At 64.3% G+C, this 222,730-nt stretch carries 211 protein-coding genes and 8 pseudogenes (2 of these 219 only partly in view); 95 read left to right on the top strand and 124 right to left on the bottom strand.

The window, feature by feature from the left end:
- Together AC3WLE_RS11395 and AC3WLE_RS11390 are read right to left on the bottom strand one after the other, a co-directional pair.
- On the bottom strand, positions 1-328 hold the start of the coding sequence (locus AC3WLE_RS11395) for an NAD(P)H-quinone oxidoreductase (protein WP_492356350.1). It extends 671 nt beyond the left edge of the window; only the first 328 of its 999 coding nucleotides appear in the window; its start codon is at positions 326-328; its stop codon lies beyond the left edge, outside the window.
- 72 nt (positions 329-400) lie between these two features.
- A complete protein-coding gene (locus tag AC3WLE_RS11390; protein ID WP_427309071.1) occupies positions 401-1,549 on the bottom strand; it encodes an ABC transporter ATP-binding protein in 1,149 nt (382 codons plus the stop codon).
- A gap of 411 nt (positions 1,550-1,960) precedes the next feature.
- On the opposite strand from AC3WLE_RS11390, the gene AC3WLE_RS11385 reads away from it, so the two are divergent.
- Together AC3WLE_RS11385 and AC3WLE_RS11380 are read left to right on the top strand one after the other, a co-directional pair.
- Positions 1,961-3,214 carry a flavin-containing monooxygenase gene (locus tag AC3WLE_RS11385; RefSeq protein WP_427309073.1) on the top strand — a complete coding sequence of 418 codons (1,254 nt, stop codon included), beginning with the start codon at positions 1,961-1,963 and terminating at the stop codon, positions 3,212-3,214.
- Between the two features lie 108 nt (positions 3,215-3,322).
- Positions 3,323-4,468 (top strand): alpha-hydroxy acid oxidase, encoded by a 1,146-nt coding sequence (locus AC3WLE_RS11380; protein WP_492317991.1) that lies wholly within the window; start codon positions 3,323-3,325, stop codon positions 4,466-4,468.
- A 46-nt stretch (positions 4,469-4,514) separates the two neighbouring features.
- On the opposite strand, the gene argE is transcribed toward AC3WLE_RS11380, so the two are convergent.
- The 4 genes from argE to AC3WLE_RS11360 all read right to left on the bottom strand — a co-directional run bounded on the left by argE (position 4,515) and on the right by AC3WLE_RS11360 (position 7,925).
- Positions 4,515-5,690, bottom strand: a complete 1,176-nt coding sequence (gene argE / locus AC3WLE_RS11375; RefSeq protein WP_492356349.1) for an acetylornithine deacetylase — start codon at positions 5,688-5,690, stop codon at positions 4,515-4,517.
- A 59-nt stretch (positions 5,691-5,749) separates the two neighbouring features.
- Positions 5,750-6,724, bottom strand: coding sequence for a LysR family transcriptional regulator (locus AC3WLE_RS11370; RefSeq protein ID WP_354681834.1), 975 nt, complete (start codon positions 6,722-6,724; stop codon positions 5,750-5,752).
- Between the two features lie 109 nt (positions 6,725-6,833).
- Positions 6,834-7,505, bottom strand: coding sequence for a DUF1028 domain-containing protein (locus AC3WLE_RS11365; RefSeq protein WP_492317993.1), 672 nt, complete (start codon positions 7,503-7,505; stop codon positions 6,834-6,836).
- Between the two features lie 6 nt (positions 7,506-7,511).
- Complete coding sequence (locus tag AC3WLE_RS11360; RefSeq protein WP_010812548.1) at positions 7,512-7,925, bottom strand: RidA family protein; 414 nt, start codon at positions 7,923-7,925, stop codon at positions 7,512-7,514.
- Between the two features lie 390 nt (positions 7,926-8,315).
- On the opposite strand from AC3WLE_RS11360, the gene AC3WLE_RS11355 reads away from it, so the two are divergent.
- The 3 genes from AC3WLE_RS11355 (at position 8,316) to AC3WLE_RS11345 (ending at position 11,106) form a co-directional block, all read left to right on the top strand.
- Positions 8,316-9,341, top strand: coding sequence for an ABC transporter substrate-binding protein (locus tag AC3WLE_RS11355; RefSeq protein WP_354681836.1), 1,026 nt, complete (start codon positions 8,316-8,318; stop codon positions 9,339-9,341).
- 93 nt (positions 9,342-9,434) lie between these two features.
- Positions 9,435-10,283 (top strand): ABC transporter permease, encoded by an 849-nt coding sequence (locus AC3WLE_RS11350; protein WP_026163914.1) that lies wholly within the window; start codon positions 9,435-9,437, stop codon positions 10,281-10,283.
- Position 10,284: 1 nt separating this feature from the next.
- On the top strand, positions 10,285-11,106 hold the full coding sequence (locus AC3WLE_RS11345; protein WP_492356348.1) for an ABC transporter permease: 822 nt from the start codon (positions 10,285-10,287) through the stop codon (positions 11,104-11,106).
- 109 nt (positions 11,107-11,215) lie between these two features.
- Here the strand turns inward: AC3WLE_RS11345 and AC3WLE_RS11340 are convergent, their stop codons facing one another.
- The 8 genes from AC3WLE_RS11340 to AC3WLE_RS11305 all read right to left on the bottom strand — a co-directional run bounded on the left by AC3WLE_RS11340 (position 11,216) and on the right by AC3WLE_RS11305 (position 19,118).
- A complete protein-coding gene (locus AC3WLE_RS11340) occupies positions 11,216-12,187 on the bottom strand; it encodes an NAD(P)H-dependent flavin oxidoreductase (RefSeq protein WP_492317995.1) in 972 nt (323 codons plus the stop codon).
- 75 nt (positions 12,188-12,262) lie between these two features.
- Positions 12,263-13,231, bottom strand: a complete 969-nt coding sequence (locus tag AC3WLE_RS11335; RefSeq protein ID WP_492317996.1) for a Bug family tripartite tricarboxylate transporter substrate binding protein — start codon at positions 13,229-13,231, stop codon at positions 12,263-12,265.
- A 33-nt stretch (positions 13,232-13,264) separates the two neighbouring features.
- Positions 13,265-14,035, bottom strand: coding sequence for a crotonase/enoyl-CoA hydratase family protein (locus AC3WLE_RS11330; protein WP_492317997.1), 771 nt, complete (start codon positions 14,033-14,035; stop codon positions 13,265-13,267).
- A gap of 10 nt (positions 14,036-14,045) precedes the next feature.
- Positions 14,046-14,843 carry an SDR family NAD(P)-dependent oxidoreductase gene (locus AC3WLE_RS11325; RefSeq protein ID WP_492317998.1) on the bottom strand — a complete coding sequence of 266 codons (798 nt, stop codon included), beginning with the start codon at positions 14,841-14,843 and terminating at the stop codon, positions 14,046-14,048.
- Complete coding sequence (locus tag AC3WLE_RS11320; protein ID WP_492356347.1) at positions 14,840-16,375, bottom strand: class I adenylate-forming enzyme family protein; 1,536 nt, start codon at positions 16,373-16,375, stop codon at positions 14,840-14,842. Before AC3WLE_RS11320 ends, AC3WLE_RS11325 begins: the two co-directional genes overlap by 4 nt.
- A gap of 15 nt (positions 16,376-16,390) precedes the next feature.
- The gene (locus AC3WLE_RS11315; protein ID WP_492318000.1) at positions 16,391-17,536 is read right to left on the bottom strand and encodes an acyl-CoA dehydrogenase family protein; all 1,146 of its coding nucleotides are present in this window, start codon (positions 17,534-17,536) and stop codon (positions 16,391-16,393) included.
- Positions 17,537-17,565: 29 nt separating this feature from the next.
- Complete coding sequence (locus tag AC3WLE_RS11310) at positions 17,566-18,711, bottom strand: thiolase family protein (protein WP_492356346.1); 1,146 nt, start codon at positions 18,709-18,711, stop codon at positions 17,566-17,568.
- Positions 18,708-19,118, bottom strand: coding sequence for a Zn-ribbon domain-containing OB-fold protein (locus AC3WLE_RS11305; RefSeq protein ID WP_492318002.1), 411 nt, complete (start codon positions 19,116-19,118; stop codon positions 18,708-18,710). Before AC3WLE_RS11305 ends, AC3WLE_RS11310 begins: the two co-directional genes overlap by 4 nt.
- A 112-nt stretch (positions 19,119-19,230) precedes the next feature.
- Between AC3WLE_RS11305 and AC3WLE_RS11300 the strand changes: the two genes are divergently transcribed.
- Complete coding sequence (locus AC3WLE_RS11300) at positions 19,231-20,364, top strand: CaiB/BaiF CoA transferase family protein (RefSeq protein WP_492318003.1); 1,134 nt, start codon at positions 19,231-19,233, stop codon at positions 20,362-20,364.
- A 21-nt stretch (positions 20,365-20,385) separates the two neighbouring features.
- Positions 20,386-21,027 (top strand): TetR/AcrR family transcriptional regulator, encoded by a 642-nt coding sequence (locus AC3WLE_RS11295; protein WP_492318004.1) that lies wholly within the window; start codon positions 20,386-20,388, stop codon positions 21,025-21,027.
- A 357-nt stretch (positions 21,028-21,384) separates the two neighbouring features.
- On the opposite strand, the gene AC3WLE_RS11290 is transcribed toward AC3WLE_RS11295, so the two are convergent.
- Positions 21,385-22,155: an IclR family transcriptional regulator gene (locus AC3WLE_RS11290; RefSeq protein WP_492318005.1), complete on the bottom strand. Its 771-nt coding sequence runs from the start codon at positions 22,153-22,155 to the stop codon at positions 21,385-21,387.
- Positions 22,156-22,252: 97 nt separating this feature from the next.
- On the opposite strand from AC3WLE_RS11290, the gene AC3WLE_RS11285 reads away from it, so the two are divergent.
- From AC3WLE_RS11285 to AC3WLE_RS11265, 5 genes are all read left to right on the top strand, one after another.
- A complete protein-coding gene (locus AC3WLE_RS11285; protein WP_492351506.1) occupies positions 22,253-23,233 on the top strand; it encodes a Bug family tripartite tricarboxylate transporter substrate binding protein in 981 nt (326 codons plus the stop codon).
- Between the two features lie 42 nt (positions 23,234-23,275).
- Positions 23,276-23,959 carry an RraA family protein gene (locus AC3WLE_RS11280; RefSeq protein WP_010812580.1) on the top strand — a complete coding sequence of 228 codons (684 nt, stop codon included), beginning with the start codon at positions 23,276-23,278 and terminating at the stop codon, positions 23,957-23,959.
- Entirely contained in the window at positions 23,956-24,891 is a 936-nt protein-coding gene (locus AC3WLE_RS11275) for a hydroxyacid dehydrogenase (protein WP_492356345.1), read from the top strand. The genes AC3WLE_RS11280 and AC3WLE_RS11275 overlap by 4 nt, the downstream gene beginning before the upstream one ends.
- Before the next feature lie 92 nt (positions 24,892-24,983).
- Positions 24,984-25,949: a Bug family tripartite tricarboxylate transporter substrate binding protein gene (locus AC3WLE_RS11270; protein ID WP_492356344.1), complete on the top strand. Its 966-nt coding sequence runs from the start codon at positions 24,984-24,986 to the stop codon at positions 25,947-25,949.
- 12 nt (positions 25,950-25,961) lie between these two features.
- A complete protein-coding gene (locus AC3WLE_RS11265) occupies positions 25,962-26,885 on the top strand; it encodes an SMP-30/gluconolactonase/LRE family protein (RefSeq protein ID WP_492356343.1) in 924 nt (307 codons plus the stop codon).
- A gap of 102 nt (positions 26,886-26,987) precedes the next feature.
- Here the strand turns inward: AC3WLE_RS11265 and AC3WLE_RS11260 are convergent, their stop codons facing one another.
- Complete coding sequence (locus tag AC3WLE_RS11260; protein WP_492356342.1) at positions 26,988-28,256, bottom strand: patatin-like phospholipase family protein; 1,269 nt, start codon at positions 28,254-28,256, stop codon at positions 26,988-26,990.
- Positions 28,257-29,279: 1,023 nt separating this feature from the next.
- Here AC3WLE_RS11260 and AC3WLE_RS11255 point away from each other — a divergent pair.
- Entirely contained in the window at positions 29,280-30,944 is a 1,665-nt protein-coding gene (locus tag AC3WLE_RS11255) for an ABC-F family ATP-binding cassette domain-containing protein (protein ID WP_492318011.1), read from the top strand.
- A gap of 194 nt (positions 30,945-31,138) precedes the next feature.
- Here the strand turns inward: AC3WLE_RS11255 and AC3WLE_RS11250 are convergent, their stop codons facing one another.
- Entirely contained in the window at positions 31,139-32,407 is a 1,269-nt protein-coding gene (locus AC3WLE_RS11250; protein ID WP_492351501.1) for an MFS transporter, read from the bottom strand.
- Between the two features lie 108 nt (positions 32,408-32,515).
- Here AC3WLE_RS11250 and AC3WLE_RS11245 point away from each other — a divergent pair, with 108 nt between their 5' ends.
- Together AC3WLE_RS11245 and phaZ are read left to right on the top strand one after the other, a co-directional pair.
- On the top strand, positions 32,516-33,403 hold the full coding sequence (locus AC3WLE_RS11245) for a LysR substrate-binding domain-containing protein (RefSeq protein WP_492318013.1): 888 nt from the start codon (positions 32,516-32,518) through the stop codon (positions 33,401-33,403).
- Between the two features lie 334 nt (positions 33,404-33,737).
- Complete coding sequence (gene phaZ, locus AC3WLE_RS11240; RefSeq protein WP_492356341.1) at positions 33,738-34,973, top strand: polyhydroxyalkanoate depolymerase; 1,236 nt, start codon at positions 33,738-33,740, stop codon at positions 34,971-34,973.
- 648 nt (positions 34,974-35,621) lie between these two features.
- On the opposite strand, the gene AC3WLE_RS11235 is transcribed toward phaZ, so the two are convergent.
- Complete coding sequence (locus AC3WLE_RS11235; RefSeq protein ID WP_492356340.1) at positions 35,622-35,786, bottom strand: hypothetical protein; 165 nt, start codon at positions 35,784-35,786, stop codon at positions 35,622-35,624.
- Positions 35,787-36,133: 347 nt separating this feature from the next.
- The gene (locus tag AC3WLE_RS11230; protein WP_492318016.1) at positions 36,134-37,018 is read right to left on the bottom strand and encodes a LysR family transcriptional regulator; all 885 of its coding nucleotides are present in this window, start codon (positions 37,016-37,018) and stop codon (positions 36,134-36,136) included.
- Between the two features lie 201 nt (positions 37,019-37,219).
- Between AC3WLE_RS11230 and argC the strand changes: the two genes are divergently transcribed.
- Positions 37,220-38,173: an N-acetyl-gamma-glutamyl-phosphate reductase gene (gene argC / locus AC3WLE_RS11225; protein ID WP_492318017.1), complete on the top strand. Its 954-nt coding sequence runs from the start codon at positions 37,220-37,222 to the stop codon at positions 38,171-38,173.
- A gap of 323 nt (positions 38,174-38,496) precedes the next feature.
- Here the strand turns inward: argC and AC3WLE_RS11220 are convergent, their stop codons facing one another.
- Positions 38,497-39,393 carry a LysR family transcriptional regulator gene (locus AC3WLE_RS11220; protein WP_010812593.1) on the bottom strand — a complete coding sequence of 299 codons (897 nt, stop codon included), beginning with the start codon at positions 39,391-39,393 and terminating at the stop codon, positions 38,497-38,499.
- A 113-nt stretch (positions 39,394-39,506) separates the two neighbouring features.
- Between AC3WLE_RS11220 and AC3WLE_RS11215 the strand changes: the two genes are divergently transcribed.
- Genes AC3WLE_RS11215 through AC3WLE_RS11200 form a run of 4 tightly spaced genes read left to right on the top strand, consistent with a single transcriptional unit; the run spans position 39,507 to position 42,686 of the window.
- Positions 39,507-40,514 carry a Bug family tripartite tricarboxylate transporter substrate binding protein gene (locus AC3WLE_RS11215; RefSeq protein ID WP_492356339.1) on the top strand — a complete coding sequence of 336 codons (1,008 nt, stop codon included), beginning with the start codon at positions 39,507-39,509 and terminating at the stop codon, positions 40,512-40,514.
- A 20-nt stretch (positions 40,515-40,534) separates the two neighbouring features.
- The gene (locus AC3WLE_RS11210; RefSeq protein ID WP_492356338.1) at positions 40,535-41,578 is read left to right on the top strand and encodes an Ldh family oxidoreductase; all 1,044 of its coding nucleotides are present in this window, start codon (positions 40,535-40,537) and stop codon (positions 41,576-41,578) included.
- 22 nt (positions 41,579-41,600) lie between these two features.
- Positions 41,601-42,338 carry an ABC transporter substrate-binding protein gene (locus AC3WLE_RS11205; protein ID WP_492318021.1) on the top strand — a complete coding sequence of 246 codons (738 nt, stop codon included), beginning with the start codon at positions 41,601-41,603 and terminating at the stop codon, positions 42,336-42,338.
- A 39-nt stretch (positions 42,339-42,377) separates the two neighbouring features.
- Positions 42,378-42,686 (top strand): DUF302 domain-containing protein, encoded by a 309-nt coding sequence (locus AC3WLE_RS11200; RefSeq protein ID WP_492356337.1) that lies wholly within the window; start codon positions 42,378-42,380, stop codon positions 42,684-42,686.
- On the opposite strand, the gene AC3WLE_RS11195 is transcribed toward AC3WLE_RS11200, so the two are convergent.
- The 3 genes from AC3WLE_RS11195 to AC3WLE_RS11185 form a co-directional block, all read right to left on the bottom strand.
- Positions 42,623-43,759, bottom strand: coding sequence for a zinc-binding dehydrogenase (locus AC3WLE_RS11195; RefSeq protein WP_492356336.1), 1,137 nt, complete (start codon positions 43,757-43,759; stop codon positions 42,623-42,625). The two genes, AC3WLE_RS11200 and AC3WLE_RS11195, sit on opposite strands and share 64 nt — an antisense overlap.
- Before the next feature lie 314 nt (positions 43,760-44,073).
- Entirely contained in the window at positions 44,074-45,042 is a 969-nt protein-coding gene (locus tag AC3WLE_RS11190; protein ID WP_492356335.1) for a Bug family tripartite tricarboxylate transporter substrate binding protein, read from the bottom strand.
- 31 nt (positions 45,043-45,073) lie between these two features.
- Positions 45,074-46,054, bottom strand: a complete 981-nt coding sequence (locus AC3WLE_RS11185) for an amidohydrolase family protein (RefSeq protein ID WP_010812600.1) — start codon at positions 46,052-46,054, stop codon at positions 45,074-45,076.
- 106 nt (positions 46,055-46,160) lie between these two features.
- Between AC3WLE_RS11185 and AC3WLE_RS11180 the strand changes: the two genes are divergently transcribed.
- A complete protein-coding gene (locus AC3WLE_RS11180; RefSeq protein ID WP_492318024.1) occupies positions 46,161-47,126 on the top strand; it encodes a LysR family transcriptional regulator in 966 nt (321 codons plus the stop codon).
- A 410-nt stretch (positions 47,127-47,536) separates the two neighbouring features.
- On the top strand, positions 47,537-48,520 hold the full coding sequence (locus tag AC3WLE_RS11175; RefSeq protein WP_492356334.1) for a Bug family tripartite tricarboxylate transporter substrate binding protein: 984 nt from the start codon (positions 47,537-47,539) through the stop codon (positions 48,518-48,520).
- Between the two features lie 51 nt (positions 48,521-48,571).
- On the opposite strand, the gene AC3WLE_RS11170 is transcribed toward AC3WLE_RS11175, so the two are convergent.
- The 4 genes from AC3WLE_RS11170 to AC3WLE_RS11155 form a co-directional block, all read right to left on the bottom strand.
- Positions 48,572-49,639: a CaiB/BaiF CoA transferase family protein gene (locus AC3WLE_RS11170; protein ID WP_492318026.1), complete on the bottom strand. Its 1,068-nt coding sequence runs from the start codon at positions 49,637-49,639 to the stop codon at positions 48,572-48,574.
- Positions 49,636-51,762, bottom strand: coding sequence for an acetate--CoA ligase family protein (locus tag AC3WLE_RS11165; RefSeq protein WP_492356333.1), 2,127 nt, complete (start codon positions 51,760-51,762; stop codon positions 49,636-49,638). Before AC3WLE_RS11165 ends, AC3WLE_RS11170 begins: the two co-directional genes overlap by 4 nt.
- Positions 51,763-51,847: 85 nt before the next feature.
- On the bottom strand, positions 51,848-52,996 hold the full coding sequence (locus AC3WLE_RS11160; RefSeq protein WP_492318028.1) for an acyl-CoA dehydrogenase family protein: 1,149 nt from the start codon (positions 52,994-52,996) through the stop codon (positions 51,848-51,850).
- A 109-nt stretch (positions 52,997-53,105) separates the two neighbouring features.
- Positions 53,106-53,855, bottom strand: a complete 750-nt coding sequence (locus AC3WLE_RS11155) for an IclR family transcriptional regulator (RefSeq protein ID WP_492318029.1) — start codon at positions 53,853-53,855, stop codon at positions 53,106-53,108.
- 234 nt (positions 53,856-54,089) lie between these two features.
- Here AC3WLE_RS11155 and AC3WLE_RS11150 point away from each other — a divergent pair, with 234 nt between their 5' ends.
- The 7 genes from AC3WLE_RS11150 (at position 54,090) to AC3WLE_RS11120 (ending at position 60,353) form a co-directional block, all read left to right on the top strand.
- Positions 54,090-54,494: a Zn-ribbon domain-containing OB-fold protein gene (locus tag AC3WLE_RS11150; protein WP_492318030.1), complete on the top strand. Its 405-nt coding sequence runs from the start codon at positions 54,090-54,092 to the stop codon at positions 54,492-54,494.
- Complete coding sequence (locus AC3WLE_RS11145) at positions 54,491-55,639, top strand: thiolase family protein (RefSeq protein ID WP_492318031.1); 1,149 nt, start codon at positions 54,491-54,493, stop codon at positions 55,637-55,639. The genes AC3WLE_RS11150 and AC3WLE_RS11145 overlap by 4 nt, the downstream gene beginning before the upstream one ends.
- Before the next feature lie 90 nt (positions 55,640-55,729).
- The gene (locus AC3WLE_RS11140) at positions 55,730-56,521 is read left to right on the top strand and encodes an enoyl-CoA hydratase/isomerase family protein (RefSeq protein WP_492318032.1); all 792 of its coding nucleotides are present in this window, start codon (positions 55,730-55,732) and stop codon (positions 56,519-56,521) included.
- A gap of 55 nt (positions 56,522-56,576) precedes the next feature.
- Positions 56,577-57,389 carry an SDR family NAD(P)-dependent oxidoreductase gene (locus tag AC3WLE_RS11135; RefSeq protein WP_492318033.1) on the top strand — a complete coding sequence of 271 codons (813 nt, stop codon included), beginning with the start codon at positions 56,577-56,579 and terminating at the stop codon, positions 57,387-57,389.
- 46 nt (positions 57,390-57,435) lie between these two features.
- The gene (locus tag AC3WLE_RS11130) at positions 57,436-58,464 is read left to right on the top strand and encodes an NAD(P)H-dependent flavin oxidoreductase (protein WP_492356332.1); all 1,029 of its coding nucleotides are present in this window, start codon (positions 57,436-57,438) and stop codon (positions 58,462-58,464) included.
- Between the two features lie 624 nt (positions 58,465-59,088).
- Positions 59,089-59,973: an alpha/beta hydrolase gene (locus AC3WLE_RS11125; RefSeq protein WP_492356331.1), complete on the top strand. Its 885-nt coding sequence runs from the start codon at positions 59,089-59,091 to the stop codon at positions 59,971-59,973.
- Positions 59,970-60,353, top strand: coding sequence for a RidA family protein (locus tag AC3WLE_RS11120; protein ID WP_492318036.1), 384 nt, complete (start codon positions 59,970-59,972; stop codon positions 60,351-60,353). The genes AC3WLE_RS11125 and AC3WLE_RS11120 overlap by 4 nt, the downstream gene beginning before the upstream one ends.
- Before the next feature lie 8 nt (positions 60,354-60,361).
- On the opposite strand, the gene AC3WLE_RS11115 is transcribed toward AC3WLE_RS11120, so the two are convergent.
- Positions 60,362-61,078 carry an FCD domain-containing protein gene (locus tag AC3WLE_RS11115; protein WP_492318037.1) on the bottom strand — a complete coding sequence of 239 codons (717 nt, stop codon included), beginning with the start codon at positions 61,076-61,078 and terminating at the stop codon, positions 60,362-60,364.
- Between the two features lie 357 nt (positions 61,079-61,435).
- On the opposite strand from AC3WLE_RS11115, the gene AC3WLE_RS11110 reads away from it, so the two are divergent.
- The 3 genes from AC3WLE_RS11110 to AC3WLE_RS11100 all read left to right on the top strand — a co-directional run bounded on the left by AC3WLE_RS11110 (position 61,436) and on the right by AC3WLE_RS11100 (position 64,620).
- Positions 61,436-62,425: a Bug family tripartite tricarboxylate transporter substrate binding protein gene (locus AC3WLE_RS11110; RefSeq protein ID WP_492318038.1), complete on the top strand. Its 990-nt coding sequence runs from the start codon at positions 61,436-61,438 to the stop codon at positions 62,423-62,425.
- Positions 62,426-62,434: 9 nt separating this feature from the next.
- Positions 62,435-63,394, top strand: coding sequence for an NAD-dependent epimerase/dehydratase family protein (locus AC3WLE_RS11105; RefSeq protein WP_492318039.1), 960 nt, complete (start codon positions 62,435-62,437; stop codon positions 63,392-63,394).
- 131 nt (positions 63,395-63,525) lie between these two features.
- Positions 63,526-64,620 (top strand): porin, encoded by a 1,095-nt coding sequence (locus AC3WLE_RS11100; RefSeq protein ID WP_492356330.1) that lies wholly within the window; start codon positions 63,526-63,528, stop codon positions 64,618-64,620.
- On the opposite strand, the gene AC3WLE_RS11095 is transcribed toward AC3WLE_RS11100, so the two are convergent.
- From AC3WLE_RS11095 to AC3WLE_RS11050, 10 genes are all read right to left on the bottom strand, one after another.
- A complete protein-coding gene (locus AC3WLE_RS11095; RefSeq protein ID WP_492318041.1) occupies positions 64,604-65,005 on the bottom strand; it encodes a hypothetical protein in 402 nt (133 codons plus the stop codon). The genes AC3WLE_RS11100 and AC3WLE_RS11095 overlap by 17 nt on opposite strands.
- A gap of 131 nt (positions 65,006-65,136) precedes the next feature.
- Positions 65,137-66,876, bottom strand: a complete 1,740-nt coding sequence (locus AC3WLE_RS11090; RefSeq protein ID WP_492356363.1) for a SulP family inorganic anion transporter — start codon at positions 66,874-66,876, stop codon at positions 65,137-65,139.
- 78 nt (positions 66,877-66,954) lie between these two features.
- Positions 66,955-67,932, bottom strand: a complete 978-nt coding sequence (locus AC3WLE_RS11085; RefSeq protein ID WP_492318043.1) for a Bug family tripartite tricarboxylate transporter substrate binding protein — start codon at positions 67,930-67,932, stop codon at positions 66,955-66,957.
- A gap of 148 nt (positions 67,933-68,080) precedes the next feature.
- Positions 68,081-69,646, bottom strand: a complete 1,566-nt coding sequence (locus AC3WLE_RS11080) for a class I adenylate-forming enzyme family protein (RefSeq protein WP_492318044.1) — start codon at positions 69,644-69,646, stop codon at positions 68,081-68,083.
- A gap of 128 nt (positions 69,647-69,774) precedes the next feature.
- The gene (locus AC3WLE_RS11075; protein ID WP_492318045.1) at positions 69,775-70,380 is read right to left on the bottom strand and encodes a thiamine pyrophosphate-dependent enzyme; all 606 of its coding nucleotides are present in this window, start codon (positions 70,378-70,380) and stop codon (positions 69,775-69,777) included.
- Between the two features lie 13 nt (positions 70,381-70,393).
- A complete protein-coding gene (locus AC3WLE_RS11070; protein WP_492318046.1) occupies positions 70,394-70,954 on the bottom strand; it encodes a thiamine pyrophosphate-binding protein in 561 nt (186 codons plus the stop codon).
- A gap of 74 nt (positions 70,955-71,028) precedes the next feature.
- On the bottom strand, positions 71,029-73,353 hold the full coding sequence (locus AC3WLE_RS11065) for an arylsulfatase (RefSeq protein WP_492318047.1): 2,325 nt from the start codon (positions 73,351-73,353) through the stop codon (positions 71,029-71,031).
- A gap of 89 nt (positions 73,354-73,442) precedes the next feature.
- Complete coding sequence (locus AC3WLE_RS11060) at positions 73,443-74,426, bottom strand: Bug family tripartite tricarboxylate transporter substrate binding protein (RefSeq protein WP_492356329.1); 984 nt, start codon at positions 74,424-74,426, stop codon at positions 73,443-73,445.
- A 98-nt stretch (positions 74,427-74,524) separates the two neighbouring features.
- Entirely contained in the window at positions 74,525-76,144 is a 1,620-nt protein-coding gene (locus AC3WLE_RS11055) for a GMC family oxidoreductase (RefSeq protein ID WP_492318049.1), read from the bottom strand.
- A 200-nt stretch (positions 76,145-76,344) separates the two neighbouring features.
- On the bottom strand, positions 76,345-77,070 hold the full coding sequence (locus AC3WLE_RS11050) for a porin (RefSeq protein WP_492356328.1): 726 nt from the start codon (positions 77,068-77,070) through the stop codon (positions 76,345-76,347).
- A 601-nt stretch (positions 77,071-77,671) separates the two neighbouring features.
- On the opposite strand from AC3WLE_RS11050, the gene AC3WLE_RS11045 reads away from it, so the two are divergent.
- Together AC3WLE_RS11045 and AC3WLE_RS11040 are read left to right on the top strand one after the other, a co-directional pair.
- The gene (locus tag AC3WLE_RS11045; protein WP_492318051.1) at positions 77,672-78,394 is read left to right on the top strand and encodes a Crp/Fnr family transcriptional regulator; all 723 of its coding nucleotides are present in this window, start codon (positions 77,672-77,674) and stop codon (positions 78,392-78,394) included.
- A 287-nt stretch (positions 78,395-78,681) separates the two neighbouring features.
- Positions 78,682-79,169 (top strand): annotated as a pseudogene (locus AC3WLE_RS11040) (site-specific integrase).
- 141 nt (positions 79,170-79,310) lie between these two features.
- On the opposite strand, the gene AC3WLE_RS11035 reads toward AC3WLE_RS11040, so the two are convergent.
- The 8 genes from AC3WLE_RS11035 to AC3WLE_RS11000 form a co-directional block, all read right to left on the bottom strand.
- Positions 79,311-80,159, bottom strand: coding sequence for an enoyl-CoA hydratase-related protein (locus tag AC3WLE_RS11035; RefSeq protein ID WP_492318052.1), 849 nt, complete (start codon positions 80,157-80,159; stop codon positions 79,311-79,313).
- Complete coding sequence (locus AC3WLE_RS11030) at positions 80,156-80,938, bottom strand: enoyl-CoA hydratase-related protein (RefSeq protein ID WP_492356327.1); 783 nt, start codon at positions 80,936-80,938, stop codon at positions 80,156-80,158. Before AC3WLE_RS11030 ends, AC3WLE_RS11035 begins: the two co-directional genes overlap by 4 nt.
- 38 nt (positions 80,939-80,976) lie before the next feature.
- A complete protein-coding gene (locus AC3WLE_RS11025) occupies positions 80,977-82,200 on the bottom strand; it encodes a CaiB/BaiF CoA transferase family protein (protein ID WP_492356326.1) in 1,224 nt (407 codons plus the stop codon).
- Between the two features lie 10 nt (positions 82,201-82,210).
- Positions 82,211-83,179: a Bug family tripartite tricarboxylate transporter substrate binding protein gene (locus AC3WLE_RS11020; protein ID WP_492356325.1), complete on the bottom strand. Its 969-nt coding sequence runs from the start codon at positions 83,177-83,179 to the stop codon at positions 82,211-82,213.
- Positions 83,180-83,313: 134 nt separating this feature from the next.
- Positions 83,314-84,276 carry a LysR family transcriptional regulator gene (locus tag AC3WLE_RS11015; protein WP_492318056.1) on the bottom strand — a complete coding sequence of 321 codons (963 nt, stop codon included), beginning with the start codon at positions 84,274-84,276 and terminating at the stop codon, positions 83,314-83,316.
- A gap of 317 nt (positions 84,277-84,593) precedes the next feature.
- Complete coding sequence (locus tag AC3WLE_RS11010; protein WP_492318057.1) at positions 84,594-85,007, bottom strand: YybH family protein; 414 nt, start codon at positions 85,005-85,007, stop codon at positions 84,594-84,596.
- Positions 85,008-85,387: 380 nt separating this feature from the next.
- Positions 85,388-85,573: a YgaP family membrane protein gene (locus AC3WLE_RS11005; RefSeq protein ID WP_492318058.1), complete on the bottom strand. Its 186-nt coding sequence runs from the start codon at positions 85,571-85,573 to the stop codon at positions 85,388-85,390.
- Between the two features lie 68 nt (positions 85,574-85,641).
- Positions 85,642-85,887 carry a Crp/Fnr family transcriptional regulator gene (locus AC3WLE_RS11000; RefSeq protein ID WP_492318059.1) on the bottom strand — a complete coding sequence of 82 codons (246 nt, stop codon included), beginning with the start codon at positions 85,885-85,887 and terminating at the stop codon, positions 85,642-85,644.
- 110 nt (positions 85,888-85,997) lie between these two features.
- Between AC3WLE_RS11000 and AC3WLE_RS10995 the strand changes: the two are divergent.
- The 5 genes and pseudogenes from AC3WLE_RS10995 to AC3WLE_RS10975 all read left to right on the top strand — a co-directional run bounded on the left by AC3WLE_RS10995 (position 85,998) and on the right by AC3WLE_RS10975 (position 94,300).
- Positions 85,998-86,480: pseudogene (locus tag AC3WLE_RS10995) on the top strand (MerR family transcriptional regulator).
- A gap of 216 nt (positions 86,481-86,696) precedes the next feature.
- A complete protein-coding gene (locus tag AC3WLE_RS10990; protein ID WP_492356324.1) occupies positions 86,697-88,091 on the top strand; it encodes a hypothetical protein in 1,395 nt (464 codons plus the stop codon).
- 283 nt (positions 88,092-88,374) lie between these two features.
- Positions 88,375-88,959 (top strand): hypothetical protein, encoded by a 585-nt coding sequence (locus tag AC3WLE_RS10985; RefSeq protein WP_492318061.1) that lies wholly within the window; start codon positions 88,375-88,377, stop codon positions 88,957-88,959.
- Positions 88,960-89,178: 219 nt separating this feature from the next.
- Positions 89,179-92,241 carry an autotransporter family protein gene (locus tag AC3WLE_RS10980; RefSeq protein ID WP_492363576.1) on the top strand — a complete coding sequence of 1,021 codons (3,063 nt, stop codon included), beginning with the start codon at positions 89,179-89,181 and terminating at the stop codon, positions 92,239-92,241.
- A 256-nt stretch (positions 92,242-92,497) separates the two neighbouring features.
- Entirely contained in the window at positions 92,498-94,300 is a 1,803-nt protein-coding gene (locus AC3WLE_RS10975; RefSeq protein ID WP_492318063.1) for a sulfatase family protein, read from the top strand.
- Between the two features lie 53 nt (positions 94,301-94,353).
- Here the strand turns inward: AC3WLE_RS10975 and AC3WLE_RS10970 are convergent, their stop codons facing one another.
- Positions 94,354-95,040 (bottom strand): GntR family transcriptional regulator, encoded by a 687-nt coding sequence (locus AC3WLE_RS10970; RefSeq protein ID WP_037025720.1) that lies wholly within the window; start codon positions 95,038-95,040, stop codon positions 94,354-94,356.
- 163 nt (positions 95,041-95,203) lie between these two features.
- Here AC3WLE_RS10970 and AC3WLE_RS10965 point away from each other — a divergent pair, with 163 nt between their 5' ends.
- From AC3WLE_RS10965 to AC3WLE_RS10950, 4 genes are all read left to right on the top strand, one after another.
- Positions 95,204-96,898: a thiamine pyrophosphate-binding protein gene (locus AC3WLE_RS10965; RefSeq protein ID WP_492356322.1), complete on the top strand. Its 1,695-nt coding sequence runs from the start codon at positions 95,204-95,206 to the stop codon at positions 96,896-96,898.
- A 50-nt stretch (positions 96,899-96,948) separates the two neighbouring features.
- A complete protein-coding gene (locus tag AC3WLE_RS10960) occupies positions 96,949-97,950 on the top strand; it encodes a tripartite tricarboxylate transporter substrate binding protein (RefSeq protein WP_492351479.1) in 1,002 nt (333 codons plus the stop codon).
- Positions 97,951-98,042: 92 nt separating this feature from the next.
- The gene (locus AC3WLE_RS10955; RefSeq protein WP_492351478.1) at positions 98,043-98,735 is read left to right on the top strand and encodes a TVP38/TMEM64 family protein; all 693 of its coding nucleotides are present in this window, start codon (positions 98,043-98,045) and stop codon (positions 98,733-98,735) included.
- 179 nt (positions 98,736-98,914) lie between these two features.
- Positions 98,915-100,030 carry a sensor histidine kinase gene (locus tag AC3WLE_RS10950; RefSeq protein WP_492356321.1) on the top strand — a complete coding sequence of 372 codons (1,116 nt, stop codon included), beginning with the start codon at positions 98,915-98,917 and terminating at the stop codon, positions 100,028-100,030.
- A gap of 48 nt (positions 100,031-100,078) precedes the next feature.
- Here the strand turns inward: AC3WLE_RS10950 and AC3WLE_RS10945 are convergent, their stop codons facing one another.
- Entirely contained in the window at positions 100,079-101,062 is a 984-nt protein-coding gene (locus AC3WLE_RS10945) for an AraC family transcriptional regulator ligand-binding domain-containing protein (RefSeq protein WP_492351532.1), read from the bottom strand.
- Positions 101,063-101,359: 297 nt separating this feature from the next.
- Here AC3WLE_RS10945 and AC3WLE_RS10940 point away from each other — a divergent pair, with 297 nt between their 5' ends.
- The 4 genes from AC3WLE_RS10940 to AC3WLE_RS10925 are packed head-to-tail and all read left to right on the top strand — an operon-like array spanning position 101,360 to position 104,249.
- Entirely contained in the window at positions 101,360-101,704 is a 345-nt protein-coding gene (locus AC3WLE_RS10940) for a hypothetical protein (RefSeq protein ID WP_492356320.1), read from the top strand.
- Positions 101,694-102,353 carry a Dabb family protein gene (locus tag AC3WLE_RS10935; protein ID WP_492356319.1) on the top strand — a complete coding sequence of 220 codons (660 nt, stop codon included), beginning with the start codon at positions 101,694-101,696 and terminating at the stop codon, positions 102,351-102,353. Before AC3WLE_RS10940 ends, AC3WLE_RS10935 begins: the two co-directional genes overlap by 11 nt.
- Complete coding sequence (locus AC3WLE_RS10930; RefSeq protein WP_492318070.1) at positions 102,350-103,261, top strand: SDR family NAD(P)-dependent oxidoreductase; 912 nt, start codon at positions 102,350-102,352, stop codon at positions 103,259-103,261. Before AC3WLE_RS10935 ends, AC3WLE_RS10930 begins: the two co-directional genes overlap by 4 nt.
- Positions 103,242-104,249 (top strand): NADP-dependent oxidoreductase, encoded by a 1,008-nt coding sequence (locus tag AC3WLE_RS10925; protein WP_492318071.1) that lies wholly within the window; start codon positions 103,242-103,244, stop codon positions 104,247-104,249. Before AC3WLE_RS10930 ends, AC3WLE_RS10925 begins: the two co-directional genes overlap by 20 nt.
- Positions 104,250-104,319: 70 nt before the next feature.
- Here the strand turns inward: AC3WLE_RS10925 and yddG are convergent, their stop codons facing one another.
- The 3 genes from yddG to AC3WLE_RS10910 form a co-directional block, all read right to left on the bottom strand.
- Positions 104,320-105,264, bottom strand: coding sequence for an aromatic amino acid DMT transporter YddG (gene yddG / locus AC3WLE_RS10920; protein ID WP_492318072.1), 945 nt, complete (start codon positions 105,262-105,264; stop codon positions 104,320-104,322).
- 282 nt (positions 105,265-105,546) lie between these two features.
- A complete protein-coding gene (locus AC3WLE_RS10915; RefSeq protein ID WP_492351473.1) occupies positions 105,547-106,515 on the bottom strand; it encodes a tripartite tricarboxylate transporter substrate binding protein in 969 nt (322 codons plus the stop codon).
- Between the two features lie 26 nt (positions 106,516-106,541).
- The gene (locus AC3WLE_RS10910; protein WP_492318074.1) at positions 106,542-107,438 is read right to left on the bottom strand and encodes a pyridoxal-phosphate dependent enzyme; all 897 of its coding nucleotides are present in this window, start codon (positions 107,436-107,438) and stop codon (positions 106,542-106,544) included.
- A 377-nt stretch (positions 107,439-107,815) separates the two neighbouring features.
- On the opposite strand from AC3WLE_RS10910, the gene AC3WLE_RS10905 reads away from it, so the two are divergent.
- Positions 107,816-108,727, top strand: coding sequence for a LysR family transcriptional regulator (locus AC3WLE_RS10905; protein WP_492318075.1), 912 nt, complete (start codon positions 107,816-107,818; stop codon positions 108,725-108,727).
- A gap of 111 nt (positions 108,728-108,838) precedes the next feature.
- Here AC3WLE_RS10905 and AC3WLE_RS10900 read toward each other — a convergent pair whose 3' ends face one another.
- The 3 genes and pseudogenes from AC3WLE_RS10900 to senA form a co-directional block, all read right to left on the bottom strand.
- A complete protein-coding gene (locus AC3WLE_RS10900) occupies positions 108,839-110,299 on the bottom strand; it encodes a PQQ-dependent sugar dehydrogenase (protein WP_492363575.1) in 1,461 nt (486 codons plus the stop codon).
- A 121-nt stretch (positions 110,300-110,420) separates the two neighbouring features.
- Positions 110,421-110,504, bottom strand: a pseudogene (locus AC3WLE_RS10895) (helix-turn-helix domain-containing protein); the annotation flags it as partial.
- A gap of 280 nt (positions 110,505-110,784) precedes the next feature.
- Entirely contained in the window at positions 110,785-111,987 is a 1,203-nt protein-coding gene (gene senA, locus AC3WLE_RS10890) for a selenoneine synthase SenA (RefSeq protein WP_492357182.1), read from the bottom strand.
- Between senA and senB the strand changes: the two genes are divergently transcribed.
- Genes senB through phnE form a run of 6 tightly spaced genes read left to right on the top strand, consistent with a single transcriptional unit; the run spans position 111,986 to position 117,349 of the window.
- Complete coding sequence (senB, locus tag AC3WLE_RS10885; RefSeq protein ID WP_492357183.1) at positions 111,986-112,981, top strand: selenoneine biosynthesis selenosugar synthase SenB; 996 nt, start codon at positions 111,986-111,988, stop codon at positions 112,979-112,981. The two genes, senA and senB, sit on opposite strands and share 2 nt — an antisense overlap.
- Positions 112,978-114,051 (top strand): selenide, water dikinase SelD, encoded by a 1,074-nt coding sequence (gene selD / locus AC3WLE_RS10880; RefSeq protein ID WP_492318079.1) that lies wholly within the window; start codon positions 112,978-112,980, stop codon positions 114,049-114,051. Before senB ends, selD begins: the two co-directional genes overlap by 4 nt.
- A complete protein-coding gene (locus tag AC3WLE_RS10875) occupies positions 114,035-114,886 on the top strand; it encodes a putative selenate ABC transporter substrate-binding protein (RefSeq protein ID WP_492357184.1) in 852 nt (283 codons plus the stop codon). Before selD ends, AC3WLE_RS10875 begins: the two co-directional genes overlap by 17 nt.
- Positions 114,887-114,896: 10 nt before the next feature.
- The gene (locus AC3WLE_RS10870; protein ID WP_492318081.1) at positions 114,897-115,739 is read left to right on the top strand and encodes a phosphonate ABC transporter ATP-binding protein; all 843 of its coding nucleotides are present in this window, start codon (positions 114,897-114,899) and stop codon (positions 115,737-115,739) included.
- Entirely contained in the window at positions 115,736-116,557 is an 822-nt protein-coding gene (locus tag AC3WLE_RS10865; RefSeq protein ID WP_492318082.1) for a PhnE/PtxC family ABC transporter permease, read from the top strand. The genes AC3WLE_RS10870 and AC3WLE_RS10865 overlap by 4 nt, the downstream gene beginning before the upstream one ends.
- Positions 116,558-116,560: 3 nt before the next feature.
- Positions 116,561-117,349: a phosphonate ABC transporter, permease protein PhnE gene (gene phnE, locus AC3WLE_RS10860; protein WP_492318083.1), complete on the top strand. Its 789-nt coding sequence runs from the start codon at positions 116,561-116,563 to the stop codon at positions 117,347-117,349.
- A 103-nt stretch (positions 117,350-117,452) separates the two neighbouring features.
- Here the strand turns inward: phnE and AC3WLE_RS10855 are convergent, their stop codons facing one another.
- The 3 genes and pseudogenes from AC3WLE_RS10855 to AC3WLE_RS10845 form a co-directional block, all read right to left on the bottom strand.
- Complete coding sequence (locus AC3WLE_RS10855; RefSeq protein WP_492357185.1) at positions 117,453-118,517, bottom strand: alpha/beta hydrolase; 1,065 nt, start codon at positions 118,515-118,517, stop codon at positions 117,453-117,455.
- A 49-nt stretch (positions 118,518-118,566) separates the two neighbouring features.
- Positions 118,567-118,764 (bottom strand): annotated as a pseudogene (locus tag AC3WLE_RS10850) (hypothetical protein); the annotation flags it as partial.
- Positions 118,756-119,085, bottom strand: a pseudogene (locus AC3WLE_RS10845) (aldo/keto reductase); the annotation flags it as partial. The pseudogenes AC3WLE_RS10850 and AC3WLE_RS10845, both read right to left, overlap by 9 nt.
- 290 nt (positions 119,086-119,375) lie before the next feature.
- Between AC3WLE_RS10845 and AC3WLE_RS10840 the strand changes: the two are divergent.
- Both AC3WLE_RS10840 and AC3WLE_RS10835 read left to right on the top strand, forming a co-directional pair.
- Entirely contained in the window at positions 119,376-119,840 is a 465-nt protein-coding gene (locus AC3WLE_RS10840) for a YaiI/YqxD family protein (protein ID WP_492318085.1), read from the top strand.
- Positions 119,841-119,915: 75 nt separating this feature from the next.
- Positions 119,916-120,062 (top strand): BBE domain-containing protein, encoded by a 147-nt coding sequence (locus AC3WLE_RS10835; protein ID WP_492357186.1) that lies wholly within the window; start codon positions 119,916-119,918, stop codon positions 120,060-120,062.
- Positions 120,063-120,119: 57 nt separating this feature from the next.
- On the opposite strand, the gene AC3WLE_RS10830 is transcribed toward AC3WLE_RS10835, so the two are convergent.
- From AC3WLE_RS10830 to AC3WLE_RS10810, 5 genes are all read right to left on the bottom strand, one after another.
- A complete protein-coding gene (locus AC3WLE_RS10830) occupies positions 120,120-121,523 on the bottom strand; it encodes an MFS transporter (RefSeq protein ID WP_492357187.1) in 1,404 nt (467 codons plus the stop codon).
- Between the two features lie 79 nt (positions 121,524-121,602).
- The gene (locus tag AC3WLE_RS10825) at positions 121,603-122,580 is read right to left on the bottom strand and encodes a VOC family protein (protein WP_492357188.1); all 978 of its coding nucleotides are present in this window, start codon (positions 122,578-122,580) and stop codon (positions 121,603-121,605) included.
- On the bottom strand, positions 122,580-123,449 hold the full coding sequence (locus AC3WLE_RS10820; RefSeq protein ID WP_492318089.1) for an alpha/beta hydrolase: 870 nt from the start codon (positions 123,447-123,449) through the stop codon (positions 122,580-122,582). Before AC3WLE_RS10820 ends, AC3WLE_RS10825 begins: the two co-directional genes overlap by 1 nt.
- Positions 123,449-124,570, bottom strand: a complete 1,122-nt coding sequence (locus AC3WLE_RS10815) for an FAD-dependent oxidoreductase (protein WP_492357189.1) — start codon at positions 124,568-124,570, stop codon at positions 123,449-123,451. The genes AC3WLE_RS10820 and AC3WLE_RS10815 overlap by 1 nt, the downstream gene beginning before the upstream one ends.
- A 69-nt stretch (positions 124,571-124,639) precedes the next feature.
- Positions 124,640-125,746, bottom strand: coding sequence for a porin (locus AC3WLE_RS10810; protein ID WP_492318091.1), 1,107 nt, complete (start codon positions 125,744-125,746; stop codon positions 124,640-124,642).
- A 296-nt stretch (positions 125,747-126,042) separates the two neighbouring features.
- On the opposite strand from AC3WLE_RS10810, the gene AC3WLE_RS10805 reads away from it, so the two are divergent.
- Entirely contained in the window at positions 126,043-126,432 is a 390-nt protein-coding gene (locus AC3WLE_RS10805; RefSeq protein ID WP_492318092.1) for a MarR family winged helix-turn-helix transcriptional regulator, read from the top strand.
- A gap of 43 nt (positions 126,433-126,475) precedes the next feature.
- Here the strand turns inward: AC3WLE_RS10805 and AC3WLE_RS10800 are convergent, their stop codons facing one another.
- Complete coding sequence (locus AC3WLE_RS10800) at positions 126,476-126,604, bottom strand: hypothetical protein (protein ID WP_492318093.1); 129 nt, start codon at positions 126,602-126,604, stop codon at positions 126,476-126,478.
- 258 nt (positions 126,605-126,862) lie between these two features.
- Here AC3WLE_RS10800 and AC3WLE_RS10795 point away from each other — a divergent pair.
- Positions 126,863-127,426 (top strand): annotated as a pseudogene (locus AC3WLE_RS10795) (LysR substrate-binding domain-containing protein); the annotation flags it as partial.
- A 138-nt stretch (positions 127,427-127,564) separates the two neighbouring features.
- On the opposite strand, the gene AC3WLE_RS10790 reads toward AC3WLE_RS10795, so the two are convergent.
- The 3 genes from AC3WLE_RS10790 to ilvD all read right to left on the bottom strand — a co-directional run bounded on the left by AC3WLE_RS10790 (position 127,565) and on the right by ilvD (position 130,246).
- Positions 127,565-127,996: a hypothetical protein gene (locus tag AC3WLE_RS10790; protein ID WP_492357190.1), complete on the bottom strand. Its 432-nt coding sequence runs from the start codon at positions 127,994-127,996 to the stop codon at positions 127,565-127,567.
- A 165-nt stretch (positions 127,997-128,161) separates the two neighbouring features.
- Positions 128,162-128,362, bottom strand: coding sequence for an RraA family protein (locus AC3WLE_RS10785; protein ID WP_492357191.1), 201 nt, complete (start codon positions 128,360-128,362; stop codon positions 128,162-128,164).
- 24 nt (positions 128,363-128,386) lie between these two features.
- Positions 128,387-130,246, bottom strand: a complete 1,860-nt coding sequence (gene ilvD / locus AC3WLE_RS10780; protein ID WP_492357192.1) for a dihydroxy-acid dehydratase — start codon at positions 130,244-130,246, stop codon at positions 128,387-128,389.
- 227 nt (positions 130,247-130,473) lie between these two features.
- On the opposite strand from ilvD, the gene AC3WLE_RS10775 reads away from it, so the two are divergent.
- The 5 genes from AC3WLE_RS10775 to AC3WLE_RS10755 all read left to right on the top strand — a co-directional run bounded on the left by AC3WLE_RS10775 (position 130,474) and on the right by AC3WLE_RS10755 (position 134,667).
- Complete coding sequence (locus tag AC3WLE_RS10775) at positions 130,474-130,794, top strand: DUF3175 domain-containing protein (RefSeq protein ID WP_492318097.1); 321 nt, start codon at positions 130,474-130,476, stop codon at positions 130,792-130,794.
- Positions 130,795-130,879: 85 nt separating this feature from the next.
- Entirely contained in the window at positions 130,880-131,902 is a 1,023-nt protein-coding gene (locus tag AC3WLE_RS10770; protein ID WP_492318098.1) for a class I fructose-bisphosphate aldolase, read from the top strand.
- A gap of 243 nt (positions 131,903-132,145) precedes the next feature.
- Positions 132,146-132,844 (top strand): alpha/beta hydrolase, encoded by a 699-nt coding sequence (locus tag AC3WLE_RS10765; RefSeq protein WP_492357193.1) that lies wholly within the window; start codon positions 132,146-132,148, stop codon positions 132,842-132,844.
- 358 nt (positions 132,845-133,202) lie between these two features.
- Positions 133,203-133,721 (top strand): DUF1697 domain-containing protein, encoded by a 519-nt coding sequence (locus tag AC3WLE_RS10760; RefSeq protein WP_492318100.1) that lies wholly within the window; start codon positions 133,203-133,205, stop codon positions 133,719-133,721.
- Between the two features lie 451 nt (positions 133,722-134,172).
- Positions 134,173-134,667 (top strand): DNA-binding response regulator, encoded by a 495-nt coding sequence (locus tag AC3WLE_RS10755; RefSeq protein WP_492357194.1) that lies wholly within the window; start codon positions 134,173-134,175, stop codon positions 134,665-134,667.
- Positions 134,668-134,801: 134 nt separating this feature from the next.
- On the opposite strand, the gene AC3WLE_RS10750 is transcribed toward AC3WLE_RS10755, so the two are convergent.
- The gene (locus tag AC3WLE_RS10750; RefSeq protein ID WP_492352785.1) at positions 134,802-135,590 is read right to left on the bottom strand and encodes an acyl-CoA synthetase family protein; all 789 of its coding nucleotides are present in this window, start codon (positions 135,588-135,590) and stop codon (positions 134,802-134,804) included.
- Positions 135,590-135,730, bottom strand: a complete 141-nt coding sequence (locus AC3WLE_RS10745) for a hypothetical protein (RefSeq protein WP_492318103.1) — start codon at positions 135,728-135,730, stop codon at positions 135,590-135,592. The genes AC3WLE_RS10750 and AC3WLE_RS10745 overlap by 1 nt, the downstream gene beginning before the upstream one ends.
- Before the next feature lie 221 nt (positions 135,731-135,951).
- On the opposite strand from AC3WLE_RS10745, the pseudogene AC3WLE_RS10740 reads away from it, so the two are divergent.
- Positions 135,952-136,155: pseudogene (locus AC3WLE_RS10740) on the top strand (SDR family NAD(P)-dependent oxidoreductase); the annotation flags it as partial.
- An 83-nt stretch (positions 136,156-136,238) separates the two neighbouring features.
- On the opposite strand, the gene AC3WLE_RS10735 reads toward AC3WLE_RS10740, so the two are convergent.
- From AC3WLE_RS10735 to hpaC, 5 genes are all read right to left on the bottom strand, one after another.
- Positions 136,239-136,493, bottom strand: coding sequence for an MFS transporter (locus AC3WLE_RS10735; protein WP_492318104.1), 255 nt, complete (start codon positions 136,491-136,493; stop codon positions 136,239-136,241).
- Positions 136,494-136,785: 292 nt separating this feature from the next.
- Entirely contained in the window at positions 136,786-137,022 is a 237-nt protein-coding gene (locus AC3WLE_RS10730) for a hypothetical protein (RefSeq protein ID WP_492352783.1), read from the bottom strand.
- A gap of 27 nt (positions 137,023-137,049) precedes the next feature.
- Positions 137,050-138,033: a Bug family tripartite tricarboxylate transporter substrate binding protein gene (locus AC3WLE_RS10725; RefSeq protein WP_492318215.1), complete on the bottom strand. Its 984-nt coding sequence runs from the start codon at positions 138,031-138,033 to the stop codon at positions 137,050-137,052.
- A 205-nt stretch (positions 138,034-138,238) separates the two neighbouring features.
- Entirely contained in the window at positions 138,239-138,535 is a 297-nt protein-coding gene (locus AC3WLE_RS10720) for a tautomerase family protein (RefSeq protein ID WP_492318106.1), read from the bottom strand.
- Between the two features lie 111 nt (positions 138,536-138,646).
- Entirely contained in the window at positions 138,647-139,144 is a 498-nt protein-coding gene (gene hpaC / locus AC3WLE_RS10715) for a 4-hydroxyphenylacetate 3-monooxygenase, reductase component (RefSeq protein WP_492318107.1), read from the bottom strand.
- 243 nt (positions 139,145-139,387) lie between these two features.
- Here hpaC and AC3WLE_RS10710 point away from each other — a divergent pair, with 243 nt between their 5' ends.
- A complete protein-coding gene (locus AC3WLE_RS10710; RefSeq protein ID WP_492318108.1) occupies positions 139,388-140,023 on the top strand; it encodes a response regulator transcription factor in 636 nt (211 codons plus the stop codon).
- On the opposite strand, the gene AC3WLE_RS10705 is transcribed toward AC3WLE_RS10710, so the two are convergent.
- Positions 140,020-141,540, bottom strand: a complete 1,521-nt coding sequence (locus AC3WLE_RS10705; protein WP_492318109.1) for a sensor histidine kinase — start codon at positions 141,538-141,540, stop codon at positions 140,020-140,022. The genes AC3WLE_RS10710 and AC3WLE_RS10705 overlap by 4 nt on opposite strands.
- Before the next feature lie 251 nt (positions 141,541-141,791).
- Here AC3WLE_RS10705 and AC3WLE_RS10700 point away from each other — a divergent pair, with 251 nt between their 5' ends.
- The 10 genes and pseudogenes from AC3WLE_RS10700 to AC3WLE_RS10655 all read left to right on the top strand — a co-directional run.
- Positions 141,792-142,982 carry an acyl-CoA dehydrogenase family protein gene (locus AC3WLE_RS10700; protein ID WP_492357195.1) on the top strand — a complete coding sequence of 397 codons (1,191 nt, stop codon included), beginning with the start codon at positions 141,792-141,794 and terminating at the stop codon, positions 142,980-142,982.
- Between the two features lie 47 nt (positions 142,983-143,029).
- The gene (locus AC3WLE_RS10695) at positions 143,030-143,398 is read left to right on the top strand and encodes a hypothetical protein (RefSeq protein WP_209762072.1); all 369 of its coding nucleotides are present in this window, start codon (positions 143,030-143,032) and stop codon (positions 143,396-143,398) included.
- Positions 143,399-143,401: 3 nt separating this feature from the next.
- On the top strand, positions 143,402-143,944 hold the full coding sequence (locus tag AC3WLE_RS10690; protein ID WP_492357196.1) for a nuclear transport factor 2 family protein: 543 nt from the start codon (positions 143,402-143,404) through the stop codon (positions 143,942-143,944).
- Positions 143,941-145,092 carry an amidase gene (locus AC3WLE_RS10685; RefSeq protein ID WP_492357197.1) on the top strand — a complete coding sequence of 384 codons (1,152 nt, stop codon included), beginning with the start codon at positions 143,941-143,943 and terminating at the stop codon, positions 145,090-145,092. The genes AC3WLE_RS10690 and AC3WLE_RS10685 overlap by 4 nt, the downstream gene beginning before the upstream one ends.
- A 17-nt stretch (positions 145,093-145,109) precedes the next feature.
- On the top strand, positions 145,110-146,408 hold the full coding sequence (locus AC3WLE_RS10680; RefSeq protein WP_492357198.1) for an aromatic ring-hydroxylating oxygenase subunit alpha: 1,299 nt from the start codon (positions 145,110-145,112) through the stop codon (positions 146,406-146,408).
- On the top strand, positions 146,401-146,901 hold the full coding sequence (locus AC3WLE_RS10675) for an aromatic-ring-hydroxylating dioxygenase subunit beta (RefSeq protein WP_492357199.1): 501 nt from the start codon (positions 146,401-146,403) through the stop codon (positions 146,899-146,901). The genes AC3WLE_RS10680 and AC3WLE_RS10675 overlap by 8 nt, the downstream gene beginning before the upstream one ends.
- A 5-nt stretch (positions 146,902-146,906) precedes the next feature.
- Positions 146,907-147,650 carry an SDR family NAD(P)-dependent oxidoreductase gene (locus AC3WLE_RS10670; RefSeq protein ID WP_492357207.1) on the top strand — a complete coding sequence of 248 codons (744 nt, stop codon included), beginning with the start codon at positions 146,907-146,909 and terminating at the stop codon, positions 147,648-147,650.
- Positions 147,651-147,709: 59 nt separating this feature from the next.
- Entirely contained in the window at positions 147,710-148,663 is a 954-nt protein-coding gene (locus AC3WLE_RS10665) for a PDR/VanB family oxidoreductase (RefSeq protein WP_492357200.1), read from the top strand.
- 58 nt (positions 148,664-148,721) lie between these two features.
- Entirely contained in the window at positions 148,722-149,642 is a 921-nt protein-coding gene (locus AC3WLE_RS10660) for a dioxygenase family protein (RefSeq protein ID WP_492357201.1), read from the top strand.
- Between the two features lie 11 nt (positions 149,643-149,653).
- Positions 149,654-149,941, top strand: a pseudogene (locus tag AC3WLE_RS10655) (adenylate/guanylate cyclase domain-containing protein); the annotation flags it as partial.
- A 177-nt stretch (positions 149,942-150,118) separates the two neighbouring features.
- Here AC3WLE_RS10655 and flgL read toward each other — a convergent pair.
- The 11 genes from flgL to flgB form a co-directional block, all read right to left on the bottom strand.
- Positions 150,119-151,348, bottom strand: a complete 1,230-nt coding sequence (flgL, locus tag AC3WLE_RS10650) for a flagellar hook-associated protein FlgL (RefSeq protein WP_492318117.1) — start codon at positions 151,346-151,348, stop codon at positions 150,119-150,121.
- Between the two features lie 46 nt (positions 151,349-151,394).
- Positions 151,395-153,314, bottom strand: coding sequence for a flagellar hook-associated protein FlgK (gene flgK / locus AC3WLE_RS10645; RefSeq protein ID WP_492318118.1), 1,920 nt, complete (start codon positions 153,312-153,314; stop codon positions 151,395-151,397).
- 210 nt (positions 153,315-153,524) lie between these two features.
- The gene (gene flgJ / locus AC3WLE_RS10640; protein ID WP_492318119.1) at positions 153,525-154,568 is read right to left on the bottom strand and encodes a flagellar assembly peptidoglycan hydrolase FlgJ; all 1,044 of its coding nucleotides are present in this window, start codon (positions 154,566-154,568) and stop codon (positions 153,525-153,527) included.
- Positions 154,569-154,570: 2 nt separating this feature from the next.
- Positions 154,571-155,740 (bottom strand): flagellar basal body P-ring protein FlgI, encoded by a 1,170-nt coding sequence (locus tag AC3WLE_RS10635; RefSeq protein ID WP_410054210.1) that lies wholly within the window; start codon positions 155,738-155,740, stop codon positions 154,571-154,573.
- Positions 155,724-156,422, bottom strand: a complete 699-nt coding sequence (flgH, locus tag AC3WLE_RS10630; protein ID WP_492318120.1) for a flagellar basal body L-ring protein FlgH — start codon at positions 156,420-156,422, stop codon at positions 155,724-155,726. Before flgH ends, AC3WLE_RS10635 begins: the two co-directional genes overlap by 17 nt.
- A gap of 11 nt (positions 156,423-156,433) precedes the next feature.
- Complete coding sequence (gene flgG, locus AC3WLE_RS10625; protein WP_010812663.1) at positions 156,434-157,219, bottom strand: flagellar basal-body rod protein FlgG; 786 nt, start codon at positions 157,217-157,219, stop codon at positions 156,434-156,436.
- Between the two features lie 54 nt (positions 157,220-157,273).
- The gene (locus AC3WLE_RS10620) at positions 157,274-158,017 is read right to left on the bottom strand and encodes a flagellar basal body rod protein FlgF (protein ID WP_492357202.1); all 744 of its coding nucleotides are present in this window, start codon (positions 158,015-158,017) and stop codon (positions 157,274-157,276) included.
- Between the two features lie 26 nt (positions 158,018-158,043).
- Positions 158,044-159,270: a flagellar hook protein FlgE gene (flgE, locus tag AC3WLE_RS10615; RefSeq protein ID WP_492357203.1), complete on the bottom strand. Its 1,227-nt coding sequence runs from the start codon at positions 159,268-159,270 to the stop codon at positions 158,044-158,046.
- Between the two features lie 68 nt (positions 159,271-159,338).
- The gene (gene flgD / locus AC3WLE_RS10610) at positions 159,339-160,004 is read right to left on the bottom strand and encodes a flagellar hook assembly protein FlgD (protein WP_010812666.1); all 666 of its coding nucleotides are present in this window, start codon (positions 160,002-160,004) and stop codon (positions 159,339-159,341) included.
- A gap of 55 nt (positions 160,005-160,059) precedes the next feature.
- The gene (gene flgC / locus AC3WLE_RS10605; protein WP_010812667.1) at positions 160,060-160,467 is read right to left on the bottom strand and encodes a flagellar basal body rod protein FlgC; all 408 of its coding nucleotides are present in this window, start codon (positions 160,465-160,467) and stop codon (positions 160,060-160,062) included.
- Between the two features lie 24 nt (positions 160,468-160,491).
- The gene (gene flgB / locus AC3WLE_RS10600; protein ID WP_010812668.1) at positions 160,492-160,899 is read right to left on the bottom strand and encodes a flagellar basal body rod protein FlgB; all 408 of its coding nucleotides are present in this window, start codon (positions 160,897-160,899) and stop codon (positions 160,492-160,494) included.
- A 246-nt stretch (positions 160,900-161,145) separates the two neighbouring features.
- On the opposite strand from flgB, the gene flgA reads away from it, so the two are divergent.
- From flgA to AC3WLE_RS10585, 3 genes are all read left to right on the top strand, one after another.
- Positions 161,146-161,937 (top strand): flagellar basal body P-ring formation chaperone FlgA, encoded by a 792-nt coding sequence (flgA, locus tag AC3WLE_RS10595; protein ID WP_492357204.1) that lies wholly within the window; start codon positions 161,146-161,148, stop codon positions 161,935-161,937.
- A 161-nt stretch (positions 161,938-162,098) separates the two neighbouring features.
- Positions 162,099-162,407, top strand: coding sequence for a flagellar biosynthesis anti-sigma factor FlgM (flgM, locus tag AC3WLE_RS10590; RefSeq protein WP_492357205.1), 309 nt, complete (start codon positions 162,099-162,101; stop codon positions 162,405-162,407).
- Positions 162,408-162,412: 5 nt separating this feature from the next.
- Positions 162,413-162,874: a flagellar protein FlgN gene (locus AC3WLE_RS10585; RefSeq protein ID WP_492318126.1), complete on the top strand. Its 462-nt coding sequence runs from the start codon at positions 162,413-162,415 to the stop codon at positions 162,872-162,874.
- 68 nt (positions 162,875-162,942) lie between these two features.
- Here the strand turns inward: AC3WLE_RS10585 and AC3WLE_RS10580 are convergent, their stop codons facing one another.
- The 6 genes from AC3WLE_RS10580 to flhB form a co-directional block, all read right to left on the bottom strand.
- A complete protein-coding gene (locus AC3WLE_RS10580; RefSeq protein ID WP_492318127.1) occupies positions 162,943-163,380 on the bottom strand; it encodes a flagellar protein FlhE in 438 nt (145 codons plus the stop codon).
- On the bottom strand, positions 163,380-164,096 hold the full coding sequence (locus AC3WLE_RS10575) for an RNA polymerase sigma factor FliA (protein ID WP_013951952.1): 717 nt from the start codon (positions 164,094-164,096) through the stop codon (positions 163,380-163,382). Before AC3WLE_RS10575 ends, AC3WLE_RS10580 begins: the two co-directional genes overlap by 1 nt.
- A 97-nt stretch (positions 164,097-164,193) precedes the next feature.
- Positions 164,194-164,988: a MinD/ParA family ATP-binding protein gene (locus AC3WLE_RS10570; protein WP_492352794.1), complete on the bottom strand. Its 795-nt coding sequence runs from the start codon at positions 164,986-164,988 to the stop codon at positions 164,194-164,196.
- A gap of 11 nt (positions 164,989-164,999) precedes the next feature.
- Positions 165,000-167,330, bottom strand: coding sequence for a flagellar biosynthesis GTPase FlhF (flhF, locus tag AC3WLE_RS10565; protein ID WP_492357516.1), 2,331 nt, complete (start codon positions 167,328-167,330; stop codon positions 165,000-165,002).
- 10 nt (positions 167,331-167,340) lie between these two features.
- Positions 167,341-169,422 (bottom strand): flagellar biosynthesis protein FlhA, encoded by a 2,082-nt coding sequence (gene flhA, locus AC3WLE_RS10560; protein WP_492318130.1) that lies wholly within the window; start codon positions 169,420-169,422, stop codon positions 167,341-167,343.
- Positions 169,419-170,561, bottom strand: coding sequence for a flagellar biosynthesis protein FlhB (gene flhB, locus AC3WLE_RS10555; RefSeq protein ID WP_492357515.1), 1,143 nt, complete (start codon positions 170,559-170,561; stop codon positions 169,419-169,421). Before flhB ends, flhA begins: the two co-directional genes overlap by 4 nt.
- Before the next feature lie 470 nt (positions 170,562-171,031).
- Here flhB and AC3WLE_RS10550 point away from each other — a divergent pair, with 470 nt between their 5' ends.
- The 5 genes from AC3WLE_RS10550 to hxsC all read left to right on the top strand — a co-directional run bounded on the left by AC3WLE_RS10550 (position 171,032) and on the right by hxsC (position 176,427).
- A complete protein-coding gene (locus AC3WLE_RS10550; RefSeq protein ID WP_492357514.1) occupies positions 171,032-172,612 on the top strand; it encodes an isocitrate lyase in 1,581 nt (526 codons plus the stop codon).
- Between the two features lie 545 nt (positions 172,613-173,157).
- Positions 173,158-173,454 (top strand): His-Xaa-Ser repeat protein HxsA2, encoded by a 297-nt coding sequence (gene hxsA2 / locus AC3WLE_RS10545; RefSeq protein ID WP_492357513.1) that lies wholly within the window; start codon positions 173,158-173,160, stop codon positions 173,452-173,454.
- 56 nt (positions 173,455-173,510) lie between these two features.
- Positions 173,511-173,801 (top strand): His-Xaa-Ser system protein HxsD, encoded by a 291-nt coding sequence (gene hxsD / locus AC3WLE_RS10540; RefSeq protein WP_492357512.1) that lies wholly within the window; start codon positions 173,511-173,513, stop codon positions 173,799-173,801.
- Positions 173,798-175,261 carry a His-Xaa-Ser system radical SAM maturase HxsB gene (gene hxsB, locus AC3WLE_RS10535; RefSeq protein WP_492357511.1) on the top strand — a complete coding sequence of 488 codons (1,464 nt, stop codon included), beginning with the start codon at positions 173,798-173,800 and terminating at the stop codon, positions 175,259-175,261. Before hxsD ends, hxsB begins: the two co-directional genes overlap by 4 nt.
- Complete coding sequence (gene hxsC / locus AC3WLE_RS10530) at positions 175,255-176,427, top strand: His-Xaa-Ser system radical SAM maturase HxsC (protein ID WP_492357510.1); 1,173 nt, start codon at positions 175,255-175,257, stop codon at positions 176,425-176,427. The genes hxsB and hxsC overlap by 7 nt, the downstream gene beginning before the upstream one ends.
- A gap of 127 nt (positions 176,428-176,554) precedes the next feature.
- Here hxsC and AC3WLE_RS10525 read toward each other — a convergent pair whose 3' ends face one another.
- Positions 176,555-177,982: a hypothetical protein gene (locus tag AC3WLE_RS10525; protein WP_492357509.1), complete on the bottom strand. Its 1,428-nt coding sequence runs from the start codon at positions 177,980-177,982 to the stop codon at positions 176,555-176,557.
- A 1,034-nt stretch (positions 177,983-179,016) separates the two neighbouring features.
- On the opposite strand from AC3WLE_RS10525, the gene AC3WLE_RS10520 reads away from it, so the two are divergent.
- Together AC3WLE_RS10520 and AC3WLE_RS10515 are read left to right on the top strand one after the other, a co-directional pair.
- Positions 179,017-180,048: a ParA family protein gene (locus tag AC3WLE_RS10520; protein ID WP_492357508.1), complete on the top strand. Its 1,032-nt coding sequence runs from the start codon at positions 179,017-179,019 to the stop codon at positions 180,046-180,048.
- On the top strand, positions 180,048-180,650 hold the full coding sequence (locus AC3WLE_RS10515) for a hypothetical protein (RefSeq protein WP_492357507.1): 603 nt from the start codon (positions 180,048-180,050) through the stop codon (positions 180,648-180,650). The genes AC3WLE_RS10520 and AC3WLE_RS10515 overlap by 1 nt, the downstream gene beginning before the upstream one ends.
- 48 nt (positions 180,651-180,698) lie before the next feature.
- On the opposite strand, the gene AC3WLE_RS10510 is transcribed toward AC3WLE_RS10515, so the two are convergent.
- The gene (locus AC3WLE_RS10510) at positions 180,699-181,613 is read right to left on the bottom strand and encodes a GIY-YIG nuclease family protein (protein WP_492357506.1); all 915 of its coding nucleotides are present in this window, start codon (positions 181,611-181,613) and stop codon (positions 180,699-180,701) included.
- A gap of 332 nt (positions 181,614-181,945) precedes the next feature.
- Between AC3WLE_RS10510 and mauJ the strand changes: the two genes are divergently transcribed.
- Positions 181,946-183,430 carry a methylamine utilization protein MauJ gene (gene mauJ / locus AC3WLE_RS10505; RefSeq protein ID WP_492357505.1) on the top strand — a complete coding sequence of 495 codons (1,485 nt, stop codon included), beginning with the start codon at positions 181,946-181,948 and terminating at the stop codon, positions 183,428-183,430.
- 52 nt (positions 183,431-183,482) lie between these two features.
- On the opposite strand, the gene AC3WLE_RS10500 is transcribed toward mauJ, so the two are convergent.
- The 19 genes from AC3WLE_RS10500 to AC3WLE_RS10410 form a co-directional block, all read right to left on the bottom strand.
- The gene (locus AC3WLE_RS10500) at positions 183,483-183,773 is read right to left on the bottom strand and encodes a hypothetical protein (protein WP_492357504.1); all 291 of its coding nucleotides are present in this window, start codon (positions 183,771-183,773) and stop codon (positions 183,483-183,485) included.
- A 549-nt stretch (positions 183,774-184,322) separates the two neighbouring features.
- Positions 184,323-184,958 (bottom strand): protein phosphatase CheZ, encoded by a 636-nt coding sequence (gene cheZ, locus AC3WLE_RS10495; RefSeq protein WP_492357363.1) that lies wholly within the window; start codon positions 184,956-184,958, stop codon positions 184,323-184,325.
- An 18-nt stretch (positions 184,959-184,976) separates the two neighbouring features.
- Positions 184,977-185,363: a chemotaxis response regulator CheY gene (gene cheY / locus AC3WLE_RS10490; protein ID WP_011616433.1), complete on the bottom strand. Its 387-nt coding sequence runs from the start codon at positions 185,361-185,363 to the stop codon at positions 184,977-184,979.
- Positions 185,364-185,455: 92 nt separating this feature from the next.
- Complete coding sequence (locus AC3WLE_RS10485) at positions 185,456-186,538, bottom strand: protein-glutamate methylesterase/protein-glutamine glutaminase (protein WP_492357364.1); 1,083 nt, start codon at positions 186,536-186,538, stop codon at positions 185,456-185,458.
- Between the two features lie 23 nt (positions 186,539-186,561).
- The gene (gene cheD / locus AC3WLE_RS10480; RefSeq protein WP_492357365.1) at positions 186,562-187,212 is read right to left on the bottom strand and encodes a chemoreceptor glutamine deamidase CheD; all 651 of its coding nucleotides are present in this window, start codon (positions 187,210-187,212) and stop codon (positions 186,562-186,564) included.
- Positions 187,212-188,123 carry a CheR family methyltransferase gene (locus tag AC3WLE_RS10475; protein ID WP_492357366.1) on the bottom strand — a complete coding sequence of 304 codons (912 nt, stop codon included), beginning with the start codon at positions 188,121-188,123 and terminating at the stop codon, positions 187,212-187,214. The genes cheD and AC3WLE_RS10475 overlap by 1 nt, the downstream gene beginning before the upstream one ends.
- 25 nt (positions 188,124-188,148) lie before the next feature.
- Complete coding sequence (locus AC3WLE_RS10470; RefSeq protein WP_092316101.1) at positions 188,149-188,643, bottom strand: chemotaxis protein CheW; 495 nt, start codon at positions 188,641-188,643, stop codon at positions 188,149-188,151.
- Between the two features lie 28 nt (positions 188,644-188,671).
- Positions 188,672-190,684, bottom strand: coding sequence for a chemotaxis protein CheA (gene cheA, locus AC3WLE_RS10465; RefSeq protein WP_492357367.1), 2,013 nt, complete (start codon positions 190,682-190,684; stop codon positions 188,672-188,674).
- 52 nt (positions 190,685-190,736) lie between these two features.
- Positions 190,737-191,702 (bottom strand): flagellar motor protein MotB, encoded by a 966-nt coding sequence (gene motB / locus AC3WLE_RS10460; RefSeq protein ID WP_492318143.1) that lies wholly within the window; start codon positions 191,700-191,702, stop codon positions 190,737-190,739.
- A gap of 27 nt (positions 191,703-191,729) precedes the next feature.
- The gene (gene motA / locus AC3WLE_RS10455; protein ID WP_492318144.1) at positions 191,730-192,593 is read right to left on the bottom strand and encodes a flagellar motor stator protein MotA; all 864 of its coding nucleotides are present in this window, start codon (positions 192,591-192,593) and stop codon (positions 191,730-191,732) included.
- Between the two features lie 119 nt (positions 192,594-192,712).
- Entirely contained in the window at positions 192,713-193,318 is a 606-nt protein-coding gene (gene flhC / locus AC3WLE_RS10450; protein WP_492318145.1) for a flagellar transcriptional regulator FlhC, read from the bottom strand.
- On the bottom strand, positions 193,315-193,632 hold the full coding sequence (flhD, locus tag AC3WLE_RS10445) for a flagellar transcriptional regulator FlhD (RefSeq protein WP_010812713.1): 318 nt from the start codon (positions 193,630-193,632) through the stop codon (positions 193,315-193,317). Before flhD ends, flhC begins: the two co-directional genes overlap by 4 nt.
- Before the next feature lie 485 nt (positions 193,633-194,117).
- Positions 194,118-194,852 carry a DUF4088 domain-containing protein gene (locus AC3WLE_RS10440; RefSeq protein WP_492357368.1) on the bottom strand — a complete coding sequence of 245 codons (735 nt, stop codon included), beginning with the start codon at positions 194,850-194,852 and terminating at the stop codon, positions 194,118-194,120.
- A gap of 44 nt (positions 194,853-194,896) precedes the next feature.
- Positions 194,897-196,756 (bottom strand): methyl-accepting chemotaxis protein, encoded by a 1,860-nt coding sequence (locus tag AC3WLE_RS10435; RefSeq protein ID WP_492352844.1) that lies wholly within the window; start codon positions 196,754-196,756, stop codon positions 194,897-194,899.
- Between the two features lie 101 nt (positions 196,757-196,857).
- Positions 196,858-198,507 (bottom strand): methyl-accepting chemotaxis protein, encoded by a 1,650-nt coding sequence (locus AC3WLE_RS10430; protein ID WP_492318148.1) that lies wholly within the window; start codon positions 198,505-198,507, stop codon positions 196,858-196,860.
- 104 nt (positions 198,508-198,611) lie between these two features.
- Positions 198,612-199,088 (bottom strand): chemotaxis protein CheW, encoded by a 477-nt coding sequence (locus tag AC3WLE_RS10425; RefSeq protein ID WP_018311878.1) that lies wholly within the window; start codon positions 199,086-199,088, stop codon positions 198,612-198,614.
- Between the two features lie 140 nt (positions 199,089-199,228).
- Positions 199,229-199,621, bottom strand: coding sequence for a response regulator (locus AC3WLE_RS10420; protein ID WP_492318149.1), 393 nt, complete (start codon positions 199,619-199,621; stop codon positions 199,229-199,231).
- A gap of 154 nt (positions 199,622-199,775) precedes the next feature.
- A complete protein-coding gene (locus tag AC3WLE_RS10415; protein WP_492357369.1) occupies positions 199,776-201,743 on the bottom strand; it encodes a putative bifunctional diguanylate cyclase/phosphodiesterase in 1,968 nt (655 codons plus the stop codon).
- A gap of 113 nt (positions 201,744-201,856) precedes the next feature.
- Complete coding sequence (locus tag AC3WLE_RS10410) at positions 201,857-203,578, bottom strand: methyl-accepting chemotaxis protein (protein ID WP_492352841.1); 1,722 nt, start codon at positions 203,576-203,578, stop codon at positions 201,857-201,859.
- A 534-nt stretch (positions 203,579-204,112) separates the two neighbouring features.
- Between AC3WLE_RS10410 and AC3WLE_RS10405 the strand changes: the two genes are divergently transcribed.
- Complete coding sequence (locus AC3WLE_RS10405; RefSeq protein WP_010809859.1) at positions 204,113-204,421, top strand: H-NS histone family protein; 309 nt, start codon at positions 204,113-204,115, stop codon at positions 204,419-204,421.
- Between the two features lie 106 nt (positions 204,422-204,527).
- Here the strand turns inward: AC3WLE_RS10405 and galE are convergent, their stop codons facing one another.
- Positions 204,528-205,547 (bottom strand): UDP-glucose 4-epimerase GalE, encoded by a 1,020-nt coding sequence (gene galE, locus AC3WLE_RS10400; RefSeq protein ID WP_010809858.1) that lies wholly within the window; start codon positions 205,545-205,547, stop codon positions 204,528-204,530.
- Positions 205,548-205,702: 155 nt separating this feature from the next.
- A complete protein-coding gene (locus AC3WLE_RS10395) occupies positions 205,703-206,725 on the bottom strand; it encodes a tyrosine-type recombinase/integrase (protein WP_492357370.1) in 1,023 nt (340 codons plus the stop codon).
- 221 nt (positions 206,726-206,946) lie between these two features.
- On the opposite strand from AC3WLE_RS10395, the gene AC3WLE_RS10390 reads away from it, so the two are divergent.
- Both AC3WLE_RS10390 and AC3WLE_RS10385 read left to right on the top strand, forming a co-directional pair.
- The gene (locus AC3WLE_RS10390; RefSeq protein WP_492352838.1) at positions 206,947-207,381 is read left to right on the top strand and encodes a nuclear transport factor 2 family protein; all 435 of its coding nucleotides are present in this window, start codon (positions 206,947-206,949) and stop codon (positions 207,379-207,381) included.
- 61 nt (positions 207,382-207,442) lie between these two features.
- The gene (locus AC3WLE_RS10385) at positions 207,443-208,438 is read left to right on the top strand and encodes an NAD(P)H-dependent flavin oxidoreductase (RefSeq protein WP_492318155.1); all 996 of its coding nucleotides are present in this window, start codon (positions 207,443-207,445) and stop codon (positions 208,436-208,438) included.
- 53 nt (positions 208,439-208,491) lie between these two features.
- Here AC3WLE_RS10385 and AC3WLE_RS10380 read toward each other — a convergent pair whose 3' ends face one another.
- Complete coding sequence (locus tag AC3WLE_RS10380) at positions 208,492-209,040, bottom strand: PadR family transcriptional regulator (protein ID WP_492318156.1); 549 nt, start codon at positions 209,038-209,040, stop codon at positions 208,492-208,494.
- 339 nt (positions 209,041-209,379) lie between these two features.
- On the opposite strand from AC3WLE_RS10380, the gene AC3WLE_RS10375 reads away from it, so the two are divergent.
- Positions 209,380-209,607 carry a hypothetical protein gene (locus AC3WLE_RS10375; protein WP_492318157.1) on the top strand — a complete coding sequence of 76 codons (228 nt, stop codon included), beginning with the start codon at positions 209,380-209,382 and terminating at the stop codon, positions 209,605-209,607.
- Between the two features lie 103 nt (positions 209,608-209,710).
- Here the strand turns inward: AC3WLE_RS10375 and AC3WLE_RS10370 are convergent, their stop codons facing one another.
- Together AC3WLE_RS10370 and AC3WLE_RS10365 are read right to left on the bottom strand one after the other, a co-directional pair.
- Positions 209,711-210,856, bottom strand: coding sequence for a hypothetical protein (locus tag AC3WLE_RS10370; protein WP_492357371.1), 1,146 nt, complete (start codon positions 210,854-210,856; stop codon positions 209,711-209,713).
- Between the two features lie 59 nt (positions 210,857-210,915).
- On the bottom strand, positions 210,916-211,461 hold the full coding sequence (locus tag AC3WLE_RS10365) for a GNAT family N-acetyltransferase (protein WP_492357372.1): 546 nt from the start codon (positions 211,459-211,461) through the stop codon (positions 210,916-210,918).
- Positions 211,462-211,672: 211 nt separating this feature from the next.
- Between AC3WLE_RS10365 and AC3WLE_RS10360 the strand changes: the two genes are divergently transcribed.
- Positions 211,673-211,909 carry a hypothetical protein gene (locus tag AC3WLE_RS10360; RefSeq protein ID WP_492318160.1) on the top strand — a complete coding sequence of 79 codons (237 nt, stop codon included), beginning with the start codon at positions 211,673-211,675 and terminating at the stop codon, positions 211,907-211,909.
- Between the two features lie 65 nt (positions 211,910-211,974).
- Here the strand turns inward: AC3WLE_RS10360 and AC3WLE_RS10355 are convergent, their stop codons facing one another.
- From AC3WLE_RS10355 to AC3WLE_RS10340, 4 genes are all read right to left on the bottom strand, one after another.
- On the bottom strand, positions 211,975-213,150 hold the full coding sequence (locus tag AC3WLE_RS10355; RefSeq protein WP_492318161.1) for an L-rhamnonate dehydratase: 1,176 nt from the start codon (positions 213,148-213,150) through the stop codon (positions 211,975-211,977).
- A 90-nt stretch (positions 213,151-213,240) separates the two neighbouring features.
- Entirely contained in the window at positions 213,241-214,257 is a 1,017-nt protein-coding gene (locus AC3WLE_RS10350) for a 4-hydroxythreonine-4-phosphate dehydrogenase PdxA (RefSeq protein ID WP_492352834.1), read from the bottom strand.
- A 16-nt stretch (positions 214,258-214,273) separates the two neighbouring features.
- Entirely contained in the window at positions 214,274-215,242 is a 969-nt protein-coding gene (locus tag AC3WLE_RS10345; protein ID WP_035815870.1) for a Bug family tripartite tricarboxylate transporter substrate binding protein, read from the bottom strand.
- Between the two features lie 109 nt (positions 215,243-215,351).
- On the bottom strand, positions 215,352-216,308 hold the full coding sequence (locus AC3WLE_RS10340) for a LysR substrate-binding domain-containing protein (protein WP_492352833.1): 957 nt from the start codon (positions 216,306-216,308) through the stop codon (positions 215,352-215,354).
- Positions 216,309-216,420: 112 nt separating this feature from the next.
- Between AC3WLE_RS10340 and AC3WLE_RS10335 the strand changes: the two genes are divergently transcribed.
- Together AC3WLE_RS10335 and AC3WLE_RS10330 are read left to right on the top strand one after the other, a co-directional pair.
- The gene (locus AC3WLE_RS10335; RefSeq protein WP_492357373.1) at positions 216,421-217,353 is read left to right on the top strand and encodes a dihydrodipicolinate synthase family protein; all 933 of its coding nucleotides are present in this window, start codon (positions 216,421-216,423) and stop codon (positions 217,351-217,353) included.
- 20 nt (positions 217,354-217,373) lie between these two features.
- Complete coding sequence (locus AC3WLE_RS10330; protein ID WP_492318165.1) at positions 217,374-218,957, top strand: aldehyde dehydrogenase (NADP(+)); 1,584 nt, start codon at positions 217,374-217,376, stop codon at positions 218,955-218,957.
- A gap of 3 nt (positions 218,958-218,960) precedes the next feature.
- Here AC3WLE_RS10330 and AC3WLE_RS10325 read toward each other — a convergent pair whose 3' ends face one another.
- Both AC3WLE_RS10325 and AC3WLE_RS10320 read right to left on the bottom strand, forming a co-directional pair.
- Positions 218,961-219,887 carry a LysR family transcriptional regulator gene (locus AC3WLE_RS10325; RefSeq protein ID WP_492318166.1) on the bottom strand — a complete coding sequence of 309 codons (927 nt, stop codon included), beginning with the start codon at positions 219,885-219,887 and terminating at the stop codon, positions 218,961-218,963.
- Positions 219,888-220,012: 125 nt separating this feature from the next.
- Positions 220,013-220,498, bottom strand: coding sequence for a SixA phosphatase family protein (locus AC3WLE_RS10320; protein ID WP_492318167.1), 486 nt, complete (start codon positions 220,496-220,498; stop codon positions 220,013-220,015).
- A gap of 157 nt (positions 220,499-220,655) precedes the next feature.
- Between AC3WLE_RS10320 and AC3WLE_RS10315 the strand changes: the two genes are divergently transcribed.
- Positions 220,656-221,312, top strand: coding sequence for a dienelactone hydrolase family protein (locus tag AC3WLE_RS10315; RefSeq protein ID WP_492318168.1), 657 nt, complete (start codon positions 220,656-220,658; stop codon positions 221,310-221,312).
- A gap of 111 nt (positions 221,313-221,423) precedes the next feature.
- On the top strand, positions 221,424-222,485 hold the full coding sequence (locus AC3WLE_RS10310) for a phytoene/squalene synthase family protein (RefSeq protein WP_492357279.1): 1,062 nt from the start codon (positions 221,424-221,426) through the stop codon (positions 222,483-222,485).
- Here AC3WLE_RS10310 and AC3WLE_RS10305 read toward each other — a convergent pair.
- A protein-coding gene (locus AC3WLE_RS10305; protein ID WP_492357280.1) for an FIST signal transduction protein crosses the window boundary here: on the bottom strand, positions 222,472-222,730 show its 3' portion. 920 nt of this gene lie beyond the right edge of the window; only the last 259 of its 1,179 coding nucleotides appear in the window; its start codon lies beyond the right edge, outside the window; it ends in the stop codon at positions 222,472-222,474. The two genes, AC3WLE_RS10310 and AC3WLE_RS10305, sit on opposite strands and share 14 nt — an antisense overlap.

The following is a 222,730-nucleotide window of genomic DNA, read 5'->3' as shown; positions in this document are numbered from 1 at the left end:
CGACCGGCGCCGTACACCACGGCGCATAGCCGCCGCCGGGCACCAGGCTCATCAGCCGCTGGCCCATCAGCTGGCTGTCCACACCGGGACCGCAGGCGACCACTTCGCCGCAGACTTCCAGCCCGAGCACGTCGGTGATGCCGGGCGCGGGCTTGGCGATACCTTGACGCTGCATGATGTCGGGCCGGTTGACGCCGGCGGCGAGCACGCGTAGCAGGACTTCGCCAGCACCGGGCTCGGGCATGGGGCGCTCGGCCAGCGTTAGCACACCGGCGTCGCCGGGTTCACGGGCGATGATGGCTTGCATGGAGCGGGGAAGACTGGTCATGGGTGTGTTCTCTCAGGCGGCGTTGTCTGACGCGTTGTGTCATGCCTTCGCGTTGCGTTCTTGCATCTGCTCTTACGTCCGCTTCTGCGGACTGAAAATGCTGACACCCTCATCTGGCAGCGCAAGTCCCGCGACCGAGCCGATGGGCCATTGCTGCATGGCGCCCAGGCCCGCACTGCGCACCGTGACGACCTGACGGGCCGTCATCGGAATGTCCACGTCGATGAACGTATTGATGTGATCGCCCTGGTAGACGTGATTGATCACCGTGCCGCTCAACACCGATTCGGCATGCAGATGCTCAAGCTTGATGTGCTCCGGGCGCACGTACACGTCCAGCCTTTCCCCGTCGTGCGATGCGTCGGCCAGGCGGGCATGCGGAAAGCTGATGAGCCCCGAGCCCAGGCGCAGTTGCACGTCCGTTGCCGTCTGGCCGTGATAATGCGCTGGCAGGATATTCACGTCGCCCAGGAAGGACGCCACGAACGGGTCTTGCGGGTTCTGATACAGATCGGCCGGCGACGCGATCTGCCGAATGGTGCCGTTCGACATCACCGCGATCCGGTCGGACATGGCCAGCGCCTCGCCCTGGTCGTGGGTGACGAATACCGTGGTCAGGCGCAAGCGGCGCTGGATTTCCCGGATCTCTACCTGCATGGAGCCGCGCAGGTTCTTGTCCAGGGCCGAGAAGGGCTCGTCCAGCAGCAGTACCTTGGGCTGGATCACCAGTGCCCGCGCCAGCGCCACGCGCTGCTGCTGGCCGCCCGAGAGTTCGCGCGGCTTGCGGTGCCCGAGGCCGTCCAGCTTCACCAGGTCCATCACCTGCTTCACGCGCTGTGCGATCTCGTCCTTGCCCACGCCCCGCATACGCAGGCCATAGCCGATATTGCGCTCGACGGTCATGTGGGGAAAGAGCGCGTAATTCTGGAAGACGATGCCGATCTGCCGCTTGTGCGGCGGCTCGCAGGTCACCGGCTGGCCATCGATGAAGATCTCGCCGGTGTCGGCTTCCGCAAAGCCTGCAATGAGGTTGAGGAGCGTCGTCTTGCCGCACCCGGACGGGCCCAGCAGGGTGAGGAACTCCCCGCGTCGTATCTTCAGCGAGAGCTCGTGCAGCACGGTGTGGTCGTGATACTTCTTGACCACCCGTTCCAGGCTGACTGCGGTATCGGGCTGTGCGTTGTGTTGCTGTGCGGCAGGCTCGGAGTTGGCTACGTTCATAGGTGTACAGAGATTGAGGAGTATGCCGTGCTCCAGGCTTGGGCCCAATGACATCGAGGCCGAGCTGGTACTGGCAAGCAGGATAAGTCAAACAGCCAGTATCGGGACTTTGCCGAAACTGATGCGGTCCCTCGGAAAAAACGAAATGCCTGTTTTCAGGCGCAGGCGGCGCGGATGCGATGGCCGGGAACGCCTTGTGGTGCGCGGGTGCGGGGGGCGGTGCGGGACCCTTCGGCCCGCGCTTTACTTTTTCCTAAGTCCTGAGTTTGAAAAACGTGATTTTCAAACGAGGTGGGCTTCATCAAACTGGCCACCGTCGATGAGCGATGTTTCCAGGGCGCCAGTACGCCTTGCCGTCGAAGCTTCCGTGCCGGGGCGACTGACCGGGGCGATCATTCTTAGGAAATTCAAATGTCAGTGGAAAAAATCAACACCGTGGTGGTCGGTGCTGGCCAGGCGGGCATCGCGATGAGCGAGCATCTCGCGCACATGGGTGTGCAGCATGTCGTGCTGGAACGCAGCCGAATCGCAGAACGCTGGCGCTCGGAACGTTGGGATTCTCTGGTCGCGAATGGACCGGCCTGGCATGACCGTTTTCCCGGGATGAAATTCGAGGGCATTTCGCCGGAGACCTTTCCGTCGAAAGAGCGCATGGCCCAGTATTTCGAGAGCTATGCCGCCATGCTGAAGGCGCCGGTCCGTACCGGCGTGGAAGTCAGGCGGGTGGAACGGCATCAAGGACGTCCCGGCTTCAGGGTGACGACATCCGACGGCATCATCGACGCAGACAACGTCGTTGCCGCAACCGGCCCGTTCCAGACGCCGGCCTATCCGAAGATCGTGCCCGAGAGCGAAAAAATCCGGCAGCTGCATTCCTCGGCCTACAAGAATCCGGGCCAGTTGGCGGAAGGCGGGGTGCTCGTGGTGGGCGCGGGCGCTTCCGGCTCGCAGATCGCCGAAGAGCTGCGCCAGGCCGGCAAGACGGTTTATCTCTCGGTCGGCGAGCATTACCGTCCGCCGCGCGCGTACCGTGGCCGTGACTACTGCTGGTGGCTGGGCGCCCTCGGTCTGTGGGATGAAGTGAGGATCCGGCCCAAGAAGGCGCACGTCGCTTTCGCCGTGAGCGGCTATGAAGGCGGCAAGACCGTCGATTTCCGGCGCCTGGCGCACGCGGGCATCAACCTGGTCGGCCTGACCCAATCCTACAAGGATGGCGTCATGACGTTCGAGCCAGGCCTGCCCGAGAACATCGCCGAAGGCGACCGCGCCTACTTCGACGTGCTGCGCGAAGCGGATGCCTATATCGAAGAGAATGGCCTGCCGTTTCCGCCGGAACCTGACGCCTGGGAGCTGCTGCCGGACCCGGAGTGCCTCAAGCACCCGATCCTCAGCCTCGACCTCGCTGACGCCGGCATCACCACGATTCTCTGGGCGACCGGTTTCAAGTTTGATTTCAACTGGCTGAACGTGAAGAATGCCTTCGACGAGAAGGGAGATCCGTTCCACAAGCGCGGCATCTCCGCGGAAAGCGGCATCTATTTCCTGGGCCTGCCGAATCTGGTCAACCGGGCGTCGTCCTTCATCTATGGCGTCTGGCACGATGCGAAATACATCGCTGACCATATCGTGCTCCAGAACGGCTACATGACGTATGAGCGGTCTTGAGCTTGTTCTTGAGGCTGCACGGTGACCTGTCATTGGTAACGAGGTTGCACGCACGAGCTGCCGGATCGGGTGATCCGGCAGCTTTTTGTTTTTCTCAAGGGAGTTCCCATGGCCGAGATGACGTGCATTGAAGACCTGCGCAGGCTGGCGAGAAAGCGCGTGCCGCGCATGTTCTATGACTATGTCGACGGCGGATCGTGGACCGAATATACCTACCGTGCCAACGAGGCGGATTTTCAGCGTATCGAATTCCGCCAGCGCGTGGCGGTTGACATTACCGAGCGCAGCACCGCCAGCACCATGGTGGGCCAGCCGGTCAGCATGCCGGTGGCGATCGCGCCCACCGGGTTGACCGGCATGCAGCACGCCGATGGAGAAATCCTGGCCGCGCGCGCGGCGAAGCGGCACGGCATCCCGTTCACCTTGTCCACCATGAGCATCTGCCCGATCGAGGCGGTGGCGGAAGCGACCGGACGCCATCCGTTCTGGTTCCAGCTGTATGTGCTGCGCGACCGGACCTTTGTCGAAAGCCTGATCGACCGTGCCAGGAATGCCAATTGTTCGGCGCTCGTGGTCACGATGGACCTGCAGGTCTTCGGCCAGCGGCACAAGGACAAGAAGAACGGTCTGTCCACGCCGCCCAAGCCGACCCTGCGCAACCTTGTGAACATGGCGAGCAAGCCGCGCTGGTGCATGGGCATGCTGGGTACCAGACACCGTCAGTTCGGCAATATCGTCGGGCATGCCAGGGGCGTCGACAATATCGGGTCGCTGGTGGAGTGGACTCAGGAGCAGTTCGATCCGCGTCTGTCCTGGCAGGATGTTGAATGGATCAAGAAGCGATGGGATGGGAAGCTGATCGTCAAGGGCATCCAGGACCCCGAGGATGCGCGGCTGGCGGTGGCAAGCGGCGCCGATGCCATCATTGTGTCGAACCATGGCGGGCGCCAGCTGGACGGCGCCGCGTCATCGATCTCCACATTGCCGCGCATCGTGGAAGCCGTCGGGGATCGGGTGGAAGTCCATATGGATGGCGGCATCCGCTCGGGCCAGGATGTGCTCAAGGCTATCGCGCTCGGGGCGCGTGGCACGTATATCGGTCGCGCCATGATGTATGGCCTGGGCGCCCTCGGCGAGCAAGGCGTGACCACGGCCTTGAACATCATTCAGAACGAGCTTGATCTCTCCATGGCGTTTTGCGGCAAGACGGATATCCAGTCGGTCGACCGCAGCATCCTGCTGACTTCATTTTGATAGCGTCCTGAGGCGTCCGGGCCGAAGCCGGCCAGGACGCCAGGACTTATTGACAGAGAAACTCGACGAGGCCGGCCAGCATGCGGTCGCAGGCTTCGATCTGCGCCAGCTCCACATACTCGTCGGCCTTGTGTGCGACTTCAATGCTCCCGGGCCCGCAGATCAGCACTGGCGTTTCGTTCCAGCTCTGCTGGAACAATCCACCCTCGCTGCCATAGTCCACCCTGGCGCATGGGGTGCCCGCGGGGAGCAGCGAGGCGAGCAGGCCGACAGCAGGCGAATCCTCGCGGGTGTTCAGGCTGGGATAGCTGTTCGTCATCTGGATGTCTGGCAAGGGCGCCGCAGGATCCAGCGCCTCATTTTTGACGCGCTCGGCCAGGCGTTCCAGGACGCGCTTCAGGATCTCCTCAGGTTTACCTTCCGAGACGTTGCGAATCTCGAAGCTGACTTCGCATTCGCTGGGCACGATGTTCAAGGCGCGGCCGCCGTGGATGACGCCGGCGTGGACCGTGCTGTAGGGCACGCCGTAGCCCTCCTCGCGCGGGCCGCTTTGCGCCAGTTCACGCTGCACGTCCCGCAGGGATGCGACGAGGTCGCTGGCCATGTGGATGGCGTTGAAGAACCTGGGCGCCAGGCCTGAGTGGCCGGCCTGGCCGCAGCAGACTGCCCGGTAGGCAGCCTTGCCCTTGTGACCGGTGCCGATCCGCATCAGGGTCGGCTCGCCGACAATGCACAGGTAGGGTGCGGGGAGGCTGTTCTCCAGGCGGCGCAGCAGGTGGCGCACGCCAACGCAGCCGATTTCCTCGTCGAAGGACAGCGCCAGCTGCAAGGGGCGCTGGAGCCGCCGCCGAGCGGCTGCCACCATGGCGGTGACGGCGCAGGCCACGAAGCCTTTCATGTCGGCTGTGCCGCGTCCGTAGATGCGGCCATCCCGGTGCGTTGCCTCAAAAGGGGGTGAAGTCCAGGGCTGGCCTTCCACCGGCACCACATCGGTATGACCGGAGAGCAGGACGCCCGGAACGCCCACCGGACCGATCGTCGCAAACAGATTGGAGCGGCTGGGGTCTTGCGGGTCGGGCGCGAGCATCGATTCGATGCCGGCTTCCGCCAGGATGTCCTGGACCTTGTGGATGAGCGCGATGTTTGGCGTCAGGGAAACCGATGCGAAAGAAATGAGCGTTTCCAGGAGAGCGACGCTTGCTGAGGAGGCTTGATTTTCCATCTCTGGCCCTTCTTGAGGGGGCATTGCCAAAACACGGCATGGCCGATGCGGCTGGCGCTTCAGGACGCCGATTTCAGCGGCGCTGCTATATGGGGATCGAAGAAACTTGGAGCGCTCATTCCCGGGATGTATTGGTCGGAGATATAAGCGCGGCAGCGTTCCATGAAGATTCTCGTCAATCTTGACTGTTTCATCGGCTTGTAAGTCGCCAGGCCGAGCAGCATGGGCCGATGGGTACCGGCAAGGCGGACCCGCACCATGCGCTTTCCATCGAGCGACTGATCGGATTTGGGGCGCACATTGAAGAGTGCGTAGCCAATGCCGTTGGCGACCATGGACCGGACCACTTCCGTGGACTGCGAACGCGCCGCGATGTTCGGCGTCACGCCGGCCTTTTCAAACAGCGAGGTGAAATAGTCCCGGCTCATCGGCATATCGAGCAGGACGTAGGGTTCGGGCGCCAGCTCTTCGAAGGAGACGACTTTCTGCTGCGCCAGCGGATGGACCTCGCTCACCAGCACATAGGGCGGCATTGTCGCCAGGCTCTCGAACTGGATGTCGTCCTCAAGGTGCAGGTCGTAGGTGATCGCCACGTCGATCTCAAGCGCATGGAGCTTGTTCATCAAGACTTCCTGATCGCCTTCGACCATCTGCAGCTCGATTTTGTTGAAGGCGCGCGAAAAGCCGAAGATGACCTCGGGCGCAATCATTGCCGTGAGCGACTGGAAGCTTCCTACCCGCAAGGTGCCCTGGATGACGTCGCTCGAATCGGAGGCGATTTCATAGAGTCGGGACGACCGTCCGAGCATGTCTTCGCAGTGATGCAGGACCAGCTTGCCGATGGTGGTCAGGCCAATGCCCTTGGAAGAATGGCGCACGAACAGCTGCACGCCCAGTTCGGCCTCGATATGGGCGATCGCTGCGGAGATCGAGGGAGAGGAGATATGGATTTGCGTCGACGCAGCGGCGATGCTGCCATGCTTCGCCGTTGCGACGAAATACTCCATCTGGCGCAGGGAAATGCGATTGAGCATGTCGAGATCAGGAAAAGGGGAACGGTCCAGTGTACTGGAGAAGGTTTGCCCTTTCGAGTGCCGGCTGCCTGGCCGGCGCTGTCACGCTTCATTCGATGCGTCGGACTGGTCACAGGTTTCCGGGAACGCCAAAGCTGGGCGCCGCACGGGGATCGAGCGCCCGCTTGACATAGTCCTTCAGCTGCGGCGCATAAACCTCCCAGGCGGCATGGAGGGCCTCGACCGGATCGTTTTCTACCCAGTCCAGGCGCAGATCCACGACAGGCCAGTTTTGGGCATCGTACACCAGCAGGCCTGCCGAGTGCACCGGACCCTCCTCGCCGCCGGCGGCCTGGCCGGCGAGCATGGCCTGCATCAGCCGTTCCGCGAGCGCGCCTTCGGTCTGCTCGAAGGCCGACAGCATGGCCTGGGGCACGTCACGCGTCGCCAGCATGTTGCCCGCGCATGCGGCATGGCTGCCGACCACGCTTGCCAGGGTGCCCAGCGCCTTGGCACCGGTGAATACCACTGGCGGGTTGTGCGCGTCGATGGCCATGAGCTGGCGATACTCGATATGGGGGCGCTTCTGCAACTCCGCGAGGGCGCGTTCCGGCGTCAGGCCGCTGGCCATCAGGTCCAGCGCGAGGGGCCCCAGATCCGGGTCGGTAATGTTCTGGCTCGCGGCGGCGCCGACCCCTTTGCGGCCGCGGATGCAGCGCGAGGCAACCGCCGGTGACGAGGACGCCACGGCGGCGCCGAACTGGCCGGTGGCGGGGCACCGTGCAATGATGGAGAAGGTCATGGCAGCTCAGTCGGGGATGACAGCGGTGGCGTCGATCTCTACCAGCCACTCGGGGCGGGCCAGAGCCGATACGACGATGCCGGTCGAGACCGGGAAGACACCCTTCAGCCAGCGGCCCACGACGCGATAGACCGCCTCGCGGTAGCGCGGGTCGATGATGTAGATCGTGATCTTGCAGATGTCCTCGAGCTCGCCGCCGGCTTCCTTGAGCAGCATCGCGATATTGGCCATGGCCTGCTCCGCCTGTCCGGCGACGTCCCCGATGCACACGCTCTCCGAGGTGTCGAGGTTCTGGCCGATCTGCCCTCGCAGAAAAACGGTACGGCCGCGCGCGACAACGGCCTGGCAAAGGTCGTTGTCCAGGTTCTGTTCCGGGTAGGTGACTTTGGTGTTGAAGGTGCGGATGCGGGTATGCTTCATGGTCGATTCGGATCGATTCGGCAGGTGGCGGGAGATTGGGGGCGATGCACCCGACTGCATGGTCATGTGCAGCCGCTGGCGGCGCCATTTGTATTTTCCTGCCGGCCGTTTAGGAATTTCCGAATACCACCGAACCTCACACGGCCGCTAACCTGCTCCAGACGGCGGAACCATCCACAACCCCATCGGGAAATGTGAGGCACCCCTACGAAAAAGCCGACTTGGCCGCCTGGTACGACTTTCACATCATAGGCTCCGTAATTCGAAGTCATTGCGTCAACGTGATTGCGTCAGCAACGCATCTCTTCTTGTGATTGCATTGCCCGGTGGCACGTTCCAGCGTATTTCCAGTTCTATCAGATGTTTATCTTTTCGATTGGGGGTTAGTAAATGACGATTCGCAAGCTTTTGGCACTTTGCGCGCTCTCCGCCACGCTTGGCAGTACCGCGGCATGGGCCCAGGAAGCCTTGGTGGTGAGCACCTGGGGCGGCAGTTTCCGCGACCTCATCGATGAAAGCATCGGCAAGGAATTCACGCGGCAAACCGGGGTGCCGGTCAAGTACATCACGGGCGGCACCATCGACCGCCTGAACAAGGCGAAGCTTGCCTCCAAGCCCGAGAGCGACGTTACCTTCACGACTTCCCACGTCGGCTGGCTCTACGCCAACGGCAATCTGTTTGAAAAGCTGGATACGAGCAAGATTCCGAATTACAAGCATCTGGTCGAGCGCGCCAGGATCAGCCCGTATCACATCGGCAGCTGGGCCTATGTCTACACCATCGGTTATCGCGCCGACCTGGTGCCGCCCAGCGTCAAGTTCGAGAGCTGGAACGACCTGTGGAGCCCGGCCCTGAAAGGCAAGATCGGCGTGCCCGACTTCGATCCGAGCCATGTGGTCGCGGTTTCGGCCATGCTGTCGGGTGGCGATGCGCAAAGCTGGGAAAAGGGGCAGGACAAGCTCAAGGCGCTCAAGCCCAACTTCAAGGCGTTCTATACCAATGACGCCAATGCGCAGCAGTTGATCGCCACCGGCGAAACGCCCGTGCAGGTCATCCTGTCGATCAACGCCTATCACATGATCAGCCAGGGCGTTCCCGTCAAGTTGGTCACACCCAAGGAAGGCGCGGTGCTCGGCATCGATACCATGGCCATCACGAAGGGCTCCACCAAGGCCGATCTGGCTTACAAGTTCATGAACATCGCCTTGTCCCCGGAAGTCCAGTCGAAGATCGTGGCCTTGAAGAAGGCCAGCCCCGTCGTCGACGACGCCAAGGTTTCGCCTGAAGACGCCAAGCTGCCCGGCGTGTTCACAACGAAGGAGCAGTGGGACAAGGCCATCCTCGTGGACCACAAGCTGCGCGCCGAGAAGACTGCGGAATGGCGCAAGTGGTTCACTGAAAACGTCATGAACTGAACCCGACAGTAAGAGTATGGAGGGAGGGTCGCCGCGGCAATGCACCGCGCCGATCCTCCCTCGCCGATTGAGCATCTGGAATAAGGTTTAAGAATGCGCCCCGATTCACGAGCCTGGTTGGTCTCCCCGGCAGTACTTGTCGCGCTGTGCATCGCAGTATCGTTGATTGCGGTCCTGCAGTTCAGCTTCCGGGCGTATGTGCCCGGCTCCCTGGATGTCGGCGGATTCACGTTCGCCAACTTCAGCGACCTGACCAAGTCGATTTATCTCGACGCGTTCTCCAACACCTTGTGGCTGAGCGTGGAGACGACCGTGTTTTCGCTGCTGGTTGCGTACCCGCTGGCCTATGCCCTGGTGCGCGTCAGGAGCCGGGCGCTCAAGTCCTTCATTCTCGTGGTGTCCATCACGCCCCTGTTTCTGGGGGAAATCGTCCGGACCTACTCCTGGATTGCCGTCCTGGGCAGCAATGGCTTCATCAATGGCACGCTGCGAAAGCTCGGCCTGATCGACTGGCCACTGGAACTCATGTTCACACACCTGGGCGTGCTGGTCGCGCTGGTGCACGTAACGATTCCCGTCGTGGTCCTGATGCTAGCCACGGCAATTTCGCATATCGACCGCGACTACGAAAAAGCCGCCCAGAGCCTGGGTGCCGGCCCGGTCAGGACCTTCCTCACGGTCACGCTTCCGCTTTCGATGCCGGGTATCCTGGCTGGCATCACAACTGCGTTCGCCTGGACCTTCAGCGCCTTTGCGACGCCTCAGATGATTGGCGGAGGCCGCGTGCCGACGGTCTCGACGCTGGTGTACCAGCTTGGCTTTGCTTCCATGAACTTCCCGCTGGCGGCCAGCCTGAGTGTGATGGGCTTGCTGCTCACGGCCGCAGCGCTCTTTTCCCTGGGGCTGTTCACCAAGCGGCTGAAAGCCGTTGGAGGCCACTAAAATGAGAATCAAAAGCGCTCTGCCTTTGCCGCTGCGTGTCGCGGGCCCGCTGCTCGTCGCCATCCTGCTTGCATTCGTGCTGCTGCCGGTGGTGGTGGTGACCATCGCCGCCTTCAACGAAAAGGCGATCATCACTTTCCCGCCTGAATCCTATTCGCTGACATGGTTTGCACGCGTCTTCAGTTATCCGGATTTTCGGGATGGATTCCGTGCCAGCCTCGTCATCACCGGATGGTCCTCGTTCATTGCGCTGGTGATCGGGACCTGCCTGTCGATTGCCGTCAAACGGCTGGAATTCCCCGGCAAGCAGACGCTGCTGGCCATCCTGCATTCTCCGCTCGTGGTGCCGCACTTCACGCTGGGGCTGGGCCTGCTCATCCTGGTGTCACAGGCCTCCATACACCGCTCATATGACGTCGTCATCCTGTGTCACGTGATGCTGGTGCTGCCGTTCGTGCTGAAGAGCGTCTATGTTTCGATGGAAAACCTGGACGCAAAGCTGGAACAGGCGGCAGCAAGCCTCGGTGCGTCGCCGCTGAAGGTGCTTTTCACGATTACGATTCCGCTGCTCGCGCCGGGGCTGTTTGGCGGCTGGTTGTTTGCAGCGATCATGTCGTTCAGTGAATTCACCGCATCGCTTTTCGTCACAACGCAAGACACGCAGACACTGCCCGTTTCCATGTACAACTATGTCCGGGAGTTTGCCGATCCGACGCTGGCCGCGCTGTCAGTCGTCTATATAGCCGTGACGGCTAGCGTGCTTGCCTTTGCGAACTATTTTCTGGGCTTGGGGAAAATCCTCAATATCGAGCAAGGGCATTGACCGGCATGCGCTGCTGAAAACCGTGCTGGCGGTATGGACCGCTAGCACGGCAGCTCGGGGGAGCTGCAAGCTGGAATGCCGTTCGTATACTGCCAAGCTGAAGCCCTCGTCAATGCTGCATCAGCCGCGCCGTCTCCGCTCGCGCGCGTGCGTACTCCCCAGCCAGCACATCAACCAGTTCATCCACGGGAAGCACCCCATCCACCCCCGAAACGCTGTGCCCGGCGCTCCAGATGTCGACCCAGCGCTTGGGGCCGTGCGCCTCCCGGCCATGCTCGCTGAAGAGTTCGCGGGCACGCTCGGGAGACACCTTGCCCTGCAGGGTCTGCGGGTCCAGCCCCGCCGCCACGATGGAGGGTCGCAGCATGTTGGTATCCAGTCCCGTGAAGGCCTGGGTCAGCAACACGTCGTCGAGCCGGCTGTCCACCAGCATGGCCTTGTAGTGGTCGGCGCCCAGGCTTTCCGGCGTGGCGATGAAGCGCGTGCCCATCATGCCCAGATCGCAGCCCAGCGTGCGGGCCGCCCACAGCGCGGCACCGTCGGACATGCCGCCCGACAGCACGATGGGGCCGTCGAACATCCGGCGTACGGCACGTACGAAGGCAAAGGGGTTGGCCCAGCCGGTCTGCCCGCCGGCCCCGGCCGTGAGCAGGATCAGACCATCGGCACCCGCCGCCAGCGCCTTCTCGGCATGGCGGATCGATGCCACGTCGGCGAACACCAGGCAGCCGATATCGTGCAGCGGCTGGATAACGGCTTCGGGCGAGCCTACGCTGGCGATGACCATTTCCACCCGGTGGCGGACAAGGACCCGCAGGTCCTCATCCAGCGTGGCCTGGCGCCGCATGATGATGTTGGGGCAGACCGGCGCGACCGGGCCGGGCGCCTCGGCGCACCGGGCCTTGATCTGGGCAAGCCAGGCGTCCAACTGCTCGGCACCGCGGGCGTTGACCGTGGGAAACGCACCGATGACGCCGCTGCGGCATGCGGCGGCCACCAGGTCCGGGCCGGACACACGCAGCATTGGCGCGGCAATCAGCGGCAGGCGCAGGCGCGATGCCAGCGATGAAGGCAAGCTCATGCAATCCTCTCCATCAGATGCTTGGGCATCCGCACATCATGCGGTGGCCCAAGCCATGTCAATCTGTTAGTCCCATTAGTTTGTATAGCCGGTCTTTTCGATCAGACGGGCAAAGCGCTTGCGCTCCTCCTGCGCATAGAGCCTGGTCTTCTCGGGGTCCAGATCTACTGTCTCGGAGCCGGCGCTGGATTGCTCCACGTAGGCCAGATACTCCTTGGACTTGAGCGCGGCCGAGAATCCCTTGTACAGGCGCTGCACCATCTCGGGTGGCGTACCGGCCTTGACCCCGTAGCCGATCCAGACGTAAGCCGTCGAATCGGCATAGCCGAGCTCGCTGAAGGTTGGCACATCCTGGAAGGCTGGCGGTCTGCGCTCGTGCGTCAAGGCCAGCAGGTGGATCTTGCCGGCGCGGAAGAATTCGCGCGCGGCGCCGGCGTCGATGATCATTGCGTCGACATTGCCGCCGACCACGTCGTTGAGCGCGGGCGCCGGGGCCTTGTATTGCACGTTGTTGAGCTGGATGCCGAGGTCGCGCTGGATCATCAGCGCCAGCAGCTTGTAGTAATGCCCGCTGTAGGTGGCCAGCGATGCCTTGCCCGGGTTGGCTTTGGCGTAGGCGACGAACTCGGCCAGCGACTTGTGCCTGCCCGCCTTCACGACCAGGGCGGCACCGCCGCGCACCGAGGTGATGACGGGCTGCAGTTGGGTTTCGGGATTGAAGCGCAGGCTCTTGTTGACCAGCGGAACAATCACCATGTTGCTGGGCGAGAGCATCAGTACGCGCGTTCCGTCGGCCGGTCCGTTCAGCACGTATTGCGTGGCGATCATGGTGTCGGCGCCTGGCTTGTTCTCGACGATCACCGTGCGCTGCAGTTCGCGGGACAGCACATCGGCAAGGATACGCGTGCTGGTGTCGGCGCCTGTGCCGCCGCCCAACGGCATGATGATGCTGATCGGGGTCTTGTCCTGCGCAAGCAGTGGCGAATGCGCTGCCCATGCCGTGGCCGCCGCTGCGGAGCCCAGCAGAAAGCTTCGTCTTTGCATAGTTGTCTCCTCCTTATTCCCGGCTTTCTGGCGCTACTCGCCGGACCAGACCGGCGCGCGCTTGGCCGCGAAGGCGTTGAGCCCTTCCACCCGGTCCTTTGAGTTGAGCGCGACCTGCGCAATCGGCATCTGGTTTTCCCAGGCTTCCAGTTCCTGCCATTCGAAGGCCTTGGACATGATGCGCTTGGACGCGGCCAGCGCCGTCGGGCCGTTCACCAGCAGCGAGCGGGCCAGTGCCATGGCGTTTTCCAGGGTCGCGCCCGGCTCGACCACCCGGTTCAGGATGCCATAGGGCCGCAGGAAATCGGCGTCGTAGATCTTGCCGGTCAGGGCCATCTCGAACGCGATGTTGTAGGGAATCTTCTTGGGCAGGCGGAACAGCCCGCCGCCGACCGCGACCAGGTTGTGCCGGACCTCGGGCAGGCCGAACTTGGCGTTGGCGGCGGCCACCACCATGTCGCAGGTCAGGCACAGCTCGAAGCCGCCACCCACCGCATAGCCCTCGACGGCGGCGATCAGCGGCTTGCGCAGCGGATGCACGAAGCAGCCGAAGCCCCCGCGGCGCAGTCTGGTGCGCTTGACACCGCTGGCCGCTTCCTTCAGGTCGGCGCCGGTAGAGAAATTGCCGCCGGCACCATGGATGACGGCAACGAAGCAGTTCTTGTCCTCGTCAATATCGTCCATGATGTCCTGCAGCGCGATCGCCATCGCGTTGTTGCAGCAATTCTTGACTTCGGGCCGGTTCAGGGTGATGACAGCCACCCCGTCCTTCTTCTCCAGCATTGCAGCTTGCTCGGTGGTCATGGTGCGCTCCTCACAGGTTGAACGAGAACCCGCCGTTGACCGGATAGGTCTGGCCCGTGATCCACGAGCTCGATCCCGATGCCAGGAACAACACCATGTTGGCCACGTCCTCAGGCTGCCCCACGCGGCGGATCACGTAGTTCGAAAGCATCTTCTTTTTCCTGTCGGGATCGGCCTCCAGGCGCGCCGCGATCGCCGGCGTTGCCGTGGCGGAGATGGCGACGCAATTGGCCGTGATGTTGTAGCGCCCCAGCGCTCTGGCCGCGCCGCGCATGAAGCCGGCGGCCCCGGCCTTGGCGCCGGAATAGATTTCCAGGTTGGGTTCGCCCACACGGCCGGCGTCGGAGATGATGGTGATGATCCGGCCGGCGTTCTTTTCGATCATGCCGGGCACCACCGCCGCCGTGCAGTTGATGACACCGTAGAAATTGACGCGGATGAAGCTGTCCCAGGCTGCCTCGCCGACTTCCCAAAAATGCTTGCGCGCTTCGGGATCGGGGTTGACGCCCGAATTGCCGGCGTTATTGACCAGGATGTCGATGCTGCCGCCGGCCTCGTCCGTGGCCTGCGCGAACACAGCCTTGACCTGCGCCTGGTCGGTCACGTCGCATACGGCGGCCACGGCCTTCGCGCCCAGTGCCCTGATTTCCTCTACCACTGCCTGGGCCCGCTCGGCATAGAAGTCGTTGACGATGACGGCCCCGGCGCCGCTCCTGGCGAAGTGCAGGGCCACCTCGCGGCCCACACCCTGGCCGGCACCGGTGACGGCCGCGATCTTTCCGTTGAGGTCGGTCAGGTTCAAAGTCATACGTTGCGCTCCTGGTTGTTCCAATGAGGTTGGCGAAGCTCGCGCTTCAGGATCTTGCCGACGGCATTGCGCGGCAGTTCGGCGACATGCACGAAATAACGCGGCCGCTTGTACGATGCCAGCTGCGCTTGCCCCAGCGCGGCCAGTTCATCGCCGGCAATGGGCCGGCCGTTCCTGGATTCGTAGTAGGCCACCACCTTCTCGCCGAATTCTTCGTCAGGCAGGCCGACCACCGCGATGTCGAGCAAGCCGGGGTGCTGGTAGAACGCCGCCTCGATTTCCGCGGGATAGATGTTGACCCCGCCCGAGATGATCATGTCCTTGGCGCGGTCGGTGATGTAGAGATAGCCGTCCGCATCGAGTTTGCCCATGTCGCCCGTGCGGAAGAAACCGCGCGCATCGAGCGTGTCTTCATCCAGCGGCGGCGCGTTGAGATAGTTCCTGATCACGGCCGGGGTATTGACCCAGATCTCGCCGACGGTGCCGCAAGCGCAGGGCTTGCCGTCCTCGTCGCGGATCTCCACTTCCACGCCGTCATAGGGCAGGCCGCTGGAGCCGGGTTTTCGGAAGTGGTCTTCTGCCTTCATGCCGGCGACCATGCCGGTCTCGGTGGAGCCGTAGCCCTCATGCAGCACCGGCCCGAACTGCTCGTGGACCCACTGCTTGATCGCCATGGGTACCGGCGCGGCGCCAATGCCCATGCTCTTGAGGCGCGGCACCTGGCGGCCCGAGGTCTCCTGGTAGCTCTTGAGCCGCTTGTACATGGTAGGCACGCCGGTCCAGTGCGTGACGCCGTGCTTCTCGGCGAGGTCGAACCAATGCGCGGCATCGAAGCGGTTCTGCAGGACCAGCATGGAGCCGTGCGCCATCGCCGCGCGCACCTGCGAAGGGCCTGAGCCGTGATGCAGCGGCATGGACACCAGCACCACGTCGGCCGCCTGGTATCGCTTGTACGCCCCGCCCTGGGCTTCGAGGTAGCGGTTCAGGCGCTCATTGCCCGGCTCGGGCCGCAGATGGCGCGCCACACCCTTGGGCCTGCCCGTGGTACCCGAGGTGTAGATGATCTGCTCGCACAGTTCGTCCATGGCGAGCGGCACTCCGCCGGGCTGGGTCAGCACGTTCCATTGGCTTGCCGCGCCGGTCGTGGACACCGGAATCATGGCATCCGGCGGCAGCACGGAGATCTTGTCCATGAACGCCTGCGGCTGCTCGTCATCCAGGATCAGCATGCTGGCGCCGGCATTCTCCAGCACATAGGCGACCTCGTCGGCGACCAGGCGCCAGTTGATGCCCAGCAGCCGGGCCTTGAGCTTGGACAGCGCCAGCATCAAGGCCACCCATTGCGACGTGGTCTGCATGCGCAGCGCCACGATGTCGCCGGCGCCGACGCCGCGCCGGGCGAGCTGGTTGGCGATGTTGTCGGCCAGCGTGTTGAGCTCGCGCCAGGTCAGGGTCTGGTCTGCGGCGACCACGGCGGGCCTGTCGGGCTGGACCTGCGCCCAGTGTTCAGGCAAGTTTGGTGCGGTTGTCATCGGGGTGTCCATCCTTCAGCGAAACAGGTGGCGGGCCAGCACGTGGTACTTGTGCACCTCGGTCGGGCCTTCATAGATGCGGGCAGGACGCTGCGAGCGATACCAGTGCGCAATGGGGTTATCCAGCGACACCCCGGCCGCGCCGAAGATCTGGACACCACGGTCGAGCACGCGGCCGACCACCTCGGTAGCCTGCATCTTGATCAGGCTGGCCTCGACGCGCGTATCGTGGCCGGCATCGGCCTTCCTGGCGGCGGCGTACATCATCAGGCGGCACTGGTTGATGTCGATCCACGAATCCACGACCATGGCCTGCACCGCCTGCTTCTGCGACAGGGCCGAGCCGAAGGTCACGCGCTGCTTGGCGTAGTCGGTCATCATTTCCAGCGTACGCATGGCGATGCCCAGGGCGCGAGCGCCCACGCCGAAGCGGGCCTGCGACAAGATGATCTGGGCGTTGCGAAAGCCTTCGCCGCTGGCGCCGATCATTGCGTCCTCGGGCACTTCGCAGTTGTCGAAGATCAGCTCGTTGGTGATCATGCCGTCCAGCGTCTGGATGTCGCGCGACACGTTCAGGCCAGGGTTGGACTTGTCCACCGCGAACATGGAGATGCCGCCGTGCTGGCGCTTTTCCTGATCGGTCACGGCCACGACGAAGATCACCTCGGCGGGGCCGACGCTGGAGATGAAGACCTTGGTGCCGTTGATCACCCACTTGTCGCCCCGTTTAACGGCTTTGGTCTGGATCGCATTGCCGGGATCGGCCCCGCCCGAAGGCTCGGTCTGTGCGAACGCGTACCGCAGCCGGTCGTCCAGGCAGGGATCGAGGTAGCGCTCCTTCTGCAAGCCCGTGGCGTTGAAAAGGAAGGGCGGCACCTGCCCGCCGAAACGCAGGGGCACCAGGCATTGGTAGTTCTCCTCGATGACCGCCAGTTGCTGCGTTACCGTCAGTCTGGCGCCGCCCAGCGTCTCGGGCAGCGTCAGGCCCCACAGGCCCACTTCCTTGGCGGCCCTGGTACCGGGCAGCAGATCCTGCGGGGTAATTTCGCCGCCCTGCAGCTTCCTGGCCTCCAGTGGCATCTGGTGCTTGTGCACCAGCTTGCGTGTAAGGTCCACAATGGCACGCGTGTCCTCGTCGAATTCGACCATGTAGTCGATCATGTGCATGTCTCCTGTTTGAAATTCGCGGTTCAGATGCCCAGCACGTGCGCGTAGCAGACGGCGCCCACGCCTACCATGTGCGCCAGCCCCGTGCGCGCCCGGGGCTGCTGCCGCTGCCCGGCCTCGCCGCGGAGTTGCAGCGTGATTTCGGCGATCTGACCCACGCCAGTCGGACCGATCGGATGCCCCATGGCAATGAGCCCGCCCGATGGGCTCACTGCGACCCTCCCGCCGATGTGGAACTCGCCCGCCTTCAAGGCCGGTATGGCCTGGCCCGGCTTGCACAGGCCCATGGCCTCGAGGTAAAGCACTTCCTCGATCGCGAAGGCGTCGTGCAGCTCGACCACATCAACTGCCGTGGGCGCTACGCCGGCCTCCTTCAGCGCCTGCTGGCAGGTGGCCTGCGTGAGCAGTTCGTCGAACGCTGTAGCGTCCTTGTAAACAGCCTGGCTCCGGGCGGCCGACGACAGCACCCGCACCGCGCGGCCGGGATCGATGCCGTGCGCCTGGATTGCATCTTCGGACATCAGCACCACGGCCGCCGCGCCCTCGCCGACCGGCGTGCATTGCAGCACCGTGAGCTCGCCAGACACCTTGCGCCCTCCCAGTACCTCCTCGAGCGTGCGCGGCTTCTGGCGCTGGGCGTTCGGGTTGAGCGCGCCGTTGTTGTGGTTCTTCACCGCGGCCAGCGCGATGTCGCGCATGTCGGCCCCGGAGCGATGCACGTACTTGTCTGCCAGCAGCGCAAAGTGTGTGAACGGCGCGATGTACTCGCTGGCCAGTTGCTCGATGCCAGCCTGCGTCTCGCCGCGTACCACCGGCGCGCGCTTGTCCACGCCCAGCACCAGCGCGGTATCGGCAAGGCCGCTGGCCACTTCGATGCAGGCATTGCGGAACGCCGTCGAACCGGACGCCGAGGCGTTTTCGACATGGGCGATAGGCAGCCCCGTCGCCCCAAGGTGGCGCAGGATGGGCCGCCCGCAGGCCATGCCCAGCAGCGCCCGGGCAACATAGGCGGTGTCCACGCCGGCGATGGACACGCCCGCGTCGGCCAGCGCCTGGCGCGCGGCGGTCAGGCCCAGCGTCACGTACGACGTATCCGACGGCTCCTGGTAGCGATGCCAGCCTATGCCTACGACGTAGACCGGCCGCAGGTCCTTCAGTGTTCGCTTCATGCCGTCACCCCGAATCGGAATTCCAGAACCGCGGGGTCTTGCCCGCGCTGACGCAGCACGCCATGGACGCGCCGGCCGTGCCAGTCGCCCGCCTCGTGCCCCACGTCCAGCAGGGCGCGCACCACCGGGCCGGCGTCGAGCCGGACCTCGGCCACCGTGAATGGCACTGCAGGCTCCGGCTGGGCATGGATGTGGACCTGGCTGCTGCCGAGCACCCCCCCTTGCGCGGCCAGTTCGATATCGGCCAGTTCGGCGCTGCCGCAGCACTCACAGCCATAGTGCTGCGGTGGGAACGCCACTTCATTGCACGCTGTGCAGCGGACTCCTTTGAGAAAAGGAGTCTGATGGGCGTCCCAACCACAGAGGCTGGGCTTTTCTATCCGGGAAGTTGTCTCGTCTGTCTTCATGTTTTTTCCTCAACTTACTTACCATATGGTCGGTAAGTTTGTATGATTTAGCAAATAGGGTTTTCCGCAGGTCCTGCATTTCCACCCATCCACCTCAACAAGGAGCAGCAGCTTGGGCCCACTCGCAGGCGTCAAAGTGATCGAAATCAGCGGCATCGGACCCGGTCCGTTCTGCGGCATGCTGCTGGCGGACCTGGGGGCGACCGTCATTGCCGTCGAGCCGCCGGAGCGCCTGGCCGCGCCGGAACGGCCTCATGCCATCACCAGCCGCGGCAAGCAATCGGTGGTGCTGAACCTCAAGGACCCTGCCGCCGTGGAGGCCGTGCTGCGCCTGTGCGAGGGCGCCGACCTGCTGATCGAAGGCATGCGCCCGGGTGTGATGGAGCGCCTGGGCCTGGGGCCGGAGGTGTGCCTGCAGCGGCGGCCTGCTCTGGTGTACGGCCGCATGACAGGCTGGGGCCAGCAAGGGCCGTGGGCGCCGCGCGCCGGCCATGACAGCAACTACACCGCCCTCAGCGGCGCCCTGTGGTTTGCCGGGCCGGCCGGTGAACCGCCGATGGCGCCGTCCACCGTACTCGGCGATGTGGCCGGCGGCGCGCTGTATCTGGCGGTAGGGCTGCTGGCCGCGCTGCAGCATGCGCGCAGCACGGGGCAAGGGCAGGTCGTCGATGCCGCCATCGTCGATGGCGCGGCCCACATGCTGAACCTGATGCTGGGCGCCATCCAGCGGCGCGGCGGCGGCTTCGAACGCGGCACGCAGGCTTTTGACAGTTCGCACTGGGCGGCGCAAAGCTACCAGTGCCAGGATGGCGGCTGGATCAACTTTGCGCCGCTCGAACCCAAGTTCTATGCCGAGTTGCTCGCGCGCCTGGGGCTGGACGGCGACGCGCGCTTTGTCCGCGGCCAGAACGACCCCGGCCTGTGGCCCGAACTCAGGCAAGCCATGGCCGCACTCATGCGCTCGCGTACACGCGCCGAATGGGAGGCTTGCCTGGGTGGCAGTGACGCCTGCTGGGCGCCCGTGCTGGCGCCGCACGAGGCCGCCTGCCACCCCCACATGGCAGCGCGGCAGAGCTATGTCACGCGTGGCGGCGTGCTGCAGGCCGCCCCCGCGCCGCGGTTCTCGGCCACGCCGCCGGAGATGCGGGACATCGCGCCCGTCGGCACCCACACGCGCGAAATCCTGAGCACTCTGGCTCTCACGCCCGATAATCTGGAGAATCTGCTCCGTTCACAAAACGCCTGAATTTGCTTAACTATGACTGCCATGACACCCCATACCGCCCGACGAACCCGTCGCACCCAGGAGGAGCGGCGCGCCACGTCGGAGCTGGCCTTGATCAATGCCGCCATGACGGTCATGCGCGCCAAGGGTGTAGGCGGTATGACGATTGCCGAGGTGGCCGAGACCGCGGGCGTCAGCAAAGGTCTCGTCGTTCACCTGTACGGCAACAAGCAGGCCCTGCAACTGGCCGTGCTGACCGAGTTGCGCACCGATTTCGCCAAGCGTTTCCAGCAGGCGGAAGGGCACACGGTCGGCCTCGAGCGCCTGCGCAGCTTCATACGCGCGCACTTCGGCAGCCTCAGCAAGCCGGACTCCAACACCCAGGTGTTCTCGGCGCTGTTGTCGGAAGCCATCTTTCAGGATCAGGAGTTCGCCGCAGACGTCGCGAGCATGAACGATGCCACGATCGCCTTCGTGCGCGAGTGCCTGGAGGCAGAACAGTCCCGGGGCACCCGCTTCATCGAGTCCGACCTGGACAGCCTGGCCACTTTCATCGTCGCCAGCATGCGTGGCATCGCACAGGTCTTTTCCATCAACGCTACCGCGAAGACCAAGACTCTGGATACGCAAAAGCTGATGCACCTGTGCGAGGCGATGGTTGATCGCATGGTGGTTTCCGCTTGATGTTCACCTGGCGGTTTCAGCGGCCCATCAGTGCAAATCCAACCGTGCGCTCTCAGGGATAATCATATTCCCTCAATGGGCGTAGCCGATCAGACGCTCCTTCGCCCGGAAAATCCGATAGGGTTCGCGGGGTTACGATGCCTGCCATGGCGCGTAATCGTGCCTTATCGCCGCGCCCCATAGGCGGAGTGGAAGTATCGAGGGTGCATTTCGCAGAATGACCGCTTGCCGGCCAATTCCGGTCCATGGTGATGACACGCGCAACGACAGTGTAGGGTCGAAAAGCGACCACCGGCTCGCGACTGACAGAGGTCATCTACGATTGCCATCGGCTCTCTTTGCCCCACATCTGCAGTATCAAGGGTGCCAGGTCGACGGCCTTTCAATTGGCATCGCAGGCCGTTGGCTTCCCGCCATGGCATACGAAAGTTTGTTTGCGGCATCGACGACTGTCTGCGCCAGCTCCAGCAAACGCTCTTCGCCTAGCCGGGCGGTCGGTCCCGAAATGCACATGGAGCCTAGCAGCCGCCAGTGCAATCCGAAAACCGGTGCCGACACGCTGGAGACTTCGGCCTCGCGCTCGCCGAGCGACAGATGAAATCCACGGCGGCGGATCATTTCATAAAGCTCGCCCGGCTCTCCCGAGAACGCCAGAATTACGCGGCCTGGCGAGCCGCTGTCCAGCGGCAGGGCCGCCCCGATCCTGACGTGATGCCGGATGGCCTGCGGTCCTTCGACCCGGACCAGGCAGGTTCGCTGTTGTCCCTCCCGGACGTAGAACGAAGCGCTTTCGCCGGTCTTGATCGTCAGCTCCCGCAGGACTGGCTCCACCACTTCCTGAACGTTGAAGGTTGCCTGATAGCACGCGCCCAGCCACCCTGCTGCGCGGCCGAGCCGCCAGCTGCCGTCTTCCTTCTGCACCAGGTAGTTGTCCGCCGCCAGCGTGCGCGCCAGCCGCAGCACGGTGGTCTTGTGGATGCCGGTTCGCCGGCTCAGTTCGGCAAGTGAGAGCTGGGGGTCGTTCACCCCGAACGCCTCGAGCACGCGCAGGGCGCGGGTGACCGCTATGACGCCCCCGGCGCCATCGTCGCCTTTTGAGGCGCCCTTTGGATCACTATTCGCATTCATAGAATGAAACGAGGTGCACGGTATGAAACGGCATTGTATGCCGTGAAACGGTCGACCACAATCCGAATCACAACGAAACCGAGATTCGGAGACAGTAATGAAGGCAATTTCCCGTCACTGCATATTCATGCTTGCCGCAGGTCTGGTTCTGGCGTCCGCCACTACCCAGGCCGCGCCGCAATACCCCACCAAGCCCATCCGCGTCATCGTGCCTTTTCCCGCCGGCGGGGGCACGGACATCATCGCGCGAGAAGTCACCAATACGGTGGCCAAGTCGACCGGCTGGGTCTTTGTGGTGGAGAACAAGCCAGGGTCCGGTGGCAACCTCGGGGTTGACGCGGCAGCCAAGGCGCCGGCCGATGGCTACACCATCGTCATGGGGCAGACCAGCAACCTTGCAATCAATCCCTCGCTGTATGAACGGCTGCCGTATGACCCATTGAAGGATCTGGCGCCTATCAGTCTGGTCGCCTCCGCGCCGCTCGTCCTGGTGACGCATGTCAACTCGCCCTACAAGACGATGAAGGACGCGCTTCAGGCTGCCAAGGCAAAGCCCGGAGCGATCAATTTCGCGTCGCCGGGCAACGGCACGGTGGCGCACCTTGGCGGCGAGCTGCTTCAGGGTACCGCGAAGGTGAAGTTCACCCATGTGCCGTACAAGGGCGCAGCGCAGGCGGTCAACGACCTGATGGGCGGCCAGGTCGATCTCTACATGGCATCCGTGCCAACGTTGCTCGGGCATATCAAGAACAACAGGCTGCGGCCGCTCGCGGTGACGTCGCCGAAGCGTTTGCCAGACCTGCCCCAGGTGCCGACAGTCGCCGAGCTGGGCTATCCCGGCTTTGATACCGCGACCTGGTTCGGCTTCGTCGCGCCTGCCGCGACACCGAAGGAGATCGTGGTGCGCCTCAATACCGAGTTCAACAAGGCGCTCAAATCCCCGGAGCTCGCCAAGAAGCTGAATGAACAAGGCGCATCGGTGCTGGCCGGCACGCCTGAGGCGTTCAGCGCGCTGATCAAGCAGGACATCGGACGCTGGGCATCGGTCATCAAGACCTCCGGCACGAAGCTGGATTGACGCCCTTATCTACCTATCCATTTCATATTGCCGGAGTCCATCATGACCTTGCCCAACATCATCAAATCGTTTGAGCGCGTGCCCGCCGAGATCGTGGCGCGGGCTGCCAGGTTCCAACCGGCGATCCTCTCCGATGTCGGCGGACGCCGCGGCGCTTTGCATGGCCGGATCAGGGCCTTGCGCCCGACCATGAAAGTCGCCGGGCCCGCCTTCACTGTCGAGGTTCGCCCCGGTGACAATCTGATGATCCACGCAGCACTGGCGCTGGCGCAGCCGGGCGATGTTCTGGTCGTCGACGGCAAAGGGGACCAGACCTCTGCGCTGATGGGAACGATCATGATGCATGCCGCTCGCCAGCGCGGCCTTGCCGGTGTCGTCATCGACGGCGCGGTCCGCGACAGCCTCGAGCTCGACGAAATGCAGTTCCCGGTCTTTTCGGTGGGCACGAACCCTAACGGCCCCACCAAGGAGGTTGGCGGGCGCATTGGACATCCCATTTCTGTTGGTGGCGTCACGGTGAACCCTGGCGACTACATCTGCGGCGATGCCGATGGCCTGGTCGTGGTGGAGCGCGAGAAGATCGAAGCCTTGCTCGATGCGGCGGCAAAGAAGGAAGAGGCGGAAGCCAAGCGCATCGCCCAGATCAGGGAAGGCAATACCACCGCGCCCTGGCTGCTGGCATCGCTGGTGACGGCGGGCGTCCTGAAGCAGGGAGAAGCACTGTGACGAACAAGCAAGTCATTATCGTCACGGGTGCCGACCTCGCGCCGGAAGCCCTCGCGCTGCTGGGCGACTATGAAATCGTATTCGCGGGGAAAACGCCCCAGACCGCCGATATTGCAGCCCTGGCAAAGGAGCACAACCCGGTCGGCATTATCGTGCGCTACGGCAGCTTGACCGCTGAAGTCATGGACGCAGCACCCGCCTTGAAAGTGATTTCGAAACACGGCACCGGAACTGACACCATCGATAAAGCCGCTGCGCAGGCGCGCGGCATCAAGGTGGCCGCCGCGGCCGGGGCCAATGCCGCCGCCGTGGCTGAACATGCGTGGGCGCTGATCCTTGCGTGTGCCAAAGCGGTTCCACATCTCAACGATCGCATGCGCCAGGGTCATTGGGACAAGGCGACTTACAAGGCCGTCGAACTGAACGGTTGCACGCTCGGTATCGTGGGGCTCGGAGAGATCGGCCGCCGCGCCGCCGTGGTTGGTTTGGCGATGGGCATGGATGTCACCGCTTTCGATCCTTATGCGGCGACAGTCCCGGAAGGCGTAACACTTGTCGACCTGCCTCGGTTGTTCAGGGAATCGGACGTGGTGTCGCTGCACTGCCCGTTGACGGAAGAGAACCGTGGCATGTTGAACCGCGAAACGCTGGAGACGTTCAAGGACGGCGCGATCCTGGTCAATACGGCGCGAGGCGGACTCATCGACGAGCCTGCATTGGCCGAAGCGCTGCAGAGCGGCAAACTGTATGCGGCTGGACTGGACAGCTTTGCCGTGGAACCGATGCCCGTGCCGCATCCGTTCCGCGACATTCCCAACCTGATCCTGTCGCCGCACATCGGCGGCGTCAGCAACGCGGCGTACGTGAACATGGGCGTTGGGGCGGCAAAGAACGTCCTGGCGGTGCTGCAAGGCGTGGCTACGCCGGCCTGACCGACGCACGGCTGCATCATCAACTAGAACAGAAGTGTCGCGGGAGGAGCCGACGGACAGTCAGGTCTCCCCCGCAGCACAAGGAGACAAAGGTGTTTTATCGAACCATTGGCTGCCTGGTGGCAGCAACGACGCTGCTTGTCAGCCTGTCCGCTGTGGCGGCGTACCCGGACAAACCGGTCCGCATCATCGTGCCGAATCCTCCCGGCGGCGCCGTCGACGTCGTGACGCGCAAGGTTGCGCAGAAGCTCTCCGTGCAGACGGGGCAGAGCTTCGTCGTGGAGAACAAGCCGGGCGCGTCCGGCACGATCGGCACGTCCCAGGTCGTGAACGCACCCGCCGATGGCTACACGCTTCTGGCGAACGACAACTCCTACACTACCCTCCCCTATGTCTTCAAGAAGCTGAACTGGGACCATCAGACCGCTCTGGTCCCTATCGCGCCGTTCGCATTTTCGCCGGTGGTGCTTGGCGTCAAGGTCGATTCGCGCTTCAAGGACCTGGCTTCGCTCGTCAGCTATGCCAAGGCGCATCCCGGAGAGGTGACGTTTGGCACCGGCGGCCCCGGTAGTTCGCCGCATTTTTCTGCCGAGGCGTTCCAACAGGCCGCAGGTATCAAGCTGATGCATGTGCCGTACAAGGGGGCTGGTGAGGCCATGGTCGGGCTGCTGTCCGGTAGCGTGGATCTGCTGGTCGTGTCGACCCCGACCGCGCTGGCGCCGGTCAAGGGTAATCAGATGCGCCTGCTGGGCATCAGTGGCAAGACCAGGGTGGATGTGTTCCCGAGCGTCCCTACATTCGCTGAGGCTGGTGTACCCAACTTCAGCCTGTTCAACTGGTCAGGCCTTGCCGCGCCGAAGGGCACGCCGAACGACGTCATTACGCGCCTGCAAACGGAAATCCAGAAGGCGCTCCAGGCGCCCGACATGAAGACGTTCCTTGCGCAGATGGGGTCGCAGCCGGGCAACCTGGACAGCCCCGCGTTCGCGCAGCTGATCCAGCGCGAAACCGCGCAATGGGCAACGGTTGCGCAAAAGGCGCATATTGAGAAGCAATAACCAGGAGCGGCGATGTTCCTACTTCAGCAACCGGCCGTACGCGATGCACGGGTGCTCACCCGGCTTCCGGAGTCGTTCCGTCGGCACGACCCCGACAACGCGTGGGCGCATGCCAATCGCGGCGGGGCGACGATCGACTCATTCCTGGAGGGGCCGGTCTGGGCCAATGGCCATCTCTGGGTGACGGACATCCCCTACGGCCGCATTTTCCGTGTTTCGATGCAGGGCGACTGGGAGCTGGTTGCCGAGTACGACGGTGAACCGAATGGCATGAAGCGCCTGGCCAGCGGTGATTTCCTGATCACTGATTATCGCAACGGCCTGGTGCGTCTGGATGCAAAGTCGGGAACCGTAACCCCGTTTCTCGAGCGCAGGAATTCGGAACGCTTCCGGGGCGTCAACGACCTGACCTTCGATTCGCAGGGCAATCTCTACTTCACCGACCAGGGCCAGACCGGGTTGCACGATCCGACGGGCCGCGTCTATCGGCTGACGCCCGACGGCAAGCTGGACGTCCTGCTGGACAACGCACCGAGCCCGAACGGTGTCGTCCTCGCGCCTGACGAGAAGGTGCTGTTCGTCGCGATGACCCGCGGCAACAGCGTATGGCGCGTGCCGTTGCAGGCCGACGGTTCGGTCAGCAAGGTCGGGCAGTTCTTTACCTCTTACGGCCCGAGCGGTCCCGACGGTCTGGCAATGAGATCGGATGGCCATCTGCTGGTGGCGAATCCCGGACTTGGTTATGTCTGGGTGCTCAATCATCGCGCCGAGCCTGTGGAGGTGATTCGTAGCCCGGATGGCACATCGCTGACCAATCTGTGCTTTGGCGGCACCGAGGGCACCACGCTATTCATGACCGAGTCGACCACCGGGACGATCCTGTGCGCCGACATGTCGGTGGGCGGTGCGCCGGTGCACGGAGGACGGCTGGCGTGAACGGAGTATCGGGCATTCTCGCCATGCCGGACACATGCCTGCGCCAGAGCGCCGCGGCCGAGCAGCAAGAACGCGGCCTCACCCACGCCGCGTGCCGCGGTACTATCGCGTCTCGGTCGATTCGCGCTCGAACTCGCGGATCACCGGGTTGCCAAGGATGGCATCCCTTCCCGCTTCGATCAGGCGATCGACGTCCTTCTCGGGCAGTCGAAGCCTGGTCGGCAGATCGTTCAGGCTTGCAGCTCGCTCCTTGTCGAGGGCCTCAAACGAGATCCGCGTGACGAAGAATTCGACTTCATTGCACCGCCAGCCTGGGCGGCGTGCAGCGATCTCCCGCTGCCGGAAATGCGGCAGCCCACACCGGTACGCCACGAGATCGTCGCGCCACCGCTGCATCATGGGAACGAAGGCGTCATAGGTCATGCGGACGCTGGTCGCCATGCCCGCGTCGATGGCCGCACTTGCGACTTCGATTCCGGACGGGCCATCCGGGCTTTGGTTCCAATCGCCGCGCGGGCCCTGACCGGCGTCAACAACGATGAAGAGTAGCCGCCGCACATTGATCGCGTCGTTCTCGCTCATGGGACCGTAAGCCGTGCCCAGCAGCAGGCGCGATTGCAAAATGGTGGCCAGGCCGTAGTTGTCGGTCACCCCGCCGTCTACCAGCTTGATGTACTTTCCCTTCGAAGTGTCCCGGTGACCGCGAACGGCGGTTGCCAAAGCGCCAAGCAGCAGCGATTGCCCGGGCCTCTGGGCGTGGTCAAGGTTCGGCAGCGGTGTACTGCAAGCCTCGGGATATTTTTGAAGGACGATCGGTGCGAAGAAGAGCGGGACCGCCATGGATGCGGCGACGGCCTCGGAAACGGGAAAGCTCGCGAGATCACTGCATAGCGCATCGAATGCCAGCTGGCTGAACGGGAACGCGACCCGGTAGTAGACGTTCGTGGCATTGATCCAGACGAGCGGCTTGCCGCGGCGGAACATGTCGGCGAACGTCGCGCCCTTGAACACGTCTTCATCGAGCCATGTCTGGAGATCTTCCCGATTGTTGAGGCCTCCCGCGAAGAGGCGCGCAAGGTTGACCGGATTCAGGAGACTGAAGCGAAGCCCCGCCTCTCCGTCCTTCAAGAGCACGGATCGAAAGGTCGCCAGGCTGGCCTTGCCGTGCAGACCGTAGTACGCCGCGGTGATGGAGCCTCCGGACACGCTGCTGATAAATGAGACGTCGTCGAGCAGGGACGCGTCCCCGGGACCTCTCATGGCGTCGAGCCCCTGCAGCGCGCCGAAGGCGAAAGCTGCGGCTCGCGTGCCACCGCCAGAGAACGACATGGCGACGGTTGTCGGGCCGGCGACGTCGGTGGGTTCGCGCATGGCCGCCGATGCGCTGCCAGCCGCGGCCTGAGGCAGATTGCGCGGAGCATTGTGAGAAAGCGACCCACAGGCACTGAGTCCCGCAAGCAGAAGCAGCATCAGAGCGTGGCAGGCCCTGCCGCGGGCGTGCCGCTCTCTCCCTGCCCCCCCAACTCGCCAAGGCAGGCTGCTCTTGCGGCGAAGAGTCTGGTCATGTCGAAACTTCCACATTGGACTAGGTCAGAAAGGTGCTCGGCGTGGTGGCGGCCCGCGGGAAGGGAAGGTCGAGTTTCGTTGGCGCCAGGATCCGGTGTGTCCGGCTCCCTCGGGATCTTACGGCATCGCCATGGGGCCGCGCGACCCGCAGATGGCGCCTGAATAGCGTCGGGAGAAAGTCGGAGGGCGGACGAAGATCAAGGTACTGAATGCTAACTCGACCGGGCTTGATTGGTTCGCCTGGTGCCGCGCCGCCAGCGGTCATTTTCAATCTCCTCCAAGTTGTCGGAGCCGCCACGCGCGCCGGCTTCAGGCATCAAACGCCCACCGGAGCCAGGGTCTTACATGCCCTGAATAATCAAATTTTTTGAATAATGTTTACAACTCTGGCTGGCTTATCTCCGCACTTTCATACGATATAGTTCGCCACATAGACGGCACGTCAATGCAACACAGCGAACAAAGCGCCGCCCAACGAGAACTCAAAATCATTGAATAAATTTCATCGGAGAGAGCAGTATGCCGAACGCCAAGCTGGAAGTCCCCCATCCCTCGGAGCACACAAGATGATTCCAGGTCGAAGCGTGGCCAACGGCGCCCTCCTGCTGGGATGCTGGCTGGCCATCAGCACGTCCAGCGTAGCGGCGGCAGCGATCGTCGCCAACGCGCTGATCGCATGATCGCCTCCTCCGCGGGGGAAACCTTCCGCCGCGGCCATGCCCCCGCTACAGGATGGATCTCAGCCATGAGCGCAAACGTCAACGCATCAGACTACAGCGCTGCACATCCGGTCGGCTATCATGCGAATCCTCTCTGAAGTAGCTCCCTATGATTTCCGTCCGTAATGTCACGCTGCGTCGCGGCGTCAATGTCGTACTCGACCGCGCGTCCGTCACCTTCAACCCCGGCGAAAAGATTGGTCTTGTCGGCCGCAATGGCGCCGGCAAGTCATCCTTCTTCGGCCTTCTCAACGGGACGCTACACGAAGACAGCGGTGAGTTCTCGATACCCGCTGCATGGAAGATGGGCCAGGTCGCGCAGGAGATGCCGGAGACCGGGCAGAGCGCGACCGACTTCGTAGTCGAGGGTGATACCGTGCTGTTGGCCGCGCAGGCCGAAGTAGCCGCCGCCGAGGTCAGCGACGACGGCATGCGCATGGCGCACGCCTACATGGCCCTGCACGACGCCGGTGCACACGATGCCCCCGCACGTGCCCAGGCGCTGATCCTCGGCCTTGGCTTCAGTGCTGCGCAGCTTGGTCAGCCGGTCAACAGTTTCTCCGGCGGCTGGCGCATGCGACTGCAACTGGCGCGCGCGCTCATGTGCCCATCCGACCTGCTGCTGCTCGACGAGCCGACCAATCACCTCGACCTCGACGCACTGGTCTGGCTGGAAGCCTGGCTCAAGCGCTATCAGGGAACCCTGGTAGTGATCAGCCACGACCGCGAATTCCTCGACGCGGTGACGCAGGTGACGGTGCACGTCGACAACGCCAAGCTCGTGCGTTATGGCGGCAACTACAGCAAATTCGAAGACATGCGCGCTGAGCAACTCGTATTGCAGCAGGCCGCGCTGGCCAGGCAGGCGGACAAGATCGCCCACCTGCAGAAGTTCATCGACCGTTTCAAGGCCAAGGCCTCGAAGGCGAAGCAGGCGCAGAGCCGGGTCAAGGCGCTCGAACGCATGGAGAAGATCGCACCGGTACTTGCCGACGCAGAGTTCAACTTCGAGTTCAAGGAGCCGCTCAACGTCCCGAACCCGCTGTTGTCGATGCTGGACGCGAGCTTCGGCTACCCGGCGCCGACCGGCGCACTGCCGGGCACGCCGCCCACGATCATCGTGCGGGGCATCAACCGTTCCGTGCTGGCCGGGCAGCGCATCGGCATTCTCGGTGCCAACGGCCAAGGAAAGTCCACGCTGGTGAAGACAGTGGCGCACGCGCTGGCACCGATTGCCGGCGAAATCAGCGAAGGCAAAGGCCTGAATATCGGCTACTTCGCACAGCAGGAACTCGACGTGCTGCGCCCGCTCGACACGCCGATGGAACACATGATCCGCCTTGCCAAGGACACGCCGGCGCACATGCGCGCTCCCGGCCAGAGTGGCACCGAACAATCCCTTCGCACCTTCCTCGGCACCTTCAACTTCAGTGGCGACATGGTCCATCAGGCGGTTAGCACGATGAGCGGCGGCGAGAAGGCGCGGCTCGTGTTGTGCATGATCGTGTGGCAGCGTCCCAACCTGCTGCTGCTCGACGAGCCTACCAACCACCTCGACCTGGCCACCCGCGAAGCGCTAGGCATGGCGCTCAACGAATTCGAAGGCACAGTGATGCTGGTCAGTCACGACCGGGCCCTGCTGCGCGCCGTATGCGATGAGTTCTGGCTGGTCACCAAGGGCGGCGTCGAGCCCTTCGACGGCGATCTGGACGATTACCAGCAGTTCCTGCGCGACGAAGCCCGTCGCCTGCGCGAGCAGCCTGCCGCAGTGTAGAAGGTCATCGCCTGAAATGGTGGGACCCAGGCGTGAGCTTTACAGGATTCAGCGCGAAAGTCGCCATTGAGCGCCTCGTGACCTGATACGGCGAGTTCCGGAATCCCGTCGCAGTGGTTCTCCTTTTCAGAACCCTGCGCATGCCTATTAATGGGAAGCTGCTCGCCGGTCGAAGCAGTGACCGGAAACGTCGGTCAGTTGCCGGGACCATCGCCAGCCCGGGGAAAAAGCGGCCACGCCGTCGCCGCGCAGGCCCCGGCCAGGAGCCAAACGCCGGCCCAGCCGCCGCGATCGAGCAGTGGCGGGATCGCCGCAGGGGCAGCGAAGTACGCGGCGAAGACCAGCGTATTGGCCAGTCCGAGGGCCGTACCCGCCCGCTCCGCGCCCGCCTGCGTCGCCAGTTCGGTGTAGGCAACCCCATGCCAGGCCGAAACCGCGATGCCAGCCAGCACGACCGCGGCCATGGTCAGCGTCGCCGGAACACCCTGCCCGACCGCCGCGCAGAGGGCCAGCGGCACGAACATCAGCGCGGCGATCAGCGTGCATTGGCGCAGCCATGCACGGCGGTTGCCACGCCGATCGGTACGGCGGCCGCTCCAGATCCGCATCGCCATCGCGCCGAGCTGCACAGCGCAAAGGGTGGCGGCGATGCCCGACACACCCACATGGGCCGCATCGTGCAGGAACACCGAGGCGAAGCTCAAGACCGCGAACTGGGGCGCGCACAGGATACCGATGGCCACCGCAATGCGCCAGACCCGCAGGCTGCGCAACGGGCTGGCATTGTCGTGCGCATGGCGCCGTGCCGACGCGGGGGCATCGAGATGCGCGGGTTCGTGCAGCCATCGCCAGGTCAGCCAGGCAGAGGCAAGGCAGAACGCGGCCAGGACTGCGTACACCCAGCGAAAGCCCATGGCAAAGGCCAGCCACGGCAACACGAGCGCCCCTAGCCCGCCGCCGAGGGGCACCGCGGTCTGGCGGATACTCATCGCCAGGCCGCGCTCGCCGTCGGCGAACCATCGCATCACCGCCCGCCCGCTGGCCCCGTTGACGCTGCCGCCCGCCAGTCCCAGCAGCGCCATGCAGGCCATCGCCACCGGCAACGGCGGCACGCGATCCGGCCTTGGGGCCAGGAACAGTGCCATCACCGCCAGTATGAGAGCGGTGGCGCCGAGCCCGTACAGCAGGACGCGACGGTCGCCCCACCGGTCGGCCGCTGCGCCCCACGGCAGTTCGGACAACGCGGCGCCGATGCCCAACGCACCAAGCAGCAGGCCAAGCCCCCCGTTGTCGATCTGATAGGCGCTACGCAGCCACACCGCGGTGGCGGGCAACCCGTTGGCGGCAGCGATGAAGCTGGCGTTCGCGGCAACGCCGACGCCCAACACTTTCCAGCGATGCGAAGCAGCGGAAGCCGCGAGGGAATTGCCACCAGGGCGGGCAAAACAGACGGACTCGGCCACGACGGCCCTCCGATAAGGCTGTTGACAGGGCGTCAGTATTGCAACCAATATTCGTCTTGAAAATCAGAAAGTTTGGGACCAATTGTTTCGTTTTTCCGCACGATTGCCATGACGTCGAATCTTGATATTGCCGCGCTGCGCAGCTTGATCGCCGGCATCGACCTGGGCAGCTTCGCGCGCGCTGCGGAGCAGGTCGGGCGCTCCACTTCGGCCGTCAGTGCGCAGATTCACAAGCTCGAGGACATGGCAGGCACGCCGCTGTTTCGCAAGGCCGGCCGGACCCTGGAACTTACCGAGACGGGGAGTCTGCTGCTTGGCTACGCGCGCAGAATCGTTGCCCTGAACGACGAAGCTGCCGCGGCCGTGAAAGGGGTGGACCTGTCCGGCGGCGTGCGATTGGGACTGCAGGAAGAGTTCGGCGAGGCAATGCTGCCGGAGGTGTTGGGGCGGTTTGCGCGAGCGCATCCGAAGGTCCGGGTCGAAGCCATGGTGGCGCGCAATCACGATTTGTTCGCCCGCATCCAGGCGCGGACGCTGGATCTCGCGCTGGTCTGGGGCGGCGCGGATGGCGCTCGGACGGCAAGAGAGCCCGGCGCCGATATCGCCGTGGTCGGCGAACCGCCGATGTGCTGGGTCGGACCGGCTGCGCTGCCGTGGCACATCGAGCCCGGCCAGCCGATACCGCTGGCGGCGTTCGACCGGCCCTGCCATTTCCACGATGCCGCCACGGCGGCATTGGACCGCGCCGGAATCCCCTGGCGCGTCTCGTTCACCAGCCCCAACCTTGGTGGCCTGTGGGCCGCCGCGGCAGCCGGACTTGGGTTGGTGGTCCGCACGCCCTACGGCTTGCCGGCATCGCTGCGGCAACTTGGGGCTGCCGAAGGATTGCCGCCGCTCGGCAAGATGCCCCTGATGCTCCTGCGCGCGCCGGGACCCGCGTCCGAGGTATCGCAGCGCCTGGCTGACATCATGCTTGAGGCGTTGCGTCCGGTGTGATGGCGGCGGTGGGATGGCTGGTCACGTCCTACCGGATCGGCGGTGAACCATCGAATTCCGGCCGTTCACGTAACAGGATGCGGAAGACCGGTATGGGGTCGCAAGCAAGCGGGCCCCGCCAGCGGCGCGGCGCTTGATGTTTGGCGTTGCAGCAAGGCCTGTCCGACATATAGTGAAATTCTGGCCCGTGTTTATGACTGCACGTTCCCCCCCGCGGTGACACCTGTTGCCATGGAGAGGCACATCGACCCCGGCAGCATGCCCATCGCCGTGAGCGACACAGCGCGGATGTCATTGCCAGCCGAATCGTGTGCGCGTTCCTACGGGAGTCTTCATGCTGTACCAGCTCGTCGAGTATCAGCGCGCACTGCTCGCGCCATTCACCGCATGGGCGGCGAGCGCAGCAAATGCGTTCATCGATCCGGCCAGCCCCTTCGCATATGTCCCGGGCGCATCGGGCTTTGCTGCCGGCTATGAGATGCTCTACCGGCTCGGCAGGACCTGCGAGAAGCCGTCGTTTGGCATCACCGCCATCCGGCGCGACGGCCGCGTCATCGCGGTGGCTGAGCAGGTCATCGTGGAAGGGCCGTTTTGCCGGCTGCTGCGCTTCGCACCCGACATGGGCGCGCTTGACCCTTGCACCGCACCGATGCCAGCGGTGCTGGTCTGTGCGCCGCTGGCGGGCCATCATGCCGTCATGCTGCGTGAAGTCGTGCAGGCCTTGCTGCCCGAGCATGTCGTGTATGTGACGGATTGGAACGATGCGCGTCGCGTGCCGGTGGCCGAAGGACCGTTCCATCTCGATGACCAGGTGGCCCACCTGCAGGCATTTATCCGTCGGATCAGGGCGGAACCGCTACACGTGCTGGCCATCTGTCAGGCCACCGTGCCAGCGCTGGCTGCGGTTTCGCTGTTGGCGAGCGCGGGTGAGCCGACACCCAGGAGCCTCATCCTGGTGGGCGGCCCGGTCGATGCACGCCGCAGCCCGACTGCACTCGGACGTCTGGCCGCGCGCCACTCTCTCGCGTGGTTTCAGCGTAACCTGATCTATGCGGTACCGCAGCCCTACCCGGGTGCCGGACGCAAGGTGTGCCCAAGCTTTCTGCAACTTGCCGGCTTGGCGGCGGCACAGCCAGAACGTCTGGGGGAGGCTTATTGGGACTATTGCCTGGATCTCGTTCGCTGCGACCCCGTGCGTGCCAAGGAGCACCGGCGTGCCTGCGATGCCTACCACGCGGTGCTCGACATGGCGGCCGAGTTTTACCTGGACACCATCCAGCTCGTGTTCCAGGAATTTCAGTTGGCGCGCGGCAGCTGGCAGGTGCGGGGCGAGGCAGTGCGGCCACAGGACATCCGTACCACCGCACTGCTGACCATCGAGGGCGAACAGGATGAGATTTCCGGCCGGGGCCAGACGCAGGCCGCGCACCATCTGTGCCGAGGCATCGCCGCATGCGACAAGCGGCACCTCACGGCCCGCCAGTGCGGCCACTATGATCTGTTCTGCGGGCCTCGCTGGTGCACCGACGTCTACCCCCGCATCCGCGATCTGACCGGGCACGATACTTAGCATCGCCTGCCCGCGGGCAGGCGCAAGCGATCACCCAGTCAAGGGTTGTGCAATCCCTATTGGGGAACAAGAACTCGCGGTGGCCAGCTCAGGGCTGGCTCTCGGGCGCCGATGCAGGATGGCCACGCGTTGCCGCGGCGGAAGCGCCTTGGCCGCCGGCACGCCCCTTACTGCGGTCAACCTTGCCGTGCGCTTCGCTCTTGTCTTTCTTGGCACTCTCGCCGGAAGCTCCGCTGGCGGCCTGCACAGTTGGCTCCGCGCGCCTGCCAGTGTCAGTCCCCGGTGTTGGAGGCGAACCGTAGCGACCGCCCTGCGCCCACGCCGCAACGGCGGTTAGCGAAAGGGCGGCGAGGAAAGCTAGCTTTTTCATTGCTGTCTCCTTTCCTGTGGGATCGCCTTTCACGGTAGACGCTCGCGCTGTAAACACAAGCCTGCGAACCCAATAGCGCTCAAGTCGCTGCAAACTCTGCTCCGCGCCGGCGTGCGATGAGGGTGCACGCGAGTTCAAGAATGACGCTAACCCTCCGGCGCCGACGACACATCGTGCGTGATCTGCCCCGCGCCCAGCTTGTTCACGCGTCATCGCGCAGTCGGTAGTGGTACCGGTGATCGCTGATGCCGACACAGACTATGGCAACGAACTGAACGTCACGCGCCGGCGCGTACTTCGATCGTGAAGAAGTGATCGAGTGCCTGTACGGGACCGGCCGGCCCATCGACCGAGCCGCCGGGCGCGAAGCCGACCAGCCGCTGCAGGTCCCTACTTGCCGCCGACACCGACCTTGCCGCGCCCGACCTTTCGATGCGGCACACTGGGGCGTAGCCTCTTCCTGGAGCCAGCCGTCAGCGTGACGTGCTCCGCAGGGTAGCGGGGGGTCCTGTGCGGCGCGGCCTGATGGGCGGAATGGCCCGGATCGATGCGCTTGATAGCTGACATGACTGACACCTCCTCAGAGGATTCTAGTCCGAAACAGCACGGCGCTTATGCCGCCCGTCGCTAGCAGCCCCATGGGCGCTGATCCTGGGGCGCTCACCAGTGAGGGGCCCATGACCGCAACATGCAGACAGGCGCGGCAAATGTCTCCATCAATGCAATCGAGGACGCGATCAACGCGTGGCGGCGCCGCGCACAGCCGCCGGCCGACGTGTGGCCAACGGCACTACCCCGCCCGCAGCGCCCACAGGGCCTCCAGTACGTATTCCGTGGCGCGTTCTACCCGCTCCCCGCTGTGCGCCAACCCCAGTCGCCGCCACAACGCCGGCCGCAGCGGCCGCATCACTATGCGCGCATCCGGCGCCGGCGTGGTGACCTCGTGTGGCAGCAGGGCCGCACCATAGCCGGCCGCCACCAGGCTCTTGATGGCGTCGTTGTAGTTGAGCTGAATCCGCGGTGCCGGCCTGTGGCCACCGCTGGCGAACCACTCGGCGGTCAGGCGCGACAGGCGCGTGGTGCCGTCATTGAGGATCAGCGGGCGCGTTGCCAGCCAGGCCGGCGTGATGCGCGCCGGGCAGGGCCAGCTCGCTGGCAGGAAAGCCCGTACCGGATCGCGCCGCCAAGGGCGGATGGTCAGCCCCGCCACGCGCGCCTGTGGCAGTGCCACCAGACCGATCTCCAGCGTGCCGGCGGCCAGCCGCGCCAGCGTCTCCTCCGAGGTAAGCACGGCCACCTGCACGTCGATGTCGGGATGCCGCTCCGCCAGCACGGCCAGCGCCTGCGGCAGCAGGTGGGCGATGGCCCCGGTCGAGGCGCCGAGGCGCACGCGGCCGGTCAACCCCTGCACCTGACGCTGCACGTCGTCCAGCGCAAGGTCGGCATCGGCCAGCAGGCGACGGGCGCGATCGACCAGGGTCTCGCCAATGGACGACGGACGCACCTCGCCGCGCCTGCGCGTCAGCAGTTGCGCACCGACACGGGCTTCCAGCTCGGCAATGTGAAGGCTGACGGTGGGCGGAGCCAGGTGCAACGCGCGCGCGGCTTCGGCGAAGGAACCCAGATCGGCGATGGCGACGAGGGTACGCAGGCGGTCCAGGCTGATCTCGCGCATGGGGCGGCATTCCGGTTAAGGGCGTATCTGCTGACGAGGAATATCGTTCAGGAAACGTGAATTTCATCGTCATGAAATTCAACTTCTTCGATTCTATCCGGTGGCGCAAGATGGCGCTTCCTGTACCGGCCGCACCAACGCAGAGCTGATGCTGAACCGGCCGGGGCCGCCACTTTCACGCCACTGCCAAGGATCCATCCCATGCGCTACCCTCTTGTTTTCATCGACGGCGACCAGGGCACCACCGGCCTGCAGATCCACGAACGCCTGCGCGGACGCGACGATCTGCGCCTGTTGACACTGCCCGCCGGCCAGCGCAAGGATGCGCGCGCCCGCGCCGACGCCATCAACGGCTGCGACATCGCCATCCTGTGCCTGCCGGACTCCGCCGCACGCGAGGCGGTGGCGTCCATCGTCAACCCTGCGGTGCGTGTGATCGATGCCAGTTCGGCACACCGCACGCAGCCTGGCTGGACCTACGGCTTTCCCGAGATGACTGCCGGCCAGGCGCAGCGCATCGCGGGCGCGCTGCGCGTCAGCAACCCGGGCTGCTATCCCACCGGGGCGATCGGCCTGTTGCGCCCCTTGGCGGAGGCCGGCCTGCTGCCGCACGACTACCCCATCGCCATCCACGCGGTGTCGGGCTATTCGGGTGGCGGCCGCACCGCCGTCGATACCTACGAGGGACCGCAGGCCACCCGGGCCCTGCCCTTCCAGGTCTATGGCCTGGACCTGGCGCACAAGCACACGCCTGAAATCCAGCAGCACGCGGGCCTGGCACGTCGTCCCGCCTTCGTGCCGGCCTACGGCGCCTTCCGGCAAGGTATCGTACTGACGGTGGCGCTGGAGTTGGACCTGCTGGCATCGGGCACGGACGTCGGCAGGCTGCACGCCTGCCTGCTCGACCACTACGCCGGCGCCCGCCATGTCGAGGTGATGCCGCTAGCCGAATCGGCCGCCACCACTCACCTCGACCCGCAGGCACTGAACGGCACCAACGACCTGCGCCTGGGCGTGTTCGCCAACCGCGAGCACGGGCAGGTGCTGTTGGCGGCGGTGTTCGACAACCTCGGCAAGGGTGCTTCGGGGGCGGCAGTGCAGAACCTCGATCTCATGCTGGCCGGGGTGGCGGCGGAGGTTCACCGGGCCGCCTGAGGCCTACCCAGCGTCGAAATATGAAGCGGGCCGGCAGCTTCCCGGCTTCCGGCCCGCCTGATGCGATCGGGTCAATCACGCGTGATTCGGCGCGTCAGTGAATCTGCATGCCACGCATGACGTGGGATGCGTTCCGGATATTTCTGCATGCCCCCGTACTGACGCAGGAGCAATTGTTGCCGTTCGGTCAACATACTGAGGGCCTTCGCGATGCTACAGCCTGGGGTCAGCCATTCTCAGTCGATCATCGCTTCCTTCCCGAGTGACCATGGGTGCTCTGACACCGGTGGTCACTGACACGGCAGCAACTTCGTGCCACGCGCCTAGGGTTTCGCTGTTCCTCTTCGGATAAGCATGTCAAAGAGAAACTGAGCGGCCGGCGCCAACGGGCGTCCTCGTCGCGAGATCAATCCCAACGTTCGAGTTATCACTGGGTCAGTCAGCGGGATCGCGAGCAGACCACTGCTGGACTTCGGCGGCAAAGCCATTCGAGGCACAACACCGATTCCCAGGTCGGCCTGGACCAGGCTTACCAAGGCGGGAACATGATTTACCTCGCAGTACCATCGCGGTCTTACCGGCAGCCGCGCAAGGGCCTGGTCGATCAGGAAGCGGTTGCCGCTGCCTTGCGCGAGCGTAATGTAGTCAAAGCCTTCAAGGTCTTTCCATTTGACGCTTCTTCGCGTCGCCAGCGGATGCCCCTTGCGACAGGCGACAACGAACGCCTCTTCAATCAAGGGGCAGAAATCGATGTCAGGCTCCTGCGTCCCGATATAGGTCAGGCCGAAATCCGCGTCGCCGCGCGTGACCGCGAGAAGGACATCCCCGGAAGACTCGTCAATGATGCGGATCCGTATCCCCGGATAGCGCTCGTGATACGGCCCCACGACAGAAGGCAGGAAATGCCCGACCGCAGACGGTACGCATGCAAGCGTCACCTCGCCCGACAGCCGATCGGCAACGGTCTGGATGCCGAGCATGGCCTCTTCCAGCTCGTTGATGACGTTTCGCGCCTTGTGCACAAACATGCGGCCCAGGGTAGTCAATTCGACTTTCCGGGTGGTCCGCGTGAACAGCGCGACGCCAAGCGCTTCTTCCAGTTTATCGACGCGACGCGACAGTGCCGACTGCGACAGGAACATCGCATCGGATGCCGCCTTGAAGCTGCCCAGATCGGCTACGGCCAGGAACGCTCGCAAGTCCGCCAAATCGAAATTCATGTGTCTTACGCAAGAATACTTGTGATCTTTGCACTTTACACTGGAATCCGGTCAGCGTGATCATTCGCCCTATGGATGGAACGAAACACTGTCCTGACCAAGCAGGAGACACAATGCCCAACAAAGTACAAGAGCCGTTACGGCGCATGTCGCGCCGTAACGCCCTAGCCGCCCTCGCGATCCCGCTAGCCACTGCACTGATTCCCGCACAGGCGCAGACCTGGACACCCGCCAGGCCGATCCGGCTGATTGTCCCGTATGGGCCCGGCGGAAGCTCGGACGCCATTGCCCGCGTCATCGCGGCAGAGATGTCGAAGAATCTGGGCCAACAGATCGTGGTGGACAACAAGGGCGGCGGCCAGGGTGTCATCGCCATGCAGGAGACCGCACGCGCAGCGCCTGACGGATACACACTGGTTCTCGGCCACGTTGGCACGCTTGCCGTCAATCCCGCCATGATGCGCAAGCTTCCCTACGATCCTCTGAAGGACTTCACGCCGGTGACTTTGCTGGCGAAAGTGCCGATGGTGTTCGCGGTGGGGCCTACCGTCCATAGCGATTCCATCAAGGCATTCATCGCCCAGGCCAAGGCGAAGCCTGGTGCCATGACCTACGGATCGGCGGGCAACGGAAGCGCTGGCAACGTTGCTTTCGAGATGCTCAAGCAGACTGCGCATATCGATCTTGTGCACGTGCCATATAAGGGCACCGGCGCCCAGATTTCCGACTTGCTCGCCGGAAACATCGACGCCGCATCGGCGGGCCTGGCGGGGATCCTGCAACACGCCAAGGCGGGCAAGCTGCGCATACTCGCCGTTGGATCGTCACAGCGCCTCGCGCCGATTCCCAACGTTCCCACCATTGCCGAGGAAGGCTACCCGGGATTTGAAAGCTCGCAATGGTTTGGGCTGATGGCGCCAGCGCGCACGCCCACGCCGGTGGTCAGCCGCCTGCATGCCGAGGCTGTCAAGGCCCTGGCCACCCCGCTGGTGCGACAACGACTTGCCGAGGACGCAAGCACGCCTGTCGGCGCGGGCAGCGCCGAATTTGCGTCATTCATTCGTTCCGAGCAACAACGCTGGGGCACCGTCATCCGCAGCGCGGGAATCCAGGCAAACTAAGTCTTCCGAGAATATCCAGCATGCAACAAGATCGAATCACTGTATCCGAAGCCGAACTCCGCCAGCTCGGAGTGCGCGCGTTCCAGGGCCTGGGCCTGACCGAAGGGGACGCCATCGATGTCATTGACATCCTGGTACTTGCAGACCTCTTCGGGCTCAGCACCCATGGACTGTCTCGCATTGAATCCTATGGCGAACGGCTCCAGTCCGGCGGTATCTCGGCACGCCCCACCATTACAGTTGAGCGCGCCGCGCCGGCGCTGGTGAAGATCGATGGTGGCAACGCAGTCGGCCCGCTCGCTGGCATGAAGGCGCTGCGCGCCGCCATGGAAGTCGCCGAAGAATTCGGCATCGGCATGGCCTTCGTCCGGGGCAGCAATCATTTCGGGCCAGTTTCACCGTACAGCTACATTGCGGCGGAAGCAGGATTCGCCAGCATGATTGGCAGCAACGCCACGACGACCATCGCGCCATGGGGTGGAAGCGACGCACGCTTGGGCAACAGCCCGCTGGGTTTCGGCGTACCGGGGCATGACGGCCGCCACTTCCTGCTGGACATGGCCATGAGCGTGGCCGCACGCGCCAAGATTCGCAATGCGCTCAAGGCAGGACAATCTATCCCGGATTCATGGGCCACCGACGCGCAAGGACGACGGACCACCGATCCCAAGGCTGCCCTCGATGGCTTCCTGCTGCCGATTGGCGGGCACAAGGGCTATGGGCTGGCACTGATGGTCGATCTTTTCGCAGGACTGCTGTCGGATGCGGCGTACCTGACTCACGTCAAGTCGTGGGTCGATGCACCCGACCAGCCCCAGAACCTGGGCCATTTCTTTATCCTGGTTGATACCCGGCGACTGGGATCGGCCCAATGGCTGGCTGCCCGCATGCAAGACTTTGCGGCGATCCTCCACGGTAGCGCACCCGCGGAGCCTTGCAAGCCTGTTATTGTTCCCGGAGAGATCGAACTCGACAAGCTGGCGCGTCAGCGCGAAAAGGGCATTCTCATGGATCCAGCGGTGAAGGCGCTACTGGATCGACATGCCAACGCAAAGACGAACTGAAATGGCACACGCCGGAAGGATCATGACAAGTCAATATGCAAGGCTTGCAGCGGAGCTTGCGCCGACGGGAATCCTTCGCGCATCCATCAACGTAGGCAACCCTATCCTGGCAAACCTCGATGCCGGCGGCAATCCATTCGGCGTTTCAGTAGACCTCGCCCGTGAGCTTGCCAGTTGCTTGGGCGTTCCGCTTGAGCTTGTCGTATTTGACTCAGCGGGGAAGTCGGTCGAGGCCGTCACGGCCGAACAGGCGGACTTCGGATTCTTTGCCGTCGACCCGGTCCGGGGGGCCGGCATCGCATTCTCCGAACCCTACGTGCTGATCGAAGGCGCGTATTTGGTGAAGGAGGAATCCACCGTCAAGGCCAACGAAGAGGTCGACCTCGCCGGACGCCGTGTCGTGGTAGGAAAAGGGAGCGCCTACGATCTTTATCTCACTCGTACGCTGCAACATGCACACATCGTGCGCGCCCCGACTTCCCCTGCCGTTGTGCAAACATTCCTGGAGCAAAGCGCGGACGTGGCTGCAGGGGTGCGACAGCAATTGGAAGCAGATGCCAAGCGCACTGCGGGCCTGAGGTTGTTGCCGGGCCGGTTTATGGTCATACAGCAAGCCATGGGCCTCCCCATAGCCCGCAGCGCTGAAGCCGTGGAATTGCTACGGCGGTTCGTCGAGCAGATGAAGGCCTCCTGCTTCGTTTCGGACGCTCTCAGGCGTCACGGAATCGAGGGCGCGTCCGTCGCGCCCGCGAAATCATAGCCTGCACGCAACGCCGGGCTGGCAATGCCGGCGACGCAGGTGCTGATCTATGACAACGCCAAGCGGGGAACACCATTGATGCTCGCCGCACCCAGCGTTGTGCTGGACTTGCCCCTGCGCGTGCTGGTGCGCGATGACTGCCAGGGCAGCACCTGGATGAGCTGCCACACCGCCGCGGAACTGGAAATCGCCCACCCATTGCCGGCCGGCAGCGCCGCGCCGCCGGCTGTGGCGCAGCGGCTGATTCTTGACACGGGTGGGCGCGCAAGGCGCCCCACGGTGATTTATCCGGCCAGGCCCTTGTTCGGGTTGATCAGGTACTTCTCCCCCGTCGCGCGCTTGTTGTAGACGGCGATCACGTCCAGGTCCAGCACCTCGGCCAGCGAGATCTCTTTCGAGTAGTGGCTGGCAAAGGTGGTCTTCAGCTCCGCCATCACGCGTTGCTTCAGCGCGTTGGCCCGCTCGCGCCCGATCTTCTGCAGGAACGGGAACAGCAGCCAGCCGCCCATGCCCCACGCCATGCCGAAGTTGCGGTTGAACTCGGTCGGGCTTGTGTCCAGGCCGCCGTAGAGATAGACCTGCTTGTGGGTGGTCGAGCCATAGCGGCTGTATTCGCGGGCCGTCTTGTTCAAGGCCGCTTCCATGCAGGTGAGGATCTGGCCGCCGAGCTTGCCGCCGCCCGTGGCGTCGAAGGCGATCGTTGCGCCAGTGGCGACGAGTGCCTCGGTGAGGTCCTGCATGAACGTGGGCGACGCGGCGTTGCAGACGTGGACCGTACCTTGTGCCTTGAGCAGGTCCGCCTGCTCTTGCTTGCGCACGATGTTCACCAGCTTGATGCCATCCTTGAGACAGATCTGATTGAGCATCTGGCCCAGGTTGGAGGCCGCGGCGGTGTGCACCAGGGCGCTATGTCCTTCGAGCCGCATGGTCTCGACCATGCCCAGTGCGGTGAGCGGGTTGACGAATGACGACGCGCCGTCAGCAGGCGTGGCGCCTTCGGGCAGGACCAGGCACTGGTCCGCGGGAATGCAGCGGTACTGCGAGTACATCGCGCCGCCGATGGCAGCCACGGTCTTCCCCATCAAGGCTTGCGCCGCGGGGGACGAGCCTGCATCGACGACCACGCCCGCGCCCTCATTGCCAACCGGCATGGACGCATCCAGGCGGCCCGCCATGCTGCGCATCGCGCCTTCCGGAACGCGCGCGGTGACGATGGGGCGCTCGGCCGTGCCGCTGGCCTTGGCCGTGCTCATGTCGGCCGCACCGAACAGCAGTCCGAGATCGGACGGGTTGAGGGGAGAGGCTTCAATGCGGATGAGCACTTCATCCGGGCCAGGGTTCGGCGTGTCGATGCTGGCTAGCGACAGCTCGAGTTCACCACTGCTCTTGATTTGCGAACGAAGTTGAAGTGCGGTGCGCATTCGATGTCTCCTTGGTCTGTCGGTTTGCGGTGAGCGCGGCAGCAGCGGGGGGCTGTTTTCGCCAGCAGTCAGCAATGTAGCAAGTTCCTGCGAATCCCGTACTGGGCCGGAAATTCAGGTCATGCGCCGGCCGACAGGCCATCATGCATCGCACTGATAGCGGTGGATATATCAATCACCTGGCGGTCAGCCCTGTTGCGCTTTACGTTCCAGTCGCCGGCTCGACTCGGACTGAAGGAAACGATTGACCCGCCTGTGCGGGACCGGCCGGCCCACGAGCACGGCCAGCCCCTGCATGCTGCACGGCGGCAACATCATTCGGCCTTGTAGCCCGATGCCTTGATGGGCCGTTCCCAGCGCCTGAGCTCGGCGACCTGGGTCTCGCCGAGTTGCTGCGGGCCGGCGTAGTTTGCATTCAGGCCGATCTCGCGGATGCGCGCCTGGAGATCGGGCGCCTTGAGCACTTCGGCGATCGCGTCGGACAGGCGCTTGACCTTGTCGGCCGGCAGGCCTGCGGGGGAGAACAGGCCGACGAAGGCCTCAGCTGTGGCGTCGATGCCGGACTCCTTGAGCGTTGGCACGTCGGGCAGCGCCGGCGATCGCGCGTTACCCGTGACCGCGAGGATGCGCAGGCGGCCCGCGCGGTGATGCTCGATGGTCTCCGATATCGTGTCCACCATGATGGGAATCTGTCCGCCCAGCAGATCGGACACTGCCGGCGCGCCGCCCTTGTAGGCAACGTGCGTGAGCGGCACGCCTGAGGCCTGCGACAGCAGCACGCCCGCAAAGTGCGGCACGGTGCCTGCGCCCGAAGTACCGTAGTTGGCGCGGGCCGGGTTGGCCTTGAGCCAGTTCAGCACCGCGCGGATGTCGCCGGCCGGCGCCGCCGGACCCGCCGTCACCGCGAAGTCGAAGGTCACCACGCGCGCGATGGGCGTGAAGTCCTTCACCGGGTCATAGTTGAGGTGGTAGAGCCATGGCGAGATCACCAACGCGCCGCTGGGCGAAATGACCAGCGTGTTGCCGTCGGCCGGCGCGCGCTTTGCTTCCCCAAGCACCAGGCGACCGCCAGCTCCGGGCTTATTCTCGACGATCACCTGCTGGCCGAGCGGCAGGCGCAGGCGCTCGGCCAGCAGCCGCGCCACGACATCGACCGAGCCGCCGGGCGCGAAGCCGACCAGCAGCTTGAGGGGGGGCTTGTCCTGGGCAAGGGCGCCCATAGGCAGCGCGGCGGCCAGCGCCAAGGTTGCAGCCACCCGATTGAAAACGCGTCGCTTCATCATGCTGAGAGTCTCCTTGGTCAGCCGAAGTCGATCAGAAACCGAATACTCGCATGGCATTGCCCGAACGCACGGCGTCGCGCTGCGCGGCGGACAGCCGCTCCGTATTGGCGAAGGACCCGCGCGTGTCGTGAACCTGGTGCGGCCAGTCGGTGCCGAACATCACCCGGTCGGCGCCGACGACCGAGATCAGGAACTCCAGCGAAGCCGGGCTGTACGAGATGCAGTCGTAGTGGATGTGGCGCAGGTAGTCGATGGGCGTGCGCTGCATCTTGCGCCGCTGGGGGATCTCGACCTCGTGGCCCTTCCCGAAACGGCCGGCCAGGTAGGGCAACGCACCACCCGCATGCGAGGCGATGATCTTGAGGTTGGGGTATTGGTCGAAGAAGCCCTCGAAGATCATGCGCGTGATGGCGAGCGTGGTGTCGAACATGAAGCCCACGGACCAGCTCAGGTCGAACTTGGTCATGTCCATCAGGTCGGCGCCCGGCGGGTCGGTGGGGTGCACCAGCACCGGCAGCGCGCGGCGGTCGATTTCGGCCCAGATGGGCGCGAAGGCCGGGTCGGTCAGGCTGCGGCCGGCGATGTTGGCCAGCACCATGACGCCGCTCGCACCGTTGTCGCAGGTGCGCTTGAGCTCGTCGAGCGCGCGCTGCGGGTATTCCCACGGCAGCGAGGTGAACCAGCGCAGCCGGCTCGGGTGATCGGCCTGCGCCTGCGCCAGCGAATCGTTGGATTCGCGGGCCGCTTCGCAGCTGGTTTCCTCGTCGCCCCAGAACACATTGGGGCAAGTCAGCGACATGACAGAGATGTCGATGCCGGCCGCGTCCATGTGCTGGATGCGCAGGTCGTAGTCGAAGTGTCCTTTCTGTGGGATGACCACGGGCGTGTCGCCACGGAATACCTCGTGCTGGCCGTCGGGGCGCTGCTGGATGTTGTAGAGCCCGCCCTTGCGCTTGAGCAGCTCCAGCCAGGGCTTTGTGAAGATGTGGGTGTGAACATCGATGACAGGCATCTAGGGGGCTCCCGTGGTGTGTGAGTGACGGATGTCTAGACACTACTGTAGTGATCTGGCATAAACGTATTGGCAGATATCTTGATACCAGGATAAGTAAATACTTATGCCCGACCGACTCACCGCCCTGGCCCTTGAAACGCTGGGCCGCATGCGCTCGCGCCTGAAGGCGCGCCAGCTCAACCTGCTGGTCGCGCTGAACGAGTACGGCTCGCTCTCCCGCGTGGCGCAGGAATGGGGGGTGACCCAGCCCTACCTGACGCAGATGCTGGCCGAGGTCGAATCCATGATGGGCACGGCCCTGTTCACGCGGCAACGCGGTGGCGTCACGCCCACGCCGGTGGGGCGCATCGCGATCTCGCGCGCTTCGCGCCTGCTGGTCGACCTGCAGGACTGGGCCAACGACATGGCCGCAGCCCGCCTGGGCTTCACCGAGCGGCTCAGCATCGGCGTGATCCACTACCTGTCCGGCCAGTTGCTGTGCGACACGCTCTCGCACACGCGCGAGCAGGTCGGGCCGTTCGTGTTCTCGGTGGAGGAAGCCAGCAGCGACCGCCTGCTGGCGCTGCTTCGCGAGCACAGGCTCGAAGGCGTGGTGGCACGCGCGCGCGGCGCGGCACAGGTGCGTGACCTGCGCTGCGACATCCTGTTCCGCCAGCGCCCCGCGCTGGTGTGCCACCTCAAGACTGCCAGGCATCTGGGCAAGCGCGCGCTGGACTGGCACGAGCTCGCCACCATGGACTGGGTCCTGCCGCCCGCGGGCACGGCGCTGGGCGCCTCGGTGCTGGACCTGTTCCTGCACGTGGGCGAAGAGCCACCGGTGCCGGCCATCGAAACCCATTCGCTCAAGATCGTCGGCCGCATGATCGAGCGCAACCCGTCGATGGTGGCCATCGTGCCCGCCGACGTGGCGCACGATCTCTCCACCCGCGCGCACGTGGCCAGCGTGCCCTGCGACCTGGAGTGGCCGCTGCCGCCGGTGGCGCTTTACCGGCGCCAGGGTGCGGGTGACTCGCCCACCATGGCGACCTTTGTGCGCACGCTGAAGACCTTGTGCAAGGAACGGTTCTGATGACCGCCGCCGCTGCTTGCAAACTGTGATTCCGCGTCGCGTTGGCCGGCCCAGTTGCAAGCTTTCTCCTTTTTACAGTTGTTGCTGCACTTCACTTGTGGCTCATCGCCTGGTGCGCCTAGCGCAAGGCTGTTTCATGCCGCTTGAAGCTGTTGAGCGGGGCATAACGTCCCGTCCGAGAGCGCGGCAAGCCAAGCCGCGCTACGCCCATATCAATGCCGATGGCACCGCCATTGGCAGCGGCTGTTCGACCTCGCGTTCAGCCTGAATCGACACCTGAAGCCGGAAGGTTCCCCAATGACGTCCACCCGTACGGTCTCCTGTCGAGCTCCTGGATTTCCTATTTTTCTTTCCTGCGATTAGCTGTATAGTACTTCGATATTTCGAAGAAAATATCAAAGGAGACAGCGATGAACAGAAGTTTCCGATGCTGGCGGCGATCGCTGCTGGCAGCGTTGGCACTGGCGCCAGCACTCTCATTCGCGCAGGAAAAATTCCCTAGTCGGCCAATTACCTGGATCGTGCCGTTCACCCCGGGTGGCATCACCGACACGGCATCGCGCACCATCGCCAAGAAGATGTCGGAAACCCTGAAACAATCGGTGGTGGTGGAAAACCGCCCCGGGGCTGGCGGCATGGTCGGCACGGAAGTCGCGGCGCGTGCGCCGGCCGATGGCTACACATGGATCTATGGCACGCAGGGCACAATGGCGGCCAACCTGGCGCTGTACGGCAAGGTGCGCTACGACCCGTTGAAGGATTTCGCCCCAGTCCACGCGATCTCGGAAACATCCACGATCATGGTGGTCAACGCCTCGCGCCCCTACAAGACGGTCAAGGAACTGGTGGAATACGCCAAGCAGCATCCGGGCAAGGTCAACTTCGGATCGGCGGGCGCGGGTACCGGCACGCATTTGAGCGCCGAGTTGTTCCAGACCAGCGCCGGCGTGAAGCTAACCCACGTTCCGTACAAGGGCAGTTCGCCGGCGATCAACGATCTGCTGGGCGGCGTGGTGGACGTGATGTTCGACTATCCGAGCATCGTGATACCTCATATCCAGAGCGGAAAGCTGCGCGCGCTTGCCACGACCGGCAAAGAGCGTCTGGCGCTGCTGCCGACCGTGCCCACCATTGCGCAATCAGGTTACGCCATGGCGCAGGCCAGTAGCTGGTCCGGCATCCTGGTGCCGGCCGGCACGCCGCCACAGACCGTGGCGCTGATTGCGAAGGCGACGGAGGAAGCGCTGCGCGACCCCGAGGTACGCAAGTCGATCGAGCCATACGGCAGTATGCCGATGTACGGCCTGTCCGAAGCCAAGTTCGGCAGCTTCATCCAGGCCGAGATCGTGAAGTGGGGGGATGTGGTCAAGAAGTCCGGCGCCAAGCTGGACTGACCAACGGGCCATCCATGCGGGGCGCGGCCAAGGCCGGCGCCCCGCGATGCTTCAGGCCATACCCTCCAGCGTCACGGGGAACCCGGGCAACGGCCCGTTTTCCGTCTCCGTGATCCGCGCCCCCGATCTGGCTCGGGCTTGCACAACGGCCTCCGCAGCATCCAGCACCGGGAACACCGGCAGGTCCGCGTCGGCCAGACGCGCCATCAGCGCATCGGCGTCATACTCGACCACACATTCCGCCAGACGCGCATTGATCGCTTCGGCATGCGCGGTACGCGCGGCGTGGGTCGCGCAACATGCATCGTCGGCGGCGAACAGACCCAGCGAAGCATTCAGGCCGCGCCAGAAATGCTCCTCCAGCGCGGCGATGGTCAGGTAGCGGCCATCCCTGCAGCGGAACACGCCATAGGCCGGCTTGCCGCCCAGCATCGCACGCTGCGCATCGGACGTGGTCGCGGCCTTCTGGCGAAACAGCCCCAGCCGCGGCGCCATCCAATGCAGAACGCTGTCGGCGAGCGCCGCATCCAGATACTGACCGCGTCCGCTCACCGTGCGCTGGTAGAGCGCGGCCAGCAGCGCGGATAGCGCCGTGGATGCGCCGGCCAGATCCGCGATCGGCAGCATGGCCTGGTGCTCTGGAGGACCACCGGGCGCGCCAGCCAGTGATAACGCGCCCGCTGCTGCCAGGTAGTTGATGTCGTGACCTGGCAGCAGCGCATGCCGGCCGTCCTGGCCAAACCCGGTCAGCGACAGATAGATCAGCCGTGGGAACGGCTCGCGGAGGTTGTCGTAGTCCAGCCCGAGCCGGCGCATCACGCCTGGGCGATAGGATTCGATCACGATGTCCGCCTGCGCGATCTGCTCCCTCACCTCGGCCAGGCCACTATCGCTCTTCAGGTCGCAGAACAGGCTGCGTTTGCCACGATTGATCGCATCGAACAGCCCCGGCGCCATGCGCCGGGCATTGTCGCCGTGCGGGGGACGTTCGATCTTCACCACTTCGGCGCCCATGTCGACGAGGGACTGCGTCAGGAACGGGCCGGGAAGCAGTTCGGTCAAGTCGACAACGCGCACGCCCGCGAGCGGCGGGGCACTGGTCGCACGGGCCGCGCTCATTTCCCATCCTCCTCTTGCTCCATCACGATCACCGCATCGAGTGGCAGCGCCCCCTCCCCCGCGACGCCGACCCAAACCGGATTCAGATCCATCTCCACCAGCCGGTCGGCATGCGCGACGACGAAGTCCGACACCTTCACCAGCAGCGCCGTCAGTGCCGCGATGTCGTGCCTCGGCTTTCCGCGCGCGCCATCCAGCAACGGGAAACAGCGCACCTCGCGGATCATCCCCTCGGCCTCTGTGGCCGACAGCGGCAGCATGCGGCGCGATACGTCCTTGAAAACCTCCACGTAGATCCCGCCGAGGCCGAAGGTCAGGATGTGCCCAAACACCGGGTCACGCGAAACACCGATGAGTATCTCCAGACCGCCCGGCGCGGCCATTTGTTCGAGCAGCAGACCGTCGATGCGCGCGTCAGGCACGTTGCGCGTGACCGATGCGTGAATACCTTGCCAGGCCGCCTCGAGCCCGGCTTCGTCGTGGATACCGACCACCACGCCCCCAACATCCGACTTGTGCTGGATCTGCGCGCTCACCACCTTGGCCACCAGCGGGTAACCCACCTCGCGCGCCAATACGCGCGCCTGCTCCAGCGTGGCCGCCACACGGGACACGGGAATGGCGATGCCGGCTGCGCGCAGCATCGCCTTGCCCTCGGGCTCGGACAGGGCCCGCGTGGGCACCTCGGCGCGTGGCCGCGCGGCGGCCTGCAGCAGCGGCTCGAAGTCGATATCGGCGCGGGCCCGCCAGTCCGCATAGGCCATCCAGCGCTGCACCGCCTTGACGGCCTTGCTGATGCTGCGCACGGGCGCCAGGCCCGCATCGGCAAACACCTTGTAGGCTTCGCCCTGGCGCTCGCTCATCCAGATCGGCAGCATCGGCACCGGGCTCTCTTCCTGCACCTGTGCCGTGATGTCGGCGGCCAGCTTGGTGATGGCCCCGTACTCGAGCGCCTGCGGCAGCAGCACCAGTGACACGTTCGGGTCTTGGCAAACCGCCTGCAGACAAGTCCGTGCCAGCTCCGGGTTAGCCATCACCGCGGTGGTGGTGTCGATGGGGTTGTCGATGGCCGCGTACGATGGCAGCGCTTCGCGCAGCACAGCGAGGGTCTGCGGCGCGAACTCGGCCAGCTTCAGTCCGGAATTTCCGACCATGTCGGCGCACAACGCCGCGGTGCCGCCCGACCCCGAGTAGATCGCAAGGGCACCGCCCTGGCGCGGCATGCCGCGCGCAAACAGCCAGGCGGTGTCGATCAGTTCATCGATGTCATCGACCTCGACCACGCCAAGCTGGGCGAACACGGCGCTGTTGACCTCCGCCGAGCCGGTAATCGAAGCCGTGTGCGACTGCGCTGCCTTGCGCCCGTATTCGGAACGCCCCACCTTAAGCACCACCACCGGCTTGCCCTTGCGCGCCGCATGCTGCACGGCCGCGACGAACTTGCGGCCGTCATTGACCCCTTCGAGCAGCGTGGCGATGACCTTGATATCGGGCGCATCGGCCATGTAGTGGATGAAGTCGCTCACCTGCAGGTCGACCTCGTTGCCGCTGGAACTCCACAGCGCCACGCCGATGCCGCGATCCATCGCCTGCAGCACATTGCGGCCAAGGCCGCCCCCTTGCGTGGCCAGCCCCACCGGCCCGCCGCGAAGATCGTGCCGGAAGGACGGCGAGAACGTGAAGCCGAGCCGCTCCGTGATATTGGTCAGGCCCGGGCAGTTCGGTCCGTAGATGCGCATGCCCGTGCGCGCCACGATCTCCTTCATGGTCTGCTCGGCGGCCTTGCCCTCCTCACCGGCCTCGCCAAAGCCCGAAGTCAGGATGATCGCGAAGCGCACCCCTTTCTCGCCGCACTGTTCCAGTACCGCAAGCACATGCTCGGCGGGCACCGCCACCAGAGCGGTGTCGGGCACGGCCGGCAGCGACGCCACGTCGGGCCAGGCCTTGCGCCCGGCCACTTCCGGCTTGGTCGCGTTGATCAGGTACACATCGCCCAGAAAATCCGAATGGTCCAGCAGGTTCTCGAGCGCGCGGGCGCCAATGCTGCCACTGCGGTCACTGGCCCCGACCAGGGCGATGGAACGCGGGCTGACGAGCCGGGACAGGTCTTGGTATGTCTCCATGTTTTTTCTCTCGATGCGGAAGTCTGCGGAGCCCGGCGATACGCCGGGCGGAAAGGGCCTGGAGGCCCGGCGCGGCTGTTGCCGCTCAGGCGATGGCCGACATGCCCAGAATCTCGCGGCCGACGATCAGTGTCTGCACTTCGGTGGTGCCTTCTGGAATGGTGCCGCCACGCGTATCGCGGAAGATGCGTTCGATCGGGTAGTCGGTGGCGTAGCCCAGACCGCCGTGCACCTGCAGGGCCATGCTGGCCACCTCGTGCGCGGCCTCGGTCGCATACAACTTGGCAATCGACGCGGAGACACGCGTGTCCTCACCGCGGTCGAGCGCCATGGCGGCGCGATACCCGAGCGCACGGGCCGCTTCCACCCGGATCGTCATATCCACGATCATCTTCTGCACGAGCTGGAAACTGCCGATGGGACGGCCGAACTGCGTACGCGTCCTGGCGTAGTCAGTGGCGAGGTCGAGCGCGGACTGCGCCGCGCCCACGGCGCCCATCGCGATATTGACGCGCGCTCCGTCCAGGCCCTGCAGCATGCGCTTGAGCGCGCCGCCCTCCTCGCCCAGCAGGTTCTCGCGCGGCACGCGAATATTGTCGAAGCCGAGCTCGGCGGTGCCGGTACTGCGCAGCACCATGGTGTCGACGCGGCGCACCTCGTAAGGACTGACTTCGCGCTCGACCAGGAACGTCGACAACTGGCCTTCGCAGTTGTCGCTGTAGGTACGGGCCACCACGATGCCGAAGTCGGCAAACGCGCCGTTGGTAATCCAGAGCTTGCGGCCATTGAGCACGTAGTGGTCTCCGTCCAGGTCGGCACGCGCCTGGATCTGCGCGATGTTGGAACCGGTACCCGGCTCGCTGATCGCGGTAAACACCTTGCGCTCACAGGCCAGCAAGGGTTCGAGGAAGCGGGCCTTCTGATCCGGCGTGCCGACGGCAGCAAGCTTGGCGATCGGGCCGTTGGTAATGTTCAGGATGGTACGCAGCGAAAGCCAGGCGTAGCCGGCCTCCTCCATCATCATCGCCCAGGTGAGCTGGTCCAGCCCCATCCCGCCCTGTTCTTCGGACAGGCGCCCGCCGATGTAGCCGAACTGCGACAACCCCTTCAGGATCTCGAAGGGAAAGGTCTTCTCCTGATCATGCCGGCTGATCAGCGGTGCCACCTCCGCCTGCATGAATCGGCGAATGTTGTCGCGCAGCAGCCGCTGCTCGGGAGTTGCTTCGAAAAACATGGGTATCTCCTGTAAAAGCCCGGTTGAGAAATGCATGCGGCACCGGCGGCATTGCGTGCCAGGCACCGCCGATACAAAGCCGGACACAGGAACGGTCCCATGTGCCGGCCTAATCCTTCTGGGCGGCGGGAAAAACCAGCTCCCGCGCAGCCTCGATCACCTCCAGGTACTCGTCCTTGCGGCGATTGAATCGTTCGGTGGGGCCCGCCAGCGAGATCGCCAACGGTTCGTCGCCGATCAGCCCGGCCACCGCGATGGCGGTCACCCCTTCTCCGCCCTCGTCCTCGACCCACGCCCAGCCGCGCTCACGCACTTTGGCGATCTGCTTTTCCAGCACGACCGGATTGATTTCCGTCTTTGGACCCAGCTTGGGCAGCGCGCGCAGGCGTAACTGCCGCGCCGCGTCTTCCGGCGGCAGTACCGCCAGCAGCGCCTTGCCGAGCGCCGTGGCATGCAAGGCCAGGCGCTTGCCGACGCGCAGCACGTAACGCAATTCGTAGCGGCTTTCCTGGAAGCCGGTCACCCGCACGTGAGCGCCGTCGAGCCGGCCGCACAACGAGGTCTCGCCGGTCTTGCCAGTGAGGAACTCGGTGGCCTCGGCCGCCACGGCCGCCAGCGGATCGTTGCCGGCAATGGCTTCGCAGATCGAATGGAGCCGCGTGGTGGGATAGAAGCGGCGCGTGCGCGCGGTACGCATCAGATACCCCGTCTCGGTCAGCGTATGCAGCAGGTCCGAGCAGCTGCTCTCCGGCAGGTCGAGCAGGCGCGCAAGTTCCGAGTTGGAGAGCTCGCGCTTTTCGCGCGAGAACACCTCGAAAACGGCAAGACTGCGCGCGGCGGCAGGAACAAAGCTTGGCATGGGTTCTCCGAAATTCTCGTGATGACAGGGCGGCATCCGCCCAAAGCGCACAGTCTACGAGATTTCGTACGTTCTCCCGTGTTTGACATGGGGTATTACTACGATATACTGGATACTAATCCGACCTATCGTAGTTATGCAAGATAAAGATCGGCCGATGGCACCCGCGACGTCGCGCCGACGTGCAAGCACCCGCGCGCCCGATGGGCAAACAGATACTGAAGAGGAGACACGATGCAGACTGCGGAATCCCGCTCGCCTGAAACACAAGGGGCGCCATTCCTGGCCGTACTGCGCTGCGGCGCATGCGGCAAGCCCACCTACCCCGCTTCCGCCTATGGTTGCCAGTACTGCGGCGCCGAACCCGAGCGCGGCACGGTGGAACAGATGCCCGCGCGGGGCACGCTGCGCAACTACGTGACCGTGCATGCGCCGCTGGTGCGCGACATGCCGCCGCCATTCGTTGTCGGCGAGGTCGAGTTCGCGGAAGGCATACGCGAAGAAGTGCTGCTCGACGTGGTCAGCGAATCGGAACTGGCTCCGGGCATGACGGTGCAAGGCGTGATCCGCGCCGACGCCCCGTGCGGCGACCGTTATCCGCTGCGCTTCGCGCCCGCAAGCCAGGAGGTGCAACGATGAACCGCCTGCTTCAGCAAACCCCCGTCTACGTCATCGGCATCGGACTGCATCCGTACCAGTTCGCGTCGGATACCCCTTATGTCAGCCTCGGCCTGCGCGCGCTGCGCGAGGCGCTGGCGGACGCCGGCATTGCCTGGCCAGAGGTGCAGAGCGCGTACGTAGGCACGTCGGCGATCGGCATGGCAACCGGGCGCGTCATGTTCCGCCACCTGGGCTCCACCGGCCTCGCCGTGACGCAGGTGGAAAGCGCCTCGGCATCGGGCTGCTCGGCGTTCCGCCAGGCGTGCCTGGAGGTGGCGAGCGGCATCTCGGACGTGGTGGTGGCGATGGGGGTGGACAAGTTCGGCGATGGCCGCAAGGCCGCCGACAAGGACGGCCTGCCGCACCTTGCGCCGACCGCGACCATGCCGCCGGTGAAGTTCGCGCTGATGGCGCATGAATACCTGCGCCAGCACGGCCTGAAGCCCGAAGCGATGGCACGCGTCGCGGTCAAGAACCACGGCAATGCGGCGCTCAACCCGTATGCACAGTTCCGCAAACCCCGCACACTCGAGCAGGTCATGGCCTCGCCAAAGGTGGTGGGCGACCTGACGGTGCAGCAGTGCTGCCCGCGTGGCGACGGCGCCGCTGCCGTGATCGTGGTGTCGGAGGCGGCGATCAGGCGTCTCGGCCTGGACAAGCGCCGCGCCGTGCGCGTGCTGGCATCGGTGGCGAACAGCGAGGAGCTTGAGCACGGCGATTCGTCGGCAGCCGTCGACATGGTGCGCAAGTCCACCGCGCTGGCGTATGAGCAGGCCGGCATCGGCCCGCGCGACCTGAACCTGGTGGAACTGCACGAGGCCTTCTCGATCGAGGAGCTGGTCTACACGGAAGCCATGGACCTATGCGCGCCTGGAGAAGGGGCGGCGTGGCTCGAACGCGGCGCTTCGGCCATCGGCGGCCAATGCGCGGTCAATGCATCGGGCGGCCTGCTAGGCATGGGTCATCCGACCGGACCGACCGGTATCGGGCAGATCGCCGAGATCACGCGCCAGATTCGCGGCGAGGCACACGGACGGCAACACGCGGGCGCGCGCCTGGGGCTGGCTCACATGATCGGGCTCGGCTCGGTGGCCTTCGCCCACGTCCTGGCGGCATCGCACTGACTGCCCCCGCGGGGTGGCCGGCCGCACGTGCGACTGGCGAACCCTCACGCAAACATCGGCGCGAACATCATTCCAGGCAAGGAGACATCGATGCAGTTTGAAACCCTGTTGTACGAAGTGGTCGAGGGCGTGGCCATCATCCGGCTGAACCGCCCCGAGCGCATGAACACACTCGGCGGCTCCATGAAGCCGGATCTCGCCAAGGCGTTCTTCGAGGTGGCGCGGGACGACACCAGCGTTCGCTGCGTGGTGCTGACCGGCACCGGCGACAAGGCGTTCTGCGCCGGCGCGGACATCAAGGAGCGCGCGGGCGGCACGGCGCATCCCGCCGATTACTACGTCACGCAGCAGCGGACGCATGAGTTGTTCCGCGGCATCGAGGAATTTGAAAAGCCCGTGATTGCCGCCATCAACGGCGTGGCACTCGGAGGCGGCCTGGAACTGGCCCTGTGCGCCGACATCCGGCTGGCGGCGCGATCGGCGCGATTCGGCCTGCCCGAGATCAAGCTCGGCGTCATACCCGCCGCTGGCGGCACGCAGCGCCTGCCGCGCGTGGTCGGCCAGGCCGTGGCCAAGGAACTGATCTTCACCAGCGAACTGATCAGCGCCGACGCAGCGAAGGACATCCGCCTGGTGAACCGCGTGATCGACGATGACAAGCTGATGGACGAGGCACTGACGATGGCCAGGCGTATCGCCACGCAACCGCCGCTGGCCGTGCGCTTCGCCAAGCGGTCGGTCAACCTTGGCATGCAAGGCTCGGTCGACCTTGGCCTGCAGTTCGAGTGCTACGGCGCGGCCATGGTGATGGACAGCGAGGACAGGAAGGAAGGGATGCGCGCATTCGTCGAGAAGCGTGAACCCCGCTTCGTCGGGCGCTAAGCCGCACGCGAACGACATCGAAACATCGGAACATCGAAAACTGGAGGAGAACGGAATGGAACTGCATCTGCAAGGCAAAGTGGCCCTGGTGACTGGCGGTGGACAAGGCGTGGGTCGGCGCATCTGCCTGGAGCTCGCCGGCGAAGGTGTCAGCGTCGTGATCAACGACTACTTCCTGGAGCGCGCGCAGGCGGTGCAAAAGGAAATCGAAGCGGCAGGCGGCCAGGCGTTGGCCGTGCAGGCCGACATTGGCGACGCCGAGCAGGTGGAACGCATGTTCGCGCTGGCACGTGAGCGCTTCGGCGATGTCGACATCCTGGTGAACAACGCCGGCGTGACCGTGGCGCGTCGCACCAAGGGCGGCATGCCCCCGACGTTCATGGAAATGCCGGTGGAAGACTGGAAGGAAGTCGTCGACCTGAACGTCTATGGCGTGATGAACTGCTGCCACAGCGCCCTGCCCGGCATGCAGCGCAAGGGCGGCGGCAAGATCGTCAACATCATGTCCGAAGCCGGACGTGTCGGCGAGGCGCGCCTGGCAGTCTACTCCGGCGCCAAGGCCGCCATGCTGGGATTCGCCAAGGCGATCGCGCAGGAGCACGGCCGTGATCGCATCAACGTCAACACCATCGCACTGGGCGCGGTCTCGCACGAAGGCATCGCCAACGGCCCGCTGCATCCGTCGGCCACTCCCGAAACCGACGACCGTCTCAAGAAGATGCTTGGCGCCTATCCAATCGCACGCGGGCTGGGGAGGCTGTCACGGCCGGAAGATATTTCCGGCGTCGTGACATTCCTGGCATCGGATCGCGCGGCCTTCATCACCGGCCAGAGTCTCGGCGTGAGCGGCGGCTACGTGATGCTCTGACGCAGCTCTGACGCGCCGCATCCAGACATCCGATGGAGGAGAACACATGAGTTCGGCAGCATCCGGCCACGCGGCCGAAGGCATTTTCCGGACGCGGTTGGCCGCGCTGCTGGATATCCGCTATCCGATCCTGCTCGGCGGCATGCAACTCCTCGGCACGTCCGATGTGGTGGCGGCCGTGGTCAACGCAGGCGCGATGGGGTTCATCACCGCGCGTTCGTTCCCGAACCTCGACGCCTTTCGCGCCGATCTGCGCCGCTGCCGCACCCTGACCCGGGGCCGACACTTCGGCGTCAACGTCACGCTGTCGGCCCGCGAGGACCGCAACCGGCTGGCCGCGGCGTGGATCGACGTCGCACTGGAAGAAGGCGTGCGCGTATTTGAGAGCGCGGGCATGTCTCCCGAGCGACTGGTGGCGCCAATTCATGCCGGAGGTGGCCTGCTGATCCACAAGTGCCCGAGCGTGCGCCACGCGCTGACGGCACAGCGGCTTGGCGTGGATGCCATCGCGCTGGTGGGGCTTGAGGAAGGCGGACATCCTGGCGCCAACGAGTTGTCCGCCTTCGTCAATGGCGCGTTCGCGCTGGAACGCGTGGAGATCCCGCTCGTCATCGGCGGCGGCATCGGCAGCGGCCGTCAGATCGCCGCCGCGCTGGCGCTTGGTGCCGATGGCGTGGTGATGGGCAGCCGCTTCATGGTCGCCACAGAAATCGCCACCCACCGCGCGCTCAAGGAGCGCATCGCCGCGGCTGACGAGCATTGCTCGATTGCCATCCTGCGCAGCCTGAACGATACCTGGCGCGTGCTCGACAACGCCGCCGCGCGCGAGGTGCAACGCCTCGAAGCCGAGGGCGCCCGCACGCACGCGGCATTTGGCGACCTCATCCTGTCGTCGCGCACCCAGGAGCGCGTGTACCTGGGCGGAGAACCCGACGCCGGCATCGTCTCGCTCGGGCCGGCCGGCGGATTCGCCGATGCGATCGAACCGGCTGGAAGGATCATCGAGCGTCTGGTTGCGAATGCGTGCACTGCGTGCGAGGCCATGATGCAGCGCGTGGAGAGGGAGTGGGCGTGATGCGGCCTCATGTAGCCTACGTTCCGGCGACGCCACCTGCATCGGTCATCGAGTTGTTCTGCAATGCAGCCATGGTGGCCAGCAGACTGGCGTCGATATGCATGCCAGCTTGCTGCGGGGATCTGTGCGAACAGCCACGGTGAAATAATCAGCGCGCATGACCGACGTGATAAACGTCTTCTCGCCGATGACGACATAGTGGTGATAGTCGACACTTACGCAGACCAATCGTCCGCGTTAGCTCAGATACGTGCCTCTCAGATCTGGTCTGTCGGCTGTCTCTCATTGAGCGTGCGTTGCAGTCTCGGGCCCTGAAGGGCAACTATCGAAAACCACGTATGTCTCTTCAGGGTCGGGACGCGCCGACTGTCAGGTACCGGTCGGAAGGCCCATTCCGGCCATGAGGAGCCGTTCGGTTGCGCTTGTGCTGAGACACTCGAACGGCTGCGCATACGTTGCAGTGTAGGTCCATGTGACAACCCCGACTCCTCTGCACCGGCACACACATCGTGCAAAATAATTTATAAATTATGATCTTGCAAACAAGATCATTGTTGATGTACATTTTGCAAATATGCCAGGGAGCGACATATGCCGGTGGCACGCACTTGATTTGGATGCAAAGTGAAAACGTCAGACCAGTTCGTGAGTGAACCAGAGTCCTCTCAGCCACCGCTGCCCACCGCGGCCGCAGGGGCGTATGAATGTACTGTCCTTGACTGGGCGAAACACCTACCGGAAAGCGTCGTCGCTTTGCGCGACCTCACCTACGGTACCGACCAGCAGCAGCGGTTCGATGTGTTCACGGCAAGAGGGTTCCGCGACGCGCCTGTCCTGATCTTCTGGCATGGTGGTGGCTGGACGAACGGCTACAAGGAATACGTCTCGTTCCTTGCGCCTATGGTGATAAGCCTTGGCATGGTCTTGGTGGCGCCCACGTATCGGCTGGCGCCGGCCCACAGATTGCCCGCAGCGTTTGACGACGCGGTGCTGCTCCTGGCCACGGTGCAGAAGAGCATTGCCACTTGGGGCGGCTCTCCCTCTCAAGTGTATCTTTCAGGCCATTCGGCGGGCGGCGGTATTGCGGCAATGGCGGCGATGCGAAAGCCACAACTGCGCGCGATGGGCGTTGACCAGCAGGCCATTCGCGGTTGCCTGCCTATCAGTGGCATCATGAACCTGCACCACCCGAACCCGGCGCCCGGGAGTCTTGAGGAGCGGGTGTACACCGCATTGCTCGATTCGCAGGAGCTGGATGCGGCAATGAGTCCGCTGACGTGGTCTGCTGGCAATACCGTTCCGATGGTGCTCAGCTACGGCGAACATGACAGCGAGCGGGTGATCCGCTCCAATCTCGCCATGTACGCCATGCTGAGGATGCAGCCGGCACCCGTTGATTGCTACATGCTCGCGGGCGAGGATCATTTCCGCACACATACTGCGCTTTCCGACCCTTCCCACCCTTGGTATGCGCGGCTCGCGCAACTCGTCAAGGAGACCTCACAGTGAAGCAGGTCATTGAGACTGGCTTGCCCGCCCCGGCACAGCCATTTTCCTGGGCGACCCAGGCCGCAGGTCTGCTGTTCACGGCGCACGGTCCAGTCCGTCCGGACGGGTCGGTGGATACCGGCGATATCGCCCGGCAGGCGCGCCTGACGTTTGAGAACCTGAAGTTAGCGACCGAAGCAGCGGGCGCGGACCTGAACGATGTGGTGCAGGTGCTGATCACCCTGCTGGAAGCCGTTGACGTGCCGGTAGTCGATGCGGTCTATAGAGAGTTCTTTGCCCCGCCTTATCCAAATCGTTCGACGGTGATCGCCAAGGCATTGGTAGTGCCAGGCATGCGCATCGAAATCGTGGCCTACGTCGCGCTGCCCGACAAGCCCTGAAATTAGGGCTAGTCGGCAAAGCGCTTGCTGAGGACTTCGGCCGTGCGCATCAGGTGGTGCCGCAGCAGCGCGGAGGCCTTCTCCGTGTCGCGCGCGAGCACCGCCTCCATGAGGTCCAGGTGTTCCTTCAACACGTCGTCGGCCAGTTCCTTGCTCGAGCGCGGGTAGGCAAGGCGAATTCGACGATACCGCTCAGAATGGTCGACCAGTTGTTCGTCGATGCGCAGTAGCCACTTCGACGTAGCCGCTGCAACCAGCGCGAGGTGAAAGCGCCGGTGAGCCGTTTCCCACAGTTCCACTGCGACCGTGTCCGATGCATCGGTCGGCAGCCGCGCTCTGGTCAGCTTGTAATAGGCGGCCATGATGTTCGCGCCCCAGTCATCGTCGCCATGCTCAATGGCATCGGCCAGCAGGAGCAGTTCGATCGAGGTGCGCGCATGCATCAGATCGAGCAGATCACTCCTGGAGAGCTTGGTCACGCTGAAGCCCCTTTGCCCCTCATTGCTGACTAGTCCTTCGCCGCAGAGGAGCATTAGGGCCTCGCGGATCGGGCTCACGCCGAGTTCGTAGCGTTCCTGCAATGCCTGCAGGCGAAGCTTTTCTCCAGGGGGCAGGCTGCCCGCAATGATGTCTGCGCGCAGCAGTTGATACGCCTTCTCGGAAATGGTCTGGGTTGGCGCCGGCTCTGCGTGCTGCAGCCTGCGCGGCAAATCGGAAGTCCGCATGATTTGTTGTTGGATGGATGAGCGGCAAGGGCTGGCCGGTATCTATAGGACACCTGCAATTTCATAAATTTACCTCCAACAACGAAATTTTGCACTATCCGGAGACCAGAGCGGGTGCCGCCGATCGGTAGGATTACCAATTCGGGCCTGAATTTCGCCCGTGTGCAGCCGGAAAAGAGCCATTTCCGCACCCTTTGCCTACGCAGGGTAAACGCCATCTTTTATTCAATAAATCTAAATTTATAATTTCTACGGGTTTTCATTGAAACGTTGTTTCATATATGAACATGGTGCGGTAAGCGCCGGAATTGCTGTGAGGCCCGGCGGGCCGCAATGCACCTAGAGGAGTTGGATCACATGAAGAAATCCGCGAGACGCCGGGCATTGGTTGGCCTGGCAGCGATTACCACCCTACTTGCGGCGGGCGGAGCCACTGCGCAGGGCAGCTATCCAACCAAGCCGGTCACGCTTCTCGTGGCCTATCCAGCCGGCGGCGATACTGATGTGCTGGCACGCCTCTTTGCCGAGAAGCTGACTGCGCGGCTTGGGCAGCCCGTCGTGGTGGAGAACCGCACCGGCGCCGGCGGAACCATTGGCACGGCTTACGTGGCAAAGGCTGCGCCGGATGGCTATACGCTGCTGTTCGCCCCGAACACAATCTCAATCTCTCCGCACGTGCTGCGGCCCGGCACGGGCGCCTCCTACGACCCGCGCAAGGATCTGACGCCGATCACGCTACTTGGCACGCAATCGCTGTTCGTTGTGGTCAATAAGGCCGCCGGTGTCACCCGGATGGAAGACTTCGTCACGCATGCTAAAGCCGGTACGCTGAAAACCTATGGCAGTCCGGGCAACGGGTCGCCAATGCACATACTGGCGGAACTGTTCAACAAATCGGCCGGCATCAAGCTCACCCAGATCCCCTACCGCGGCAGCGCCCCCGCGGTGGTCGACTTGCTGGGCGGGCAGGTGCCGATGATGTACTCCACGCTTGGGCCGGTGTCCCAGTACTTCCCGTCGGGCAAGCTGATTCCGCTGGCCGTCGCGGATAAGAAGCGTTCGCCATTCGCGCCGAACGTGCCGTCCCTGGCCGAGCTTGGCTACAAGGATGTCGAGGTTGGTGCCTGGCAGGCCGTGGTGGGTCCGAAGGGCATGTCCCCGGAACTGGTTCTGACGCTGAACAAGCACTTCAACGACATCCTGAAGATGCCGGACGTCGTCGCCAGGATGGCAACGGTTGCCGTGACGCCGCAGGGCAGCGACCCAGCCTCCCTTGGCAAGCTGATCGCTGCTGACTACGAGCGCTATGGCCGGATCGTCAAGGAATTCGGCATTCAGGCCGACTGAGGAGCTGCCATGACGATATTAGTCACCGGCGCCGGCCTGATCGGCCGTCTGACCGCCGCACAGTTGCTGGCCCGGGGAGAATCTGTGCTGCTCGCCGACGTGAGGCGGCCCGATTCCGCTGAACTGGGCGCGCTGCCGCTGGCATTGTGCGATGTGACCGACTACGACGCATTGTCCCGCCTGGTGGACGAGCATGGGGTCACCGCTATCGTCCATACGGCGGCCTTGCTTTCCACTGCCATTCGCAAGGATCCACTCGCCGGCATCCGGGTCAATACGATGGGAACGGCAAACGTTCTTGAGCTGGCACGCCAGCGTAAGCTCTCGCGTGTCGTGATTGCCAGCTCGACCACCGTCATGTACTCAGCCTTCCCGTCCCTGCCTGCCACACCGATCGCCGAGGATTTCCCGTTGCGGGTCCTCAGCGAACGGCCTGGCAGTATCTATGCGGCCACCAAGCTGGCTGGCGAGCATCTCGCGCTCGCCTACGCCTCGCTCTATGACGTCGATGCGGTCGTGCTGCGCTACGGCGCTGTGCTCGGCGCGGGACGGGACGCGGTCACCAGTGTGCCGGGCCGGTTACTGGCCACGCTGCTCGAAGCCGGACGCACCGGAGTGTCTGCAAGGCTGGACGACTCGATTCTGTTGTGGAACGGCTGTGAGGAATTTATCGATGCCCGGGACTGCGCTATCGCCAACATCGCTGCACTGACCGCACCGGCGCCGCGCCAACGCGTGTACAACATCGCTACCGGCGAATGGTTCTCGGTTGAAGCGTTCATCGATGTCGTGCGCCAATGTTATCCGGCGCTGCAGACCACCGAGCTCAGGCTGCCCGAGGGCGGCTTTGCCGGATTTCCGTATGCACGACCGGCGCCGTCCGACGTCAGTGCCGCTCGCCGAGAAATCGGCTTCAAGGCCACCTATTCGCTACTAGAGACCACGCGGCACTTCGCGGCAACGCTGTAGATCTGCGCCGCACCCGACGGGATCCCAACCAGGAGCAGGCTCACAGTCCACCAGGCTGATTGGCGCCCTCGTGCGCGCCACGCTCAAATTTGGATATTCCATAAATATTTGCATATTTTAAAAAATTTAGAATGAAAACCGACATGGGAATGAAGCGAGCGATGTTGGCAAGATGCGTGCTCGGCGCGGCGGTGGCATTCGGCGCAGGTGGGCACTCGATCTATGCCGCGGCGCAGTCGTCCAGCGTGAATCTGTATGGCGTAGCGGACGTCGGGCTGGTACACGAAAACGGCGCGGCAGCTGGTTCGGTAACAAAGGTCACGAGCGGCATGATGTCAGGCTCGCGCGTTGGCATGCGCGGACGCGAGGAATTAGGCGGGGGCACGGCAGCGTTCTTTACGCTGGAAGCCGGCATCCTGATGGATACTGGCGCATCAGGTCAGGGCGGCCTACTGTTCGGCAGGCAGGCCTACGTCGGACTCGACGCATTGCCGGGCCGCATCACGATGGGGCGGCAATACACAACGCTGGCGCTGGCACAAGTGGAGTTCGATCCGTTTGTGACTGGCTTGGCCGGCACGTCTGCAAACCTGATTTCAGCCGGCGGTCGAGGCGGCAGCAACCGCGTCGACAACGCCCTTAAATACAAGCTGCCGGGCACACTCGGCGGCCTCGATGGCGAACTGTCCTATAGCTTTGGCGAAGTGCCCGGCAGCGCGGCCACCAACAGCCAGTTTGGCGCGGCACTCGGCTACTCGGGGGGGAACTTCCAGGGGCGTGTTGCATACGCGGACGCCCATGACGCCAACGGCCCTGGCAGGAATGCACGGGAAGTGTTCTTCGGTGCCAAGTACGACTTCGGGCTCGCGACGGGCTACTTCAACTACGTGATCAACCGGGGCGCCATCGTACCGGGCACGCCCAACTTCAAATCGGAAGACGTGTTGGTGGGGGCTTCGATTCCAGTCGGCGCCGGGCGGGTCGTGACGTCATACATCTACAAGAACGATCGGACCGACGCCAACAACGATGCCCATCAGTTTGCAATCGGCTACGTACATAGCCTCTCCAAGCGGACCAGGCTCTATACGTCCTACGCTCACATCTGGAACCGCGCGGCGAACACGGCCAAGTCCGGCTTCTACCGCGTATGGAATGCCAATGACGTCGGCAACCCACTCGCCGGAAACTCTGCCTTCAACGTTGGCATCAACCACAACTTCTGACCTCTCTGCCGCCTACCGTCCGGTGGGGTAGTGCCCACCGGCCTTCTTGCCCGATGCCAGCCAATGCTCGCATCGGGCCTTTCTCCGAGGCAGGCACCTGATTAAAGAGCGCAGGCCTGATCATGTTGTTGCTGGTTCTGTTGCATTCAACGGCAGGCATGCCCGATAAGGTGCCGGCGACGACTCCTACCTCGATGACCGCTTGAATCTCAAAAGCTGCCGTTGGTCGTTTTTGAAAGCGAAGTCCGATATGGGTCGGGAGCGGAAGTTCGACGCCGCGGCGGAGGTCGGCGACCGATGGACTTCCGGGTTCGGCCATCTCCGGACGCTCGCCTTTCGCTTCACTCCAACATTCGAGCGGCGGTTGTGCCTTGGAAAACGCCATTGTAGGTGCGCATTACAGGTGGACTCTAATCTGCTGTGCGATATGTCCGAGTGCCTCGTATTCGAAGCGAAGCATGATCTCGCCTGCTCACATGGCCACGGCGGCAATTCGATCGGGAAAAGCATTCGCGTTCAGCTGATTCCTTTTCTGATGGGCCGGTTCGCGCATTCCTCAAAGATGCGCACGCCGCACCCCGCGCAGATGTCAGGGTCGAGCCGCGCGATGACGGCGTGCAGGGCCTGGCGCTTGGTCGGGAAGACATGGTTATCGCCCAGCTTGGCGCGAAAGCCGGTCTGTTCCCAGGTCCGCTGCACCTGCGCGCGCGGGCGGTGGAAGTACAGATCGCCGCCCGCGGCGCGGCGCTCGGTCAGCTCGCTTTCCCACATCTCCGCGCCTGCCAGGTCGATGAAGTTCATGCTCTTCGTCATGACCAGCAAATGGGTCTGGCCAGGACTGACCGTGCGCAGCCGATGCAGGCAGTCGGCCACATACTGCACTGCGCCGAAGAAGATCGCGCCTTCCATGCGCAGTAGCTTCAGCTGCGGACATTCGAGCCGGAGCCGCGGCAGTTCGTCCAGCGGGGTGAAGCGGCGGTCGGGGTCGTCCGCATCCGGCACCAGGCTGCGCACGGCGGGTCGCGAGGTGCGGTACAGATAGGCCACCAGCGAGAGCGTAGCTCCGAGCAGCACGGCCATCTCCAGGCGGATCACCAGCGTGGCCGCGAAGGTGCCGAGCGCGATAGCGAACTCGGTTCGGCTCAGGCGTGCGATGCGCCTGAGTCGGGCGAAATCGAACAATCCCCATGCCACCAGGATCAGCGTAGCAGCAATGGCCGCGAGCGGAATCTGCGCCAGCAGCGGCGCGCTGACGCTCACCAGCGCCACCAGTAGCAGGGAGGAAAACACACTGGCCAGCGGCGTCTGCGCACCGGCCTCGAAGTTGGGCATGGAGCGGTTAAGCGAACCGCAGGAGACATAGGAGGAGAACAGGCCACCGGCAATGTTGGACAGGCCCTGTCCGATGAATTCGCGGTTGGCATCCACGTGCTGACCGGAACGCAGCGCTACTGCCTTGGCGATGGAAATCGACTGGCCGAGCGCGACGATGGTCAGCGCGGCAACCACGCCCGGCAGGGCGGGAATGATTTGCCAAGGAGTACTCGGTAAATGAAAGCGTGGGATCGCCGAGGGGATCTGGCCAATCACATTCACATGGCCGCCCAGGTCCGTGGCGTTCAGCACCAAGGCGAAGCCATAGCCGGCCAGCAGGCCGAGCAGAGTGAAGGGCAGCCGGCGTGAAACGCGCTTGACCACCAGCGTGACTACCAGCGTGACAGCGCCGACCGCGGAGGCACCCCAATGGACGCTGGACATGTTCTCGAACAGGAAGCGCACCACGCCAAACGCATTGGTGCCGGTGGGCACCGGCAATCCGAACAGGTCCTTGAGCGCATACAACGCGATCAGGGTGGCGGCACCGCAGGTGAACCCCAGCAGCACCGATGGAGAGATGAAGTTGGCAAGGGACCCCAGCCGCAGCGCGCCGACCGCCAGTTGCAGCACGCCAACCAGAATGGTCACCGCCAGCACCAGACTGATGTACTCGGCGCTGCCAGCGATGGCGAGCGGGCTCAACATGGCGAACAAGGCCAGGGAGTTGGCATTGGTCGGGCCCGACATCACATGCCGGCTCGATCCAAACAAGGCCGCGACGATGCATGGGACCACCGCCGTATAGATGCCGTACTGCGGCGGCATGCCGGCCAGTGTGGCAAAGGCAACCCCTTGCGGCAGGACCAGCACGGCACCAAGCAGACCGGCCATCAGGTCGGCACGCAGCGATTCGGAACTGATGCCGCAGTGCCATGGCATCAGGAAACTGGCGAGACGATTAGCGGCTGTAGCGGGCAACAGCGACGCACCGGGAAGTGAAGGCATCGATTGAAAAGCTCAGTCAGCCACGACCAGATTGGCTGACTTGGCGGCCGACGTCATCCACGCAAGGTCCGCAACGATCCCATTATCCACTTCAGCAGCCGTTGATGGTCTGACCTCGCTTCCAGCCGCAGCAAAGCTTTCCCGCAGATCAGGCTCTCTCAGGACAGCGCTGACCACGGCAGAGAGCGCTTCAATGACATGCGCGGGCGTCCCCTTTGGTGCAGCGAGGGCGCCCCAGAAAACGAGATTCAGTCCCTGGATGCCCAACTCGGCCAGCGTGGGCGTATCGGGCAGCGCCGCCGTGCGCTTCTCATCGGTAACGGCGAGCACGCGAACCAGCTTCTTCTGTGCAAAGCTGGCAACGACGGGCACCGCACTGATGGCGAACTGCACGTCGCCGCGGGAAAGAGCGGTCAGCATGTCGGGCCCACCCTTGAAAGGTACGGGTACCACGTCCAGGTTGAAATGCCTTGCGAACTTGACGCTTGCCAGGTGCTCCAGCGTTCCGGGCCCGGGCGTAGCGTAGTTCACCTTCCCGGGGTTCGCGCGGGCATACTCGATCAGCTCCTTCAAGGTCCGATAGGCGCTGTTGGGAGGTATGGCAAATGCCCCAGGGGTCATGCTGGTTCGGCCGATGGGCGCCAGTTGCTTGAGCAGGTCGTAGCGACGCAGCGACGCTTGCGCTGCCACCATGCCCGAATTCAGGGCGATCAGGGTGTAGCCGTCCGCAGGAGCTCTCGCTATCGTCTGCATGGCAATCTGATAAATCCCGCCCGGCTTGTTGTCCACCACAACCGACTGGCCGAGGCGCTTCTGTAGCGAAACGCAGAGTTTCCGAACCAGGACATCCGCGGCGCCACCGGCTGGCAGCGGAACGATGACGGTGATAGGCCGTGATGGGAAGGCGCCTGCCGCCAGGACTTTCGTTGCGGGGATCGCCAGCATGCAGGCGGCGCATTTCAGGATGTCGCGGCGGGTAAAGCTCGTCATGGAATTGGCCTCCATTGAAACGGCGTCAGTAAGGCCGACCTTCCTTGCATTGCCACGCAAACTTGATCAGAAGGCGGCGTACGGATTCTGGCGCCCGTGAAACGGTGCCAGGCATCGAACCGTGTGCAGCGCAATCGGTTGCCAGAATTCAGCCAGCGGTATCACGGGATTCGCCATTTCCGGATCTGAATCCGTGCAACAGCTCGCGCTTGAGTACTTTGCCAATTGCGCTGCGAGGCAACTCGGCGGTGAGATGCACCGCTGCAAGCCGCTGCATCTTGCCCAGCCGGTCGTTGACCCACAGGAGCAACGCCTCACTTGTAGGCGCCTGGCCTGGCCGAACCACCACAAATGCCACGGGAGTCTCCCCCCATCTTTCCGAGGGGACGCCTACCACCGCGACATCCGCTACCGCGGGATGCAGAATGAGCTCCGCTTCAAGATCACTGGGAAAGATATTGAAGCCACCGGAAATGATCATGTCCTTCTTGCGATCGACAAGCACAAGGAAGCCGTCCTCATCGAAGCGTCCCATATCACCAGTGCGGATAAAGCGCTCACCCTGGGGGCTGTACCATTCAGCCTCGGCGGTCTTCTCTGGCTGATTTTGGTAGGCAGACATCATTCCCGCGGATTTGCCCACAATCTCTCCAACCGCACCAGATGGGAGTTCGTTTCCGTGCTCATCGATGACACGAATGTCAGAGCCGGGCGCTGGCTGCCCCACGGTATGCAGCTTGTCAGGAAACGCATGCGCGGCGAGCATGCACGTGCCGCCCCCTTCCGTCATGCCATACAGTTCGACCAGCCCGCCGGGCCAGCGCCTTAGCACGTCGGCCTTGAGTTCGGCAGAGAAAGGCGCGCTAGTGCAAAACTTGGTGCGGAAGCTCGACAAGTCGTAGCGCTCGAATTCCGGATGGGCCAGCAACCGCCGATACTGGACCGGCACCAGCATGGTGTTTGTCACGCGGTATTGCTGGGCAAGTTCGAGGTAGTCAATGACATCGAACTTGTCCATCAGGATGACGGTGCCACCCAGCGCCAGGGTCGGGATGAAGCTGACCAGTGTCGTATTGGAGTACAGGGGCGTCGAAAGCAGTGTCACCGAATCCTGACCGTAACCGGTGAGCGCGCTTCGGCACACATGGTTCCACCGCATCCCGTGCGATTGCACGACGCCCTTGGGGGTGCCGGTCGTCCCTGAAGAGTAAATGATGTTGAAGGGCTGCTGGGCCGTGACTGGCACATCAGCCGGGGGCTTTCCGGCGGGGCCGAGCCAGTCCACGAAAGCCTGCGTATCCAGCCTGGCCAGCCTCACATTGCCGAGTTCTGCGGCAACGCCTTCCAGCATCGCAGCCACGACGGCATCGGCAAACAGGATGCCGGCATTGGCGTCGGCCACCATCCCAGCCAGGTTTGCTGCAGTCGAAGACGGCGCCAGCGGCGCAACGACTGCGCCAGCCCGCAAGGCGCCGAGAAAGACGGCGGCATATTCGACGGACGAAGCTGCGCAGATGGCGACAGCTTCCCCCGAACGGACCCCATCGCGTTGCAAGGTGGACGCGACCTGATCCACCATCGCATCCAGTTCCCGGTAACTGATTTTCCGGCAGCGATGAATGAGTGCGGTGCGATCGCCCCCCTTCAACGCATGTTCCCGAATCAGCGCGGACATGCTGGTGAACGGCCGCTCCATTGTGGTGGCAGCTTGCATAGTGATACTTTTGGTGACGTTGAGAACAGCGCAGTTACGGGCCCACCTTCATCTGCCTTGCCTGCCGGGACCGAGGTCCCGGCGTCTTGTGAAGTGGGTAAGGGATCAGTCGGCAGCTGCCGCTGCTTCTAGGTATTGAGCGCCGCGCGCAGGGTCCGTACGGCGTTGCGCATGCGCACGAACTGCAGTTCAGGCAATAGTGGCTGCGGCGTGTCAGGCCCGATGCGCCGTGGGTCTGCATCGACCACCAGGTCGACAAACGTGGCGCCGTCCTGCGCAAGCAATTCCGGGAGTGCGGCAGTCAATGCGTCCAGGTTATCGATCGTGCGCGCATCGTCATAGCCGGCAGCCCTGGCCATCGCCGCGAAATCGCACGTCGGCTCTGTGCCTGCGGTCGCAAGATTGACCAGGCCATTGAACTGCACGCTGTTGTGAAGCACGATATGCAGGAAGCGTTGAGGCCGGTTGTGAGCCACGGTGACCAGGCCACCCAGTTCCATCAGCAGACTGGCGTCGCCATCGACCACGATCACCGGAAGGTCGGGCCTGGCCATCGCCAATCCCAGGCCAAGGCCAGCCGCCCCGCCCATCAAGGGGACCGAGTCGATCCGGCGCTCAGCCACACCCAGCGCGTCGAAGGCAAACTGGGCTGACATCGTCGATACGAGCAGTGCGTCAGGGCATGCTTGGTTGCGGGCCGCAGCGATGGCGGCACAGGCTTGCTGAATTTGCATCGTTTTCGTCTCCTCAATTCCAGGTTACGTGACGACCGATCAGCAGCACCGCCGGTCCCTCACAGGCCGCCGCGTGCGCAAAGGCTTCCGCGCAGTGGGCGACGTCAGTCTCATCTTCGATATTCCAGTACCGAACGCCGATGGCATCCAGCAATGGTTCCATCAGACGCACCATGCTGCGCTTGGAATCTCGTGCAGGTTGCCCGATGTTCTCCAGTTCGCGCCCGAACTGGCCAACAAGAAACACCATGGGCACGCCGGCGTCGATGCAGGTTGCGCGCAGCGTGTTTAGGCACTTGTAGAATCCCTGGTTCTGCACCATGACCACCGGCTTCGCACCGCCAACGTACAGTCCGGTAGCCATCGTCAGTGCCTGATCCTCGCTACAGGCGGCTACCTGCCGGATACCACTATCAGCAGCGAGCAACCTCTCGTGGAGTGCGAACTGCACGAAGTCCGGCACGGTGACGGCGTGCGTTACCTTAGCAGCGCGCAGGGCGCCGAGCATTGCGCTGGCGCTGGGGCCACCGGGGGGATTGGGTGTTCGAACTGCAGTCATGGTTTGTGCATTCATCGTCTTCTCCTTAGTGTGCAAAGTGGCGCGTGTCCGGCGGGTTGCGCCTTCCTCTGGCCGAACGTCCGAACCGCTCAGACAGCGCTGCCCTTCAACCCGGCATCGCGCATCCTGGCTTGTATCAGCGCTTCGCTCGATACGATCGGACTGTCGCTGGCCAGTTCGCCCGGCTCGATCCGCACTCGATCGATCTGCCCGGTGTATCGCAGTGCGCCCTTGCCTTCATGGCACTCGCTGACAGACAGTCGCCTGCTCATGCCGACGCTCAGGCCATTGGTCGCGCGGAGCATCGTCGGCGACAACTCGGCACGCTCAACGTGCAGCGCGCCATTGAGTGTGACAGCCGCTTCCCCCCGGCGTCCGCCGGTCGCCTTGAAATCGAGCTCGAACTCCTGTTTTCCCGGCTTGAGCCGGATGGGCGGCAGGGTCCGCGGGCTGAACCACCACTGGTACGTGAAATGCAGCGCGTCCTGCTCCACGTAGAGCACCATTCCGGAGAAGCGGTCGCCGATGGAAAGGATGACGCCCTCGTCCCCCGTGTTCCAGTCAAACGATGCCCGCAGGACAAAGCACCGATCGCCAATCAGGGGAGAGATCACCGCGCCCGGAATGGCCTGGCCCTCCCGATGGAAGTCTCGCGGCAACCGGACGTGATCGAGTTCATATGGAGGCAGGGAAACCAGGCGCCGCTCATCGCGGTTGTCGAGCGGATAGACGTAGTTCGCGGTCGCTTCGCTTTCGAACTCCGCCACCATGCGATCCAATATCTCCGGATGCTGGTCCGCGAGGTCATGGATCTCGGTCGGGTCGTCGGCGATATTGAACAGCATCCAGTTGTCCAGATCGAGGCGCTGCGCCGGCACCTGCAAGGAGACGATCTTCCAGTCGCCAGAGATATATCCCCGGTTGGCCTGCAGTTCGTAGTACTGGCGGCTGCGCTGCGACGGCGCCGTGCCGCTGCGCAGGCTGGCAGTAAAGCTCTTGCCGTCCAGGTCACGGGTGCGGAAGCCATTAAACACCGGCGGCAGCGCCGTCTGGGCCAGGTCCATCACCGTCGGCAACACGTCAGTCACGTGAATCCATTGCCGGCGGATAGCGCCCCGCTCCTCCCTGGCAATGCCGCTAGGCCAATGCACTACGAACGGCACGCGAATGCCGCCCGCCATTGGGGTGCGCTTGTAGAGCCGGTAAGGCGTATTGCTGACCTGTGTCCAGCCGGACGGATAGACGACATATGTCTCTTTACTCCCCACGCGGCCGGCTTCCAGCAGTTGCCTGTTGACCTCCGGATTGTCCGGCAGCCCTGCCCGGCGTGCCTGAAGGTTCATGGCGCCGGTCGGGCCTCCGACGGAGTTGGCGCCGTTGTCCGAAGTCACCATGACAATGGTGTTGTCAAGCTGGCCAGTCCTGCGCAGGAAGTCCAGGACCTTGCCAATGTTCTGGTCTGCGTTGTCGACCAGCGCAGCATAGACTTCCATGTACCGTGCGTACAACGCCCGGTCCTCGGGCGGCAGGTCCGCCCACGCGGCCACGCCCGGATTGCGTTCAGGGTAGGCGGCGTTGGGCTCGATCACGGCTTCCGCGCGCTGCCGCTGGTAGCGCGCCATGCGCAGTGCATCCCACCCGGCATCGTAGCGGCCCAGGTACTTCTTCAGGTCCCCTGGCTTTGCCTGCAAGGGGCCATGGGGCGTCTGGAAAGCCAGGTAGAGAAAGAACGGCTTGTCCGGCGAACAGGATCGGTGCTCAGCCATCCAGCCGATCGCGCGCCGGGTGTAGTCATCTGGCGCAAAGTAGTCGTCCGGATAAGATTCCACGCCGGCAAACTGGTTGCCGTCCAGCATATTGTCCGGCTGGAAGTAGCTGGTCTCGGCCGACATAAAGCCGTAGAAGCGGTCAAAGCCTCGCTGCAATGGCCACGAGCTGGTATCGCCGCCGGGAAAGTTGTTCCGGTCATAGGTGTTGTGCCACTTGCCGACCGCCATGGTGCTGTAGCCGGTGCTCCTCAAGATCTCCGCCATGGTGGGCGCATCCAGGGACATCTCACCCTTATAGCCCGGGTAGCCCGGATCATGGTGTGAGAGCCAGCCGCATCCCACGCTGTGCGGATTCTTGCCCGTGAGCAGCGCCGCGCGCGCAGGCGTGCACATGGGGACGGTTGTATAGTTGGTGAATCGCAGCCCCCCGGCCGCCAGGGCGTCGACGTTTGGCGTCTCGATCTCTCCGCCAAAGCAGCCCAGGTCGGAGAACCCGAGGTCGTCGAGCAGGATCATGACAACGTTGGGGCTGCCAGCTTTTGCGCGCACGGGGGGGGACCAGTGCGGCATTGAGTCTGCCAGCGTCTTCCCCATCTTGCCCTGGAATGCCGGTTGGTACTGCGGTTCAAAATTACTGGTTGTCATGAGACCTCTTGTCATTGTGGCGTGATCGCAAGCTTCGTGGCGATCCGTTCATCAGCGCGACTAGCGGTGGATGCCATGGGCTGGCTTGCCTATGTCTTCAGGCCCAGGCGTTTCACCAGAGCCTGTTCCGTCTGGATTTCCGTGCGCAGTTGCTCGGCGAACGCCGCCGCAGACTCACTGATCTCCACGCTCGCACCCACGCTTCCCAGATACGCCACATACTCGGGCTTGCTCGCGACGGCCTTGACCGCCGTGAACAGCCGCTCGACCAGCTCCGGCCTGGCCTTGCCCGGCAAGGCGTACCCGCCCCACGGCACATAGTTGTAGCCGGGCACCCCTGCTTGCGCCACGGTGGGCACGTCGGGAAACTGCGCCGGGCGCTTGTTGGCCGTAATGGACAAGGCGCGCAAGGTGCCCTTCTTCAGGTAGACGAGCACGGCGCCCGGATGCTGGAAGGAAAAGTCCACTTCGCCGGACAACAGCGCGACCGCGCCCTCAGCGCCGGACTTGAATGGCACATGCAGCGCCTTGAGCCCGCCCGGCACCCGATCACTGAGAATCTCGTACATCAGGTGCGTGTTCGAACCGATGCCCCCGCTGGCGTAACTCAGCTTGCCCGGTGCGGACTGGATCGCAGCGATCAGGTCTGCCTGGGTCTTGTAGGGCGAGTTGCCGCGCACGACCAGCACATGCGGCGTCACAGTGGTCTTCGTCACCGGCTTGAGGTCTTTGAGCAGGTCGTAGCGGCCAGTGATGGCCTGTTGGGTGACCATCAGGTTGCTCATCAACAGGATGACGCTGCCGTCGGGCGGCGCGTTGATGACGGACTTGGCGGCGATCAGGCCGGACGCACCTGGCTTGTTCTCGACCACGATGGTCGTGCCCAGCGCCTTGCCGAGCATGCCCTCCATCATCCGCACACTGTTGTCGGCACCGCCACCGGCCTGGAAGGGCACGACCAGCTTGGTGGTGGATGGCCATGGCGTCTGCGCGAAGGCGGACCGGCCCACGGCGCCCAATGCCAGGATTGCGCCACCTCCCTGCAGGAGCTTACGGCGGAAAAGATCGGTCATGAGATGTCTCCAGGAAGGGTGGACGGCACCGCCGGGGTGCGGCCACCCATGGTTTGGCGTGTCTGTCTTGGTCCCGCGCGCCTGCGCGGACGCACGCTTCAGGTATGCTCGGCCAGCACGAAGTCGGCCACGCGTTCACCGATGACGATGGCGATCGCGTTCGTGTTGGTTGCTGCGATGGATGGCATCACGCTGCAGTCAGCGACCCGAAGCCCGGTGATCCCATGCACGCGCAGCCTGGGGTCGACCACGGACTGCGCGGCATCGGTCCCGATGCGGCAGGTGCCGACCGGGTGGTAGGCCGTGGCGCCGGTCGCGCGCATATAGTCCACCAGGGCTTCGTCGGAAGAGACAAACGGTCCCGGACGCAGCTCCTCGGTCAGCCAGCGCGCCAGCGGCGCGGCCGCGGCCACCTGGCGCGACTTGCGCAAGGCAACCAGGCAGGCCTCGATATCGCGCGGGTCGGTGAAATGGTTGGACACCATCCGCGGGGACGCAGCGGGATCGGCGCTGACGATGTGCGAGGACCCGCGCGAATAGGGGCAGATCTGGAACGATGCCAGGGTCACGCCGTCGAAGGGATCCAGCCGTGTCCGAGTTTTGCCGCGATTGCCCGAGGAACTGGCCTGCTGGATCTGGAGCTTGATCTCGGCATCCTTGCCGCCGGCCTCGCGCGGCACGAAGCCATGCGCGGTGATGGTGGCCGACGTCAGGCGTCCGTCACGGCGGAAGAACCAGCGCACGCCGTCCTTGAATCTGCCAACCCCGCTGGCAAGCTGCCGGTTCCAGCTGATGCCCGGCTTGCACCGGTAGGCCATCGGGCTGTAGACGTGCTCTGAGAGGTTTTCCCCCACCATCGGCAACTCGTGCAGCAGCGCAATGCCCGCCGCGCTCAAGGCATCGCGCCGGCCGATGCCAGACAGTTCGAGCAGCTGGGCGGAATTGAAGGCGCCGCCGCTCACGATCACTTCGCGGCGCGCACGCAGCGTCAGCTCGCGCTCCCCCCCGCGGGCCACCACGCCGCAGGCCCGCTTTCCCTGAATCAGGACCCGGCTGGCCAGCACGCCCGTCATGATGGTCAGGTTATCCAGCCCCTTGTTCGGGTCCAGGTAGGCCTCGCGCATGTTGGAGCGCATGCCGTTGCGCGTGTTGAACTGGATGTAGCTGCCGCCGATCCCGCCGGCATTGTAGTCAGCGACCCGCTTGCCTACCCCCGAAGCCTGCAACGCATCGAGGAAGGCATCCGGTCCTTCATCGACCGGCTGGAATTCCGTGACGCCGACCGGGCCTCCCCGCCCGCGATGCGCCGGATCCCCCTTGGCATAGCTTTCGATCTTGCGGAACCAGGGCGCCAGATCGTTCCAGCCCCAGCCAGGGCAGCCATCCTCCGCCCATCGGTCATATTCGCGAGGGGTGCCATGCACCCACATCATGCCGTTGACCGTGGAACTGCCGCCCACCACCCAGCCGCGCGGCCAGTAGATCTTGCGGCCGTTCAGTTGCGCGTCCGACTCGGTGAAGAAGTCACGGATATAAATGCCCCGCCCCAGGAGATTGACGATGCCAATCGGGATGCGGCTCCAGAAGCTGGTGTCCGGCGGGCCCGCCTCGAGCAGCAGGACCTGGTGCTTGCCCGCCTGCGCCAGCCTTACCGCCGCCGCGGCACCGGCGGAGCCGGCGCCGACGACGATAAAGTCATAAGTATCTGTCTCGTTCATGCTCATTCTGTTCATCCGCTATCCAGTCTCTTGCTGTGCCGCGCCAGGCGAACTACCCAATGCCGACATCTCGATACTAGGCCTGGCGCACTGCAACAATCTGTCAACCTGGAGACAAAATCCGGTTTCTGGCACGGCACGGTTCTGACAGGCCGCGCACGGGATGCCCCCGCCAGGACCAGTGCCTTGCCTGCGTCAATTCAGAAGCGATGGCGGATGCCGACGCTGACGGACTTGCCGGAATCGCCGCTGTTGGCGTCGATCGGGATCTGGTTCAGCGAGATGCTGCCGCGCGGGCTGTTATGGAAGTAGAGCCCGCGCACATAGACAGCCGTCCGCTTGCTCATCGCATGGTCCCAGCCCAGTGCCAGGGCGAAAGGCTGATTGCCTCCCTTGACGAAGCGCTTGACGACTGCCGCCTTCAGGACATCGCTCTTGGTGACGTCCCAGTTTGCAGTCAGGCCGAGATGCCGCGCCGGCTTCGTATTGACAAAGGTGCTGCTGGTATAGCCAGCGGCCACTCCCCATTCGACGGGGCCGGTACGGACGGCGGCGCCCGCAAGATGGATGGAGGTCAGCCTGGTTTCGGTTGGCGTCGGCGTCTGCGGGTTGTGCATGCCTTGATAGGCGTAGAAGCCATAGACCGATTTCGACTCATAGGTGAGATTCGCGCCGAAGTTCAGGCCACTGCGGGGCGAGCCGGGCACCTCGCCCGGCGCCACGGCGGCGCCGAAAGCGAATCTGCCGAACTTGGGTGAAAAATACTGCACCGCATTGTTGAAGCGCGCGCCGAAGGCGACCTGCCCGGTTCCCTGCGAGGCGACGCTGTTGAGCAGGCCGAAAGGCGATACGGCGGCGTTCAATGCGAACGGGTCCACGCGCACCAGCGCATAGAAGGACGGCGTGTACTGGCGGCCAAGCCTCACTTCGCCCCAGGTATCCGACCCCAGGCCGACATAGGCCTGCCGGCCGAACAGCGTGCCGCTGCCAAAAGGCTTCCATGCCGGTGTCCATGCTGACGCCGGCTTCCATCAGGGCCGTGGCCCGGGTTCCGCCCCCGAGGTCTTCGATCACCCTGATCCCGAAACGCGATGCGGCCTGCTCGCCATCGCGCATGCGCACAACACTACCGGTCGACCCGTGGGCATATTCCACGGCCAGGTCGGCGACACCGAACAATTGCGTAGTGGTTGCCTCCGATGCGCCCGCCGCGACGATCAAGATGCAGGCCACACCATGTTTTCGTGCCATTGTTTGCTCCCCCTTCATTTTTGTTATCGATTCACACAGGGCGTGCTGCTAGCCGGCGGCCTGCGCCATTGCAGCGTCCACCACCTGGTTCGCATGACACGCTCTTAAGCCGGGGAAGTGGCGCACGAAAGGGCGCAGAGCGGTGCGGCGGCTGCCACGGCTACCGCCGCAAAGCCTGATGTTGCGATGCTAAGATGTTCACTCGCCAGCCTTGACCCCTCGACGCTTTCCCCATGTGCGCATTCTGGCGATGCCGCGCTGCAACAATCTGTCACCTTGAAGACAAAAACTGGACTTACGGCGTATCAGGCACTCGCCAACTCCGTACTCGAGCGCTCCGCGGCGCTGCAAGGGTGCGCGAAGCAGACGCGCAGCCGTTTCGTTGAGACGGGGAAGATCAAGCAATATGCCACCGGAGAAATCCTCACTACCCGAGGTCAGCCGGTGGATTCGCTAATTGTGCTGCTAAGTGGTTGCCTTGAGGTCGGCGTTTTTACGGGTTCAGGCAAACGCTTTGTGATCCGCTATATGGAGCCTGGGCAAATTCAAGGCGTCATCCCCGTGCTGGATGGACAGCACTCCATTCACGACACGCGCGCGCATAGTGATTCGGTCGTATTGCACATTGCCAAACAGGCCTTCATGGATGCGCTCCTTACAGACGCCGCACTGGCCCAGGCATTGCTGCGCCTCTTCTGCTGGCGCTCTCGCGCTCTTTATGACGGAGCCGCTGCCAACGCGCTGGCCCCGATACGGGTCCGGGTGGCGCGATCGCTGGTCTCGCTGCTTCCTGCTTACGGCCTCCCGCGGGGGGACGTAGTCACGCTCTCACTCAAGCTCTCCCAGGACGAACTGGCCGCATTGGTGGGCGTGTCGCGACAGCGGCTGAACCGGGAGCTAAAAGATTTCGAGAGCGAGAAGATCATCACGATCGCCTATTCGCATATCGAGATACTGGATTGCCCCGCCCTTATCGCGATTGCATCGCTGGATGTGTAGCATGTGTAGCATCAATGCCAGTGCTAGCTACCGACGAACTGATCAGCGTTATGGCAGCAGCGCTGGTTCGCGAGCTGGCCATGCCTCGAGTTTATGGCGATGGTACTGGAGCACTATGGGCCTGATGCACCTACGGAATTCGCTCGTGCGCAAGGACGTAACAAATGTCCGTTTCGCGTTGGAAGCCGCCGTTGGGGCCGCGCGGGGCTAGACGGCAGAAGAGGGTCGGACAGCGACCGTTACAGCAGGCGCAAACTGAATCTCCCTTCACCTGAAAGGAGATCGTCATGGATACGCGAAACTCCCCCGCCGCGCCTCACGTTCCTTGGAACAAAGGGAAGCTTACGGGTCAGAAGCCGCCCTTGAAGCTCAAGGAAATCTGGGCGATCCGCACCAGGCTCCAAATGTCCTCGAAGGCGCGCGAGCTTACGCTGTTCAACTTGGCCATCGACAGCAAGCTCCGAGCTTGCGATCTGACTCGATTGCTGGTCCAAGACATATGCCACGGCGGGCACGTGGCCGCCCGAGCCACAGTCACTCAGCAAAAGACCCATCGACCGGTGCAGTTTGAGATCACCGAGCAGACCCGTGACAGCGTTGCTGCCTGGATTCGGATACGAGGACTCCGTTCATCTGACCACCTTTTCCCAAGCCGACTTCACGCCTGCGCGCAGTACAGTTGCTGCTTGGACACACTAAAATCGAGAGCACTGTCAGATATCTTGGCATCGAGGTCGACGACGCGCTTGAGATGGCGGAGCAGACTGAAGTTTGATGACATCACGGCCGGCGAGCGGTCGCTTGCGGCCAGTTTCGGACATCGGCCAACGCTTGCGTCCAGGCAGCTCAATGCCCGCTCCGCATCCCGTACCGGACGTTCAGGCTTATGCTAGCTGCGCACGCGCAGGCAAGCCGCTCAGCGCCCCAGTCCGAGGAACGAAGGCTGTCGTTTGTCGAGGAAGGCCGCCACCCCCTCACGGAAGTCGCTGCCCTGCAATGAAGCCGCGATCTCGCGCTCAGCCAGCGCCACGCTTTCACCTAGCGTCTGGCCAAGCGCGAGGTACGATTGCCGCTTGGCCGCCGCCATTGCGCTGGGCGAGCATAGCGTCGCCAAAGTAGCGGCACGTTCGAGCACCGCCGGCAGGAATCCATCGGCTTCGAGCACCGCGGAAACCAGACCGGCCTGATCGGCCTCCTGAGCGGTCATTGACCTGCCGCACATTAGCCACTCGAGCGCACGTGACAAGCCGATCAGCCTGGGCAGGATCCAGGCAATGCCGTGCTCGGCGGCCAGCCCACGCCGCACGAACGCCGGCACCAGTCGCGCGTCGTGACTGGCGTAGCGGATATCGCAATAGAGTGCGAGCACAAGGCCAACCCCGGCTGCGGCGCCGTTCAGGGCGCAGATGATGGGCTTGCCGATGGCCAGCAGATAGCTGTAGCGCTGGTCAAAGTCTTTCCTGGCGGTGGCATCGTCAGGCATGGGAGCCGCCGTGCCAACGGCGCATTGCGGGCCGGACGCTGTTAGCCGCGCGCGCGCCGCCGACAGATCGGCGCCGGCACAGAAGGCCTTGCCGGCCCCCGTCAGCACGATCACACGGACCTCGCGGTCGTCCCGGCAGCGCTCGAGCGCTGCGCGCAGTCCCGCTTCCATTTCGGCGTTCCAGGCGTTGAGCTGGTCCGGCCGGTTGAGGGTGATGACGGCAATCTGGTCCGCCACTTCGCAGCGTATGCTCTCGGTGGGGCTCGGGCTGGCCACGCTCATGATTTGCTCCCCACGCGTTCCGTCAGCAAGCGCAGTGCCTGGCGGTGCGCTTCGGTCGTATGCGCCAGCGCCTGCATGCTGGCGGAGAGGTCGAGCACGGCGTCGAGCGTGTTGAGCAGGGACGCCTCCACCAGGCGTTTTGTCATCCTGACTGCGTGCCCCGGGTTCGCAGCGATCGCACGCGCAAGCGTCAGCGCAGTCTCCATCAGTGCTTCAGGCTCGGCCAGGCGCGACACGAGACCCCATTCCATTGCCTGCTGCGCATCGATGGCGTTGCCGGTGAGCGCCATTTCATACGCGCGCGCCAGCGGCAGGATTCGTGCCAGCAACCAGGCGCCGCCGTCGCCCGCTACCAGGCCAAGCTTGACGAAACTCTCGGCAAAGGTAGCGCGGGTCGAGGCAATGCGGATGTCGCACATGCAGGCGACGTCCAGTCCGGCACCAATGGCGGGGCCGTTGACCGCGGCGATCACCGGTATGTCGATTTGCTGGAAGGCACGCGGAATGCGCTGGATGCCAGTGCGGTAGCGCTGTTCGTTGACGATCGGCTCACCCGCTGCGAGCTGACCCAGCGATTGCAGGCTGCCGCCGGCGCAGAACGCGGGCCCGGCGCCGGTCAGAATGGCCGCGCGCAGGGTCGTATCGGCGGAGATCTCCGCAAGTGCCGTGACGATCGCCTGGATGCTGGCGTCGTCTGCAATGGCATTGCGGGTCTGGGGGCGATTCAGCGTGAGGATGGCAATGCCATCCTCACGGACAGTCTGGACGAAATCAGACATGACTGGAAGTCTCCATTGGCAGACGGCCGGTTTTCACTTCAGAACGCGCCTTGCTGGCGCAGGGTGTCGATCGCGGCGGCCGACAGGCCGAGCAGCTCGCTCAGCACCGCGTTGTTGTGCTCGCCCAGGCCCGGGTTGGGCTTTAGCACCAGCGGCGCAGACTGATGAAAGCGCAGAGGGCTGTTGGGCAGTACCACCTCGCCCAACTCGGGATGATCAACATAGCTCAGCATGCCGCGCTCGTGCATATGGCGGTCGTGTACCACCTCATCGAGCGTGCGTACTGGCGCGCAGGGAAAGCGATAAGCCTGGCTCGCCGCCATGATCTCGGCTCGGGTCAGGTTCGACGTCCAGGATGTGACCAATTCGTCCACTTCGCTCATCACCTCGCAACGCGAGGTGTGCGTCGCGTAGCGTTCATGCTTGCCCAGTTCGGGGTGACCCATCGCTTCGCACAGCGCCGGCCAATGGCCTTCGGTGACACAGATGATGGCGATGTAGCCGTCCTTTGCCAAATAGCTGTTGTAAGGCGCCATGGCGAGCGCCCCGTGCTTGTTCCCGGTGCGCGGATTGCGCTTCGGGTCCTCGTAGTACAGCGTCAGGTTGGAGGCCAGCGTGGGATACATCGCGTCCTGCATGGCGATTTCGGCAATTCGTCCGCGGCCGGTCCGTTCGCGCTCCAGCAAGGCTGTAACGATGGCGCCATAGAGGTGGATACCACCCAGGAAATCGCTGATGGCCGGCCCTGCCTTGACCGGGGGGCGATCGGCATAGCCGGTCACGTGCATCGCCCCGCTCATGGCCTGAATGGTCAGGTCCATGGCGAGATGATCGCGATTCGGCCCGCTGGTGCCGTAGCCCGAGGCAGACGCGTAGATCAGGCGAGGATTGATCTCCAGCAGCGCCTCGGCGCCGAGGCCGAGGCGTTCCATCACGCCCGGCATGAAGTTCTCCAGCACTACGTCTGCCTTGGCCACCAGGTCGCGAAAGACGCTGCGGCCTTGCTCGGTCTTGAAATTCAGCGTGATGCCACGCTTGTTGGAATTGAGCATGGCCAGGGGCAACAGCGACTCGCGACGCGACCGCACCGGCTCTCCATGTGGCGGCTCGATCTTGATCACATCGGCGCCCGCCATCGCCAGAAGGAAGCCGCAATAAGGTCCCTGGTAGATCTGGCCCAGGTCAAGCACAGTCAGGCCTGCCAGCGGAAGGTCGCGCGCCGGAAGGTCATTGGTCACACTCGTCGTCGGGTTCGTCGTCATGGTATGGATCTCACTGTTTCTGCATTCCGGCCTGCCGGGCTGCCTGCTCCCAGCGGCTGATTTCCTCAATTTGGAAGCGTCTGAGCTCGTTGGCATCGCCAAGAAACGGCTCGCCATAGGATTGCCGCACCTTTGCCACGCCTTCGGGCAAGCGGTAGATCGCCTGCAGATGCTCGCCAAGGAGATTGACGATGGGCGCCGGCGTACGAGCCGGCACGAAGGCCGCAGTCCAGTTGATCATGTAGTAATCTCGGAAGCCCGACTCCTGCAGCGTCGGCACCTTGGGGAAGGCATCGACGCGCCGGTCGGCGCTCACGGCCAGCATGCGAACCTTGCCGGACTGCAGGAAGGGAACAACGGCGCCGAGGTCGGCAAAGGCAAAATCGAGTTGGCCACCGGCAAGGTCTGACAAAGCTGGCGCCACACCCTTGTAAGGCACGGGCGTAGCGCGGCCACCCGCAAGGTGAAGGAAGAGTTCGGTAGCAATCTGGTACGAGGCCGCACCGGCGCCGTAGTTGAGCGTGCCAGGCTGGGCCCGGCTGCGCTCTGCCAACTCACCGATAGTTTTCGCATCCGAAGAGGCCGGCACCACCACCGCCATCACGCCACGCGTCAGCCGAGCCACCGGTGCGAAGTCCTTCACGGGGTCGTAGGGCAAACGCTTGAAGATGGCAACATTGGTCGCCATCGGCGAATTGCTGGCCAGGAAGATCGTGTGGCCGTCGGGGTCAGCACCGGCCACGGCCTGGGCGGCAATGAAGCTGTTGGCACCGGGCCGGTTCTCCACCACCACCGGCTTACCCAGCCGCTCACCGAGCTTCTGTGCGACATAGCGCGCGGTGGTATCGGCGCCGCTGCCGGGCGGGAAGGACACTACTAGGCGGATTGGCTTGTGAGGGTATGCGCCAGCGCTGAAAGGCAATGCCAGCGAGAGCAGCGAGGCCGCTGCGGCAAGGCGCAGGGAGGTGCGTCTGTTCATCTTGTCTCCACGCTAACTTATCGAGGGCGAGCTCTGTCTGGCCCGCATGGCTGCAGAATAGGCAACCATAGACATGACACCAATCGCGGTGGGTCTATATCAGTCATACCACTACTGGTATGACCAGATGGCCATTATCGGGCGGGGAGTGCGCGCCTGATCTCGGCTCGCAGCCAATCGCAGGCTGCATCGCGGTGGGTGAGGTTGTGCCAGAACATGGAAACATCCGTGGCAGGCGCCTCAAAAGCAAGCTCGGCCACGACGACGTTGTCGGGCAACGCCAGCCGCCTGGCCGTCCTGGCAGGGATGGCGCAGATCATGTCGGTCTCGCTGACGATCTGCGGCGCCGCCATGAAGCTGGAAATGGTGTACACCACTTGCCGTGAGCCGCCTTGCTTGCGGATAGTTCGGTTGATCAGTTCACCCAGCAGGGTCAGACCGGTTGGCGAGACATCCAGGTGCGGCAGAGCGCAGAAGTCCTTCAGGCTGATCCGCACCTTTCCTCCGGTGTGGCGCGGCTTTCGCATTACACAAACGAACGCCTCGGAGTAAAGCAGCGAAGTGTGAATTCCGGGCGCGGAGGGGATGGCCGAGCCAATGCAGAGATCGAGTTCGCCGCTTGCCAACGCATCGACTGCGCCGCTCCGATGCAATGGACTGAATTGCGCCGTGATGGAAGGGGCGGCGGTGCGCAGCGCGGTCAGCAAGGAAGGGGCAAGCGAGAGCTGGATATGCTCATTGCAGGCCAGTGAGAAATGTCGCACGTGGGTGGCGGCATCAAAAGGCGCATTGACGCTGGCCAACTGAGCCGTCGTTTCCAGCAGTTTTTCCACGATCGGCAGCAACTCCTTGCCACGCGCAGTCAGCAGCATATGGTTTCCCTCACGCACCAGCAGGGCATCCTGGAATACGATGCGCAGACGGTCGAGGGTTCGACTCATAGCCGGCTGTGAGACTTCCATCTGGGCCGCCGCGCGCGATACGCTTCGCCCCCGTAACAGGGCTGCAAGCGCAAATAGAGTATGGAAGTCAACGTTGCCCAGCCGATCCAGAGCAGATGGCGGGATAGATTTTCCTGATTTGATTTCTGGCTCCACGTCATCATTAAGATGGCCACATGATAGTGCCTGGTCGGAAAAGAGCTACGCGGATTCGGGTGAAGGAACGAAAATCCGCAGTGTCGCGACTGCCATAGGGTATCGAACATTTTGCAGTCCGGTGTACGTTCGCTTCGTCCGAAGACCTGCTGATCACGATAAGGGGGCGATGTCGGTTGTACTTCGGAAGCGGCCATTCGTCTTCCGGTACTCGCAACGGCGGAGATGGGTCGGGAAGCGACGCCCGGCTCGCGGCAAACAGAGGTCACTTTCCAGCCAGCAGCAGTCGATCAAACGCCAGCCGGCCGGCCCTCGACTCAGTTCACCGACGGCAATTCCGCATCAAGCAAATCGGTCCCGTATGAATTGTCAATCGCGCAGAGCCAATTGTCCTCTGGCCCCTTCCGGAAAACGTACGTCGCACGTCTGGTCGTTGCGACGGCAGCACCCGCTGCATCGAGTGAGTTGAGTACGGTCTCCATAATCACAAGAGCCGTATCACCATTCTCCAGCACGACCGTCTCGCCCTGACTGACAGTCATGCTGTGATTGAAGTGCTCGGCGATCGCGACGAATGCACGGCGAATCTGCTCCTTGCCCCTTGCAATCATGCCCGGCTTGACAACGAGCATCGCGTCGTCGGCATAGATTGCCATTAGCGTATCAAAATCCTCTGCCGTGATCGCAGCGTCGGCGGCCTTGATGATCTGGGTGAGTTCGTGCGCTGACATCAATGGGTTCCTCCTGAATGAGAGCCACTGAAGCGGGCAACAAAAAACCCGCCACCGGGGCGGGTTTTGCACTCTGGCCAGTCGCGCGCTACCCACCGAAAAACCGGATGGCGCGAATAATCAGCAATGCGGGAGCGTATGCGCGGGACATGCTACGTATTCTGCCACGGATTCCGATTGACATGCAGCCTCGACCCAGGATTGTCCCTTCCGGATAGTGATGGTCCCCTGCAAGTGCAGTGACTGGTGCACCCGTCTGGTCGACGGTAGCGTTGCAAGCGTAGGCGGTGCGCAAGGTGGCATCACAATCGGGGAACCCGTTGGCTGGCATTCCTCCCCGACGTACCGCTCACCAGGCATGACCAGCGTTGGTCGACCCCCTACTTGCTGCGCCTCCCAAAGATTGTGTAGACCGGGCAAAAGCCGACGAGGCCAGTGATGAGAGGGACCAGCCCGATCCAGCCCCAAGGCACCTTTGGCCCAAAGAAGACCAGCATCAACAACGCTATGCCAGCGACAATCCGAATTGTCCGATCCACTCCACTCAGGTTTTTGCAGAACGACATCTTTTGCTCCTGTATCTATGCAAACACATAGATCGTGGGCCAGATCGCCCTGCATGTCTGTGACTTGGTCACAATCGGCGCGCCAGTTGTTCCAGTACGTGGCGATTCCGCACGCGGATTCTGCCCCGCTGCATTTCCAGCCATCCCCGTCGCTCGAACTCCTTGAGGTGGCGACTGATGACTTCTCGTGCCGATCCCAACTCGGTAGCTATCATCTGGTGGGTCGCATTCAGTTCCCCATCCCCAGCTTGCAGGAGGTAGCTGGCCAGACGGACGTCTACACGTTCAAAGGTCACCTCCTCGAACAGAAGCATCAGGCTGGCCAGCCGTGTGCCGAAGGACCCGAATACAAATCGGCGCGAGCCCAGCGTCTTGTTCTTCCAGGTGACCAGAGCCCGACTTTAAGCTTAAAGTCGACTTTAAGATCAAGCCCCCGGAGAATGCGGAACTGGCTCGATTGAGTGGCGTTTCCGCCTCACGCATCCGGTTTTATGAGGCGAGCGGCCTGCTCGAGCCGGCGCGCAGCGGCAAGCCAACGGCTATCGCGAATACGCGCCGGAAACGTTGACCAGGCTGGAGATCCTCATGTGTGCGCAAGGCTCGGGCTTCTCTCTGGAAGAGATTCGAGCCATTCCTGCCTCCGGACCTGGAGAAGTGGCCGCATGACCAATTGCTCCAGGCCCTGCGGCGCAAGGTCGATGAGATCGAGCTGCTGGAGCAGCGTCTGGCGCAGAGCAAGCACCGCCTCGTCGCACTGATCGACGAGATCAACGGCAACAGGGAGGGTGAAGATTGCGAGGACAAGGCCAGGCGGGCCCTAAAGCAATTGAATCAGGATGGCAACAGCGCCCCGGCGGGTCTCCCTGGCCGTAGGACGAGGACGTCAAGTAAAGGAATTCCTCTGTAACGAGCCGTCAGGTTCGCCTATGCTGTCCAATGCGGCAGATGCAAAATCCGCACAGGTCCGACGGATCTGAAAACAAGAAGGGGGAAGTCCCCGGAACGGAAAGCGCCATCAGGATTGCGCTTTCCGTGCGCTTGCTTGGCCGAGTCACGGGGTGGTGAACCATCGCACACGAGGCATATTGCCAGCTCGTGGGCGAGATTCTCCGTTGACGACAACATGACAGACGCCTTCCTGTTCAGTAAGCCGTTCACGTTTCTCGCCTGCGCCGGCATGTCGGAAGTCAGGGAAGGGGTTGATGTACTGGAAGCCCTCCCCGGCCACTTGTTCTGGCTCGAGAACGAGGACTACATCCGCCGGGTCTTCGTGCCCGATTTCCTGGAACAGAGCCGCGCCGCCCTTGAGGCGGTGATGTCGGACGGGCCAGCGCTGATCGATGCGATGGCCGACGAGATCCGGCGCAGCCCCCGCCTGCTGCCGGATCTGCAGCGCCTCTCTCCGGAGGTGGCCGCTGCCGCCCACTCGTATTGCTATTGGCGCTACAGCGCAGACGTGGTCGGGCGCGCGCAGGGGATTCCGCGCAGCGCCATCGAGCGCCAGTTCGACCGGGCCGCGCGGCCTCGGGACGGCGCACACAAGCTGCAATGGATCTGCCCGTGCTGCGACGGACTGGCGCACTATCAGGTCGACGGGCTGCTGGCCTCGCAGCGGCCGGCACGGCAAGGCGGCTTTTCACTCGAATGCACACACTGCGGACACCAGGAACGGCTGTACGCCGGCTTCCTGCATGCGGGCCGCCTGGAATGCCGCTGCGCAAATTGCACGGGTTTTATCAGGACGCTGGCAGGCCAGCTGGCCAGGCCCGCGCGCAGGCTGTGCGCGGCGCTGGAGGACTATGCATGGATGCATGCCGTGGATACCGCGGCAGAAATCCGCGAACTCTGGGAAACGTCATTGCAGATGCTGGCAAGCGGTGCCAGGCCGTCCGACAACGCGATGGCATTCGCCCTGGCCATCCAGTCAGGCGAGGCGCGCACCATCCCGGAGATCCTCAGCCAGATCGACCCGACCCTCGAAGGCCGGTTCGACAAGAATCCAAGGGCCTGGGTACTGCTGTGCGAGCTGCTGCGCGAAGGCGTGCTGGACGCCGACTGCGCAATCTATGACCAGGACGGCCGCCAGCACGTGGCGCTTGAGCTTGCCCTGCTCGAAGACGACCAGGCGGCCGACAGCGCCACTGCGCAGGACAGCCTGGCTACCTTGCTGAAGGGCTACCAGCCACCGGAGCGCGATGCCTTCATCAACTGGCTGAAGGCGCTGAAGCGCTTGCGGCTTTGCACCGCCAGGTTCAATGCCGCCCTGGACGTTGCCTGGAAGCCGAACCTGGAGCATTGCCGCATCCTGACCGCGCGATGGTCTGACGGCCAGGCAGCGCCCGCCGTGCAAGCCAGCGCCGCGTGGCTGCCCCCCGCGCCGCGCCCGCGCCGCCCGGAACGGCCGGTGTATCTGGACGCAGAGCTGGAGGCGGTGCAGTTGCTGAAGGCGCTGGGCTATATCGTCCTGAGCCCCGAGGAGATTCGCTCGCAACGAGATCCCATCGAGGATATGTCGTGAACCGGCAAACCCAGTCAAGCAGCGCACTTGACGGATGCGCCACGACATTATTGAGTTTTCCCTGATTCGCGGCAGCAAAAAAACAACCACACTCAATGTAACGTCCTGCCGTGCGCGACAGGTGGGGTGTGGCGGGTCGAAACTTCTAACTGCGGCTTATCACAATACTAAATACGCTTCGCTCCTGCTTTCTGTTTTAATGGTTCACAGTCGAAGATTTTGGCGGTGCACTGTTTAATAACACCGCGGACATCGATTAACCCAACCGGCAAGTACCATCGACATGCTGCTCGAGCCATTACATGGAAGCATTGGCACCTTGTGCATGGCATTGCTGCTAGTCAGTCCTTTGCTTGCTGCCGAGCAGGCTGACAAAAATCAGATCCCACCCCGGGGCGCATACACGGCAATTCAGTGCAGCGAAGCCTCTCAGTGCCCGCTGTTCGACGAGGTCTACGCGACAACTCCAGCGTTTCGCCACGCGCTTTCCCTGAGCCTGCGCCATGGCAATGAAGTAGTCCCTGACTGGGTCAAAGATAAGCTCCCTAACGGACAGACGCATGGTGACGTGCCACCACCGACGACAGCTTCAGCAATGCTACCGCTGCGGATCGATGATCGCCCATATATACTGGGGCGGATGACCGACCCGGAGAACTCTGGGCACCTGATCGTCGCGCTGTACGACACTCAGCGTGGATTCGCGACTGTTCACTACGTCAACAAAGACGGGAATGCTGCATTACTCGGCGACACCGCCGAGATCTTGCGCAAAGTGATACACGATTATCTCAACGCGGAATCTGCGTTCGCCAAGTCGCTGGCGCGCCCGGATGTGGCTCTGCCCATTCCAGTCACGAGCCAATGAACTGGGTCTACATCCATCCCTTCATTCCCCTGCTCTGGCACCCCGCAATCGCCATCGAGGACTCCTATGCAGCGTAGCCGGAGCCCACGCGCGGCACGCAGCCTTTTCGTGTGTGTGCTTACAGCCTTGAGTGAAGCGACAACGTGGGCACAAACCGTTGGCCCGGGTACGATCACCGCAACTGTAAGCAACAATGGATCCACTGGCGACCAGACCATCGTGGGGAACACGCAGGTGACGATATCTGGCGCTGGTTCTGGCACCCTCGTGACAGCCGGGACACTGACCTTAGACCCGAACGCAGCGGGCTTTCCGGCGGGGCCGATCGAGATCCAGACAACTAGCGACCATGGATTATTCGTCAATTCGACCACGACTCCTGCTGCGGTCCTGGCACTGCCAGGGGTAACCGTTTCAACATCGACGTTCGGTACGGCCGTCGTCGCCCTTGGGGGCGCTGCAAGCGTCACGGCAAGCGGGCTAACTATCAATAATTCCGGAACCGGAACGGGTGGGGGCTACGGTGCCGTCGCCCAGGACGGAGGGCGGGTTTCGCTGACCGATACCGCGATCACGACCTCGCGGCTGGGCGCAATCCTGCTTGGCACCGCCGGCACGGGCAGCACGTTGAGCATGCAGGGGAACAACACCATCATAAGCAACGGCGCACAAAGCGTTGGTGTCTATGCGAAGAACGGCGGAACGTTTTCGCTTCCTGCCGGAACCACGTTGACACTCAATGGACAGGGAAATACGGGGATAGTCCTTGAGGCGGCACCGCAAGCTGACGCGGCCATTGGCGACGGACTGACGATTCACCTCACCGGAACGGGCCAGTCCTATATCAACGGCAGCGTTGGCGTGGCGGCATTTGGCGGATCGACGGCGACGTTCCGTGGTCTTGTCGTGGACGGCGCGAACGCGGGGACAGGGGTCGTTGCCTTCTCCGGCGATCCCCGTGCTGGGGGAGCTGGCAACGCTGGCACCAGTTCGCGGGTAGACCTTTCGAACGCAACGATCACGATCAACCGCGCCGGCACCTCCACCTTCGCGGTGACGTCGTCAGCGGCTTCGCAACTCGTGAATGCTGCGGGCATTACCACGCCTGCCCTGAACACGGTGAACACCAGCGCCCCTGCGGGGCTGAGGGCGACGCCAGGATCCCAGTCGTCCCTTCTCTCCACGAGCAGGATCGATGCGATCAACACGACAATCAACATGAACGCCGCGAATGGCTTCGGCGTCTATGCCGGCGCGCGCGCAATCTCTGGCCTCAACACAATCAACCTCACCAACAGCATGGTGAACGGCACAGGTGCGGCCAGCTACGGACTAGCGGCTGATCAGAACGGTGCGGTAAACGCAACAGGGTCCACCGTAAACGTGTCTGGGGGTGGGGGCGGGCTCTATCTGATCACCGGCGCAAACGTGACCGGCGGTGTCGGGCCTGCCATCGCACTGACCAACAGTAACGTTACGACGAGCGGCTCCGCGACAATCGGCATTTTTTCCCAGAACTTTTCGAACACCTTGACCAACAGCGTTATGGTGACCGGTGGAAGCGTGAAGGCTCCGGATGCGGTAGGCATCTACGCGTCCGGAGGACCCACGAGCATCGTGGCTGATAACACGACGATCAGTGGCGGCAGCTTGCTTACGGCAATTGGCAGTGCACTCGCACCACAGGCGACTGTCGCTGACGTGGTCGCTCGCAATCAGAGTGTGCTGACCGGCGACGCGTTCGCCGACGCCGCGGCAACGGCGAATATCACACTGCAAACAGCCTCACATTGGAATGGCGCAGCGCTCAACGTTACCAACGTGAACGTGGATCCGACCAGTACATGGTCCGTGACGGGTAACTCGACGGTGACCCGGCAAGTCTCCAATGCAGGGACGGTTGCGTTCACCGCGCCGGCGGCGGGCGCCTTCAAGACCCTGACCACCCAGAACTACGCCGGCAATGGCGGCGTGCTCGGTATCAATACCTTCCTTGGAACGGACGGCTCTGCGTCGGACAAGCTAATCATCAACGGCGGCACGGCCTCCGGCACGTCCGGGATTCGCGTGACCAACGCTGGTGGCCCAGGTGCGTTGACGACGCAGAACGGGATTTTGGTGGTGGATGTCTTGAACGGTGGCACAACCGGGACTTCTTCCTTCACGCAAAGCGGCCGCGCTGTTGCAGGCGTCTACGAGTACCGGCTCTTCCGAGGCGGCGCCGACGGCACGAACCCGAATGCCTGGTATCTGCGCAGTGAGCAGCAACCGGAGCCGCCTCCCCCGCCCGTGCCGCCGAACCCTGATATCGTTGTCCCGTTATTCCGCCCTGAGATCGGCGCATATCTGGCTAACCAGCGCCTCGCCGCCGGTTTCCTCGTCCACAGCCTGCATGATCGCCTGGGCGAGCCGCAGTGGGCCGAACAGCAGACATTCGAGAACGACGACGCAAAGCGTGGTTCGGGGTGGGTGCGCCTGGTCGGCAAGGATATTGGCTCGCGCACAAGCAATGGCACCTTCGACGTCCAAAGCACGGCGTGGATGCTCCAGCTCGGCGGCGACGTTGCGCAGTGGTCGGTCTTCCGCGGCGACGACCGCGCGCACCTCGGTGGCATGATCGGCTACAACTGGGGCTCGAGCACCGGACGCGCCAAGGGCAACCCTTTCGCGGCCGACAGCGATGTGCAGGGCGTGAACGTCGGAATCTACGGCACCTGGTTTCAGAATGATAAGTCGCGACTCGGCTGGTACACGGACCTGTGGGCCCAGTTTGGCTGGTTCAGCAATCACGTGAACGGCGAGCTGCTGCCATCCGCCAGTTACAACTCCAGGATGTTAGCCCTTTCCGCGGAGACCGGATACGCATGGCTGCCGGGCTTTACGCATGATTGGGTGATTGAGCCGCAGGCGCAGGTCATCTACGTTCGCTCATATCAGGGGACATTCTCCGAGCCCAACGGGACGCAAGTGGGCGGTGCCGATTCGGACGGCGTCATTACGCGGCTGGGTGTGCGCATGCACCGTACGTGGATCGACGGTAAGGGTCACCGTTATCAGCCGTACATCACGTTGAACTGGTGGCACGATTCGGTTGACAACAACATCGCGCTAAACGGCATCACCATGAGCGACCTCTACCCGAGCAATCGGTATGAGGTCAAGCTAGGCCTGGACGTGCAAGGTCGCAAGGGCTGGACGGGGTGGAGCAACCTCGGCTGGCAATGGGGCTCGCAGTCCTATCACGCCTTTATCGGCCGACTGGGCGTCAAATATAGTTGGTAACCAATCCCGGATGCCACGCTCGGGCATATTGCATCTGCCGGAAGCGCAGCCGCGCATCCTCGAAATTCTCCGCCTTTCGGCCGACCCGCGAAACTGCGAATGTGTGTGGTTGCCAACCATCGCCTCCTGCCGGCGCCGCGCCCTGCCTTGGCGGCAGAAAATGTGCTTGCTAGACTGTCTTACGCATGCCTGGGCGGGCCTGCGGCAGCACAGCGTCCACCCGCCATGGGCCGCGCGAACAGGCAGGGAGAAGCCAATGAGCAACGACAACAAGCCTGGCGGCACATTGACGCGGCGCGATTTCCTCCTGACTACCGGGGTTGGGGCCATCGCCCTGGGTCTTGGCGCAGGCGCGGATGCCAAGGATGCGCCAGCGGGGGCAAGCGACGCGGCCCAGGCCGCTGGGAGCCTGCCTTCGGGACCGTACAACATCCTGTTTATCCTCGTTGACCAGGAGCGCTACTTCCGACCTGGCGAGTTGCCCAAGGGCTATGGCCTGCCTGCACATGATCGCTTGATGAAGCGCGGTACGACCTTTGTCAATCACCGCATAAATTCATGTGTTTGCACCCCGTCCCGCTCAGTTCTTTACACGGGCCAGCACATCCAGCACACCCGGATGTTCGACAACACGAACTTCCCGTGGATTAGCAGCATGTCAACGGAGATACGGACGCTCGGTGACATGCTTCGTGACGCCGGCTATTACACGGCGTACAAGGGCAAGTGGCACCTCACCAAGGAATTCGAGACCGTCAACAAGCTTGGCACGCCAACCAAGATCTTCACTCAGGAAATGGAAGCCTATGGCTTTTCCGACTACATCGGAATCGGCGACATTATTGCCCACACCAGCGGTGGGTACCTGCACGACGGGGTGATTGCTGCAATGGGTGTGAGCTGGCTGCGCGGAAAAGGGCGTGAGCTGGCGGCGCAGGGAAGGCCATGGTTCCTGGCCGTCAACCTCGTCAACCCGCACGACGTGATGTTCTACGACACCGACGCGCCCGGCACCGAGGTTCAGGCAATGCGCGGCCTCGCACATGTCGCGCGCGACCCGGCCGACCCGCTATACGGCAAGCAGTGGCAATTCACGCTGCCGGCAAGCCGGAAACAGGCACTTGACGCGCCTGGGCGCCCTGCGGCACACCGCGATTTCCTGCGCTCGCATGACGCCCTGGTCGGAGCCATTCCAAATGAAGATGCGCGCTGGCGCCGCCGGCACAACTATTACCTGAACTGCATGCGGGATGTCGACCGGAATATCGCTGCCCTGTTGGCCGAGCTTGACGCTGCAGGGCTCTCCGACAAGACCATCGTAATCCTGACATCGGATCACGGTGACATGGACGGTGCCCACCAGCTCCATGCAAAAGGCGCCGTCTCCTATCGGGAGCAGAACAACGTGCCGTTGGTCATTGCCCATCCCGCCTATCAAGGTGGAAAGCAGTGTCGCGCCGTCACCTCGCATCTGGACATCGCGCCCACCCTGGTTGCATTGACTGGCGTCGCGACTGACAAGCGCGCAGCCATCGTCAAGGGATTACCGGGAAAGGATTTTTCCCGCTTGCTTGCAAAGCCTGACGCAGCCGAAGCGAACGCCATTCGCGATGGCGCGCTGTTCTGCTACAACATGCTGGCCTACCTGGATGGCGATTATCTTTTCAAGGCTGTTGCCCATCTGCAGGGCGGTGGCAAGCCCGACCAGCTCAAGCAGGCCGGTATCCGCCCGGACCTGATGAAGCGCGGCGCGGTGCGTGCGGTCTACGATGGACGCTATAGCTTTGCACGGTACTTTTCTCCCAGGCAGCATAACAAGCCGAAGACCCTGGAGGAGCTCTACCGGTTCAACGACGTGGAGCTGTACGATCTGCAGGCCGATCCCTTCGAGATGAACAACCTGGCGGCAGGCGAAAAGCAACGGGAACTACTGGTCGCCATGAACGAAAAGCTGAATCAGCTGACTGATGCCGAGGTTGGCGAGGACCGCGGCCAGATGCTGCCCGGTGGCATAGACGCAGGATGGGAAGTCAGTGCGGAAACGATGGCGGGAGCCTGACCGCACCGGCCCAGACAGCTTAGGCTGCCCGATGGGGCGGCATTGGCTGGCCGCTAGCGCTGTTCCGCCAGGTAGATCCTGGTGAGGCCTTTCGCAATGGCCTCGACGATCTGCTCGCGCCGCAAGGCAATATGCGAAGTCAGGCATTTTTCCCCTTTCTCCCAGTCGTGCGCCTGCAAGGCGTGAACGATTTCAGCGTGTTCGCTCTGGGTGGAATCGCGCCCGATATTCTCCATGTCGATCCAGCGGATAAACCGGATGCGTTCGTTCAGGCTGACCAGCATCCGCTTGAGTTCGGCGTTGCCCGCCATGGCGGCGATGCGCAGGTGAAAGCCTTCGTCCAGTTCCACCAGTTGCGGGATCGGGGTATTTGCGGGCACCGACTTGCTGTGCTCGAGGTATCGCGCAAGCTCCTCGATGCTCTCGGCCGAGGCCCGCTCGAACGCCAGGCGCAGGCAATCGCGCTCGATCGTTACGCGTGCTTCGTATAGGTCCAGCATTTCCTGAATATCGAGCGGCCGGCGCACATAGCCGCGGCTGGACTCCACCAGGAAGCCCTCGGTGGCAAGGCGGGTCAGCGCTTCGCGCACTGGCGTCCTGCTCACGCCGAGGCGTTCCGCCAGCTCGATCTCATTGAGTCGTTCGCCGGGCTTGAGCTCGTAGGAAATCGCCATCTCGCGCAATCGACTGATGACATCGGATCCCCGTTTGCGCCTGACAGCGGAAATCAGCGGCTTCATGCCGTTGGTTGCTTGCATAGATATTCCTCGTTGGCCGCGATCATACCCGACGCTGCCGAGCCGCCAGGTGACGCATCCATGCCTTCAAGTTTAAGTATACTTAATTGTATCCTTCAGTGTATTCTTATCTTGCCTGCCCGACACTGACTTGGAGACTCCTGGAATGACGAAGATGAACGGCGCTGAAGCCATGGTCCGAATGCTTCAACTGAATGGTGTAAAGCACGTCTTCGGGCTGTGCGGCGATACCAGCCTGCCCTTCTATGACGCCATGGCCCGCCTCGACCATGGCATTGACCACATCCTGACGCGCGATGAGCGCAGCGCCGGCTACATGGCTGACGCCTATGCCCGCGTAACCGGCAAGGTTGGCGTATGCGAGGGGCCCAGTGGCGGCGGAGCCACCTACTTGCTGCCGGGTCTGGTCGAGGCCAATGAATCTTCAGTGGCTGTGCTTGGGATTACCTCGGACGTGTCGGTCGGCTCGCGCGGCAAGTACCCCCTGACCGAACTCGACCAGGAAGCGCTGTACCGCCCCCTCACCAAGTGGAACACCACGATCGACCGTGCCGACCAGATCCCGGGCGCGGTGCGCGGCGCCTTCCGCGCCATGACCACCGGCAAGCCCGGATCCGCGCACCTGTGTTTGCCATACGACGTGCAGAAGCATGAGGTGGATGTTGCCGACGTATGGGCGCAGCCTGGCCACGACCGCTTCCCTGCCATGCGCTATGCGCCGGACCCGGCCGAGATCGAACGGGCAGCGCAGCGGCTGGTCGCAGCGCGCATGCCGGTCATCATCTGCGGTGGTGGCGTGGTCATCTCTGGCGCCTGCGCAGAACTGGAAGCGCTGGCCGGCATGCTGAATGCCCCGGTCTGCACCACCGTCAGCGGGCAAGGCAGCCTGGCCGACACCCATCCGCTGAATGCCGGCGTGGTCGGTGCCAATGGCGGCATCATGGCCACGCGCGAGATTGTCGCCAAGGCCGACGCCGTGCTGTTCATCGGTTGCCGCGCCGGCTCGACCACCACCGAGCATTGGCGCTTCCCGTCGCGGGACATCGCAATCCTGCATCTCGATGCGGATCCGATGGTGATTGCCGCGAACTACCGCACTGACGTCGCCATGGTTGGCGATGCCCTGCTCGCCCTGAAGGCGCTCAACACCGCCGTGAGCGACCGCCTGGCCCACCGCCCGTCCGACGCTGCCGACGGCGCCGCGCTGGCCGGTGCCGCGCGTGCCGCCAAGCTCGCCGCCTTCGCACCGCTGGCAGCCTCGCTCGATGTGCCGATCAAGCCGGAGCGCGTGGTGGATGCGCTCAACCGGCTGCTGCCGGATGACGCCATCGTGGTGGCCGACCCCGGCACGCCCTGCCCGTATTTCTCCGCGTATTACAACGCCAGCAAGCCTGGGCGCCATTTCATCACCAACCGGGCCCACGGCGCCCTTGGCTTCTCGATGTCGGCCGGGATCGGCGCGGCCGTTGGGCGCCCGCGTGCGACCGTGGTATCGGTCATGGGCGACGGCAGCTTCGGCTTTACCTGCGGCGAGATGGAAACGCTGACGCGACGCAGGATTCCGCTGAAGATGATCGTGTTCTCGAACGCTGTATATGGATGGATCAAGGCAAGCCAGAAGGCCGGCTACGAGCAACGCTACTTCTCGGTCGATTTCAGCCGCACCGACCACGCGCGCGTTGCCGAGGCGTTCGGCGTCAAGGCCTGGCGCGTGGAAGACCCGGGACAGCTCGATGCCGCGATCCGCGCGGCGCTGGAGCATGATGGCCCGGCGCTGGTCGACGTGATTTCACAGGAACTGCAGGACACCGCCGCACCCGTGAGCCAGTGGATGGGCTGACATCCAGGCCATGTCCAGAACGCTTATCTGATCCGATGGGAGAGGTATCTATGTCTAGCCGACTTGCGGCACCAGGCCGCCAGAAAGCGCTTGGTGCCGGCGTGGTGGCCCTTGCCTGCCTGCTGCTGCCGCTGACAACGGCAGCAGCAGGGCCTGACAATGCCACGCCACTGAAGCTGGTGGTCACCTTCCCGCCCGGCGGCAGCACCGACATTGCCGCACGCATCATCCAGCCGAAACTGGCGGAGGCGGCCGGGCGGCCCGTGGTCATCGAAAACCGGCCCGGCGCTGCCAGCCAGGTCGCCACCCAGTACGTGGCTCGCTCCGCGCCGGATGGCAATACCCTGCTGGTCGCCTTCGATACGCATGCGATCAACCCCGTGGCGAAGTCCAGGCTCCCCTATGACACGTTCAAGGACTTCACTGGCGTCACGTTTGCCGTGCGCTTCCCGCTCGTGATCGGCGCATCGCCCACCGTTCCTGGCAAGGACCTGCGCAGCTTCCTCGACGCTGCGCGGCGTGAGCCGTCCAAATACAGCTACGCCTCCACCGGGCTTGGCTCGATGAACCATCTCGTGGCCGAGGACCTGAAGCGGCAGGCTCGGGTCGAGTTGATGCACGTGCCCTACGCCGGCGGCGGTCCCGCGGTCCAGGCAGTGCTGGGCAATGTGTCCAGTATCACGCTGCTGAGCTATGCGGCCCTGAAGGGCCAGATCTCTGCCAACAAGATCAAGCCGCTGGCCGTGACGGGCGCGCGCCGCCTGCCCGACCTGCCCGATGTTCCAACCGTCATCGAGTCCGGGTTCCCGGACTTCGAGGCCTACTCGTGGATCGGCATCTTCGCACCGGCAGGCACCCCACCTGCGGTCGTCAGGAAACTGACGGAAGATTTCCAGACCGCATTGTCGGACCCGGAAACCAAACGAAAGCTGACCGCGGCCGGCTTCGAGGTCATGGCCACCGATGGTCCCACCGTAGACCGCTATGCGCGCGAGCAATACGAGCGCTGGCACAGCTTCGTCAAGAAGACCGGGCTGAAGCTGGAAGACTGAGGCGGGGCCGAACGCATCGCATTCGGGGGTGCCGCGGACCGAGCTGAAGAGTCGCCTCGAAACTTTGGCCCGGCCCGCGGTTCTAATTTCGTATGGTGAGCAAATTGTCTGCCAATCGGCGCCCCGTCTGGTTCTGGCTTGCAGTCGGCGCCGCGGCGGTGCTGATTGGCCTGGTCGTCCTGTCGCCTCCGTTCAAGGCCTTCGTCGACCAGGCCATCGATTGGGCGCGGGCGACGATGGAACAGCACCCCGCGGCAGGCGCGCTGGTCTTCTTCCTGTTCTCGGCCGTGTCTGCCATGCTCGCCTTCGCCTCGAGCGTGGTCCTGGTGCCGCCGGCCACCGAGGTGTGGGGCAAGCCGCTCACCATTGTTCTGCTCTGGGGCGGCTGGCTGCTGGGCGCTGTGGCCGCCTTCGGCATCGGCCGCCTGGCCTATCCATTGCTCGCCCGCAGTGGTTACGAGGACAAGCTGGCGAAATACCAGGACTACGTGTCGCAGCGCATGAAGTTCTGGGCGGTGCTGCTGTTCTGTATCGCGGTTCCGTCGGAAATTCCCGGTTATCTGTTCGGCTCCATGCATTACCCCTTCCGCAAATTCCTGGCCGCGATGGCCATCGCCGAAGCGGGCTATGCGTTGGGTATCGTCGTGGCCGGGGAAAGCCTGGCAATCGATCGGCCCTTACCGTTTCTCATCGCCGTCGGCATCCTGGCGGTCGTCGCGGTGCTTGCGGGCCTGGTGCTGCGTGCGGTCAGGAAGCATAGGTCAGGCGGCCTGCAACGGCGCTGAACGGGGCTGCCAGGGGCCTGCGGGAGACCACTTTCGCCCCATGGCCGGTCAACCGGCGTTTGTGCCGGATCGGTCATTCAAGGCCGTATCCGACGCTACTGGAACCGCCGACAACTATCCTAAGATAAATTCCCAAGAGTGCATTTCCGGGGGCTCGCTCGGTTGCTTCAGGAGGAGACATGCGGCTAGCTGACTTCATCATGCGGGACACTGCGCGCATTGTGGCGGCATGGGAGGAATTTGCGACCACCCTGCTGCCGGCCGCAAGAGGCATGGACTCCTTCGCGCTGCGTGACCACGCACCGCAGATCCTGCAAGCCGTAGCGAAGGATTTGTTGACCCCGCAAACGAGGGAAGCTCAACGCGAAAAATCAATGGGGCAGGCCCCCAGGCTACTCGGTGCGCCGGAAACCGCTGCACAAACACACGCCCTCATGCGCGCGCGCGGTGGCTTCAACATCAATCAACTGGTCGCTGAGTACCGGGCGCTGCGCGCCAGCGTGCTGCGCTTGTGGATTGACGAATGTCAGTCGGCCGCCCCGGATCTGGACGAAGTAATGCGGTTCAACGAGGCTATCGACCAGGCAGTCGCGGAGTCCGTGGATTTTTTCCATTCGGAGGTAGAGCAGGCTCGCGACCTGTTGCTCGGCATGGTTGGGCACGATATGCGCAGCCCACTGCAGTCCATCCAGACGACCGCCTCATATCTGGCGGCGCTGAACGCGGGGGAGAAGGTATCGGAAGCTGCAGCCCGGCTGATTCGAAGCGGTTCCCGCATGAATTCTCTTCTGAATGATCTGTGCGATTTCAACCGAACGAAACTCGGCTTGGGTATCAACATCACGCCTGACGACGTCGATCTGGCTGACTTGGTTGCCGATACCGTGGACCAGTTGCGTACAGCTCATCCGGCCCGCCGCATCGATCTTGAGGTGAAGGACAACGTGCAGGGTATTTGGGACGGTCCGCGCCTGCAGCAACTGCTTTCTAATCTGGTGCTCAATGCGATAAGGTACGGCGCGCCGGACGAGCCGGTCCGCGTTGTAGTCACCGGCCATGACGCGGAAGTCCGTCTCGAGGTCAGGAACAGTGGTCCCGCCATTGACCCGCTGTCGCTGCAGCGCCTTTTTGACCCGCTGAGGAGAGGCCCGGATCAGGAGCAAAAAAACGCGGACGGCCTGGGACTCGGGCTGTATATAGTGAGCGAGATTACCAAGGCCCATCAGGGATCGATCGAGGCGCGCTCCGACCAGACAGGGACCACGTTTGACGTGCGTCTGCCGCGTCGCAGGTAACGGGCGCGCGCAGCCTGTTCTCTATCGCCGACAGCTGGAATTACCGCTTCACCAACTCCCGTTCACCACCTCACCCCTGCTTTCCCGCCTGAAGCGCGTCGGCGCATGCCCGGTCCAGCGCTGGAACGCCCGGCGAAACGCTTCCTCGCTGGCAAAGCCAAGCTGCTCCGCGATTCTTCCTACCGGCCAGTTGGTCGTGCACAGGCATTGTTCGGCGTATTCCTGCAGGCTGTGTTCGCGCAGCACCCGGTAGCTGCTGCCGTCGGCAGCGAGACGGCGGCGCAGGGTCGGTTCGCTCACATCAAAGCGCATGGCCAGCTCAGCCAGCGTCGGCAGCCGCGCGCCATGCACCAGCGCTGCATGCAGGATGCCGTGCACCTGCTGGCTCAGTGATACGACCTCGACCGGCGCACCGATCAGCCGGTAAGGAAAGTCTTCCAGGAAGGCATCGAGCTCCGCGGCCTGGCGCACGACCGGGCGGTCGAGCAAGGCCTCATCGAATTCGAATCCGTAGGTCTGGGTCCCGGACGTCACCGCGGCATGAAACAAGCCCAGGAAAGGCATGGCGTCCTCGCGCCGGGGATGCGCCAGGTAGACGTGGGTCGGGCGTAGCGGCTGGCCGACCAGCCAGCCGAACAGCAGCATATAGAAGAAGAGCCCGGTCAGATCCACCAGGCAAGCCGCGGAGGAGTTCGCACGCCGCAGCGAATCCATGCGGAACACCGCCTGGCCTGCGCTTTGCCCGAGGCTGAGCGCACCGGCGCGCGGATACAGCATCGCGCAGAAGTCGGCCGCGCAGCGGATCGCCTCCCTCAGCGTCTGGCTGCTCAAGACGCAACGGCACAGCAAGTCCACTTCCTGCTTGCGCATCGGGGGGTGGCCGTTGCCTTTGGCGACCAGGGCTTCCAGCCGCTCGATCGCGGCGCGGTAGAGCGCGGTGAACCTGGCGGGCGGCGCATGCCCGGATGCGCCGGCGGCAGGTGGAACCTCGACGCCCTGCCGCTTCAGTTCGTCCAGCAGGCGCTGCACCATGCCGTGCGGAACAGGTACGGGATTCCCCGGTATGTGGGCATTCATGGTCGCTGGTCGTGATTGCTTCGGTAGCGATGGTTGATCGTTCGGGTGGGGATCCGGTGCGGCCTGGCCTCCCATAATCATCCCGGCACTTCCACCCGCGCGGCAGCTTGCTGCACGGCCTGGGCGATGGAGGTTGCCATGCCACAAACACCATGGCTATACGGGACAACCCATGACCGCGCTTCCCTCCCGCAAACCCCCGGCTCCGGCATCGCAGCTTTGCTGCCACGCCTGCGTCGCGCGAGACACACCGTGATCCACATACTCGATGAAATCGTGCTCGCGCCCGGGCACCTGCCCACTGTGCTGAGCCTGCTGGAAAACCAGTACCTGCCCGGCAGCGCCGCCAGGGGCCTGGCACTGCTGCAGCGCTGGGTGTCGCCGCCCGTGGCGCTGGAAGATGCACCCAATACGCTGTGGCTGCTGTGGCAAGTGGCGGATGCGCCGGCTTACTACACCATGCGCGCAAGCATCGACGCTCCGGCCCTAGCCTTCTGGTCGACAGTCGGCACGCTGTGTGAAGCCCGCCGCCGCCATGTGATGGCCGATGCGACAGCTGCGCTGACCCGGCGCAAGGAGCATAGCGATGCGGCTTGAGACAGCACAGGTGCGATTGCACGCCGGCTTCAGCGCCGGGACGTGCACACAGGAGCAAGCCCTGCTTGCGCGGATTGAAACGCTGCCGGGCCTGCGCGATGTGGCGATTGGCCGGAACCTGGCGGGAAGCTGGGGCGCTGGCGACTACACGCTCGACCTGCAATTCGACGCGACTTCATCCGGCTCGCCCGGTCACGACACCGGCCTGGCCACCGCGCTGGCCGGCATGGCGGAGGTGGATAGCGTCGCCTATCAGCCGATCTCGGGCGGTCTGCGCGCCCCTCAGCTGCGCCACGGGATCTGGCGCACGCTGATGTTCCGGGTCCGGCCTGAAGCGCCGGACCGGCAGGTCCGCGCACTTGAGCAGGACCTGCTGCGGATGCCCGAGTACATGCCCGGCATCCGCAACTGGCGCCTTGCCCGCGCCCTGTCGCCCGGCGCCTGGACCCATGTCTGGCAGCAGGAGTTCGCCAGCGCGGACGACCTGCTGGGCGAATACCTGATGCACCCCTTTCATTGGGGCCATGTCGACCGATGGTTCGACCCCGAGTTTCCCGAATGGACAGTCCAGGCGATCTCCCATGCCTTCTGCCCGCTCGCGACAAGCCTGATTGCCAACCACAACCGCACAGAGGAATACGCGCCATGACCGCACACGGAAAACTGACAGGGAAGATTGCGCTCGTGACCGGCGCCAGCCGCGGCATCGGCCGCGCCATCGCGCAGCGCTTCGCGGCGGAGGGCGCGCTGGTGGTTGCCACGGCACGGCGCGCAGGCGAGTCCGACGACGAGCCTGGCACGCTGGCCGAGACAGTGAGCCAGATCCGGCGGCAAGGGGGCAGTGCCATCGCGCTGGCGGCGGATCTCGAAGACCCGGCGCAGCGCGACGACCTGGTGGCGCAGGCGGCAAGCGCCGCGGGCGGTCTCGACATCCTGGTCAACAATGCGGGCATGGCGGAATACAGCGGCATCGAATCGATGCCGCTGGAAATCTTCGACCGGACGGTCGAGCACTACCTGCGCATCCCCTTCGTGCTCAGCCGCGCAGCGATCCCGCTGCTGCGCACGCGCGGCGCGGGATGGATCCTGAACCTGGGCTCCGTCACCGCCCTGTCGCCTGCTCGCCCGTATCAGGATTTTGACCGGGCTGGCGGGGTCACGGCCTACGCCGCGGTCAAGGCCGCCATCAACCGGTTCACCGAGGGCCTGGCGGCAGAACTGGAGGCCGACAATATCGCGGTCAATTCGGTAGCGCCGAGCACGGCGATCCGCACGCCAGGCAGCGAGCGCTATATCCCGGACGGCTATCCGACCGAGCCAGTGGAGTACCTGGTGGAAACGGCGCTTGCACTCTGCAGCGTGCCGGCCCGGCTGCGCACCGGCCACATCGCCCATAGCCTGCACTTCCCGCTGGCGCACGGACTGAGCGTCCGTACGCTTGATGGTCAGGGCATGCTGCCGCCGCCAGTGATCCCGTCCTGGGCACATCCCGGTTTGAACCACGAACTGTCCGCAAAGCAAGCCCATGGAGAAGAGCATGCGCGCTGTCGTCATTGACCGTACCGGCGGACCCGACGTACTCAGGCTTGGAGACCTCCCGACGCCGGAACCCGCTGCCGGCGAAGTCCTGATCCGCGTGGCCTGTGCCGGCGTGAATCCCGCTGACTGGAAATGCCGTGAAGGCTATCTGAGCCACTTCATGCAATATAGCTTTCCGTTCGTGATCGGATTCGATGCCAGCGGCGTCGTGGCAGCGGTGGGAAGCGGCGTCAAGGACTTCGTCCCGGGACAGCGCGTGTTCGCGCAAACCGCGGTCGGCGCAGGCAAATGGGGTTCCTATGCCGAGTACGTCGCGGTCAGCCAGGATTGCGTGGTGCCGATTCCCGACAACCTGGGATTTGCCGAGGCCGCGGCAGTCCCGACCCCGGCGCTGGCCGCCTGGACCGGACTCTTCGACGAAGGCGGACTCAAGCCAGGCCAGACGGTGCTGGTTCATGGCGGTGGCGGCGCGGTCGGCACGTTTGCGGTGCAACTGGCAAAGGCGGCCGGCGCAACCGTCGCTGCCACCTGCAGCACGGCACGACGCGACGAACTGATGGCGCTCGGGTGCGACCTGGCAATCGACTACCGTGGCGGCGACATCGCTGCCGCGATGCAGGCATGGGCGCCGGCTGGCGTCGACCTGGTACTGGACGCCGTTGGCTGCGGCACCCTGCCGAACGGCATGGACCTGCTCAGGCCCGGCGGCATCCTTGTCGCCATCCTGACGCTGGTCAGCGGCGACAACGGCCCGGATCCTGCCGCAGCCACGCAGCGCGGCGTCCGCACCGCGGTGGCGTTCAGCAAGATGCCCAGCGGCGCGCAGCTGCGCGAGATCGCGGCGCTGCTCGGCAGCGGGCGCCTGCGCCCGCCCCGCATCGAATGCCTGCCGCTGGAGCAGGCCGGGCGCGCGCTCGATCTGGTGCAGTCGGGCAAGGCGGCAAGCAAGCTGGTGCTGCGTATCGACGAGCCAGCCAATGCTCACGACCTGGTCGCTGGCTTCTAGTCAGGCATCAGGCCGACTGAATCATAAGTTGGATGCTGCTTGCTTGATCAAACAGCGCGGTCGCGCGCACTCACGGTTCCTGGACACGTTGGCGCGACCGCGGTAATTCTGGCGACGGAGGTGCCTTGGAACGTTGCCCACGTGTTGCCAGCCAACAGAGGATCGACCCGGCACATACCATGGATGCGCCCTTCCAGAAGGCGATCGACAGGGGTGTACGCAAGAGCATGGCCGCCAGGGCGGCGGAAAGCACCGGAATGAAGTAGGAAGCGCCAGCAAGGACCGTGACATTGCCATGCAGGATGCCAACATTCCAGGCCGCATAGCCGAACCCCATCGCGGAGGCGGCCAACGCAAGATAAATCACTGCCTGATAGCTGAATTCCATCGTCCCGCTCTCTGTGGCGGAATACTTGATCCACAGCGCCAGCGCTGTCAGCATGAAGAACAGCGTGATGCCATTCCTGCCTTCGGCAATCCGGTTGGTCACAGTGCAATATGCCGCCCAGATCAGGGCACCAAGGAAGGCCAGCCCATAGCTGAGCGGATTGTCCTGGATGTTCTCCGCCATCCCGGCCAAGTCCAAGCCCTGATCCCCGCCAAGCACCCAGCAGATCCCGAGAATGGCGATCAGGAAGCCGGGAATGATCAGCAAGTTGGCCTTCTGCTTGTTGAATGCGATGGCACACAGCATGGTGAAGCTCGGCCACAAGTAGTTGACCATCCCCACCTCAATGGCTTGCCTGCTGCTGTTCGCGTAGCCAATGGACAAGGAAAGACACAGCTCGTAGGAAACGAACAGAATGCTTCCCCAAACCAGATAGCGCCGGGGAAAATCCTGCATTCTGACGAAACCGACTGTCAGCAAGAGCAGGGCCGAGGCGACGGTATAGATCATTGCCGCCCCACCGGTTGCCCCAAGGTTTTCGCTGACACCGCGAATCAGGCCGACAATCGAGCTCCATAACAGAATCGCGATGAGCCCGATGAGAGTTGCTTTGCTCTTGCTTTGCATGACACCTGTTTGCACTTACCAGTCGATCTGAACCATCGGCATTGTAAGGGCACCATGCTCAGCCGCAGCCAACGCGGGTATGGCCCGTCATTTCACCTGCCTGGCGTATTACCGGTCGGATACGTCGATCCAGATGGGAACGAAGTCGAGAAGATGCCGGGGTTTTCACCGCTCCCAGAGCAGGCATTTTCAGCAACTGGGCCAGCCGTCATGTTGTGGCGGTCACGACGCGGGCCGATATAGACTCCCCATGCCAGGATCCAGGCGCTTGTCCAGGTCTAGTCATTCGGGTTGAATGCCAGCCTGCTTAGCCAGATTCGCCCAGCGATCCGTCTCTGCGCGCAGCCGGTCTCCGAGTTGAGCAGGCGAGGACGCCTTGAGGTCGATACCCTGGCTGTCGAGCCGTGCCTTGGTCTGCGGATTCGCCAATGCCGCGCGGACTTCGTCCGCAAGCCTGCTCACGACGGCAGACGGTGCCCGCGCGGGAGCCACCAGGGCCCACCATTGGCTGACCTGCATTCCCGGCAGCCTGGCTTCGGCTGCGGTCGGCACGCCGGGAAGCGAAGGCACGCGCACCGGGCCCGTCACCATCAAGGCCGCGATCTTGCCACCGCCAAGCAGGCTGCTGCCGCTTGCCAGCGTGGCGAAATGGCCTTTGACCAGTTGCGCGGACACATCGGTCAGCGCGGGCGCCGAGCCCCGGTACGGTACGGCATCGACCGGGATGCCCGCCTGTGCTTCAAGCATCTTGGCGGCCAGATGGCTGATCGTGCCGTTCCCGCTGGTGGCAAGCTGCAGCGGCGTTCCTGCCTTGCGTGAGTCCGCAAGGAAGCGCTGGACGTCGCCAGCGCGATAGTGCGTGCTGTCCGCGAACAGGATGAGCGGCGCCTCGCCGAGCAGTGAAACCGGCGTGAAATCGCGCAACACGTCGTATGGCATCTGGCGGAACACTGACGGCGCCACGGTATGAGCCAGCTCGATGACGCCCAGCGTGTAGCCGTCGGGAGCCGACTTTGCCAGGATGTCGGCGCCGATGCGGCCGGAGGCGCCGGCACGATTGTCGACGACCACGGGCTGGCCCATCGATTCGCTCATTCGCTGCGCGACCGCACGGGCCAGCGCATCGGTACTGCCGCCGGCAGCCCAGGGCACGATCAATCGGATCGGCTTTTCAGGGTAGGCGGCCAGGGCCGACGGTACCTGAGCCGCGAGGCCGAATGTGACGGCAGTCAACAGAGAACGCAAGTTCATGGGTGGCTCCGAAAATTGTCTGTAAATCAAGCTTGTCCCGGATCGCGATCGCCGCGTGCAGTCAGCATCAGCATGACTGCTTCCGTTCTGGCGATGCGCCCGTCGGCGCGCAGTGCTTGCGTCGCGGCAAACCCCGCGCCCGCGCACAGCTCGACCCAGAATCCGGCCGCAGCGAGACCGCGGGTGCCATCGCGTGCTGCCGCGTCGTCGATGACAACCGCGCCGCCGCCCGATTGCCTGACGGCGTGGACCTGCTGCGCGGTCACGGTCGAGCCGGCCGTGGAGAATTGCTGGGTCGTGCCCGGGAAGTCCGACTGCTGCGGCGCGCCCGCCAGCACGCGCGACAGCCGCGGGAACGGCTCGATCGCCCAGAGGCGGGGCAGCTTCGAAAGGTGCCCCAGCGCGACCAGGTCCCGTAGCGCGCTATAGATGCCCCACAACAGATCCCCCCGCGCCGTCGGCACCATGACATGGTCGGGGCGGCATCCTTGCGCCACCCACTCCAGTGCGACAGCACGGTAGCCTTCCACACCAAATACCGGGCTACCCACCGCGGGCACGCTGTAGTTGGTCAGCGCAAAGGCTCCCTCTTCCCTGACGCGGCGGCGGACATGCGCCCATCGCGCGTGACCGTTGTCGCAGATGACACGCCGCGCACCGTAGTAACGCAACGCGGCATCGAAAACGGACGGAAGCGCCTGGTAGGTCGCGACTTCGCAGTCCAGTCCCGCGGCGGCGCAATAGGCCGCGGCCGAGACTGCGGCGTTGCCGCTTGACGCCAGCACCACCTCGCTCGCGCCGATATCCAGCGCCCGGCTTACGGCCTGCGCCGACATGCGATCCTTGTGCGAGCCGGTCGGATTTGCGCCTTCATTTTTGATCCAGACGGACGCCACGTCCGCCAGCGACGCCAGGGTTGGCACCGGTACGCATGGCGTGGTGCCCTCCCCCAAAGACACACCTTCCAGGTACGGCTGCCAATGCCCCCATGTATAACTTCCGCTTCTTGGTGCAAAATCCAGTGCGTGGGGCTGGTAGGCAACTTCGAGACTGCTGGGCCGGCCGGCGCTTGCGCAGTTCGGGCACCCTTCCGGCATGTCGCTGACTGGATATTGAGCGTGGCAGGTAATGCATTGCAGGGCATGCATCGCCGGATTGACAAGCGCTTCGGTCGGATGCGGATAGCGGCTGGCGCGCATGATAAAAGCCCAAGTGGTCATGACCCGAGTCTATGTGATGTCACGCCCGGGCAGCGCAGGCATTCCGATTATCGAATTAAGCAAAACTTATAGGATTGGGTATGGGGACAGCCACCGACATCGTGATCAGCGCCCGGCAAATCGAGGTGTTTCGCATGGTCATGCGCCTGGGATCGGCACGCCGGGCCGCCGAAGCCCTGCACATCAGCCAGCCCGCCGTGACACAGATCGTGCTGCAGCTTGAACAGGCAGCGCGGTTAAGGCTGTTCGACCGAAGCAAAGGGCGTATGGTGCCCACGCCCGAGGCGGCGTCCTTGATCGACGAGGTCGAGCGCGTCTATGTCGGCCTCGACGCCGTGCAGCGCAAAATTGATCAGCTGCGTTCCTATGAAGATACGGTCCTGCGCGTCGGCGCCTTGCACGCCATGGCCTCCAGCGTGATGCCGTCATCGGTGGCGGACTTCATCCACAACCACCCCCGCGTTCGCTGCCAGCTGGAGGTCGACAGCTCCAGGGGCTTGCGCGAGCGCCTGCTTCAGCGCGAACTCGACATCGCGTTCATGGGCGACGAGGCGGACACCAGCGGCCTGACCGCGTCCGAGTTCTACGCAGTGCAGGCGGTTTGCGTCGCTCCCGCGACGCATCCTTTCGCGGCGCGCGCGAAAGTCGGCATCGAGGATCTGATCGAGGTTCCGTTGATCGGCCTGGACGCTTCGGATCCTGCGCAACGCCGGCTGGAAGCGTGCTTTTCCGAGTCCGGCATCGAGCCGCGTTTCGTGGCGACAACGCCGTACAGCCACACGCAGTGCTCACTGACCCTGGCCGGTGCTGGCCTTGCGATCACCAATCCATTGGTGGCCCGTAGCTACGTAGCGCTCGGGCTGCGCAGCGTACCGCTCACCGCTCCCGTTCGATTCCGCGCAATCCTGGCATTCCATCCGGCACAAGGCCAGTCGACGGCGGCACAGCAGTTCGTGAGCCTATGCCGGCAGCGGTTGGCCGATTTGCTGTGATGCACGTGCAGCAATGAGGGGCGCGTGCAGGAAAGTGCCATAGCAGCACGTCCGCGGCGGTTCAACGGCCAGGAGCCCCTGCCCGAAGCGCAGTGCTCCTGCGCCCCGCCGTTAAGGCGTGCCGCCCGACACATCGATCCGATACACCCGCCCGCTCGTCGCCGACGTGCCCGGATCGGCCAGCACGTACAGCGCCTGCGCGTCATCCACGCCAAAGGAGAACACACTGCCCGGGATCGTGACGTTCCAGTCGACCTGTTCTGCGACAACCCCGTCGCGATACATGAAGCTCAGCAGCTTGCCCGTGCAAAGGTCGGAATAGAAGTACCGCCCATGCAGCACCGGGTTGGCACTGCCCCGGTACACATAGCCGCCGACGATGGCACAAGCGCCCGCTTCGTGGCCGTATTCGAACACCGGCATGGTCAGCCCGGTCTTGTCGCAAGTGGCCGCACCCACGCAGGCGGTGCCCTCGGTCCGGTTCCAGCCGTAGTTCAGGCCAGCGCTGGTGGCCGGCGCCACGTCGACTTCCTCGCGCTGGTCCTCGCCGACATCGGCGATATACAGCAAGCCGGCGTCGAACGTGAACCGCCACGGATTGCGCAGGCCGAGAGCCCAGATTTCGCCGCGGCTGCCGGACTGGCCGACGAAGGGATTGCCGGCAGGCAAGCCGTAGCCGGATGCGCCGCTGACGTCGATGCGCAGCATCTTGCCGAGCAGCGTTCCCGGGTTCTGGGCGTTGCCCGACGGATCGCCACCGCCACCGCCGTCGCCCGTGCCGATATAGAGCATGCCGTCCGGGCCGAACGCGAGCTGGCCGCCATTATGGTTGGAGAAGGTGCCGTGCGGGATCGACAGCAGCACGGTGCCGGATGCCTCGGCGATATCCGGATTCGCGGCCGATACCTTGTAGCGGGCGATGGTGATGGCCCCATTGGTGTCGGTGTAATAGACGTAGAAGCGGCCGTTGGTCCCATAGTTGGGATCGAACGCCATCGACAGCAGCCCGCGCTCGCCATCGGTCGTCGTCAGCGCGGCGATATTGAGGAACGGCGTAGCGACCAATGCGCCGTTGCGCACGATCCGGATGCGGCCGGCCCGCTCGACCACGAACAGGCGCGGATCGCCGGGGGGCGCGGTCAGGAAGATGGGCTCGGATAACCCGCCGGCAACCTGCGTCAGCGACAACTGCACTGTTTCCGGTGAGCCGTATTCCACGCTTGCCAAAGCACGGCCGCCCGCGGTCACCGCCACGGTCTGCGAAGGCGGCTGCGGCTTGAGGAGCGTGGTGCCAGTCAGCACGCTGGCGGCACTGACGGTATAGCTGCCAGCAGCCAGGTTGGACAGCGTGGTCGACTGGGTCACGGTCTGGCGGAACTGGCCGGGCCCCAATACCGTGATGGCCGCCGACGTCCCGGATGGCAGGCCGGAGATGGAGAGCGTCAGCGTGCCGGTGCCCGCGCCGGTGCTGCCGTCACCGCCCCCGTCTCCCCCGCCCCCTCCGCAAGCTGCGATACCCAGGCAGCAGGCGATGAAGAATCGGCAAAGCGAGTAGCGAAGTGCTTCGGACATGGCGCGCTCCTGTCACGGCATCTGACGGCGTGGCGCAACTGCTTGGGGACGGCTTGGCTAAAGGATGCGCCCGTCCATCCGCTGCAACATGCGCTCAAAGACCTCGAAAAAGCCTACAAGAACACGAGCCAGCGAAGCGGCGCATTTGGCGCTGCTGTTCGCCGGTCGGCATCAGTTTGTACTTGAAGGCCTGGATGCGTTGCATGGCCGGAATTTTACTCTCGGCCGATGAGCAGTGAAACCGATATTCGGCATGGGCGGCAGTGGGACGGCTATCCTGCCCACGCTATCCTTCCCCGCCCTGGAGGGCGAGGGAACGCTGCCACGAGCAACAGCGCGGCGCTCGCCACGAACGTGGTCTGGTAGCCGCTGATATCGAACATGAACTCGCTCGTCGCCACCGCCTGGTTCATCGCTCGATAGCCGGCAATCGTCAGGTCGTTGTCAGCCGCATAGTAGATATCACCTGAAGACGCCCTCCTTCCTCAACCGCAGCAGCGGAATCCGACGAAGAGGTCGCTGCGGTGCGGCAGGTAGAAGTTCCGGTAGCGAGGATGTTGCATGCGGGCATGGGTGGCGAACGATCCGCCGCGAACCGAGCGATGCGTGTGAAACCAGGGGGCGGAATATTCCTGGTAGGGGTCGGGCGAGAACCCTGCATAGGGCACGAAAGGATCTGCCGTCCATTCCCACACGGCGCTACCCCAGCGGATCAGGTCATGCGTTGCCGCATACTCCCATTCGGCTTCCGTGGGCAAGCGCTTGCCGGCCCAGCGGCAATAGGCTTCCGCCTCGTAGGCATTGATATGACACACCGGCTGCTCGAGCGGCAGCGGCACCCACTGCCCGAACCAGCGCAACGCCCATTGCCCCGGGGCGCCGCCGGCTGTCCGGCGCCAGCGCACCGGATGCGCCAGCCTGCTCTGTTGCAGCCATGCGCGTCCGTCGTCGGACCACCATTGACGGTCGCGGTAGCCGCCGGCGGCCACAAACTCCGCAAATGCGGCATTGCTGACGCAAGTGCGATCGATGCGGAACGGGGCGATGGGGACCGGGTGGGACCACTTCTCGTTGTCGAAGACGAACCCGTCGGCCCCGCTGGGCAACCCCATCTGGAACGTGCCGCCGCCCGCGGCTGCCGCGCCGGCGCCTGGCGCAATGGAAGGCATGCCGAGCGGGGCATGCAGCGGATAATCGAGCGTCTGGCGCATATAGGTCAGCGCCTCCGCATGCATGTCTTCGTGGAACAAGGCGAGCCGGAAAAAATAGAGCGCCGCGTCCGTATCGTCCGATGTGGCGAGCCTGGCGCGAACTTGCTCCAGCACGGCGGCTGCGTAGTCGCGAATCTCGGAGAGCCGGGGCAGCGCAAGATGCCATCGGTCCCGGTGGGCGACGCGCATGGAATCGAAGAGGCGGTCGGCGTCCGGCAGCATGGACGGGAGGCTGGCCACCCAGCAGCCGTCCTGGCCGGCACGTGGCTCCCGCAGCACCCATTGCTCCGTGAACCAGGCGATATGGGCATACTCCCACAAAGGCGGATTGATTCCCGCGTCATACGGAACCTGCCATTGGGACGGCGACAGCTCCTCAAGCACGGCCCAGGTGCGCCGGTGCGCATCGGCAAACGCCGCATCCAGCTCGAACTTGTTTATCCTTCTTGCTGCCGCCCCCTCAGAACCTGTCGTCATGCGTCCTCCCAAGGCCACCGTCGCGATTATCAGTCCAGCGCTGCGCAAAGCCAACAATGGCAACTGGCAAACCGCCAATCGCTGGGCCCGGTTCCTGCAGGGGGACTACGATGTCACGCTGGCCGCTGAATGGTCGACGGCCAGCCCGGGCGGCGCCCTGCCCGACTGCCTCATCGCCCTGCACGCCCGACGCTCGGCCGAGTCCATCGCCAGGTTCGCCGAGGCTTGTCCGGATCGTGCGCTGATCGTCGTGCTGACCGGCACCGATCTGTACCGCGACATCCGCACCGATGCATCGGCCCAGCGCTCGCTCGAACTCGCCACCCACCTGGTGGTGCTGCAGGACGAAGGGCTGGCCGAACTGGCGGCCGCGCATCGCGCCCGGTGCCGGGTGATCTACCAGTCTGCCCCGGCATGCGCGCCCGCGGCGCCCCGCCAGAATCACTTCGAGGTCGTGCTGGTCGGCCACATGCGGGCGGAAAAAGACCCGCTGACGCCCATGCGCGCGCTCTCGCTGCTTCCCGACGATTCGCGCGTGCGCCTGATCCACATCGGCGGCGCGCTGGATGACGCCTATCAGCAGGAGGCCCTGGCGCTGGAAGCACGAGCCTGGCCCGGCGTGCGGCGCTATGTCTGGCTGGGAAACCTGCCCCATGACGAAACCCTGCAGCACATCCGGAAAGCACAGGCCATGGTGATCTCCAGCGCCATGGAAGGCGGCGCCAACGTGATCATCGAGGCCGTCGCCAGTGGCGTGCCGGTGCTGGCCAGCCGCATCCCGGGCAACGTCGGCATGCTGGGCCGTGATTACGAAGGCTATTTTCCGTTGGGTGACGCCGCGCAATTGGCACTGGTGCTGGAACGCACCAGCCGGGATGCCGGGTTCCTGGACCGCCTGCGGCAGCAATGCGCAATTCGCGCGCCGCTGTTCGCGCCGGCGCGGGAACGGGCGGAAGTGAGTAAACTTGTCGCCGACGCCTTGAAACCAGAATGACTCGGAGCCCCGCAGTGGACCAGCCAGACAACGCAAAGATCAAGCTCACCGCCTTTTCCCACGGCGGCGGGTGTGGGTGCAAGATCGCCCCCGGTGTGCTTTCTGAAATCCTCAGGAATTCGGTCGGCTTCCCTGCTCCGGCAGCCCTGCTGGTCGGCAAGGAAACCAGCGACGACGCGGCGGTCTACCAGCTCAATGAGAGCCAGGCCCTGATCGCCACCACGGACTTCTTCATGCCGGTGGTGGACGATCCGTACGATTTCGGGCGTATCGCCGCCACCAACGCCATCTCCGACGTCTATGCCATGGGCGGAACCCCGATCATGGCGCTGGCGCTGGTCGGCATGCCCATCGAAAAGCTGCCGCCCGAGGTCATCGGCAAGATCCTCGAAGGCGGCGAATCGATCTGCGCCCAGGCGGGCATCCCGGTCGCGGGCGGCCACACCATCGATTCCCTTGAGCCGATCTACGGGCTGGTGGTCCTTGGTCTGGTGCACCCGAACCGGGTCAAGAAGAACAGCGGCGCCAAGGCGGGCGACAAGCTGATCCTCGGCAAGCCGTTGGGCGTGGGCGTGTTGTCCGCCGCGGTGAAGAAGGACAAGCTCGACGCGGCTGGCTATCAGGAACTGATTGCCTGCACCACCAAACTCAACACGCCCGGCCGACTGCTGGCCGAATTGCCGGCTGTCCACGCGCTGACCGACGTGACCGGCTTCGGCCTGCTCGGCCACCTGCTGGAGCTGTGTCGTGGCGCGGGCGTCGGCGCGCGGCTGGACATGGGGCGGATTCCACTGCTGCCGCGGGTCGAGCGCATGGCCGCCGAAGGGCTGGTGACCGGCGCATCGGGGCGCAACTGGGTCAGCTACGGCAGCGAGGTGGACCTGTCCACGTCGGTCACGCCAAGCCAGCAGGCACTGCTGACCGATCCCCAGACCAGCGGCGGCTTGCTGGTGTCGTGCGCACCGGAAGCCGTGGACGAGATCCTGGAGATCTTTAGCCGGGAAGGCTTCGCAGACGCTGCCGTGATCGGAGAAATGACGCAAGGTGCCGCCCGTGTTGCCGTTGCTTAAGCGCCTTGCCGCGCTGACCCTGCTGGGCTTTGCCGGCCTCGCCAGTGCCCAGGCTGTCCTGAAGGTCTCGGCCATTCCCGACGAGTCCCCCACCGAACTGCAGCGCAAGTTCGCGCCGCTTGGCAACTACCTGGAGAAGGAAACCGGCATGAAGGTGAAGTTCGTGCCCGTCACGGACTACGCTGCGGTGGTCGAAGCGCTGGCCACCGGCAAGATCGACATGGCGTGGCTGGGCGGCTTTACCTATGTGCAGAGCAAGATCCGGACGAAGGGAGCCACCATCCCCATCGTCCAGCGCCAGGAAGATGCCGCGTTCACCAGCAAGTTCATCACCGCCGACAGCGCGATCAAGTCACTGGCCAACCTCAAAGGCCACACCTTCGTCTTCGGCGCGCCGTCCTCTACCTCCGGCCACCTGATGCCACGGCACTTCCTGCTGCAGGCGGGCATCGACCCGGACAAGGACTTCAAGACGGTCGCCTATTCGGGCGCCCACGATGCGACGGTGGCTTTTGTGCAGGCCGGCAGGGCCGACGCCGGCGTGCTCAATGCCTCGGTGTGGGACAAGCTGGTGGAGCAACGCAAGGTGGATCTCGCCAAGGTCAGGGTATTTGCTGTCACACCGCCCTACTACGACTACAACTGGACCGTGCGCGGCGGGCTCGATCCGGCCTTGCGCAAGAAGCTGACCGAAGCGTTCCTGCGGCTTGACCCGGCCAATCCCGAGCACCGGGAGATCATGGCATTGCAGCGGACCGCCAAGTACATTCCCACCCGGCCGGAAAACTACGACGGCATCGAGGCCGCAGCCCGGGCCGCGGGCCTGATCCAGTGATGCCGGTCTGATGAGCTTCCGCCTGGACGCCGCCAGCATCAGCTACGCCAACGGACAGCGTGCGCTCAGCCAGATCACGCTGGCGGCCGGCCGCGGCGAGCCCATCGCCGTCATCGGTCCGTCGGGAGCCGGCAAGACCTCCTTGCTGCGCTTGCTGGCAACGTCGCTGCGGCCAAGCGAGGGCCGTGTGGAGGTGCTGGAGCAAAGCCCCTGGGCGGTGTCCGCCGCACGCCTGCGGCAGTTGCGCTGCCGCATCGGCATGGTGCACCAGGCGCCGCCGATGCCGCCGCGCCAGCGCGTGATCACCGCCATCCTTGCCGGCCGCCTGGGCATCTGGCCCGCCTGGAAATCCTTGCTGTCGCTGGTCTATCCGGCAGACATCGATGGTGCCGGCGAACAGCTCGCCCGCCTTGAGCTGGCCGACCGCCTGTTCGACCGCTGCGACCAGCTCTCGGGCGGCCAACTGCAGCGCGTGGGCGTCGCCCGCGTGCTTTACCAGCGCCCGGATCTGATCCTGGCGGACGAGCCGGTCTCGGCGATGGACCCGGTGCTGGCCAACCTCACCCTGGGCGAGCTGCGCAAGGAAGCGGATACACGCGCCGTGCCCCTGGTCGCCAGCCTGCACGCAGTGGACCTGGCGCTGCGCTGGTTTCCCCGCATCGTCGGCCTGAAGGCGGGCGAGATCGCCTTCGACCTGCCGGCCGAGCGCGTCACCGACGCGCTGCTGCGCGAACTCTATGCCTCCGAAAGCGCATCGCCACCGGTACAGGGCAGCCAGGCCCTGATGAGCATCGCGGCGGGTGCGAGCGCCGCCATCGGTGGCGATACCCGACCCAGGCCTGCGTGCCGATGACCGCCCACCCGCGCGATCCCCAGGCGCTGCGGCGCGCCAGCGGCCTGGTGGTCGCGCTGCTTCTGCTGTGGCCATTGTTGCAGCTGTCCCGGTTCAGCCCTTCAGCCTTGTTCGACACCGGAAACCTCAAGGTGATGGGCGCCTTCGTGCGCAACTTCCTTCCCCCCGAGGTTTCGCCCGGATTCCTCGGGCTTGTGGTCAACGCCACGCTGGAAACGCTGGCGATCGCCACCGCTGGCATTGCGCTCGCCTTTGTGATCGCAACACCTCTGGCCGTGGCCTTGACGGGCAGCCTGTCGGTGTCGCGCATCGGCCCCGGCCGGGGACGCAAGCCGCGCATGGCGGTGCGCGCTGGCGTGCGCGCCCTGGTGCTGCTGCTGCGCGGGGTGCCGGAGCTGGTGTGGGCACTGGTCTTCGTGCGGGCCCTCGGCCTGGGGGCGGCGGCGGGCGTGCTCGCTCTGGCCATCACCTATGGCGGCATGCTGGCAAAGGTCTATGCGGAAATCCTCGAATCCAGCGACAAACGCGCCGTGGATGCCCTGCTTGGCAGCGGCAGCGGGCGCCTGGCGGCACTGTTCTATGGGCTGCTTCCCCATGCCGCGCAGGAGCTGGTCTCGTACACCGTCTACCGCTGGGAATGTGCCATCCGGGCTTCCGTGGTCATGGGCTTCGTTGGCGCCGGCGGACTTGGGCAGTTGATGGACCAGGCCATGAAACTGCTCAACGGCGGGGAAGCCGCGACCATCCTGCTAGTGTTCCTGCTGCTGGTCCTGCTGGCGGACGCGCTCAGCGCGCACCTGCGCAAGCTGCTCGACTGAATCATGGCGCACAAGGTCAAGGCCGCTCAATTCTGCATGCGCTGCCTGCTCACCCTGATCGCGGTGGCCGCCGCGGTTTCGGGCAGCTTCGCGTATCTGTCGCTCGATCTGGGCCAGCTTTTTTCCGCGGACGCTGCAGCCGAGATGGCGCGCTTCCTGCTGACGTTCTTCCCGCCGCAGCTGTCACCCGCCTTTCTGGCCAGAACCGCTGGCAGCATGCTCGAAACGCTCGCGGTTTCCGCGGTGGGCACGCTGTGTGCGGCGGTGCTGGGCTTTGGCCTGGCACTACCGGCTTCCGGGCTCTACGGCGATGCGCTGCGCGCGTTGTCGCGCTTGCTACTGAACCTGTTGCGCTCGATCCCCGAGCTGGTATGGGCTGCGCTGACCGTGCTCGCAGTCGGCCTTGGACCGTTTGCCGGCACCCTCGCCCTGGCACTGCATACCGCGGGCGTGCTCGGGCGCCTGTTCGCCGAGGCGCTGGAGAATGCGCCGCGCGCACCCGCCCGCGCGCTGATGGAAGGGGGCACTCCTGCCGCGCTGGTCTTCATGTACGGGACGCTGCCGTGCGTATGGCCCCAGTTCCTGGCCTACATCCTGTACCGCTGGGAAACGAATATCCGCGTGGCGGCAATCCTTGGCTTTGTCGGCGCCGGCGGACTTGGGCAGATGCTGTATTTCGAGCTGTCCCTGTTCCATCTGCCCCAGGCTTGCACGGTGATCATCGCCATGCTTGCCCTGGCCGCCGTGGTCGACACAGCCAGCGCGATCATGAGGGGTGGCCGGCATGCGTGAAGAGGCGCCGGCGGCGCTTGCGGTTACTTCCTACGTCCAGGAACCCATGCCGCTCGCGCCAGGGAAAATTGCCAGCTATAAGCTATTGGATTGACTGCTCTATTTAGTCGAGCCCCTTCTCCGACAGGAACGCCTGCATCAGATCTGCCACCTGCAGGTTGTTCAAGTCCGAAAACGGAAAATGCGTGTTCCCGCGTACCCCGAGGTCCGGCAAGTGAACCAGCCTGGCGTCGCCGCCATGGCGATTGACGGCGTCGACCCACAGCTTCGCCATCGCCAGCCGCACGCGCCAGTTGTCCAGCCCCGGGGCCGCGCCAGGCCGGGTCGGGATGTTGTCGCCGTAGAAGAGCACGATCGGAATGCGCGTGAGCGACTTGAATTGCGCCATCGTCACCGCCACGCCGGCCAAGGGTCCGGTGAGGCTTGGCATTGCAGCAGGCACCTCCCCTTCCGGAAACACGAAGCCGCTGCCAGGTTCGTAAGACACCACGGCGCGGATGGCCGGGTTGCGCATGACCGCTTGCCATCCCAGCCCGCCGCTGTAGGAATGCGTGACCAGGATGCCGGGGCCGATACGGTGGAAGAGCGCCGATACGGCATCGACCGCCACCTGGTTATCCAACGGCCCGGTATCCGGCACCATTTGCCTGAAGAACTGGTTCAGTGCCTCCGGATCCTTCGAGAACTGCACGCCGCGGTAAAAGTCCGGCCATGCGCCCAGGCGGAACATATTGAACCAGCGTTGTTCATCCGGTTCGGCGGCGATTCGCGCGGCGACGGTGCTTCGGCCCGCGCCGCCCCGGCGCGGTTGGTCCAGCAGATACACCGGAAAGCGGCGGCGCAGGAAGATGGTCTGGAATCCTTCGCGACCGTCGGGGGTGGTCTCCCACGTCTTCGAAAACTCGCCAAATCCGTGCCACATCACCAGGGGCAGCTTGCGCGGGTTCACGGGGATCTGGTAAGCCACGCGCGCATGGTCACCATGGAGCGTCTGTCCGTCAGGACCAGCCTTACCCAGTTCATAGATACCCGGGCTACGCACGACAGTGCCGCCGACCGCGAAGCTGCCCTGGGCCTGGAGCACGAGCGGCGCGGAGAGAGCGTTGCCGCCGAAGACCGCTGTGCAGATGAGTGGCAAGGCAAGAAGAACACGAAAATCAAGAAGCATGTCAGCACCCTCAGAGCCCGAGCGGTGGCTCGCTGATACCCGCGTATGGCTATAGCTGAAAAGGCAGGCCGCGCTGCCGCTTGCCGGTCAGCCGCGCGATGGCATTCGCGAACGCCGGCGCAAGCGGTGGCAGACCTGGTTCACCCATGCCGGTCGGCGCATCGGCACTGGGCACGATGTGCACGTCGAAGGCAGGCATGTCGGTAATGCGGGCGACCGTAAAGTCGCCGAAATTGCCCTGCTCGAGGGAAGTTTCCACCACGGAGCGAATGCGCTCGGGGCGGCTGTCCATGCCTTTGGTGGCATCGCCGTCCTTGAAGCCAAACTTGGTGGCGATGACAACCTGATCCCGAATCGGCTGCAAGGCTTCGCCAACCATTTCCTCGTTCAGGGCACCGTAGGCTTCGGCGGTATCGAAGAAGGTCACCCCGCGCTCGAAAGCGTCGCGGATCATCTGGACCGCCGCCGCACGTTCCAGTCCGGGGCCGTAACCAGAACTCAGCCCCATGCAGCCGAAGCCCAGGGCAGAAACTTCCAGGCCAGAACGGCCGAGTTGTCGCTTGTGCATGGTGGTCTCCCGTCCAATTGGTCCGATACCCGGGACTGTAAAGATCACTGTCTCAACCAACTAGGCCATTCCCGCTTGCATCAGTTACAAGAAAAACTTGATAATCGGCTTCCAAGCCGGGAGATTGCCATGCCGGTCAACGAATTCAGGGCGATCGCCATGTTCGCCAAGGCGGTCGAGTTGGGCAGCATCCGACGCGCCGCCCAGGTGACCAGGCGTTGGCCGAATAACAAGCGAACGGGACGCGCAGGCAGTAATATGAGCGCTCCTCCCCCATTGGAAGTATCGCGATGCAAGTACTGGTTGACGCGGACGCCTGCCCGGTTGTCGTCAAGGAAATGCTGTACCGGGCCGCACAACGTGTCGAAGTGTGCGTCACGCTGGTTGCCAACCAGTACATGCGCACGCCGCCTTCGCGCTTTATCAAGTCACTGCAAGTGCCTGCGGGCTTCGACGTCGCCGATGACCGTATCGTCGAGCTGGTCAGCAGCGGGGACCTTGTGATCACGGCGGACATCGTGCTTGCCGCCGCCGCCCTTGACAAGGGCGCCTTTGTGCTCGACCCGCGAGGAAGCTGGTTCAGCCGTGAGAACATCCAGGAGCGCCTGACGATGCGCGAGGTGATGGAACAACTCCGCAGTTCAGGCGTTGATACCGGCGGGCCGGCACCGTACGCCCAGCAGGACAGCAAGGCGTTCGCTGGCCAATTGGACCGCTTCCTGGCACGCCATGCGCCGCCGGGTGCGGTCGCCTGAGGCGTGGTGGCTACAGCAATGCAGTGGTGAGCCGACTTTGGGTTCAAGGTGGCAACACGCCTTGCGCGTTCTACCATGCGTTTGCGAGCCAGGCGCCGGACGGACAGGGTACGGGCCGCCTATGGGGAGAACTACCAAAGGCTCGTCGAGATCAAGAACAAATACGACCCGGCCAACTTCTTTCGTCCGCACCAGAATGTTCGGCCCGGGCCGGTGGCTTAAGAGAATCTGACGGCGGCGGTGGCCATCCTGGCGTGCCGCCGCCTGCCACGTAACGCCCTACGCCTCCAGTTCCTCCAGCACCTTGCCCCGAGTCTCGATGCCGATCAGTGCAACAGTAACCGCAGTGACAAGTGTTACCGCTGCAAGGCAATAGAAGGCCATATTGAGTAGACCAAGGCCTACGAGTTGCGTCACGACCATCGGACCAGAAATCGCCGCAAGCTTTGACCATACGCCGCCAAGGCCGCATCCGAGCGCACGAACGCTCGTCGGATACATTTCCGGCGTATAGACGAACACCGTGATGAACCCGCACGCAAGCAGACCAAACGCGATCGAGCAAAGCGTCGCTACGACATAGACTGACTGATTGACCATCAGGCCAGCAAGGATGAGTGCGGTAGCGCAGGCGAAGAAAGCCCAAATGATGACTGGCTTCCGGCCAACCCTGTCAACCAATACCGCGCACACGATGGAGCCAATCACGCCCAAGGCAGAACACCCGATCGCGAGATTCAGCGCCGTTTGCAGCGGCACCTTGTAGATGGTCTGATAAATGGTAGGTAGCCATGTCGTCAGGCAGGACTGGATGAATCCGCAGGCTGCCCACAGTAGCGCAATAACGAGGGTACGGCGTACGTAGGCAGCACCGAACAGGTCTCGCACGCGGCGCTTCGGCATCTTCGAGAGCAACTTGTCGTAGCGCGCGCCATCCTCCGGCACATCCAGAATGCCTCGGACGGAAGCCTCGAAACGCTGCATCGCCACATGAGCTTCGGCAAAGCGATTCTTCCCAGCGAGCCAGCGCGGAGACTCGGGCACCAGCCAGGGAATCAGGACGCACAGCAGCAAAGGCAGACCTCCCACGAAATACAGAAACTGCCAGCCGACGCGGGGCACCATCCACGCTCCGACGATAGTCGAGATCAGCAAGCCGATCGGATAGATGACTTCGTACAGGAGAACAAAACGGCCGCGACCGTGTGCCCGCGCGATCTCGTTGATATAGGTAGCAGCTACAGGTAGTTCGCCACCAATGCCGACACCTTGAATCACCCGGATTATGAGGAATACCTCGAATGAATGAGTAAGGCCACACGCGATACTGCCGAGCCCAATGATCCCTGTGCTGATCGTGATTGCCTTGAGCCGTCCGAAGCGATCTGCGATCTGGGGAAAGACCAGCGTGCCAAGCAGGGCGCCTACCGAGCTCCCAGCGATAAGCATTCCAATTTGCGCGGGAGACAGCGCCCACTCCTTGATCAGAACGGGTAGTGTCGCTGCGATCACAAGGGCGTCGAACCCGTCGAAGAACGTAGCCAGGCCGATCAACAAGCGCGCTCGGATCTGCAGCGAGGATTTTTGCAGGCGTTCGAGTCTGGCAATAATCGCGCCTTGCGAATCGTGAGCAGAGTGGCGATAGTTGATATCCCTCGCCATCGAGTATTCGGCTGCTTTCATTGTGCAGTCCTTTCAGTCGTCTATTGTCATTACCAGCCGCATGGCCGGATGCAGCCTGGCGATATCTACGCGGTGAGGATCACACCAGGTAGAGAGGATCCCGAACACCTTGCAGTTGCTCCAGATCTCGGCTTTTCGGTACGCAAAACTCCACGCGATACCCGTCAGGGTCGGTTGCAAACAGACTTGTTTTTAGCGGACCGGAGATCGGAGCAATGACTTGGTACCCAAGGGCATCCAGGCGCTTCGCACTTTCCTCCCACCTCGTGCTGCCTTCAACCTCGAAGCCGAAGTGGTGCAGACCCTTTTCCTCGCCAAGAACGAGGGCCAATTGATAGGGAGAAGGGGTCGCCGATGGACGCAACAGAACAATGTCGGGTGTATCGCAAACAATCTCGAGGCCGGCGATGCACGTATAGAACTCGACCATTGGCCCAAGATCCTGGGTAACCAGGACAGCGTGCGAGAGCCTTCTGGGTTGCATCACCCCGCCATCAAAGCGTCGTGTTTCGGGATTGGGGTGCCAACGAGGATCGGCAGCTGGTGCTGGCGCACCGGGTATCCAGGACGAGGTAATCAGTTCGATGTCACCATGCAAGACCGCACGCCAGTCCTTGATCGTATCCGCGTAGAACTCGTTCATGTTTCCATCAGGGTCGCGGAGATAGACGCTACGCGCAATCTGATGATCTACAGTCCTTGGCGTTTGAGACTTCCCTTCGGCCACAGCACGGTCCCAAGCTGCGACCAATACTGCTTCTGACTCCATTTCCCACGCGAGATGGTTCAGTCCGATTTTTCTCGCGACGCCCCTGGGCATTTGCAGGTGCCCGTCCCGGCCATATCGGGCTTCATAGGTCTGCTCGATCATGCCAACGTCATGCGGAGTGTGCCCTACACCCATGAAGCCGGCGCGGATGCCGCTCTCGGTGAACTCCAAGTTCAGTCCGCAGGCTTGCTGATAGAAATCGATTGAACGCTGCAGGCTCGCAACGATGAAATTGACGTGACCGAGGCGACGTGGACGAAAGATGCCGTCGAGACGCTGTTGCTGCATTATGGATTCCTCCTATTTAGATATGTACCGATTCGCTTGGCCCAGGCGCTGTCTGGAGCACCACTCGCCAGATGGACTGAAAAATGATCATGTCCGACAACCTGGTCCCAGCAAACGGGAACGCCTCTCTGCTCCAGGATGGCCACAAACTCCTGGTTCTGCGTCACCGTCCGCGGGAAATCGCTTTCGCCCCAACTCAGATAAAAGGGCGTTTTGGCGTTATGCACGAATGCCTTCGGGCTCCACACAGAAGCCCCCGGCCCTAGCGCATCGCCGAGTTTTTTTTCGGCATCGGTAGACGGCGAGGTGAGGAAGGAGAGATCTAGTGCCGCACTGATCAGGAAACATCCCTTTACTACATCGGATGGAATGGCGTAGGCGCTCATCAGATCTGGGCGCAAGCCCAGAATTGCCGCCAGATGCCCGCCGGCGGAGTGACCGCCAACATAGACGCGGTCCGGGTCGCCGCCATATTCAGCGATGTTCTTATGCACCCAGGACAGCGCGCGGAAGCAGTCAGCCACGATTTCTTCCATGCGAACGGCCGGTGCAAGCCGATAGGATGCGGAGACAAGCATCGCGGGTGCAGAGGCAACCGCCGGGGCCATGAAGCCCATCCACTCCTTGAAGCCGTTCATCCACGCACCGCCATGAAGGAGGAATAGGACCGGCAGTCCCTTGTCTGTCTTGTCGGTATCGCGGGGAATGTATATGTCGAGCTTTTGCCAGGGGTCTTCGCCGTATGGCAGATCGCCCGCAAACAGCATCTGGTTCGCGGCAATGCGAGACGCTGCAAGGGCCTTTTTCGCATATTCATCCGCTCCGGGATGCAGCATCGCCGGCAACTCGGGCAATCTATCGAACGCCATCAGAGGGCTCCCGTCGGACAGTGGTTTGCGGTGCGCATGCGCTGCTGTACCAGCCAGCGCGAGCGTCCCGCAAAGCTGAAGGCGACGCTGCGCAGAGAGTCCGGCAAGCGCCCGACGGTGCTGTAGAGCTTGGAAACGCGTTGGGTATGTTCGGTCAGTGGCCGTTCGCGGGCCTCCCACTCTTGCAGCGCGATCTGGATATCAGCCTCGTTCTCGACCGCTGCGGCTAACCCCAACGCATTCATCATTGCGCACCCACCACCCTGGCCGAGATTGGGAGCCTGGGCATGTGCTGCGTCGCCAACTACCGCCACACGGCCCGACGACCAGCGATGAAGGTGGATCATTTCGAACTCGTCCCATCGCCCTTCGTGGCGAATTCGATCGATGAGCGGACGTAGGTGCGGGAACGAGTCGCCCCAGGCTTTGACATTCAGCGGAAGCGTTTTTCCCTCAACATCCGAGTTGAGCGTTGTCAGTGCCAGATACAACCAGTCCTGGCTGCAAGGCACATACAGGAGCCGGCGCTTGCCGGACCAGTGTTCGACGATTTCCGCTTTAGCATCTGTGGCATCGTTGTTCCTCGGAAGAAGAACACGAATTGCACCATCCCCGAGTTTCACACGTGACCGCACAAGTCCCAGGCTGTCCCGAATATGTGAATGCACGCCGTCTGCTGCGATGATGAGGTCCGCCTTGGCCATCTCTCCCGTACTTAGCCCCACTACCCCCGCGGGAGTTGCGCTCACCACTTCGGAACCCATCAGGATTTGCGCCCCGGCGCGCCGGGCTGCGGCAGCGACTGCTTCCAGCAGTTGCTGCCTCACGATCGTGAATACACGTTGGTTGGGGCTGGATGGATGACGGGCAAGGAGTTTGCCTTCCGCGTTGCGCGTCTCTCGAGCCGGCGTCAAGTGCGCACCGCGCACTGCGTCTTCATACGCACCGATAGCTTGCAGCACCTTCAATCCATTCTCAAAGATGAAGATGCCAGCCCCGGCTGTGCGGAGGCTGGAGGCTCGCTCATGCACCCGAACTGTCCAGCCGCGTTGCGCAAATGCCGCTGCTGCGGTCAGACCTGCGAAGCCTGCCCCTGAAATTTCAACATGCCGTACTGACATTTTTTTACCTCTATTGCTGCGGGCGCTTGCCCGGTTACTCTTTCCCGGCATCGGAGTGCCAGGACAAACTCAAAAAATGTGTTTGACGCCGACCATGGCCCCAAGCTGGTTGCCTCCCGGGGAGGTCGAGCCCGGCCCGCCGGCGCTGACTGAGTTGGTGAGTGTTCCCCCGTTATCGATATAGCCAGCCGTCGCATAGACAGAAGTACGCTTGGAAAAGCTATACAGGCCTCGAACAGCAAAGAGGATTGAGCGGTTGTCGCTATGGCGGTAGTCAAGCCAGCTCAGTTGTGTCCCGAGCGTGATGGCGGGGGTAATGTCGTAGGCAACCCCGGCCCACCAGAGATCGCTCCGAGGAGTTGGACTTGCGTCGTTATCCCGGCGCAGGAGTCCGGCACCCATTTTTGCGCGGGCCAGGATGGCGTAGCCCGCAAAGATCATCCTGGTATCTCGCATGCCGCTTGATGAGAGGCCGGCGAATGCGCCCGGCCCGCCTCTCATCGCGTCATAAGCTGCACTGACGCCCCAATTACTTCCTTCGTACATCACCATCGCGGTCCACTGCTGGCACGCGCGATGGTCTGAAGGATTCTCTCCAGCACAGTTCTGGCCGGCCAGGCTTGGACCCGCGTTGACCGTATCTCTGCCAAAGCTGTATGTGCCGCCGAGCGTCAGGCCGCCAAATTTGCCGCGATAAGCAACGGAGTTGTCCGATCGGGGATTGGCGAGGTTTGCGTCGAGATTGCTGGTGCCGTAGATGTTCGGCCCCAGTACGTCCGGGTCTGCAGTCGACCAGAGGCTCATCGTGTACTGACGGCCCACGCTAATTTGGCCCCAGGACCCCGCCACGCCTACCCACGCCTGGCGACCGAAGAGCCGCCCTCCGTTTAGCAAGGCACCGGTATCGGGACCAAATCCACCTTCGAGCTGGAAATTCGCTTTCAGGCCGCCGCCCAAGTCTTCCGAGCCACGAAGTCCCCAACGTGAAGGCACCGTGCCGGTCGCGCTTGGCATTCGAACCACACTGTCGTGGGCGCTGCCAATGCGATTCACGTACTCGACTCCAGTGTCGAATACGCCATATGCGGTGACCGTCGACTGCGCAAATGCAGTAGTTGTCGCTACTGCAGACGCAAGCGCACCAACTGCCGGGACCAAGGGCCAAGCTCTGTTCATAAGTTCCTCCACCACTTTTGTCGGGGTAGACGTCTTGTTGTTCGGTGAGGAAAGTTACCGCACGTCCGCCACATATGCAATTACATTTGTTTAGACTTAACATATTGTTTACACCTAATAAAATCATGTAGCAACACATACTTCCAAAACATGTGTATGCATAGAATCGTGGCAGAGCACGCTCAGACGGCCTTCCCAGTGCTACAATCGGTGCCGCTATGCGAAGAACGTCCAACATCCAATCGCGCGATCTCGAGCCCGTGTCGGGTTACTTGCCTTACAACCTCAGCAGGTTGATGAACGCAATGAACGCCCGGCTTTCGCGGGCGCTACGTCCCGTCGAGATCACCATTCAGCAGTTCCGCGTGATGCAGCACTTGAGATGGGTGTCAGTTGCGACAATCGGGGAGATATGCAAGGAGACGATCATCGAGCAGTCGGTGGTGAGTCGCATCGTTGATCAGCTTGAGCAACGCGGATTTGCCGTGAGGAATAAGCGCCCGACCAACGCTCGAGTGGTTGAGGTGAGATTGACGCCGGTTGGAGAGGCCGTCTATGACAAAGTCGACGTTGCGGCCAAAGACATCGCCGCTGACACGCAAGAGATCCTGACCGAGGAGGAACGTGCGTTGCTCAATGCGACGCTCGCTCGTCTGGTGACACACGTTCTTAGCCGGGACGACTAGGTTGGCAAGGCTTGGCATCTAACGTCGACGTGCCGCGACCGCTTCAACCGTAGCGCCAGGTGTCAACCAGACCGGCGTGGTTGCCGGCATCAAACATATCTTCTGACGTGGCAGGGGCATTGGTGGCGATGTCCCCTTTTTTCGCTTTGGAGAGCGAATAAATCTGCGTCAAATGGCGTCTGCCGTGCAGTCCAGCTATTCTCGTCAGCGCAGTCTCGTTAATTCCGGTTCTTGGGCGGGCGCACGGCGACGTCATTAGCTAATAACTCTTTCGGAAAACGCAGTCTGACGAATCCGGTCCCCTACACTACGGCGCTCCCCTCTTCCGTGGCAACGCTTCCGCTCAGCTAGTCGGACACCGGGCCAGGCAGTTTGGCGATCACCTTGATCTCAAACTGGAAGCCGTAGAGCCATGCGTCAGCGTCGATTCCAGCTTCACATCGGCGTCAGCGACCGGATGGTGGACGTGATTGGCGACAACGTGGATTGCGTATTGCGGGGTGGGGAGTTGACCGATTCCTCCTTGCAAGCGCGCCGCGTGGGCGAGCTAAGGCTCGGTGTCTACGCGGCCCCCGGCTATCTCGAGCAAGCGGGCACACCCATGCATCCGGGCGAACTGGAAGACACCCACCACCGCATCGTCGGATTCCTGGGAGCCAGCAGCGGCAAGGTCGCACCGGTTACGATGCAACGCGATGGCGAGAGCATCAGTGTCCGAGGCCGCTATCTGGCCGCGCTCGATGATGGCAATGCCTATCTCGCGGCGGGTCTCGCCGGCGTAGGTGTCCTTTGGCTACCGCACTACATGGCCCGGGAATATGTGGCGCGCGGCCAGCTAGTGCCGGTCTTGGAGAGCTGGCGCCTCGATCCCATGCCCATGTACGTCGTTTATCCGCCGAACAGGCACGTCAGCGTGAAGCTCAGGGTGTTTATCGATTGGGTGGGCGAATTGATGGAACGCCACGTATCGCGTTTGCCCCCGCACCATCCATGAATCGCGCGATGTTGCGCAGCGCGCTTTATCAGGCAGTCTGGCCGCGGCGGGGAGTGGCCCTTGACCAAGGGTCAGATAGTCAGCTCCCGCAGGCGGATCGGATTAACCGTCCGTTTCAAGGCCCATGGAATGACCGGATCACCCACGCATCCGCAACAGATCAGCGTAAGAAACCAGCTTGCGTTTCTCATTGGCAAGCGTCTTTCGTTTGGACGCCGAGCGGGTTGGTTGGCCGCGCTCGAACTTGGCGGCGGCGCGTGCATCCTCCCGCGCGTAGGCCCGCGCGGTCTTGGCTTCCGCCTTCAGGCGTTCAGCCTCCAGCCGCGCGGCAGTGCGTTCCTCTCGGGCAACATCTTGCACGGCCGACATGATTTCGGCTCTTAGCAGATCGCGCCTTTGCCTGGCAGCGGCACGGGCAGCCTGCAATTGCTCTTTCCTCTGCCGCAGCCAGTCTTTCCCGTTGACCGGCGCAGGCCTGGCCTCTGGCAGCACGCTCAGGCGCAAAGCCCTGCTGGTTGAAACTCTCTCAGTCGGCGGCGCGCGCCGCGCATCCTGCTTCGCATCACTCACGCTGCATCACTCTCCCAGCACCACATGGCTGCGGCCCATGCGTCACTGGTTGAAGTCCGTAAACTCATGCCAGCAACCTTACCATAGGACTGCATCTCGGGCCTGGAGCGTCCAGCCTCCTTCTGCGTGGCGGCATGAATCGCTTAAGCACGCGGGCTTACGCCGTCACCGCGCGGTAAGTGCCGCGATATCGCGTACGCCGCCGTCGATCACCAGTGCGGCAATGCCCGCCGCCTCGGCCGCGACCGTCAGCACTTCGCCCCAGTAGCCAGCAAACGACCTCCTGGATCGACGGAAGGCCAGCCACGGGGCGCGTTCATATAAGAACCCAAAAAAAGCCGCTCCAAAGAGCGGCCTTCCCGGCAAACGAAGTAAAGGGTCGCCCCAGGATCAGTCATCCAGCAACGACAAGTCCCGCACCGCGCCCTTGTCCGCCGACATCACCAGCTTGGCGTAAGCCTTTAGCGCAGCAGACACCTTGCGCGGACGCGCCTTGGCCGGCTTCCACCCCTTGGCGTTCTGCTCTTCGCGGCGGCTCGCCAGTTCCTCGTCGGACAGCAGCACGTTGATGGTGCGGTTGGGAATGTCGATGCGGATCTTGTCGCCGTCGCGCACCAGGCCGATGGCGCCGCCAGCCGCAGCTTCGGGCGAGCAGTGGCCGATGGACAAGCCCGAGGTGCCGCCGGAGAAGCGGCCGTCGGTCAGCAGCGCGCAGGCCTTGCCCAGGCCCTTGGACTTGATATAGCTGGTGGGGTAGAGCATCTCCTGCATGCCGGGGCCGCCCTTGGGGCCTTCGTAGCGCACGATCACCACGTCGCCGGCCTTGACCTTGTCGTTGAGGATGTTCTCCACCGCCTCGTCCTGCGATTCGGTGACGTGGGCCGTGCCTTCGAACACGAGGATGCTCTCGTCCACGCCGGCGGTCTTCACCACGCAGCCGTCGAGCGCGATATTGCCCGTCAGCACCGCCAGGCCGCCTTCCTTGGAGAAGGCGTGCTCGTAGGAGCGGATGCAGCCCTCGGCGCGGTCCAGGTCCAGGCTGGGCCAGCGCGTGTTCTGGCTGAACGCCACCTGGGTGGGAACGCCCGCCGGGCCGGCCAGGTAGAAGTTCCTGACGGCTTCGTCCCGGGTGCGGCTGATGTCCCACTGCTCCAGCGCGTCCTTGAGCGTGGGGGCATGCACCGTGGGCACGTCGGTGTGCAGCTTGCCGGCGCGCTCCAGCTCGCCCAGGATGGCCATGATGCCGCCCGCGCGATGCACGTCTTCGATGTGGTACTTGTTGGTGTTGGGCGCCACCTTGCACAGCTGCGGCACCACGCGCGAGAGGCGGTCGATGTCGGTCATGCTGAAGTCGATGTCGGCCTCGCGCGCGATCGCCAGCAGGTGCAGGATGGTGTTGGTGGAACCGCCCATGGCAATGTCAAGCGTCATGGCGTTCTCGAACGCCTTGAAGCCTACCGAACGCGGCAGGATGCGCGCGTCTTCCTGCTCGTAGTACTGGCGCGCCAGTTCCACGATGCGGCTGCCGGCGCGCTTGAACAGCTGCTCGCGGTCGGCGTGGGTGGCCACCACGGTGCCGTTGCCGGGCAGCGACAGGCCCAGCGCCTCGGTCAGGCAGTTCATGGAGTTGGCGGTAAACATGCCCGAGCACGAGCCGCAGGTGGGGCAGGCGGAGCGCTCCACCTCGGCCACGTCGGCGTCGGAATAGGCGCTGTCGGCGGCGATCACCATGGCGTCCACCAGGTCGAGCTTCTTGAATTCCATGGCCTTGGTGACGGGATTGGCCAGGCGCGTCTTGCCGGCTTCCATCGGGCCGCCGGAGACGAAGATCACCGGGATGTTGAGCCGCATCGCGGCCATCAGCATGCCCGGCGTGATCTTGTCGCAGTTGGAGATGCACACCATGGCGTCGGCGCAGTGCGCGTTGACCATGTACTCCACCGAGTCCGCGATGATGTCGCGGCTGGGCAGCGAATACAGCATGCCGTCGTGGCCCATGGCGATGCCGTCATCGACCGCAATGGTGTTGAACTCCTTGGCCACGCCGCCCGCGGCCTCGATCTCGCGCGCGACCAGCTGGCCCAGGTCCTTCAGGTGCACGTGCCCGGGCACGAACTGGGTGAAGGAGTTGACCACCGCAACGATGGGCTTGGAAAAATCTTCGTCTTTCATGCCGGTGGCGCGCCAGAGCGAGCGCGCCCCCGCCATGTTGCGGCCGGCGGTGGAGGTTTTGGAACGGTATGTGGGCATTTTTTATTGCTGAAGAAATATCGCAGAAAGGAAGCGGGCCACAGGAATAAGGGCCCTTGCGCGCCCGTTGCGAACAACCTCTTGAGCTGCGCCCTGGGCAAAAGCGCAATTATCCCACACCGCTCGGGCGGTCTTGCCACCACGCACCGGTCCCGCCTGAGCCCCCACGGACGGCGAGAAGTTGCCTACGCTAGACGGATCCCGATAACGCTGTGGGAGGACCGGAAATGGCCGCCACGAAATCCACCCGCAAGCCGGCAAAGGGCCGCGGCAAGACACGGCGCTGGTCGCAGCAGGTAACCGAGCACAGCGACGCGCTGGACCTCGAACCGCACCTCTTCGCCTCGGACAACCCTGAGGAAATTGCCGCCTCGCTCAAGCGTTCCGCCGTGAGCAGCCGGCGCCGCAAGGGCACGGCGTTCCAGTCGGCGATGTCGATGCTCAATTTCTACATCAATCGCGCCGGCCGTCATCTGCCCAAGGCGCGCCGCGCCACGCTGGAAAAGGCCAAGGGCAAGCTGCGCGAAGCGTTCGGGCGGCCACCTTAGGCAGGCGCTACGCGCCCCGCCTGGCTTGCGCGACGGCGTTTTCGCGCCAATGCTTGTTCCTATGTCACCTGCACGGAGCCTGATCATGGACAGAAAAAGCGAATTGCAAGCCACCGTGGACGCCCTGGCACAAGCGGGCAAAGGGTTGCTGGCAGCCGACGAGAGCGGGCCGACCATCGCCAAGCGGTTCGAACGCATCGGCGTGGAGTCGAGCGAGGAAAACCGCCGCGCGTGGCGCAACCTGCTCTTGTCGAGCCCAGGTCTTGGCGAGTTCATCAGCGGCGTGATCCTGTACGAGGAAACCTTGGGTCAGCGCGCCGACGATGGCACGCCGCTGCCGGAACTGGCGGCGCGCCAGGGCATCGTGCCCGGTATCAAGGTGGACAAGGGCAAGATCGCGCTCGCCCTGGCACCCGGGGACGAGATCACCGAGGGTCTCGACGGGCTGGCCAAGCGGCTTGCCGGCTATCGCCAGCAGGGCGCGCGCTTTGCCAAGTGGCGTGCGGTCTACAACGTTTCGGACAAGTTGCCGGGCTGGGCTGCCGTCCAGGCCAATGCGGAAGCGCTGGCACGCTATGCCGCGATCTGCCAGGAAGCAGGCGTGGTACCCATCGTCGAGCCCGAGGTGCTGATGGACGGCGCGCACTCCATGGCGCGTTGCGCCGAGGTTACCGAGGCCGTGCTGCACGCAGTCTTTCATGCCTTGCACCGGCATGCGGTGGTGCTCGAGCACATGCTGCTGAAGCCGAGCATGGTGCTGCCCGGCAAGGAGGCCGGGCACGCGGCCCCGGCCGAGGTCGCCATGCAGACCGTGCAGGTGCTCAGGCGCACGGTGCCGGCGGCGGTGCCGGGCATCTTCTTCCTGTCCGGCGGCCAGACGCCCACCGAGGCCACCGTCAATCTGGACGCCATGAACCGGCTTGCCCCGCTGCCCTGGCGATTGTCCTTCTCCTACGGGCGCGCCTTGCAGGAGCCGCCCCTGCTGGCCTGGCGCGGCGACGCCGCCAACGCCGCGCAAGCGCAACGGGCGCTGCTGCAGCGCTCACGGCTGAATGCCATGGCCTGCCTGGGTCAATACGACGCGGCGCAGGAGAACGCCGCAGGCTGAGCTTGCCGATGCGCCTGCGCTCCTTCGGCGCAGACGCGCAGCCCCGATGCCAGCGCGGCAAATTCCGCATACCTCAGGGCCCGCGATCATGGCTCGCCCCGTTGCGCCATTGTTCCTATAGTCGTATGGGGCGCCAGGCCGAGCCTTCGTGGCATCGGTTCAAGCCGGGCCGCTCCGCCGAAGACCCACGGCTCGCCGCCATGATCGGCGAGCCGTATTCATCCACGAACAGGAGTCCAGGTCATGAGCAACAAGCCTACGGTTGTGTTGGTGCACGGGTTCTGGGGCGGCGCCGCGCATTGGCGCAACGTCATCATTGAGCTGGCACGCAAGGGGTATCCGTCCCTGCGCGCCGTGGAGCTCCCGTTGACCTCGCTGGCTGACGATGCCGAGCGCACCCGCAAGATGATTGCCCAGCAGGCAGGCCCTGTCCTGCTGGTGGGGCATTCGTACGGCGGCGCCGTGATTACCCAGGCGGGTGACCAGCCGAATGTGGTCGGGCTGGTCTATATCGCGGCCTTCGCTCCCGACGCGGGGGAGAGCCCCGGCGCAATCACGCAGCAGCATCTTCCTGCCGCAGCGCCGAACCTGGTGCCCGACAGCGATGGCTACCTTTGGCTCAACCCCGACAAGTTCCACGAGAGCTTCTGCCAGGACCTGCCGCCCGACGAAGCCCTGGTGATGGCGGTGACGCAGAAGGCGCCGCTTGCCAGCACCTTTGGCGATACCATCACCGCGCCGGCGTGGAAGAAGAAGCCGTCCTGGTACCAGGTCTCAAGCGAAGACCGGATGATCGCCCCGGAGAACCAGCAGAAGATGGCGGCCCGGCTCAATGCCAGGAAAGTCATCACCCTGGCGGCAAGCCATGCTTCGCTGGCGTCGCAGGCACCAGAAGTCGCGGCCTTGATCGACGAGGCGGCAAGCGAGGCCATCAAGGCGTAGCCACTGCCGGCGCTGCTGCGCGGGATGCAGCAGGAAATGCAAGGAAACGTCCTTACCCGGGATCAGCTCGATGCCTATTTTTCTTCTTATGTGGGCATGGAGGGGGCAACCCGGCCGCAGCGGCCTGGATTTGCGATCCAGCGCCCGCCACGGCGGGTTCGCCGCTAGTGGCGTCGCTGACGCCAGCGCATTTGCCGCAAGCCTGGGACGCCAACTTCCGTGCCGTTCATGCACGGGACATGGCAAGGTGGCAGACACACCAGCGCATTGCTCGCATCATGTCTGCAGCCATTCGAACCAGCCTGTCTACCGTTGACCGCAAGCTGTGTGGCGATTCGCCAGCAATCACGAGATAGCCATGTCCCGATACGTTGCCTTTCTTCGCGGCATCAGCCCGATGAACGCCCGGATGCCCGAACTCAAGCGCTGCTTCGAGGCGGCGGGCTTCTCCGAAGTGAAAACCCTGCTCTCCAGCGGCAATGTCGTGTTCAACGCGCGATCGTCGTCACTGGCCAGCCTGGAGCGACGCGCCGAGAAGGCGATGCAGTCTGAACTGGGCCACAGCTTCGACACCTTCGTCCGGCCGTCCCGCTATCTCCAGGACCTCATCGACTCGGACCCTTTCGCCGGGCTCAGCCTTGCGCCTTCGGCCAAGCGGGTTGTCACCTTTCTCCGCAACCCGGTGCCGCCAGACGTGGAGCTGCCCATCGAGCGCGACGGCGCAAGCATCGTCAAGGCCAATGCCACGGAGGTCTTCAGCGCCTACGTGCCCGATCCGAAGAAAGGCCCGGTGTTCATGCGCCTGCTCGAACGCTCGTTCGGGAAGGGCATCACCACTCGCACGCTCGATACCGTCATCAAGTGTGCCAAGGCATAGGCTTCATGCGTAAGGCGGTCGTCCGACGTCTTCGAGTGCGGCACGCAGATCGTCGCCGGGACAAAGGCGTAAGGGATGTGCTTGCATCGCGCGGTTCCAGGGTGGGGCTCTGTGACAGATTAAGGCGAATTGAGACCGATCGCAATTGAGCACCAGCTTTCGGTCGTTGGCGTCCTGCCCTGCGCGGGACGCTGGTTTCGACAGCCTCCGGCGTCCGGCCGAGGCCGGTCGCGTAACACGTTACGTTACACGTAACACCCCGCCGCGGCCGTCAGTCGTCCGCAAAGGCCGGCAGGTCCGCGTCGACCTCCCGGAAACCCGCAGCGGGCCTGGCTCCCGCGCTTGTGCGCGATGGCACGAGGCGGCCGTGCCAGAGTTGGCATCGCCCTTGCTGGTACTGGTGCAGGGCGCTGGTCACGAAGCCAGCGCAGGCAAACCGGAGGAGACAAGGATGAGCTGGACGAACCGTGGAGCGGCCGCCTGGGAGCAAGTCCTGGGGCGCAACCGCGAGGCACATGCCGTGGTGATCGACGACATGCCGGTGTACCGGCACGGAGTCATGCGCCTGCTCGGAGAAATGCCGGGCATTGGCCGGGTCGAACTCGTGGAAACGGACGCCCTGGCGGCACGCAATGCGCGCCTGCCGGCTCCGGCATTGCTTGTGTTCGGCATGCCGCCGGATCTTGCCGAAGGCTGGCACCTGCTGCGCCTGGCCAGCCTGGTGCTGAAGCCAAGGCGCCTGCTGCTGGTCTCGGACAATATGTGGCTGCGTCTGCCACCAGGCCTCGACGGCCGGTTTGCCCGCGCCCTGTCCAGGTCCGCTTCGCTCGCAACGATCGAGCGGGATGTGCGCGCGTTGCTGGACCTTCCGCCCTCTGCGGAAGCTACGCCCGGGCAAGACGCCGGGTCGGTAGCCTTCCAACGCCCGTTCCACGTGCTCGCGTAAGCCGTTCATGCGGCCACGGATACCGGCAACAGCCGCACGCTTATAGAGCTGTAGCGTTGAACGAGACCCAGCACCAGCGTTGACTGCAGCGCGCGCCCCTCCTGAAGAGGGTGAAGCCATGCTGGCATACCTCGCTATTCAAACACGATTGTGTCCCCGCAACTCGAGAACGAATTCACTTGCCACAAATGGCGGTCTTCGACGGAGGCACGACGGATCTTCAGGCTCGGCGTCAAGTCGCCGCTCTGCACGCTCCAGCGCTTGCGGACAACCACCATCATATCGAGCCTCTCATGAGCCGGCAGTTGCGTGTTGATCCGATGGCGCAACTGTTCCAGGGTCCGCGCCACGGCTGCGCATGCTCCCCGCGCCACGAACTCGCGGGCCGCCTGGTTCAGCATCAGCAGCGCAAACGGTTGCGTGCGGCCAGCCCCGGTCACGCAGGCAGCTTCGATCCATGGATGGCTGGTCAGGCTGGCTTCGATTGGTGCCGGGTTGACAAAGATACCCTTGGCCGTCTTGAATGGATCATTCATGCGACCGGTAATGCGCAGGAACGCACGGGCGTCTATGTAGCCACGGTCGCCGGTCTTGATGTAGCCGTCTGGCGTCAGGCTGTCGGCCGTCAGGCCGGATTCCTTGTAGTACCCAAGCATCTGTGCTGGACTCTTGACCAGGATCTCGCCGTTTGGCGCAATACGGCACTGCACATCGGGAGAACACTGTCCGACATATCCTTCGCGCGCGCTACCCAAGCTGTTGAAATGCGAGTATCCGAAATTTTCCGTCATCGCGTAACCCTCGGGCAACTCCAGGCCAAGCCGGCAATACCAGCGCAGCAGGTATGTGGGCACCGCGGCTGAACCGATATATGCAATCCTGACGTCGGCAAGACCCATTGCACGCAGCAGCTTGCGCCGCATCAGGCCTGAGAGCAGCTCTTGACAATCTGCGGCACCCAGGTGCTGATCATTCCCAGCGTGTTGGTTTCCGGGCTCAGTTCGGCGTCGTCCAGCATCACCGGCGCCGTTTCCATCATCGTCGCCACGGCGAACGGCTTCAACGAGGGAAGCAACGACGTGACGATCAGCGTCCTGAATCGCCCCGGCTTTCGTGGAGGCTAGTTGGTTTAAGTCAGGCCGTGGCGGCCTGCTCGGTAAGTTGCCGATAATACGTTGCTTCGGCTTCGGCTTCGGCTTCGGCTTCGGCTTCGGCTTCGGCTTCGGCCGGTGGCACGTACCCAATGGAGCCGAGCAGCCGGTGATGGTTGTACCAGGACACCCAGTCAACAACGCCGGCATCCTGCGCGACAAGTCATTCAGCAAGCTCGAGATCGCCGACATCAAGGCCGTGCTGGACGTGCACCTCATGGGCTCGATCTACTGCACCAAGGCCGTCTGGGAAATCATGCGCGCCCAGGAGTATGGCCGCATCGTGATGACCACTTCGTCGTCGGGCATGTTCGGCAACTTCGGCCAGTCCAACTTTGACCAGCAGGAAATAGGCCACGGCCAGTTGCATCACCGGCAGCGAGCACAGCGTCTTCGCCAGCGACACGTCATGCGCCTCCGCTAGGCGCCGAGGGCCGACGTCACAGGCATGGCGATCATGAAGAACGCGTTGGCGCGTGCGCGATGCGCCGACGGGAACCAGAACATCATGTACAGCAGGACGCCGGGCAGGAAGCCCGCTTCCGTGATGCCGACCAGGATGCGCAGGACGTAAAGGCTGTTGGCATCCGAGGCGAACATCGTCGCGGTCGATGCAATGCCCCACGCCACCATGATGATCGCGACCCAGCGACGCGCGCCGAGCTTGCCGAGCATGATGTTGCTCGGCACCCCGAAAAAATGTAGGCGCCATAGAGCACGGTCGAGGCGAGGTTGAACTCCGTTGCCGAGAGGCCGAGGTCGCGCCCCATCGTCAGTCCCGCGAAGCCGATATTGATGTGGCCTAGGGATGAGAGCATGAAGAGGACGAACAGGAAGCCGATCAACCGGCGGTAGATCTTTCCGACCACGCGTTCGTCGGCCATGGCGTCTGCTTCGCGGAATCTTTCCTCCGACAACGGCATGGCAGGGGCGGGCATGGCATCGATCGTGGGATCGCTACCTGGTCTCATGACTTGTCTCCCTTGTGGATTGGCCACGACAACCGTGGTGGGCGTACGCCTTTGTCAGGCCGTGTGCGATGCGCAGACGGCCCGGTGTCGCGTTTCTTGCTTTCATAGCCAACGTAGTTCCAGGTGTTGGCAAAAAAGTGCTCCTGTTCCAGCGGGAACAGCTCCGGGTCGATGTAGACGTCGCGGTGCGCGCGGTCACGCACGGCGTCGCGGTTGTCGCCGTACCTGCTCATGCCAAGGTCTCCTTGCTCGCGTGCGAATCAATCCAGCTTGATTCCGGCATCACGGATCACGCGTCCCCACCGCTCACGCTCGCTGCGCGCATAGGTGGCGAGCTCGGCCGGCGTGCTCGGCGCGGGCTCGATGCCAAGTGCCTGCAGGCGCGCCTTGATGGCCGTCGTGCCGAGCGCCTCGACCAACGCTTTGTTGAGGGCGGTGACTGCCTCCCGCGGCGTGGCCGTCGGCACCACCAGCGCCTGCCACGCATAGGCCTCGAAGCCGGCCATGCCCTGCTCGCTCAAGGTCGGAATCTCGCCCATCGTCTTGAGCCGTGAGGCACTGGCCACGCCGATCGGCTTGACCTTGCCCGACGTGATGTAGGCGCCCCCACTCGAGGTGTCGACGAACATGAACGGCACCCGCCCGCCGATCAGGTCCAGCAGCGCCGGCGCCGCGCCGCGGTACGGCACGTGCGTAAGCTTCAGTCCTGTTTGCTGGCGGAACAGTTCGGTCACCAGATGGTGCGGGCTGCCTGGTCCCGGCGAGGCGTAGGTCATGCCCTCCGGGTTGCGTTTGGCCCAGGCAAGAAACTCCTTCAGGTTCGTCGCCGGCACGTTCGGCGCCACCACCAGCACCAGCGGAAAGCGAGCGATCGATCCGACCGGCGCGAAGTCTTTCTCCGCGCTGTAGGTGAGCTTGCTGTAGAGCGATGGGTTGGCGGCCAACATCGCCGAATCGGCGGTCATCACGACGTTGCCGATGTCCTTGCTCTTGCCGACGTAGTCGGCTGCGATATTGGAGCCGGCCCCCGGCTTGTTGACGACGACGATGGTGCGGTCGAGCGTCTTGCCCATCGCTTCGGCCAGCATGCGGGCGACAACATCGGAGCCCCCGCCAGCGGCATAGCCGACAACCCATTCCATGGGCCGTCCCTCAGCGGCGAGTCCCGCCAGCGGCACCAGCAGCGGAACGAAGAGGGCGAGCAACCGGCGGTAGAACCTTCGGACTCCGCGTTCGCCGGCCATGGCGTCTGCTTCGCGGAATCTTTCCCCCGGCAACGGCATGGCAGCGGCGGGCATGGCATCGATCGTAAGATCGCTATCTGGTCGCATGACTTGTCTCCTTTGTGGATAATGGCCGCGACAACCGTGGTGGGCGTGCGCCTTTGTCAGGCCGTGTGCGATGCGCGGACGGCCCGGTGTCGCGTTTCTTGCTTGAGTGACTGGAGGCCTACCGGCCAAGCGCCTTCGCGGTCTGGCCGCCGATGGCGTAGTCGGTCTTCGGCACGTCGAGGAACATCACCCTGACCGAAGAGCGGTCGACGCCAAGCGCATTGACCGCGGCGTCAGTGACATCGGTGATGAACGCCTCCTTCTGCTGCTGCGACCGGCCTTCGATCAGGTAAATCTGCACGACTGGCATTGCCTCTCTCCTTTCATGAAATTCCCAGCGCAGCGTATGACGTACCGCGGGGGTGCGATATTGGGTCGCGTTTGCGCTCGCATAGAGGATTCTGGCGGGGCGCATAGGTAATTCCCTTAGACCCGCGCCAGTTGGTGATGCCGCCCAACAGGGCGACGATGGAACCGCGTTGCAAGAACGTGCCCCGGCGGTGCGCTCGGCACAAAACGGCAGGCGCTATCTCGCGTGCTGCACGCGGTGAAAATCGCGGTTGAAATACACCAGGCTCCCGCCTTGGTGGCCGACCGCGACACGATCGAGCGTGACGAAGATGACCGAGTGGGAACCCACCTCCTTGCAATCGCTGATGCTGCCTTGCAGCTTGACAATGGCATCGCGCAGGGCCGGCTGGTCGGCATCGCCTTCGTCCCAGATGTCCCACGCGAAACGGTCTTCCATGGGCACCTGCGTCATACCGGCGAAATGCCGGGCAAGCTCTTCCTGTTCGCTATTCAACACATTGACGCACAGCCGGCCATTGCGTTGGAAGATGGCGTGCGAGGCACTGCCCCGGTTCACGCAAACGAGGATGGTCGGCGGTGAGTCCGTTACCGAGCACACGGCGCTGGCGGTGATACCGCACCGGCCTGCCGAGCCCTGTGTCGTGACGATGTTGACCCCGGCGGGCAGGTGCGCCATGGCCTGGCGGAAATCTGTTTGATTGACGGCATTCATCGGGGGGCCTCCCTACGTTATCGGCTTCGCTAAAAGCGTAGGGCAATGCCAGGCGTGGCCGCTATTCATGCGAACCACCCGGATTGGCAGGCTAGTGAGAGGCCATCTACGTGTTTTCTTTATCCTGGTAGTCAGCGGGCTTGGTGTACCCTTGACACTTCAAGCACCCGACCGGGCAGCCCACTCAGATGTGCACCCGCCGACCCGTTGGTGCGGTACGTCATACACGAAAGCGCCCCCGACATGACTGCTTCCTCGGCTATCGTCTACATCGTCGACGATGACAAAGAACTCCGTACTTCCCTGGCATGGCTCCTTGAGACGGTGTCGGTCCAGGCCGAGTGCTTTGCCGGCGCGCGGGACTTCCTGGCCGCCTACGATCCCGAGCGCCCTGCGTGCCTGGTGCTGGACGTCCGCATGCCCGAGACCGGCGGATTCCAGCTGCAGGAAATGCTCAACGCGCAAGGCGCAACGCTGCCGATCATCTTTGTCTCGGCGCACGGGGATATTCCGATGTCGGTGAAGGCGCTGCAGCACGGCGCGATCGACTTCGTCGAGAAGCCCTACAACCCGCAGCAGATGCTCGAGAAGATCCAGGGGGCACTGAAGCGGGCGATCCAGTTGCACGACTGCGCCGAGCAACGCAAGAAGATCCGCGCGAAGCTGGACAAACTCACCGCGCGCGAACAGGAAATCCTGCGCCGCGTGCTGGACGGGAAGGCGAGCAAGGTGATTGCGGACGAACTGCACATCAGCGTGAAGACCGTCGACGTCCATCGCACCAAGATCCGCGAGAAACTCGGCGTGGTGAGCACGGCCACGCTGGTGCGTGAGGTGATGGAGGTCTGGGCGTCGGGTTCGGGCGGCACGCCGGGCTAGCTGGCGCGGCGGCCTGCGGCACGGCGCCTGCGGTCGGCAGGGCTCGCGCACAGTGGCACGGAAAAGGCGAATGACGTGCCGTAGGGCACGCGATTCTGCGCCCAGATGTCGCCGCGATGCCGCGATACGATACTCTTGCAGAGCGCGAGCCCGATCCCGTTGCCGCCCGGCTTGCCGGAGAAGAATCCGTCGAAGATCCGCTGACTGTCTGCATGCGGCAGCCCGCGCCCCTGGTCGTGCACCGAGAGGATCGCCTTGTCTGCGGCGGCGCAGGTTTCGATGCGCAGCGTGCGGCGGTCGCTGGGGAGCGCCGCCATCTCCTCGATGGCGTTGAACGCGATATTGAGGATCACCTGACCGATCAGGACCTTCTCGCAGCTGATCGGCAACGGGTCGGTGGATAGCGCCAGTTCGAGCCGCACATCCGCTTCCTCGCACTTGAGGGAGATGAAATACGCGCTGTCGTTGACGATGTCGTTCAGGTTGGCCAGCACTTCGGCCTGTTCGAGCTTGACGACATACTCGCGGATGCTCTTGATGATCAGCGACGCATGCTCCACCTGGCGGGCCGCCGCCTCGAGCCCGAAGCGGATCGGATGCGGATCGGCATGGTTCTTCGCCAGGCGCATCGACGCGCCCTCGATGAAGTTGCGCGTTGCCGCGAGGGGCTGGCTCAGCTCATGCGCGATCGTCATCGCCATTTCCCCCATCGCGTTGTAGCGGGCGAGGTATTCGATCTCCCGCTCCCGCTCGCGCTCCAGGGATTCGGCCTCGACCTGCGCCGTGACGTCGCGAAACAGCAGCAGGTAGCCGCTGACATCGTCCTCGATCTCTACGTAGCGCATGGCCGCCTGATGCCACTGCAGCTCCCCCGTCGCGGTCCGCACGCGGTACCGCGTGGAAAAGGAGCCCCGGGTGGTCGCATCCGGCGGCACGTTGTCGCGCAGTAAAGGCATCAGGGGAACTTCGCAGAAGGTGTCAAACGTCGTCCCGAGCACGGCTTCCTCGGCACGCCCGAGGATCCGGCACCCGGATTCGCTGACGTACACCACGCACCCGCCGCGATCCACCACCACGACGCCTTCGGCCAGGTCATGCATGAACTCCCTGAGCCGGCTTTCCGAGCGCCGCAGCTCGCGCTTGAGCGCCTCCTCCGCCGAGATGTCCCGGAACTGCACCATCAGCACGTCACGGGACTCCAGCGACACACGCGTGGCGATGGCCTCCGACAGGATCTCGTTGCCGTTCTTTGCCCGGTAACACCATTCGATCACGCTCTGGCCCGTCCGGGCCGCGTCATCCAGCCATTTGAGCCCCACCTCGCGCCTGTACTTCGCCGCGCTGCTGGTCATGTCGGGTGCCTTAAGCGCCGGAAACTCTTCCAGCGTAAAGCCCAGTGTCTCGCGCGCCGCGCGGTTCGCCCAGAGGATGGACTTGGTGTCAGCGTCATGGAGGATCACGCGCAGGGTCAGCGCCTCGACCATGCGATAGAAGTCATCTTTGCCGAATGAGTACATGGTGGTTCCTGCGCGCGGAAGCTCGCCCGGAGGCCACGGCCGCGCTGGTGAATAGGTCCATCCCGAAGCGTACCGCCGGGACAGCCCGGACCCGTATAGGTATTTCCTTTACCCGGCCCCGGGAAACCGTGCGGCAATGCACGCCCCGCTCCAATTGTTTGGCCCCCTGGGCCGTCGCTAGACTGGTTTCAACGGTCCACACCGTCAGAGCCGGTTCCCGAGCCGGCCCACACCATCCACAGGAGACAACTATGTTGCATTCCGCCGTGTCGGAAAGCCTCCTCAACCAACACCCCGGCATCGCTGCGCCCCAGGCCACCGATGCTGGGCCGCGCCCGGACCTGCTCGCCCGCGTACTGGACGAGGTCCGCGCCCGCCGGGACGAATTCGACGCGAAGCGGCACGTGCCGCGGGATATGGTATCCCGCCTGAAGCAGCTCGGTGTCTATCGCGCGGCCACGCCGCGGTGCTTCGGCGGCGATGCAAGGTCGCCGTCTGAATTCCTCAAGCTGATCGAGACGATCTCCGAGGCCGACGGCTCCGCCGGATGGGTCGCGAGCTTCGGCTCGGCCGCGGTCTACCTTGCAGCGCTGCCCCGCGACACCCTCGCCCGCCTCTACGCAAATGGGCCGGACATCGCGTTCGCCGGTGGCCTGTTTCCCATCCAGCCAGCCGAGAAGGTCGATGGCGGCTGGCGCGTCAATGGACTGTGGAAGTTCGCGAGCGGCTGCAAGGGCGCCGACATTCTCGGCGTGGGCATCGGCGTCGGCGACGGCGGCAAGCCGCGCACGGCCGTGCTGATGCCCGAGGATGTGGAGATCGTCGAGAACTGGGAAGTGATCGGGCTGCGCGGCACCGGCAGTCATGATCTTCGCGTCAGGGACGTATTCGTCTCCGACGCGTGGACCTTCGTGCGCGGCGGCACGCCTTCCGTAGACGAACCGCTCTACCGCTACCCGTCCCTCGCCTACGCGGCGCAGGTACTGGCGGTGGTCAATCTTGGCGTCGCCCGCGCGGCGCTGGATGAGGTGTCGCGGATGGCCGGCGGCCGCACCGGCATTACCGGCGCGCCGAAGATGGCCGACCGCCCATACCTGCGCATCTCCGTGGCCAAGGCGGAAGCCGAGCTGCGGTCAGCGCGCGGCTTCTTCTACGAGACCACCGAGGCGGCCTGGGATTCGATCCTGAAGGGCGACGCCGTCTCTGCCGAACAAACCAGCCTGGTGCGCCTTGCGGCAGTGCAGGCCACGCGCGCGGGCGCATCCGCTGTGCAGGCAGCCTACCTGCTCGCGGGCACGGCCGCGATCTACGACGGGCACCCGCTGCAGCGCTACCTGCGCGACGCGATGGTCGTGACCCAGCACGCGTTCCTTGGCGAAGGACTGTACGACGCCGCCGGCGCCGTGTGCCTGGGCGTGCCCCCCATGCCGGGGTACATCTGACCCGCTACATCGTCCCTCCTTCCACCATAGAACCACCTGGAGTCCCCATGTCGCAACCTGCCCAAACTCCCCTGCGCGTCCTCTTCTGCATCGGCATCACCCAGAACTTCTTCGACTTGCCGACGGGCCAGGGCATCGAAGTGTGGAAGGGATTCAGCGCCATGATGAAATCCATGGCGGCACTGCCCGGCGTCACGATCCTCGGCGCCATCGACGATGACCGCCTGATGGTCGGCCCCTCCACGACGTCGCCATGGACCGTCTACATCATGGCCGACGTCGTGGACTATGCAACCGTCGTCGCCGCCTGCAACCTGTTCCGCACCACGCCGGTCGGCGAGCATAGCCTGTGGCGCTACGCCAAGATCGAGGCGCGCGTGGGTCGCGCGCTCGAAATCCCCGCCGAGGCGGCCTGAGCCATGACGCAAGCGCAGTGCATCGCGCAGTCCGGCGAGACCGGCGCCGCCGCAAGTCTCCTGGCAACCCGGATCGCCGCGCTCGAAGCCCAGAACGCGGCGCGGCGCACGCTGTCCCGCTATATGTCGTTGTGCGACGTGCCGGCGCCGAGCGATGCGCGTGACGGCGAACTGGAAGCCCTGTTCACCGGCGACGCCATATGGGAAGGCGTCGGCGCCGAATACGCCACCGGGTTCGGCCGGCACGTCGGACCGGCCGCCATCGGCGGCTTCCTGCGCGGCTACCTGCCGCCCTCGCCGCATTTCCTGCGCAACGTGCACTTCCTCACCAGCGAAGCGATGGTCGCGGAAGCGGGCGTCATGCGCGGCCACTGGATCATGCAGCAGCTATCGGTCTATGCCGGCGGGAAGAGCGAACTGATCTCGGCACGCCTGGCCGTCGAATTCGCGGTCGGCGCTGATGGATCCGCCCGCATCAGGCATTTCCAGACGGAGCGGTTGTCGTGCCTGGAGGTCGCGCTTGCGCGCAAGGAGACGCCGCAATGACCGCCTTCGTCTCACGCATCCGCCTGGGGGGCTCCGGTCCCGCCATCGCCATCAAGGATTCCATCGACATCGCGGGCTACCCCACGGCCGCGGGCAGCCGGGCGCTGCGCGATGCGCCGCCCGCTGTCGAGCACGCGGAAGTGGTGTCCCGGCTTCTCAATGCCGGCTGGTCCATCGTTGGCAAGACCACGATGCACGAACTCGCCTTCGGCATCTCGGGCATCAACGACTTTGCCGGCACACCGGTCAATCCCCAGGCTCCCGACCGGATTCCGGGTGGTTCTTCCAGCGGCTCCGCCGCCGCGGTAGCCGCCGGTGAAGTGCGCATCGCGCTGGGCACAGATACCGGCGGATCCATCCGCATGCCCGCGGCCTGTTGCGGAGTCGTTGGCCTGAAGCCGACCTTTGGCCGCGTCAGCCGACGCGGCGCGCATCCGGCCGAGTCTTCGCTGGATTGCGTTGGACCCTTTGCAGATGACGTCGCCGGCATCGTCGCCGCGATGGCGGTGATTGCGCCGGGCTTCGATCCATTGCAGGCGCACGGTGCCGGGCGGTGCTTCCGCATCGGCCTGCTGGACGAGGTGCAGGCGGACCCCGCGATTCTCGAAGCCGTCGCCAGTGCGCTATGCAAATCAGGCTTCTCCACGCAGCGCGTCCGACTCGACGGCATGAGCGCCGCTTATGAGGCCGGCATGCAGATCATCAGTGCCGAGACCTGGGCGGCCTTCGGCCACCTGACCGGCTCGGATGCATTGCAGGCCGATGTCGAGCAACGCCTGATCGCCGCGAGCCAGGTCGGGCGCGACGATCTGTTGCAGGCCGAAGTCGTGCGCCACGCATTCATGGCGCAGGTCGACGCCGTGTTCGACGAAGTCGACGCGATCGTGCTGCCCACGCTTCCCGGATTGCCCCCAACCCTTGCCGCAGTCCGCGAAGGAGCGCCGATCCTTGGCCTGACCTCGCTGGTGCGGCCCTTCAACCTGAGCGGCCATCCCGCACTCACCCTGCCCGTGCCGCTGCCCGGCGTCCCCGGCATCCCAATCAGGGCCGGGCTCCAGATCGTCGGACGCAAGCGTGACGACGAAACGGTCTGCGCCATCGCCACCCGGATCGAGCGCGCGGTCGCTGCCGATGGTGCCTCCCACTGAACCCACGGAGAACTAGCATGTGTTCCCACGATACCCACGATAGCTACCAGCCGCTGACCTTCGCGGCAAAGCCTGAGCAACTGGTGCAGGCGGACCGCGTGGACGGTTCGATGTACTACGATCCCGGCCTGTTCGAGCTCGAGCAAGAGCGCATTTTCTACAAGACCTGGATCTGGGTCGCGCACGAGAGCGAAATCCGTAATCCCGGCGACTTCAAGACCACGAAGATTGGCCGCCAGCCCGTCATCGTCGTGCGCGACAAGACCGGCGCCATCCGCGTGCTCGAGAATCGCTGCCGCCATCGCGGCGCCACGGTGTGCGAGAAGTCGAAAGGCAATGCCACCGGATTCACCTGCCCATACCATAGCTGGTCCTACGGCCTGGACGGCAAGCTGCGCGCCCTGCCCTACCCCGACGGCTACGAGGACATCCTGGACAAGACGGAACTGCCGCTGCGCTCCCTGCGCGTGGACAGCTACGCCGGCATGGTCTTCGCCAGCTTCAACCAGGATGTGGAGCCGCTCGGCGACTTTCTCGGCGAAGCAAAGCGCTGGATCGACCTGTTCATGAAGCAGGGCGCGGGCTACCCCATCAAGACCCAGGGCGAACACAAGTTCCGCTTCCGGGGCAACTGGAAGATCCAGCTCGAGAACACCACCGACGGCTACCACTTCCCGATCGTCCACAAGTCGTGGATGTCGTCGGTGGATGAAGAGACGTCCGAGATGCTGTCCTTCATGACCGACGAAAAGGCGGTCACCCACGCGCTGGGCAACGGCCACAGCGTGATGGTGATGGTGCCCGGGCACGTCGACCTCGACCAGGACGACGGCACGGAGCCGTTGCAGGAACGCTTCGCGCACGTGACCGAGGCGCTCTCAAAAGAGATGCCGCCCGAGCAGGTGCGCCGCATCGTCCGTTCGCTGCATGGCGCGGGCTTCAACCTGAACCTGTTCCCCAACGTCGCGATGTCGATGGCCTTCTTCCGCGTGCTGCATCCGGTATCGGCGACGGAAACCGAGATTCGCCACATTGCCCTGGGCATGGACGGCGGCCCCGAGATCGCCAACCGCGAGCGGCTGCGCATCCATGAGCACTTCCAGGGCCCCTTCGGCTTCGGCAGTCCTGACGACGCCGAAGCCTGGGAGCGCGTGCAGCGCGGCTCGTACGCCGGCAAGGACGTGCCGATCCTGGTCAACCGCGGCCTGAACCGCGAAGTCGTCGCCGACAACGGCGACAAGATCTCGCACGCCACCGACGAAGGCGGCATGCGCGAAGCCTACCGCATGTGGAAAAGGATGATGAGCGATGAATAAGCCGAACGAACTGTCCATGGTCTCGCCCTCGCTGCAGCTTGCCACCGAGTTCATCTGGCGCGAGGCGGAACTGCTCGACCGCAAGAACTATCACCAGTGGGCCGGACTGTGGAGCGACACCGGCCACTACGTGGTGCCGATCGACCCGGATACCACCGACTTCGAGACCACGCTGAACTACGCCTACGACGACGCGCGCATGCGTGACATGCGTATCGAGCGCCTGACCTCCGGCAACTCTGTGTCGGCCGTCGATGCCGCCCGCACCGTGCGCACCGTCTCGCGCTTCACCGAGGTATCGCGTTCGGCCGACGTCATCGAGGTCAGCTCGGCGCAGGTCCTGGTTGCGTACAAGCGCGAGATCCACACGCTGTTCGCGGCAGACCTGACACACCGCCTGCGCTTCACGCAGGAAGGCATCCGCCTGGAACAGAAGGTGGTGCGCCTGATCAACTCGACCGACAGCCTGAACGCTCTCGGATTCCTGCTGTAGGAGGCATCATGCAACGAGTTGCCCTGATCACCGGCGCCGCCCGCGGCCTCGGCGAAGTCATCGCGCGCCGCATGCACGCCGCCGGGTACCGGGTGGCGCTTGGCGACCTCGACTTCCGTGCGGCATGCGCCGTCGCCGATTCACTGGATCCCTCCGGCGCATCGGCCATCGGCCTTGCCCTCGACGTGACCGACAAGAGCGCGTTCGAGTCAGCCCTGGCGGCATTGCAGGAGCGCTGGGGCGGCACCGACGTGCTGGTCAACAACGCTGGCAAGTCCAAAGTGTCGGCGCTGATGGATATCAGCCCTGAAGAGTTCGACCAGGTGGTGGCCATCAACCTGCGCGGCACCTTCGTCGGCTCGCAGGTGTTCGGCGCGCATTTCGCGCAGCGTGGCTTCGGCCGCATCGTCAATATCGGCTCGCTCGCCGGCCAGAGCGGCGGCACCGCCACTGGCGCGCACTACGCCGCGGCAAAGGGCGGTGTCGCGGTCCTGACCAAAGTCTTCGCGCGCGAGCTCGCTGCGCATGGGGTGACCGTGAACTGCGTCTCGCCTGGTCCGCTGGACCTGCCGATCGTGCACGAAACCGTGCCAGCGGACCGGCTCGACGCGATTCGCCGGTCGATCCCCGTCCAGCGGCTCGGATCGCCAGAGTATGTGGCGGATATCGTGCTGCTGCTGGCCGCCGACGCCGCGGGCGCGGTCACGGGGGCCAGCTGGGACGCGAACGGCGGCCTCCTGATGCGCTGAATTTGCGCCGATCATGCGCACGAAATCTGGTTCAAGGTAGATAGTCTGGAAGGGTAGTCATGTACAAAGTCAGAGTCGAAAAGGTTGTGGAAGAGGCAGTCGGCATTCGCTCATTCCGCCTCGTACCCTGTGATGGCGCGGCGCTTGCGCCGTATGAGCCGGGGGCTCACGTCGACGTGCTCGGGCCGACCGGCGTCACACGCCAGTATTCCCTGTGCAGCCCGCCCGACGATACGTCTGGCTACCTGATCGCAGTGAAGCGCGAGGACGCCTCGCGTGGTGGCTCCGCCGCCCTGCACGAGAGCGTGCAGGAAGGCGCGGAACTGACCATCAGTGCCCCGCGCAACCTGTTCAGCCTCGAGGAGGGGGCCAGCGAGTACCTGCTGTTCGCCGCCGGCATCGGCATTACGCCGCTGCTGAGCATGGCGTACCGTCTGAACCGGCTCGGCCAGCCGTATCACCTGCACTACTTTGTGCGCTCGCGGGAGCATGCGGCCTTTGTCCATCTGCTGGAGTCCGAAGCGTTCGAGGGCAAGGTGACGTTCCACATGGCCAAGGAGCGCGATGCTGTAGGGCACGTGCTTGCCGGCTGCATGGCGAATGCAGCGCCGGGCGCGCTCGCCTATACCTGCGGACCTGCGGCCTTCATGCGCCGCGTCGTCGAGGAGGGCGAGCGCAGCATTGGGCCGGATGCGGTTCACCTGGAGCACTTCCAGGCCGATCCCGAGGCGGCGAGTCTGGCGGCCGGAGCCTTCGAGGCCGAGTTGGCGCAGAGTGGAAAGGTCATTGTCGTCCCGGAAGGCACTTCGCTCGTCGATGCCCTGCAGGCAGCTGGCTGCGATATCGACACCGAATGCCGCGAAGGCATTTGCGGCACGTGCGTGGTGCCCGTGATCGCGGGCGAGCCGGATCACCGCGACAACTGCCTCTCCAAGAAGGAGAAGGCGTCCAACCAGCAAATCTGTGCCTGCGTGTCGCGCTCGCGCACGGTGCGCATCGTTCTGGATCTGTAGCACGGCGGCCCTGCGCCGCTTCCAACCATCAATACCCCAAACAAAAGGAGACTCCATCATGGCTGAAATGCATGCCGCACAGCTGCTTGAACTGGTGAACAGCCGCCGCATCGGCAAGGACGGCAACGAGCGCGTGCGCGCCATCACCGCGCGCATCGTCGGCGACCTGTTCCGCACCATCGACGAATTCGACGTCAAGCCAGATGAATTCTGGGCCGCCGCCCAATGGCTAACCCGTCTGGGGCAGGCCGACATGATCGGCCTCATCACCGCCGGTCTCGGCTTCGACCGCCTGCTCGACATCCGCGAGGATGAGGCCGACCTGGCTGCCGCACGCGCCTCTGGCACGTCGCGCGCCATCGAGGGCCCGCTCTACGTGCCCGGCGCCCCGCTGTGCCGCAACGAGGTTCGTCTGGACGCCGGCAACGAGGACAAGGGCACACCGTTCGTCATGGAAGGGCAGGTGCTCGGCACCGATGGCCGACCCGTGCCGTACGCCGTGGTCGACGTCTGGCACTGCAATGAATTCGGTCGCTACTCCCACTTCGACCCGTCCCAGCCAGATTACAACCTGCGCCGCCGCATCGAGACCGACGAACTCGGCCGCTATCGCTTCCGCAGCTTCCTGCCGCCCGGTTACGCGATTCCGCCCAACAGCCCGGTATCCGAGCTCTTCGATCTGCTGGGCCGTCACGGCAACCGCCCCGCGCATATCCACTTCCTCGTTTCCGGTGAGGGCAAGCGTGCGCTGACCACGCAGATCAACATTCCGGGAGACACCTACCTGGACGACGATTTCGCCTTTGCCACGCGTGACGGGCTCATTGTGGAGCTTGAGCAGGCTAAAAGCGCTGCAGGGTATGAGTCGCTCGAAATCACCGCCCCATTCACCCGGATCCGGTTCGACTTCCGCTTGCAGGATGCGGCGAACGAACGCGAGGCGCTTCCCGCCAGCCGGTACGAGACTGCACGGGGCTAAGGCAGTGCAGGGGCTTCGGGTTGCAGATGCGGATCGGACTGAATAGTGGCCCAGTGGTCGCCGGCGTCATTGGCAAACGGAAGTTCATCTACGATTTATGGGGTGATGCGGTTAACACTGCCAGCCGGATGGAATCCCACGGTGTCGCCGGGCGCGTGCAATTGACGGATGCCACGCGGCGCTTGCTTGGAAGAGAGTTCCTTGTGGAAGAGCGGGGAGCCATTGAGGCGAAAGGCTTAGGCACACTTCATACGTGGTTCCTGACTGGCCGAGGTTCCACCATCCTAATAGCACATTAGTTTGCGCAATAACTGGGCTTCCGCCATTGCGCAGCCGCACTGGACCGCACTCAGTGCTCAACGCGATCTACGAGTGCGACTTCTTCCGGTTCAGGTTTAGCGATGTGAGGGACGAACAAAGGTTGGAAAGTTCGTCCCTCACAACAGGAGGCACATCAGCGCCGCGCCCCACCCGCCTTACAGATACTTAAACAAATTCATCCCCTGTATTTGCATGAACGACTGCTGCGCCCCCTGCAGCGCCGTCTGCCGCTGGTAGTACTCGGTAATCGCCTTCGCGTAATCCAGATCCTGCAGCCCCGACAGCGTCTGCGCATACGTCAGGTCACGATTGGATCCCACGTCGTCCAGCGCATCCAGTTCATTCATGCGCGAACCCACCGATGCCCGCACGGTCAGCACGTTGTCGAGCGAGTTGGAGAACTGGCGCGTGGCGGTGGAGATGACGTTGCCGAGATGGGCCCGATCGCTGCTGTCGGGCGTGGGCTGGCGCAGCGTGTCGATCACGGTCTGCAGGTTGGCGAACATGTCGGTGCCGGCCTCGCTGGCGGGAGCCATGGTCATGGTGTCGCCGTCCTTGGGATCGCCGGTCACGTTGAAGCTGACGCCGGCGACGTCGATATGGGCTGGCGACGTGTAGGCTACGGGCCCCTTCACGACCGGCGCGGGGGTCGTGCCTGCCGACAGGTTGGTGATGGTGTACTCCATCTGGCCGCTGGCATTGGTCGCAAACTTGACCTCCATCGAGAGCCCGTAGTCGGGATCGCTCGGGTTCGTGGTCGACACCGTGCCGAACGTGGCGCTGCCGGTGTTGTTGGCATTGCCCTTGACGACATAGCCGGCGCCGCCGGTCACGCTCATGAACACTTCGCGCCCGGTGTTGCCGGCGGGCATCTGGCGCGCCACATCGACCTGCAGCAGTTGCTGGCCGTTGTCGCCGATGTAGGTGCCCGGACCCTTGCTCTGCGTGAACGGCGCGCTGCCGGAGCGGGTGCCGCCGAACAGGTACTGGCCGTTGCCGTCGTCGGAGTTGGCCAGACCCACCAGTTGGTTGTACAGGCCTTCCAGCGCCGTGGCCAGCGAGCCGCGGTCGGCATCGCTCATGGTGCCGTTGCCGGCCTGCACCAGCAGCGTCTGGATGTTCTGCGTGACGGTGGTCACCGACTGCAGCGCGTTCTCTTCCGCAGCCAGCGCGATATTGGCCTGCTTGCGTGAGGTAGCGTACTGGCCGTTGACGGCCTGGGCCTGGCTCACGCCCAGCGCGCGGGTGGCGCCGACGGGGTCGTCGGACGGCGTCAGGATGCTGCGGCCGGTGCCGAGCTGCTGCTGGATATGCAGCAGCGAGCCCTGCTGGTAGTTCATCGAAGCCAGGCCTTGCTGGTACAGGGTGGAGCTTGCAACGCGCATATTGGTTACCTCTTCTGACTCTGCTGACGCTGGTGGGTGCCGCCGCTTACCTGCCGATGCCGATGATGGTGTCGAACAGCGTGCCGGCCGTCTGGATCACCCGGGCGTTGGCCTGGTACAGCTGCTGGAAGCGCAGCATCGACACGGTCTCCTCGTCCATGTTGACGCCGGACACCGATTGCTGCGCGGTCTTGATCTGGGTGGTGATGCTGTCCTGCGAGGCAGAGGCGATCTTGACCGACTTGGCACGCGTGCCGACGTCGTTGACCAGCTGGGCATAGCCCTCGCTGAAGCTGGACACGCCACCGATGGTCTTGGCGTTCTGCAGCTTGGCAAGCGCCAGCATGTTGCCGTTGTCCTTGACCGCGCCGGCGTTGCTGCTCAGCGTGAAGGTGTCGCCCGTCGCGGGCGTGCCGCCGAAGCTGAAGGTCAGGCCGTTGAGGGTGTAGTCGGTATTGCTGCCGTTGGGCACGGGCGTTGGCTGGGTCGCGAGTGGTCCGTTGGCATCGCTGAAGACATAGTTGGCTCCGTCGAACCTGGCGGTGATCGTGCCGGACAGCAGTGAATAGCCGGGCGCGACCTTGCCCAGGCTGGCCGTTCCGTTGCCCTTGTTCGATGCCGCCGCGTCGGCGCGAGCCGGCGATGCCGCGGCGATCCTGGCCGGGTCGCTGATCGCCATGTCGAAGCCGGTGGCGGCATTGCGCGTGGGCTGGATCGTGAACGAATCGTTGGTGCCCATCGCCGCGTTGATCTCGACGGTAAAGCCGTCGGCGCTGAACTGCAGCGGGTAGCTGGCGCCGCCGGCGGGCACCGGCGTGACCACCTGCTGGTTGTCGGAGAGGCGCGTCAGCGTGTAGTTGGTACCGTCGAACTGCAGCTTGTAGTCGCTGGTGGTCAGGGCCGAGGCATTGTCGATCCTGGCCGTTGCCACCGTGGTCTTCACGGTGTTGTTGGCGTTGGGGATCGAGGTCGCGCTACCCAGTTCAAACATGTCGGTGCCAATGGCGCCGTTCAGGTCGATGCCCAGCTTGTGCTGCGCATTGAAGCTCTGGCCGATCGCCAGCGACAGCCGGCCAATGGCACTCTGCGCCGCGTCCAGGGATTCGGTGCGGAACTGCAGCAGGCCGCCCAGCGAACCGCCGGTGATCGCGCCCGGCTCGCTCTCGAACACGTTGCCGTTGGGCAGGGTGTAGGCCACCACGGTGCGGTTGGGATCGGCCGCCGAGGCAACCGCCTTCAGCTCGTACGCATCATTGCCCATCACCAGCGGCTGGCCGTTGCCGACGAAGACGTTGTAGGTGCCGCTGTCCTGCACCACCACCTTGGCGCCGACCAGCTTGGTCAGCTCGGCCACGGCCTGGTCGCGCTGGTCGAGCAGGTCGTTGGGCGGCTGGCCGCCGGAGGCAGCCTTCAGGCGGGTGATTTCCTGGTTCAGGTTGGCAATCTGCTTGGTATATGCGTTGACCTGCGTGACGGCGGTGCCGACCTGCTCGTTGACGCCCGATTGCAGCTGCTTGAAGTAGTTGCTGGCCGAGCGCACCTGCCCCACCAGCGCCTGTCCCGCCGACAGCATTCCCTGGCGCGCTGCCGGATCGGCCGGTGTGTCGGCCACGGCCTGCACCGCCGCGAAGAACTTCTGCATCAGCGGCGCCAGGCCGCCCTTCTGGTCGGCGAGCAGGTTGTCGATCTGGGCGATCTGGTCCGAGTACGCCGCCAGCGATGCGCTGGCCGAGGTGGCGCCGCGCAGCTGGCCGGTCAGGAACTCGTCATAGACGCGGATCACCGTGGTGGTGTTGGAGCCGAAGCCATAGAAACCCTGGCTGGTGTACTGACCGCCGGCCGAGGCCACGATGGTGTTCTGGCGCGAATAGCCTTCGGTCGCCGAATTGGCAAAGTTGTGGCCGGTCGTCGTCAGCGCGTTCTGCGCGGTGTTCAGGCCGGAAAGACCAATACTGAAGAGAGACATTGTGCTCTGACCCCGGATTGATGGGACTGCCGCGGCAAGGGCCGGCGGTGGTGGATGTGGAAGTTATCGGCTGGTTGGGGCGGGACTTTAGGTGTGGAAGTGGCGCTTTCCAGATCCCGGCTGGTTTGCTCCCCTCTCCCGCGTGCGGGAGAGAGGAGCCGCGTTCATACGGTGTCAGCTACGGCCGGCGCCAGTGCAACACCCCTGCCCTCAGGCCGCCACCTTCTTCATGATCTTCACCAGCTTGTGCCCGTACGCCGGATCGGTGGCATAGCCCGCACGCTGCAGGCCATGCGCCGCCTCTTCAGCGGACGCCGCGCTGACCACGCCCGCATAGCGCGGGTTGTTGGTCAGCAGGCGGGCATAGTCGGCACAGGCCTCGTCATACGAGCCATAGGCACGGAACTTCGCCCGCACCTTCTGCGGCTGCCCGTCGACATACTCCGTGGTGGTGATCTCGGCCACGCGCCCCTTCCAGCTGGCGCCGGCCTTGATGCCGAAGACGTTGAAGGTGGTGGAGCCGTCGGCGTGCGTGATCTCGCGCTGGCCCCAGCCTGATTCCAGCGCGGCCTGCCCTACGATCAGCCGCGCCGGCACGCCGCTGGCGCGCGCGGCGGCTTCCGCGGGTCCGGCCATGCGGGCGACAAAGGCGCTGACGTGGGCCGGCGCGTCGTCCGGCAGCCTGCCAAGCCGGTCGTCACCCTGGCCGCGATCCGCATAGGATTGCGGCTGATACTGGCGCAGCCCTGCGGTGGGATTCCAGTTCTGCCCCGGCACGATGGTGCCGATGGCAGGCAGGTCGGCCAGCTCGCCGGCGTCGGCAGGCATGGCACCCGCGCCGCGGCTGTCAAGCAGCCTTGCCATCTCGGCATCCGCGGCCTTGCCTGATTCGGCCGGGCTCATGGCATTCATGCCGGCCGGCATCGGCGTGCCGGTGGCGCGCGCCAGCTGGCGCACCATCACATCGGCCAGGCCAATGCCGCGCGACGACATCTGCTGCGCCAGCTGCTGGTCCATCATCGACATATAGAGCTTGCTCTGCTCATTGTCGAACAGGCCATCCTGCGGCGTGGCATCGCGCATGCTCTTGAGCACCATCTGCGTGAACACCGCCTCGAACTGCTTGGCGACTGCCTGCAGCGTATTGGCGTCGGCGCCGCCGCGCGCGCTGTGCTTGAGCGCCTCGAAACCCTGTGTGTCCAGCGCGAAGCGCTGCGTCAGCTCTGCCGCCTGCGGGGGTCGTGCCGTGTTCATGGTCAGATGACTTCCAGCTCGGCACGCAGCGCCCCGGCCGCGCGCATGGCCTCCAGGATGGTCTGCAGGTCGGCCGGAGTCGCACCCAGCGCGTTCAGCCCCTTGACCACGGCGGCCAGCGAGGCACCCGCCTTGACGATCTGCAGCGAGCCGCCCTGCTGCTTCATGTCGATCTGCGACACCGGCGCCACCACTGTCTGGCCGCCGCTGAACGGCGCGGGCTGGCTGATCACCGGTTGCGTGTTGATCACCACCGACAGGTTGCCATGCGCCACCGCGCAGTCTTCCACGGTCACGGCCTGGTTCATCACGATGGAGCCGGTGCGGGCGTTCAGGATCACCTTGGCCGCGGCCTTGGCCGGGGTCACGTCGATATTCTCGATGCGGGCCAGGAAGCCCACGCGCGCAGCCGCCGAGGCCGGCGCACGCACCTGCACCACGCGGCCATCCAGCGCCGCGGCAACGCCGCCGCCCATGGAGCGGTTGATGGCCTCCACCACGCGCTCGGCGGTGCCGAAATCGGTGTCCTTCAGTTCCAGGTTGAGTACGCCGCCATCCGGCTGGAACGGCGCCACCGCGCGCTCGACGATCGCGCCGTTGGCGATGCGCCCCACCGCCAGCTGATTGATCTGCACCTTGCTGCCGTTGGCTGACGCGCCCGCGCCGCCCACCAGCATATTGCCCTGGGCGATGGCATAGACCTGGCCGTCGGCGCCCTTGAGCGGGGTCATCAGCAGCGTGCCGCCACGCAGGCTCTTGGCATTGCCCATCGACGACACCACGATGTCCAGCTGGCTGCCGGGCTGCGCGAACGCGGGCAGCGAGGCGGTCACCATCACCGCCGCCACGTTCTTGAGCTGCATGTTCTTGCCGGCCGGCAGCGTGATCCCCAGCTGCGAGAGCATGTTGGTCAGGCTCTGCGTGGTGAACGGCGTCTGCATGGTCTGGTCGCCGGTGTTGTCCAGGCCGACCACCAGGCCGTAGCCCACCAGCGGGTTCTCGCGCACGCCCTGGAACGTGGCCAGGTTCTTCAGGCGCTCGGCCTTGGCGACGCTGGCAAAGGCGCCAAAGGCCACGCCCAGCGCCAGGCTGATCACGCTCAGGCGCAGCAGGCGGGACAGGAAACGGGCGAGCATCGGAGCAGACATGGCGCGGTCAGAACGGAGAAACATTGAGGAAGAAGCGCTGCAGCCAGCCCATGTTCTGCGCTTCGTCGATCACGCCCTTGGCGGTGTATTCGATGCGCGCATCGGCCACCTGGGTTGAGGGCACGGCGTTGTCGCCGGTGATCGTGCGCGGGTTGACCACGCCGGAGAAACGGATGAACTCGGCACCCTGGTTGATGGCCATCTGCTTTTCGCCGGAGACCACCAGGTTGCCGTTGGCCAGCACCTCAAGCACGGTGACGGTGATGGTGCCGTTGAAGGTGTTGGCCGCGCTGGCGCCGCCGCTGGCCTTGAGCGTGTTGGCGCCATTGATGCTGGCGTTCGAGCTGCTGCTGAACAGCCCGGCCAGCGCCTTGGGCACGGCGTCGAATGCCAGCGACGTGTTGCCGTTGCGGCTGGCGTTGGTGCCCGAGTTCTTGCTGGCGTTGACGTTCTCGGTGATGACGATCGTCAGGATGTCGCCGACATTGCGCGGACGGCGATCCTCGAACAGCGGGTTGCCGGCATACGAGGACGCGAAGATCGAACCGGTGGCCGGACCCATCGGCCGCGGCTCTGCGCGCGCGGTGGTGGGCAGTTGCACCAGCGGCTCGCGCGGCATCAGCGCGCAGCCGCCGCTGGCCAGCATTGCCACGCCGGCCAGGCAAACCAGCGCATGCGCGCCCAGGCGGGAAAGCAAGGTGGCCATGTTCACACCAGTCAACCCAGTTGCGACAGGCGCTGCAGCATCTGGTCGGATGCCTGCACGGCCTTGCTGTTGATCTCATACGCGCGCTGCGTCTGGATCATGCTGACCAGCTCTTCCACCACGTTCACGTTGGACGCTTCCACGTAGTTCTGCTGCACCACGCCAGCGCCGTTCAGGCCCGGTACGGTGGTGTTGGGCGCGCCCGAGGCATCGGTCTGCACGTACAGGTTCTCGCCCATGCTTTCCAGGCCGGCCGGGTTCATGAAGGTGGCCAGCTGCAGCTGCCCCACCTGCACGTTGGCGCTGGAGCCCGGCTGCGTCACCGACACGGTACCGTCGCGCGCGATGGTCATCGACAGCGTGTTGGCCGGGATAGTGATGGCAGGCTGGATCACGAAGCCGCTGGAGGTCACCAGCTGGCCGTTCTGGTCCACCTGGAACGATCCGTCGCGCGTGTACGCGGTGGTGCCGTCGGGCAGTGCCACCTGGAAGAAGCCCTGGCCCAGGATGGCCACGTCCTTGGCATTGCCGGTCTGCTGCGGGTTGCCCTGGGTGTGGATGCGCTCGGTGGCCACGGGGCGCACGCCGGTGCCCAGCTGCATGCCGGAAGGCAGCGTGGTCTGGTCCGATGACAGCGCGCCGGGCTGGCGGATGGTCTGGTACATCAGTTCCTCGAACACCGCGCGGCCGCGCTTGAAGCCGTTGGTCGACACGTTGGCCAGGTTGTTCGAGATCACGTCCATCTGCGTCTGCTGCGCATCGAGGCCGGTCTTGGCAATCCAGAGAGAGCGGATCATGGGGGTCCTTGCGTTGGTGCTGGCACGGCGCGCCGTGCCGGTCAGTCATTCAGGTCAGTTGGTCGAGAGCAGCTGGTTGGCGCGCTGCTCGTTGCCGTCGGCGCCCTGGATCATCTTCATCTGCATCTCGAAGCGGCGGGCATTGGCGATCATCTCGACCATGGCCTCGGTCGGGTTGACGTTGCTGCCTTCCAGCGCGCCCGAGATCACGCGCACGGTGGGATCGGCCTCCAGCGGCTGCGCGCCGGGGCGCAGGCGGAACAGGCCGTCGTCGCCGCGCGCGATGGCATCGTTGGGCGGGTTGACCACGCGCAGCCGGCCCACCTGCGCCAGGCCGGCAGAGGCTTCGCCGGGGCCGCGCGCGGTGATGGTGCCGTCGGTGCCGATGGTTACCTGCGAGCCCGGCGGCACCGCCAGCGGACCGCCGTCGCCCATCACCGGCAGGCCGGAGATGGTCTGCACCTGGCCGTCCTGCGCCACCTGCAGCGCGCCGGCACGGGTATAGGCTTCGCTGCCATCCAGTGCCTGCACCACCAGCCAGCCATTGCCCTGCAGCGCCACATCGAGCGTGCGGCCGGTGTAGGTCAGCGGGCCGGCGCGCATGTCCGCACCGGGAGTCGAGGCCAGCGCAAAGGCGCGCGTGCCCGCCTCCGGCCCGACCACCGGCACCGCGCGATACAGGTTGACCTGCGCGCGGAAGGCCGGCGTGGAGACGTTGGCGAGGTTGTTCGATACCGCCGCTTGCTGGTCGAGTATCTGCTTGGCGCCCGACAGGGCGGTGTAGATCATGCGGTCCATGGCGGCGGCTCAGCTCAGCGTGGCGGTCACAGGTTGACCAGGGTCTGCATGACCGTGTCCTGCGCCTTGATGGTCTGCGCATTGGCCTGGTAGTTGCGCTGCGCAACGATCAGGTTGACCAGCTGGCCGGACAGATCCACGTTGGAAGCTTCCACCGCATTGGAGCGCAGCGTGCCCATGCTGCCGCCGGCCACGCCGACCAGCGCCTGGCCGGAGGCACCGGTGGCCGACCACACGTTGTCACCTTCCGGCTTCAGGCCTTCGACGTTGCCGAATGCGGCCATCACGATCTGGCCGAGCGGCTTGGTCTGCTCGTTGGAATAGTTGCCGGTGATGGTGCCGTCGCCATTGACCGAGAAGCCCAGCAGGCTGCCCGAGGTGTAGCCGTTCTGGCTGAGCTGCTTGACGTCGTTGTCGGCGCCGAACTGGGTGGTGCCGGTCAGGTCCAGCTTCATCGCCATGGCCTGCGCGCCGTTGACGGCCGGCTGGGTCAGGGTGACGGCGCCGGCCGCGGGCGACTGCAGAGCGCCCGCGTTGTCGAACGCGAGCGTGACCGGTGCGCCGCCGACCGCGTTGCCGTTGACGTCGGTCACGTACATCCGCCAGTCGGTGCCACCAGCGACGGTCGGGGCGCCTGCCGACTTGGCGAAGTACGCCATCAGCTGCTGCTTGTTGCCCAGCGAGTCATAGACGTTGATCGCCGTGCTGTAGTTGAACATATTGCTGGTCGGCGGCGAGCCGGCCGCACTGGCGAAGGCCTGCGTCGGCACAGTAGCGCGCGAATCCAGCTGGAACTTGGCGGTGATGCTGCTGGTGGCGCGGGGCTCCATCTGGGCGTTGCTGATGACCAGCGGCTGCGGCTGCACGCCTGCGCCGCCAGCCACGCCTGCCGGATAGCCGGTCACTTGCAGGCCCTGCATATTGGTGATGCGGCCGTCTTCCTGGCGCTGGAACTGGCCATTGCGCGAGTAGTAGACCGCGCCTTCCGGGCTGGTCAGGCGGAAAAAACCATTGCCGTTAGTGATGGCCACATCCAGCGAGCGGCCGGAGGCCTCGATATTGCCCTGGTTGAACGACTGGACCACGGAGTTCACGCGCACGCCCAGGCCGATCTTGGTGCCCGCGTAGATGTCGGCAAACTGCGCTGCCGATTGCTTGTAGCCAACCGTGTTGGCATTGGCGATGTTGTTGCCAATCACGTCCAGATTGGACGCGGCGGCGTTCAGGCCGCTTACCCCTTGACCGAAACCCATGATTGCTTCCTTTTGACTAGGCTGTCGTTGAAGCCGGCCGGCGCCTGTGCGCTGCCGGCACCTGCGTACTAGAGAATGCGGCGCACGTCGTCGACGTTCGCGGTCTGTCCGTCGCCCAGGTCCACCAGCACGCCGCTGGCGTCGCCGCTGATGCTCTGGACCTTGCCGTAGACCAGCGCCACCGGCTGCACCGAGGTGCCGTTGGCGGTGGCGGTCACCTTGAAGGTGTAGTCGCCGTCGGCCACGGCCGCGCCGGCGTTGTTCTTGCCGTCCCATGCGACGTTGTGCACGCCCGCGGTCTGCCCTTTCATGTCAATGGTGCGCACCACGTTGCCGTCCTTGTCGAGCACGTCGACGGTGACCGCATCCGCGGTCGACGGCAGGTCCAGGCCGAACTTGCCCGGCACGCCGCCTGCCACCGACACCTGCTTGCCCGGCACCATCACGGTATGGCCGATCAGCGCTGCGGAGTCCATGGCGCGGCTGGCGCTGACCTGCGACAGCAACTGCGACAGCGTGGCGTTCATGGTCTGCATGCCGCTGACCGTGCTGATCTGCGCCAGCTGCGAGGTCAGCTGCGCGTTGTCCATCGGATTGAGCGGGTCCTGGTTGTTCATCTGCGTGACGAGCATGGTCAGGAAGTTGTTCTGCAGCTCGGACGCGCTGGCGCTGCCGCTCTTGAGGGCGTCGTTGATGCCCTGGGTGTTGCTGCCTACCGCGGAGGTGGTTGTCATGTCGGTTCGTTGTCTGCGTGCTGGTGGAGGCGTTGCCGATACAGGCCGGGGCTTGTCACTGGCCGATCGTCAGCGTCTTGAGCATCATGTTCTTGGCGGTGTTGAGCACTTCCACATTGGCCTGGTAGGAGCGCGAGGCCGAGATCATGTTGACCATCTCTTCCACCGGATTGACGTTGGGCATCACCACGTAGCCCTGGGCATTGGCCATGGGGTGCGTGGGGTTGTGCACCATGCGCGGCGGCGACGGGTCTTCCGACACGCCTCGCACCTGCACGCCGCCGATGTCCGTCTGCCCCGGCGTGGGCGCCATGCCAAACACGACCTGCTTGGCGCGATAGGCCTGGCCGTCGGGGCTGACCACGCTGTCGGCATTGGCCAGGTTGGAAGCGGTCACGTTCATGCGCTGCGACTGCGCGGCCATGGCCGAGCCCGCGACGTCGAAGATGTTCATTGCCGGCATGCGCTCTCTCCCTTACTGCTCGATTTATTGCTGGATCGCGGCCAGCATGGTCTTGATCTTGGAATTCATCACCGTCAGGCCGGACTCGAAGTGCACGGCGTTGTCGGCGAAGGCCACGCGCTCGGCATCCATTTCCACGGTGTTGCCGTCGACGCTGGACTGCAGCGGGATGCGGTAGGCCAGGTCGAATTCCTCGCGCCCCGGGGCCTGCGCGGGCAGATGGCGCACCGAGGTGGTGGACAGCGACATGCCTTCATTGCGGTGGCCGCGTTCGACGCTCTGCGCCAGCGTGCTGGAGAAATCAAAATCGCGCGCCTTGTAGCCGGGCGTGTCCGCGTGCGCGATGTTGGAGGCAATCACCGACTGCCGCTGGTTGCGCAGGCTCAGCGCTTCCTGCTGGAAACGTAGTGCCGCGTCGAGTCTGTCAATCATCCTGGCATCTCCCTGCTCACATGAACGGAGCGAACGACCTTCTTCAGGGTTGCCATCTTAGGCGGCGACCTGTCACGCCAATCGGATGAATAAGGACGGGAAATCCATGCATTTCGGCCCGCCCTCGCGCGAGGGGCTGCCTACAATGGGACCCCGATGACAGATGTAGACGGGGCGCGCAGCCAGTCACGGGGCCGGGCGCCAGGCATGCCGTGCATGCCGTGCCGTCCTTGCCGGGAAGTCCAGATGAAACAGAATCGCCGCAACGCCCGCAGCCTGGCGCAAGCCCTGCTGGCGGCCTGCCTGCTTGGCCCGGCCGCCGCCGGTGCCGCGCCCGCGCAGGTCATGCCCGTCGCCATGCAGGCGCCGGCCGCGCACGGGCAGCAGCAGGCCGCTCATGCAGGCAATCCCGCTGCCAGCCCCTTTGCCGAAGACCCCGCGCGCGTTGCCGTGGAACGCTTCCTGCTGCAGCAGACCGCCGGCCTGCCGGGCAAGGTCAGCGTGCAGGTGGCACCGCCTTCGGGTGGGCGCGCGCCGGATTGCCTTGCGCCCGACCCGTTCCTGCCCGCCGGCACGTCGCCGTGGGGCCGCGTCTCCGTCGGCGTGCGCTGCGGCGGTGAGCGGCCGTGGGTGCGCTACATGCAGGCGCGCGTGGCGGTGCTGACCGATTACTACGTCGCCGCGCGCGCGCTGGGCCCGGGCGAGCCGGTCGGCCAGGCCGATATCGAAGTCCGCCAGGGCGACCTGGGCACGCTGCCGCGCGCGGTGATCACCGACCCGGCGCAGCTTGCCGGCGCGCTCACCGCCAACCGTATTGCCGCCGGCTCGCCGATACGCGCCGACCTGCTGCGCAAGGCCATCGCCGTGCGCCAGGGCCAGACCGTCACCGTGGCCGTGGAAGGCGATGCCTTCCAGATCACCAGCGAAGGCAAGGTGCTGGCCGACGCCGCCACCGGCAACACCGTGCAGGTGCGCCTGCGCAGCGGCCAGGTGGTCAACGGGCTGGTGCGCAGCGGTGACACCGTGGTGCTGCAGTAACCCGCCGAAAGTGCCTTGATCGTGGCCAAAAGACTGGAAACCCGTGGCGGGCGGCATGCGAAAATGCCGCCGAAACCGCCGCGCGGCGAAATCGGGGCGAGCGCCCTAAAGAATTCGCCGGCGCGACCGTAATGCCATAGGAAACCAGCAAGGAACGCCCCGTGAAGATCAACCACACCGCCTCGTCCCGGCCCGCCGACGCCCCCGCGGACGCCGCCGCCGCCCGGCCCCAGGCCGCGCCGGCCAGCGCCGCGGCGCCGTCCGCCGGCCTGAGCGTCAGCCCGCTGGCCGCCCAGGTGCGCGACATCAGCGCCCGCCTGACGCAGCCCGCGGACGACGATATCGACACCGCCAAGGTCGAAGAGATCCGCCAGGCCATCGCCGAGGGCCGGATCAAGATCGACCCGGGCAAGATTGCCGACGGCCTGCTCGCGACCCTGCGCGAGCTTGGCCAGGCCGAACCGCGATAGCCCAAATGAACCAGAGCCTGATCCAGTCCCTGCAGCGCGAAACCGAAGGCATCCAGGCCTTCGGCCAACTCCTCGCCGAAGAGCGCGACGCCCTCAAGCGGGGCGACTTCCAGTCCCTGAGCGGACTGCTGACGCGCAAGGTTGAACTGGGCCAGGCCCTGTCCCGCCAGCTCAAGGCCCGCGAAGCCCAGATGGGCGCGCTGGGCCTGCGCGCCGGCCCCGAAGGCCAGCTGCTCGGCCGCCAGGTCGACCCGGCGGTGGCCGATGCCTGGCGCGGGCTGATCTTTGCGGCCCGCACCGCGCGTGACGCCAATGCGCTCAACGGGGCGGTTGTGGACGCCCACCTCGATTTCACCCGTGAAGCCATCCAGGCGCTGCGCCAGCATAGTGGCGGGGATGCGGGGTTGTATGGGAAGGATGGGAAGGCGGCGGCTGGGGTGGGTGGGGTGAGCCTGGCGGCGGGTTGAGGGGATCGCCAGATGTTCCGTTCTTTCGTCACTTATTCAGAAGTGACGAAAGAACGGAACATTCACTCCTACCGAAACCCCACCACCACCTCATTACTCCGCCCCTGAAGCACCGGCACCAGGCTCCCCTGCCCCGGCACCCGGAACGCAAATACAAAGCCCTTGGTGGCATCATCCCCGAAGAACGCATCGGTCTTCCCTTCCGCCTGCGGCAGCAGCACGCAGCGCTGGGCATTGCAGAGATAGGCTTGCAGTTCCAGCGGTGGGGTCTTGGCGAAGCTGTAGCGCCAGCGCACCGAGGTGATGACCCCTTCTGACTGCGGCAAGACGCCGGTGGGCAGGATCGGCGGCGACACCGCGCGCTGTCCGCGGCAGTGGAGTGCCGGCCCGTTGACCGATCCGGTCCAGGCATGGCGGGTGCCGCCCTCAATGGCGGCCCAGGCGCAGGCCGATACGGCAGCCAGCAGCCAGCAAGCGCCGCGCGCGGCGCGGCCCAGCGCCTGCATCACAGCAAGCCGCGCAACTGGTTGCGCAGCCGCGTGATCGCCTGGCCGCGGATCTGGCACACGCGCGACTCGGTCACATCGAGCACCGCGCCGATCTCGCGCAGGTTCAGTTCCTGGTCATAGCACAGCGACAGCACCAGCTTCTCGCGCTCCGGCAGCCGGTCGATGGCGCGGATCAGCGCCTCGCGCATGCCGCTTTCCATCAGCACGGTCAGCGGGTTGCCGTCATCGCTGCCGCCAAGGTGCCGGTCCAGGAAGTCTTCTTCGCCGGAGCGCTCGAAATCCTCGTAGTGCAGCAGCTGGCAGCCATAGACCTCATTGAGCAGCAACTGGTATTCGTCCAGCGCCATCTCCATGGCCTCGGCCACTTCGGAGTCGACCGGTGCGCGCCCGAGCTTCTGCTCCAGCCCGCGCTGCGTGCGCTCGATGCGCCGGGTGAACTGGCGCAGGCTGCGCGACTGCCAGTCGTTGGCGCGCACCTCGTCAAGCATGGCGCCGCGGATACGCTGGCTGGCATAGGTTTCGAAGCGCGCGCCGTGGGTGTCTTCATAACGCTTGGCGGCATCCAGCAGGCCGATCATGCCGGCCTGGATCAGGTCGTCGATCTGCACGCTGGCAGGCAGCCTGGCGGCCAGTTGCAGGGCGATGCGGCGCACCAGCTGTGCATGCGCCTTGACCACATCGGCCTGTTCGAGCTTTCCCTGGATCGTGTACATGGTGCAATTCTCGTGAATGCTGGATTGCTGGACCGCCGCAACGTGCGGCGGGGGCTGGCTCAGGGTCTGGTTCGGTTGGATGGCATGGCTGGCAGGCTCAGGCCATTGCGGCTGCGGGCGCGGGGGCGGACGTGTCCGCGCGCAGCGGCCAGGCGCCGATGCTGCCGGCGGTGCGGCGCAGCGCGGTGGTGGCCGGCGCCGCCGGAAACGCCTCGACCACGCAGCGCCCCAGTTGCACGCCGCGCGCCACCAGCGGGTCCGACGGCAGCCAGCCCGCGCACAGCGCCTCGACGCCCAGGTACTGGCTGGCCGTGCGCGCCAGGTTGCGCAGGATCGCCTGCACCGTAGCCTCGCTCGCCGCCATGTTGACGATCAGGTGGAACTGGCGCCAGGCATACAAGTGGTGCAGGCGCTTGATGCAGGCATAGGCGGCGGTGATCGACGCCAGCTCAGGCCGCATCACGATCAGCACATTGTGTGCGCTGCCCGCTAGCGCCGACAGCGCGCCGTCGGCATCGACGCAGGCATCCACCAGCACGCTGCGGAAACCGCTCGCAGCAGCAGCCGGCAAGGCGCTGCCCGGCACAGGCCGGCCAGCCTGCAGCACCGACAGCACGCCACCGGGACCGGTGCCTGCCGCAGCGTCCAGCGGCAGTCGGCCTGCGCTGACATCGGCCAGGGTGCCGGCGGGCCTGGCGCCGGACAGCCGCGTGGCGCGCGCCGCGGCGGCGTCTTCGTCGACCAGCAGCACGCGTTCGCCCTGCATGGCCAGCGCGTGCGACAAGCCCAGCGCCACGGTGGTGGCGCCGGCACCGCGTTCGCTGGCGACCACGGCGATGCGGCGCGTCGTGCGCGGCGCCAGCATCCGGCGCAGGCTCTCGGCCTGGTCCATGGCGAGGGCGCTCACTGCAGCACCTCCATCGTTTCAGCGGACACGGCGCTGCCGCGGCCCGGATAGTTTTCCAGCACGTCGAGCAATGCCAGCATGCGGCCCATGCCTTCATTGAGCACCGTGCCCGGCACCGGCACGCCCTGGCGCACGGTGCGGCCAGCCAGGCGCGCGAGGAAGGCGGGCGCGGCCGCGGTCGGCGCGTGTTCCAGGCGCAGCACGGACAGGCCCAGCTGCAACGCGGCCAGCGCGGCGCCGGCGGCGTGGCCGTTTTCGGCGTCCTGGGCGAAGTGGTCGATGGCGTGGCGCAGCGTGCGCAGGCGCGCATCGGCTGCGTCGGTCCACAGGGCCCAGCGCGCTACCTGTGCGGCGTCCTGCGCCAGCGCCGGATCGCACAGCAGGTAGCGGGTATCCAGCAGTTCGCCGGTGGCGCGGTCGGCCAGGCGTGCCACCACCAGGCAGGCATCGATGCCGCCTTCGGGCGTGCCCTTGCCACGCGCCGGGCTGTCCGGCACGCGCACTTCGGCGCTGGCCAGCCAGCGCACGGCTTCACGCTCGCGCACGGTGTCCTCGCCCACGGCGTGGAAGGTCAGCGTGTCGGCCAGCGCATCGAGCTTCCAGGCGGCGCCGGCGCTGACCACGCGCGCGGTCTTGCGCGCGCCGGCCACCCAGCGCTCGCCGGCCTGCTGCCAGCGTGCCAGCGTGGCGGCGGTCGGCACGGCATCGATCAGGTTGACCACCTTGCGCGCGGCGCTCATGGCGGCGCGCAGGCTGGCGGCATCGGTCTCGGCCTCGCCCAACGGCTGGCCGGCACGGCCGGTCGGGGTCACAGTGGCGGCCAGCGGCATGCCGTCGCGGTCGGCGAGCCACAGCGTGTGCTGCATCGGCTGCGGCGTGCGGCGGCCGGGCACGGCCACTTGCAGCGTGGCGGCGCAGGCCAGCACGTACTGCTCGCACTGGCGGGTCACGTCGCGGCAGACCGCTTCGCGCACCTGCTGCGACATCGCGCGCAGGGCCGGGGCGCCGGCGCTGCGCTGTTGCCACAGCGAGCGGGCCAGGTCGAGGCCCAGGCCCGCGCCATTGAGTTCCGCCACGCACTGGCTCAGCGCGTCGGCGCTGTCGGTCAGCGAGCGCAGCACCTCGTCGGCGCCGCCACGCGCGGGCGCCTCGTCGTCGGTGCCGGCGCTGCGCCGGCGTGCGGCGTCGGCATCGGCAAACACCGAACCGCGGCGCGGCGTCAGGAAGGCGCGCTCCACCAGCGCGGTGCTGTTGGCCAGCTCAAGGTGCTCGGGCACGCGCTGTCCGGTAGAGGCGTAGAACACCGGCAGGCGGTGGCGGATCACCACGTCCAGCACCGAGCCCAGGTGGGTGGCTTCGTCCAGCTTGCTGATGATGCAGCCGTCGATGCCGCCGCCATCGGGCGCGGCGTCATGGCGGTAGGCATGCACCACTTCATTGAGGGTATCGCCGTGGCTGGCACCATTGAGCAGCAGCACGCGCTGCACCGGCGCCGGCACGCCGGCCAGCATCGCGATTTGTTCCGACAGGCTGCGGTCGCGCTGGCTCATGCCGACGGTGTCGATGATCACCAGGTGCTTGTCCTTCATCGCCGCCAGCGCGAAGCGCAGGTCGGCGGCATCCTTTACCGCATGCACCGGCACGCCCAGGATGTCGCCGTAGATGCGCAGTTGCTCGTGCGCGCCGATACGGAAGCTGTCGGTGGTCAGCAGCGCCAGCTTGTCGGCGCCGTGGCGCAGCACGAAGCGCGCCGCCAGCTTGGCCGTGGTGGTGGTCTTGCCTACGCCGGTGGGACCCACCAGTGCCAGCACGCCGCCTTGCGCGAACAGGCTGTCCTCATCGCCCAGCACCGGCAGCTTGCTTGCCAGTTCGGTGCGGATCCAGCCCATGGCCGCGGGGCGGTCGTAGCCCAGCGGCAGCCGCGCCAGCAGCGTGCGCGCCAGTTGCCCGGAGAAGCCGGCGCCGACCATCCATTCAAACAGGGATTCGCGCAGCGGGTCGCTGGCGGCCACGCCGTGCGCTGCCGCGCTTGGAACCGCGCTTGGGGCAGGGCTGATCCCGGCCAGCTGGCGCTCCAGCATCGCGCGCATCGATTGCAGCTCGCCGCGCAGGTCGCCGATAGCGGCGGGCTCGACCACCGGCGCGGGTGGCACGTAGACCTGCGCGGTGGCCTGCACGCTGCCCAGATCCGTATCGCGCATGGCGACGATCTCCACGCCGCCCTCGACGGTGCGGTTGGACAGCACCACGGCGTCCGGACCCATGGCTTCGCGCACCTGGCGCATGGCTTCGCGGCCGTTGGCCGCGACAAACTTGGCTACGCTCATCGTTGACTCCTCACGCGCCGATCATGGCGGTGATGCGGATATTGCGGTTGTCTGGGACTTCGGCATGCGACAGCACCCTCAGCTGCGGCATGGTGCGCCGCAGGAAGCGCGCCATCAGCGGGCGCAGCTGCGACGGCACCAGCAGCACAGGGTCCATGCCCATCTGCTCCTGGCGCGTGACCGCGCCCTGGGTCTGCTGCAGCAGCGCGTCGGCCAGGCCCGGCTCGATTCCGCCGCCATTGGTCAGCGCCTGCGACAGCACGCGCTCCAGGCCGGCATCGAGGCCGATCACCTGCAGATCGGCATTGTTCGGGAACAGCTGCTGCGTGATGGCGCGGCCCAGCGCCACACGCACCATCGCGGTCAGCTCGTTCGGGTCGCTGATCTTGGGCGCGTGCTCGGCCACCACATCCAGGATGGTGCGCATGTCGCGGATGGGCACGCCTTCGTCCAGCAGGTTCTGCAGGATCTTCTGCAGCGCGGTCAGCGAGATGGTCTTCGGCACCAGGTCTTCGGTCAGCTTGGGCGAGTCCTTGGCGATGCGGTCCAGCAGCGCCTGCACCTCCTGGCGGCCCAGCAGCTCGGCGGCGTGCATGTGGATCAGGTGGTTCAGGTGCGTGGCCACCACGGTGCTGGCATCGACCACCGTATAGCCAAAGGACTGGGCCTGCTCCTTGATGCCCGCATCGATCCACACCGCCGGCAGGCCGAAGGCCGGATCGCGCGTGGCCGCGCCCGGCAGCGTGCCGCTGACCTGGCCGGGGTTGATCGCCATCCACTGGCCCGGCATGGCTTCGCCGCGGCCGATCTCCACGCCCTTGAGCGTGATGCGGTAAGCGTTGGGCTTGAGTTCGAGGTTATCGCGGATATGCACCACCGGCACCAGGAAGCCGATCTCCTGCGCCACCTTCTTGCGGATGCTCTTGATGCGGCCCAGCAGCTCGCCGTCCTGCGCGCGGTCCACCAGCGTGATCAGGCGGTAGCCCACTTCCATGCCGAGCGGGTCGACCAGCGTGACATCGTCCCAGCTGGCTTCGGTCGATTCCTGCGCCACCGCCGGGGTGCGCTCTTCGCGCTGCCTGGTCTGCGCCTGCGTGGCCGCGCGGCGCGCGACGTAGCGGCCCATCCACACCAGCACGCCAGCCAGCAGCAGGAAGGCAAAGTGCGGCATGCCCGGGATGATGCCCATCAGGCCGATGATGCCCGCGGTCAGGTACAGCACGCGCGGGTTGGCAAAGAGCTGGCCGGTGAGCTGCTCGCCCACGTCCTGCTCGTTCGACACGCGCGACACGATCACGCCCGCGGCAGTGGAGATCACCAGCGCCGGGATCTGCGCCACCAGGCCGTCGCCGATGGTCAGCAGCGTGTAGTTGTGCACGGCGGTGCCGAAGTCCAGGTCGTGCTGCACCATGCCCACCACCATGCCGGCGGCGATATTGATGAACATGATCAGCAGGCCCGCCACCGCGTCGCCGCGCACGAACTTGCTGGCACCGTCCATGGCGCCGTAGAAGTCCGATTCCTGCGCCACCTCGGCGCGGCGCTTCTTGGCGGCGGCTTCGTCGATCAGGCCGGCGTTCAGGTCGGCGTCGATCGACATCTGCTTGCCGGGCATCGAATCCAGCATGAAGCGCGCGCCGACTTCGGCGATACGCCCCGCGCCCTTGGTGATCACCATGAAGTTGATCACCACCAGGATGGCGAACACCACTATCCCCACGGCAAAGTTGCCGCCCACCAGGAAGTGCCCGAAGGCCTCCACCACCTTGCCGGCCGCATCCGGACCGGTATGCCCTTCCAGCAGCACCACGCGCGTGGACGCCACGTTCAGCGACAGCCGCAGCAGCGTGGTGAACAGCAGCACCGCCGGGAATGCCGCAAAATCCAGCGGCTTCTGCGTGTACATGCTGACCAGCAGCACCATGATCGCCAGCGCGATATTGAAGGTGAACAGCAGGTCCAGCACAAAGGCCGGCAGCGGCAGGATCATCATCCCCAGGATCATGATGATCAGCAGCGGCCCGGTCATGGCCTTGAGCTGGCCGGCGGAGCGCAGGCCGGGCAGGTTGAACAGGTTGCTCAGAGCGTTCATTCGCGCATTTCCGGTACGGCGAGTTCATCGGGCACCGGCAGGTCCGCGGGCGCCTGCGGCTGCGGGCCCTGCGAGTAGTGCCAGTGCTTCAGTTGATAGACCCAGGCCAGCACTTCAGCCACGGCGGTATAGAGTCCGGCGGGGATTTCCTGGCCCAGCTCCACGTGGCGGTGCAGCGCGCGCGCCAGCGGCGGGGCCGACATCAGCGGCACGCGGTGCTCGGCAGCCAGTGCGCGGATGCGGGCGGCAATATCGCCGGTGCCTTTGGCCACCACGCGCGGCGCGCCCATGCGCCCTTCCTCGTAGCGCAGCGCCACGGCAAAGTGGGTGGGGTTGGTCACCACCACGTCGGCCTTGGGCACCTCGGTCATCATGCGGCGGCGCGCCATGGCGCGCTGCTGCTGGCGGATGCGGTTCTTGATATGGGGGTCGCCCTCGCTCTCCTTGAATTCCTGCTTGACCTCTTCCTTGGTCATGCGCAGCTTCTTGAAGAATTCCCAGTACTGCCACGGCACGTCGATGGCCGCCACCACCAGCAGCGACAGCGACACCACCAGGCAGCAATGCATCACCAGGTCGACCATATGCAGCAGCGCTTCCTGCACCGGCGCATTCATCAGCGCGATGGCCTCAGGCAGGCGCTTCCACAGCACCCAGGCGCCCACGCTGCCTACCAGCAGCGACTTGGCCAGGGCCTTGAGCAGCTCCACCAGCGAATGCGCGGAGAACATCCGGCCTAGCCCCGCCAGCGGCGACAGGCGCGAGAACTGCGGCGCGAACGACTTGGCCGAAAACACCCAGCCACCCAGCAGCAGCGGCGCGGCCAGCGCGGCCACGCCGAACAGCAGCAGCAAGGGCAGGAAGGCGAGCAGGCTGTCCCACACCATCAAGGCAAAGCGCGACAGCATGCGCGACGGATCGAACGCCGTTGCCGGCTCGAAGCGCAGCGCCCCCTGCATCACCTGGTTCAGGCTGCGGCCCAGATGGCCGCCCAGCGTCCACAGGCCGGTCACGCCGGCGATCAGCATGATGAACGTGGCCAGCTCGCGCGAACGCACCACCTGCCCCTCCTCGCGCGCCTTTTCCAGGCGCCGGGGTGAGGCGGGTTCGGTTTTCTCGAGATCGCTTTCTTCGGACATCCACGCTCCGTGCGAAGCGGCAGGCCGCTATTCGTCAGCAGGGATTATCGAAGCGTGGGGGGGTTCCCATTCGCGCGAAAAGGCGGGGGAATTGGGTGCTGTTTTGGATATGGGGGACCGATGGGGTTAACGGCGGTCGGCTCGTGAGTCTTTAGAGGAAAAGTGCCGAAGGCGTCGACGGGCGGCACTTTGAAGCGGCTTCTGCCCGCTCACTGAAAGGGCGCTTCACATCGTGGGATTTCTGCCGCCGGCAGCGCCGCCCGGCTTTCGTTCTGCGAAAAAACGTTCTGAATCGTGAAAATTGCAACCTAACCCATTGAAACATAAGGGCAAACAAAGTCTTATGTCTTATATAAGACTAGGCCGCAATCGAACCAGATCCCCTACAATGAGGTCACGCTGTTTGCTTCGACCCACGGTCGGCACGCCAAACGATTTTTCTCAAACGCGCCTTATCTTAGGAAACTGACATGGCCCAGTATCAAGACGACATCAAGGCAGTGGCTGCTTTGAAAGAAACCCAGGGCAGCGCCTGGAATGCCATCAGCCCCGAGTACGCTGCCCGCATGCGCGCGCAGAACAAGTTCAAGACGGGCCTGGACATCGCCAAGTACACCGCCAAGATCATGCGCGCCGACATGGCCGCCTATGACGCGGACCCGTCGAAGTACACCCAGTCGCTGGGCTGCTGGCACGGCTTTATCGGCCAGCAGAAGATGATTTCCATCAAGAAGCACTTCAACAGCACCGAGCGCCGCTACCTGTACCTGTCCGGCTGGATGGTGGCCGCGCTGCGCTCCGAGTTCGGCCCGCTGCCGGACCAGTCGATGCACGAGAAGACTTCGGTCAGCGCGCTGATCCGCGAGCTGTACACCTTCCTGCGCCAGGCCGACGCCCGTGAACTGGGCGGCCTGTTCCGCCAGCTGGATGCCGCCACCGGCGCCGAAAAGGCCGCGATCCAGCAGAAGATCGACAATCACGTCACCCATGTCGTGCCCATCATCGCCGACATCGACGCGGGTTTCGGCAACGCCGAAGCCACCTACCTGCTCGCCAAGCAGTTCATCGAAGCGGGCGCATGCTGCATCCAGATCGAAAACCAGGTCTCCGACGAGAAGCAGTGCGGCCACCAGGATGGCAAGGTCACCGTGCCGCACGAGGACTTCCTGGCCAAGATCCGCGCCATCCGCTACGCCTTCCTGGAACTGGGCGTGGACGACGGCATTATCGTGGCCCGTACCGACTCGCTGGGCGCCGGCCTGACCAAGCAGATCGCCGTGACCAACACCCCGGGCGACCTGGGCGACCAGTACAACTCCTTCCTCGATTGCGAAGAATTGTCGGCCGACGCATTGGGCAATGGTGATGTCGTCATCAAGCGCGACGGCAAGCTGCTGCGTCCCAAGCGCCTGCCCAGCAACCTGTTCCAGTTCCGCGCCGGCACGGGCGAAGCGCGCTGCGTACTGGATTGCATCACCGCACTGCAGAACGGTGCTGACCTGCTGTGGATCGAAACCGAAAAGCCGCATATCGCCCAGATCGGTGGCATGGTCAGCGAGATTCGCAAGGTCATCCCGAACGCGAAGCTCGTGTACAACAACAGCCCGTCGTTCAACTGGACCCTGAACTTCCGCCAGCAGGCGTATGACGCGATGAAGGCCGCGGGCAAGGATGTGTCGGCATACGATCGCACGCAACTGATGAGCGTTGAATACGATCAGACCGAACTGGCGAAGCTGGCCGACGAAAAGATCCGGACCTTCCAGGCCGACGCGTCGCGCGAAGCAGGTATCTTCCACCACCTGATTACGCTGCCGACCTACCACACCGCCGCGCTGTCGACTGACAACCTGGCCAAGGAATACTTCGGTGATCAGGGCATGCTGGGTTATGTGGCTGGCGTGCAGCGCAAGGAAATCCGTCAGGGCATCGCTTGTGTCAAGCACCAGAATATGTCTGGGTCGGATATTGGGGATGATCACAAGGAGTACTTCAGCGGCGAGGCTGCGCTGAAGGCGGCGGGGAAGGACAATACTATGAATCAGTTCTGATTCTGGTAGTCGCATAAAGCAGAACGCCAGCCCGTATGGGCTGGCGTTTTTCTTTTGCGCCTGGACGCCGGTGGTGATTATTCAAGGGGCAGGCCTTGCAGTTTGAGGAAGGACAGCTTGTTCCAGTAGCCCCGTTGGAAGGCACGTTGGCTTATGAATCACGCGCTCCGTGCGCTATGGCTTGAATGCCCGCCCATTCATTTCGGTCAGTTAACTGCACAACGCCGTTCCAGTAATGGCTGTAACGAGAAGCTTTTTCATTTGGTTGAGGACTTCATAAAGGGTCTAGATGCGTCCTCTGCCATCAGTGCGGCCCTATGACCACTTACCGGCGTCAATAATGCGAAATGTGCGCATAACCACATAAGCGACACCCCCCATCTTGGTGGCGCAAAAAGCTTGTCCCGTTGGTTACACTTATTTACATGGCGTAACCCGGCACTTACATCATTCATGTCTTGGTATGTGGCTACGTCATCACAGTGATGAGCGCATTCTCTCGCTGATGTCGGACCATCAAATCAATAGGTTTTAGAGAGGGGACTATGAAAGGATTTTTGAAGGCTTTTGCTGCTGTCGCGGCAGGGTTCGCGACCCATGCCACCGATGCAGCACCGTTACCAGCCCAGGCGCCGACCCATTCCGTTGATGCCTCGTCGACCGCCTCTATCGATGCTAAGTCCCTAGAAGTCATCGCTGTAATAGATTCGACCGGAGACGCCTTCAACTTTGTGTTGAAGCGGGCGACTGATGAGCAAGGGTCCCTGATGGCCTATCACCAATCGCACTCTTCGCATTCATCGCATCGCTCTCATTCGTCGCACTACTCCAGCCGCTATTAAATTAAAAAACCGCTAGAAGCCGACTCCGCGAGGGGCCGGCTTTCAATGAGGTCGCCATGACAACACGCTTGGAATTGGATGCCACAGTCTACAGTTTGGAAGCTGTACAGAAGGCGGCCTATAGGTTCATTGACCGGCTCACCATCCTTATCTCCCAGGGTCAAGACACAGTGATTTGTGACCTTGATTTGGTCGTGGGCGCGCAAATGCCCCTAGGCGATGTCCTGGCCGACTTCAAACGTGAGTTACTCGATCAGCAGCTCCGCTTGCAGATCAAACGAGAAACAGAGCCAGCCAGGAACCTCATTCTCGCTTACGCCTTCTCTCGTACAGGCCTGCAGCAATGAGCAAGTTTCGTAGCCTTGAAAGCTATCAAGTCAAGCGCTCGGGTCAATATCAATTGCTTCCATTCCGGTTTGAAGCCTTGGACGACCAAAGCGTTGTTGCCACCAATGCAGTCGGTGAGTTTGCTTTTCTCTCCCGTAATCAGCTCGAGAATCTTGTAGCGCATCGTTTAAGCCCGACGGACCCCGCCTACAGCATGTTGAGGTCTCGGCATTTCCTGCGTGAAGAGGGGGATGAGGCTAGCTTGGAACTTCTTGCACTAAAAACGCGAACCAAGTTTAGCAAGCTCCGAAATTTTACGAACCTGCATATATTCGTCGCGTCGCTTCGTTGCGACCATAGTTGCCAGTATTGTCAGGTCTCTCGACAGTCGGAGAACAAAGCAGCATTTGACATGACACTCGAGACGGCGAACAAGGCCCTCGACCTTGTGTTTCGCTCTCCGAACCCGGCCATTAAGATTGAGTTCCAAGGTGGTGAGCCACTTTTGAACTTCGACCTAATCCGACACGTTGTTCAAGAGGCAGAACAGCGAAACAAGGGCGAGGGCCGGGATCTACAGTTTGTTATTACAACAACCCTGTCACTAGCCACGGATGAAATCCTGGAATTCTGTCGCGACCACAAGATATTTCTCTCATCCTCTCTGGACGGCCCCCCCGATCTGCATAACAAAAATCGTCCGCGTCCAGGGCGGGACAGTCATGAACGTTTTGTCTCTGGCCTAAAGCGAGCCCGCGACATCGTAGGCTACGATTCCGTGTCGGCGCTAATGACTACCGCGCCGACAAGCCTCACCCGGGTCCGTGACATCATCGACGAATATCTTAAGCATGGCTTCGACGGAATCTTCCTGCGTCATCTTTCCCCTTACGGTTTCGCGCTGAAGACGAAGAGCTTTCAAGCTTACAACACCGACCGGTGGCTCGAGTTCTACAAGGAAGGGATGGAATACATCCTTGAACTCAACAAAGCCGGAACACCGTTCACTGAGTATTACTCCACCCTTTTGCTGACCAAGATGATGTCGGCCGAAGATCCCGGATTTGTAGATCTGATGAACCCAGCCGGTGCAGGTATCGCAGCCGTCGTATTCAACTATGACGGAGATGTCTATGCATCCGATGAAAGCCGCATGCTTCGTGAGATGGGGGATACCACATTCCGGCTTGGCAATGTCCATCAGAACAGCTATGAGGAAATTTTCACCTCTGATGCACTTCTGACTGCCCTTGAGGATTCATTCACTTCCTCCGCGCCCATGTGCAGTGATTGTGCATTCGAGCCTTGGTGTGGCGCAGATCCAGTGTTTCATCATGGAATGTATGGGGACGTCCTGGGGCGCAAGCCCGAATCGGACTTCTGCAAGCGCGTCATGGGGATTACCAAGTACCTCTTGGAGAAGATTCGCGAGGATGATGAAGTGAAGGGAATTTTCATGCGGTGGGTCAACCGATGCTGACACTTTCGGGTCGTGTAATACGCATCACTGAGGACAAGGTCAATCGTCCACATGCGACTGCACCTCGACGACAGTTCTCCCTCAGTACGAATCGTAATCTCCCACTCCCATTGAAGGAGTCGCGAGCTTATCTGTCACGCTCGGCAGAACCGGTCCCTGATGGCTTCACGCATTACTTCGCGTTCAACAACCGCCCTCTAAGCTTGTCAGATAACGTTCCTTGCACTCTGTTAGGCGAAGAGTTCTCTTACCTCGCTGATGGTGACGTGGTTAGCTTGACGGATGACGGTAGGATCCGAGCCCTCTTTCGAGCGGCGTCTGAACACAACAGCATCCTCCTTACCGAGCAGTGCAACAATTATTGCTTGATGTGCTCCCAACCGCCAAAGAAAGTCAATGACCGCTGGCTATTGAACGAAGCAATGGAAACGGTGCGGTTGATCCCGCGGAACACCCGTTCACTGGGCATTACCGGCGGCGAGCCAACACTGTTCGGTAAAGGCTTTCTCGACTTGGTTCACCAGATCAAGAACTGGCTGCCAAGCACATCTCTGCACATCCTCTCAAACGGCCGCACATTCTCTGACGTAGCGTTCGCTGAGCAATATGCGGCGGTCCAGCACCCGGACGTCATGGTAGGTATCCCGGTGTACTCCGCGGACCCGGCACGACACGACTATGTCGTTCAGGCCGAGGGTGCCTTTGATGAGACGATTCGAGGAATTCTGAACCTGAAGCGTCTGGGTCAGAAGGTCGAGATTCGTGTGGTCGTACACAAGCAAACCTATGAAGGACTGCCAGCACTCGCCGAGTTCATCGCGCGGAACTTGCTGTTCGTTGACCACGTCGCCCTGATGGGGCTGGAGATGACCGGTTTCACCCGGGCGAACTTGGACGCGCTATGGATCGATCCGGCTGACTACAAGCCCGAGCTCAGTGTGGCTGTCCGGACTCTTAAAAGCTATGGGCTTCGGACATCGGTCTACAACCATCAGCTGTGCCTGGTGAACCCCGATGTCGAGCCGGCTTATGTCAAGTCCATCTCCGATTGGAAGAACGAATACGCACCCGAGTGCGTCCCATGTACGCGCCGAGCTGAGTGTGGTGGGTTTTTTGCTTCGGGCATTCAGCACGGCTACAGTAAGTCGATTCGGCCATTTATATAGAGGACTTGCTGGAAACCCCGAGCGAAAGTTGACCGAACCAACCTAGTTTCAACGTCACAACGAAACGGCAAGGCGAACTATTGCACGTCGGTCGCCAGATTTGAGCGTGATGAATCTGCCGATCCCGTCACTGGCTTGTCAGCATCCTAAGCGACATCAGTTCGATGTTCTTCGTCTGCTCGGAGAAGCGCGCCTGGTAGAACGCAAAGTCCTTCCTACCCTCTTTCATGCATTTCTGATCGATGAGCCGCATGATCTGCAGCTTGTCCTCGTTGCTTGTCTTCATACCAAATGCAATGCCTGCCAGATCCGAAAATCGGTACCGAAGCTTGCGTGACGCCACATCGTCAAATCGTTGCAACCCGGAGTGCAAAACGAGGCGCGCCTCCCTCTCATGCGCCCATTCCTCCGACTTGGTGCAAAAACTATGAGAATATTTGCGCCAGTACTCATGCCTCCATTCCTCGTCTTCGCGGAGCATTCTTTGTGCGGTGGTACTACGTTCACCGTTTGGGCCAGCGAACCAGAACCCGGCAAGTCTTGCTTTGGTAAGGGTCGCGATTGATTCGAAGAAGTTGACTTGTGGGAAATCCGACGTATAGCGGACCTCTTCGAAGCGGTGCGGCACATAGCCTAGAATCGGTTCTATGCCCACGCTGTTAGTGCGCCAGCCGTACGCTCGATGCAGATCCAGCGTACGGCCATCCCCGTGGCCTATCTTTGCTCTGAATTTCAGGCACGCTCCACGATGACCATCGCCATAAGTGCCCCACATCGCCGAGTTTGTTGGGTCAGCAACAAAGCAAGCAACATACCAATTTGGATAGAGAAGTCGCTCTAAAGACTTTACATAAAAATCAGTGAAGTCATATCCGATAAACATCGATGACCGCCCCTCATCGGGGACAGGATTATTGAACTCGTTAATGAGAGACACTTGCGAGGAAAGCGTCTCACTTGCGGAAAACATGACATCAGCCAAGCCATGCGATTGCTCGCCAATGGCCAACAGCGCACTCAGGTTCTCACTTAACGCATCGATCGCGGCATCCAGTGCTCGAGTCTCCGTGACGACGACTGGAAGACGTCCGTCTAGGGCAGCTTTTACGCTCCGAGTTGCCAGCGGATGAAGCAGTCGCAGATAGAAATGCAGTTCATTCGGCTTGACTTCTCTACCACGCGATGCGAAAGCTGCAATCAAACGTTCCGGAACGGGATGCTTGAAAAATTCCTTGCAAGCTTCCGTATAGCACTTCCTGATTGGGGCCTTCGGCAAGTCCTCGTCAATTTGATGCACGAAGGGCGAGCACATCTCCGGGTTGAACTCCGGCCCCATAATCAATGCAAGAGACGTGGCCTGCATGAGATTGAGCAGATAGTGGCGCAGCAGATTTCGCCAGACGATCTCATCGCCTCGCCAAAATATGTGCTTGAAGCCTTCGAGCGGATCGTTCAATCCCTCGGGCGGGCAAAAGTAGATCTCTTGATTTTCCAGTTCTCGGAAACCATCAAGAAGCGCGTGTGTCGATCGAAAGCGGTAAAGATAATCTTGCATGTGTATCGCTACTCTCGCCCCAGGCTACCGACCCATCGGAGCCACCTTGAGCAAAGGATAATAGCAGGCACTTGTCGCGCTTGGCGCTTCAATTGGCATGGAGCCCCGCCGAGACTATGCAGGCCCCCAAAGGCGAACCTTAGCCGAACCGCAACCATTGATCTTTGGCTTAGGCGCCCAACTCTCTCGCGAACGAGGTTAAGCGAGTCCGTTAGATTCCCATTCCTGAGCCCAAGCAAGATGATCCGCATCGTATTCGGCTGGGATGCCGTGCGGCCACGGGAGCGATGAGGCAACCCGTGTCCTCTGGGAGCGTGTTGATGAGTTGTAGACGTCGCTCAGAAAATCGAGACTTCGGGACCATACGAATGTTCAAGCTTGATAGCCTTCCAAACCACATCGCCAAACTCGAGGAAATCAGCTTCTCCGAGCTAGGATTCACCGAGCGGCGCCATCTTTCTTCAGGAATGGGTAGCCAACCATGTCGATGCGCTCGGCGAAGAACTCCTCATCATCCAAAAGGATTTTTGATGAATCCGATGACACGCGCGAGAGGCTTGATGCTCTAGCCGTGGACAGCAGTTGGCGAATGAACTCCAACGGACGCGTGGAACGAAATGTCCAAGTCGCTCAACCGTGCTTTGGTTGTTGTCGATTTGGGGCCTGTGAAAGAACGCAGAGATCGCAAACCTCTACAGTTCGCCATCGCTTCCCCGAACAACAGTACCGGCCGAATTGCGTTCGCTCGATTCCCTACGAGGAAAACTCGTAGGCCGATCAAAGAGGCCGCTCGCTTCCTTGCGACCGAGATGCGCTGGCGAGCAACGACCAAGGCGGAAGGCCGCTTTAGTGTCGTACACCGTCTCGTTAGCCCGAGAAGATTCCTCACACCAAGGAGGCACGCGCAGAGCCGAATCCGGGCGAGGAAGCCTCCAGTGCCCTCCAAAGTTCTCGAAAAAGGTATGATGTGAGGTTCGAGCCCGAGCCCAACCATGGGTGGACAATTCGCGGCAAAATAGATGAGAGGATATTCAATGCCTAGATACGCATTGTGGAACAATAAGGGCGGAGTCGGAAAGAGTTTCCTAACTTTTGCGTTGGCATGTGAATACGCCCTGAAAAATCCGGATGAGGATGTCCTTGTGCTGGACTTGTGCCCTCAGGCGAACCTAACCGAAATGCTATTCGGAGATCATGAAGACGCGCCGGCATATATTGATTCCCTCTACTCGCAAAAACCGCGTCTTTCTGTTGGTGGATATTTCGAAGCCCGGCTAACATCCCCCTTTCTGCCGCTATCAGATATATCAGCATTTATAACCAGACCGGCTGACTTCAACAAGAAGATTCCTGAGAATATATATCTGGTTCCCGGCGATAATTTGCTTGAGTTATTGGCCGAAGCGATTCGACAAGCCTCGCAGATGCCGCTGCCGATGGATGCTTGGTCGAAAGTCATGCGCTGGTTGCTGGATTTGATCAAGTCGTTTTCAGATGCATCAGAGGCGAGCGATGTCACGACATTTGTCGACTGTAACCCAAGCTTTTCCGTCTATACGCAGATAGCTCTCTGTTCGGCAGAGTTCCTTATTGTTCCGTTTACCGCAGACGATAGCTCCCGGCGCGGCATTGAGAACGTCTTTGCGTTACTTTACGGCGTTGCCGACAATGAACTCAAAGGCTATGCGCGCCTTAGCTTCTCGACAAGGGCAACCGAGGAGAAAATTGATCTCCCTCGATTGCACACCTTCGTAAATAATCGCGTGACGATGTATAAGTCACAGCCGAGTTCGGCCTTCGAAGCCAAGAGCAAGCCGATACGGGAAATAGTGGGGCAGGCGCACAGCGCGTCGAAAAAGATTTTCGTTAGTCATTCGGATGTGTCGCAGCTATTCGCTCAAATGCCAGACTATCACTCGGTTGCAGTTGTGGCTTCAAGTGAGGGATCGCCGTTGTCGCGATTGCAATCTGGTCACCACACAATTGACGGAAAGGTAGTTCAAGTCAACCAGACCGCCATCAATAAGTATACCAAGGCGGTTGCAAAGCTAGTGCAGAGGCTCTGATGGATTCTGCGGCCCTTACAAAATTCCACACGGTCATCACGGGGGCGAAGGTGCTAGCAAGCTATGTTGGCATTGCAAGTACTGCTTGCGCGGATCAGAACTTTACCGATCAGAATCTCATGCGAGCATCTGTCGCTCAGGCAGTTGGCTGCTGGGAGGGATATTTAGAAGAGGTCTTAAAAGAGTTTGTATCCAAAACCAGAGTGCAAGCTCAGCGGCGAGCATGGCCGCTTATTGTGCAATTCGAATCCATGGTGCAGAAGGCGACCAGCGAATTAAATACCCCAAGCTGGGATAAAGCTCGTGAGCTAATCTTGAATGTCACAGGAATGGACCCCTATCCCTCTTGGATATGGGCACCCCGCTTTGCCACACAGACTGATACCCAAGGTTTCTTGAAGGGCATCATGGATGTCCGCCATTCATTTGCTCACGGGTTTTCCACTCCGGCTAATGTCCCGGGCCTTGCGAATCCGGGCATTCTAGACGCCGCATATGTGTCAGATGTCGTGTCGTGCTTGGAGTTCTTTTCAACAAAGACAGACAGCTTGCTCGAACATGAATTGACACATCGCCACAACTGCATGAACGGATGGGCTTAGAACCCACCAGCATGCAGCGAAGAGCCAATTCGCGATGTACACCGTTGGCTAAGGATTCTTCTGCTTCCACTCTCGCAGAAGGTCGCCAAGGATCTGGCCGTCTGCCGTGACCCAACCATCGGCATTACTGCTAACCCCTCGCACGACCGTGGCAGCACCAGACGCAGAAGAGAAGAACTGATCCTGCTTGACGACGAGCTGTCCGTTCTCGGCGACGATGACGCCAGATTCGATAAGCTGTCGGCGCAGTTGTGCGTACTTAGGCATCCACACATCGAAGCTCGGCGCCGGTTCCCTTGCCACGGTGCTTCCAGCTTTCAGAAGCACGCCTCCGTCAACCGTTTCGATTATGGCGCGAGCATCTTTCGACGTCGTGTGAAACACTAAACCCCGAGGCATCGCCGAATAGACAGCCCTTCGCTTCCCAGTAGTTGACGCATTTGGAGCATCTCCTTCCTCATCAACACTTTCAACTGTCGCTTGGGAGGCTTCAAACTGTGGGTATCCCAATAGCGGTAGCATCAGCAAAAGATCGGCAAGCACGTTCTCCACGAAGGCGTACTCTTCTTCTCCCAATGCAGGGGACTGGGGATTGTTCCCGTTCTCAAGCGTCACAACGCCAGCTTCCTGAGCTAGTTTGACGAGCTTCGACTCGAGATGCTGGATATGGGCCTTGTTCAGTCGCGTATCCGCGGTGAAGTACAACGCGCGCTCCCAGAACGCCTTCTTTGCAGCATGGTCCTCGAGACGCTTACCTACGGGGTCGCCTTCCCCGATGTATAGCTTCGACGGACCAACGAGCAAGTAGACCCCCGGCAAGTTCCACTCTTTTCGACCCTTGACTTCGCCTAGTAGTGGCCGAGAGAAGATCGTTGCTTTGCCGATGCCGTCGTCACGAGTCGCAATCAATACTCCAGTGGGATCACCTGACGGCACGAAAACTCGTAGCGAAAATGGCCTCATGTGGACGTCTCCGAATCGATCTCCATTTCCGAGGGCTCACTGCAACTCACTCCGATATCTGTCACGGTAACATTTTTTAGTCCGTCTCAGTGCCGCAGTTTAGCGCTTCTGCGGCGTTTCTGCGCGGCTATGAAAAACGCGATCTCAGCTAGGGAAATCAGAATAGGTATGCAACAGAGGAAGTGAGGAGCCAGTGCAGTTACAAATCGTCGTGAAGTACCGGCAATCAGCCGCTGGTCAAGGCTCCGTCGAGCCATCGACCGGCGTTAGAATACACCCGCAGTTGGCAAGACCTGATGGTATCCCTACATACCTCTCCGAATCTTCTTGGCATGTTCGCAAAATCACTTGAATACATCCTCGCCGACTGCCTCCGGGGTAGCGACGTCTCGCCAGATGGCCTCTCAGAAATTGCGGCACGGTTTGAATCGTTGCGAAATTATGGCTTGCTACCGAAGGGACGCCAAAACCGAGCGAAGCATCTGGACAGCGTCGAAATAGCTGCTGGCATCTTGAGCCTTGTCTCACTTCGTCCCGCGTGGGCGGGCCATACCGCCACTATCCTTAAGAATCTCCGTCCCGTTGGCGGACAACAGGTGTCATGCTGGGGTGCTGACACGCTACTGACTGCCATTGAGACAATCCTCGTAGACGCTCAGGCGCTTGACTCTCTCTCCCATATTTCTATTTCCGCCGCAGAAAGTGGGACCAACGTGAATGGTTTAGCATCAATCACGTACACGCACGGTAAGAATCTGCGAACGGTCTGGTTCGTATCCAAGTATGCGACATCACTACTTCAGCCTTGCGCCGAGCCAGCGTTTGACCCGAAGACGATCGAGGCGGATGTCTCACACAATTTGATATTCAACGCCCGCTTCTTCTCGAAGCTGCGTAGCTCCATTGATATCTCGATGAGGATTGGGAAGGAACCGCCCGGTGATGGCGCGGAGTATGACGCAGCCGAGGCCGCGCGCGCGCGACTCGATGCCCTTGGCGTTACTAGCGGTTCATGCTTTCTACAGGTGGGAGTGGACACTCAGGTTACTTGGCCGAGGACTGAGACATTGGTCGAGTACGATAGATTTCGCCTCATCCTCATGCCGAAGACCGCAACACAAACTCAATCTGTTCATATTGACCTTCACCGCAACGGCCTCACACGCGATGAGGCCATGACCGTCATCAATCGGTTCCTCAGCACGCTGGCCTGGTGTGACAATCAGTTCGCAATTCTGGGACACAGCTGGCTGGGTAACCCTGTCCCGGTCGCTGTTCCCAAGAAGGACCTTGCCTTCGCTACGGCAAGCCATTGGAATTCTAGGCGCGACATTCCTAACGACGAAAAGGCAAGACGGGCTTTGGCACTTTACCGGGAAGGACTCAATGCCGCTGAAGCGTCGCTCACCAGTTTCGCAGTCCTCAGCTTCTTCAAGGTTATCGAACTCGGATATCGCGAAGGCGAACGCGTTAAGAGGTGGATTGCAAGAAGCTTCCCAATCGTTAAATCAGAGGTCGGCCCTGGCGACACACGAATCCAAAACTTCTTGACCGACTGCGGAGACGCAACGCCTGCCGACTACATTTGGGATGCTTGCCGCCTTGCAGTCGCTCATGCGAGCATCAAAAGCCCATCTGATGCCGACGACGCAACGGAAATCCGACGTCTACGCATCGCGTCGGATGTCTTGCAGTTGTTGGCACGTAGGTTTATCACCGAGAAATTTGCAATATCACAGGACTACGTTGCCGAGATTCCGGAAGCGTCTTGCAAAGAAGAGATATCCAGCGATTCAACCCGATCAACCGGTCCGTAAGCTCGCACGATGGGGCGGCAGTCAATTGCACGACTGCCCACCCCACCCACCATCACTCAACATCCAACTCCTGCCCCTCCACCACCGCCAATTCACTCAAAACCTGCGTCTCATGCGCCAGCGTGGCCGCGAGGGAAAGCAAACTCTCCCAAATCCCCGGCTCCAAATCCACCGCCTCCAAACTAACAGCCCCATGCTCACTAGCCATAAGCAATAGCCCATGGAGCTGCGCCGCCCGTTGCACCGCAAGACTCAACGGATTCTCCCCCGGGCTGTGGGCGGTGACGAGCATATCAACACCATTGTGTTCCGCCGTAATACCGTGATGACTATGGCTATACATGGCGCACCTCCGCATACGCGGCACGCGCGCTCTGCTGCATTGTGAAGATACTGGAGATTGCCAATCGCCCAGAACGGGCAAGTAAGAACTGAAGCATGGGAATGCCCCCTATCCATACAGGTTCAGTCCCGCTCCCCGGGTGCTGATTGGGGTGGGCGGGCGCAAGGCAGGGTTAGCAGACCGGGAATAGGAGCAAGCCGGCGAGCCCCGAGGGGCTCCCCTGCCAGGGCCCGCCCATGGAAGGGGCGGGCGAAGGCATGGCGAACGTAAGAATACCGCCAGACGGCGGTCGTTCGGCTCCTATCACTCAGGCTGCTAAACCCGGTCGCCACGACGCAGCGACGAACCCAGTATGAAGAGGGGCAGCAAGCGCGAGTATGGGCAAACTCTTAAAAATCATTCATCGCCGGATTGCCCGGATGAAGCGGTGCGCAGGTGTTGATGCGTTTGACTTCGTGGTTGCACCCGCCCTCTCCCCCGCCCCTCTCCCGCAAGCGGGAGAGGGGAGAAAACACGTGGCATCGCGAAATGCCGCAGGCTATTCAAACCTCAAAACCCCAAACTCGCTAACAAATCATCCACCTGCGCCTGGTCCGACACCACATCCGGCTTCCCCTCCGGATTCACCTGCGGCCCATTCATCAGCGTCGACGGCGCCTGAACTTCCACGCGCCGCTCGGACGGCACGTTGTCGATCAGCACCTGCAGCAGCTCCTGCTCCAGCGCACGGATCATGTCCATCATCTTCTTGATGACCTGGCCGGTCAGGTCCTGGAAGTCCTGCGCCATCATGATGTCGAGCAGGTGGCTGTTAGTGGCGCGGGCTTGGCCCGGCACCTCGGACAGGAAGGCGCGGGTGTCCACTACCAGCGAGCGGGCGTCGGCCAGTTCCACCGGCTTTTCAAACCAGGCGGCCCAGCGCTTATCCAGCGTCTCGGCCTGCTGTTCGATGTCGGACTGGATCGGCTGCGCCAGTTCGACCGCGTTCAGCGTGCGCTCGGCGGCCTGCTCGGTCATCGCGGCGATGTAGTTGAGCCGGTCGCGCGCATCCGGGATGGCCTGCGCGGCGCGCTCGATCTCCTTGTCCAGGCCGAGCTCGCGCATGTTGTCGCGCAGCATCCGCGTCAGGTTGCCGATGCGCAGGATCAGTTGTTCGGCGGAATCGTTGCTCAGGGTCGGGGTCATGACAAACGCGCCTCCGCCTCAGCCGCCGAGCTTTTCGAAGATCTTGGTGATCTTCTCGTCCAGCGTGGCGGCCGTGAACGGCTTGACCACGTAGCCGTTGGCGCCGGCCTGGGCCGCGGCGATGATGTTTTCCTTCTTGGCCTCGGCCGTCACCATCAGCACGGGGATCTTGCCGATATTCGCGTCGGCGCGGATCGCCTGCAGCATCGTCAAGCCGTCCATGTTGGGCATGTTCCAGTCCGAGATCACGAACTGGAAGCTGCCGTCCTTGGCCTTCTCCAGGCCGGCGGCGCCGTCCTCGGCTTCCTCGACGTTGACGAATCCCAGCTCCTTGAGCAGGTTGCGGATGATCCGGCGCATGGTCGGGAAATCATCCACGACCAGGATCTTGATGCTCTTGTCCACTTTGAGGGCTCCAGGTAAATGCAATATTGGCTAGTCGGTCCAGCTTGTTGTTTCAGCTTGTTGTCTGGTCTTGTTCAGGTTTCCGGGTCCGTTCAGACCCGTTGCGCGCGCGTGCCGTACGTGGCCAGGCGCGCCATCACGCGCTGGGTCATCGCCGGCAAGGGCACGATTTCATGCACGCCGCCGGCGGCAATCGCCTCCTTCGGCATGCCAAACACGATGCAGGTGTGCTCGTCCTGCGCCAGGTTATAGGCGCCGGCCTCGCGCATGCGCAGCATGCCGCGCGCGCCGTCCTTGCCCATGCCGGTCAGGATCACGCCGATCACGTTCTTGCCGCCGTGCTGCGCGGCCGAATCGAACAGCACGTCGACCGACGGGCGATGGCGGTTGACCGGTGCCTCCTGCGACAGGTGCGCGACGTAGTTGGCGCCGCTGCGTGCCAGCAGCAGGTGCGAGTCGCCCGGGGCAATGTACGCATGGCCCGGCAGCACGCGCTCGCCGTGCACGGCTTCCTTGACCGTGATGCGACACAGGCCGTCCAGCCGCTGCGCGAACGAACGCGTGAAGCCGGCCGGCATATGCTGGACGATCAGCACTGCGGGGCTGTCGGGCGGCAGCGGCATCAGGAATTCCTTGATGGCCTCGGTGCCGCCGGTGGAGGCGCCCAGGATGATCAGCTTCTCGGTCGACAGCAGCGGGCTGCGCAGCATCGGCACGGGCGCGGTGCCGGTGGCGGATGGCGCGGCCGGCTGGGCGGCTGCTCGCACGCGGGCGCGCGACGCGGCGCGCAGCTTGTCGGCGATGGTGTCGGTGTATTCCAGCAGCCCGTCGCGGATGCCCAGCTTGGGCTTGGTGACAAAGTCCACCGCGCCCAGCTCCAGCGCGCGCATGGTGATTTCCGAGCCGCGCTCGGTCAGCGACGACACCATCAGCACCGGCATCGGCCGCAGCCGCATCAGCCGCTCCAGGAAGTCCAGGCCGTCCATGCGCGGCATTTCGACGTCCAGCGTCAGCACGTCCGGGTTCAGGCGCTTGATCAGGTCGCGCGCGACCAGCGGGTCCGGCGCGGTGCCTACCACTTCCATGTCGGGCTGGCTGTTGATGATCTCCGTCATCAGGCTGCGGATCAGCGCGGAGTCGTCCACGCAGAGCACCTTGATCTTGGCGGCAGTCATGATTGATCGTGCTTGTAAGGGTTTCAGGGAAGCTGGCGCGAGAAAGACTGCCGCGCAAACAATTCAGGCGATTGCGCCGGCGCCCGGGCCGAGGTGGCGATGGCGCGGGCCAGTGCGCGCTCGTCGCGCGCCACCGAGACCTGGTCGTCCTGTCGCGTCAGGCGGCGCACCAGCGCCAGCCCGCCGATCGGGAAGTAGCTGACCCGCCGCGCATGTGGGCCGCGCAGGTCCTGCGCCGCCACGCGGACCTCTTCAGTCTTCAGGTAGCGCAGCACGAAATCCGCATTGCGGTCGCCGATATTCAGCGTGGTCATATTGGCCAGCACCGCGCCGCCGCCGAAGACCTTGGCCTCCAGCCGCTCGCGGCGTGCGCCCATCTTGAGCAGTTCGTTGATCAGCACTTCCAGCGCATAGCTGCCGTAGCGCATCGATGCGGACAGCATGCGATCGGCGCTGCCATCGTCGTCGGGCAGCATGAAGTGGTTCATGCCGCCCACGCCGGCGGTCTCGTCGCGGATGCAAGCGGCCACGCATGAGCCCAGCACGGTGGTCAGCACCACGTCCTCGCGGGTCACGTAGTACTCGTTGGGCAGCAGCTTGATGGCCTGCTTGCCGAACTCGCGGTCGAAGTAGGTGCGCGTGGCGAGGGCTTCGGGCAGATGGGGCGTGCGCATCACGGCCTTCCCGACCTGGCCGCATCCGAAGCCAGTTCATAGACGGTCTGCCCGCGCAGCTGGAACGCGCGCGTGACGTAGGAGAAGTTCTCCGAATGGCCGGCGAACAGCAGCCCGTGCGGCTTGAGCAGCGGCACAAAGCGCTCCAGGATGCGTCCCTGGGTCGGCTTGTCGAAGTAGATCATCACGTTGCGGCAGAAGATGGCGTCGAACTGCTCGCGGATGCCCCAGTCGGGCGCGAGCAGGTTCAGCGGCTCGAACGAGATGGTGGCGGCCAGTTCCGGCTTGACCTTGACCGAGCCGGTGCGCGGGCCCGTTCCCTTCAGGAAGAAACGCTTGAGCCGTTCCGGCGACAGCCGCGCCACCTGGTCGGCCGAATAGACGCCGCTGCGGGCCTTGGCCAGCACCTGGGTGTCGATATCGGTGGCCAGCACCGTGCCGGCGCGATCGCCCAGCGCTTCGGCCAGCGTGATGGCGATCGAGTACGGTTCTTCGCCGGTTGACGCGGCCGAACACCAGACACTGTAGGGCCGGCCGGTTTTCTTCGCATGCTCGGCCAGCAGCGGGAAGTGGTGCGACTCGCGAAAGAACGAAGTCAGGTTGGTCGTCAGCGCGTTGGTGAAGAACTCCCACTCCGGCGAACGGTCATCCGCCTCCAGCAGCGCCAGGTACGAGGCAAAGTCCGACAGCTGCAGCGTGCGCAACCGGCGCGCCAGCCGGCTGTAAACCATCTCGCGCTTGTGGCTGCCCAGCGAGATCCCCGCGCGCCGGTGGATCAGCGCGCGGATCTTCTCGAAGTCGCGTTCGGTCAGCAGGAAGTCGCGCGCTTCGTCGCGCCGCAGGAGGGCGGCCGGCGCGGGAGTCGACCCGGTGTGCCCGGGTACGCTGGCTGCGGTGCGGAACGGCGTCATGGGCTGTGCTTCGGTAATGCGGGAATCAGGCGTATTCGGCTTCGACCAGTGCCATCTCGGGGCTGGTCATCAGCTTCTCGATATCGATCAGCACCAGCATGCGGCCGTCGATGGTGCCCAGGCCGGTCAGGTGCTCGGTCGAGATCGATACGCCGAACTCGGGCGCGGGCTTGATCGCCTCACCCGTCAGCGTCAGCACGTCCGACACGCCATCCACCACGATGCCCACCACGCGGCCGGCCACGTTCAGGATGATGACCACGGTCTGGTGGTCGTAGCGCACGTTGCCCAGACGGAACTTCAGGCGCAGGTCGACGATCGGCACGATCACGCCACGCAGGTTGGTCACGCCCTTGATGAAGTCCGGTGCGCTGGAGATGCGTGTCACGGTCTCGTAGCTGCGGATCTCCTGCACCTTGAGGATGTCGATGCCGTATTCCTCCGACCCCAGCGTGAAGACCAGGAACTCCTGGCCCGAAGCGTCGCTTCCGGGGGTATCGATGTGTCCGATGCCGGCCATGATGTCTTGTTCTCCTGTGATTGGACGATTACTGCTGCAGCGCCGGTTCCTGCCGGCGCACGCCGGTGCGCTGCAGCGCGCCGACATCGACGATCAGCGCCACGCTGCCGTCGCCAAGGATGGTGGCGGCGGAAATGCACGGCACCTTGCGGTAGTTGGTTTCCAGGTTCTTCAGCACCACCTGGTGCTGGCCGATCAGCTGGTCCACCAGCAGCGCAAAGCGCTTGCCTTCGGCCTGCAGGATCACGGCGATGCCCTGCGTGGGTTCCTGCAGCGCGCCGGCCACGTTGAACACGCGGTGCATTTCCAGCAGCGGCAGGTATTCGCCGCGCACGTGCATGACGCGGTCCGAGTTGGCGGCGGTGTGGACGTCTTCAGCCTTGGGCTGCAGCGACTCCATCACGCAGTTCAGCGGCAGGATGAAGGTCTCTTCGCCCACCTTGACCGACATGCCGTCCAGGATCGCCAGCGTCAGCGGCAGCACGATGCGGATGGTGGTGCCCAGGCCGGGGCGCGAGCTGATCTGGACGTGGCCGCCCATCTCCTGGATGTTGCGCTTGACCACGTCCATGCCCACGCCGCGGCCGGACACGTCGGTGACGACCTCGGCGGTGGAGAAGCCCGGCGCGAAGATCAGCTGCCAGACTTCCTCGTCGGTGATGGTCTCGGACACCGGCAGGCCGTTCTGGATGGCCTTGGCCAGGATGCGCTCGCGGTTCAGGCCGCCGCCGTCGTCGCTGACTTCAATGACGATATTGCCGCCATGGTGCTGCGCGGACAGGATCAGCTGGCCGGTCGCGTCCTTGCCGGCGGCCACGCGCTTGTCAGGGGTTTCGATGCCGTGATCCAGGCTGTTGCGCACCAGGTGCGTGAGCGGATCGATGATGCGTTCGATCAGGCTCTTGTCCAGCTCGGTGGCCTTGCCGAAGGTGACCAGGTCGATCTGCTTGCCGAGCTTGCTGGCCAGGTCGCGCACCAGCCGCGGGAAGCGCGAGAACACGTAGTCCATCGGCATCATGCGGATCGACATCACCGCTTCCTGCAGGTCGCGCGCATTGCGCTCGAGCTGGCCCATGCCGGAGAACAGGCGGTCGAACAGCACCGGGTCCAGCGCCGAGGCGGTCTGCGCCAGCATCGACTGCGTGATCACCAGCTCGCCCACCAGGTTGATGATCTGGTCGACCTTCTCGGTCGGCACGCGGATCGAGCCTTCGCCGTGCGCGGCGCTCGCCTGCGGCTTGGCCTTCTCGCGCGCGGCGGAGGGCGCTGCCGCTGCGGGGGCGGGGGCCGTGGCGACCGGGACGGGCGCCGGGACCGGCACTTCGATCACCGCTGGGGCAGCAGCAGGGGCCTCGGCTTCGGCTTCGATCACGATCTGGTCCAGGTCGATCACGAAGCAGCACACCGCGATGATGTCGTCGGCGCTGCACTGGGTGTTGAGCCACACCACCAGTTCGCCATTCACCTCTTGCTGGCCGGTGATCTCGCCCAGGTTGGCCAGTTCCTCGCGCAGCAGCGCCTGGTCGGAGGCGGAAACCCGGATCAGGCGGATCTTGAGCCCGCCGCCCGCAGGAGCAGCAGCGGGGGGCGTTGCGGCAACAGGTGCGGGCACCGGGGCCGGGGCAGCTGCGCCGGCATGGCCGGCGGCTTCCTGCGCCAGCTGTTGCAGCACGGCGCAGATGCGCGCCAGCGTTTCCGGATCGGGTTCGGTGCCGTTGCGGTAGGCGTTGAGCTGGTCTTGCAACACGTCCTTGGTTTCCAGAAAGGTGTCGATGATGGTCCTGGTCAACGCCAGTTCCTGCCGGCGCGTGCGGTCCAGCAGGTTCTCGAAAATATGGGTGGTCTCGGTCAGAGCCGCGAAGCCGAAGGTGGCAGCCCCGCCCTTGATGGAGTGCGCCGCCCGGAAGATCGCGTTCAGATGCTCGGGATCGGGCGACTCAATGTCCAGGCCGAGCAGCAGCTGCTCCATTTCGACGAGCAGTTCTTCCGCTTCCTCGAAGAAGGTCTGGTAAAACTGCGTGATATCGATATCGACAGACATGGCGTCCTGAGTCACTTGGTTACTGCACTGGCGCTGCCGCAACGGCCGCGCGTCATGGTTTGCTGCCCGTGGGCGCAGGCGCAGGCGCTGAGGCCGCTGCCAGCCCCGCCTGCATCTCCTGCGCGGCCTTGCCGGCCTGCGCCGCCACCGTGACCTCGGCGGCGCTGGCGTTCTCGGCCTCGAAGCGCGCCTGGGCCTTTTGGTTGAGCACCACGATGCTGATGCGCCGGTTCACCGGCGCCAGCAGGTCTTCCTTGTCCAGCGGCATGGTCGCGGCCAGGCCCAGCACGCGCAGCACCTTGCCCTCCTGCATGCCGCCGGCGATCAGCTCGCGGCGCGAAGCGTTGGCGCGGTCGCCCGACAGCTCCCAGTTGCTGTAGGTGCGCTCGCCGTTGGAATAGTTGGCCGCATCGGTATGGCCCGACAGGCTGACCTTGTTGGGCAGCTCGTTCAGGACCGGTCCGATCTCGCGCAGGATGGTGCGCATATAGGTCTCGACCGTGGCGCTGCCGGTGCGGAACATCGGCCGGTTCTGCGTATCCAGGATCTGGATGCGCAGCCCCTCGCTGGTGATGTCCAGCAGCAGCTGCGGCCGGAACTGGCGCAGCACCGGGTTGTTCTCGATGATCTGCTCGAGCCGCTGCTTGAGCGCGCGCAGGCGCTGCGCTTCCTGCTGCTCGTTGCGCCGCTGCTCGTCGCTGGGTTCGTTGGTGCGCGCGCGCATGGTGTCGCCGTCCTTGCGCAGCGCATCCTGGCCGCCGCCCGGGATCACGCTCGGGGTCTGGCTGCTCTTCTCGCCGCCGACGATGGCCACCTTGAGCGGCATGCGGAAGTACTCGGCAATGCCTTCCAGCGTCTTCTTGTTGGCGCTGGACAGCAGCCACAGCACCAGGAACAGCGCCATCATCGCCGTCATGAAGTCGGCGTAGGCGATCTTCCAGCTGTGGTTGCCGTGCGGCCTGGCGTGCGATTTCGCCCGGCGGACGATGATCGGACGCATATCGTGTGCGCTGCTCATGACGGTGCTCCTTGCTGCTTGCGCGCCTTAATTCAGGCTCTTGACTTCACGCACGTGGTCGTCGAGCTCAAGGAACGACGGCCGCACCGTGGAGTACAGCACCTTGCGGCCGAATTCCACCGCCACCAGCGGCGCGTAGCCGTTGAGCGAGGCCAGCAGCACCACCTTGATGCATTCGTAGACTTTGACGTTCTCGGATACCTGCAGCTCGATACGCGCGGCCAGCGGCGAGACAAAGCCATAGGCCAGCAGGATGCCGAGGAAGGTGCCGACCATGGCGTGCGCGATCAGCGCGCCCAGCTCGGCCGGCGGCAGGTCGGCCGAACCCAGCGCATGCACCACGCCCATCACCGCGGCAACGATGCCGAAGGCGGGCAGCGCGTCGCCGACGCGCGACAGCGCATGGGCGGGGATCTCGGCCTCGTGGCGGAAGGTCTCGATCTCGTGGTCCATCAGGGCCTCGATCTCGAAGGCGTTCATGTTGCCGTTGACCATCATGCGCAGGTAGTCGGTGAGGAATTCCATCACCACCGGATCCGACAGGATGCGCGGGTACTGGCTGAAGACGCTGCTGGCGGCGGGGTCCGCGATTTCCTTTTCCAGGAACAGGATGCCCTCGCGCCGTGCCTTGGACAGCAGCACGTACAGCAGCGACATGACGTCCAGGTACAGCTCTTTCTTGTACTTGGAACTCTTGAACAGGCCCGGCAGGGCCTTGACGGTGGCCTTGATGGCCTTTGCTGTATTGGTGGCGATGAAGGCGCCGAAGGCGGCGCCCCCGATGATCACAAATTCCGCCGGTTGATATAGCGCGCCCATGTGGCCGCCGGTCATGGCGTAACCGCCAAGAACCGCCACAACCACGACGACATAGCCAAGAACTACTAGCACGATCGGATCCCCGTCTAAAAACGCGCGTCAGTCACGCACAATTGCCCGGGCACGGGCGAACGGAGAGTGGTCCGTCCGCCAGCGCTGCAAGCTTGCCAGCCGGCGGACCTTGACCAGGATCAGGCGTTGGTCTGCACGGCGGCGGCGTCTTTCGAGAGCTTCTTCACTTTCCCTGCGCGTGACGGCGGACGGCACAGGCTGCACACGAAATTCACGTGCGGCTCATACGCGTGCGTGACAAACTGCCCGCCGCAACACGTGCACCGGGACAGCTGCAGCATGTTGCTCTCGAAGAACCGTACTAACGTCCAGGCACGCGTGAAACTTAAGACAATTTCGCCGCCGAGCAGCGAAACATGCTCAAGGTACAGGCGGTAGGCAGCCACCACCGCGCGAATGCCCACGGTCTCGCCCTCCTGCACCATGAACTGGTAGGCAGAGAAGAACAGTGACGAGTGGATATTCGGCAGCCAGGTGGTGAACCAGTCCGTCGAGAAGGGAAGCATGCCCTTGGGGGGCGAGACGCCGCGCAGCTCCTTGTACAGGCGGATGAGCCGGTCACGCGACAGCGTGGTCTCGGCTTCAAGCACCTGCAGGCGCGCACCCAGGCCGATCAGCTCGATCGCAAGCTGGGTCTGGTTCGCATCCTGGAGCACGCTCTTGCGGCTGGGAACGGAGGTGGCCGTGTAACTCCGGGTCGGCTCGGCCTGCAGGAGCGCGGTCAATTGAGCGACTCCACAGGCTGGCGTGCAAGCAGGATCGCGGCGTGGATCTGCTGCATGTCATGGCTCTTGGCCGTGTGGGTGAGAGTGGACAGGAGCGCATGGTCGTCGAAGCGGAACCTGCACAGCACCATGTTGGATGCCGCCAGCTTGACGAGTTGCGCGGAAGTCAGCTTGGCAAGAATATCCGCAATTTCCTTGCTGACCCCGAGCCGGAACATGGCTTCGACCTGGTTTTCGCGCACCAGGCGTTGCGCGAGCAGCAGATAGGCGAGGTTAACCTCCCTGATCTCCTGGAGAACTTCACTGCTTTCCAATTTATCCCCGCTACCAAAAACCCACCGTGGCCGCTTGTCCGGCGCTTACCGATGCCCTCGCGGGCCCCGGCGACCAGATCGTTTGTTTGCGGCTGGGCGGGTACAACGTACGACTAAGGAACTACGCCCGTGTCAAACTGTAATCAACTCCGTTACAAGTGTTACAGAGTGTAAGTGAGACTGTTACGTTTATATCGGCAATCTACCCGCAATGCCAATCCCTACTTACGCGGGGGGGAAACCAAATGTCGCATGAAACATACATGAGCGCGCACATTTTGTAACAGTTCACACCCCTGACATTTGACCGGAATCAACTCATGTCCCGCAAACGTCATCTCGGTCAAACGCATGGCGGGCCCTTTCGGGAGCCTGCTGGATTCCTCTATTGACGAGTGGCGCGAGTGCGGTTAGCACGCGCAATCTGTCAGAAATAGCCGTTCGAAAATTGCGGCGGGATTCCGCCCGCCAGGCCTATGGCTGGCTCATGGCCGGAACATGCGCCGCAGCCACGCCGCCAGCCGGGCGAACACATCGTCGGGCGCTTCGCGGAACAGCGCCGGCCGCATGCGCTCCACCTGCTCCAGCACGCGCGAGGCTTCTTCCGGCCGCACCGAGCCGTACTCCAGGGCCAGGCCCAGCATGCCGCGCAGCTCGCCCACGCGGGCGCGGCCAGCGGCTTCGCTGTCTTCGGTCTGCAGCGCGTACATCAGGTCATAGGCGCGCTGGCGCAGGCTTTCGGCCAGGCGCCATGCGGGCGTGCGCATGCGCTCTTCCAGCACCCGCACGTCTTCTGCCGAAGCCGCCACCTGCGTGGCGAGCGCCTCGGTGAAGGCGGCATCGGCGCCGCATTCGGACAGCACCTGCGCCGCCCATTCGCGCGCATGCGCCAGGCGCTGGTCCGGCGTCCAGTCCGGCTGCACCGCCAGCCCGAAGCCAAAGCGCTGGGCATCGCGCATCAGCGCCGCCAGCGCATTGGGCAACTGCTTGTCGAACACGCGGCGGGCCCAGCCGTATTCGCCGCCGGACAGCAGCCGCGAGACCGCGCGCTCGGTGAGCGGGCTGTCATGCTGCAGCAGCCGCGCGCGCAGGAATTCCTGGAAATCGGGCGGCAGGAACTCGCGGTCCAGGCCGGTCGAGACCCCGACGAACTGCTCGAATTCCTTGCGCAGCCGGGCCGCATCGTCATGCGGCAGAGCCAGGTTGATCTCGGTCGTCATAGCCTTGCCATCCGGGACGCCGCGCGGCCCGTTGCCAGTGGGGATCAGAACGCGCTCCAGTCGCCGTTGTCGGCGGCTGCCAGCGCGGGCCGCGAGGCTCTGCCTGCCACCAGCCGCGCCGGCTGCGCGGCGACGGCATCAGCCGCCTCGGCTGCGGCGGCATGGTCCGCCGCAGGCGCAGCCGCGGCCTTCGTGCTGGCGGGCAGGGCCTTGGCGACCCGCTTGCCGGCAGCGATGGCGCGCACCGCGCCGGCGGCATGAGACACCTTGGCCGGCACTGCCGTCGCCGCAGGCAGCGAGTGGGCCACGAACGAACCCGCGCGGGCATCCTCGGCCGCCAGGCGGAACGTCGCCACGGCCGCCTGCAGCCGGCTGGCCTGCTCTTCCAGCGCGCCGGCAGCAGCGGCGGCTTCTTCCACTAGCGCCGCGTTCTGCTGCGTGCCCTCGTCCATCTGCGCCACGGCCTGGTTGACCTGCTCGATGCCCGTGCTCTGCTCGGCCGACGCCGCGCTGATCTCGCCCATGATGTCGGTCACGCGCTTGACCGCCTGCACGATCTCTTCCATGGTCTTGCCCGCCTGGCCCACCAGCGCCGAGCCGTTGTCCACGCGCTCCACCGTATCGCCGATCAGCCCCTTGATCTCCTTGGCCGCGTTGGCGCTGCGCTGCGCCAGGCTGCGCACCTCGCCCGCCACCACCGCGAAGCCGCGGCCCTGCTCGCCGGCGCGCGCCGCTTCCACCGCCGCGTTCAGCGCCAGGATGTTGGTCTGGAAGGCGATGCCTTCGATCACGCCGATGATGTCGACGATCTTCTTCGATGCATCGTTGATCTCGTCCATGGTCTGCACCACCCGGCCCACCACTTCACCGCCGCGCAGCGCCGTCTCCGACGCATTCGCCGCCAGCCCGCTGGCCTGGCGCGCGTTGTCCGCGTTCTGACGCACCGTGCTGGTCAGCTCTTCCATGCTCGACGCCGTCTGCTCCAGCGCCGCCGCCTGCTGCTCAGTGCGCTGCGACAGGTCGTTGTTGCCCGCGGCGATTTCACGCGAGGCGCTGCCGATGGATTCGGCCGACACCTTGAAATCGCGCACCATGCGCGACAGCTGCTGCTGCATCTGCTGCATCGCATAGACCAGGCTGCCCTTGTCGCCTGCGCGCGTGGCCACCGGCGCGGAGAAGTCGCCTTCGGCAATGCGCGCGGCAATCGCGGCCGCATAGCCCGGCTCGCCGCCCAGCTGGCGCGACAGCGCCCGCGCCAGCAGCACGCCCAGCAGCACCGACAGCGCCAGGCCGCCCAGCACCAGGCCCAGCATCCACAGGCGCGTCGCGTCGTAGACGCTGCGCGCTTCTTCCATGTTGTTGCGGGCGCGGTCGTCGCGGCGCTTGACCATCTGGAACATCACCGCTTCCAGCGCATGGCTGTCCTTGAGCAGCTCGGCGCTCTCGGAGAACACCTGGCTTTCAAACTGCGAGGTATCCAGCGGCTGCTTGCTGATCAGTTCGACGTACTTCTCCATGCGCGCGCGGAACGCCGGCGACAGCTCCTGGTACTGCTTGACCAGTGCCTTGCCCTCGGCCTTCTCGAAAGCGCCAGCGACCTGGCGGATGCGCTCGTCCATGGCGCCGAGCGACTTCACGATCTGCTCCTTCTCGGCCGCCCGCTCGCCCATGGTCGATGCCGACAGCAGCCCGATCTGCGCGCGGCTGGCATAGACCAGGTTGATATTGGCGTCCTGCACGGCCTTCAGCGCCTGCAGGTCGCCGTGGTAGATCTTGCCGGTCCAGTCGGCCATGCGCCCCATGTTGACCACACCCAGCAGCCCCATCACGGCGCCGATCACGGCAACGACCAGGAATCCGGCAACCAGCCTGGTCGTGACGCGCAATTGATTGAACCAATGCATAGCAACTCCCCCTTGTAACTGAAGCCTCGGGCGCGGCGTGCCGCACCCGCTTGGTACGCATGCAGGCCGGTGCTCCGCGCCTGCCTCGTCTTTGATTCGGACTAGGCCTGTGCCAGCGACTGGGCCGCCTCGGCACGCGCATGGGCCGGCAGGCGCTGCGGACGCACCTCGGCCTGCATGCTGACGCGGAAGGTGGCGATGGCGTCGCGCAGGCGCATGGCCTGCTCTTCGAGCGAGCCCGCGGCGGCGGCGGCTTCTTCCACCAGCGCCGCGTTCTGCTGCGTGCCCTCGTCCATCTGCGCCACGGCCTGGTTGACCTGCTCGATGCCCGCGCTCTGCTCGGCCGACGCCGCGCTGATCTCGCCCATGATGTCGGTCACGCGCTTGACCGCCTGCACGATCTCTTCCATGGTCTTGCCCGCCTGGCCCACCAGCGCCGAGCCGTTGTCCACGCGCTCCACCGTATCGCCGATCAGCCCCTTGATCTCCTTGGCCGCGTTGGCGCTGCGCTGCGCCAGGCCGCGCACTTCGCCCGCCACCACCGCGAAGCCACGGCCCTGCTCGCCGGCGCGCGCCGCTTCCACCGCCGCGTTCAGCGCCAGGATGTTGGTCTGGAACGCAATGCCTTCGATCACGCCGATGATGTCGACGATCTTCTTCGATGCATCGTTGATCTCGTCCATGGTCTGCACCACCCGGCCCACCACTTCGCCGCCGCGCAGCGCCGTCTCCGACGCGTTCGCCGCCAGCCCGCTGGCCTGGCGCGCGTTGTCCGCGTTCTGGCGCACCGTGCTGGTCAGCTCTTCCATGCTCGACGCCGTCTGCTCCAGCGCCGCCGCCTGCTGCTCAGTGCGTTGCGACAAGTCGTTGTTGCCCGCGGCCACCTGGCGCGTGGCCGTGGAGATACTGGCCATGCCTTCCTGGATCTCGTGCACCACCGACTGCAGGCTGCGCTGCATGGTCTGCATGGCCTGCGCCAGCGCGCCGATCTCGTCGGCGCTGCGGTGCTCGAAGCGCGTGGTCAGGTCACCCGCGCCCATGCGCAGCGCAAAGTCCAGCATGTGGCGCACCGGACGGTGCACGCGCGCCAGCAGCATGGTGCCGGCCGCGAACGACGACGCCAGCGCCAGCGCAAAGCCGCCCCACAGCCACGGACGCACCGCGGCCACGCCTGCGCCGCCCAGGGCTTCCACCGCAACCAGTGCGGCCAGGAACCACACCATGCCGCCGGCCTGCGCCCACAGGATGCGGCGCTTCAGGTTCAGGCGCAGCAGGCCCTGCACCAGGCCGCGCAGCCCGGTGCGCACCACGGCGCCGTGGCGGATCGCCAGCCCGTCCGCGCGGCCGCCACGGAAGCGTGCGTAGGCGGCGCCGGCGGCTTCCACCTGCTCGCGCGTCGCCATCGAGCGCACCGAGGTGTAGCCGACCACGCTGCCATCGACGCGCGTGGGCGTCACGGTCGCATTGACCCAGTAGAAGTCGCCGTTCTTGCGGCGGTTCTTGACCACGCCCATCCAGGTGCGGCCGGCCTGCAGGTCCTGCCACAGGTCGGCAAACGCTTCGGGCGGCATGTCGGGATGGCGCACCAGGTTGTGCGCCGCACCGAGCAGCTCCTCGGCCGCAAAGCCGCTTGCCTCGATAAAGGTGCGGTTGGCAAAGGTGATCCGGCCCTTGAGGTCCGTGCGCGAGATCAGGTAGTCCGATGGGGAGAGCTTGTATTCGCGCTGCGTAACGGGTTGGTTGTTTCGCATCTATGACAGTACTGCAGGCCCGGGCGCGGCAAGTTGCTGCACCCCGGGCGGGTTCGGTCCGGCAGGCGGGGCGCCGGCCGGACAACGTTGGCGCTGCCGCGGGATCACGCCACCGCTTCGAGCGCGGCGAGTTCTTCGGTGTTGAGCAGCTTCTCGATGTCGACCAGGATCAGCATGCGCTGCTCGACCGAGCCCAGCCCGCGGATGTAGTCGGTCGCCAGTTCGCCGGAGAAGTGCGGCGTGGGCTTGATCTGCTCGGCGGCGAGGGTCAGCACGTCGGACACGCCATCCACCACGATGCCGGTGGTACGGTCGTTGAGGTCGACGATGATGACGACCGTGTACTGGTCGTAGCTGACGTTCTGCTGGCGGAACTTGATGCGCAGGTCGATGATCGGCACGATGATGCCGCGCAGGTTGATCACGCCCTTGATGTAGTCCGGTGCGTTGGCAATCTGGGTGACCGACTCGTAGCCGCGGATCTCCTGGACCTTCAGGATGTCGACGCCGTATTCTTCCCGGCCCAGCGTAAAGGCCAGGAACTCTTCGCCCGCGCCGTCTGCCTTGTCGATGTGCTTCATCGTCTAGCCCCCCAAATTGGCTGATGCTGGTTTGCTGGCGCTGCCGCGGCCAAGGCCGCTGGCTGGCACCGGGGCATGACTTCGCCCACCAGTGTTTACGGCAGCAATCCGGGGGACTGAAGCGCGACGCCCGGCCTTCCTTACCCTTCCGAGGTAGGGTGCGCGGTGGACAGCAGCGCCGTCACGGCCTGCATCAGCTGGCCAGGATCGAATGGCTTGGGCAGGAAACCCGAGGCGCCGGCGGCGCGGGCCTGCTCGCGGATGGTGCCGTCCTGCTCGGTGGTCAGCATCAGGATGGGAATGCACGCATAGCGCTCGGTGGCGCGCAGGCTGCGGATCAGCGTGAGGCCATCCATGCCGGGCATGACCTGGTCGGTGACCAGCATGCCGAAGCTGGCGCCGGCTGCGAGCGCATGCGCCTGGTCGCCGTCGGCCGCCTCGGTCACGTCAAACCCTCCTGCACGCAGACAGGCGCCGATCATGCGGCGTAGCGAAGGGGAATCGTCGACGACGAGGATGCTGGGCGATGACATGGAGGCCTCCGGTTTGCGGGACTCGGTTGATCCGCCAGGAAGTTGGACAGCATGGGCAACGCGGCGGCGACGGACGGGCCGGCGCAGGGTTGCGCCGCAAACGCGGGCAGCCTGCCAGACCGGTTATCGGCCGAGTTGCTGACAAACTTTAGGGTCAGGCGCCGCCCTGCCCGCGCAAGGCATCGGCAAAACCGGCAGCATCCAGCGGCAGCGACAGCAGGTAACCCTGCACCTCGTCGCACCCCATTTCATTGAGGATTTCCAGCTGCGATGCCGATTCAACGCCTTCGGCCACCACCTTCATGCGCAGCTCATGCGCCAGCGCCACCATCGAGCCGACGATGGCGCGGCCCTGCGCATCGGTGTCGAGCCCGCCGATCAGGGTGCGGTCGATCTTGAGCGTGCCCACGCGCAGGCGCTTGAGGTAGCCCAGGCTGGAATAGCCACTGCCGAAATCGTCCAGCGCCACCTGGATGCCGAGCGACTGCAGCTCGGCCAGCGTTTCCAGCGACTTGCCGATGTCCTTCATCGCCGCGGTCTCGGTGATCTCCAGCGTGATCGCCGAGGGCGGGATGTCGTGCTGGTGGATCTGCTCGAGCAGGTATTGCGGGAAATTGCGGCTGGCAAAGCGCAGCCCCGAGACATTGATCGCCACCGGCACGGTGGGCACGCCGGCGTCGCGCCACTGGCGCACCTGGCGGCAGACGCTGGTCAGGACCCAGTCGTCGAGCTTGTCGATCTGGCCCGACTGCTCGGCCACGGTGATGAACTCGGCCGGGCTCACCTGGCCCAGCGCGGGATGGCGCCAGCGGCATAGCGCCTCGGCCCCCACCAGCGCGCGCCGGCGCGCATCGTACTTGGGCTGGAACTGCAGCGACAGTGCGTCGTCCTGGATCGCCAGCCACAGGTCGCGCCGGATCACGCGAGTGCGGCGCGCGCGTTCGCCGGCGGCGCTGTTGAACAGGCGCACCTGGTTCGAGCCGCTCTGGCGGGCCTCGGCCAGGCTGACGCGCGCGGCCTGCATCAGCGCCTCCGAGGTCTGCGCATCGCGCGGGTAGATGGCAATGCCGATGTTCACGCCGATCTGCATCTGCAAGCCGCGCGCGGCGATGAACTCGGCCAGCGAGCCGAGCATGCGCGAGCCCAGTTCCTGTGCGCGGCCATGATGAACCAGCTCCGGCACGCCCACGGCAAACTCGTCGCGCGCCAGCCGGGCCAGGAAGTCATGCGGCTCCAGCACGGCCTGCGCCAGCGCGCCGGCGTCCTGGGCCAGGATATCGTCGGCGCGGATCTCGAAGACCTCGTCGACTTCACGGTAGTCGGCAATATGGATCAGCAACACGGCGCAGCCGGTCTCGGCCAGCCGCGCCTGCGCGATGGCCTGGTCCAGCCAGCGGCCGAAGGCGACGCGGTCAGGCATCGTCGTTGCCACGCTGTACTCGCCCACCGTGCCCTGCCCGCGCGCGGCGGCACGCACGGTAAGACGGCCGGGGCGGCCGGGAATGCGCGCGCCGCGCCGCGCCAGGCGGGGCTCGAGCCCGCGCGGCAGGCCGTGCACCTCGTCCGCCAGCTCATCGGCCAGGCCGGCTTCGTGGTGCGCAGCCAGCAAGCCACGCGACTGCGCGCGGTGGACGGCGAACATCAGCGCGCACAGCGCGGTCAGCCCGCCCGCCAGCCAGGCGGGGTGCGGCAGGCCGGCGGCATCGATGCAGCTGCGCGCCGAGACCGGGCCCGCGCTACAGGCGCGGCCCAGGTGGGTGCCAGCCGCGGCCACCAGCCCGGCGCCAGCGACGACCGCCATGATCGCCGCACCACGCCACAGCCGCGCACCCTGGCGCAGCCACTGCACCAGCAGCTTGGCAGCCGCGGTGGCTGCTGCGGCGGCGGCGAAGCTGGCCGCCATCTGCGCGGTGTCGTTGGCCGCCGGCACGCTGCCCGACAGCATCACCACCAGTACAGGCAGGCTTACGCTCAGCTGCGACAACAGTGCCGCCGACCAGGTCAGCGTGCGCAGCGAGCGGCCACCGGCTGACTGGTCCGCACGCCCGGCACGAACGCCGAGGGCGGCGGCCACGCCCAGCAGGGCAGCCAGCAGCAACAGGACGGAACTCAGGGCAATCATTAGGCTGCGCGATGATGAAGAGAATGCGCGAAGAAGGTCAGGACGCGGGGCAAACCCCGCATCATGGCATCTTGCGGTCGCCGTGTGAACAGGGCAATGGTGGGGACAATGGTCTAGAACGCGCTCCAGTCATCATCGGCCCCGGCAACGGCAAGCGCGGGCCTCGCGGCCGGGCGGGCAGCAACGGCACGCGGCGCCGCGGCTGCCGCCGGCCGCACCGACATGGTGCGTGCGGTGCGGCCAGCGACAGCCGTCGCGGCCGTGCCTGCCCCTACTCCCGTACCCGTGCCAAGGTTGAACACCGAGACCACGTTCTTGAGCTTCTGCGCCTGTTCTTCCAGCGCACCGGCTGCGGCGGCGGCCTCTTCCACCAGCGCGGCATTTTGCTGCGTCACCTCGTCCATCTGGGTCACCGCCTGGTTGACTTGCTCGATGCCGCTGGTCTGTTCCTGCGACGCGGCGCCGATCTCGTTCATGATGTCAGTCACGCGGCGCACGGCCTGGACGATCTCGCCCATGGTCTGGCCGGCTTCTGCCACCAGCCGGGTACCGCTCTCCACGCGCTGGCCCGACTCGCCGATCAGCGCCTCGATCTCCTTGGCGGCCGAGGCCGAGCGCTGCGCCAGGCTGCGCACCTCGCCCGCCACCACGGCAAAGCCGCGGCCCTGCTCGCCGGCACGCGCGGCTTCCACCGCCGCATTGAGCGCCAGGATATTGGTCTGGAAGGCAATGCCCTCGATCACGCTGATGATCTCGACCACCTTGCGCGAGGCGCCGTTGATCTCGTTCATGGTGTCGACCACGCGGCCCACCACGTCGCCGCCCTTGAGCGCGATCTGCGAAGCCTCGTTGGCCAGCACGCCGGCCTGGCGCGCGTTGTCGGCATTCTGCCGCACCACCGTGGTCAGTTCTTCCATGCTGGCGGCGGTCTGCTCCAGCGACGAGGCCTGTTCCTCGGTGCGCTGCGACAGGTCCAGGTTGCCGGCGGAAATCTGCTGCGTGGCCGATGCCATCGAATCGGCGCCGGTGCGCACGTCGGCAACGATGCCCGACAGGCTGGCCTGCATCGCGGCCAGCGCCTGCATCATGCGGCCGATCTCGTTCTTCGAGACGCTGGCGATGCGCGAGGTCAGGTCGCCGCGGGCGATGCGCTCGAACACAGCCAGCGCTTCTTCCACCGGCGCGACGATGGCGCGGTTCAGCGTGACCGTGCACAGCACCGCGACCGCCAGGCCCAGCACGATCAGCATGATCGACAGCGTGCGGATACGCGCAAAGCTGGCCTGCGCAGCATCGAAGTTGGCCTGCCCGGCTGCCATCTGGAATTTCTGCAGCTTTTCGTGCACGCCCGACATGCTGCGCTGCAGGTCAGGCAGCACCTTCTTCGCCAGCCGCAGGGCCTCTTCCTGGTTGCCCGCCAGCGAGGCCGCCTGCAGCGGCAGCACGCCCTGCTCCATGAACGCCTGGCGCTGCTTGCCCAGTTCCGCGGCGAGCGCCTTTTCCTCAGGATTCTGCGGCAGGTTCAGGTAGCGCTTCCAGGCAGCCTCCGAAGCCTCGACGAACACCCTGGAGCGGTCCACGTGAACCTTGGGGTCGTCCTGCTCGCCCTGCATCACGTTGCGGTCCAGTGCCAGGCGCATGCGCGTGGTGGCCTGCATCGCCTCGCTGAGCGCGACGGTGGAGCCGAGCTGGTTGGCATAAGTCTCCCTGAGGGCATCATTGCTTTGTGAAATGCCGTGCAGGCCGGCACCGCCGACCAGCAACAGCAGCAGCGACAGCATTCCCATGGCGCCCCGCAGCAGGGTCTTGATCTGGATATTGTTGTGCAAGGACATGATGAAAGAAGACTGTGGCAACCCGCGGGGCACACCCCTGGCCCCGTTCCGGCAGGATCGACGCCCAGATGATCCGCCCTGCCCGGATAACGGCGCCGCGTTCTCGTACTTGAGCCGCCGCGCCAGTGGCGGGTGCAATTAATCGGCCATAACCGGTATGTCGGATATACGCCACGTAGGCTGCCCCGCTATCGCCGCGAACGCCGTGCCGAATTTGCCGCGGCCGATTATGGCGATTTGATTTTGGCGGCGGCTGGCTGCTGCCGGGCCACACGGCCGCACCATTTGCGGGCCTGAACCCGGAACTACCGCCGCAACTGCAGCGGGGCAACACCAACGACGACGGAAATGCCGGCGACAGACCACGACACCGAAAGTTCACACAATTATCGGTGCCAAGAATTTTCGCAAAAACGGCATCCGATTAGTACGGCAGGATTTGCAGCGGGCGGCGACCCCGTTATAATTGTTTTCAGCATTTTCACCCCCCGCACACACCCACCGCATTCCACTCCACCGGAAACCGAGGACCCAATGGCGACGTATCAGGAAATCGTTCAGAAAATCAGTGAACTGCAGAAGCAGGCCGAGGAAATCAAGGCACGCGAACAAGCCACGGTGATCGCGGATATTCGCGAGAAAATCGAGCAATATGGCCTGACCGCGGAAGACCTGGGTTTTGGCGCAAAGGTGCCGGCCGGCAAGAAGGCGGTCAACCGCAAGGTGCCGGTACGCTATCGCGACAGCGCCGGCAATACCTGGACCGGCCGCGGCAAGCGCCCGGGCTGGCTGACCCAGGCCCTGGCCCAGGGCAAGGCAGTTGAAGACTTCCTGATCCGCTGAAATACGCGATCGGCAGATGGCAAAACGCCACGGAATTCATCCGTGGCGTTTTTGTTTTCTGGCCCTCCGCGGCACATGCACAACACCGCGCAGACCGGCCCGGGCGTCAGGCGTCAAACCCCTGCGGATTCATCGACTGCCAGCGCCATGAGTCCTGGCACATGCGGTCGATGTCATGGCGCGCGCGCCAGCCCAGCAGCTGGTTGGCCAGCGCGGGATCGGCGTAGCACGAGGCGATGTCGCCCGGGCGCCGCGCCACGATCTCATGCGGCACCGGCTTGCCGCTGGCACGCTGGTAGGCCTGCACCACTTCCAGCACGCTGTAGCCGCGGCCCGTTCCCAGGTTCACGGTCATGCTCTTGCCCTGCGCGCGCAGGTAACCCAGCGCCGCCAGGTGGCCGTCCGCCAGGTCGCAGACGTGGATATAGTCGCGCACGCCGGTGCCGTCCGGCGTCGGGTAGTCGCCGCCGAATACCATCAGCTTTTCACGGCGCCCGCCGGCCACCTGCGCCACATACGGCATCAGGTTGTTCGGAATACCGCGCGGATCCTCGCCAATCAGCCCGCTTTCATGCGCGCCGACCGGATTGAAATAACGCAGGTAGGCAATGCGCCAGTCCGGATCCGATGTTTCCAGGTCGCGCAGGATTTGCTCGCCCATCAGCTTGGTCTGGCCATACGGGTTGGTGGCCGACAGCGGGAAATCCTCCAGGATCGGCACCGCATGGGGATTGCCATAAACCGTGGCCGAAGAACTGAACACCAGCTGTTTCACCCCGGCCGCGCCCATTGCCGCGCATACCGTCAGCAGCCCACCCAGGTTGTTGCTGTAATACTCCAGCGGCTGGCTCACCGATTCGCCCACTGCCTTGAGTGCGGCAAAATGAATCACCCCGCTGATGCGGTGTTCGGTAAAGAGCCGGTCCAGCAATGCGCGGTCGCGCACGTCGCCCTGCACAAAATGCGGAGTCTTGCCGGTAATGGTGGCGAGCCGCTCCAGCACCACCGGGCTGCTGTTGCACAGATTATCCAGGCCGATCACGTGGTAGCCGGCATTGAGCAGTGCAACCCAGGTATGCGAGGCGATATAGCCGGTGGCACCGGTCAGGAGCAAGGTTTCAGGCATGGAAAATAGGTGTCGGAATTCGATTCAGGGCCGGGCCTTGGCCTGGCGGATTCAAAACGTGGCGCAAGCACCTCTTTCCGCCGCGTAGGCCGGCGAAGCTGCTTATTATCCACGATCTGCCGATGCGCCCAGGGTAGCCGGCCCGGCGCGCGGGGCTAGACCCGGCTTCCCGGCGCTTCCGCCACCAGCCCCGCCCGCGCCTGCCAGGCCTCATAGGCGGCGCGCAGCCGCCAGCCGGACTCCAGGTCGCGCATGCCCAGGCATTGGGCCACCTCGGCCGGCGCCGTGCCGGCCTCGAAATGCATGGCGGCGCAGGTATTGCGCAGCGTCTGCGGCGAGGCGCGTTCGCTGCGGCCGGCCAGCACACCGGCCTCGTCCAGCAGGATCTCCACGCGCCGGTAGACCGAGGCGGCATGCATCGGCCGGCCCGCCGGCATGGCGGGAAACACCAGGCCGCCAAGCGTGCCGGAGGCTTCGCGCAATGCCAGCCAGGCCCGCAACGGCGCATGGGCCAGGCTGAACAGCGGCACGGTATAGGCCCGGCCGTTGTCCGCGCGGACCATGCGCAGCGCCATCCGGCCGGGTGCGCCAGCTTCGATGGCATCGACCCGCAGCGCCCGGGCTTCGGCGACCTTCAGGCCGCCGCCGAGCAGCACCGCCAGCAGGGCCGCATCGCGGGCGCGCTTCCATTGGGTGGGCGATGCCGCGGTGTGGATGTCGCCGGCCGGCATGCCGGCCGGGCCGAGTATCCGCGCCACCAGCAAGTCGCGCTCGCCCGGCAGCAGGAACGCGGTGGGATCATTCTCGCCATCGGCCAGGTGGGCGCGCACCGCCTGGCTGGCCGGGTTGTGCATGCCCTCGCGCAGCCGCGCCAGGTGATGGAACACCCGTTCGATCAGCCGCGTATAGCGATAGCGGTGCGATTTGTGCAGCTGCTGCGCGTCCAGGAACTCACCGATCTGCTCCGCCGACCAGCTCAGCGGCGGCAGCCCGCGCTCGGCCGACCAGCGCAGCAGCTTGCCCCACATCGCGCGGTACACCACGCTGGTGCCGTGCCGAAAGCCATGCCGTGCCAGCCAGCCGTCGAACGCGCGCTCCGGATGGTCACGCCAGGCGGCCAGGTCGGCATCGAACAAGGCCGCCTGGTCGGGATGGGCAGCCGAGGGCTTGGTGGTCACTGACTCTCCTGCCGGGGGCCGGCGTGCGAGGTTGGGATCCCGCCTATTGTAGACAACCCGTCACTGCCCGGCGGGGCGCCGGCACCATTGGCCCCGCATCGCTTGCACGGTGCCCCGGCGCATGCTATTTTTCCACTCACTATGCAACTGGTTGCATATAAACCTGTAACCAGCCCCCTCAACGAGATGCCCGCGCACCGACGCCAGCCAAGGAGACCGACATGACCACCACCAACCTGATTCCCGCCGCACAGGCCTCACTTGAAGCCTGGCACCAGATGCTGGCCAACGGTTCGATGGCCGGGCTCGACGCCATCGTGGCCGATGAGGTGGTGTTCCGCTCGCCGGTCGCGCACACCCCCTATCCCGGCCGCGACGCGATTGGGCTGGTGCTGACCACGGTGAACCAGGTGTTCCAGGACTTCCGCTATCACCGCAGCTTTGTCAGCGAGGACGGCCACAGCGTGGTGCTGGAATTCAGCGCGGCCGTGGACGGCAAGGCGCTCAAGGGCATCGACATGATCCGTTTCGACGACGCCGGCCGCATTGCCGAGTTCGAAGTCATGGTGCGCCCGCGCTCGGGCCTGGAGGCGCTGGCCGCCGCCATGGGCGCGCGCCTGGCCAGCCAGAAGGACGTGCTGACCGGCGCGGCCTGACGCAACCCTGTTTCGCAGCACCGCTTTTTCGCTTTACCGAAATACCCAGGAGACTTCACCCATGGCCCTTCCCGCCCAACTCCAGAACCGGCTGTCGCTGCCGGTGGTCTGCTCGCCGCTGTTCATCATCTCCAACCCCGACCTGGTCATCGCCCAGTGCAAGGCCGGCGTGGTCGGTTCGTTCCCCGCGCTGAATGCGCGCCCGGCACCCAAGCTGGAAGAATGGCTGGACCGCATCACCACCGAGCTGGCCGAACACGACGCCAGGCACCCGGACCGCCCGTCGGCACCGTTCGCCGTCAACCAGATCGTGCACAAGTCCAACGACCGGCTTGAACATGACCTGGAGCTGTGCGTGCGCTACAAGGTGCCGATCGTGATCACCTCGCTGGGCGCACGCAAGGAAGTCAACGACGCAGTGCACTCGTACGGCGGCATCGTGCTGCACGACGTGATCAACAACACCTTCGCGCGCAAGGCCATCGAGAAGGGTGCGGACGGACTGGTGGCGGTTGCCGCCGGGGCCGGCGGCCATGCCGGCACGCTGTCGCCGTTCGCGCTGCTGCACGAGATCCGCGAATGGTTCGACGGCCCGCTGCTGCTGTCGGGCTCGATCTCCAGCGGCGACGCCATCCTGGCCGCGCAGGCCGCCGGCGCCGACCTGGCCTATATCGGCTCGGCCTTTATCGCCACGCAGGAAGCCAACGCGCAGGACGGCTACAAGCAGATGATCGTCGACAGCACCGCCAACGACATCGTCTACTCCAACCTGTTCACCGGCGTGCACGGCAACTACCTGCGCGGCAGCATCGAGCGCGCCGGCCTGGACCCGAACGCGCTGCCCGAATCAGATCCGTCGAAGATGAATTTCGGCTCCACCAGCGTCAAGGCGTGGAAGGACATCTGGGGCGCCGGCCAGGGCGTGGGCGCAATCAAGCGCGTGGTGCCCGCGGGCGAGCTGGTGCGCCGCTTTGCCGAGGAATATGCGCTGGCACGCCGCCGGCTGGGCTTGGGCGAGGCCACGCAGGCCGGCACGCGCGCCGTCGACCTGGCCTGACGCAGCCGGTCAGCTGGCCTGGCAGGCCGTAGCCGCCGCCCAAGCGGGCGCGGCTACAGCAGCGGCAGCAGTTCCTCGCCCCAGGCCACCCAGTCCTGCTCGAAGCGGATGCCGCGCTGCAGCAGCGCATAGCGCAACTGTTGCGCGCGGTCCATGTCCGGCGCCGAGAAATCGCGCCGCTCGATGGCCAGGTAAGTCTCCAGCCGGGCCCGGTGCAGCGCGATCAGCCGCCGCATCTCGTCACCGAGGCCAAGCGGCCCGATCACCGCATCAGCGCGCAGCTTGACCAGGATTTCCTCGCGCTGGTCCAGGCTGGCGCCGGGGGTCAGCACCCAGCGTGCCAGTTCTTCACGGCCGGCCGGCAACACCCGGTAGACCTTCTTGCGGTTCTTGCGGTCGCCGCCACCGGCCTCGCCTTCCGCCGCCTCGGTTTCATCCGCGGCAATCCAGCCACTGTCAGCCATCCGTCCCAGCTCGCGATAAATCTGCTGGTGCGTGGCATGCCAGAAATAGCCGATGGAACGGTCAAAGCGCCGTGCCAGGTCATAACCGGACGACGGTTTTTCGATCAGGGAAATCAACAAGGCGTGCTGGGTCGACATGCGTCTGGGCAGTGGCCCGTCGGGGGGCGATGGAAAATGGTTGGAAGCGGATGCGGCAGACCCGGAACCGGGACGCGCCGGCAGCCGCACTTCGCGGGGCTGGCGCTATGGTATCGCAATGCGGGCCTTGGGCAGCACCCTCAGCGATGTCGCCATCGGCGTCGCCAGCAGATGCCATACATTCGTTAAATTTGTCATTTTGGAAATTTCCTGGCAGACAGAATTAAAAAACGCTGAATGGCATTTCTGCGTTGGATGCAATACATTCCATACATTGAAATCCAGTGCGAGCGCATACCCGCCCCCGGCCGCACCTTGCAGCAATCCTGGAGTGTGTCCATGACCGGAAGAATCCTGCTTGCCGAAGAGCGCGACGTGGCCTGGGAAGCCGACGCCGTCGAACTCCCGCTCGGCATCCTGCCGCCCATGCGCGACAAGGCGCCCATTTACTACCGCCTGCCCGATACGCCGGACGGGCACCATATCAAGGAATACGCCAGCGGGCTACGCCAGCTGGTGCGCTTTGTCGGCGTCGAAGAACAGGTTGTCAAATTCAGCCTGGGCTGACCGGGCACGTAACCGTTTCCCTGTGGTTGTCTCCTCCGAGCCCGTTCCTGCGGGCAGGGACTTGAACCCGCGAAATTCGCGGGTTTTTTCTTGGCCGGCGGAATCAGAGCTGCGGCGCGCGGCAGGCCGCGCCGTCCGGGTTGGCCGTTTCCGCCATGCCGAACACCGCCCTGGCGCCGCATTGCGAGCCGAACATGCGTGCCTGGTCGTGCCCCACGCCCACCACTTCATAGGCCTGGTGGCGGATCACCAGCCCGGGGCTGGCCAGGTAGCGCTCATAGCGCAGGTAGCCGCGGGCGCGCTGCAGGCGCGTGGGACCTTCGGCCTCAGCGCCGCACGCCTTGTCCAGTACGCGGTGGTTGGGGTCGTTGTCTTCCGTGCCGGCCAGGTAGGTTACCTGACGCCCGGCGTAGCGCTGGTACAGCGACTGGCCATTGGCACCTTTTGCGTAGGGCACGATGTCCTGCATGCCATAGCGGTACTTGTCGTAATCCGGGCACACCCCCTTGTCGTACGGCGCAAACGAGCGGCCGTCCGCGCCGGCCGGGCGCACCGGCGTGAAGTACAGGTAGGACGAGGGGTTGGCCACCACATAGCGCAGGTCGATGCCGCGCGCGCGGATGCGCTCGTCGACATTGTTCAGCACGGCATAGCGATGCACGATCTGCGCGCCGCCCGAATGCCCGGCCACGGTCACCCTGGCCACCTGCGGCAATCGCGCCTTGTCGGTGACGAAGGCCATCAGGTCATCGAGGACCTGCAGTGAACTGACCGTGAACGGCGCGTTGACCGCGTTCTCGCCACTCATCCAGCCCTGCACCGACCATTGCGGCATGCCGTCGAAGCCCTTGCCGTGGTCAGGCGTGCCGGGGAAGTTGGGCGCGACCAGCAGCACCTCGTCCGGATTGCGGCCGCTGGCCTTGAGCAGTGCAGCACCGGCGGCGTAGTAGTCATCGCCGTTGCGCTGCAGGCCGTGCTGCACGAACACCACCTCGCGGATGCGCGACAGGTCTTGGTCGAGCGGATGGTTGGCGTAGACCGGGAAGTCATAGCCCGCGCCCGTGCCCAGGTGCACGCGCTGCCAGTGCGGCTTCGCCTGGGCCGGCGTGGCCGCCGCCTCTATCGCCTTGGCGGCGGAACGCGTGTCGGGTGCGCTGGCGCAACCGGCCAGTACGGCCATGGCGATGGCGGCACCGGCCAATGCCCGGCATGGTTTGCTTGGCACAACGAGAGCAAAGGCTTGCAGCATGGGGAAGGGATTCCTGTGGGAGTGTTTTGCCGGCGGCTGACCCGGACTCGCCGCCCTGGTCAGCCCAGGCGCCTGACCAGCACCGCCACGTCCGGCCAGGTCACGCGGCGGACCATGACCCGCAGGTCCGGACCGTGGAAATCATCCTCGAACGCCTCGGATTCCTCGCCGCCCAGCCGCTGGTAGAACTCGCGCGCCTGCGTATTGGCTTCCAGCACATAGAGGAACAGCGGCCGCCCGGGCCAGTGCGCGGCCACGCGCTGCGCGCAGTGGGCCAGCAAGCGCTTGCCCAGGCCCTGGCCGTGGAAGGCGGGCAGCACGTGGAGGTTGTCGAGATAGATGCCGAAGCGGGGCTCCGCCTCGGGCAGCAGGCAGGCAAAGCCAGCGGCTTCGCCGTCGACCATGGCCAGCGTGACTTCCACGGGGCCGTCGGCGCCGTTGTGCATGCGGGCGCGCCAGGCGGCCAGCCGTTCCGGGTAGGCCTGGTCCCGCAAGTAAGCAGCCGGCAACATGCCGGGATAGGTGTGCTGCCAGCTGGCGGCGTGCATGGCGGCAAGCCGGTCGGCATCGGCAGCGGTGGCGGAGATCAGCGCAAGATCGGGCATGATAGGCGGCGGTCGGCCTCGGCGCAGCGCCGGCAAGGTGTCGGGAAGCGATCATTGTGCCGCCGCATGCCAAGGCTTGCAAAGCGTGGATGCAGGGATTGCAACCGGCGTGCCTTGCCTGCCTCCCGCGCCATCATGCAACACTCCCGGCGCCGGGAACGAAGGTTGCAGGATCCTGCAAAATCGCCTGCCGCAATGAAGAGGAAGCCTTATGTATATGGTCTACTGGTCCGAAGCCGACGGCAGCGGGCTCAGCCCCCACGCGCAGTCATTCCCAAGCGATGCGATGCGTGAAGCCCTGCACTTTACCGAAGCGCTGCGCCAGCGCCAGCATGCGGGCGAGCCGGTGAGCTTTGTCACGCTGTGCTCGGAGAATCCCAACTCGGTAGGACGAGCCGGGGCGGCGGATCCGCCGCCGGACTATGAGTGGAAGAAAAGGCGGCCTTGAAGCGGCGGCGTGCATCGTGAAACATGGCGCGCTGCCCGGCCGGGCAGAGCCCGGCAACTGGCCCGTCAGCCGATGACGTCGAACTGGCTGAAGTACTCCTCGTTCAGCTCCAGGCCCAGCCCCGGCAGGTTGTCGTCGAGCTGCAGGTAGCCGTTGTCCGGCGCCGGATCGCCCTTGAAGATGTAGTAGAACAACTCATTGCCCACCTCCACGTCGTGCACGGGGAAGTACTCCGACATCGGCGAAGCCGTCGAGGCCATGGTCAGGTGGTAGTTATGCATCTGCCCCGCGTGCGGGATCACCGGCACCGACCAGGCCTCCGCCATGGCGTTGATCTTCTGCGCCGCGGTGATCCCGCCGACGCGGTTGGTGTCGTACTGGATCACGTCCACCGCGCGGCGCTCGAGCAGGTCCTTGAAGCCGTAAGAGGTGAATTCATGTTCACCGCCGGAGATCGGGAACGGGCTCGCCTTCTTCAGTTCGGCATAGCCTTCGATATCGTCGGCAATCACCGGCTCTTCCAGCCAGCGCGGGTTGAACTCGGCCAGGCGCGGCAGCATGCGGCGCGCGTATTCCAGCGTCCAGCCCATATAGCACTCCAGCATGATGTCGACGCCATCGCCGACCAGCTCGCGCAGCAGGCGCACCTGCTCGATGTTCTTCTGCATGCCGGCGGGGCCGTCCTTGGGGCCGTAGCCGAAGCGCATCTTCATCGCGGTGAAGCCCTGGTCGAGGTAGCGCTGCGCTTCTGCCAGGAAAGCGTCGCGGTCGTCATTGTTGTAGAGCTTGGAGGCATAGCACCAGATCTTTTCCTTGGTGCGCCCGCCCAGCAGCTTGAACACGGGCTTGCCAACCGCCTTGCCCATCAGGTCCCACAGCGCGATATCGACCGCCGAGATCGCCGCCATGCCGATGCCCTTGCGGCCCCAGGCATGGGTGCGGCGGTACATCTTCTGCCACAGGTATTCGTTGTCGAACGGGTCCTGGCCGATCACCACCGGTGCCAGGTACTGGTCAACGATCTCCTTGGCCACGCGCGGCGCCAGCGCGCAGTTGCCGATGCCGACCAGGCCGGTGTCGGTTTCCACTTCCACCACCAGCCAGCCATGGAAGCGGAACGAGCCCATGGCGTCGCCGCGCTCGAACAGGATGTCGGTGGCGTTGGTGCAGAAATGCGCCTGCGGCGGCACGGTCTTGCCCTTCCATTCAAAGACACGGGCGCGGACGTTGGTGATCTTCATGTTCAGCTCCTGATGGCGATGCGTTGGCGCGAACGCTCCCCGGCCGCGCCGGGGGCGGTCTTGCTGGATTTGGTGTGGTGAAAGTGGTGGCTAGGCTGTGGCGCGCCGCTGCGCACCCATGCGGCAGACGATCTGGAATGCCTGCAGCGTGGCGCCCGGATCGGCGCGGCCCTGCTGCGTGATGTCGAACGCGGTGCCGTGCGCGGGCGTGGTGATCGGCACCGGCAGCCCGCCCTGCACCGTCACGCCGCGCGAGAAGCCCATCAGCTTGATGCCGATCTGGCCCTGGTCGTGGTACATGGTGACGATGGCATCGAACTGCCGCTGCGACGGCCCGCCCTGCACCTTCAGGAAGATGGTGTCGGCCGGGAACGGACCGTCCGCCGCCACGCCGCGTTCACGCGCCGCGGCCACGGCCGGGGCGATCACGTCGATCTCCTCGCGGCCGAAGGCGCCGTTGTCGCCGTTGTGCGGGTTCAGGCCGCACACCGCGATGCGCGGGCGCGCCATGCCGGTGCGGCGCAGGGCCTGGTCGATCAGGTCGATGGCGCCGCCCACGCGTTCCTGCGTAATCATCGCCGGCACGTCCTTGAGCGCCACGTGCGAAGTCACGCGCGAGGTCCACAGCCCGTCCAGAACATTGAACTCGCAGAAGTTGCCGTGGTAGCGAAGCTGCTCGGCAAACCAGTGCAGCTCATCGCTGTGCGCCATGCCGGCGGCGTGCAGCGAGCTTTTGTTCAGCGGCCCGAACAGGATCGCGTCGGCGTGGCCCGCTTGCGCCAGCTGCAGTGCCAGCGCCAGCGTGCCCAGGCTGTAGCGCCCGCCCTCGGCACTGGCTTGGCCGCGCGCATATGCCGGGCGCTCCGGCAGCTGCCAGTGGTACAGGCGCGGCTTGCCATCATCGGCAAAGGCGGGGGCTTCGGTCTCGGCCAGCGCCAGGTCGACGCCTGCGATCCGCATGCCGTGGCGCCATTCGTCGCGGTCGGCGATCAGCAGGATCTCGGCCTGCGCGGCGGTCGCGGGGTCGGCCAGCAGCCTGGCGATCAGTTCAGGGCCGATGCCGGCGGGGTCGCCCAGCACCATGGCGATTCTTGGACGGGAATTCATTGGACTTCCGGGGTTGTTATTGGTCGAGCTTGACGCCCAGTTCAGCGATCAGCTTGCCATAGCGCACATACTCGGCACGCGAGAAGGCATCGAACTGCGCCGCGGTCAGCGCGCCGGGCACCGCGCCCACATCGGCCAGCCGGCGCACGGTGTCAGGGTCCTTGATCACCGTGGCCAGCGCGCTGCCCAGCTTCTGCAGCGTCGCGGGCGGCGTGCCGGCCGGCGCATAGACACCGTACCACGCACTCATCTGGATGCCGGGCACGCCCGCTTCAGCCAGCGTGGGCACGTTGGGCAGCAGCGCCGAGCGCTGGTCCGCGGTGACCGCCAGCGCGCGCAGCTTGCCGGCCTTGATATGGCTGATGACCGACGGCATGGTCTCGAAGCTCATGTCCACCTGCCCGCCCATCAGGTCCACCAGCGCACTGCTGCTGCTCTTGTACGGCACGTGCAGCAGCTTGCCCTTGATCTGCCGCGCGAAGGACGCGCCGGCCAGGTGCTGGGTGCTGCCGACGCCGGACGAGCTGTAGCGGAACTTGTCCGGATTGGCCTGGATCTGCGCCACCAGCGCCTTGACGTCGCGCGCCTGCACCTGGTTGTTGACCACCAGCACATTGGGCACCGACGACACCAGCGCCACCGGCGCCAGGTCCTTGAGCGGATCGAACTGCAGCTTGAGCAGGTGCGGGGCGATCGCTTGCGAAGTCACCACGCCCATCAGCAGCGTGTTGCCGTCCGGCGCCGCCTTGGCGGTGATGTCCGCGGCAATGGTGTTGGACGCGCCGGGGCGGTTGTCGACCACGACGGGCTGCTTCAGCTGCGCGGCGAGCTTGTCGGAGACGATGCGCGCCATCACGTCGGTGCCGCCGCCGGGCGCGGCACCCACCATCAGCCGCACCGGCCGTGTGTCCTGCGCCCAGGCATTGCCCGTGACTGCCGCCACCGTGGCCAGGCCGGCGAGTGCGCCGGCGATCCATGTCTTCATTGCTGTCTCCGTCGTTTTGCTGTCCGGCTCTGCGGCGCGGATGGGCAGACTATAGGAGCATCAGTGATTGGCCACTACTGATGTTTTTTGAACTGGCGATCACCTGGCGTTATACCTCGGCAGCCGCCTGCTGCGCAGTGCGCGGCAATGCCTTCAGGATCGCGACCAGCTGTCGCGCCGCCGCGGACAAGGCGCCGCCGCGCCGCGTCACGATGCCAAAAGTCTGCTGCCGCGACTGCAGCCGCACGGGCAGGATGCGCAGCATCTTCTGGCGCACGAACATCGCCGCCACGCCGGTCGGCAGCAGCGACACCAGCCCGGGGTCGCCCTGCAGCATGGCCACCGTGACGAAGGCCGACGAGGTCGAGATCGCATTGGCGGGGAAGCTCATGCCGGCCAGGTCCAGCTCGCGCTGCAGCAGCGCGTGCATGGGCATATGCCCGGCGTAGGTGATCCAGCGATAACCGGCGAGGTCGGCAAACCCCATCGCACGCGCGCGCGGCGCCGGATGCGAGTGCCCCACCACGACCGCGACCTGCTCATCGTCCAGCGGGTGGTAGTGGTAGCGGGCCGGCTCACCGCTGACCAGCGAGCGGCCGATCACCACGTCGAGGTGGCCGTCATCGAGCAGCCCCAGCAGGCGCAGGCTGGTGTCCTCGATGATCTCCAGCGCCAGTTCCGGCTGCGCCTGGCGCAACTGCGCCAGCGCCGGCACCAGCACCTCCGGCACCGCGCCCATGATCACGCCGATGGCCACGCGCCCGCCGCTGCCGGCGCGGATGCCCGCCACCTCCTCGCACATGGCGCCCAGGTCTGCCACCAGCTGGCGTGCGTGCCGGATCACGCAATGGCCGAAGGCATTGGGACGCATGCCGCGCCTGGAGCGCTCGAACAGCGGCGCTTCCAGCATGCCTTCCAGCTCCTGCAGCGACTTGCTGGCCGCCGACTGGGTCATCGCCATCGCCGCGGCGGCCTGGTGCAGGGAGGAATGCTCGTCCAGCGCGATCAGCAGTTGCAGCTGCTTCATGCGCAACCGGCCGGTCAGGGTGTCGAGGGTGGAGTTCATGAAGGGTCTGTGAGTCGCAAAAGCGATCACCAGATGGAAAGGTTTCAATATACAGCCAGGGGGGCGGCTCGTATATTGGCCCGAACCAATTCACAAGCAGCCGGAGGAGACCATGACCCGCACCCCAGCCCCCACCGTCTACCGCGGCGTATTCCCGGTAGCGCCCACCATCTTCGACGCCCAGGGCGGCCTCGACCTCGACGGCCAGCGCCGCTGCATCGACTTCATGATCGATGCGGGGTCGCACGGCATCTGCATCCTGGCCAACTTCTCCGAGCAGTTCGTGCTGAGCGACGACGAGCGCAACGTGCTGATGAAGAGCGTGCTGGAACACGTGGACGGCCGGGTGCCGGTGATCGTCACCACCACGCATTTCAGCTCGCGCCTGTGCGCCGAGCGCAGCCGCGCGGCGCAGGATGCGGGCGCGGCCATGGTGATGGTGATGCCGCCCTACCACGGCGCCACCATCCGCGTGCCCGAGCGCAGCATCTATGAATTCTTCGCCACGGTCTCGGATGCCATCGACATCCCCATCATGATCCAGGACGCGCCGGTCAGCGGCACCACGCTGAGCGCACCGTTCCTGGCGCGCATGGCGCGCGAGATCGGCAATGTGTCGTACTTCAAGATCGAAGTGCCGCAGGCCGCGGCCAAGCTGCGCGAGCTGATCGAACTGGGCGGCGACGCCATCGTCGGCCCCTGGGACGGCGAAGAGGCCATCACGCTGATGGCCGACCTGGAAGCGGGCGCTACGGGTGCGATGACGGGTGCGGGCTTCCCCGACGGCATCCGCCAGATCCTCGATGCCTGGCAGGCCGGCGATGCCGAACTGGCCGCGCAGCGCTACCAGCAATGGCTGCCGCTGATCAATTATGAAAACCGGCAAGGCTGGCTGGCCACCAGCAAGGTGCTGATGCAGGCAGGCGGCGTGATCGCGTCGGACGCGGTGCGCCATCCGCTGCAGCCGATGCACCCGGCCACCCGCGAAGGGCTGCTGAAGATTGCGCGGAGGCTGGATCCGCTGGTGTTGCGCTGGGCCCGCTGATCTCATCGAAAGGACAAGGCATGACAATCTCAGGCGAACTCCTGATCGGCCGCCGCGCTGAACGCGGCGGCAACGGCACCATCCACGCCATCGACGCGGCCACCGGAGCCACCCTCGAACCGGCATTCGGCGGCGCCACGCCCGCACAGCTGGACCAGGCCTGCGCGCTGGCATGGCAGGCATTCGACACCTACCGCGAGACCACGCCCGAGCGGCGCGCCGATTTCCTCGAAGCCATCGCCGCCAACATCCTGGCGCTGGGCGATACCCTGATCGACCGCTGCACCACCGAATCCGGCCTGCCGCGCGCCCGCATCGAAGGCGAGCGCGGCCGCACCGTGGGGCAGTTGCGCATGTTCGCAAGCCTGCTGCGCCAGGGCGACTTCCTTGAACTGCGCGTCGACCCCGCGCTACCTGAACGCAAGCCGCTGCCGCGCGTCGACCTGCGCCTGCGCCATATCGCGCTGGGGCCGGTAGCAGTATTCGGCGCCAGCAACTTTCCGCTGGCATTCTCGGTGGCCGGCGGCGATACCGCCTCGGCCCTGGCCGCGGGCTGCCCGGTCGTCGTGAAGGCGCATCCGGCGCACCCGGGCACATCGGAGCTGGTCGGCCGCGCCATCCGCAAGGCCGTCGACGACATGGACCTGCCCGAAGGCACCTTCTCGCTGCTGTTCGATGCCGGGCTGGAGGTCGGGCAAGGGCTGGTGGCCGACCCGCGCATCAAGGCCGTCGGCTTCACCGGCTCACGCGCCGGCGGCATGGCGCTGATGGCGATCGCGGCGGCACGGTCCGAGCCGATCCCCGTGTTTGCCGAGATGAGCAGCATCAACCCGGTACTCCTGTTCCCGCACGCACTGGCCAATCGCGCCGAAGCCATCGGCACGGCGTTTGCGGATTCGCTGATGCTGGGCGCGGGGCAGTTCTGCACCAACCCCGGCCTGGTGCTGGCGGTTGCGGGGGATGACCTGGAGCGCTTCCTGCATGCCGCGGCTGCGCGGCTGGGGGCGCTGCCGGCTGCGACCATGCTGACGCCCGGCATCCATCGTGCCTATTGCGCCGGCGTCGATAGGCTCGCTGGCCATGCGCAAGTGCAGACCGTTGCGCGTGGCGCGGCGGGATCGGCTGCACAGGGACGGGCCGCGCTGTTCGCCACCGACGCCGGTGCCTTCCTGGCCGACGAAGCGCTGCGCCACGAAGTCTTCGGCGCCGCCTCGCTGGTGGTGCGCTGCCGCGACCTCACCGAGATGCGGCGCGTCATCGACGCACTGGAAGGCCAGCTGACCGCCGCCCTCCATATCGACGATGCCGACCACGACGCCGCCCGCACCTTCCTGCCCGCGCTGGAACGCCTGGCGGGACGCATCCTGGTCAATGGCTTCGGCACGGGCGTGGAGGTCGGGCATGCGATGGTGCATGGCGGGCCCTGGCCGGCAACGTCCGACGGCCGCAGCACCTCGGTCGGCAGCCTGGCCATCGCGCGCTTCCTGCGCCCGGTCAGCTACCAGGACATGCCGCCCGGCCTGCTGCCCGCGTCGCTGCGCCCGGACAGCCCGCAACGCCACGCGTGGCGCCTCGACGGCAAGCGCCAAGGCATGCCCGGCTGAGGCTTATCTCGACAACGCCCGCAACGCATCGATCAGCAGGCTCATCGATGCCGTCGGCGGGCGGCCCCGCCGCGTGACGATGCCATAGGGCCCCAGCTTGCGCGGCAGGGGCAGCGGCAATACCGCCAGCGCGCCAAGCCTGCCGTAGTAGGCGGCGACCGACTCCGGCAGCACCGCGATCAGTTCGCTGTCCGCCAGCAACGACGTGGTCATCAGCACCGCCGCGGTCTCGATGGTGGACGGCGGCGCCGGCACGCCGGCATCCTCGAACGAGCGGTCGATCAGCGCGCGCATCGGGCTGGGGCGCGGCTGCATGATCCACGGGTAGCCCGTCAGTTCCTCGAACGACAGCTTGCGGCGCCGCGCCAGCGGGTGCTGCGGCCCGACCACGATGGCCAGACCCTCGTCGCCCAGTTGCTCGAAGTCCAGCCCGCTGCTGTCCCAGCCATCCGGCACGCGCCCCAGCACGATATCGAGCTGGTCGCGCTCAAGCTGCGGCATCAGCACATCGCTGGTCTCCACGTGCACCGCCACCTCCAGCCGCGGATGATCGCGATTGAGCTGCCGGATCACGTCGGCAAGCAGCCCCGGCGTGGGCGCCATCACCGCCCCGACCCGCACGCGTCCGATCTTGCCGGACTCCAGCGCCACCAGTTCATCGCGCAGCCCGCCCATGTCGGCAAACACCAGCCGGGCATAGCGCGTGGCCGCCAGCCCGAAGCGCGTGGCCCGCAGCCCGCGCGCATGGCGCTCGAACAGCGGCACGCCGAGCAGGTCTTCCATGTCCTGCAGCATCTTGCTGACCGCGGGCTGCGTGAGCGTCAGCGCCTCGGCGGCCTGGCGCAGGGAGCCGCGCTCCTCCACCGCCAGCAGCAGGCGCAGGTGCTGCATTTTCAGGCGGCCGTGGAGGGTGCTGACGGGTGGGATCATGGGTGGGACCAAGCGTAGGGAAGCGTGAGGGCAGGCTTTCGCCTGCGATCACAAATTCTTATCGCTTCGCCCCGTATGGTCAAGCCGGATATATCACTGTCACGCCGACGGCAGCCGGCATCGGATTACTTCTTTGGCGATTCCAGCGTGACTTTCGAGGGGGTGATTTCGCCGACATCCTCCCACGCCTTAGTGTCGAAGCGGAATCTGGCGACGGCGCAGGTCGGCATGTCGGTGATCTCGTCCGACAAGCGATGCGCGAAGTCGGTGAACTCGGGGTTGTGACCGAACAGCATCACGCAATCTAGCTTCTTGTCGAGCGCACGAACGACGGCCAGCAACGCCTCCGCGCTGGTGGCATACAGCTGGTCATCGAGCGCGATGTCCTTGCGTGCATAGCCGAGCTCGTCGGCAATCAGTTGCGCTGTCGTCAGCGCACGCAGGGCCGGACTCGACAGGAGCAGGTCGGGCTTCAGCTTGCGCTCGGCCAGGCGCTTGCCCATTTCCGGGGCGTCTTGCAGGCCACGGTCATTCAGGGGGCGCTCACGGTCGGGCAAGGAGGGATCGTCTTTGCTTGACTTGGCATGCCGGACGAGAAACAGGGTCTTCATGTTTCCTCCTGATCCAAAGGATTGATGTCGATTGCGCGCGCCAGGAGACCTGCACACGGCGACTGGCCTCGCCGCCACGCCCGCCCTATAGTGGACTTGGATGGGCGCGATTGCAACGCGATGCACGTCTACGCACCACCCGTCGGAGGACTGCGCCATGCCGAGCAATTCAGAAGCCATCGAGGTTGTGATCCCGGCCGGCGGCGTGGACCTGCAAGGCATACTCACGTTGCCTCCCGGCGCGGTCGCATTGGTATTGTTTGCGCACGGCACGGGCAGTTCCCGGCTTAGCCCGCGCAATCGATATGTGGCCGCGGAGCTCAATCGCTGCGGCATGGCAACGCTGCTGATGGATCTGCTGCTGCCGGACGAAGACCAGGTGCAGGCCATCCGCTTCGACGTCGAGCTCCTGGCGACACGGCTGGCGCAGGCAACCAGCTGGGTGGCGCGGCAGCAAGCCGTGCCACAGCGGTTCGGCTACTTCGGCGCCAGCGTTGGTGGCGCCGCGTCGATCCGTGCCGCATGCCAGTCGTCTGTCCCGATACACGCCGTCGTTTCGCGCGGGGGCCGGGTCGACCTGGCGGGCCCCGACGCCCTTGCGAAACTGCTTGCGCCCACCATGCTGATCATCGGCGGGCTGGACCTGAGCGTCCTGGAACGCAATGAATCGGCCTATGCCCAGCTGACATGCACCAAGAAGCTGGTGATCGTGCCCGGCGCCTCCCATTTGTTCGAGGAGCCCGGCGCACTGGAATCGGTCGCTCGCCTGGCGGCGCAGTGGTTCGAGCGCTATCTCGGCAAGGACTCGCCCTGAACAGGGCCAGCAGTCTGCCCCTGGCGTCGAAGGTACAATGCCCGGGCCCGGCCTGACGGCCACCCGGGCACTGTCACTTTCGCCAACCTCCCAGGGAACAGGACACCACCCATGCGCGAACCCAGCCGGGCGTTCCTCCTCGGTCCGCTGCTCAAAGGCGTCTCGCGTTCGTTCTATCTCACGCTGCGCGTGCTGCCCGAGCGGATGCGCGATCCGGTCGGCCTGGCCTATCTGCTGGCGCGTGCCGCCGACACGATTGCCGATACCTCGCTGATCCCGCCACAACGGCGCCTGGCGCTGCTGTTGTCGTTGCGCGACCAGGTCAACGGTGCAACCGCAGACACGGCGCTGGCCGACAGCATCGCAACCGAGGTGGCAGGCCGGCAGGAACAGTCGGACGAGCGCATCCTGCTCGAGTCACTGGGCCCTGCGCTGGCGGTGCTGGCGCAGCTGGGGCCGGACGACCGGCAAGCGGTACGGCAGATCGTATCGACCCTGAGCGAGGGCATGGAATTTGACCTGCGCACCTTCCCCGATGAAAACGCAGGCCGCATCGTCGCACTGCGCGAGCCGGAAGAGCTTGACCGTTATACGTACCTGGTCGCCGGATGCGTGGGCGAGTTCTGGACCAGCATGACCGCCGCGCACATGCCTGGCGCGATCGGCAAGCCCGACGCCATGCTGCGCCGCGGGGTCCGCTTCGGCAAAGCCTTGCAGATGACCAATGTGCTGCGGGACTGCGGCAAGGACCTGCGCATCGGCCGCTGCTATCTTCCGGCCACGATGCTGCACCAGCATGGCCTGAGCCCGCAGGATCTGCTGCTGCCGGACGCCTCGCTGCGCGCTCGGGCCTTGATGCTCGAGCTCGTGCGCAAGACGCTGGACCACTTTTGCGAGGCGATGGCGTACACGCTTGCCATTCACCCGCGTTTTATCCGGCTGCGGCTGGCTTGCCTGTGGCCCGTCCTTATCGGCATGGAAACGCTGTTGCTGCTGGTGCGCAACGACGACTGGCTGGACCCGGCAAAGGCGTCCAGACTGCAGCGCGGCAAGGTGTATCGGATCATTGCGTATTCGCTGCCGATGGTCCTGTCGAACAGCCTGTTGCGCATCTGGTTTGCGCGCCAGATGCGCAACATCGATGCAGTCATTCGCGGATTCAATGTCCGGTGAATACCGTCAGCACCCCCGTATAGCCATAGAGGTGATCCCTTGCGATCTCGCCGCCGGCAAAGAAGCCAGCCAGCGGCAGGTCGCCAAGCGCGCGGCGTACGGTCTGCAGCTCGGCATGCGGCGCGCCGAAATGCGGCCCGCCCCGGCCTGAGCAACTGATGTAAAGCGCGCCACGTGCGCGGCTGCCGCCGCGTTCGATCTCCGTGCGGATCTCGGTGGCGACGCGCACCAGGTCCGCGCGCGCC

It is taken from the genome of Cupriavidus sp. FW306-1B-F12B, assembly GCF_058781795.1.
The sequence above is the reverse complement of the archived record's forward strand: the minus strand, read 5'-3'. Positions and strand labels throughout refer to the sequence as shown.

Excerpts from the sequence above, each read along its gene's own strand:
- AC3WLE_RS11390 (WP_427309071.1), bottom strand. The coding sequence starts at position 1,549 with ATGAACGTAGCCAACTCCGAGCCTGCCGCACAGCAACACAACGCACAG.
- AC3WLE_RS11385 (WP_427309073.1), top strand. The coding sequence starts at position 1,961 with ATGTCAGTGGAAAAAATCAACACCGTGGTGGTCGGTGCTGGCCAGGCG.
- AC3WLE_RS11380 (WP_492317991.1), top strand. The coding sequence starts at position 3,323 with ATGGCCGAGATGACGTGCATTGAAGACCTGCGCAGGCTGGCGAGAAAG.
- argE (WP_492356349.1), bottom strand. The coding sequence starts at position 5,690 with ATGGAAAATCAAGCCTCCTCAGCAAGCGTCGCTCTCCTGGAAACGCTC.
- AC3WLE_RS11370 (WP_354681834.1), bottom strand. The coding sequence starts at position 6,724 with ATGCTCAATCGCATTTCCCTGCGCCAGATGGAGTATTTCGTCGCAACG.
- AC3WLE_RS11365 (WP_492317993.1), bottom strand. The coding sequence starts at position 7,505 with ATGACCTTCTCCATCATTGCACGGTGCCCCGCCACCGGCCAGTTCGGC.
- AC3WLE_RS11360 (WP_010812548.1), bottom strand. The coding sequence starts at position 7,925 with ATGAAGCATACCCGCATCCGCACCTTCAACACCAAAGTCACCTACCCG.
- AC3WLE_RS11355 (WP_354681836.1), top strand. The coding sequence starts at position 8,316 with ATGACGATTCGCAAGCTTTTGGCACTTTGCGCGCTCTCCGCCACGCTT.
- AC3WLE_RS11350 (WP_026163914.1), top strand. The coding sequence starts at position 9,435 with ATGCGCCCCGATTCACGAGCCTGGTTGGTCTCCCCGGCAGTACTTGTC.
- AC3WLE_RS11345 (WP_492356348.1), top strand. The coding sequence starts at position 10,285 with ATGAGAATCAAAAGCGCTCTGCCTTTGCCGCTGCGTGTCGCGGGCCCG.
- AC3WLE_RS11340 (WP_492317995.1), bottom strand. The coding sequence starts at position 12,187 with ATGAGCTTGCCTTCATCGCTGGCATCGCGCCTGCGCCTGCCGCTGATT.
- AC3WLE_RS11335 (WP_492317996.1), bottom strand. The coding sequence starts at position 13,231 with ATGCAAAGACGAAGCTTTCTGCTGGGCTCCGCAGCGGCGGCCACGGCA.
- AC3WLE_RS11330 (WP_492317997.1), bottom strand. The coding sequence starts at position 14,035 with ATGACCACCGAGCAAGCTGCAATGCTGGAGAAGAAGGACGGGGTGGCT.
- AC3WLE_RS11325 (WP_492317998.1), bottom strand. The coding sequence starts at position 14,843 with ATGACTTTGAACCTGACCGACCTCAACGGAAAGATCGCGGCCGTCACC.
- AC3WLE_RS11320 (WP_492356347.1), bottom strand. The coding sequence starts at position 16,375 with ATGACAACCGCACCAAACTTGCCTGAACACTGGGCGCAGGTCCAGCCC.
- AC3WLE_RS11315 (WP_492318000.1), bottom strand. The coding sequence starts at position 17,536 with ATGATCGACTACATGGTCGAATTCGACGAGGACACGCGTGCCATTGTG.
- AC3WLE_RS11310 (WP_492356346.1), bottom strand. The coding sequence starts at position 18,711 with ATGAAGCGAACACTGAAGGACCTGCGGCCGGTCTACGTCGTAGGCATA.
- AC3WLE_RS11305 (WP_492318002.1), bottom strand. The coding sequence starts at position 19,118 with ATGAAGACAGACGAGACAACTTCCCGGATAGAAAAGCCCAGCCTCTGT.
- AC3WLE_RS11295 (WP_492318004.1), top strand. The coding sequence starts at position 20,386 with ATGACACCCCATACCGCCCGACGAACCCGTCGCACCCAGGAGGAGCGG.
- AC3WLE_RS11290 (WP_492318005.1), bottom strand. The coding sequence starts at position 22,155 with ATGAATGCGAATAGTGATCCAAAGGGCGCCTCAAAAGGCGACGATGGC.
- AC3WLE_RS11285 (WP_492351506.1), top strand. The coding sequence starts at position 22,253 with ATGAAGGCAATTTCCCGTCACTGCATATTCATGCTTGCCGCAGGTCTG.
- AC3WLE_RS11280 (WP_010812580.1), top strand. The coding sequence starts at position 23,276 with ATGACCTTGCCCAACATCATCAAATCGTTTGAGCGCGTGCCCGCCGAG.
- AC3WLE_RS11265 (WP_492356343.1), top strand. The coding sequence starts at position 25,962 with ATGTTCCTACTTCAGCAACCGGCCGTACGCGATGCACGGGTGCTCACC.
- AC3WLE_RS11260 (WP_492356342.1), bottom strand. The coding sequence starts at position 28,256 with ATGCGCGAACCCACCGACGTCGCCGGCCCGACAACCGTCGCCATGTCG.
- AC3WLE_RS11255 (WP_492318011.1), top strand. The coding sequence starts at position 29,280 with ATGATTTCCGTCCGTAATGTCACGCTGCGTCGCGGCGTCAATGTCGTA.
- AC3WLE_RS11245 (WP_492318013.1), top strand. The coding sequence starts at position 32,516 with ATGACGTCGAATCTTGATATTGCCGCGCTGCGCAGCTTGATCGCCGGC.
- phaZ (WP_492356341.1), top strand. The coding sequence starts at position 33,738 with ATGCTGTACCAGCTCGTCGAGTATCAGCGCGCACTGCTCGCGCCATTC.
- AC3WLE_RS11230 (WP_492318016.1), bottom strand. The coding sequence starts at position 37,018 with ATGCGCGAGATCAGCCTGGACCGCCTGCGTACCCTCGTCGCCATCGCC.
- argC (WP_492318017.1), top strand. The coding sequence starts at position 37,220 with ATGCGCTACCCTCTTGTTTTCATCGACGGCGACCAGGGCACCACCGGC.
- AC3WLE_RS11220 (WP_010812593.1), bottom strand. The coding sequence starts at position 39,393 with ATGAATTTCGATTTGGCGGACTTGCGAGCGTTCCTGGCCGTAGCCGAT.
- AC3WLE_RS11215 (WP_492356339.1), top strand. The coding sequence starts at position 39,507 with ATGCCCAACAAAGTACAAGAGCCGTTACGGCGCATGTCGCGCCGTAAC.
- AC3WLE_RS11210 (WP_492356338.1), top strand. The coding sequence starts at position 40,535 with ATGCAACAAGATCGAATCACTGTATCCGAAGCCGAACTCCGCCAGCTC.
- AC3WLE_RS11205 (WP_492318021.1), top strand. The coding sequence starts at position 41,601 with ATGACAAGTCAATATGCAAGGCTTGCAGCGGAGCTTGCGCCGACGGGA.
- AC3WLE_RS11195 (WP_492356336.1), bottom strand. The coding sequence starts at position 43,759 with ATGCGCACCGCACTTCAACTTCGTTCGCAAATCAAGAGCAGTGGTGAA.
- AC3WLE_RS11190 (WP_492356335.1), bottom strand. The coding sequence starts at position 45,042 with ATGATGAAGCGACGCGTTTTCAATCGGGTGGCTGCAACCTTGGCGCTG.
- AC3WLE_RS11185 (WP_010812600.1), bottom strand. The coding sequence starts at position 46,054 with ATGCCTGTCATCGATGTTCACACCCACATCTTCACAAAGCCCTGGCTG.
- AC3WLE_RS11180 (WP_492318024.1), top strand. The coding sequence starts at position 46,161 with ATGCCCGACCGACTCACCGCCCTGGCCCTTGAAACGCTGGGCCGCATG.
- AC3WLE_RS11175 (WP_492356334.1), top strand. The coding sequence starts at position 47,537 with ATGAACAGAAGTTTCCGATGCTGGCGGCGATCGCTGCTGGCAGCGTTG.
- AC3WLE_RS11170 (WP_492318026.1), bottom strand. The coding sequence starts at position 49,639 with ATGAGCGCGGCCCGTGCGACCAGTGCCCCGCCGCTCGCGGGCGTGCGC.
- AC3WLE_RS11165 (WP_492356333.1), bottom strand. The coding sequence starts at position 51,762 with ATGGAGACATACCAAGACCTGTCCCGGCTCGTCAGCCCGCGTTCCATC.
- AC3WLE_RS11160 (WP_492318028.1), bottom strand. The coding sequence starts at position 52,996 with ATGTTTTTCGAAGCAACTCCCGAGCAGCGGCTGCTGCGCGACAACATT.
- AC3WLE_RS11155 (WP_492318029.1), bottom strand. The coding sequence starts at position 53,855 with ATGCCAAGCTTTGTTCCTGCCGCCGCGCGCAGTCTTGCCGTTTTCGAG.
- AC3WLE_RS11150 (WP_492318030.1), top strand. The coding sequence starts at position 54,090 with ATGCAGACTGCGGAATCCCGCTCGCCTGAAACACAAGGGGCGCCATTC.
- AC3WLE_RS11145 (WP_492318031.1), top strand. The coding sequence starts at position 54,491 with ATGAACCGCCTGCTTCAGCAAACCCCCGTCTACGTCATCGGCATCGGA.
- AC3WLE_RS11140 (WP_492318032.1), top strand. The coding sequence starts at position 55,730 with ATGCAGTTTGAAACCCTGTTGTACGAAGTGGTCGAGGGCGTGGCCATC.
- AC3WLE_RS11135 (WP_492318033.1), top strand. The coding sequence starts at position 56,577 with ATGGAACTGCATCTGCAAGGCAAAGTGGCCCTGGTGACTGGCGGTGGA.
- AC3WLE_RS11130 (WP_492356332.1), top strand. The coding sequence starts at position 57,436 with ATGAGTTCGGCAGCATCCGGCCACGCGGCCGAAGGCATTTTCCGGACG.
- AC3WLE_RS11115 (WP_492318037.1), bottom strand. The coding sequence starts at position 61,078 with ATGCGGACTTCCGATTTGCCGCGCAGGCTGCAGCACGCAGAGCCGGCG.
- AC3WLE_RS11110 (WP_492318038.1), top strand. The coding sequence starts at position 61,436 with ATGAAGAAATCCGCGAGACGCCGGGCATTGGTTGGCCTGGCAGCGATT.
- AC3WLE_RS11105 (WP_492318039.1), top strand. The coding sequence starts at position 62,435 with ATGACGATATTAGTCACCGGCGCCGGCCTGATCGGCCGTCTGACCGCC.
- AC3WLE_RS11100 (WP_492356330.1), top strand. The coding sequence starts at position 63,526 with ATGAAAACCGACATGGGAATGAAGCGAGCGATGTTGGCAAGATGCGTG.
- AC3WLE_RS11095 (WP_492318041.1), bottom strand. The coding sequence starts at position 65,005 with ATGGCGTTTTCCAAGGCACAACCGCCGCTCGAATGTTGGAGTGAAGCG.
- AC3WLE_RS11090 (WP_492356363.1), bottom strand. The coding sequence starts at position 66,876 with ATGCCATGGCACTGCGGCATCAGTTCCGAATCGCTGCGTGCCGACCTG.
- AC3WLE_RS11085 (WP_492318043.1), bottom strand. The coding sequence starts at position 67,932 with ATGACGAGCTTTACCCGCCGCGACATCCTGAAATGCGCCGCCTGCATG.
- AC3WLE_RS11080 (WP_492318044.1), bottom strand. The coding sequence starts at position 69,646 with ATGCAAGCTGCCACCACAATGGAGCGGCCGTTCACCAGCATGTCCGCG.
- AC3WLE_RS11075 (WP_492318045.1), bottom strand. The coding sequence starts at position 70,380 with ATGCAAATTCAGCAAGCCTGTGCCGCCATCGCTGCGGCCCGCAACCAA.
- AC3WLE_RS11070 (WP_492318046.1), bottom strand. The coding sequence starts at position 70,954 with ATGAATGCACAAACCATGACTGCAGTTCGAACACCCAATCCCCCCGGT.
- AC3WLE_RS11065 (WP_492318047.1), bottom strand. The coding sequence starts at position 73,353 with ATGACAACCAGTAATTTTGAACCGCAGTACCAACCGGCATTCCAGGGC.
- AC3WLE_RS11060 (WP_492356329.1), bottom strand. The coding sequence starts at position 74,426 with ATGACCGATCTTTTCCGCCGTAAGCTCCTGCAGGGAGGTGGCGCAATC.
- AC3WLE_RS11055 (WP_492318049.1), bottom strand. The coding sequence starts at position 76,144 with ATGAACGAGACAGATACTTATGACTTTATCGTCGTCGGCGCCGGCTCC.
- AC3WLE_RS11035 (WP_492318052.1), bottom strand. The coding sequence starts at position 80,159 with ATGAGCGTGGCCAGCCCGAGCCCCACCGAGAGCATACGCTGCGAAGTG.
- AC3WLE_RS11030 (WP_492356327.1), bottom strand. The coding sequence starts at position 80,938 with ATGTCTGATTTCGTCCAGACTGTCCGTGAGGATGGCATTGCCATCCTC.
- AC3WLE_RS11025 (WP_492356326.1), bottom strand. The coding sequence starts at position 82,200 with ATGACGACGAACCCGACGACGAGTGTGACCAATGACCTTCCGGCGCGC.
- AC3WLE_RS11020 (WP_492356325.1), bottom strand. The coding sequence starts at position 83,179 with ATGAACAGACGCACCTCCCTGCGCCTTGCCGCAGCGGCCTCGCTGCTC.
- AC3WLE_RS11010 (WP_492318057.1), bottom strand. The coding sequence starts at position 85,007 with ATGTCAGCGCACGAACTCACCCAGATCATCAAGGCCGCCGACGCTGCG.
- AC3WLE_RS11005 (WP_492318058.1), bottom strand. The coding sequence starts at position 85,573 with ATGTCGTTCTGCAAAAACCTGAGTGGAGTGGATCGGACAATTCGGATT.
- AC3WLE_RS11000 (WP_492318059.1), bottom strand. The coding sequence starts at position 85,887 with ATGCTTCTGTTCGAGGAGGTGACCTTTGAACGTGTAGACGTCCGTCTG.
- AC3WLE_RS10990 (WP_492356324.1), top strand. The coding sequence starts at position 86,697 with ATGACAGACGCCTTCCTGTTCAGTAAGCCGTTCACGTTTCTCGCCTGC.
- AC3WLE_RS10985 (WP_492318061.1), top strand. The coding sequence starts at position 88,375 with ATGCTGCTCGAGCCATTACATGGAAGCATTGGCACCTTGTGCATGGCA.
- AC3WLE_RS10975 (WP_492318063.1), top strand. The coding sequence starts at position 92,498 with ATGAGCAACGACAACAAGCCTGGCGGCACATTGACGCGGCGCGATTTC.
- AC3WLE_RS10970 (WP_037025720.1), bottom strand. The coding sequence starts at position 95,040 with ATGAAGCCGCTGATTTCCGCTGTCAGGCGCAAACGGGGATCCGATGTC.
- AC3WLE_RS10965 (WP_492356322.1), top strand. The coding sequence starts at position 95,204 with ATGACGAAGATGAACGGCGCTGAAGCCATGGTCCGAATGCTTCAACTG.
- AC3WLE_RS10960 (WP_492351479.1), top strand. The coding sequence starts at position 96,949 with ATGTCTAGCCGACTTGCGGCACCAGGCCGCCAGAAAGCGCTTGGTGCC.
- AC3WLE_RS10955 (WP_492351478.1), top strand. The coding sequence starts at position 98,043 with ATGGTGAGCAAATTGTCTGCCAATCGGCGCCCCGTCTGGTTCTGGCTT.
- AC3WLE_RS10950 (WP_492356321.1), top strand. The coding sequence starts at position 98,915 with ATGCGGCTAGCTGACTTCATCATGCGGGACACTGCGCGCATTGTGGCG.
- AC3WLE_RS10945 (WP_492351532.1), bottom strand. The coding sequence starts at position 101,062 with ATGGTGCAGCGCCTGCTGGACGAACTGAAGCGGCAGGGCGTCGAGGTT.
- AC3WLE_RS10935 (WP_492356319.1), top strand. The coding sequence starts at position 101,694 with ATGCGGCTTGAGACAGCACAGGTGCGATTGCACGCCGGCTTCAGCGCC.
- AC3WLE_RS10930 (WP_492318070.1), top strand. The coding sequence starts at position 102,350 with ATGACCGCACACGGAAAACTGACAGGGAAGATTGCGCTCGTGACCGGC.
- AC3WLE_RS10925 (WP_492318071.1), top strand. The coding sequence starts at position 103,242 with ATGCGCGCTGTCGTCATTGACCGTACCGGCGGACCCGACGTACTCAGG.
- yddG (WP_492318072.1), bottom strand. The coding sequence starts at position 105,264 with ATGCAAAGCAAGAGCAAAGCAACTCTCATCGGGCTCATCGCGATTCTG.
- AC3WLE_RS10915 (WP_492351473.1), bottom strand. The coding sequence starts at position 106,515 with ATGAACTTGCGTTCTCTGTTGACTGCCGTCACATTCGGCCTCGCGGCT.
- AC3WLE_RS10905 (WP_492318075.1), top strand. The coding sequence starts at position 107,816 with ATGGGGACAGCCACCGACATCGTGATCAGCGCCCGGCAAATCGAGGTG.
- AC3WLE_RS10900 (WP_492363575.1), bottom strand. The coding sequence starts at position 110,299 with ATGTCCGAAGCACTTCGCTACTCGCTTTGCCGATTCTTCATCGCCTGC.
- senB (WP_492357183.1), top strand. The coding sequence starts at position 111,986 with ATGCGTCCTCCCAAGGCCACCGTCGCGATTATCAGTCCAGCGCTGCGC.
- senA (WP_492357182.1), bottom strand. The coding sequence starts at position 111,987 with ATGACGACAGGTTCTGAGGGGGCGGCAGCAAGAAGGATAAACAAGTTC.
- selD (WP_492318079.1), top strand. The coding sequence starts at position 112,978 with ATGACTCGGAGCCCCGCAGTGGACCAGCCAGACAACGCAAAGATCAAG.
- AC3WLE_RS10870 (WP_492318081.1), top strand. The coding sequence starts at position 114,897 with ATGAGCTTCCGCCTGGACGCCGCCAGCATCAGCTACGCCAACGGACAG.
- AC3WLE_RS10865 (WP_492318082.1), top strand. The coding sequence starts at position 115,736 with ATGACCGCCCACCCGCGCGATCCCCAGGCGCTGCGGCGCGCCAGCGGC.
- phnE (WP_492318083.1), top strand. The coding sequence starts at position 116,561 with ATGGCGCACAAGGTCAAGGCCGCTCAATTCTGCATGCGCTGCCTGCTC.
- AC3WLE_RS10855 (WP_492357185.1), bottom strand. The coding sequence starts at position 118,517 with ATGCTTCTTGATTTTCGTGTTCTTCTTGCCTTGCCACTCATCTGCACA.
- AC3WLE_RS10840 (WP_492318085.1), top strand. The coding sequence starts at position 119,376 with ATGCAAGTACTGGTTGACGCGGACGCCTGCCCGGTTGTCGTCAAGGAA.
- AC3WLE_RS10835 (WP_492357186.1), top strand. The coding sequence starts at position 119,916 with ATGCGTTTGCGAGCCAGGCGCCGGACGGACAGGGTACGGGCCGCCTAT.
- AC3WLE_RS10830 (WP_492357187.1), bottom strand. The coding sequence starts at position 121,523 with ATGAAAGCAGCCGAATACTCGATGGCGAGGGATATCAACTATCGCCAC.
- AC3WLE_RS10825 (WP_492357188.1), bottom strand. The coding sequence starts at position 122,580 with ATGCAGCAACAGCGTCTCGACGGCATCTTTCGTCCACGTCGCCTCGGT.
- AC3WLE_RS10820 (WP_492318089.1), bottom strand. The coding sequence starts at position 123,449 with ATGGCGTTCGATAGATTGCCCGAGTTGCCGGCGATGCTGCATCCCGGA.
- AC3WLE_RS10815 (WP_492357189.1), bottom strand. The coding sequence starts at position 124,570 with ATGTCAGTACGGCATGTTGAAATTTCAGGGGCAGGCTTCGCAGGTCTG.
- AC3WLE_RS10810 (WP_492318091.1), bottom strand. The coding sequence starts at position 125,746 with ATGAACAGAGCTTGGCCCTTGGTCCCGGCAGTTGGTGCGCTTGCGTCT.
- AC3WLE_RS10805 (WP_492318092.1), top strand. The coding sequence starts at position 126,043 with ATGAACGCAATGAACGCCCGGCTTTCGCGGGCGCTACGTCCCGTCGAG.
- ilvD (WP_492357192.1), bottom strand. The coding sequence starts at position 130,246 with ATGCCCACATACCGTTCCAAAACCTCCACCGCCGGCCGCAACATGGCG.
- AC3WLE_RS10775 (WP_492318097.1), top strand. The coding sequence starts at position 130,474 with ATGGCCGCCACGAAATCCACCCGCAAGCCGGCAAAGGGCCGCGGCAAG.
- AC3WLE_RS10770 (WP_492318098.1), top strand. The coding sequence starts at position 130,880 with ATGGACAGAAAAAGCGAATTGCAAGCCACCGTGGACGCCCTGGCACAA.
- AC3WLE_RS10765 (WP_492357193.1), top strand. The coding sequence starts at position 132,146 with ATGAGCAACAAGCCTACGGTTGTGTTGGTGCACGGGTTCTGGGGCGGC.
- AC3WLE_RS10760 (WP_492318100.1), top strand. The coding sequence starts at position 133,203 with ATGTCCCGATACGTTGCCTTTCTTCGCGGCATCAGCCCGATGAACGCC.
- AC3WLE_RS10755 (WP_492357194.1), top strand. The coding sequence starts at position 134,173 with ATGAGCTGGACGAACCGTGGAGCGGCCGCCTGGGAGCAAGTCCTGGGG.
- AC3WLE_RS10750 (WP_492352785.1), bottom strand. The coding sequence starts at position 135,590 with ATGCGGCGCAAGCTGCTGCGTGCAATGGGTCTTGCCGACGTCAGGATT.
- AC3WLE_RS10735 (WP_492318104.1), bottom strand. The coding sequence starts at position 136,493 with ATGCTCGGCAAGCTCGGCGCGCGTCGCTGGGTCGCGATCATCATGGTG.
- AC3WLE_RS10730 (WP_492352783.1), bottom strand. The coding sequence starts at position 137,022 with ATGAGCAGGTACGGCGACAACCGCGACGCCGTGCGTGACCGCGCGCAC.
- AC3WLE_RS10725 (WP_492318215.1), bottom strand. The coding sequence starts at position 138,033 with ATGGCCGGCGAACGCGGAGTCCGAAGGTTCTACCGCCGGTTGCTCGCC.
- AC3WLE_RS10720 (WP_492318106.1), bottom strand. The coding sequence starts at position 138,535 with ATGCGCCCCGCCAGAATCCTCTATGCGAGCGCAAACGCGACCCAATAT.
- hpaC (WP_492318107.1), bottom strand. The coding sequence starts at position 139,144 with ATGAATGCCGTCAATCAAACAGATTTCCGCCAGGCCATGGCGCACCTG.
- AC3WLE_RS10710 (WP_492318108.1), top strand. The coding sequence starts at position 139,388 with ATGACTGCTTCCTCGGCTATCGTCTACATCGTCGACGATGACAAAGAA.
- AC3WLE_RS10705 (WP_492318109.1), bottom strand. The coding sequence starts at position 141,540 with ATGTACTCATTCGGCAAAGATGACTTCTATCGCATGGTCGAGGCGCTG.
- AC3WLE_RS10700 (WP_492357195.1), top strand. The coding sequence starts at position 141,792 with ATGTTGCATTCCGCCGTGTCGGAAAGCCTCCTCAACCAACACCCCGGC.
- AC3WLE_RS10695 (WP_209762072.1), top strand. The coding sequence starts at position 143,030 with ATGTCGCAACCTGCCCAAACTCCCCTGCGCGTCCTCTTCTGCATCGGC.
- AC3WLE_RS10690 (WP_492357196.1), top strand. The coding sequence starts at position 143,402 with ATGACGCAAGCGCAGTGCATCGCGCAGTCCGGCGAGACCGGCGCCGCC.
- AC3WLE_RS10685 (WP_492357197.1), top strand. The coding sequence starts at position 143,941 with ATGACCGCCTTCGTCTCACGCATCCGCCTGGGGGGCTCCGGTCCCGCC.
- AC3WLE_RS10680 (WP_492357198.1), top strand. The coding sequence starts at position 145,110 with ATGTGTTCCCACGATACCCACGATAGCTACCAGCCGCTGACCTTCGCG.
- AC3WLE_RS10675 (WP_492357199.1), top strand. The coding sequence starts at position 146,401 with ATGAATAAGCCGAACGAACTGTCCATGGTCTCGCCCTCGCTGCAGCTT.
- AC3WLE_RS10665 (WP_492357200.1), top strand. The coding sequence starts at position 147,710 with ATGTACAAAGTCAGAGTCGAAAAGGTTGTGGAAGAGGCAGTCGGCATT.
- AC3WLE_RS10660 (WP_492357201.1), top strand. The coding sequence starts at position 148,722 with ATGGCTGAAATGCATGCCGCACAGCTGCTTGAACTGGTGAACAGCCGC.
- flgL (WP_492318117.1), bottom strand. The coding sequence starts at position 151,348 with ATGCGCGTTGCAAGCTCCACCCTGTACCAGCAAGGCCTGGCTTCGATG.
- flgK (WP_492318118.1), bottom strand. The coding sequence starts at position 153,314 with ATGTCTCTCTTCAGTATTGGTCTTTCCGGCCTGAACACCGCGCAGAAC.
- flgJ (WP_492318119.1), bottom strand. The coding sequence starts at position 154,568 with ATGAACACGGCACGACCCCCGCAGGCGGCAGAGCTGACGCAGCGCTTC.
- AC3WLE_RS10635 (WP_410054210.1), bottom strand. The coding sequence starts at position 155,740 with ATGTTTCTCCGTTCTGACCGCGCCATGTCTGCTCCGATGCTCGCCCGT.
- flgH (WP_492318120.1), bottom strand. The coding sequence starts at position 156,422 with ATGGCCACCTTGCTTTCCCGCCTGGGCGCGCATGCGCTGGTTTGCCTG.
- flgG (WP_010812663.1), bottom strand. The coding sequence starts at position 157,219 with ATGATCCGCTCTCTCTGGATTGCCAAGACCGGCCTCGATGCGCAGCAG.
- AC3WLE_RS10620 (WP_492357202.1), bottom strand. The coding sequence starts at position 158,017 with ATGGACCGCATGATCTACACCGCCCTGTCGGGCGCCAAGCAGATACTC.
- flgE (WP_492357203.1), bottom strand. The coding sequence starts at position 159,270 with ATGGGTTTCGGTCAAGGGGTAAGCGGCCTGAACGCCGCCGCGTCCAAT.
- flgD (WP_010812666.1), bottom strand. The coding sequence starts at position 160,004 with ATGACAACCACCTCCGCGGTAGGCAGCAACACCCAGGGCATCAACGAC.
- flgC (WP_010812667.1), bottom strand. The coding sequence starts at position 160,467 with ATGCCGGCAATGAACATCTTCGACGTCGCGGGCTCGGCCATGGCCGCG.
- flgB (WP_010812668.1), bottom strand. The coding sequence starts at position 160,899 with ATGATTGACAGACTCGACGCGGCACTACGTTTCCAGCAGGAAGCGCTG.
- flgA (WP_492357204.1), top strand. The coding sequence starts at position 161,146 with ATGAAACAGAATCGCCGCAACGCCCGCAGCCTGGCGCAAGCCCTGCTG.
- AC3WLE_RS10585 (WP_492318126.1), top strand. The coding sequence starts at position 162,413 with ATGAACCAGAGCCTGATCCAGTCCCTGCAGCGCGAAACCGAAGGCATC.
- AC3WLE_RS10580 (WP_492318127.1), bottom strand. The coding sequence starts at position 163,380 with ATGCAGGCGCTGGGCCGCGCCGCGCGCGGCGCTTGCTGGCTGCTGGCT.
- AC3WLE_RS10575 (WP_013951952.1), bottom strand. The coding sequence starts at position 164,096 with ATGTACACGATCCAGGGAAAGCTCGAACAGGCCGATGTGGTCAAGGCG.
- AC3WLE_RS10570 (WP_492352794.1), bottom strand. The coding sequence starts at position 164,988 with ATGGACCAGGCCGAGAGCCTGCGCCGGATGCTGGCGCCGCGCACGACG.
- flhF (WP_492357516.1), bottom strand. The coding sequence starts at position 167,330 with ATGAGCGTAGCCAAGTTTGTCGCGGCCAACGGCCGCGAAGCCATGCGC.
- flhA (WP_492318130.1), bottom strand. The coding sequence starts at position 169,422 with ATGAACGCTCTGAGCAACCTGTTCAACCTGCCCGGCCTGCGCTCCGCC.
- flhB (WP_492357515.1), bottom strand. The coding sequence starts at position 170,561 with ATGTCCGAAGAAAGCGATCTCGAGAAAACCGAACCCGCCTCACCCCGG.
- AC3WLE_RS10550 (WP_492357514.1), top strand. The coding sequence starts at position 171,032 with ATGGCCCAGTATCAAGACGACATCAAGGCAGTGGCTGCTTTGAAAGAA.
- hxsA2 (WP_492357513.1), top strand. The coding sequence starts at position 173,158 with ATGAAAGGATTTTTGAAGGCTTTTGCTGCTGTCGCGGCAGGGTTCGCG.
- hxsD (WP_492357512.1), top strand. The coding sequence starts at position 173,511 with ATGACAACACGCTTGGAATTGGATGCCACAGTCTACAGTTTGGAAGCT.
- hxsB (WP_492357511.1), top strand. The coding sequence starts at position 173,798 with ATGAGCAAGTTTCGTAGCCTTGAAAGCTATCAAGTCAAGCGCTCGGGT.
- hxsC (WP_492357510.1), top strand. The coding sequence starts at position 175,255 with ATGCTGACACTTTCGGGTCGTGTAATACGCATCACTGAGGACAAGGTC.
- AC3WLE_RS10525 (WP_492357509.1), bottom strand. The coding sequence starts at position 177,982 with ATGCAAGATTATCTTTACCGCTTTCGATCGACACACGCGCTTCTTGAT.
- AC3WLE_RS10520 (WP_492357508.1), top strand. The coding sequence starts at position 179,017 with ATGCCTAGATACGCATTGTGGAACAATAAGGGCGGAGTCGGAAAGAGT.
- AC3WLE_RS10515 (WP_492357507.1), top strand. The coding sequence starts at position 180,048 with ATGGATTCTGCGGCCCTTACAAAATTCCACACGGTCATCACGGGGGCG.
- AC3WLE_RS10510 (WP_492357506.1), bottom strand. The coding sequence starts at position 181,613 with ATGAGGCCATTTTCGCTACGAGTTTTCGTGCCGTCAGGTGATCCCACT.
- mauJ (WP_492357505.1), top strand. The coding sequence starts at position 181,946 with ATGTTCGCAAAATCACTTGAATACATCCTCGCCGACTGCCTCCGGGGT.
- AC3WLE_RS10500 (WP_492357504.1), bottom strand. The coding sequence starts at position 183,773 with ATGTATAGCCATAGTCATCACGGTATTACGGCGGAACACAATGGTGTT.
- cheZ (WP_492357363.1), bottom strand. The coding sequence starts at position 184,958 with ATGACCCCGACCCTGAGCAACGATTCCGCCGAACAACTGATCCTGCGC.
- AC3WLE_RS10485 (WP_492357364.1), bottom strand. The coding sequence starts at position 186,538 with ATGACTGCCGCCAAGATCAAGGTGCTCTGCGTGGACGACTCCGCGCTG.
- cheD (WP_492357365.1), bottom strand. The coding sequence starts at position 187,212 with ATGCGCACGCCCCATCTGCCCGAAGCCCTCGCCACGCGCACCTACTTC.
- AC3WLE_RS10475 (WP_492357366.1), bottom strand. The coding sequence starts at position 188,123 with ATGACGCCGTTCCGCACCGCAGCCAGCGTACCCGGGCACACCGGGTCG.
- AC3WLE_RS10470 (WP_092316101.1), bottom strand. The coding sequence starts at position 188,643 with ATGGCCGGCATCGGACACATCGATACCCCCGGAAGCGACGCTTCGGGC.
- cheA (WP_492357367.1), bottom strand. The coding sequence starts at position 190,684 with ATGTCTGTCGATATCGATATCACGCAGTTTTACCAGACCTTCTTCGAG.
- motB (WP_492318143.1), bottom strand. The coding sequence starts at position 191,702 with ATGAGCAGCGCACACGATATGCGTCCGATCATCGTCCGCCGGGCGAAA.
- AC3WLE_RS10440 (WP_492357368.1), bottom strand. The coding sequence starts at position 194,852 with ATGACGACCGAGATCAACCTGGCTCTGCCGCATGACGATGCGGCCCGG.
- AC3WLE_RS10435 (WP_492352844.1), bottom strand. The coding sequence starts at position 196,756 with ATGCATTGGTTCAATCAATTGCGCGTCACGACCAGGCTGGTTGCCGGA.
- AC3WLE_RS10430 (WP_492318148.1), bottom strand. The coding sequence starts at position 198,507 with ATGCGAAACAACCAACCCGTTACGCAGCGCGAATACAAGCTCTCCCCA.
- AC3WLE_RS10425 (WP_018311878.1), bottom strand. The coding sequence starts at position 199,088 with ATGAAGCACATCGACAAGGCAGACGGCGCGGGCGAAGAGTTCCTGGCC.
- AC3WLE_RS10420 (WP_492318149.1), bottom strand. The coding sequence starts at position 199,621 with ATGTCATCGCCCAGCATCCTCGTCGTCGACGATTCCCCTTCGCTACGC.
- AC3WLE_RS10415 (WP_492357369.1), bottom strand. The coding sequence starts at position 201,743 with ATGATTGCCCTGAGTTCCGTCCTGTTGCTGCTGGCTGCCCTGCTGGGC.
- AC3WLE_RS10410 (WP_492352841.1), bottom strand. The coding sequence starts at position 203,578 with ATGTCCTTGCACAACAATATCCAGATCAAGACCCTGCTGCGGGGCGCC.
- AC3WLE_RS10405 (WP_010809859.1), top strand. The coding sequence starts at position 204,113 with ATGGCGACGTATCAGGAAATCGTTCAGAAAATCAGTGAACTGCAGAAG.
- galE (WP_010809858.1), bottom strand. The coding sequence starts at position 205,547 with ATGCCTGAAACCTTGCTCCTGACCGGTGCCACCGGCTATATCGCCTCG.
- AC3WLE_RS10390 (WP_492352838.1), top strand. The coding sequence starts at position 206,947 with ATGACCACCACCAACCTGATTCCCGCCGCACAGGCCTCACTTGAAGCC.
- AC3WLE_RS10385 (WP_492318155.1), top strand. The coding sequence starts at position 207,443 with ATGGCCCTTCCCGCCCAACTCCAGAACCGGCTGTCGCTGCCGGTGGTC.
- AC3WLE_RS10380 (WP_492318156.1), bottom strand. The coding sequence starts at position 209,040 with ATGTCGACCCAGCACGCCTTGTTGATTTCCCTGATCGAAAAACCGTCG.
- AC3WLE_RS10375 (WP_492318157.1), top strand. The coding sequence starts at position 209,380 with ATGACCGGAAGAATCCTGCTTGCCGAAGAGCGCGACGTGGCCTGGGAA.
- AC3WLE_RS10370 (WP_492357371.1), bottom strand. The coding sequence starts at position 210,856 with ATGCTGCAAGCCTTTGCTCTCGTTGTGCCAAGCAAACCATGCCGGGCA.
- AC3WLE_RS10365 (WP_492357372.1), bottom strand. The coding sequence starts at position 211,461 with ATGCCCGATCTTGCGCTGATCTCCGCCACCGCTGCCGATGCCGACCGG.
- AC3WLE_RS10360 (WP_492318160.1), top strand. The coding sequence starts at position 211,673 with ATGTATATGGTCTACTGGTCCGAAGCCGACGGCAGCGGGCTCAGCCCC.
- AC3WLE_RS10355 (WP_492318161.1), bottom strand. The coding sequence starts at position 213,150 with ATGAAGATCACCAACGTCCGCGCCCGTGTCTTTGAATGGAAGGGCAAG.
- AC3WLE_RS10350 (WP_492352834.1), bottom strand. The coding sequence starts at position 214,257 with ATGAATTCCCGTCCAAGAATCGCCATGGTGCTGGGCGACCCCGCCGGC.
- AC3WLE_RS10345 (WP_035815870.1), bottom strand. The coding sequence starts at position 215,242 with ATGAAGACATGGATCGCCGGCGCACTCGCCGGCCTGGCCACGGTGGCG.
- AC3WLE_RS10340 (WP_492352833.1), bottom strand. The coding sequence starts at position 216,308 with ATGAACTCCACCCTCGACACCCTGACCGGCCGGTTGCGCATGAAGCAG.
- AC3WLE_RS10335 (WP_492357373.1), top strand. The coding sequence starts at position 216,421 with ATGACCCGCACCCCAGCCCCCACCGTCTACCGCGGCGTATTCCCGGTA.
- AC3WLE_RS10330 (WP_492318165.1), top strand. The coding sequence starts at position 217,374 with ATGACAATCTCAGGCGAACTCCTGATCGGCCGCCGCGCTGAACGCGGC.
- AC3WLE_RS10325 (WP_492318166.1), bottom strand. The coding sequence starts at position 219,887 with ATGATCCCACCCGTCAGCACCCTCCACGGCCGCCTGAAAATGCAGCAC.
- AC3WLE_RS10320 (WP_492318167.1), bottom strand. The coding sequence starts at position 220,498 with ATGAAGACCCTGTTTCTCGTCCGGCATGCCAAGTCAAGCAAAGACGAT.
- AC3WLE_RS10315 (WP_492318168.1), top strand. The coding sequence starts at position 220,656 with ATGCCGAGCAATTCAGAAGCCATCGAGGTTGTGATCCCGGCCGGCGGC.
- AC3WLE_RS10310 (WP_492357279.1), top strand. The coding sequence starts at position 221,424 with ATGCGCGAACCCAGCCGGGCGTTCCTCCTCGGTCCGCTGCTCAAAGGC.